The sequence below is a fragment of the Pseudonocardia thermophila genome, from assembly GCF_900142365.1.
Classification (GTDB): Bacteria; Actinomycetota; Actinomycetes; order Mycobacteriales; family Pseudonocardiaceae; genus Pseudonocardia; species Pseudonocardia thermophila.
In genome coordinates this window covers 112,764-340,930 of the sequence record NZ_FRAP01000003.1, presented here as the reverse complement: position 1 = coordinate 340,930, position 228,167 = coordinate 112,764, and the positions used below count along the sequence as shown (strand labels likewise).

Genomic DNA, 228,167 nt, shown 5'->3' with positions numbered 1-228,167 from the left:
CTCCCCGCGCGCCTCCTCGGCAGGTCGTCACCGGGCCGCTCACTGCTCCTCCCCCAGGATGCGCGGCACCCGGAAGCGTCCGTCCTGGCTCGCCGGGGCGCCCGCGAGCGCCTGCTCCTGGGTCAGCCCCGGGCGCAGCTCGTCGGGCCGGAACACGTTCTGCAGCGGCACCGCGTGCGAGGTGGGCGGCACGTCGGCCGCGGCGATCTCGCCGACCTTGGCGACCCACTCGATGATCGAGTCGAGCTGGCGGGCGAACAGGTCGAGCTCGTCCTCGGTGACGGCGAGCCGGGCCAGCCGGGCCAGGTGCGCGACCTCGTCGCGCCCCAGCGTCGGGCCCGTGGCTCCGGGATCGGCGGACATGTCCCTCCAGGGGATTGCACAGCATTCGGGGAATCGGCGGAGGCTGCAGCGCCCGATCCGCCGTGGTCCCGGCGAGTCTAGTCCTGGCCCGTTGCGGCCCGTCGGCACCGTCGCAGCCACCGCCGCCCCGACACCCGATGAGCGCTGCGCGCGTCGGATGTACCCGGGTGGACGGCGCCTGAGACAATCATCCGTCGGCGTGTCCGCGGACGCCCGGTTGCAGCGGCGCGGCCCGGTCCCGGGACGCGCCTTACGAAGGCAGCGGCGGAAGGACGAGCGGCGTGTCGTTCCTGCTCCGGGTCGTGCTCCCGGACCAGCCCGGCAGCCTGGGTGCGGTGGCGACCGCGCTCGGCGGCGCCGGAGCCGACATCCTCGGCGTGGACGTGGTGGAGCGCATCGGCGGCGTGGCCGTCGACGACCTCGCGGTGGAGCTGCCGCCGGGGCGCCCCCCGGACGTGCTCATCACCGCGGCCGAGTCGGTACCGGGCGTGCAGGTGGAGTCGGTGCGCCCGCACTCCGGCCACCTCGACACCCACCGCGAGCTGGAGCTGATCGAGGCGATCACCGCCGACCCGGGCAACGGGCTGAAGCTGCTGGCCGACGGGGTGCCGCGCATCTTCCGGGCCGGGTGGGCGCTGGTCGTCGTGCGGGAGGACGGGCGGTCGTACCGGCTCGCGGAGAGCACGGCCGCGCCCGAGACGCGCGCCGGTGACCTGCCGTGGCTGCCGCTGAAGAAGGCCATCGTGATCGACCCGGACGAGTACTGGGTGCCCGATCCGTGGAAGGACCTGGACACCGAGCTCGCCGCCGCCCCGATGGGCACGGCCCCGCAGGCCCTGGTCGTCGGGCGGGTCGGTGGTCCGGCGTTCCGGCCGTCGGAGGTGGCCCGGCTCGCCCACCTCGCGGGGATCGTCACGACGATACTGACGGCGTGAGCACGACGTCTCCGGACGGACTCGACCGGCCGTGGGCGCGTGTGCCGGCCTGGGTGGCCGAGCGGCTGCGACCCGAGCTGGAGGGCGCCTCCGAGGAGATCATCGCCGCGGTGCGCGCCGAGGTGCCCGACTTCGCCCGGCCGATGACCGGGCGGTTCGGCATGCGCATCACCGAGGGCGTGACGGTGGCGCTCAACCAGTTCCTCGACCTGCTCGGCCGCGACCAGCCGCTCGACGACGTGCGCATCTACCGCTCGCTCGGCCAGCTCGAGCACGGGGAGGGCCGCACGCTGGCCGCGCTGCAGGCCACCTACCAGGTCTCCAGCCGCACCCTGTGGCGGCGGCTGGCCGCGAGCGAGACCGCTTCCGCCCTGCCGCCGGAGGTCATCTTCCGGCTGGCCGAGGCGCTGTTCACCTACATCGAGCAGGTCTCCGCGGCGTCGGCCGAGGGATGGCTCGCCGAGGAGGCCAGCCGCGTCGGATCGGTGCAGGCGCGCCGGAACGCGCTCGTCGAGGTGCTGGCCCGGCGCCCGCCCGCGCCGTTCGCGGAGATCGAGGCGGCCGCCGTCCAGGCGGGCTGGCACCTGCCGCCCCGGGTCGTCGCGCTCGCCCTGGAGGAGGCGGTCGCGGTCGCCGGACGCCTGCCGGGAGCCGTCGGAGCCGATCTCGGGCCGTGCGGGATCGTCGTCGTCGCCGCACCGGACGAGGCCGGCATGGAGCGGATCACCGTCGGGCTGCGCGGGCGGTCCGCGGTGCTCGGCCCGGCCGTCGAACCAGCCGAGGCGCACCGGTCGATCGCCCGGGCCAGCGCGGTGTGGGCGCTGCACCGGGCGGGCGTCGTCGAACCCGACGCCCAGATCGTGCACGCCGAGGAGCACCTGCTCGATCTCCTCGTCCACTCCGAGCCCGAGGTGGCCGACGACCTGCGCGAACGTGCGCTCGGCAAGCTGCGGGAGCTGCCGGCGGGCGCAGCGGCGCGGGCCGAGGAGACGTTGCGGGCCTGGCTCGACGCGCACGGTGACGTCACGGCCACGGCGGGATTGCTGCACGTGCACCCGCAGACGGTGCGCTACCGCCTCGCCGGGCTGCGCGACCTCCTCGGCGAGGTCATGGACGACCCGGTGCGCCGCCTCGAGCTGGCGCTGGCCCTGCGCTTCCCCGGCTCCCCCGCCCCGGCGGCGCCGGAACCCTGACGGCGGATCGTGGTTCTCCCGGCAGCGAGTTGCGGTCTCCCCGACGCGAGTCGCGCCGACGCGCACGGCGAGTTCGCCGGACCAGGACCGCGAGTTCCCCCGACCGGCAGGGCGAGTACCCCCGACCGGCAGGGCGAGCACCCCCGAGAGGGGATGACGAGCTCCCCGCCCCTTCTCGGCTCGGCCACCCGGCCGGGCGACCTGACGCACCGCACGGGCGAACTCACCGTCCTCAACGGGGCGACTCACCGTCCCCGTACGGGGAACTCGCCGGCCTCGTCGGGGCAACTCACCCACCGGTACGGGACGACTCGCGAGCCTGTTCCGGGCAACTCGCCGTACCGCAAGGGACGACTCGCCGGCCCGGGGACCGCGGCTCGGGCTCCCCGGTCACTTCCCCCCGGGGAGGGCGAGGCGGGCGATCTTCTTCAGCACCTTGAAGTACTGCTTCGGCAGCGGGCCGGTGTTGTACCGCAGGCCGTACCGGGCGCAGATCTCGCGGACCTTCGGCGCGATCTGGCGGTAGCGGTTGCTCGGCATGTCCGGGAAGCAGTGGTGCTCGATCTGGTGGGAGAGGTTCCCGGTCATGATGTGGAAGATCGGGCCACCGGAGAGGTTGGCCGACCCGAGCATCTGGCGGACGTACCACTCGCCGCGGGTCTCGCCCTCCAGGCGGCTCTCCTCGAACGTCTCGGTCGGCTCGGGGAAGTGCCCGCAGAAGATGACGGCGTGCGACCACACGTTGCGCACGAGGTTCGCGACGAGGTTGGCGGCGGCCGTCGCGAGGAACCCGCGCGGGCCGGACAGCGCCGGGTAGAGCACGAAGTCCTTGGCGATCTGGCGCAGCGCCTTGCGGCGGAACGCCGCCATCTGCGCCTTGGCCTCCTCCTCGGGCATCTCACCGGCAGCGCGCCGGTCGAACTCGAGGTCGTAGAGGGCGATGCCCCACTCGAAGATCAGCGAGAGGCCGAGGTTGGTGAGCGGCTGGATCAGCGCGATCGGCTTCCACTCCTGCTCGGGGGTGACCCGCAGGACGGTGTAGCCGAGGTCGCGGTCCTTGCCCCGGATGTTGGTGAAGGTGTGGTGCTCGTAGTTGTGGGTGCGCTTCCAGGCCGCGGCCGGGGTGGCGTGGTCCCACTCCCACGTCGTCGAGTGGATCTTCGGGTCCCGCATCCAGTCCCACTGGCCGTGCAGGACGTTGTGCCCGATCTCCATGTTGTCGAGGATCTTCGCGACGGACAGCGCCGCGGTGCCCAGCAGCCACGCCGGGGGGAACCGCGCGAAGAGCAGGACGGCGCGGCCGCCGAACTCCAGCGCGCGCTGCGTCGCGATGACCCGCCGGATGTACTTGGCGTCCTTCTCCCCGAGGGAGTTCATCACCTCGGTGCGCAGCGCGTCGAGCTCCTTGCCGATCTGCTCGATCTGCTCGGGCGTCAGGTGCTCGGACGAGCTGGACGGCGCGGTGGTCGTGTGGGTGCCGGGGCCCACCAGTGCGATGGGAGCCAGCGTGGTCGCGGCCTTCGGCAGTGTCATGGTCTTCCTTCAGAGTTCGATCTCGACGTCCCCGACGGCGCCGTTGACGCAGGTGCGGACGTACTGGTCAGGGGTGTCGTGCAGGTCGCCGGTGCGCAGGTCGCGCACGGCGCCGGAGCGCAGGACGCCGACGCAGGTGTGGCAGATGCCCATGCGGCAGCCGCTCGGCAGCAGCGCGCCGGCGGCCTCGCCGGCGGCCATCAGGCCCTGCCCGGGCGCGGCCTCGGCGGTGATGCCGCTGACGGTGAACCGCACTCGGCCGCCGGGCACGCCCTCGGCGGAGACGGGGGGCGGGACGAACCGCTCGATGCGCAGGCTCTCCGGGTCCCCGGAGCGCTCCCACAGCTCGGTGAGCGTGTCCAGCAGCCCGGCCGGGCCGCACGCGTAGGTCAGGCGGGCCGCCCAGTCGGGCACGGCGTCGGTGAGCGCCTCGGCGGAGAGCCGCCCGGCCCTCGCGGACAGCCACGGCACCAGCCGCATACCGGTCGCGGCCGAGATCCGGCGCAGCTCCGCGCCGAAGATCAGGTCCCGCTCGGTGCGGTCGGCGTGGACGAGCACCGCGCCGTCGAGCAGCTCGGGACGGCGCGCGGCCAGGTCCTGGACGATGCCCATGATGGGCGTGATGCCGCTGCCGGCGCCGACCATCAGCAGCTGCTCCGGCGGCGGATCGGGGAGCACGAACTCGCCCGACGGCGGCCCGATCCGCACCAGGGTGCCGACAGGGGTGGCGTGCGCGAGCCGCCCGGACACCAGCCCACCGGGCACCGCGGTCACGGTGACGGCCAGGTGCGGGTCGTCCGGGCGGGACGTGATGGAGTACGTCCGCCAGTGCCACACGCCGTCGATCTGCAGCCCGATCCCGACGAACTGCCCAGGGACGTGCCGGGGGCGCCTGCGGCCGGGACGCAGCACCAGCGTCGTGGTGTCCGGTGTCTCCCGCCGCAGCTCGACGATCCGGGCGTGGGGTTCGGAGCGCGACCACAGCGGGTTGATCGTGCCCAGCACATCGTCCGGGAGGATCGGCTGGGTCAGAAGTCCGGCGACGTCACGAACGCGGCGGCTGATGGCAGCCAAGGCACCCATGGGCTTCACGGTATTGCGCGCATCCCACAAAGTGCCACGGCGTGGAACACGCTATCACCGGAAAATCTGTTGCAATTCCCAAAGTCGACCAGGCCAGGGCGGTCAGCGCCGCTCCGCGCTCAGCTCCTTCTTGATCCGCAGCGCCTCACGGACGAGGTCGTCGTTGCCGGTCGCGAGCCACCCCGTCGGCCGCACCAGCACGTCCTCGAACCCGATCCGGGTGTCGAGGTTGTGCCGCATGGCGTACTCGAGGACCGGCCAGCAGCCGTCCTCCTCGCCGTGCAGCAGGATCGGCACGTCGATCGGCCCGAGCGCGCGCATGATCCGCACGGCCTCCGCCGTCGCGGTCTCGGGATCGGACACCGTGGACTCGGCGAGCACCCGAGTCGTCCCCGGCGGCACCCCGTTGTTGCGGAGCGTCACCGCGTCGCCCATCGTCCACACGCCCAGCTCGACCCCGATGCCGACGGACGTGGCGGCCTTGCAGACCTCGAGCCAGCCGCTCTCGTGCACGTTCACCGAACACACGTCCGGCTTGCCGATGCCGAGGTGGCCCCAGGCCCGCACGGCCTGGACGCGGCGCGCCGGATCGGGCTCGATCCAGCGGCCGGTGGTGACGCCGATCTCCATCCCGGGCACCTCGGCCCGGATCGCGGCGACCACGTCGCCGACGTACATCGGATCGAGCGTCTCCTGCAGGTTGGGATCGCGCGGATGCACGTGCACCGACGTGATGCCCAGGCGGGCCACGTCGCGGGCGTCGCGCGCGAGGTGCCGGGCCAGCACCGGCAGCGCCGGATGGGCGTCGGCGGGACGCGACCCGTTCAGAACTGCTTGAAGCACCGAGCCACCCCCATGACGACCGAGGATAGTCGGCACCTGAGCTGCGCCGTCTTCGGCACAGGTCCGACCTGCCAAGATCATACCCGCGGGTACTCAGCCGCCCACGGAAGCGACCTCCCGCGCAGCCTCCGGGCCCTTCTCCAGCAGCACCCGGAAACCCTCCTCGTCGAGGATGGGGATGCCCAGCTCCAGGGCCTTGTCGTACTTCGATCCGGGCGAGTCGCCGGCCACGACGAACGCCGTCTTCTTCGACACCGAGCTCGCTGCCCGGCCACCGCGCGCGGTGATCGCCTCCTTCGCCTCGTCGCGCGAGAACCCCTCCATCGAGCCCGTGACGACGATCGAGAGCCCCTCCAGCGTGCGCGGCACCGACTCGTCGACCTCATCGACCATGCGCACCCCGGCCGCGCGCCACTTCGCGACGACCTCACGGTGCCAGGCGACGGAGAACCAGTCACGCACCGCAGCCGCGATCGTCGGCCCGACGCCCTCCACGGCGGCCAGCGGGGCGAGCGCCTCCTGCAGCGCCTTCGCCTTCGCCCGGGCCGCGGCCTTCGCCGCCTTCTCCGCAGCGGCCCGCGCCTCAGCGTCGTCCCCGGTGGCTCCGGCGGCCGCCTCCCCCGCCGCCTGCGCGGCGTCGGCGACGGTCTCCTCGAGCGCCTCCTCGAGCGCCTCGTCCTCCTCGTCGTCCCCGGCGGACCCGTCGGAGGTGATGGCGAGCCCGGCCGCCTCGGTGGCCACCCGCACCCGCTCGGCCACCTCCTCGATGGCGTCCATCGAGCGGAACTCGCGGGCCAGCGCCTGCGCCGCGGTTGGCCCGACGTGCCGGATCGACAGTGCGACGAGCACCCGCCACAGCGGCCGGTCCTTCGCCGCCTGCAGGTTCTGCAGCAGCCGCTGCCCGTTGGCCGACAGGGTGCCGTCCTTCTTGCGGAACAGGTCGACCTGCAGCAGCTGCTCCTCGGTGAGCGCGAAGACGTCGCCCTCATCGCGGATCACCCCGGACTGCAGCAGCGCGGTGGCCGCCTCGTACCCCATGCCCTCGATGTCGAGGGCGCCCCGACCGGCTACGTGGAACAGCCGCTCGCGCAGCTGGGCGGGGCAGGAGCGGTGGTTGGGGCAGCGCAGGTCGACGTCGCCCGCCTTCTGCTGCACCAGCTTGGTGCCGCACTCCGGGCAGTGGGTGGGCATGACGAACTCCCGGGCGTCCGGCGGGCGCACCTCGATCACCGGACCGAGCACCTCGGGGATCACGTCGCCCGCCTTGCGGATGACCACCCGGTCGCCGATCAGCACGCCCTTGCGCTTGACCTCGCTGGCGTTGTGCAGCGTGGCCATGGAGACCGTGGACCCGGAGACGACCACCGGCTCCATCACCGCGAACGGGGTGACCCGCCCGGTGCGCCCGACGTTGACCTGGATGTCGAGCAGCGTGGTGGTGGCCTCCTCCGGTGGGTACTTGTAGGCGATCGCCCACCGCGGCGCCCGGGACGTGGCCCCCAGCCGCCGCTGCAGCGCCACCTCGTCGACCTTCACCACGACCCCGTCGATCTCGTGCTCGATGTCGTGGCGGTGCTCGCCCCAGTACTCGATGTGCCGCAGCACCTCGTCGATGCCGGTGAGCACGACGCTGCGCTCCGAGACGGGCAGCCCCCAGGCGCGCAGCGCGTCGTAGCCCTGCGACTGCCGCTCCAGCGCGAAGCCCTCGCGCTTGCCGAAGCCGTGGCAGATCAGCCGCAGGTTGCGCTGGGCGGTGATGCGCGGGTCCTTCTGCCGCAGCGAGCCGGCCGCGGTGTTGCGCGGGTTGGCGTAGACCGGTTTGCCGGCCGCGGCCATCTGCGCGTTGAGCGCCTCGAAGTCCTCCAGCCGGAAGTAGACCTCGCCGCGCACCTCCACCAGCTTCGGCACCGGGTACTCCGGGGTGCCGGTGAGCCGCTCCGGCACCTCCTTGAGCGTGCGCATGTTGAGCGTGATGTCCTCGCCGGTGCGGCCGTCGCCCCGGGTGAGCGCGCGGGTGAGCCGGCCGTCCTCGTACAGCAGGTTGACGGCGAGACCGTCGATCTTCAGCTCGCACAGGTAGTGCAGCTCGCCCGGGTGGATCCCGCCGAGGTCGCGCGCCACCCGCTCCGCCCAGGCCCGCAGTTCGTCGGGCGAGAACGCGTTGTCGAGGCTGAGCATCCGCTCGAGGTGGTCGTGCGCGGCGAACTCGGTGGAGAACCTGAAACCGACATTCTGCGTGGGCGAATCCGGCGTGACCAGGGACGGGTAGGTCTCCTCCAGCTCCAGCAGCTCTCGCCACAGCGCGTCGAACTCGCCGTCGCTGATGATCGGCGCGTCGAGCACGTGGTAGCGGAAGAGGTGATCGGAAACCTCGGCCGAGAGCGCGGTGTAGCGCTCCCGGATCTCCGGCGTCGGTTCGCTCACGAGGGCAGGGTATCCACCCCCACCGACGGTGTCCGGCGGCGTCAGCCCTCGTCCTCGGCCCCTCGTCCTCGCCCCCTCGTCCTCGGCCCCGCGTCGGTCACCGCCCGCCGGTCACTTCTCGCCGTCCACCTCGTCGGCATCGCCCTCCGGCGGGTCGACGAACCCCTCGCCGATCTCTCGGCACAGCTGCAGCGCCTGCTTCGCCCACGCCGGATCCGCCCCGGCCAGCCCGCACGACGGGGTGGGCACGGCGAGCTCGGCCAGCCGCTCACGCGCGAACCCGAGCCGGTCCGCCAGCTCGAACGCCCGCTCCGCCAGCTTGCGGGACGTGACCGGCTTGCGCGGGTCGACGTTCGGCACGATCCCGAGCAGGAGCGGCACGCCCGCGTCCCACACCTCGCCGACGGCGTCCAGCGCGGCGACCGTCGCGGTCGGCCCGCTCAGCGAGGGCAGGGTCGCGTCGATGCCCAGCGCGGTGGCGCCGGTGTCGCGCAGCAGCGTGAGCGGCGCGTCCTCGGCGCAGCAGTGCACGACGACGGGTGAGCCGATCCCGGTCAGCACCCCGACGACCTCGCGCAGCAGATCGGCCACCTCCGGCTCGGGGACGGCGTCGACCGTGCCCAGCTTCGACGGTGTCGGGAGCGTGCCGGCGAGCACCGCGGGCAGCGCGGGTTCGTCGAGCTGCACGACGACGGCCGCCTCCCGGCGCGCGGCCACCTCAGCGACGTGCTGGCGCAGGCCTTCGGTGAGGCTCTGCGCGAACTCGCGGACCGCGCCGCGGTCGGTGATGACCCGGTGCCCGGTGCGCAGTTCGACCGCCGCGGCGAGCGTCCACGGCCCGGCCACCGCGATCTTGACGAACTCCGGGCGGACCGGGTCGCAGGCCTCGTCGAAGGCGTCCATGTCACCGCGCAGGACGTCGATCGCGCGGCGGCGGTCCTTCCCGGGCCGCGACGCCACCGTCCACCGGCCAGCCTTCAGCTCCAGCGGGAGATCGACGAGCAGCGCCCCCGTGCGACCGATCATGTCCGAGCCGGCGCCCCGCGCGGGCAGCTCCGGCAGGGCGGGCATACCGGGCAACTCGCCGGCCACGATCGCGGCCGCCTCCCGCGGATCGGTGCCCGGCATCGAGCCGACCGCGGTCGCGGTGCCGGCGGGCCAGCGCGGCACTTCGACCGCGCCGTCGTCCTCCGGGGCCCGTTCCGCCACGACCGCGGGCCCGCGCTTCTGCACGTCGGCGAGGGCCTTCTCGACCTCCTCGTCGGGGTCCGGCTCGGGCTCCGGCTCGGTGTCGGGCAGCTTCAGGCCGGCCGCCGCGAACGCGCGCGCGAGCGGGTCGTCCTCCTCGGCGCCCGGCACCTCCGTCGGGAGCCCGGCCTCGGCGAGCGCCTTGGCGATGAGGTCGTCCGGATCGGGCATGTCAGCGTGTCTACCAGCGTCGCCCGCGGTCCCGCAGAGCAGGTCGGGCATCGTGGGTGGCGCACGGCGAAACCGGTGCGGGGAGCAGCTCGCTCCGCCGAACGGCCCCGGTGCGCTGCGCGCCGTTCCGTGGCGGAGCCGGCCGTGCCGTTGCGTCCGGTGTTCGCAGTTGTCGGTACGACCCGCGACGAACGGCCCCCGCCCGCGGCTTCCCCGGTGGCCGATCACCCCAGGAGGAGCTGGCATGTCCCAGCCGTCCCGCGGCGGTCGCGTCCTCCTGCTGGCCCCCGTCGTGGCCGTGGCGCTCGTGCACCAGCTCGTCGCCCGCCCCGCGCGCCGTCCCGGTCCCCGCCTCCCCGACCCCACCGCAGCGACCTGCGCCTGCGACGCGCTGCGCGCCATCGACCTCACCCCGGCCCGACTCCGGGGGCGCGGAACCGACCCCGCCGACGTCGCCGTGTTCGCCGACGCGATCACCCCGCACATCGGGCGCGCGAAGACCGACGCACCCACCGGCCTGCGCCCGATCCTCGAGCGCACGACGGCGATCGCCGCGGAGTCGGCGCGGCGGCCGTCGGCTCGGAGAAGTCGGGCATCGCGCGCCGATCAGCGAGACCGAGGCGTGGGTGCACGCCGACTGCGGCTTCCAGGACGTCGACGTGCGGGCGGTGGGCACCCGGTTCGAAGGCGTGCCGTGCACCCTGCGCACCGGCACGACCAGCTCCGCGCTGACCGACGAGGGCGGGCCCGGGCCGCTGGTCGTCGGGATCCTCGTGCGGCCGAAAGGACCAGTCGCTCACCGCGGACCGGCTGCGCGCGATGGGGCCGAGGAGATGTTCGCCGCCGTCGACGCTGCTCCGGCGGCCGCGGTCGCCGCACCCGGCGTGACCGGCGGGGCGATCGTGGAGCTGACGCCCGGCCGCTGGTTCCACGTCCGACCGTCCGGCACCGAGGAGGGCGGGGTGTCGGCCGACCAGGAGGGCATGCTCGCCGCGTCGGCGGTGACCTGATCAGGCGCCGGTGGCGGTGATGCGGGCGCTGCCCAGCACGACGTCGCCGCGGTAGAACGCGGCCGCCTGGCCGGGCGCGACGCCGCGCAGCGGCTCGCCCAGCTCGATCGCCACCGCGTCCCCGGCGACGTGCACCGTCGCCGGAGCGAGCCCGCCGTGCGCACGGACCTGCACCGTGCAGTCGAACGTCGCGGCGGGCGGCTCGCCCGACGTCCACACGGGCGCGGTGGCGTCGATCGTGCGCACGTCCAGCGCCGTCGCCGGGCCGACCCGGACGGTGCCGGTCTCCGGCTCGATCGCGGTGACGTAGCGCGGGCGGCCGTCCGGCGCGGGGCGAGTGAGGCCCAGGCCGCGGCGCTGGCCGACGGTGAAGCCGTGCACGCCGTCGTGCTCGCCCAGCCGCTCCCCCGTCGTGGCGTCGACGATCGCGCCCGGCCGCACACCGATCCGTGCGGTGAGGAACCGGCGGGTGTCGCCGGAGGGCACGAAGCAGATGTCGTGGCTGTCCGGCTTGTCGGCCACGCGCAGCCCGAGCCGGGCGGCCTCCGCGCGCACCTGCGGCTTCGGGGTGTCGCCGATCGGGAACATCGCGTGCGCGAGCTGCTCGCGGCCCAGCACGGCCAGCACGTACGACTGGTCCTTGTCGGGATCGACGGCGCGGCGCAGGACGCCGTCCTGCAGCCGCGCGTAGTGCCCCGTGCAGACGGCGTCGAACCCCAGCGCGAGCGCCTTGTCCAGCAGCGCCGCGAACTTGATCTTCTGGTTGCAGGCCAGGCACGGGTTGGGCGTCTGCCCGGCCGCGTACGCCGCCACGAACTCCTCGACGACGTCCTCGGCGAACCGCGCCGCGAAGTCCCACACGTAGAACGGGATGCCGAGCACGTCGGCGGCCCGCCGGGCGTCGCCGGCGTCCTCCTTGGAGCAGCAGCCCCGGGCCCCGGTGCGCAGCGTCGCCGGCACCTCCGACAGCGCCAGATGCACCCCGACGACGTCGTGGCCGGCCGCGACCGCCCGCGCCGCCGCGACGGCGGAGTCCACCCCCCCGCTCATCGCGGCCAGTACGCGCATCAGAGCACCCCGGCGGCCGTACCGGCGCGGCGCGCCCGTTCCACCACCTGCCCGATGACGGCGACGACGGCGTCCACGTCGGCCTGCGTCGAGGTGTGCCCGAGCGAGAACCGCAGCGAGCCGCGCGCGATGCTCTCCCCCGCGCCCATCGCGATGAGGACGTGGCTGGGCTGCGCCACCCCGGCGGTGCAGGCCGAGCCGGTGGAGCACTCGATGCCCTGCGCATCGAGCAGCATGAGCAGGCTGTCGCCCTCGCAGCCGGGGAACGACAGGTGCGCGTTGCCGGGCAGCCGCGACGGGCCGCCGTCGATCTCGCCGGTGCCGGGATCGCCGTTGAGCCGGGCGTCCGGGACGGTGGCGAGCACGCGCGCGATCAGGTCGTCGCGCAGGGCGGTGAGCTGCTCGGTGCGCCGCTGCGCATCGGCGACGGTGATCTCCACAGCGGTCGCCAGCCCGACCACGCCCGGGGTGTCGAGGGTGCCCGAGCGCACGTCGCGCTCCTGACCGCCGCCGTGCAGCAGCGGGGTGACCTCGACCGAGCGCCCGAGCAGCAGCGCGCCGACCCCGTACGGGCCGCCGAGCTTGTGCCCGGTGAACACCAGCGCGTCGGCGCCGGAGGCGGCGAAGTCGACCGGCAGGATGCCCACGGCCTGCACCGCGTCGGTGTGGAACGGCACCCCCGCCGCGTGCGCGACCTCGGCCAGCTCGCGCACCGGGTTCACGGTGCCGACCTCGTTGTTCGCCCACATGACCGACGCCAGCGCCACCCGGCCCGGGTCGCGGGCGATCGCCTCGGCCAGCACCTCGGGATGCACGCGGCCGAGCTCGTCGACGGGCAGCAGCTCGACCTCGGCCCCTTCGTGCTCGCCCAACCACTCGGCGGCGTCGAGGACGGCGTGGTGCTCGGCGGCGGACACGAGCACCCGGGTGCGCTCCGGGTCCTCCGTGCGGCGGGCCCAGTACAGGCCCTTCAGCGCGAGGTTGTCCCCCTCGGTGCCGCCCCCGGTGAACACCACTTCCGACGGCCGCGCGCCCAGCGCGGCGGCGATCCGTTCCCGCGCCTCCTCCACCGCGCGGCGGGCCCGGCGCCCGGACCCGTGCAGGGACGACGCGTTGCCGGTGCGGCGCATCGCGGCCGACATCTCGGCGACGACGGCGTCGAGCATCGGCGTGGTGGCGGCGTGGTCGAGGTAGGTGGTCACGGGCTCACTCGGTCGGGAGACGGTTCTCAGCCCCTCAGCCTAGACGCCGTCGGGTGCGGACCTGCTCCGAACGCAACGAACGGCACTCTCGTCCACTCGGGGTGGACGAGAGTGCCGTTCGTTCACGAAGCGGCGGAGGGGCTCAGCCCTTGCGCTTGTTGATCTCCTCGGTCAGCTGCGGCGCGACCTTGAACAGGTCACCCACCACACCGAAGTCGGCGATCTCGAAGATCGGGGCCTCGGGGTCCTTGTTGACCGCGACGATCGTCTTCGAGGTCTGCATGCCGGCGCGGTGCTGGATCGCGCCGGAGATGCCCAGCGCGATGTACAGCTGCGGCGAGACGGTCTTACCGGTCTGCCCCACCTGGAACTGGTGCGGGTAGTAGCCCGAGTCGACGGCCGCGCGGGAAGCACCCACCGCGCCGCCGAGCGCGTCGGCCAGCGCCTCGACGACCGAGAAGTCCTCCGCCGAGCCGACACCGCGACCACCGGCGACGACGACCGACGCCTCGGTCAGCTCCGGCCGGTCGCCGCCCACGATCGGCTCGCGGCTGACGACGGTGGCCGAGCGCACCCCGGACGCGGAGACCGAGACGGCCTCCTCGACGCCCGCGCCCGCGCTCTCCTGGATCTCCACCGCGCCCGGCCGCACGGTGATCACCGGGTGGTCGCCCTTCCAGGTCGCTTCCACGGTGAACGCGCCACCGAAGATCGAGTGCGACACGCCGGACGCCGAGACGCCCACCACGTCGGACAGCAGCGCCGAGTTGGTGCGCACCGCCAGCCGGCCGGCGATCTCCTTGCCGTCGGCCGAGACGCCGATCAGCACCGCGGCCGGGTTCTTCGCCGCCACCAGCGACGCCAGCGCGTCGACCTGCGGGGTCAGGAAGTCGGTGGAGTCGGTCTCGGCGACGTAGATCTTCTCCGCGCCGTGCGCCTTCAGCCCGTCGGCCAGCTTGCCGGCGGTCCCCGCCGGACCCACCACGACCGCGGCCGGCTCGCCCAGCGCCTTCGCGGCGGTCAGCAGCTCGTACGTGACCTTCTTCGCCTCGCCGTCGACGTGATCGACGAGGACCAGGACCTCTGCCATGTCGGTTCTCTCTTTCCCGTCGTCCGGCTCAGATCAGCTTCTGCGCGGCCAGGAACTGAGCGATCTTGGTGCCGCCGTCGCCCTCGTCCTCGATCTTCTCGCCGGCGCTCTTCGGCGGCTTCGGCGCAGCGGAGGTGACCGTCGACAGCGCGCTGGCCAACCCGACCTCGGACGCGTCGATGCCGGCGTCGGCGATGGACAGCGTGGTCACCGGCTTCTTCTTGGCCGCCATGATCCCCTTGAACGACGGGTAACGCGGCTCGTTGATCTTCTCGTTGACGCTGATCACCGCGGGGAGCTGCGCGGTCAGCTTGGTGATGCCGTCGTCGGTCGCGCGGGTGACGTTCACCGTGCCGCCCTCGATCGACACCTCCTGCGCGTGGGTCAGCGCCGGGATGCCCAGCAGCTCGGCCACCATCGCCGGGATGGCGCCACCGCGACCGTCGGAGGCCTCGTTGCCGGCGAAGATGACGTCGTAGCCACCCTCGACCTTGCCCAGCGCCTTCGCCAGCGCCTTCGCGGTGCCGATGTAGTCGGTGCCGGCCAGCGCCTCGTCCGACAGGTGCACGGCCTTGTCGGCGCCCATCGACAGGGCCTTGCGGATCGCGTCCGTGGCGCGGTCCGGCCCCATCGTCAAGACGGTCACCTCAGACCCGTCGTTGGCCTCCTTCAGCTGCAGCGCAGCTTCGACCGCACGCTCGTTGATCTCGTCCAGCACCGCGTCGGACGCCTCACGGTCGAGGATCCCGTCCGAGTTCAGCTTTCGTTCCGAGTAGGTGTCGGGCACCTGCTTGACCAGCACCACGATGTTCATCGGATTACGTTCGACCTCCTGCCGGTGACGCTCTGCCGAGCGACGCTGGATCGGACTCTGCCACCGTCGTCGTCCGGGGCCGCGACGGGGCCTGCACCTGCCCGCAATTGTTACCAGCGAGTAAGCAGCCAGGAAACGCCGGCGAGCGGTGAAACTGCTCACCACGAGCGCAGGCGGCAGCGTTAGAGTCACATTTCTACCCGATCCCGGCACGGCTGTCCCGTCGAGCGGGACCACCCTCACACTCACCGGAGCCGCCCGCATGGTCGTGACCGGGTTCGACGATCGCTCCGGCTGCGGTTACGTGCTCGCCACCGGTCCCGACGTCGCCTCCGCCGACGCGGGCACGCAGCGCGTCACGCACGACGGCGTGACCATCACCGCAACGCCCGAGCTGGCCGCCGGCCTACGCGACGCGCTCCTCGCGGGGCGGTCGGCGCAGCTGGTGCTCGGCGGTCCGCCGGTTCCGCTGAACCTGGACGACCGCACACTGCTCGGCTGGCTGCGGTTCTGCGTGGGCGGGGTCCTCTCGGTCATGAACGGACCGGAGTGACTCGCTGTTGATGACCCGGCTCTTGATGACTCAGCTGGTGACGGTCGGGGCCTCGGCGACGCGCAGCGCGGGCGGCAGGGGCCGTCGATCGATGTCGGCGATCACCGGGATGGCGTCGAGCGGGTCCCGCCCGCGCAGCAGACGGCCGAACAGCAGCGCGGCGGGGAAGCTCGCGGCGAACCACGATCCGAGGCCGATCGCCACCCAGTGCACCCAGGTCATCGCGTCGCACCACCTTCCGTCCCGCTCGCATCACCGACGGTACGGAAGGAAATCCGACAGCGGGACCCTTCTTGCCGACTTCTAACCTTCAGTGGCCGAAGCTCTCACCTAACGGACGAAGCCCCACCCGGCCGAGGCCGAACGGACCACCCGATCGGGGCGTTGGCAGCAGAGCGTCGATCCCCTCAGCCGCGCTGGCGCTGCGCCTCGTAGAGGGCCAGCGCCGCCGCGGCGGCGGCGTTGAGCGAGTTGACCCGCCCGCGCATCGGGATGACGACGCGGGCGTCCGCCTGCTCCAGCCACAGGTCGGTCACCCCGGTGCTCTCCGCGCCGACGACGACGGCGGTCGGCCCGGTCAGGTCGGTGGCGGCGAGCGCGGCGTCGCCCTGCGGGGTGGTGACGACGACGGCGAGGTCGTGCGCGCGCAGCCAGCCGAGCACCTCAGCGCTGGGCGCGGCGGCCACCGGCACGGAGAACACCGTGCCCTTGCTGGCCCGCACGACGTTCGGGTTGCCGAAGTCGGTGACCGGGGACGCGGCCACGACGGCGTCGACGCCGAACGCCTCGGCGGTGCGCAGCATCGCGCCCAGGTTGCCGGGTTTCTCGATCCCCTCGCAGACCAGCACCAGCGCGTCCGGCCGCAGCGTCAGCTCGCCGAGCGGGCGGCCGGGCGCTGGGGCGACCGCGAGCAGGCCGTCGGGCGACTCGCGGTAGGCGATCTTGGCGAACACCGCGTCGCTGACCGCCACCACGGGCACCCCGGCGTCGGCCAGCTCGTCGACGACCCCGCGGCGGGCCGGAGTCACCAGGCCGGGCGCCCAGTAGAGGGTGCGCGGCACCACCCCGGCCCGCAGCGCGAGCCGCAGCTCGTCGTGCCCCTCGACGAGGGTGACGCCGTACTCGTCGCGGGCGCGCCGGGTGCGCAGCCGGACCAGGTCCTTGACCCGGCGGTTCGCGACGCTGGTCAGCGTCAGCTCGTCGGGGGCGACCATGCCGCGAGCGTACGGCGGCGGCCCCGACCGACCGTCACAGGTGCGGGTTGAACCCGCTCGCCACGGTGATCAGCTCGCCGGAGATGTTGCGGCTGGCCTCCGAGACGAGGAACAGCGCGGCGTTCGCGATGTCCGCGGGCTCGTTGGTGCGGCCGAGCGAGCCGACGTGGTGGTCGAGGACCGAGCCGGTCCGCACCGTGGTCCCCGCGGTGGTCGCCTGGACGTCGACCTGCCGCTTCGTCGGCCCGGGCGCGATAGCGTTGACGTTGATGTTGTACTCGCCCAGCTGCGCGGCGACCGACCGCGTGAAGGCCACGACACCGGCCTTGGCCGCGGCGTAGTGGGCGTGCGCGGGCTCGCCCGCCCAGCTCGACGACGCGATGTTGACGATCTTGCCGGAGCGCTGCTTCATCATCTCGACGGCGGCGAGCTGCGTGCAGTGGAAGATCGACCGGAGGTTGATCCCGATCGTGATCTCCCACTCCTCCTCGGAGATCTGCCAGATGGGGTTCACGACCGGGCCCTTGATCCCCCCGACGATGTTCATGAGGACGTCCACCCGGCCCCAGCGCTCCAGCGTCGCGTCGAACAGCCGCTGGGCGTCGGCCCGGCGCGTCACGTTCCCCGGGACCGTGATGACCTCCTTCGTCTCCTCCGCGACGCGCTCCGCCGTCTCGGCGAGCCGCTGTTCGTCCCGGTCGTTGAGGGCGACCGCGGCGCCCTCCTGCGCCAACCGGTGGGCGATCTCCCCGCCCATTCCACCGCCTGCGGCCGTCACGACCGCGACGAGTCCGTCCGCCCAACCGTTCCCACTCATCGCTCTCCCTCCTGATCGGACTCGTCCGCGGGCTCGAGGACGAAGACGGGGATCTCGCGGTCCGTCCTCGCCTGGTACTCGGCGTAGGCCGGCCAGACGGACACGGCGCGGTCCCACCACTGCCGGCGCTCGTCGCCGGAGACGGGGCGCGCCCGGTACAGCCGCGGCTGCGGACCGTCCTGCAGCTGGACCAGCGGATGGGCGAGGAAGTTCCAGTACCAGCCGGGGTGCTGGGCTGCCCCGCCCTTGGACGCGACCGCGGCGTAGCACCCGTCGTGCTCGACGCGGATCACCGGGTTCTTGCGGAGCTTGCCCGACTTCGCCCCGACCGACGTGATGATCACGACCGGGACGTGCGGCTCACCGTTGGAGGTATTGCCCTCCCGACCGCCGCTCGACTCGTAGCGCTCCACCTGCTCGCGGACCCACGGCCGCGCACTGGGTTCGTACTCCCCCGTCAGCACTGTCATCTCCGAATCCCTCGCCGAACCTCGGTCCGGCGTTCTCACTCCGTCGTCCGCGGCAGCCACAGGACGATCTCCGGCCAGAGGATGAGGACCAGCGTCACGACCAGCGCGGCGGCCACGAACGGCAGCACGCCGCGGAAGACGTCCCCGAGGCCGACGCGCCTGCCCAGGTTGAGCTCGGGGTCCTGCACCATCCGGTGGACGACGAAGGTGATGATCCCGATGGGCGGGAACACCATCCCGATCTCGCACATGATGATCAGGAAGACGCCGAACCAGACCATGTCGACGCCCAGGGCCTCGAGCGCGGGCTGCAGGAGCGGGACGGTCAGCAGGATCATCGGCAGCGACTCGAGGAACATCCCGAGCACGACGTACATCACGACGAGCGTCAGCAGCAGCCCGATGCGGTCCAGCTGCAGGCCGAGCAGCCACGACGTGAACGCGTGCGCGGCCCCGCTGAGCGTGAGGAACCGGCCCATCAGCAGCGATCCCGCGATCAGGATGAACAGCCCGCTGACGGCTGCGACGCTGTCGGCGACCGTCGACCTGACGAACCGCACCGCCCCGCGGACGCTGCGGTGCTCCCGCCCCAGCCCCAGCCAGCCGACCACGAGCGCGATCACCGCGCCGCACGCCGCAGCCTCGGTCGCGGTGAAGATCCCGCCGAGCATCCCGCCGAGCACGAGCGCGGCGACGAGCAGGAGGGGCCCCGCACCGGCGAGCGTGCGCCACCGCTCGCGCCAGGTGACGCCGGCTGCGCCGGCCGCCCGCGGGGCCACCTGCGGTCGCAGCACCGCCCAGCCGACGATCGCGACGCTGAACCCGACAGCCAGCAGCGCGCCCGGCACGATCGCCGCCAGCAGCTGCGGGCCGACCGGCACCGAAGCCACCCCGGCGTAGACGACCAGCAGGATGCTCGGCGGGATGACCTGGCCGAGCGTGCCCGCCATCGCGACCGATCCGGTGGCCAGCCGCGGGTGATAACCGGACCTGAACATCTCCGGCAGCGCCATGCGGCCCAGCGCGAACGTGACACCCATGGTGCTGCCGCTGCTGGTCGCCATGGCGGCGCCGGCGTAGTTGGTGGCGACCGCCAGCCCGCCGGGGAGCCTGCCCAGCCAGGCGCGGGCCGCCGCGTAGGCCTTCGCGGTCAGGCCGCCGCGCCACACGGCCACCCCCATCAGCACGAACAGCGGGATGACGCTGAGCGACCAGGACGCGACCGCGTCGTAGACGACGTTGCCGACCGACGTCTCCGCGACCCGGTGACCGGACAGCCCGGCCAACCCGATCGCGCCGGTGAGCACCATCGCGAAGCCGATCGGCAGACCGAGCGCGAGCAGGCAGAGCAGCAGCGCGACGCCGGCGACGCCGATCGCGACGCGGGGCAGCCCGCCCGCGAGGATCAGCGCAGCGGCCAAGATCGCCGCCGCGAGCAGGCCGCCGAAGAGCGCGGTGGGCACCTGCCGGCGGCCCGCGCCGGGTTCGCCGGGCTGCGTCGCGGCGGTGAGGGTGCCTGCCGGGTCCTGGTCCCGCAGCAGCAGCACGACGTGGGCGACGCAGGCGATCGCCGACAGCGCGAAGGCGACGGCCACCGCCAGCCGGCCGGGCCACAGCAGCATCCACGGCAGCCCGGAGACGGTCTCGCCGATGGCGAGCGACGTCTCGGCCTTCCCGAAGCAGATCCAGGCGATCCAGCCGCTCGCCGCGGCGCCGATCCCGGCCGCGCCGGCCAGGAGCAGCCGCAGGTCCCGCGCCCGGGCGCTCTCCAGCAGCAGCTCCACCCGGATGTGCTGGTCGTGCAGCTGCGCGTACGCCAGCGGCAGCAGGGCGATGATCGGCATCCACAGGTGCGCGACCAGTTCGAGCGTCCCCAGCAGAGGGCTGTTGAACACGCTCCGCCCGATGACGTCGGCGAGCACGGTCAGCGCCATCAGGACCACGGCGACGCCGACGAGGCCGCCGGCCATCGTCGTCGCGCGCCGGACACCGCGGATCCACCCGGGCTCCGCCGTGCGGGCAGGCGCCGGTGCCTGCGAGGCCACCATGCTGCTAGCTCCCGCCGCGCTTCGCGCGGACGAGCTCGACCCACCGGTCCAGGTCGAACGCGGCACCCTCGACGAACGACGCCCTGATCGCCTCCGGGGTGTCGAGCCGCGGCTCGGGGACCCCCATGTCGTCCAGCACGACGGCGAGCCACGCCGCGGCCGATTCGCGGAACCGGCGGACCTCGTCAGCGGGGTCCGCGATGGTGGCGGGCGCGTGGGCGGCCAGGCCGGTCAGGCGCTCGGCCTGCGCGCGCCGCACGTGCTCACCCAGCTCGGCCGGGTTCTGCAGGTGCACCTTCGCGGCCGGACCGTCCGGGCCGAACAGCTTCGCGTAGGCGTCGAGCTCGGCACGCACGATCCCGGCGATGTAGGTCGGGACCGCGTCCATCATGACCTTCTGGACGTCGGGCGGCAGTGCGTTCCAGACGTCGAGGTTCATCGCGTTGACCCGCAGCGCCGGGGTGATGCCGACCGGTGTGAAGTACGGGGCGACCTCCCACAACCCGTAGGTGGACATCAGCGACTTCGCGGCCACCGTGCAGTCGATGACACCGCGCTGCATGCCGTCGTAGACGTCGTCGGGCGGCAGGTTCACCGCCGTCAGCCCGAGCGCGGCGAGCTCGGCGTTGCGGGTCGCGCCGGCGGTGCGCGCCCGCAGCCCGGTGGTCTGGGCGAGCGTCTCGGACGGCTTGGTGCACAGCAGGCTGTACGGCTCGGTCACCGCCGCGCTCACGACCTTGAGGTTGTGCTCGGCGAACTCCGCCTCCACCGCTGGCTGCTTGAAGAACTCGTCGGCGGCCAGCGAGCCCTGCAGGAACCCGTGCGGGCTGGCCGGGCTGAGCACGCCCAGCAAGCCGGTGAACCACTGAGCGGTCGGCAGCTCCTGGTCGAAGTAGTCCGGGATCACCCCGCCCAGCTGGGCGAGGCCGCCGCCGAGCGCGTCCAGCGCCTCGTTGCCGGGGGCGAGCGAACCGCTCCAGAAGTACTCGAACCGCACCTTCCCGCCGGTGCGCGCGGTGACCTCGTCGGCCCACGCCCGCAGGCCGACGGCGGTCGAGTGGTGCTCGTTCGCCAGGTCCGACACCGTGATGGTGATCGGCTCCATCGTCTCGGTGCTGGTCGCCGCACCGCCCGGCGTGCTGCCGGCGCATCCGCCGGCCAGTGCCGCGCCGAGGGCCGTGCAGACCGCGATCGCCGCCCGGGTCGTCCGTCGCATCGTCATGCCCTCCCCGCCTGCGCCGGGACCGGCCGGAAGGCGCTCGCGGCGACGGCGCCGGCGGCGGCCGTCACCGTGACGTGCATGGCCTGCTCCCCCGGTACCTCACCGCCCTGCACCCGGACCAGGTGCTCGTACTCCTCGAGATCGGCGACGTGCGTGTGCATGCGTTCGACGGAGATGCGGCCGTCGGCGAGAGCGGCGATCGCGTGTCGCTTCGCCCATTCGCTCACACTCCGCACACCGCGCACGACGAGATTCCGCTTCGCGATTTTCGTGACGGCCGCAGCGAGATCGCCGCCCGGATTCTTGAGAGCGGCCAGAACGATCGTTCCTTCCGGGCGGGCGCAGTCGAGGGCGGACATGATCGTGTCGGTGGTGGCGGGTGCGGTATCGATGACGACATCGGCGAGATCGCCGTTCGTGATGTCGGTGACCGCGGTCGCCAGATCCGTTTCGTCGGTGTCGACGACGTGCGTGGCGCCCAGATCGCGGGCCATCTCGAGCTTCCACGGGTGCCGGCCGCGACCGGCGACGACGATGCGCGAGGCACCGGCCGCGGCGGCAGCCAGGACAGAGCACAGCCCGCGCTGCCCGGGGCCGATGATCACGATCGTGTCGCCGACGCCGACCCCGCCGACCCGGCACGCCCAGTCGAAGCCGGAGCCGAGCGGGTTGAACATCACCGCGTCCTGCGGCGTGAGGTGCTCCGGCAGCGGGTAGATCTGGGTGCCCGGCCGCAGCACCATGTAGTCGGCGAACCCGCCGTGCAGCCCTGATCCCTCGGCGGCCGGGGTGAACCCGTACGAGGTCGGTCCCCGGGTGCAGTTGAGCCACTGCCCGGAGGTGCAGTCGCCGCACCGCCGGCAGGGCACCTTGGGGTCCACCGCGACCCGCTGGCCCTCGACGGCACCCCAGCGGCGCGCGAACTCGACGCCGAGCCGCACCAGGCGGCCCACCATCTCGTGCCCGGGGATGTACGGATAAGCGATCGGCGCGTCGCCGAACTGCGAGTACGGAGCCACGTACTGCTCGTGGTCGGTACCGCACATCCCGCAGGCCTCTACCTCGAGGATCGCTTCGTCGGGGCCGATCTCGTCCGGCACCGGAAGGTTCCGTATTCCGACCTCGCGAGGACCCAGCAGCATCACTGCGCGCGCTTTCACCGAGCGCCCCTCTCTCAGGACCACCGCTGTGTGATCGTGCGCTGTGATCGCCCACCGCGGGACTGCTCAGCGCATTTCCCGAGAAAACCTAGGAGCGCCCCGTTACCGTGGTCGTTACGGTCGCCACGCAGATGACGATCCCCGTTTCCGGTCGTTCCCGCAGAAATCGGGCCGACCCCGCCCGAGACGGGACCGGCGTTCCTCGTCGGCGGCCGGGCGTGGCCCGATCGACGTGCGCGACGCACCGGCGTCACGTCCACGGGCCGGGTTCTGAGACCGTACAACCGTGAGTTCCCACCCCTCGGCAGAGCACGTGGCCGACCTACCGCTCACCGGCGAGCGGACGATCCCGGGGATCCCGGAGGAGAACTACTGGTTCCGCCGCCACCAGGTCGTCTACCGCGCGCTGGTGCCGGCGTGCCGCGATCTCGTGGTGCTGGAGGCCGGGTGCGGCGAGGGCTACGGCGCCGACCTGCTCGCCGGGGTGGCCCGCCGCGTGCTGGCCGTGGACTACGACGCGCTCACCGTCGCGCACGTGCGGACCCGGTACCCGCGGCTCGACGTGCTGCGCGCCAACCTGGTGGCGCTGCCGCTGGCAGCGGGCGCGGTCGACGCGGTGGTGTCGCTGCAGGTGATCGAGCACCTGTGGGAGCAGGAGCGGTTCCTCCGCGAGTGCTTCCGGGCGCTCGCACCGGGCGGGCGGCTGATGGTGTCCACCCCGAACCGGATCACGTTCTCCCCCGGCCGCGACACCCCGCTCAACCCGTTCCACACCCGCGAGCTGGCCCCGGCCGAGCTCGCCGAGCTGGTCGCCGGCGCGGGGTTCGCGCACATCGAGCTGCGCGGGCTGCACCACGGGCCGCGGCTGCGCGCGCTCGACGCCGCCCACGGCGGCTCGATCATCGACGCGCAGGTCCGGGTCGCGCTGGGGGACGGCACGTGGCCGCCGCGGCTGCTCGCCGACGTCGCGGCGGTGACGTGCGCCGACTTCGAACTCACCACCGGCGACCTCGAGGCGAGCCTCGATCTGCTGGTGACGGCGGTGCGCCCGTGACGGCGGTCCCCGGCGCGTTCGCGCTCGTCCTGCACAGCCACCTGCCGTGGCTCGCCCACCACGGGCGCTGGCCGGTCGGTGAGGAGTGGCTCTACCAGAGCTGGGCGCACTCCTACCTGCCCGTCGTCGACCTGCTGGAACGGCTGGCCGCCGAGGGCCGCCGCGACGTGCTCACCCTCGGGGTCACCCCGGTGCTCGCCGCCCAGCTCGACGATCCGCACTGCCTGCGCGGCATGCACCACTGGCTCGGGAACTGGCAGCTGCGCGCCCACGGCGCCGTGCCGCGGCTGCCCGAGCTGGCCGCGCGGGAACACCGGGCCGCTGCCCGGGCACTGGAGCGGTTCGAGGCCCGCTGGCGGCACGGCGCCTCGGCCGTGCTCCGGCCGCTGGTCGACGCGGGCGTCGTCGAGCTGCTCGGTGGGCCGCTCACCCACCCGTTCGGGCCGCTGCTGCTGCCCGAGGTGCGCGCGTGGGCGCTGGCCGGCGGGCTGGCCGACACCGCACTCCGGCTCGGCCACCGCCCGGCCGGCATCTGGGCGCCCGAGTGCGGCTACGCCCCCGGCATGGAGCGCGGCTACGCCACCGCGGGCGTGCGCCGGTTCCTCGTCGACGGCCCGGCGCTGCACGGCGACACGGCGCTCGCTCGGCCGGTCGGCGACTCCGGTGTGCTGGCATTCGGGCGCGACCTGGAGGTGACCTACCAGGTGTGGTCGCCGAAGTCCGGCTACCCGGGCGGGCGCGACTACCGCGACTTCCACACCTACGACCACCCGTCCGGGCTCAAACCGGCGCGGGTCACCGGCAGGCACGTCGCGCCGCACGACAAGCGGCTCTACGACCCGCAGCGCGCGGCCGCGGCCGTCGCCCGCGACGCCGCCGCGTTCGTCGACGTCGTGCGCGCCCGCCTGCTCGCCCTGCACGCCCGCCACGGCCGCCCCGCGCTCGTCGTCGCCGCGTTCGACACCGAGCTGTTCGGGCACTGGTGGCACGAGGGCCCGGCGTGGCTGGAGACGGTGCTGCGGGCGCTGCCCGACGCCGGGGTGCGGCTCACGACGCTGCGCGGGGCCGAGGCCGCCGGGTTCGTCGGCGAGCCGGTGGAGCTGCCCGCTTCGTCGTGGGGGTCGGGCAAGGACTGGCGGGTGTGGGCCGGCGAGCAGGTCAGCGACCTCGTCGAGCTGAACGGCCAGGTGCAGAAGACCCTCGTTCAGACCGTCGCCGACGCGCCCACCCCCGACCAGCTCGCGAACCGGCTGGCCGAGGAGGCGCTGCTCGCGCTCTCCAGCGACTGGGCCTTCATGGTCAGCAAGGACTCCGCGGCGGACTACGCCCGTCGCCGTGCGCACGGGCACGCAGCGCACGTCACCGAGCTGGCCGAGCTGCTGCGGCAGGGTCGACGGGCGGAGGCGGTCCGGCTCGTCGCCGGCTGGCCACCCGCACCGTTCGGGCACGTCGATGCGCGGGCGCTCGTCCGCGCCTGATCCGGTGGTCGCGAGCTACCGCGGGTAAGTTGTGCTGATGCGGGTGCTGATGTTGTCGTGGGAGTACCCCCCGGTCGTCGTCGGCGGACTGGGCCGGCACGTGCACGCGCTGGCCGTCCACCTCGCCGCCGCAGGCCACGACGTCGTCGTCATCGGCCGGCAGCCCTCCGGTACCGACGCCGAGACCCACCCCACCACCGACCGCGTCGTCGACGGGGTGCGCGTGCTGGCGGTCGCCGAGGACCCCGCACACCTGGAGTTCGAGCGCGATCTCGTCGCGTGGACCCTCGCCATGGGGCACGCCCAGCTGCGCGCCGCGCTGACCCGGCTCGGCGACTGGCGCCCCGACGTCGTGCACGCCCACGACTGGCTCGTCGCGCACGCCGCCATCACGCTCGCCGACGCGCTCGGCGTCCCGCTCGTCGCCACCGTGCACGCCACCGAAGCCGGCCGGCACGCCGGGTGGCTCTCGTCACCGCTGTCACGGCAGGTGCACTCCGTCGAGTGGTGGCTCGCCCGCCGCGCCGACGCGGTCATCACCTGCTCGGCCGCGATGCGCGACGAGGCAGTGGAACTGTTCGACGTCGATCCCGCGAAGGTGCGCGTGCTGCACAACGGGATCACACCGCAGGACTGGCGGGTGCCCGCCCGGCGCGTCGCGGCCACCCGGGAGCGACTCGCGCCGGACGGGGCACCGCTGCTGCTCTACTTCGGCCGCCTCGAGTACGAGAAGGGCGTCCAGGACCTCATCGCCGCGCTGCCCCGGATCCGCCGCAGCCACCCGGGCACCCGGCTCGCGATCGCCGGCACCGGCACCGCGACGGACATGCTGCGGGAAACCGCCCGGCGGCACCGGGTGCTGCGCAGCGTGGCGTTCCTCGGGCACCTGCCCGACGGGGAGCTGCCCGCCGCCGTCGCCGCGGCCGACGCCGTGGTGCTGCCGAGCCGGTACGAGCCGTTCGGGATCGTCGCGCTGGAAGCCGCCGCAGCCGGTGCGCCGCTCGTCACCTCGACCGCGGGTGGTCTCGGCGAGCTCGTGGAGGACGGGCGAACCGGGCTGTCGTTCGAACCGGGTGACGTGACCGGGATCGTGCGGGCCGTGCGGACCGTGCTCGACGACCCGGCAGCCGCGGCAGAGCGGGCCGGCGCCGCTCGCGAACGACTCGCGACCGACTTCGACTGGGCCCGCATCGCCGCGGCCACCGCGCAGGTCTACGCGGCCGCGCCCATCGGCGGGCCGCAGGAGCTGCCCCGCCCCAAGATCCCGACGGGGAACGTGTTCGGGCTCGAGTGACGGCGCGGATGCCGGACGAGGATCGGGTCAGGCGGCGGTGCGCCCGCCGACCGGCTCCTGCTCCTCGCAGGAGTACTCGGGCAACTCCTCGACCTCGTCGATCTCCAGAACAAGCGCCTCGAGGCGGCGTACGGTGTCGTCCTTCATCGGTCCAGTTCCTCCCCCACGCAAACCATGCACCCGACATGACGGTTGAAGCCACCTTTTTGATCCCAGCCGGGACGCAATTCACACTCTCCGTACACGATGTGTGCGGACCGTCACTCTGTTCGATTGCGGGCGAGCGCGCCGTTGTGTCGACCGCCGCAGTGGTCACCAGCCGGGGTGTGCGCTCACGTGCGGTCGAGTCAGGGCGTTCGGCCTCGGCCACTGCGAGCCCGGGCTGAAGGCCCGCGAGTCGTGCGTTCGGTCGCGCGGGTCCCATATTCCGTCAGGCGAGTCTCCCGAAACGGATCAGCGAGTCCTGCGTTTCGGCCCGCGAGTCCTGCGTTCGGTTCGATGAGTTCCGCGTTCCGGCCGGCTCGTCCTGCATCCGGGGCCGTGAGATCGCCGTTCGGGCGTCAGGCCTCGATCGACTGGGCTCGCTCCAACCGCGCCTGCACCGCCGCCGCCTGCTTGCGAGCGATGTCGGCCAGGGCCGCGCGCTGTTCGGCCGCCGCCTCGTAGTCGACCCTGCGGTTGCGCACCACCCGGGCGGGGACGCCGACCGCGATCGAGTACTCCGGGATGTCGCCGCGCACCACCGCGTGGGCGCCCAAGACGCTGCCGCGGCCGATGCGGGTGCCGCGCAGGACGCTCACCTTGGTGCCGATCCAGCAGTCCGGGCCGATGCGGACCGGGGTCTTGACGATGCCCTGGTCCTTGATCGGGATGGTGATGTCGGAGGTGCGGTGGTCGAAGTCGGTGATGTAGACCCAGTCGGCCACGATCGTCGCCGCGCCGATCTCGACGTCCAGGTAGCAGTTGACGGTGTTGTCCTTGCCGAACACGACCTTGTCGCCGATCCGCAGCGATCCCTCGTGGCAGCGGATGGCGTTGCCGTCGCCGATGTGCACCCAGCGGCCGATCTCCAGCCGCCCGTACCCGGGCCGGGCGTGCAGCTCGACGTCCTTGCCGAGGAACACCATGCCGCGCAGGACGACGTGCGGGTTGGCCAGGCGGAACTTCAGCAGCCGCCAGTAGCGCACCAGGTACCACGGGGTGTAGGCGCGGTTGCGGATCACCCAGCGCAACGACGCGAGGGTCAGGAACCGGGCCTGCTGCGGGTCCCGGCGCCTGCGCCGGTACCGGCTCCACAGCGACGCGCCCCACATCGTCGTCATGGGCGGCAGCCTAGATCAGGGCCCCGGCGAGCCGGCGTCTGCAGCGACGCCCCCGGGGGGATCTGCCGTGCGCGGCCCGCTCACCGGCCTCCCGGTCCGGCCGGGCCGACCGCCTCACCCGCTGCCCGATCAGGCCAGTCCGTGCTCGATGGCGTACCGGACGAGCGCGGCCCGGTTGGGCAGCCCGAGTTTGCGCAGGGTGTTCTGCACGTGGTTCTCGACGGTGCGCGGCGAGAGCACCAGCTGCGCGGCGATCTGCTTACCGGTGAGCCCCTCGACGACGAGCCGCAGCACCTCGGCCTCGCGCTCGGTGAGCCGCTCCACCGCCGTCTCCGCCCGCCCGTGCTCGGTGAGCACCAGCTCGGCCAGCCCCGGGCTGTAGACGGGCTCCCCGGCCACGACGCGGCGGATCGCGTCGGCGAGCCGCAGCATCCCCACCGGGCCCACGAGGTAGCCGGCGGCCCCGGCCCGGACCGCCGCGAGCACCGCAGCGTGCTCCGCGCTGCCCGCCACCGAGAGCACGGGAGCCGCGGCGAGCAGCTCGATCGCGCCGAGCGCGTCGATCCCGGGTGTCGCCATGTCCAGGACGGCGACGTCCGCGGCCACCGCGACGCCGGCGGCCTCGCCGACATCGGTCGTGCGCAGCACCACGTCCAGATCGGACGCCGCGAGCGCGGTCGCGGCCCCGGAGCGGGCGGCGCAGACCGCCACGACGGAGATCAATCGGCGATCCCCTGCTCGATCGCGTAGCGCACGAGCTGGGCCCGGTTGTGCAGCTGCAGTTTGCGCAGGGTGTTCTGCACGTGGCTCTCGACGGTGCGGTGCGAGACGACCAGCCGGTCACCGATCTGCTTCGCGGTGAGGCCCTTCGCCACCAGCCGCAGCACCTCCGTCTCGCGCTCGGTCAGCGCGGGCACCGCAGGGGATCCGTCGCGGGGTGCCGGCTCGTCGGCCAGCCGCCGGTACTCGCCCAGCACCAGGCCGGCCAGGCCCGGGGTGAACACCGGCTGCCCGGCGGCGGTGCGCCGGACCGCGGCCACCAGCTCCTCGACGCTCGCCGACTTCACCAGGTAGCCGGTGGCGCCCGCCTTCACCGCCTCCAGCACGTCGGCGTGCTCGCCGCTGGCCGACAGCACGAGGATCCGGGTGTCCGGGTGCCGTTCGAGGATGCCCTCGATCGCCGTCACCCCGGACTTCGCGCCGAGGTTGAGGTCCATCAGCACGACCGTCGGCCGGGTGGCGTGCGCGATCCGCACCGCGGCGTCCGCGTCGGGCGCGGTCGCGACCACCGTCAGCCCGCGCTCGGTGAGGTCCCGGGCCACGCCCTCCCGCCAGATGGGGTGGTCGTCGACGACCATCACGGTGATCTCGACGTCGTCGCCCGCGTCGTTCGTCGGCATGCTCAGCGCTGTCCTCTCCGCGGCAGTGTGATGATCCATTCGGCGCCGATGCCGGGGCCGGTCTCGCACCTGATGGCGCCCCCGAGGTCGAGGACGCGGCCCGTCATCGACCGGGCCACCCCCATCCGGCTCTCCGCCTCGGCGGCCGCCAGCCGCCCGTCGGGGATGCCCGGGCCCTCGTCGCGGACGCTGATCTCGATCCCGGTGCCGGTCTCCTCCAGGAACACCCACGCCGGGGCGTCCGGTCCGACGTGCACGGCGACGTTCGCCAGCGCTGCGCTCACCACCGCCACCAGCTCGTCGACGGTGTGCGCGGGCAGCAGCACCGGATCGGCGGGCGCCGACACGCTCACCCGCTCGGTGGCCAGCAGGCGCAGCGCAGCGGCGAGATCGCGGTCGCCGTTCGCGTCCACCGACGACGGCCCGGTCACCAGCAGCGTCCGCAGCGCGATCTCCTGCTCGCCGGCCAGCACGCCCAGCTCGCGGGCGGGGCCGTCGAGCTCGGCGGCGCGCCGCTTGACGTAGCCCAGCACCTGCAGGACCCCGTCGTGCACGGCGCGGGCCAGCCGCTCCCGTTCCGCGGCGGCCGCCTCGACCGCGGCCGCCTCGCGCACCCGCTTCGCCGAGCGCTGCAGCACCGTGGCCGCGTACCCGACGGTCACGCCGACCACGACGAGCAGCTCGACGTCGCCGATCTCGTTCTCGATCTGCGCCTGGGTCAGGACCAGCACCGCCGAGACCACGACGGCGGACCCGAGCCCGCCCCGGATCCCGTAGGCCAGCGCGCACGCCAGCACCACGGACGAGGTCCAGAACGACCCCATGACCGGCGCGTCGGACTCCAGCTGGGCCTGCGTCTGCACCCACGGCGTGGTGGCCATGACCGCGGCCGTGACTGCGACGTCGACGAGCGCCACCCACCCACGCCGCTGCGTCAGCCTGCGGCCCGGCACTGCGCCCAGGTAGGCGAGGCCGGACACGCCCGTCCAGACGACCATGACCGCGCACACGACCGCGGCCACGACGGGTTGCGCGTACTGGTCGAGCCGGATCAGCACGACGACGACCGAGCCGATGAGGGTGAGCACGCGGTAGACGAGGAACCCGCGCCACAACGGCTCCAGCGGCCGGCCCAGATCGGCCTCCGCGGCGCCGATCATGGTCGTCGTGGCGGCGCGCGCCGGCCAGACCGGACGCTGCGTCGTCCGAGCGGTCATCGTCGTTCACCCCCGCGGTACCGGCGTCACCCTACCGGTGCAGGTCAGACGCATGGCCGGAATCGTCGACGACGACAGCCGCACACGGCATCGGTACGACTACGGAACCGGCTTCGTGCCGGTGACGAGCGCGTTGTAGAACCAGGCCCGCGGCACGACCCGGGAGAGCGCCCGGTCGAGCCGGGACAGCCGCAGCCAGCTGCGGTAGGCGAACATCGCCCAGCCCCAGCCCAGCTTCCCCGGCGGCACCGCGGCTTCGAAGGTCCGCACCGGCCAGCCGAACACGGCCGCGGTGAACTCCTCGGTGGCCACGCGCACCCCGGCCGCCCCGGCGCGGGTCGCGCAGCGCTCCAGGTCGGCGGGATCGAACACGTGGATGTCGACGAGCGCCTCCAGCGCCGCCGCCCGCGACGACTCGTCCAGCTCCTGCTGCGGGCGCCGCCAGTCGTTCAGCAGCGGCAGCCGGGTCACGGTGGTGGTGGCCTTCCAGGTGAGCGCGCCGAGGCGGCGGGCGTACCAGTCGCCGATCTTCGTCGGCTCGCCGGCGAACACGAACCGGCCGCCGGGCTTGAGCACGCGCAGCACCTCGCGCAGCGCCTGCTCGACGTCGGGGATGTGGTGCAGCACCGCGTGCCCGACGACCACGTCGAACGTGTCGTCGTCGAACGGGATGCGCTCGGCGTCGGCGACCCGGCCGTCGACGTCGAGACCGAGGCGCTCAGCGTTGCGCAGCGCCACCTGGACCATGCCGGGCGACAGATCGGTGACCGCGCCGGTGCGGGCCAGCCCGGCCTGCATGAGGTTGAGCAGGAAGAACCCGGTGCCGCAGCCCAGCTCCAGCGCCCGCTCGTAGGGCCACTCGCGGTCGCCCGCGATGTAGCGGAACCGCTCGGCCGCGTAGGAGATGCAGCGCTCGTCGTAGCTGATCGACCACTTGTCGTCGTACGACTGGGCCTCCCAGTCGTGGTAGAGGACGTTGGCCAGCTTGCGGTCGTGGCGCGCGGCCTCCACCTGCTCCGCGGTGGCGTGCGGGTCGGGGGCCGGGTCCTCGGCGCTACTCATGGGTAGCAAGCATGTCAGAACAGTCGGTGGCACCGGCCACCCTGTCGCCCGTGACAGCGATGGCGGTGCAGGCGCAGCACCCGCGGATCTCCGCCGAGGAGCTCCTCGCGCAGGACCACCTGATCGGCTCGGAGGTGGTCGACGGGGTGGTCCACGTGGAGCCGCGACGTTCCGGCACGAGCGGATCTGCGGGAACACCGACGTCGCCCTGCGGCTGTGGACCGCCTCATCAGGGGAGAGCGGCGGGGCCGGCCGGGGCGGCGACCGGGTCCGGTCCCCGGCAACGTCGACGAGCCCGACGTCTGCTGGGCGGCGCACCCACAGAGGGTTCTCGGCACGACGGCCCACCGGATCCCGCCGTCGACGCGCGGTCACCCACCACGTGGCTGCCCGACATCGGCCGCAAGCGCGACGTGCACCGGGCTTCCGACGTGGGCGAGCGGCGGCTGGTCGACGCGCCCGCCGGCACGGTCCTGGTCTACCGCACCGGCGGGTCGCTGGACGACGCCGTCGAGGTGGGGCCGGGCGACACGCTCACGTCCGGGCTGCGGCCCGGCTTCGCGCTGCCGAGCGCCGAGCTGTTCGCCTGACCTGAGGGGCTGGAGTCAGCGGCCGACGAACGTGGCTTTGCCCGGACCGTTCTCGACGAAGCTGGCCATGCCGCCGCGGCCGTCCTCGGTGGCGAACAGCGCCGCGAACAGCTCGGACTCCAGGTCGAGCCCGGTGCGCAGATCGGTGTCGAGCCCGCCGTCGATGGCCTTCTTCGCCGCGGCCAGCGCCATCGCCGGGCCGTTGACGAACTGCTCGGCCCAGCGGCGCGCCGCCGCGTAGACCTCGTCGGGGGCGACGACCTCGTCGACGAGCCCGATCGCCAGCGCCTCCTCGGCGGAGACCATGCGCCCGGTGTAGATCAGGTCCTTCGCGCGGGACGGGCCGATCAGCCGCGCGAGCCGCTGCGTGCCGCCGCCGCCCGGGATGATGCCGAGCAGGATCTCCGGCTGGCCGAGCTTGGCGTTGTCGCCGCAGACGCGCCGATCGCAGCCGAGGGCGACCTCCAGGCCGCCGCCCAGGGCGTACCCGGTGATCGCGGCGACCGTCGGCTTGGGGATCTCGGACATCGCGCCGAAGCACGCCGACAGACGCCGCGCCACGGGCGCCATCTCGGCGTAGGACATCTTCGCCATCTCCTTGACGTCCGCACCCGCGGCGAAGACCTTCTCACCGCCGTGGACGATCACGGCGCGCACGTCGGCGCGGCGCGCGGCCTCCTCGGCGCAGGCCTTCAGCTCCTCCTGGACCTGGCGGCTGAAGGCGTTCATCGGGGGCCGGTCCAGCCGGATCGTGCCGACGCCGCCGTCGACCTCGAGCTTCACGAACTCCGTCACGGAGCGGACCCTACCCGGCGCGATCGAGGAGCCGCTCGACCAGCGCGACGGGCTCGGAGAGCGCCACGAGGTGCCCGCCGGGGATCTCCTCCACCTCGATGCCGAGCCGCTCGCGCACGATCCGCCGCTGCAGCTTCAGGGGGAACAGCCGGTCGTCGCGGGAGGCGAGGAACCGCGTCGGCACGTCCGGCCACGCTGCCAGCGGAAACGGGTCGGCGAAGGGCCGGTCGGACTGCACCGGTTCCGGCATGGCCTTGGCCGCAGCGGTGATCTCGGGCGGGACGTCGTGGAAGAAGACGTCCCACACGTCGAAGGGGGCGTCCGGATCGCGGCCCTGGGCGTGGGCGAACTCACGCGCCGCCTGCTCCTGCCCGACCGCGTCCCACCACTCGCCACCGGTCTCGCCCGGGCCCGGAGTCATGGCGTTGACCAGCACGAACTCGCGGACGTCCAGCCGGTCGACCACGAGCGGGGCGGACAGCCCGCCCATCGAGTGCGCGACCACGACGACCTCACCCTGCGGAGAGGCGGCGACGATCGTGTCGGCGTACTCGGCGAGGCCGGCCGTGTCGTCGGTGGCCGGCAGCTCGACGGGGACCGCCGTGTGGCCGCGCTCCTCGAGCAGCGGCACGACGCGGTGCCAGTACCACGCCTGCCCGCCGGCTCCCGGCACCAGCACGAAGCTCGTCACCCGGGCAAACCTAGGGCTACTTGAGCCAGGCCGTGTAGCGCCCGCGGCGGCGCTGCACGGCCAGCGGCAGGCCGAACGTGGCCGACAGGTTCTCGTCGGTGAGGACGTCGTCGAGCAGGCCCGCCGCGACCACGCCGCCCTCGCGCAGCAGGATGCCGTGCGTGTAGCCGACCGGGATCTCCTCGACGTGGTGGGTGACCAGCACCGACGCGGGCGCGTCCGGATCGGCGGCCAACGCGGCGAGCCGGCCCACCAGGTCCTCGCGGCCGCCGAGGTCCAGCCCGGCCGCGGGCTCGTCGAGCAGCAGCAGCTCCGGGTCGGTCATCAGCGCGCGGGCGATCATGGTGCGCTTGCGTTCGCCGTCGGAGAGCGTGCGGAACTCGCGATCGGCCAGGTGCCGCACGCCCAGCGCGTCGAGCAGGTGCTCCGCGCGGGAGGTGTCGGCGTCCTCGTACTCCTCCCGCCACCGGCCCAGCACCCCGTACCCGGCGCTGAGCACGACGTCGAGCACCTTCTCGTCGCCGGGCACCCGGTCGGCCAGCGCGCCCGTGCACAGCCCGATGCGGGTGCGCAGCTCGAAGACGTTCACCCGGCCCAGCCGTTCGCCCAGCACGTCCACCGTCCCGGAGGTGGGGTGCAGCTCCGCGGCGGCCAGCCGCAGCAGCGTGGTCTTGCCGGCGCCGTTGGGACCGAGCACCACCCAGCGTTCGTCCAGCTCGACGGCCCAGTCGACGTCGTGCACGAGCACCGCGCCACCGCGGCGCACCGTCACACCGTCCATGCGGACGACGAGATCGGTCAGGTCGGGCTCCACGGCGCTGATCTCGGTGCTGATCTCCACGTGCCTATCCTGTCCGATCGTGCCGGTCTTCCCGTTGGGTGCCCATGTCGATGCCGACGGGGTGCGGTTCGCCGTCGCGTCCACCAGCGCGGAGCTCGTCGAGGTCTGCTTGGTCGACGGCCCGGACGACGCGCTGACCGAGCGCCGCTTCACCCTCACCGAGCAGACGTTCGGTGTCTGGCACGGCCACATCCCGGGCGTACGGCCCGGCCAGCGCTACGGCTACCGCGTGCACGGCCCGTACCGGCCGTGGGACGGGGTGCGGGCCAACCCGGCGAAGATCCTCCTCGACCCGTACGCCCGGCAGATCACCGGCTCGGTGACGAACCTGGAAGCCGCGCGGGGCTGGCTGCACGACCCGATGTCGGGGGTGCGCAGCGAGATCGACTCGCTGGGCCACGTGCCGCTGTCGGTGATCACGCCGCCCGACGAGCCGGCCACCACGGCGCGCCCGCACATCCCGTGGTCGAAGACCGTGATCGCCGAGCTGCACGTGAAGGGTGCGACGAAGCTGCACCCGGCCGTGCCGCCCGAGCACCGCGGCACCTACCTGGGCCTGGCCCATCCCGCGGTGATCGGCCACCTCAAGCGGATCGGCGTCACCGCCGTCGAGCTGCTGCCGGTCATGGCGATGGCCGACGAGCCACCGCTGCTGGCCCGGGGCGCCACGAACTACTGGGGCTACTCGACGCTGGCCTTCCTCGCGCCCACCCCGCGGTACGCGAGCGTGCCCGGCAACGAGATCACCGAGTTCAAGGCGATGGTGGCGGCGCTGCACGACGCGGGCATCGAGGTGATCCTCGACGTCGTGCCCAACCACACCGCCGAGGGCGGCGTCGGCGGCACCACCCTGTGCTACCGCGGCCTGGACGCCCCCGCGTACTACACGCTCGGCGGCAACGGCCACGACGCCGACATCACCGGCACCGGCAACACCCTCGACTCCGGCTCGCCGACCGTCGTGCGGCTGGTGTGCGACGCGCTGCGGCACTGGGTGACCGTCTTCGGCGTCGACGGGTTCCGCGTCGACCTCGCGAGCGTGCTCGGCCGGCCGCACGCGGGCCCGTTCGACCCGAACTCGACGCTGCTCACCGCCATCGCCGTCGACCCGATCCTGTCGACGGTGAAGCTGATCGCCGAGCCGTGGGACGCCACCGGCGAGGGCTACCGCGTCGGCGGGTTCGGGGTGGCGTGGTCGGAGTGGAACGGCCGCTTCCGCGACGCCGTCCGCGACTTCTGGCGCGGGCACGGCGGCATCGGCGAGGTGGCGTCCCGGCTCACCGGCAGCTCCGACCTGTACGCGCTCTCCGGCCGGCGACCGTGGGCGTCGATCAACTTCGTGACCGCGCACGACGGGTTCACGCTGCGCGATCTCGTCTCGTACGAGCGCAAGCACAACGAGGCCAACGGCGAGGACAACCGCGACGGCACCGACGACAACCGCTCGCAGAACTTCGGTGTCGAAGGCGACCCGGCCCCGCCGGGGGTGCGGGCGCGGCGGGAGGCCACCGCCCGGGCGCTGTACGCAACGCTGCTACTGGCCACCGGGACCCCGATGATCCTGGCCGGCGACGAGCGCTGGCGCACCCAGCGCGGCAACAACAACGCCTACTGCCTCGACGACGAGACGTCCTGGATCGACTGGGCAGAGGACGAGACCACCCGCGCCATGACCGCGTTCGCCGAGCGGGTCGCGGCGATCCGCCGGTGCTCCGCCGCGCTGCAGCGCGACCGGTTCTACCGCGACGGCGAGGTGCTGTGGTGGCATCCCGCCGGCCGCCCGCTGGCCGGGTACGACTGGCACGACGGCTACCTGCACACCCTGGGGCTGCAGCGCGAACAGTGGCTGCTGCTGATGCACGCCGGGGCGGACGCGATCGCGTGCACGCTGCCGGACTCCGGGCCGTACACGCCGGAGCTGGACACCACGCGCGCCGCCGGGGTGCCGGTCTCGACCCGTCCGCTGCCCGGCGGCTGCACGATCACCCTGCCGCCGCGGAGCCTGCTGCTGCTGCGAGACAGCAGCAGCTGAGGGGTGGAGCTGCAGGTCGGCCAGATCCCTGCCAGCGGATCTGCGTGACCGAAGCTCCTGAGACGTGATCCACCTCCACGGCCCGGGCTCCGCGCGCCGACTGCGCCCCACCGCGCCCTACCGGGAGGTGACCGCCGCGCTCTGCGACGCAGGAGCCGGGCGCGATCAACGATGTGGCTCTCCGGCACCATCCGGCCCACCACCGGCGACCGACACCCGTCCAGCGCGGCGGGCCGGCACCGGACATCAGTCGCGTCCGCGTGACCGGAGTTATCCTCGGCTCGTGCCGCGCTACGAGTTCCGCTGCCGCGAGTGTGCGCAGACGTTCGAGGTCGACCGGCCGATGAGCCGGTCCGGGGAGCCCGCCGACTGCCCCGCCGGGCACTCCGACACGGTTCGCCTGCTGTCCACCGTCGCCGTGGGCGGACTCGCCAAGGCTCCGTCCGGAGGCGGGTGCTGCGGCGGCGCGTGCGGCTGCGGAGGCTGAACCGCAGCCACCGACGCCCGCAGCGGAGCGTGGCCGATCGGCCGCGATCGGGTGATGATCCCGCTGCGCGGGCGGCACCGCGGTCCCCCTATTCTTCGGCCTCGCCGGACGGTCGGGTCCACGAAGGACTCGGTCAGCGCCGGCCGGAATGAGGGGAGAACCTATGGGCGACACGATCCACGCCCCGGGCAGCCTGTCCGGCGACCAGCGCATCACCTCCCAGAACGGGAAGTACACCTTCGGCGTCCTCCCCGACGGCAACCTCGCCGTCGGTGGTGCGCACGGCGCCGAGTGGGACCTGGGCATCCACGACGCTCCGGGCGCTCGCCTCGACGTCCAGGAGGACGGCAACCTGGTGCTGTACAAGCCGGACGGCAGCGTGCGGTGGGCGTCCAACACCTCGGGCCAGAACGCTCGCCTCGTCATCCAGGACGACCGCAACGTCGTCCTCTACAACGGCGACGGCGCGGTGCTGTGGTCGCCGAACTGCTACGTGCAGAGCTGATTCCCGCGAACGCGAGCGGCGCCCCCGTCCTCAGCAGAGGGCGGGGGCGCCGTTCGCGTTCGGAGTGCTCCTACGCGGTGATCGTCGGCAGCACGACCTTGCCCAGCTCCGCGGGCGAGGCGAGCAGCTCGTGGTGCGGCAGCACGCGCACCGTGTAGCCGGTGAGCCCGGCCGCCGGCAGCGGCACGACCGCCTCGAACCGGTCCACGCCGTCCGCGGCACCGACGTGCGCCATGGCGACCGTCTCGGTGGCGGTCAACTCGTCGGCGTCGTCGACGTGCCCGACCACGGCCTGCACGGTGACGTCGGCCGGGTCCAGCCCACCCAGCACGACCCCGGCGCGCACGGTCATCGGGGCGCCGACGACGGGCGTGTCCGGCAGCCCGGACGCGTCCACGCCGACGATCTGCACCTGCGGCCACGCCGCGTCGAGCCGGCTGCGGTAGGCGGCGATCTCCTTGGCACCGGCGTACCCGTCGGCCGACACCGCGGCCGCGGCCCGCGCCGCCGGGGCGTAGAGCTTCTCGGCGTACTCGATGACCATGCGGGTGGCCTGCACCTTCGGCCGCAGCGTGGTCAGCGTGTGGCGCACCAGCTCCACCCAGCGGGTCGGCACGCCGTTCTCCCGCTCGTAGAACGCGGGCGCCACCTGCGTGGCGAGCAGCTCGTAGAGCGCGTTCGCCTCCAGATCGTCGCGGCGGTGCGGGTCGTCCACCCCGTCCGCGGTCGGGATGGCCCAGCCGTTGCGCCCGTCGTAGAGCTCGTCCCACCACCCGTCGCGGATCGACAGGTTGAGCCCGCCGTTGAGCGCTGCCTTCATGCCGGACGTGCCGCACGCCTCCAGGGGCCGCAGCGGGTTGTTCAGCCACACGTCGCAGCCCCAGTACAGGAACCGGGCCATCGACATGTCGTAGTCGGGCAGGAACACGATCCGGTGCCGCACGGCCGGGTCGTCGGCGAACCGCACGATCTCCTGGATGAGCGCTTTGCCGCCGTCGTCGGCCGGGTGGCTCTTGCCCGCGACGACGAGCTGGACGGGCCGGTGCGGATCGAGCAGCAGCTCGCGCAGCCGGTCGCGGTCGCGCAGCATCAGCGTGAGCCGCTTGTAGGTGGGCACGCGGCGGGCGAACCCGACGGTGAGCACGTTCTCGTCGAAGACGTGGTCGGTCCAGCCCAGCTCCGGGGTGGACGCGCCGCGCTCCAGCCAGGCCTCGCGGACCCGGCGACGCACCTCGGCGACCAACCGGGCGCGCAGCGTGTTGCGCAGCTGCCAGAGCTCTTCGTCGGTGACGCCGGAGGCGTCCGAGCCGGGCTCGCCGCACAGCTCGGTGATCTCGCGGGCCTCCCAGGTGGCGCCGTGGACGCCGTTGGTCACCGACCCGATCGGCACCTCGTCGGCGTCGAAGCCCTCCCACAGCTTGCCGAACATGTCGCGGGAGACCGCACCGTGCAGCTTCGAGACGCCGTTGGCGCGCTGGGCGAGCCGCAGGCCCATGTGGGCCATGTTGAACATCGCCGGGTTGTCCTCGCTGCCCAGCGCGAGCACGCGGTCCGTCGGCACACCGGGCAGCAGGTCGGCGGAGAAGTAGTGGCGGACCATGTCCACCGGGAACCGGTCGATGCCGGCGGGCACCGGGGTGTGCGTGGTGAAGACGGTGCCGGCGCGAACGGTGGCGAGCGCGTCGTCGAACGACAGCCCGGGGCCGTCCTGCAGCTCGCGGATCCGCTCCAGCCCGAGGAACCCGGCGTGTCCCTCGTTCGTGTGGAACACCTCGGGCGCAGGGTGCCCGGTGATCGCGCAGTACGCGCGCACGGCGCGCACCCCGCCGATGCCGACGAGGATCTCCTGGCGGATCCGGTGGTCCTGGTCGCCGCCGTAGAGCCGGTCGGTGATGCCGCGCAGGTCCGGCTCGTTCTCCTCGATGTCCGAGTCGAGCAGCAGCAGCGGCACCCGGCCGACGGCCGCCTGCCACACCCGCGCCTTCAGCAGCGCGCCACCCGGCATCGCGACCTCGACGAGCACCGTCTTGCCCGCACCGTCGGTGAGCAGCTGCAGCGGTAGCCCCTGCGGATCGAGGATCGGGTAGTGCTCGAGCTGCCAGCCGTCCAGGGACAGGGTCTGGCGGAAGTAGCCCGAGCGGTACAGCAGGCCGACCCCGATCAGCGGCATACCCAGATCGGACGCGGCCTTGAGGTGGTCACCGGCGAGGACGCCGAGGCCGCCGGAGTAGTTCGGCAGCACCTCGCTGACGCCGAACTCCATGGAGAAGTAGGCGACCGCCGCCGGCAGCGACGGATCCTCGGCGCGCCGCTGCTGGTACCAGCGCGGTTCGGCGAGGTAGGTGGCCAGGTCGTCGGCCAGCTCGCGGACCCTGGCGACGGTGGCTTCGTCGGCGGCCAGCTCGGCGATCCGCGCGGTGGACAGCTCGCCCAGGAGGCGAACCGGGTCATGACCGGCCCGGTCCCAGGCCTGCGGGTCGAGCCCGGCGAACAGGTCCTGGGTGGGCTTGTGCCAGCTCCAGCGCAGGTTCGTGGCGAGGAGCTGCAGGGGTGCCAGCGCGTCGGGGAGCTGGGCACGAACGGTGAAACGTCGGAGGGCGCGCACGGAGCGACTGTAGTGAATCGGTTCGGGTATCGGTCCAGAGCGGCGTCCGCGCCCGTGGGTCCGCAGTGGCCGGCAGGAGATCCGCGATCCGCGTTGGACCCCCCTCGGACCAGCGCGTCTTGACCGATCGGGATACCGTGGTGTCATCCGTCCGCACACTCCCCGTCACCCCTGGCTGCAAGCCTGGTGGGCATCTCTTTCGGGTGGGGGGCCGATGGGTACGTTGTTGACCACAGCACGCACTGCCAGCAGGGGGTAACCCGGTGACCGGACGCCTGGGTATCGACGATGTCCGCCCCGCGGTCGGCGATGGCCGGTATCCGAGCAAAGCCGTCGTCGGCGAGGTGATCCCCGTGTCCGCGACGGTGTGGCGGGAGGGCCACGACGCCGTCGCCGCCAACGTGGTGTGGAAGCGCGTCGGGTCCAACCGCCCCGCCCAGCACGTGCGGATGACGTCGGCAGGTCCGGGCACCGACCGCTTCGAGGCGGTCGTCGTCGCCGACGAGCCCGGACTGTGGAGCCTGCGCGTCGACGCGTGGAGCGATCCGTGGTCGACGTGGAAGCACGCGATCAACGCCAAGCTCAAGGCCGGGCAGTCGGCCGAGGAGCTGGCCAACGACCTGGAGATCGGCGCGCGGCTGCTGCACCGGGTCGGCCGCCGGCCCGCCGAGCGCGAGCACCGCGACCTGCTGATCGGCGCCGCCAACGCGCTGCGCGACCCCGCACTGCCGCTGCACAGCCGCGTCGCCCCGGCGCTGTTCCCCGCCGTCGACGCGATCATGACCGAGCGGCCCGTGCGGGAGCTGATCACCCGCGGCCGGCCGCAACAGGTCTACGTCGACCGCAAGCGGGCGCTGTTCGGCTCCTGGTACGAGTTCTTCCCGCGGTCCACCGGCGGCCGCGACGAGCAGGGCCGTCCGATCCACGGCACCTTCGTCACCGCGGCGAAGGAGCTCGACCGGATCGCGGAGATGAAGTTCGACGTCGTGTACCTGCCGCCGATCCACCCGATCGGACGAGTGCACCGCAAGGGCCGCAACAACAGCGTCCACGCCGGGCCGGGCGACGTCGGCTCGCCGTGGGCGATCGGGTCGGCCGACGGCGGCCACGACGCCATCGAGCCCGAGCTCGGCACGATCGAGGACTTCGACGCGTTCGTCGCCCGGGCGAAGGACCTCGGGCTGGAGGTCGCGCTGGACTTCGCGCTGCAGTGCGCGCCGGACCACCCGTGGGTCAAGGAGCACCCGGAGTGGTTCACGATCCGGCCCGACGGCACGATCGCGTACGCGGAGAACCCGCCGAAGAAGTACCAGGACATCTACCCGATCAACTTCGACAACGATCCGGCCGGGATCTACGCCGAGGCGCTGCGGGTGATCCTGCACTGGGTCGAGCACGGGGTGCGGATCTTCCGCGTCGACAACCCGCACACCAAGCCGCCGAACTTCTGGCACTGGCTGATCTGGCAGGTCAAGGCCCGCTACCCCGACGTGCTGTTCCTCGCTGAGGCGTTCACCCGCCCGGCGCGGCTGTTCGGGCTGGCCCGGCTCGGCTTCACCCAGTCCTACACGTACTTCACGTGGCGGACCACGAAGCACGAGCTCGAGGAGTTCGCGCTCATGCACGCCGAGCGCGCCGACGAGTGCCGCCCGAACCTGTTCGTGAACACCCCGGACATCCTCCACGAGTCGCTGCAGACCGGTGGGCCGGCGATGTTCGCGATCCGGGCCACGCTGGCGGCCACGATGTCGCCGACGTGGGGCATGTACTCCGGGTTCGAGCTCTACGAGTCCACACCGCTCAAGCCGGGCAGCGAGGAGTACCTCAACTCGGAGAAGTACGAGCTGCGCCCGCGCGACTTCGCCGGGGCCGCGGCCGCGGGCAACTCGCTGGAGCCCTACATCACCCAGCTCAACGAGATCCGCCGCCGCCACCCCGCGCTGCAGCAGCTGCGCGAGATCCACTTCCACCACGTCGACAACGAGCAGATCATCGCCTACTCCCGCAAGGACCCGGCGAGCGACGACCTGGTCCTCGTGGTGTGCTCGCTCGACTCGCACAACACGGTCGAGGGCACGACCTCGCTCGACCTGCCCGCGCTCGGGCTGGACTGGAACGACCGGTTCACCGTCCACGACGAGGTCAGCGGCGAGACGTACGAGTGGGGTCAGTTCAACTACGTCCGCCTGGAGCCCTGGCGCCACGTCGCGCACATCCTGCGCGTCGAGCGCTGAGGCTTCCGCCCGGCGAGTCACGGTTCTCCGACGGCGAGTTGTCTGCCCCAGGACGCCGAGCTGCCCCGACCGGACCCGCGAGTTCCCCCGACGTGGCGGGCGAGTTGCCCCGCAGATGACGGCGAGTTGGCCCGCCCGGCACGGCGAGTTGCCCCGCAGATGACGGCGAGTTGGCCGGACCGGGGCGGCTCGACGTCCCGATCGGGTGGCTGCGCCATCCCCGCCGGGACAACACCACGCGGGTCTGGTCCGGCGAACTCGCCCGCCTCGTCGGGGGAACTCGCCCGCCTCGTCGGGGGAACTCGCGGGTCCGGTCGGGGCAACTCGCGTCAGGAAACCTGCGGCTCGCCGTCAGGAGATCCACGCCTCGCCGCCGGGGACCGCAACTCGCCGGCAGGTCCGGCGGGCTTCGACCGCCGCACCACCGGGCGGCGGTCAGCTCCGGGGTGAGTCCGCGGCGCGCACACCCCCGCAGGTGCGCGCTGCTCCGACCGGAGTCGCTACCCTCGGCCGAACACCCCTCGTCCTGCGCGACAGCTCGCGACGCGGTAGGACGGGAAGGGTGCCGTCGTCATCACCACCCATCCGGTAGGAATCGCGATACCTCCATGTCGATCGACAACGCGTCAGCCACCCCCGCCACCGCGACCGAGCTCGCCGAGAGGTCGGCCGACGACTTCGCCCACGCCCGATCCCTGGACGTCGAACCCGAGTGGTACAAGACGGCCGTCTTCTACGAGGTCCTGGTCCGGGCGTTCTACGACTCCAACCGGGACGGCACCGGCGATCTGCGCGGGCTGACCGAGAAGCTCGACTACATCAAGTGGCTGGGCATCGACTGCATCTGGCTGCCGCCGTTCTACGACTCGCCACTGCGCGACGGCGGCTACGACATCCGTGACTTCCGCAAGGTGCTGCCCGAGTTCGGCACCGTCGAGGACTTCGTGAACCTCGTCGACGAGGCGCACAAGCGCGGGATCCGCGTGATCACCGACCTCGTCATGAACCACACGTCGGACACCCACCCGTGGTTCGAGGAGTCCCGCCGCAATCCGGACGGGCCCTACGGCGACTTCTACATGTGGGAGGACGACGACACCCGCTACCCGGACGCGCGGATCATCTTCGTCGACACCGAGGTCTCGAACTGGACCTACGACCCGGTGCGCGGGCAGTTCTACTGGCACCGGTTCTTCTCCCACCAGCCGGACCTGAACTACGACAACCCCGCCGTCCAGGAAGCGATGCTGGACGTGCTGCGGTTCTGGCTGGACCTGGGCATCGACGGGTTCCGCCTGGACGCCGTGCCGTACCTGTTCGCCCGGGACGGCACGAACTGCGAGAACCTGCCGGAGACCCACCAGTTCCTCAAGCGCGCCCGCAAGATCATCGACGACGAGTACTCGGGGCGCGTGCTGCTGGCGGAGGCCAACCAGTGGCCGTCGGACGTCGTCGAGTACTTCGGCGATCCCGCGGTCGGCGGGGACGAGTGCCACATGGCCTTCCACTTCCCGCTGATGCCGCGGATCTTCATGGCGGTCCGGCGGGAGAACCGGTTCCCGATCTCGGAGATCATGGCGCAGACGCCGCCGATCCCGTCGGGCGCGCAGTGGGGCATCTTCCTGCGCAACCACGACGAGCTGACGCTCGAGATGGTCACCGACGAAGAGCGGGACTACATGTACGCGGAGTACGCGAAGGACCCGCGGATGAAGGCCAACATCGGCATCCGCAGGCGCCTGGCCCCGCTGCTGGAGAACGACCGCAACCAGCTGGAGCTGTTCCACGCGCTGCTGCTGTCGCTGCCCGGCTCGCCCGTCCTCTACTACGGTGACGAGATCGGCATGGGCGACAACATCTGGCTCGGTGACCGCGACGCGGTGCGCAGCCCGATGCAGTGGAGCCCCGACCGCAACGCGGGGTTCTCCAAGAGCGACCCGGGCCGGCTCTACCTGCCGCCGATCATGGACCCGGTCTACGGCTACCAGTCGGTGAACGTCGAGGCGCAGCTGAACTCCACGACGTCGCTGCTGCACTGGACCCGGCACATGATCGAGGTCCGCAAGCGCCACAACGCGTTCGGTCTGGGCACCTACACCGAGCTGGGCGGCTCGAACCCGTCGATCCTCGCCTACGTCCGCGCCTACCAGGACGACGTCGTCCTGTGCGTGAACAACCTGTCCCGGTTCCCGCAGCCGGTCGAGCTGGACCTGTCGGCGTACAAGGGGTGCCAGCCGCACGAGCTGACCGGCGGCGTGCCGTTCCCGCGCATCGGCGAGCTCCCCTACCTGCTCACCCTTCCGGGCCACGGCTTCTACTGGTTCTCGATCAAACCTGCGGAGGGCTCTGCGTGACCTCGGACCCGACACTCGACGAAGCGCTCGCCCGGCTCCTCCCCCACTGGCTGCCGACGCAGCGATGGTTCGCGGCGAAGGGCCGTGCGATCGCGTCGGTGTCGGTCGTGGCGGCCGTGCCGCTGCCCGTCGCGGACGGGCCGCGGGTCGACCACGTGCTCGTCGCCGTCGCGTTCGCCGACGGCGGGCCGGCCCAGCACTACCAGCTGCACGTCGCGCGGGACACGGCGCCGGCCGGCGAGTTCGACCACGTCACGATCGGGCCGGTCGGCGACCGGATCGCCTACGACGGGCTGTGGGATCCCCGGGTCACCGCGTGGCTGCTCGGCGCGGTGCGCACCGGGACGGAGGTCGGTGACCTGCGGTTCATCCCGGAGCCGGGCGCGGAGATCCCCGAGCCCGGCCCCGGGCGGGTGCTGGGCGTCGAGCAGTCGAACACCTCGGTGGTGTGGGGCGACTGCTCGATCCTCAAGACGTTCCGGCTGGTCCAGCCCGGGGTGAACCCGGACCTGGAGCTGCACCGCGCGCTGCGGTCCGTCGGCAGCACTCAGGTCGCCGCGCTGCAGGGTGCGGTGGAAGGCACGCTGCACGACGAACCGGTCACCCTCGGGATGCTGCAGGACTACGCCGCCAACTCCGCCGACGGCTGGGCGATGGCGCTGGCCAGCGTGCGTGACCTGTTCGCCGAGGCGGACCTGCACGCCGACGAGGTGGGCGGCGACTTCGCGGGCGAGGCGGCGCGGTTGGGCGAGACGATCGCGATCGTGCACGCCCAGCTGCGCACCGCGCTCGGCGAGGGCAGCCGCGACGCGGCCGAGCTGGTGGCGAACTGGACGGCCCGGCTCGACACCGCCGTCGCGGAGATCCCGGATCTCGCCCCGTACACCGAGGCGATCCGCGCCGTCTACGCCGAGGTCGCGGGTTCGGTGGCCACCCAGCGGGTCCACGGCGACCTGCACCTCGGCCAGACCCTGCGCACCCCGCAGGGCTGGCTGGTGCTCGACTTCGAGGGCGAACCCGCGGCGCCGCTGGCCGAGCGGGTCCGCCCGGACTCGGCCCTGCGCGACGTCGCTGGGATGCTGCGCTCGTTCGACTACGCCGCCTTCCACTCGTTCGCCGGCGATCCCGAGCCCGACCAGCAGCGACTCTGGCACGCGGGCGAATGGGCCCAGCGCAACCGGGCCGCGTTCTGCGACGGTTACGCGCTGCGGGCCGGCCGCGATCCGCGGGAGGACGGGGCGCTGCTGCGCGCGTTCGAGCTGAACAAGGCCGTCTACGAGGTCGTGTACGAGACCCGCAACCGGCCGTCGTGGGTGTCGATCCCGCTGGACTCGATCGCCCGGCTGGTGGCCGTCACGCGGTCATGACGGCAGCTCCGCGACGGGGGATCCCCGTCGCCGGTCGACCGATCTCTCGCCGCGATCCCCCTGCCCGGAAGGCGGGCCCCGCGACGCCGCGTGCGCCCGGTGCCCCCGAACGGGCGCAGTTGCGCACCGATCGCGGCCAGGCAAAGCACCGCGGAGCAGAACGCAATAGGGTTGGCAAGTGGACCGCGAGGAAACCCGGACCCCGACGATCGACCCCTGCCCACCCGACGCCGTCGACATCGACCGGCTGCTCGGGGGCACCCACCACGACCCGCACTCAGTGCTCGGTGCGCACCCGCTCGACGAGGGCACCGTCGTGCGCGTCCTGCGGCCCCACGCCGACGAGGTGCACGTCATCCGCGAGGACGGCACCGAACACCCGCTCGTCCGCATCCACGACTCCGGCCTGTTCTCCGGTGTCGTGCCCGGTCCGCCGGCGGACTACCGGCTGGCGGTGCGCTACGGCGAGCGCGTCGACGTCGTGGACGACCCGTACCGCTGGCTGCCGACGCTCGGCGAGATGGACCTGCACCTGATCGGTGAGGGCCGCCACGAGCGCCTGTGGGACGTCCTGGGCGCGCACGTGCGCACCTACCAGACCCCGTCCGGGCCCGTCACCGGCACGAGCTTCGCCGTGTGGGCGCCGAACGCCCGGGGCGTGCGCGTCACCGGCGACTTCGACGGCTGGAGCGGCTGGGCCCACCCCATGCGCGTGCTCGGCTCGAGCGGCGTCTGGGAGCTGTTCATCCCCGGCATCACCGCCGGCACCCGCTACAAGTTCCGCGTGCTCGGCCGGGACGGGCAGTGGCGCGACAAGGCCGATCCGCTCGCGTTCCGCACCGAGGTCCCGCCGGCCACCGCGTCGATCGTCGACGAGGTGCGCCACGAGTGGGGCGACCACGAGTGGATGGAGACCCGCGCGAAGCGCCAGCCCCACGCCTCCCCGATGAGCATCTACGAGGTCCACCTGGGGTCGTGGCGGCAAGGGCTGTCCTACCGCGAGATCGCCCACCAGCTCGTCGAGTACCTGGACGAGACGGCGTTCACCCACGTCGAACTGCTTCCGGTCGCCGAGCACCCGTTCGGCGGCTCGTGGGGCTACCAGGTCACCTCGTACTACGCGCCGACCGCGCGGTTCGGCACCCCGGACGACTTCCGCTACTTCGTCGACCACCTGCACCAGCACGGCTACGGCGTCATCGTCGACTGGGTGCCTGCGCACTTCCCGCGCGACGACTGGGCGCTGGCCCGGTTCGACGGCACCGCGCTGTACGAGCACGCCGATCCACGGCGCGGCGAGCAGCCCGACTGGGGCACGCTGGTGTTCGACTTCGGCCGCCGCGAGGTGCGCAACTTCCTCGTCGCGAACGCGCTGTACTGGCTGGAGAGCTTCCACGTCGACGGGCTGCGCGTCGACGCGGTGGCCTCGATGCTCTACCTCGACTACTCCCGCCCCGACGGCCAGTGGCTGCCGAACATCCACGGTGGCCGGGAGAACCTCGACGCCGTCGCGTTCCTGCAGGAGATGAACGCGACCGTGTACAAGACCCACCCCGGTGTCGTCACGATCGCCGAGGAGTCGACGGCGTGGCCAGGTGTCACCCGCCCCACGCACCTGGGCGGGCTCGGGTTCGGCTTCAAGTGGAACATGGGGTGGATGCACGACACGCTCGACTACACCGGGCGTGACCCGATCTACCGGGGCTACCACCACAACCAGATGACGTTCTCGCTGATGTACGCGTTCAGCGAGAACTTCGTCCTGCCGATCAGCCACGACGAGGTGGTGCACGGCAAGGGCTCGCTGTGGGAGCGGATGCCCGGCGACGCGTGGAACAAGGCGGCCGGCATCCGTGCACTGCTGGCCTACATGTGGGCGCACCCCGGCAAGCAGCTGCTGTTCATGGGCTCGGAGTTCGGGCAGGAGCGCGAGTGGTCCGAACAGCGCTCGCTCGACTGGCACCTGCTGGAGGAGCCGCTGCACGCGGGCATCAAGCAGCTGGTCGGCGACCTGAACCGGGCCTATCGCGCCCATCCGGCGCTGTGGACGACCGACGGCTCGCCGGAGGGCTTCTCCTGGATCGACGCCAACGACAGCGCCGGCAACGTGCTGTCGTTCCTGCGCCACGGCACCGACGCCGACGGGCGGCCGTCGGTGCTCGCGTGCATCGCGAACTTCTCCGGCACCCCCAAGTACGACTACCGGATCGGACTGCCGTTCGGCGGGCGCTGGCGCGAGGTCCTCAACACCGACGCCGAGTGCTACGGCGGGTCCGGGGTCGGCAACCTCGGCGCAGTCGACGCGGAGCGGAAGGTGTGGCACGGCCGGCCGGCGTCGGCCGTGCTGCAGCTGCCGCCGTCGGGCGTGCTGTGGCTGGTCCCCGAGCCGTACGACGGCACGGTCCGGCGGCGGGCCGCGCAGGCTCAGGAACCCCCCGCGCCGGACGCGACGGGTGCGCGGGAGGCGGGCTCCGCGGAGGCGGCGGAGGTCGCCGAGCGCGACAGCACCACCCAGTAACCGAGCAGGATGGCGCAGTAGAGGGACCGGGCGACCGCCTGACCGAACCCGTCGGGCGGCCACTCGGCGTTCCACGAGACCGGGATCAGGGCGACCGCGAAGGCCACCGCGACCGTCGCGGTCCGCCCCCTGGCCAGCAGGATCAGCATGCCGGGCCAGAGCAGCATCAGGTAGTTGTGCCAGGCGATCGGCGAGCAGAGCAGGCTCGCGGCGATCACCGCCCACACCGCCGTCCCGGTCGGGTCGACGTCGGCGCGGCGGTGGCCGAGCCAGGCGAGCGTGCCGATCAGGACGGTGGCGCCGAGCACCAGCCCGGCGACCTGCGGGATCGCGGGCGAGATCCCCGCGGCGGCGGCCAGCCGCACGGCGAAGCCGGGGATCGAGGCGTTGTCGACGGTGTTGGGCACGCCCTCGGTGAACGCGATCCGCAGCCAGCCGATCGCGCTGCCCGGCCCGGCGACCGCCACGCCCAGCAGGGTCGCGCCGGCGGCGCCGTAGATCCCGGCCCGCAACTGCGGCCAGCGGCGCAGCACGGCCGGCAGCAGCAGGATCGGTGCGAGCGACGGCTTCAGCGCCACCGTGGCGCCGAACAGCGCGTAGCCCAGCTGCAGCCGGCCGTGCCGCTGCGCGATCCAGCCGGCGACCAGCCCGACGAGCAGCAGCGGGTAGATCTGGCCGAGCACGAGCGTGCCGTGCACCGGTGACGAGGCGACGACGCCGAGCATGACGAGCGCGGTGACCCCGGGGCGCAGCCGCAGCTCGCGGGCCACCGCCCAGATCGACCCGACGATCATCAGCAGCGTGAGGACCATCCAGATGCGGTAGCCGGTGAGCGCGTCGACCGCCGCGAACGGCAGCAGCAGCACCGACAGCAGCGGCGGATTCAGGTTGCGCAGCTTGGCGTCCGTCGCGTAGATGTCCCCGCCCTGCGCGAGCGCGACCGCCGAGTGCCAGAAGGTGTCGAAGTCGACGTGCAGGTCCCGCATGTCGGGCAGCGGCAGCATCGTCACCAGCGCGTCGGGGTGGCGGGCCGTCAGCACGACCGACGTGACGATCGACACCAGCACCAGCACGACGGCCACCGCTCTGCCCACCACCGGCGGCCGGGCGGCGGGCCGGTGGTCGTGGTGGCTGACGGTGTCCGGCACGGTCCCCGACGGTATCCCCCGCGCCTCGGCGCCGTGGCACCGGTCCCGCCCGGCACCCGCCATGATGGGCACATGGACCGGCTGTCGCGCCCCGCGCACACCTGGGGGCTCGTCGTGGTGCTGGTGTGCGCGCTGCTCGCCTCGGCCGGTTGCGCGCAGACGCTCGTCGGGCGCGCGGTGCCCGCAGAGGACCCCGGCGTCACCGTGCCGACGCCCGTCCCGTTGTCCTCCGGCGATCTCGACGAGATCAGCATGCAGATCGCCGAGCAGCTGCAGGCGTACTGGCGCAGCGAGTTCCCGCGGGCGTTCGGCCGGCCGTGGCAGGACCTCACGATCGTGCGTCCGGCGCACCCCGACGACCCCGCCGAGCAGCTGCCGCCGTGCGTCGACTCGTTGGACGAGGTCGACAACCAGGCGTTCTACTGCCCGTCCGCCGACGCCGTCGTGTGGGACGCCGACGGGCTGATCCCGCAGCTCGACCGCGACTACGGCGCACCCGGTGTGGTCGTCGTCCTCGCGCACGAGATCGGGCACTCGATCCAGAACCGCCTCGGCCTCTCCACCGCGGCGCGGGCCGACCCGCAGCGGTACCCGACGATCCTGCTGGAGGCCCAGGCCGACTGCTACGCGGGCGTCGCGCTCGCCTCGTTCGCCGCGCGGCCCGTCGCAGGGCTGCGGATCGGGCCGCAGGAGCGGGACGCCGCGGTCCTGGCCATGATCGGGTTCCGGGACCCGCTCGGGGTGTCCCCCGGTGACCGTCGCGCCCACGGCAACGCGTTCGACCGGGTGTCGGCGTTCCAGGATGGCTACCTCGGCACGGCCACCACGTGCGCGGGCATGACGCTGGACAACCGCACGTTCACCCAACGGCAGTTCAGCTCGGCCGACGACGCGGCGCGGCGCGGCGACCTGCCGCTCGCCCAGCTGGTGGTCGCGCTGGACGCCGACGCCCGGGAGTGGTTCGGCTCGCTCGCTCCGACGTACGCGCCGGGCTGGCAGCCGCCGCAGCTGGAAGCGCGCCCGACCGCGGCCTGTCCCACCGACGCGGTCCGCGCGCAGGGCCCGGCGAGCTTCTGCCCGGCCGACGGGAGCATCGCCATCGACGCGAACTCGCTGGCTCCGCTGCACCGCTCGATCGGCGACTACTCGGCCGGGCTGGTGATCGCGAGCCGCTACGCGCTCGCGCTGTGGACCGCGCACGGCGGATCCCCGACCGGGATCGAAGCCGGGCGAGCCGCACTGTGCCTGTCCGGCGCCTACACCGCGCGGCTGGTGGACTCCACCACCTCGTTCTCGCTGTCCCCCGGCGACCTCGACGAGGCCGTGCAGACCCTCGTCGCCGACACCTGGGCGGGGCGGGACGCGGCGGGCAACGCCGATCCCGCCGCCCACGGGTTCGACCGCGTCGCGGTCTTCCGGCTCGGGGTGCTCGGCGGTCCGGCGGCCTGCTTCGGCAGCTGACCGGGCTCGCGATCGAAGCGGTCAGAACAGGGCGCGGGCGAGGTTGCGCCGGGCCTTGATGACGCGCTGATCGTCGGCGGGGAACAGCTCGAACAACCCGACGAGGTGCTGCCGGGCGCGCTCCCGGTCGTCGCCGCTGGTGCGCTGCACGACCGCGACGAGCCGGTCGAACGCGGCCTCGACCCGCTCGGTCGCGATCTCGGTGTCGGCCGCGGCGAGCTGGGCGTCGATGTCGTCCGGTGCCGCGTCGGCTTTGGCGATCGTGGCCGGGTCGGCGTTCTCGGCGCGCTTGAGGAACCGCACCTGGCGCAGTGCGGCCGCAGCGTCCTCGTTCGCCGGTTCGACGTCGAGGATCTTCTGGTAGGCCTCCTCGGCGGCGTCGTAGTCACCGCGCTCGATGGCCTCCTCGGCCGCGGTGAACCGCGGGTCCTCCTTCTCCTCCTGCGCCGCACCCGCCCCGCGCTCGGCCTCCGCGATGGCCGGCATGCGGTCGCGCAGCGCGTCGAGCAGGGCGCTGATCCACTGCCGGACCTGCGGCTCGGGCAGCGCGCCGGTGAACGCGTCGAGCGGGCGGCCGCCCGCGACAGCGACCACCATCGGGATCGACTGCGCCCCGAACGCCTGCGCGATCGCCGGGTTCTTGTCGACGTCGATCTTGGCGAGGATCCACGCGCCGTTGGCCGCGTTCGCGAGCCGCTCCAGCACCGGGGAGAGCTGCTTGCACGGCCCGCACCACTCGGCCCACAGGTCCACGACCACGGGCACCTGCAGCGAGCGTTCGACGACCTCCGTCTGGAACGTCTGCTCGGTGACGTCGATGACGAACTGGCCGCCGCCCTCGGCGGCACCGTTGCCGGACGGCCCCTGCTTCGCGGCCCGTGCCGCGGCCTCGGACCGGGCTTTCAACGCGGACAGGTCGACCGCACCGGCCATGGCCGAGGTCAGCGCAGCCGACTGCGCGGCAGCCTGTGCACGTGCTCGAGGATCAGGTCGGGTCACGGGGTTCATCCTGGCACGCCGCGCCGACGGATGGCGCGGCGCTGTGCCGGGTCGGCCACGGCTCAGCCGCGCGGCGCGCTGTTACGGAGGCCGATGGGGTCGACCTCGGGGAAGTTGCCCGCGAGCACCGCGGTCCGCACCGGCGCGACCAGCGCGATCACCCGCTCCACCGCGTCCGCGCCGACCGCGGTCCACGGAGCGTCGGCCAGCGCGTCGGTGGTGGCCTCGACCTCGGCGCGCAGCCGGACCCCGGCCGGGGTGAGCCGCAGCCCGCCCGGCTCGAGCAGGCCGCGCTCGACGAGCCGCGCCACGCCGGCCTGCCACTCCTCGTCGCTCCAGCCCCGCCAGGTGCGCCAGTTCTGCGGGTCCCGCAGCGCCTCGTGCTCCGCGGCCGCGGCGAACAGCACCAGCGACTCCACCGGATCGATCCCCGCAGCGAGCAGGGCGGCCACGTGCCCGTCGCCGCGGTGCTCACGCAGCACCGTCTGGCCGTGCCACAGCGCCAGGTGCGGCTCGTCCGGCACCGGCAGGGCGGCGTTGGCGGCCGCCAGCGCCCGCCCGGCGGTGGGTGCCGCCTCGGCGGCGGCGGTCACGATCTCCGCGGCCTCGGCCAGCTCCTTCGAGGCGATCAGGTCGGGCCCGAGCAGCCGGCGCAGCGCGGCGTCCACCGCCTGCAGGCGGGTGGCGAGGAACTGCTCCGGTGGGGCGACCGCCCACACGTCCGGCACCGCCCGGGCCACCCTGGCCGGGGCGAACCCGTAGAAGAGCGCGGTGACGATCTCCGGGCCCACCGCGCCGAGCGGGGCCGACCGCTGGGCGAAGTAGGCCATCCAGAAGCCCTTGGTGCCCAGTGCCGCGCACCGCTCCAGCGGCTCCGGCTCGAAGTAGGTCACCGAGTGGATCGGTTCCAGCGCCTTCCACACGCGCCGTGCCCGGTGTTCCTGCAGGTCGCCGTTGTCCACGCCCCGAGCCTACGTCGTGCTCCCGGGAACGCCGACAGAAGTGATCACCCGAACCGTCCAGCGACACCACCCGATCGGTCACGCACGGTGCTGGGCACGGCGCGCCGACCTGGTTCGTGGATCACTGGGATAGCCGAGCACCGCGAGGTGCCGCCGGGTCGTTGCTCTGGCGAGAGTGACTTCCGCGTCGCTCTGCGTACATGACCGCCACTTGGCCGCGCAGCGCTGGACCGCGCTGGACAGCGCCACCTCCCGGAGGACGACCACGATGAGTGACAACAGCGTCGCCGACCGCCTCGTCAGCGAGGCCCGCAAGAAGACCGCGCGCCAGGAGAGCCCGGCCGTGGGCAAGGTGGCCGTGGCCCTCGGCGTGCTCGCCCTGCTCGGCAGCCCGATCTCGATCGTCGGCTGGGTGCTCGGGCTGGCCGCCGTCGGCACCGGGATCTCGGCGGTGAACCGTCCGGCGACGGCTCAGCTGGCGAAGATCGCCATCACCCTCGGTGCGGTGGCCATCCTGGTCGGCGTGTTCTTCTTCACCCTGAACATCGCGCGATCCTGACCGGACCCCGCGGCGAGCCCGTCCCGGAGCCCGGGCTCGCCGCGGCAGCTGCCGGGCCGGCCACCATCCCTCCCTGTCCGGCCCGGCAGGCTCCACCGTGCCCGGCGATCACTCCCGCGGCTCGCGCAGCGCCTCCTCGACCCGTTGCACCTTGGCCGTGAGCTGCCCGCTGTAACCCGGGCGGATATCGGCCTTGAGCACCAGGCTGACCCGCGACGACCTGGCCAGCACGGCCTCGACGGCGCGCTTGATCACCTCCATCCCCTCGTCCCAGGTCTCCGCCTCGATCGTGGTGAACATCGAGGTGGTCTCGTTCGGCAGTCCCGACTCGCGGACGACGCGCACGGCCTCCGCCACGATGTCGCCGACGCTGGCCGATCCCCCGTCGGCGGGCGCGATGCTGAATGCGAAGAGCATGCGCCCAGCCTGCCCGATGATCCGGGCCCGAACATCGACACTGCTAATGTCGCTGGTCATGGCATCGCGCAGGCCCCTGCCGTTCGACCCGATCATGCGAGCCGCATCCCTGTGGGAAGAACGGATCGGCCCTTCCCGGGCAATGGCCGCGGTGACCAGCGTGATGCGTGTGCAGCAGATCCTGCTCAGCGCGGTCGACAACGCCCTGCGCCCGCACGGGCTGACGTTCGCCCGCTACGAAGCGCTGGTGCTGCTCACGTTCGCCCGCACCAACAAGCTGCCCATGCGCGTGATGGGTGAGCGGCTCCAGCTGCACCCGACGAGCGTGACCAACATCGTGGACCGACTGCAGGCCGACGGGCTCGTGCGGCGGATCCCGCACCCGACCGACCGCCGCGCCACGCTCGTGGAGATCACCGAGGCGGGCAGCATGCGCCTCAAGGCCGCGACCGAGGCGGTGACCGAGATCGAGTTCGGCCTCACCGGCCTCACCCCCGAGGAGGAGCAGACGCTCACCGAGCTCCTCGCGAAGGTGCGGCACTCGGCCGGCGACTTCGCCTGAGCGGCTCACCGCTCCTCCCCCGCCGGATCACCGCCGTCGTCCGGCGCCCTCGTGCGCCCGTGGCCGTGCCCGCCATGCGCCAGCCCACCCGGCCAGCTGCGCATGGTGCGCCCGCGACTGCGGCCGTCCGCGGCTCGCCTGCCCCGCCGCGCGGCGCCGCACCGGCCGGCCAGGTACCCCGCGATCGCCGCGCCGCCGGAGCCCGCCAGCGCGCAGACCGAGCAACCCAAGACCTCCACGACCGTCTCCTCCCGGAGGTGTTGACGCGGTGGTGCGTCAACGGTGTTGACGGTAGCGGCGGGCACCGACATCCTCGGGAGCGTGCATCCGCCCCCGTCCGCCGGCGAACCCGCGACCGCGCTCCGGTCGGCCCGCGTCACCGCCGGGATGTCGCAGTCCGAGGCGGCGCGGCGGCTGGTCGCGCTGGCCGAGTCGCGCGGCGCTCCGGCCGCCGCGCCGGCGAGCCTGAAGACACAGCTGTCCCGCTGGGAGAACGGGCACGCACTGCCCGAGCCGCACTACCGGGAACTGCTCGCCGAGCTGTACGGGCGATCGATGGCGGAGCTGGGGCTCGCCCCCGCGGGACCGGACCCGGGTGCAGACCTGCGCGGCCGGCTCGCCGCGGCGGCCGCCATCGACGACGGGGCCGTGGCGCTGTGGCGCGAGCAGATCGCGCTCACCCATCGGCTCGACGCCGAGCTGGGTGCAGCGGGGACGGCGGGCCCACTGCGGGCGCTCGTCGCGCAGCTGGCGGAGCTGCTGCTGCACTACCCGACCGCGGCCCGGCGCCGGCCGGTCGCGGCCGTGCTGGCCGAGGCCGCAGCGCTGGCGGGCCACCACGCCCTCGACGCCGGCGATCCCGATGTGGCCTGGCGAACCTTCCGCACCGCGCACGCCGCAGCGACCGAGGCCGACACCCCGGCCCTGCGCGCCAGGGCGGCCGCAGGACTGGCGGACGTGCTGGTCGATCTCGGCGCGCCGGGCACCGCGCTAGACCTGCTCGCCGACGAGCCCGCCGTCGACGGCGAACCTGCGCTCCACCTGGCGCTGGCCCGCTGCCGCGCCGCCGCGGCCACGGGCGACCGCTCGGCCGCCGAGCAGGCGTACGCGGCGGCCGGGGTCACCGTCGACCAGGTGCGTCCCGCGGTGTCGATCAGCGCCGCCGCGCTCCACGGTTGCTGGGGCCGCGCCCTGCTCACCCTCGGCGATCGCACCGCGACCGACCCGTTGCGGCGCGCCCTCGCCGCCGATCCACCCACCGTGCGCGAACGCGCCGACCTGCACGCCGATCTCGCGCTCAGCCTGACGGGGCAGGAGCCGGAGGAGGCGGCCCGGCACGCGCGCGCAGCCACGGACCTCGCCGCGCGCATCGGCGCCCCGCGGATCACGCAGCGGCTGCGCGCTCGGAGCACGCTCACCGAAGCCCGGAGTGCGCCTGAGCCGGGCACCACCGCACCCTGACCACAGCGCGCACACAGCCCACGAACGCAACGAACGGCACTCTCGTCCACTCGGAGTGGACGAGAGTGCCGTTCGTTGCCTCCAGGCTCAGGGTTTCAGTCAGGGCTTCAGGTGCCCGCCTCACATCCCGACCGCTCGTTCCAGCTCGTCCGCCGCCGCGTACGGGTCCAGTTCCCCGGCCGCCACCCGCGCGGCCAGCTCCGGCAACGCGCTGCGCCCCCGGATCTCCCCGTACCGCGCCCGCACCCGCTCGACCGCGATGGCCTCGATCTCCGCGGCCGCCCGGGCCCGGCGCCGGCGCTCGCGGCCGCCGGACTCGTCGAGCCATGCCCGGTGCCGGTCCAGCTCGGCGACGAGTTCGTCGATGCCCTCGTTCCGCGCCGCGACCGTGCGCACCACGACCGGGCGCCAGCAGCCGCCGGCGCGCTCGCCGGCGCCGCCCGGCAGCCCGTCCTCGCGGCCGAGCGAGAGCATGTGCCGAAGGTCCCGCACCGTCTGGGCGGCGCCGTCCCGGTCGGCCTTGTTCACGACGAAGAGATCGCCGATCTCGAGGATGCCCGCCTTCACTGCCTGGATGCCGTCGCCCATCCCGGGAGCGAGCAGCACGACGGTGGTGTCGGCGAGCCCGACCACGTCGATCTCGGACTGGCCGACGCCCACGGTCTCGACGAGCACCGTGTCGAACCCGGCGGCGTCGAGCACGCGCAGCGCCTGCGGGGTCGACCAGGAGAGGCCACCGAGGTGGCCCCGGGTGGCCAGGGAGCGGATGAACACGCCGTCGTCGGTGGCGTGCTCGGCCATCCGCACGCGGTCGCCGAGCAGCGCGCCGCCGGAGAACGGCGACGACGGGTCGACCGCGAGCACGCCGACCCGGCGGCCCTGCCTGCGCAGGGCCGCCACCAGGGCCGACGTGGTGGTGGACTTGCCCACCCCGGGCGGCCCGGTCAGGCCGACGACGTGCGCGTGCCCCGTGTGCGGGGCGAGCGCGGCCGCCACCTCGCGCAGGCGTTCGTGGCGGCCGCGATCGGTGTCGACGAGGGAGATGAGCCGCGAGACGGCGAGCGGCTCACCCGTGCGCGCCCGCTCGACGAGCTCGGCGACGTCCGGCCCGCTCGCCATCCCGCGCTGCTCAGGAGGCGGCCGGGACGCGCAGGATCAGCGCGTCGCCCTGCCCGCCACCACCGCAGAGCGCCGCCGCGCCGATCCCGCCGCCGCGCCGCTTGAGCTCCAGCGCGAGGTGCAGGACCAACCGCGCACCCGAGGCGCCGATGGGGTGCCCGAGCGCGATGGCGCCGCCGTTGGGGTTGACCTTCTCCGGGTCGATGCCGAGCTTGCGGGTCGAGACGATGCCGACGGCGGCGAACGCCTCGTTGATCTCGACCACGTCGAGGTCGGTCGGCTTGACGCCCTCCTTCTCGCAGGCGGCGATGATCGCGTTGGCGGGCTGCTCGTGCAGGCTGGAGTCGTCCGGCCCGGCGACCATGCCGTGCGCCCCGATCTCGGCGATCCAGGACAGGCCCAGCTCCTGCGCCTTCGCCTTGCTCATCACGACGACGGCCGCGGCCCCGTCGGAGATCGGCGAGGACGAGCCGGCGGTGATGGTGCCGTCGGCGGAGAACGCCGGGCGCAGCTTGGCGAGGGTCTCGACGGTGGTGTCGGGGCGCACGCCCTCGTCGGAGTCGATGACGATCGGGTCGCCCTTGCGCTGCGGGATCGTCACCGGGGTGATCTCCTCGGCGAACAGGCCCGCGGCGATCGCCTTGCCGGCGCGCTGGTGCGAGGCGGCGCCGAAGGCGTCCTGCTCCTCGCGGGTGAGGTTGTAGCGGGTGTTGTGCTTCTCCGTCGAATGGCCCATCGACACCTGGTCGTAGGCGTCGTGCAGGCCGTCGTAGGCCATGTGGTCGAGCATCGTCACGTCGCCGTACTTGAATCCGGAGCGCGACTTGGCGAGCAGGTGCGGGGCCTGCGTCATCGACTCCTGCCCGCCGGCGACGACGATCTCGCACTCCCCGGCGCGGATCAGCTGGTCGGCCAGCGCGATGGCGTTGAGCCCGGACAGGCAGACCTTGTTGATCGTGATGGCGGGCACCGACATCGGGATGCCGGCGGCCACCGCGGCCTGGCGGGCGGGCATCTGCCCGGCGCCCGCGGTGAGCACCTGGCCCATGATCACGTAGTCGACCTGGTCGGGGGCCACACCGGCGCGCTCGAGCGCCGCCTTGATCGCGATGCTGCCCAGCTGGACACCGCTGAAGTCCTTCAGGTTGCCCAACAGCCGACCCATCGGCGTGCGCGCACCGTTGACGATCACTGATCCGGACACGTTTCCTCCTGCGACTGCGGCGGCCAGGTCGCCGCGACCATACCTGCGGGATGCTGTGGTTGCTGCGGCGATGAGACGCGATCCGGCGGTGACGAGGCGCACAGACCCCCTGGCCCGGGCCTGCGGGTTACTGTCCGGCCATGGCTGAGACCTTGGCAGAGCAGACCGTGCCCGAGCACGGTGTCCTCGCGGTGGACCACGTCGGCATCGCGGTGCCGGACCTGGACGCGGCGATCGCGTGGTACGGCAAGACCTTCGGGTTGGTCGCGACGCACGTCGAGGTGAACGAGGAGCAGGGCGTCCGCGAGGCGATGCTCTCGGCGCCGGGTGGTTCCGAGACGCAGATCCAGCTGCTGGCGCCGCTGCGCCCGGACTCCCCGATCGGCAAGTTCCTCGACCGCAACGGTCCGGGCATCCAGCAGATGGCCTACCGGGTGGCGGACATCGACGCGACCTGCGCGGAGCTGCGCGCGAAGGGTGTGCGCCTGCTGTACGACGAGCCGCGCCGGGGCACGGCGAACTCGCGGATCAACTTCGTGCACCCGAAGGACGCGGGCGGGGTGCTGGTCGAGCTCGTGGAGCCGGCTGCGGAGCCCCACGGGCACTGAGCCGGCGAGGCGGGTGTCGCGCGACACAGCCGTTTGCCCCACAGGTGGTTACTATACCGCGCAGTAGCCTGTGGGATACCAAGCAAACGGGATTCCACCCGTCCACGACCGACCATCGGAGGCCGAGCCGTGCAGGAGATCCGCGACGCCATCCTCGCCGGGGAGTTCGACGCCCTCGCCGGGCTGGCCGTCCCCGACCACTACCGGGGCGTCACCGTTCACGAGGACGAGGTGGAGATGTTCGCGGGCATCCCCACCCGCGAGAAGGACCCGCGGAAGAGCCTGCACCTGGACGAGGTCGCGACGCCCGAGCTCGCTCCCGGCGAGGCCCTCGTCGCGGTGATGGCCAGCGCCATCAACTACAACACCGTCTGGACCTCGATCTTCGAGCCGCTGCCGACGTTCGGTTTCCTCAAGCGTTACGGCAAGCTGTCGGCGCTGACCAAGCGCCACGACCTGCCCTACCACGTCGTCGGGTCGGACATGTCCGGCGTCGTGCTGCGCACCGGCCCCGGCGTGGAGCGCTGGAAGCCGGGCGACCAGGTCGTGGCGCACTGCCTGTCCGTCGAGCTCGAGGCCCCCGACGGCCACGACGACACGATGATGGACCCCGAGCAGCGGATCTGGGGGTTCGAGACGAACTTCGGCGGGCTCGCCGAGCTCGCGCTGGTGAAGGCCAACCAGCTGATGCCCAAGCCCGCCCACCTCACCTGGGAGGAGGCGGCCTGCCCGGGGCTGGTCAACTCGACCGCGTACCGCCAGCTCGTCTCCCACAACGGCGCCGGCATGAAGCAGGGCGACATCGTGCTCATCTGGGGCGCGTCCGGCGGCCTCGGCTCGTACGCGACGCAGTTCGCGCTCAACGGCGGTGCCATCCCGGTCTGCGTGGTCTCCTCGCCCGACAAGGCCGAACTGTGTCGGAAGATGGGCGCCGAGCTGATCATCGACCGCGCCGCCGAGGGCTACAGGTTCTGGAAGGACGAGCACACCCAGGACCCGTCGGAGTGGCGGCGGTTCGGCGCGAAGATCCGGGAGCTCACCGGCGGCGAAGACCCGGACATCGTGTTCGAGCACCCGGGCCGGGAGACCTTCGGCGCGAGCGTCTTCGTCGCCCGCCGCGGCGGCACGATCGTCACGTGCGCCTCCACCTCGGGGTACCAGCACCAGTACGACAACCGGTACCTGTGGATGAACCTCAAGCGCATCGTCGGCTCGCACTTCGCGAACTACCGCGAGTCGTGGGAGGCCAACCGGCTCATCGCGAAGGGGCGCATCCACCCGACGCTGTCGAAGGTCTACCCGCTCGAGCAGACCGGCCAGGCGGCCTACGACGTCCACACGAACAGCCACCAGGGCAAGGTGGGCGTGCTCGCCCTCGCCCCGCAGGAGGGCCTGGGCGTCACCGACCCGGAGTTCCGCGAGCAGCACATCGACGCGATCAACCGCTTCCGCAACACCTGAGCCGCCACCTGGAAGAGCGCCACCTGGAAGAGTGAGGAAGGCCACGACGTTGCAGAGGCAACCACGATCCGACCGGGTCGCCCCGCTACTGTGACCCGCATGGCCGCAGATCCCCACGAGCTGTCCGTCGAGGCCGGCTTCGAGATCGTCCGGCGAGGCTACGACCCGGCGCAGGTGGACGCGCACCTGCGCCGGCTCGACGCGGAGATCAAGATCCTGCACACCGACCGGGCCGCCGCGGTGGCCCAGGCCGAGGGGATGCAGCGGGAGCTGGAGGCGGCCAGAGCCCGGGCCGAGCGGCTGCGCGCGCACCTGCAGAACCTCACCAGCCAGCCGACCACGGTCCAGCACATGAGCGAGCGCATGCGCTCGATGCTGCGGCTGGCCGAGGACGAAGCGGCGGAGATCGTCGCCAAGGCGCAGGCGCAGGCCGAGCGGCGGATCGCGGAGGCCGAGGAGACCGCGCGCGGGATCCTCGCGACGGCCCGCGCGGACGCCGACACCCTGCGGGCGAACACTCAGGCTGAGCTCGACGCCGCCATCGCGGGCCACCACAGGGCCCGCGACGAGCTGGAGGAGCAGCGTCGTGCCGCCGCGGCCGAGCACGAGGCCGCCATGGCGGCGCTGGCCGAGGAGAAGGAGCGCGAGCTCGCCGCGATCGCCACCCTCCGCCGCGAGGCGGAGGCCGAGGTCGCCGCGGCGCGCGCGGAGCTGGCGGCCGAGCAGGAGCGGGTGCACAAGGAGCTGGCCGACAAGCGCGCGGCCACGGAGGCTGCCATCGCCGCCGCCGACGCCGAGGCCGAGGAACGCCGGGCGCGCCTGTGGGCCGAGTCGGAGGCCAAGCGCGCCCAGGTGGAGGAGGACTTCACCATCGCGATGGACCAGCGGCGCATGGAGGCCATCGCGGCACTGGGCACCGAGGTCGAGGACGCCCGCCGCGAGGCGCGCGAGCTGCGTGCGACCGCCGCGGCGGAGGCCGAGCAGGTCGTGGCGAAGGCCCGCCAGCAGGCCGCGGACATCGTCGCCGGCGCCCACCGCGCCGTCGAGGAGCTGACCGCGCTGCGCGGGAAGATCGCGGGGCAGCTGGAGCGCATCGGCGGCGAGATCAGCCGCATCGTGGCGAACACCGGCCCGCTGCCGGAGGAGCGCTCGGTGCAGGTCGAGTTCCCGGCACCCGCGACGTCACCGGAGTCGGTGTCCGCCAACGGGAGCCAGGAGAAGGCCGAGCACAACGGCACCAACGGCCCCGCGCACTCCGAGGCCTGGCGGCCTTCCCCCACCCGGCGCGCGCTGCGCCCGCAGCCGGCGCACCGCTGAGGACGGCGCTGGGGTTCAGCGCCGTTCCGGCCGCCTGCGGTAGCGGGCCTGCCAGCAGGACGTGTGCCAGTGCCGGCGATCGTCCAGTGATCCGTACTCGCCCGCGGGCCAGGCGACGACGTGCGGCGTGCCGCGCGCCACGATCTGGTCGCAACCGGGACAGCGGTAGTCCTTCACGGCCGACGATCCGCTGATCGTGCGCACGTACCACTCGCCGTCCGGCCCCGACTCGCGCGTGGTGAGCGCCGCCGACCGCAGCGGGACGTGCGGAGTCCGCTGCGGTCGGCGACGTGCCATGAGCTATCTGTACCTGATCGATCCGTCGCTGATCAGCGCGTGTAGTCGCGGAATCCGTGGCCGGTCTTGCGGCCGAGCCGGCCCGCGGTCACCAGGTGCTCCAGCAGCGGCGCCGGCGCGAAGCCGGAGACCCGGAACTCGCGGTAGAGCGAGCGCTGGATGGCCAGCGACACGTCCAGGCCGACCACGTCGAGCAGCTCGAACGGACCCATCGGCAGCGCGCAGCCGGTCTTCATGGCCGCGTCGATGTCGTCGGCGGTCGCGTAGTGCGCCTCCAGCATCTTCACGGCGTCGTTCAGGTACGGGAACAGCAGCGCGTTCACGATGAACCCAGCGCGGTCGCCGCAGCTCACCGGCACCTTGCCGAGCCGCTCGCAGAGCGCTCGGACGGTCGCCGCGACCTCCTTCGCCGTCGTGATCGTCGAGACCACCTCGACCAGCTTCATCACCGGCGCGGGGTTGAAGAAGTGCATGCCGATGACGTCGCCGGGGCGCGAGGTGGCCGAGGCGCACTCCACGACCGGCAGCGATGACGTGGTGGTGGCCAGGATCGTGCCGGGCTTGCAGATCTCGTCGAGCGCGGAGAACACCGCGCGCTTGACGTCCAGCTCCTCGGCGACGGCCTCCACGACCAGATCGACGTCGGAGAGGTCCTCGAGCCGGGTGGTGCCGGTGATGCGGCCCAGCGTCTCGGCGCGCTGCTCCTCGGTCAGCTTGCCGCGCACCACGGCCTTGTCCAGCTGCTTGCGGATCGCGCCGATCGCGCCCTCGACCTTGGACTCGCTGCGGCCGCGCACGACCACGTCGAACCCGGCGGAGGCGAACACCTGCACGATGCCGGTGGCCATGGTGCCGGTCCCGACGACGCCGACCCGCGCGATGTCGCGCAGCGGGACGTCATCCTCCTGGGCGGGCTTCGGGGTCAGCTCGTCGTCGACGATCTTCGGCGAGTGCGGGGCCTCGTAGGTGTAGAAGCCGCGACCGCTCTTGCGCCCCAGCAGCCCCGCCGTGATCATCTGCTTGAACAGCGGATTCGGGGCGTGCATGAGGTTGCGCGACTCGGCGTACATCGTCTCGAGGATCTCGTAGGCCGTGTCGAGACCGATGAGGTCGAGCAGCGCCAGCGGGCCCATCGGGTAGCCGCAGCCGTAGCGCATGGCCGCGTCGAGGTCCTCGCGGGTGGCGTAGCGCTCGGCGTACATCTTCACCGCGTGGTTCAGGTAGCCGAACAGCAGCGCGTTGGCGATGAAGCCGGCGCGGTCGCCGATGACGACGGGGACCTTGTCGAGCGTGGCCGCGAAGGCCTTGATGTCGTCGATGACGTCGGGCTCGGTGACGACCGTGCGGACGACCTCGACCAGCCGCTGCACCGGCGCCGGGTTGAAGAAGTGCATCCCGACGACCTTCTCGGGCCGCCCGGTGCGCACCGCCAGCTCGGTGACCGACAGCGAGGAGGTGTTGGAGGCCAGCACGACGTCCGGCCGGACGACCTTGTCCACCTCGGCGAAGATCTGGGCCTTCAGCTCCAGGCTCTCCGGGACCGCCTCCACGACGAGGTCGGCGTCGGCCAGGTCGGCCAGGGACGTCGTGGTCCTGATGCGGGCCAGGAGCGCGTCGGCGTCCTCCTGGCTGAGCTTGTCGCGGGAGACCGCACGACCGGTGGAGACCTCGAGGTGCTTGCGCCCCGCCTCGATCGCCTTGTCGTCGACCTCGACCGCGATGACCTGCAGGCCGTTGCGGGCGAACACCTCGACGATGCCTGCACCCATCGTGCCCATGCCGACCACGCCGACCGTACGGAACTCGCGTGCCACGCGCCTACCTCCGCCGTTGGGTCCAAATCCGCCGGACATCATTTCAGACTCGCTGCTTGGCATGCCAAGCGTTGTGACGGTCCCCTCCGCTACCGTCCCCACAGCAACCGTGCCAGACCCACCACGAGGCCGAACCCCCGGCGCGTCCGGGTGAAGCTCGTGACCGGCACGGGCAGGGCGAACCGCTGCCGCGCCACCGCCTGCGGGCGGGCGAACTCGCGCAGGCCGTCCGCGCCGTGGATGCGGCCGAACCCGGACTCCCCCACCCCGCCGAACGGCAGACTGGGGATCCCGGCGAACGAGACCACACCGTTGATCGCGACCATGCCGCACCGCAGCCGGGCCGCGATCTCCTCCCCCTGGGACTTCGAGAAGACGGCGGCGCCCAGCCCGTACGGCGTCGCGTTGGCCCGGGCGATCGCCTCGTCGACGTCGGCGACGGTGTTGACGACGAGCACCGGTCCGAACGTCTCCTCGGTGACCGCGCAGCTGTCCTCGGGCACGTCGACGAGGACGACCGGGTCGACGAACGGCGCCCGCACCGACTCCGGCCCGCCGACCACGGCCTCGCCGCCCTTGGCCAGCGCGTCCTCCACGTGCCGACGCACGACGTCGACCTGCGCGGGCAGCGTCATCGGCCCGAACGCCGCGCCCGGGTCGCCGCCGGCGCGCAGCCGCTCGGCCTTGGCCACCACGCGGCGGGTGAACTCCTCGGCGACCTCTTCGACGACGTAGACCCGCTCCACCCCGACGCAGGTCTGCCCGGCGTTGGACATGCCGCCCCAGACCGCGGCGTCGGCCGCGGCCTCCAGGTCGGCATCGGGGGCGACGATGAGCGCGTCCTTGCCGCCGCACTCCATCAGCACCGGGGTGAGCCGCTCCGCGCACGCCGCCATGACCCTGCGGCCGGTAGCGGCGGAGCCGGTGAACGCGATCTTCGCGATGCCGGGGGCGCGGCAGAGCGCCGCGCCGGTCTCACCGTGCCCGGTGACCACCTGGAACAGCGTCCGACCCTCGACGATCTCGGCGAGCGAGTCGGCCAGCGCGATCCCGACGCCGGGGGTGAGCTCGCTGGGCTTGAACACCACGGCGTTGCCGGCGGCCAGCGCGTAGGCGACCGAGCCCATCGGCGTGAACACCGGGTAGTTCCACGGTCCGATCACGCCGACCACGCCGAGCGGCGCGTAGGCCAGCGTGGCGGCCTGGTTCGCCATGAGCACGCCCGAGCGGACCCTGCGCCGCCCGAGCACCTTCTCCGCGTTCCTCGTGGCCCAGTCGAGGTGATCGATCGCGAGCACCAGCTCGAGCTCGGCGTCCTCGAGCGGCTTGCCCGTCTCGGCGCGCACGATCTCGGCGATGGTGTCGATGCGGCGCACGAGTTCGCGGCGCCAGCGGCGCAGGTACGGCGCGCGGCCGGCGAAGCCGAGATCGCCCCACCACTGCGCCGCTTCGGCCGCGCGCGCGACGGCGGCCTCCACGGCGGCGGCGTCGTGTTCGGGATAGGTCCCGACCACGTCACCCGTGCGCGGATCGTGCGAGGTGAACGTCCCGGGAGCAGCGGACACCGGCGAGTCCGTGGCGGTCATTACCCAAGAGTAACCAAAGCGGGACTCCCTGCGTCGAGAACGAGGTCGTGGTGATCGAGAGGCCCTGTTGATCACCACAGGTTCGTTCTCGACGCAGGGCCGCGGCAGGCAGCTCCGTAACGGGCTCAGAACAGGCGCAGGTCCGTGCTCTCGATCCCGCGCAGCGCGTCGTAGTCCAGCACGACGCAGCGGATACCGCGGTCCTCGGCCAGCGTGCGCGCCTGCGGCTTGATCTGCTGCGCCGCGTACACGCCCTGCACGGGGGCGAGCAGCGGGTCGCGGTTCATCAGCTCCAGGTACCTCGTCAGCTGCTCGACACCGTCGATCTCCCCGCGGCGCTTGACCTCCACCGCCACCGCGCGGCCCTCGGCGTCGCGGCAGAGCAGGTCGACCGGGCCGATCGCGGTCATGTACTCGCGGCGGACCAGCGTGTAGCCCTCGCCGAGCACGTCGGGATGTGCCGCGAGCAGCTCCTGCAGGTGCGCCTCCACCCCGTCCTTGACCAGGCCGGGATCGACGCCCAGCTCGTGGGTGGAGTCGTGCATGATCTCATCGATCGTGATGACGAGGGACTCGTCGGCCTTGTTCCGCACCGTCCACACGCCCGGCTTCTCCTCCATCCAGCAGGGCGGGCTCATCCAGTTCAACGGCTTGTAGGCGCGGTCGTCGGCGTGCACGCTCACCGAGCCGTCCGCCTTGATCAGCAGCAGGCGCGGGGCCATGGGGAGGTGAGCGGTCAGTCGCCCCACGTAGTCGACCTGGCACCGAGCGATGACGAGACGCACGGGCGTCACCCTAGTGCGATCGGCACAGCGATCACCGGGGCCCGGAGTTGCGCGCCACGAGCGCCTCCCCGTACGCGGCGAGCGCGGCGCGCAGCTCGGGTGGATCGAGCGCTTCGACCTGGTCGGCGAGGCCGACGAGCTGGTGCGCGGCGATCTCGATGTTCTCCACGGCCAGCTCCACCTCGCGCCAGCCGTCGGCGTCGGGCGGGCCCGCCGTGGCGATCGCGCGGGCCGCCGCGTCCGGGTCGGTGACGTGGCCGAGCCAGCGCAGCCCACTCGGCCCGAGCCGCAGCCGCACCGTGTCGCGCAGCATCTGCGCCTCGAACCGGGCCGCCGACTCCGCCCAGTGCTCGGCGAGGTCGAACCCCTCCGGCCGGTCGAACGCCTCGCCGGTCCCCTCGGCAGCGATGATCCGGTCGACGCGGTAGGTGAGGATCGGCGCTCGCGCCGGATCTCCCCGTCCCACGCTGCGCGCGACCACGTACCAGGTGCCGGCCTTGACGACCAGGCCGAGCGGCTCGATGCGGCGCTCGACGACCGCGTCGCCGTCCGGCCCCGATCCGCGCCGGTACTCGATCCGCAGCCGCTGCTGCTCCCACACCGCTTCCGCGACGGTGGACAGCGCCGGCGCCGCGCGCGGACCGTGGAACCAGCCGGGCGCGTCGAGGTGGAACCGCTCGGCGACGGTGCGGGCGTGGTCGCGCAGCTCGGGCGGGAGCGTCGCGAGCAGCTTCGCCTGCGCCGCGGCCAGCGCCGAGCTCATGCCCAGCTCGGCCAGCGCCTGCGTTGCCCCGACGGCGAACAGCGCCGCCGCCTCCTGCGCGGTCATCCCGTCCAACCGGGTGCGCCAGCCGTCGACGAGGCGGATCCCGCCGCCGCGGCCCGGCTCCGTCCAGACCGGCACCCCGGCTTCGGTGAGCGCGGCGATGTCGCGGTACACCGTGCGCTCGGAGACCCCCAGCTCGCGCGCCAGCTCCCCCGCCGTCGCGCTGCGCAGGCGCTGCAGCGTGAACAGCAACGTCATGAGCCGGGCCGCGCGCATGCGGTGATTCTGCACGCGGTCGGGGCGACCGTGGTGAGCACGGATCCCGACGACCGGCTCTCCGGGGAACCGATCACCCTGCCCGCGGCGCGCGATGGAGGAACGAGCGCAAGATGGCGGGGTGGAGACGATCAGCAGCCGGCAGGTCTACGCCAATGCGTGGATGACCGTCCGGGAGGACGCGATCCGCAGGCCGGACGGCTCCTCCGGCATCTTCGGCGTCGTCGACAAGCCGACGGCCGCGGTCGTCATCCCGTTCGACGGCGAGCGGCTGCACCTCGTCGAGCAGTTCCGCTACCCGGTCGGGCACCGCCGCTGGGAGTTCCCGATGGGCACCGCCCCGGACCGGGCCGAGCTGGACCCGGCCGAGCTGGCCGCCCGCGAGCTGGCCGAGGAGACCGGCCTCGTCGCGGGGAAGCTGGAGCTCTTGGGACAGCTCGACATCGCGCCCGGGATGTCGAGCCAGCGTGAGCACGTCTTCCTCGCCACCGAGCTCTCCGCCGGCCCGACCCGCCGCGAGCACACCGAACAGGACATGCGCACCGCGTGGTTCACCGTCGCCGAGTTCGAGGACATGATCCGCGACGGCCGGCTGGTCGACGCCCAGACGCTCGCGGCCTACCTGCTGATGCGGCTGCGCCACCCGTGACGGTCAGAGGGTGAGCACCAACTTGCCGGTGGTGCGGCCCTGTTCGCCCAGTTCGTGCAGCCGGGCCACCTCCGCCAGCGGCGCGGTCTCGGCGACGTGCACCCGCAGCTCTCCGGTGGCCATCAGCGCGACCAACTCGTCCAGGCCGGCCCCGTCCGGCTCGACGAGCGGACGGATGACCCGGACCGCGGCGTCGTCCGGCACGTCACCACCGGGGATGTCCACCAGCACCCCGCCCGGGCGCAGCACGCGCGCCGAGCGCCGGGTGTTCGTCCCACCGATCGTGTCGAGCACGATGTCGACGTCGCGGACCTGCTCCTCGAACGGCCGCTCCCGGTAGTCGATCACTTCGTCGGCACCCAGCTCCTCGACGAACGCGTGCTTGGCCGCCGACGCGGTGCCGATGACGTACGCGCCGCGCGCCTTGGCCAGCTGCACGGCGAGGTGGCCGACCCCGCCGGCTGCGGCGTGCACGAGCACGCGCTGTCCCTTCTCCAGCCCGGCCGCCCGGAACGACTGCAGTGCGGTCAGTCCGGCCAGCGGCAGGCCCGCCGCCGCGGCGTCGTCGACCCCGTCGGGGATGCGGGCGAACTGCAGCGAGGGCGCCGCGACGTACTCGCCGTAGCCGCCGGCCTCGCGGGGGAAGTGCGGCATGCCCAGCACCCGGTCACCGACGGCGAACCGCGTGACGCCGAAGCCGACCGCGACCACCTCGCCGGCGACGTCCCAGCCCAGCACCCACGGCGCCGGTCCGAGCACCCCGGCCATGCCGCTGCCGGAGCGGGTCTTCCAGTCGACGGGGTTGATCGCCGCGGCGCGGACGCGGACCAGGACCTCGGTGGGCGCCGGCTGCGGGATCGGGCGCCGGGCCGGCCTCAGGACCTCGGGTCCACCGATCCGGGTCGCCTCCACCACCTGCATCGTGTTCGTGTCGCTCATGCCCGGTTCAACACGTCGCACGCAGATAGCAGTCCCGCACAGGTGCTCTAAGACTTATGCTGTTCTGCTATGGATCCGGTGCGCCCGCTGCGGTACGTCGTGGCGGTCGCCGACGAGCTCTCCTTCGGCCGCGCGGCTCGCAGACTGGGCATCGCACAACCCACGCTCTCCAGAGCCGTCCGCGCGTTCGAGGACGCGCACGGCGTGGTGCTGTTCGACCGCACGACCCGCACCGTCGAGCCGACGGCCGCACTGCGGGCCGCGATCGACCACTGGCGGACGGCGATCGCCGAGGCCGACCGAGCCCTGGCCGCGGCGCGTGGCGAGACCGGTGGTGTGGTCCGCGTCGGTTACGTCCTCGGCGTCGCCAACGGGATCCTCCCGGACGCGGTGCGCGCGGCCCGCGACCGCAACCTGACGCTGGAGCTGACGCACCTGTCCGTCGACGAGCAGGTGACGGCGCTGCGGCAGCGCCGGATCGATCTCGCGCTGCTCCGCCTACCGGCCGACGTGGTGACGACCGCACTGATCGTCGTCCCGCTGCACACCGACGAGCTGGTGCTGTCGGTGCCTGCCGACCACCCGCTCGCGAGCGCACCCGAACCCGTCCCCGGCGCAGCCCTGCGCGATGAGCCGATCGTGTTCTGGCCCCGCTCGATGGCCGTGAGCCTGTACGACGCGATCAGCGATCAGTGGTTGCGCCGCCACGGGTTCCCGCTGCGGATCGTCGCCGAGACCCGGGACACGACGGCCCTGCTGGCGATGGTCGCGGGCGGGCTGGGCAGCACGCTCGTGACGGCGAGCACCGCCGCGTCGATCACCCGGTCCGGCGTGGTGCACAAACGGCTCGCCGATCCCCCGGCCACGACGGTGGCGGCCGTGCACCGGCGCGCCCCGGACGCCGCCACGCTCGCCGCGCTCGCCGCGTTCCGCACCGCGGCCGCCGACTACGGATGAGCCGGTCACGCACACCCGCGGGCTGGTCCAGCGGCAGCACCTCGGCCCGATCCGGCCTGAACCCGGCGGCTGCGGTCGCGAGCGCGATGCGCCCGCCGGGCCGCAGCCGCTCGATCTCCCGCAGGCGCTCGGCCGGCTCCGGCCGCATCGTCACGGTGGTGACGGCGAGCGCGGCGCGAACGGCCCACCCAACGGCGGAAGATCGGCGACCGAGGCCTCGACGAGCCGGACCCGGCCGGCCCGCACGGCCACCAGGTTGCGCAGGCGCGCGTGGGTGATCATCACCGAGCAGTGGTCGACCCCGACCACTGCGCCCCGCGTCGCACGGGCGGCCAGCGCCGTGATCGCGACACCGGGACCGCAGCCGAGCTCCAGCACCCGCTCTGCCGGGCGTTGCGGTCGCGAGGAAGACTCCGAGGGCGACGTCGAGCAGCTCGACCGCCCACGACCGCGCGCCGCGTTCGACGGCCGCGTCGCCATGATCACGCCCGCGAGGTGGCCACCGGCCCCGGTCGGGCGGTGGGAACTGCCCGATCCCCGCCGTGGGCCGCCCACCAGCGCACGATCCTCTCGACAGCGCGATCCCTCGCGTCCACGGCCGCACACTTCACGTACGCGTGGCATCCATGGTGACGACGGCCCCGCTGCTGACGATCGGCGCGCTCGCCGCGCCCACCGGCGTGCCGACGTCCGCCCTTCGGTACCACGACGAGCTGGGGCTCGTGCGGCCGGAGACCCGGGTGGCCGGCCGGCGCCGCTACGCCGAGTCCGCCGTTCGCACGGTCGGGGCGCAGCAGGGGCCTCTCGATCGCGGAGAGCCACGCCGGGCCCACGAGCGGTAAATACTTACCAGCACGCTTGACTGTTTCCTACCCGTCCGGGACGCTCCCGGCATGGCGATGAGGCAGCAGGAGCGCAGCGAGTCGACGCGCGCCCGGCTGATGGACGCCATGATCGAGTGCCTCGTCGAGAGGGGCTGGTCGGGGACCACCACCACAGAGGTGGCGCAGCGAGCCGGCGTCTCCCGCGGCGCGCAGCTGCACCACTACCCCACGCGCGCCGATCTCGTCGTCGCCGCCGTCGCGCACCTCGGCGCAGCCCGGTTCGCCGAGACCCGCGAGGCCGCCGCCGCGCTGCCCGTCGGCGCGGGCCGCACGCGCGCCGTCCTCGAGATGCTCGCCGAACTGCACACCGGGCCGCTGTTCCGCGCGGCACTGGAACTGCTGGTCGCCGCGCGGACCGATCCCGAGCTCCACGCCGTCGTCGCCCCGCTGGAGGCCGAGATCGGCCGCAGCACGCACCGGCTCACCGTCGAGCTGCTCGGCGCCGACGAATCGCTGCCCGGCGTGCGCACCGCCGTCCAGCAGACCCTCGACATGGTCCGCGGGCTGGGCATCGACGCGCTGGTGTCCGACGACCGGACCCGCCGGACCGCGCTGCTCGACGACTGGGCACGCCACCTCGACGCCCGGCTCGCCGCCGCAACCGAACCGCCCGGATAGGAGCCCCATGGACCTGCGCGAGACCCCCGAACAGCAGTTGCTGCGCTCCTCCGCCGCCGCGCTGGCCGCCAAGTACGGCCACGAGTACCTGCAGGAGAAGATCCGCACCGGCGGCAAGACCACCGAGCTGTGGCGCGAGGCGGGCGAGGCCGGCTACCTCGGCGTGGCCGTGCCCGCCGAGTACGGCGGCGGTGGGGCCGGCATGGTCGAGCTGGCGATCGTCGCGGAGGAGATCGCCGCGGCCGGATGCCCGCTGCTGCTGATCGTGGTGTCCCCGGCGATCGCCGCGACCGTCATCGCCACAAGCGGCACGCCGGAGCAGAAGGAACGCTGGCTGCCCCGGTTCGCCGACGGCAGCGTGAAGATGTCGTTCGCGATCACCGAACCGGACGCCGGCTCCAACTCGCACCGGATCACGACGACCGCGCGGCGCGACCCGGCCGGTGGTTGGCGGCTGTCCGGGCACAAGTACTACATCTCCGGCGTCGACGAGACCGACGCGACGCTGGTCGTCGCCCGCCTGGAAGGCGCGCAGGGCGCGCTGCGGCCGGCGATGTTCATCGTGCCGACCGATGCGCCCGGCTACACCTACACGCCGATCGACATGGCGTTCACGGCGGCGGAGAAGCAGTTCACCGTCTTCTTCGACGACGTCCACCTGCCCGACGACGCGCTCGTCGGCGGTGAGGAGGCGGGCCTGTCCGCGTTGTTCGCCGGGCTGAACCCCGAGCGCATCACGGTGGCCGCGTACTCGAACGGGCTGGCTCGGTTCGCGCTGGGCAAAGGCATCGCGTACGCGAAGGAGCGCAGCGTCTGGGGCACGCCGATCGGGGCGCACCAGGCGATCGCGCACCCGCTGGCGAAGGCGCACATCGAGGTGGAGCTGGCCCGCATGGCCACGATGCGCGCCGCGTGGCTGTACGACTCCGGCGACCAGGTCGCCGCCGGCGAGGCCGCCAACATCGCCAAGTACGCCGCCGCCGAAGCCGCGATCAACGCGGTCGACGCCGCGGTGCAGGCGCACGGCGGCAACGGCATGTCCGTCGAGTACGGGGTGGGGCCGCTCATCGGGGCGGTGCGCAGCGCGCGGATCGCGCCGGTGAGCCGCGAGATGATCCTGAACTACCTCAGCCAGCACACGCTCGGGCTCCCCAAGTCGTACTGACCGCGCTGCCAGGCGCGGACACGCCAGGAGAGCGGTTCTCCCGCCGTTCCCCGGCGGAGAGCTCCTACGGACGCGACCCACCTCGATGGCACCCGACCACTCCGGAGCTCGACCGAGCACCACCGCCCGGTGACCACGGTGCAGACCCACACAGCTCGGGCGCGTCGAGGACGGCGGAGGAGGCGCGCAGCGACCCTCGGAGGAACGACGCGGGACCGCGAGAGCGACCGTCGTCGAGGTGCGCCGAAGGCGCGCAGCACCCGGGGGGCCACGCACCGCAGGCGCACCTCGACGACTCACCAGGCCGCGAGCACCGATCCGGTGCAGAGCCGACGTCGACGCGGGGCGCGCGAGCCCGCGCCCGGCGACGAAGGAGCGGGCGCGACCACCGCTGTGGCCATCCTGCGGCTCCCGCTCAAGCGCTGCACAGGGCGGCGGTGGTGAGCGAGGTCGGCGGGACGTTCGCCGGCCCGAACCCGAACTGCGAGACGATGCGCAGCCACTCGGCACCGCTGTGCAGTGCGGTCAGCTCGCGGTCGAACTCCGCCAGCAGGTCGGTGTCCTCGCGCCGCACCGCGAACCCGCCCGCGGTCACGACGGTGCGGCCACGGGTCTGCGCGGTGATCGGCGGGGTGACCTCCAACCCGGTGCCCGGGGTGCGGCGCAGCTCGTCGGTGAGGGAGATCGCGGCCATCGCCCCCGCGTCGGCCCGGCCGTCCGCGACGGCGCGCAGCAAGGTGCGCTGATCGTCGGCGAGCACCAGCCGGTCGTCGGGCACACCCGCGGCGCGGGCCTGGTCCACCTCGACCGAGCCGACCAGCGCGGCGAGCCGGATGCCGGTGCGGGCGGCGTCGTCGAAGGTGCGCAGCCGCTTCGGGTTGCCCCGCGGCACCAGGAACGCCGGCGGGGTGACGAAGTCCGGCCGGGAGAACGCGACCTGGGCGCACCGCTCCGGCGTGATCGCCATCCCCGCCGCGATCAGGTCGCACTGCCCGGCCAGCAGCGCGGGGATGAGCCGGTCGAACCGCAGCTGCACCGCATCCATCCCCGGGATGCCGATCCGGCGCAGCACGACGCGGGCGACCTCGGGCTGCGCGCCCGTGATGCGGCCGCCGGCGTCGGTGTAGCCGAACGGGCGTTCCCCGGAGATCCCGATGCGCAGCGCGCCGTCGCGGCGGGCCCGCTCCAGCGTCGAACCCGGCGCGGTGGGCGCGCAGGCCACGACGAGCGGTGCGAGCACCGCCGCGGCCAGGAACGTCCGCCGATCGATCATCGCGCGTCAGGCTAGGGGACGGCCGGCCCCCGGCCCGGCGCGGCGCGCCGCGGGATCAGTCCGGCCAGACCGGCGCGCGCTTCTCCAGGAACGACGCCATGCCTTCGCGGGCGCCCGGGGTCTGCGACATGGCCGCCATGACCTCGACCGCGACCGCGTACGCCTCGTCCTCGGGCCGGTCGAGCTGCGCGTAGAGGGTCTGCTTGCCGACGGCCTTGGCGTACCGACTGCCGCGGGTGGCCCGGGCCAGCAGCTCGTCGACGTGCTTGTCCAGCTCGGCGTCGGGCACGGCGTAGTTGATCAGACCCCACTGGGCCGCGGTCGCGGCGTCGATCGGGTCGCCGGTGAGCGCCAGCTCCATCAGGCGCTTGCGGCCGATGCTGCGGGCCACCGGCACCGCGGGCGTGTGGCAGAACCAGCCGCCCTTCCCGCCCGGCAGCGCGAAGCGGGCCGACTCGGCGGCGACGGCAAGGTCGCAGGAGGCCACCAGCTGGCAGCCCGCGGCCGTCGCGATCGCGTGCACCCGGGCGATCACCACCTGCGGCACCTCGTGGATGGTCTGCATGAGGCGGGTGCACAGCCTCAGGAGGTTCCGCACGCCGGCCAGGTCCCGCGACGCGACGTCGGCGAAGTCGTGGCCGGCGGAGAACGCCGGACCCACCGCCCCGAGGACGATGCCGGTGGCGTCGCTGCGCCCGGCCGCCTCGAACGCCTCCAGGAGCTCCCGCAGGTGCGGCTCGGACAGCGCGTTGCGGCGCTCCGGGTGGTTCATCGTGATCCGGACGGTCTCCCCGTCGCGCTCGACCGAGATGTACTGGTGATCGGCCATGCCCTGACGGTAGCCCGTGGCGGCGGGCGCGGGGACTCTCCGAACGTGCGGGGTCGGCGCGCCGTCTCGGCCCGGCACTCGGTCGGCCCCTCAGCCCGACACGGCCTGCAGGAACGTCCGCGTGCGCTCGTGCCTCGGCGCGCCGAAGAGCTCCTCCGGCGGTGCGTCCTCGATGATCCGACCGCCGTCGAACATCATCACGCGGTGGGAGAAGTCCTGCGCGAACCCCATCTCGTGGGTGACGCAGAGGATCGTGATGTCGGTGCTCTTGCCGATGTCCTGCAGCAGCGAGAGCACGCCCGCGACCAGCTCCGGGTCGAGCGCCGAGGTGACCTCGTCGAGCAGCAGCACGTCCGGGCGCATCGCCAGCGCCCGGGCGATCGCGACGCGCTGCTGCTGGCCGCCGGACAGCTGCGTCGGGTGGGCGTCGATCTTGTCGCCGAGCCCGACCAGGTCCAGCAGCTCCTCCGCGCGGGCGTTCGCCTCGTCCTTCGACAGGCCGAGCACCCGGGTGGGCGCTTCGGTCAGGTTGCGCCGCACCGTCATGTTCGGGAACAGGTTGAACTGCTGGAACACCATCCCGATCCGCTTGCGCACCTCGCGGCTGTACCGCTCATCGGCGGGCACGAGCCCGCCGTTCTTCTCCATGTGGGTCAGGTAGCGCCCGCCGACGCGGATCGTTCCCGCGTCCACCTTCTCCAGGCACATGAGCAGGCGCAGGATCGTCGTCTTCCCGGAGCCGGACGGTCCGATCAGCGTGACGTGCTCTCCCGGCGCGACGGTCATGTCCAGGTCGGACAGCACGACGTGGTCGCCGAAGCGCTTCTCCACGCCCTCGAAGACGATCATCGGTTCAGACGGCTGCACGGCGGCGCTCCAGTCGGCGGACGAGGATCGAGGCGGGCAGGCTCAGCGCGAGGAAGAGCAGGCCCGCGATGGTGTACGGCTCGATCGGCCGGAACGTCTCGGACGACAGTTCCTTGGCCTTGTTGACCACCTCGACGACGCCGATGCCGAGCAGCAGCGGGACCTCCTTGAACATCGAGATCACGTAGTTGCCCAGCGCCGGCAGCACCCGCGGCACGGCCTGCGGCAGGATCACGCCCGTCCACACCCGCGACTGCGGCAGGCTCAGCGCCGCCGCGGCCTCCCACTGCCCGCGCGGCACTGCGTCGATCCCGGCCCGGTACACCTCCGAGGTGTACGTCGCGTAGTGCACACCGAGCGCGATCACGCCGACCGCGAACGCGCCGAGCACGATCCCGAACCGCGGCAGCACGAAGAACAGGAAGAACACCTGCACCAGCAGCGGCGTGGACCGCACGAACTCGACGAACGCCCACAGCAGCTGGTCGACCACCGGGATCCGCGCCCGGCGGACCACCGCGATGACCAACCCCAGCACCAGCGCGACCAACGAGCCGAGCAGGGTGATCTCGATCGTCACGCGCAGGGCGCCGAGCATCTCCGGCAGGATCGCGATCGCGTAGTTCCAGTCCCAGCCCATCTCGCGCCCCCGTTCAGTGCGCCGCCGCCACGGCGGCCGTCCGGGCCGACGCCGAGGGCCGCCTGCCCAGCCGGCGAGCGCCGATCCGCTCCAGCCACCGCATCACCGCGGTGATGAGCACGGCGAGCACCAGGTAGATCAGCAGCATCAGCACGAAGATCAGCACGATGTCGTCGCCGAAGTTGGGCACCAACACCTGCACGCCCCGCTCGGTCACTTCCGACACGACGATGAACGACAGGATCGCGGTCGACTTCAGCAACTGGATGAACAGGTTGTTGAACGACGGCAGCATCTCCAACACCGCCTGCGGCATCACCACCCGCCAGCGGATGTCCCGCGGCGAGAACGACAGCGCCTTGGCGCCCTCCACCTGCGCCTTCGGCACCGACGACACGGCGCCGCGGACGATCTCCGCCCCGTACGCGCCGTGGTTGAGCCCGAGCACGACCACGCCCGCGAACAGCGGCAGCAGCTGGATCCCCACCAGCACCGGCAGCACGAAGTAGATCCAGAACAGCTGCACGACCTCCGACGTGCCGCGGAAGAACTCCACGTACGTGCGGCTGATCGCGCGCAGGAGCCGGTGCTCCGACAGCAGCGCCAGCCCGGCCGAGAAGGCCAGCAGGATCGTGAGGAGGATCCCGCCGGCGGCGGCGATCACCGTCTCGGGGACCCCGTCGAGCAGGACCGCGACGATGCGCGGGAGGTTCTCCACCGCCGGCTCACGCCGCGCAGAGGCTCTGCGTGGTCACGTCCGGACCCGGGACGTTGTCCTGGGTGAACCCGAACGGCTCCGTGATGCGCAGCCACTCGCCGCTGTCGTGCAGCCGCTTCAGCTCGGCGTTGAAGGCGCTCACGAAGTCGTCCTCGCCCATGCGGAAGACGAACGCCCCCGCCGACACCGTCGGCTTCCCGTCGATCACCGGGAAGAACCCGGAGGTCACCTCGACCGCGGCACCGAGGTTCTTGGCCTTCACGTCGTTGAGCGAGATGTTGGTGAGCGCCCCGGCGTCGACCCGGCCCGCGGTCACCGCCTGCAGCATCGTGTTCTGCGTGTCCACCACCTGGAGCTGCGTGTCCGGCACCCCGGACTTCTGCGCGTACCCCTGCTCCACCGCACCGGAGAGCACGGCCAGGCGCAGGCCCTTGTCGCGCACGTCGTCGAAGGTCGCGATCCCCTGCGGGTTGCCCGTCGGCACGAGGAACGCCGTCGGCGCGGTGTAGTCGGGATCGGAGAACGCGGCGTTCGCACAGCGCTCCGGGTTGATGAACATGCCCGCGGTGACCATGTCGAACTGGCGGGCGTTCAGCGCGGGGATCAGCGACCCGAACTCCACCGTGGTGGCCTGCACGTCGTTGATGCCCAGCGCGCCGAGCACCGCGCGGGCCACCTCGACGGACTCGCCGGTGACCTTCCCCGAGGGGTCGGTGAACCCGTACGGTGCCTCGTTCGCGATGCCGACCCGGATCGTGCCGGTGCTACGGGCGTTCTCCAGGGTGCTGCCCGGCGCGTTCGACACCGTCGTGCAGGCGACCAGCGCGGCAGGCGCGGCCACCGCTGCGAGGCCCGCGACGCCGACCCTGCGCAGGAAGTCTCGTCTCGCCCAGCTCGCGCTCATCCGTGCCTCCTTGCCCACCCGTTCGGACGACGCCCGAAACCTAGGTGCTCCTCGAGCACCCGGCAAACGGAAGCGACCGGCGCGCAACCCGGAGTTCGGCCATCATCGTCGGCATGGCGTTGCGCATCGGCGGTGTCCCGGTCCTGTTCAGCCCCGCGGAGGTGGCGGGCGGGATCCGCGCCGTACTCGGCTGGACCGACGAGGCCGTGGACCTCGTCGCGGGCCTGCCGGGGCGGGTCGACCGGCTGCTGGCGGATGCGGAGACCCTGCTCGGCGAGGTGCGGCGGCTAGCCGAGCCGGTGGCGACCATCGCGGAGCAGGCCGAGGCGGCGACGGCGGCCGCCGAGCAGGTCGTCGCGACCGCCACGACCGTCACCACGACCGCGGAGGAGGTGGTCGCGCAGACGACGGAGTCCGTCCAGCGGGCCGACGCGGCGATCGCGGACGCGGCCAGGGCTGCCGCCGAGGCGAGCGGGCTGCTCGCGACCTACCAGCCGATCGCAGAGCGAGCCGCGCCGCTGGCGAAGCAGTTCGTGGAGGAGTTCTCGGCGAAGGAGCTGCACGCCGCGATCCGGATGGTCGACTCGCTGCCGCGGCTGACGGAGCACATCGAGTCCGACGTGCTGCCGCTGCTGGCCACGCTCGACCACGTGGGCCCGGACCTGCGCGAGCTGATCGCGCTGGTCACCGACGTGCGGAACGCGCTGGCGTCGGTGCCGGGGATGCGGCTGCTGCGGGGACGGCGGTCGGCGGAGCAGCCGACGTGACGAGGTCGGGCCGCTGCTCGTGCAGCCCGGCGACGACGGCGGCCCGGATCTGCACCTGGTTCTCCCGCACCAGCTCGGCGAAGAACGCGTCGGTGCGCGGATCGGTGAGCACGTCGACGAGCACCCGCATCACGGTGTCGATGAGCCCGTGGACGATCTCGTCGTGGAACGGCAGCCGGGCGAGCACCCCGGTCGCCCGGTCCCGCTTGATCGACTCGCTGACGATCTCCCGCAGCAGCTGCCGGTTGCGCTCCACCGAGCGCGCGATGTTCTGCGGGTAGCTGCCGGTCTCGAGCACCTTCACGACTTCGTCGAGCACGGCGACCGTGATCGGCTTCTTGATCGCCAGCACGATCGGCCGCGACCACCGCTCGACGAGCCGCTGGGTGAACCGCTCACCGAACGCCCGGTCCGCGCTGCGCGCCACCCGCATGAGCAGGACGACGACCCGCAGCAACCGCAGCCCGCGCAGGGCCGGGTGCGCCACCGGGACCATCCCGAGCACCTCGAACCAGTTGCGCAGCGGGAACCACCGCTCCCAGCCGGCGCGCCGCCAGCGGACGAGGAACTCGACCAGGAAGATCCCGCACACCGCCGCGTCGGCGACGAACACCCAGTGCGCCACCGCGGCGTCGTGCGGGAAGAACTCGACGTAGGCGAGCATCCCGACCGAGGCCAGCGCGAGCGCGAGCATGACCACGTCGACCGGGGAGACGCGGCGCCCGGACGGGACCGGCGCGGGGACCGGCGCTGATGCGGACATGCGCGGCATTCTGCCGCGGTCGTGATCAGCGCCGATCGGGTCCGATCAGTCGAGCCCGTTCGCCTTCCGCACCAACGTGACGATCTCGTCCATCATCTCGGTGAGCTTGTAGTCCTTCGGCGTGAACACCTGGGCCACCCCCTTGGCCCGCAGGGCCTCGGCGTCCTCGGGCGGGATGATCCCGCCGACCACGACCGGCACGTCGGTGGCGCCCGCCGCGCGCAGCCCGTCGACCACCGCGGGCACGACCTCCAGGTGCGACCCGGACAGCACCGACAGCCCGACGACGTGCACGCCCTCCTGCACGGCGGCCGCCACGATCTGCGCCGGGGTGAGCCGGATGCCCTGGTAGATCACCTCGAAGCCGACGTCCCGGGCGCGCACGGCCACCTGCTCGGCACCGTTGGAGTGCCCGTCCAGACCGGGCTTGCCGACGAGCATGCGCAGCCGCGTGCCCAGCTGCTCACCAGTGGCGCGGACCCGCTCGCGCACGTCGGCGATCGCCACCGCGCCCTCACCGCTCACCCCCGCGGCCGTGACGCCGGTGGGCGCCCGGTACTCGCCGAACACCTCGCGCAGCGCACCGGCCCACTCCCCCGTGGTCACGCCCGCCTTGGCGCAGGCGATCGAGGCCTCCATGAGGTTGGCGTCGGTCTTCGCCGCGTCGCGCAGCGCGGTGAGCGCCTCCTCGACCTTCGCGGCGTCCCGGTTCGCCCGCCACTCGCGGATCTTCGCGATCGCCTCGGCCTCGACCTGCGGATCGACCGTCTCGATGGCGGCGGCGCCTTCGGCCAGCAGCGGGCTCGGCTCGGTGGCCTCGAACTTGTTGACGCCGACGACGACGATCTCGCCGGACTCCATCTTGCGCCGCTTCTCCGACAGCGAGGCGACGAGCTGGCCCTTCATGTAACCGGACTCGACGGCCGCGACGGCCCCGCCCATCTCCTGGACGCGGTCGATCTCGGCCTTCGCGTTCTCGATCAGCTCGTTGACCTTCGCCTCGACGACACGGCTGCCGTCGAAGATGTCCTCGTACTCCAGCAGGTCGGTCTCGTAGGCGAGGACCTGCTGCATCCGCAGCGCCCACTGCTGGTCCCACGGCCGCGGCAGGCCCAGCGCCTCGTTCCAGGCGGGCAGCTGCACGGCGCGGGCACGAGCGTTGCGGGAGAGCGTGACGGCGAGCATCTCCAGCACGATGCGCTGGACGTTGTTCTCCGGCTGGGCCTCGGTGAGCCCGAGCGAGTTCACCTGCACGCCGTAGCGCAGGCGTCGCTGCTTCGGGTCCTGGACGCCGTAGCGCTCGCGGGTGATCTCGTCCCAGAGCTGGGCGAACGCCCGCATCTTGCACATCTCCTCGATGAAGCGCATGCCGGCGTTCACGAAGAAGGAGATGCGCCCGACGACGTCGCCGAACTTCTCCGGGGGCACCTGCCCGGAGTCGCGCACCGAATCGAGCACCGCGATCGCCGTGGACAGCGCGTACGCCAGCTCCTGCGGCGGCGTGGCCCCGGCCTCCTGCAGGTGGTAGCTGCAGATGTTGATCGGGTTCCACTTCGGGGTGTTCGCCACCGACCAGGCGATCATGTCGGTGGTCAGCCGCATGCTCGGGGCGGGCGGGAAGACGTACGTCCCGCGGGAGAGGTACTCCTTGACGATGTCGTTCTGCGTCGTGCCGGCCAGCGTGGTGCGGTCGGCGCCCTGCTCGTCGGCGACGGCGATGTAGAGCGCCAGGAGCCACATCGCCGGCGCGTTGATCGTCATCGAGGTGTTGGCCTCGGCGAGCGGGATGCCGTCGAAGAGCGTGCGCATGTCGCCGATGTGGCTGACCGGCACACCGACCTTGCCGACCTCACCCTTGGCGAGCTCGTGGTCGGGGTCGTAGCCGGTCTGGGTCGGCAGGTCGAACGCCACCGACAGGCCGGTCTGGCCCTTCGCCAGGTTCCGCCGGTACAGCGCGTTCGACTTCTCCGCGGAGGAGTGCCCCGCGTAGGTGCGCATGACCCACGGTCGGTCGCGTTCGTGGTCGCTCGGATACGGCACAAGCACCTCCGCCGTTGGTAGGGATACTTATCGTAGTGGTAGATAAGTCGTCCGTCCGAGGACGACGGTCACATCCGTGACCGGTCCGGCGCCTGTCCGAACGACCGGATGCAACCGACAATGCCAGGGTGACCGTGCTGACGGGTGTGCTCGGCGCCGTCGCGATGCTCGGACTCCTCGCGTTCGCCCTGCGGCTGACCTTCGGCACGACCCGCGATCTGCCCGTCCCCGACCCGGACGACCCGACCGTCCACGGGATGCTCGTCACCGCCGGAACGGCCCCCACCGCGGCTGCCGCGGCGGCGCTGCGGGCCCGCCTCGCCGCCGCTGGGGTGCGGCGACGATCAGCCCCCACCCCGACGGCACCTACCACGTGCTGGTCTTCCCCGACGACGAGGCGCGAGCGAAGGCCCTGCTCGCCTGAGCCCGCGAGTCCCGCGCTTCTTCCGCGGGTCCTGCGTTCGGCCCGGCGAGTCGCGCAAGCGGCGCCGCGAGTCCAGCACACGGCGCGGCGAGTCCCACAAACGGTCGGGCGAGTCGCGCGTGCGTTGGCGTGAGTCTCGCGTTCGGCGGCACGAGTCATGCGCATCACGGGGGACCCGGACCTGGCGGCGCGCACCAGAACGGGAACCGCGAGTCCGGACCGCGATCCGAACGGCCGACTCACCCGCCCGAGACGCGAGACTCGCCGCGCCAGGCGCAAGACTCGCCCGCCCGGTTGCGCGACTCGCCCCAGCCTGCGCCCAGCCTGGACCCGTTTCAGCTCCCGAGCAGTTCCGGCAGCTCGTCGAGCACCTTCATCACGCCGTTGGGCCCCAGCCCGAGGAACCACACCTCGTCGTCGACCGCACGCACGTGCCCGGCCTGCACCGCGCCGAGCCGCTGCCACAGCTCCCCGTTGACGACGGCCTCCTGCGCGGTGTTCTCCGGCGGTCCGTAGCTGGAGTAGAAGATCCAGTCGCCGTCGGCGGCGTCGATGCGCTCTTCCGACACCTCGACGGCCAGCTCCGCGAAGTCCTGCTCCGGCGGCCGGCGCAGCCCCAGGTCACCCAGCACCACCCCGATCATCGAGAGGTTGCCGTACAGCCGGATCCGGCCGGGCATGAACCGCACGAGCGAGATCGTCGGCGCCGGGTTCGGCAGCGTCGCCTTCACCTCGTCGACCTTGCGCTGGTAGTCGTTGAGCACCTCGACGGCCTCGGTCTCCTTGCCCAGCGCGGTGCCGACGAGGAGGAAGTCCTCCTTCCACGGGAACCCGGGCCGGATGGACAGCACCGTCGGCGCGATCGCCGAGAGCTTGTCGTACAGCTGGTCGACCCGCAGCTTGCTGCCGAGGATGAGGTCCGGCTTCGCGGCGGCCAGCCCCTCCAGCTCGATCGTGTTCGTGTCGCCGACGATCGGCACGTCCCGCACTCGGTCAGCGAGGTACGACGGCACCGTCCGGTTGGGCACGGCGATCGCGACGGGGGTGACACCGAGCGCGAGCACGCCGTCGAGCTCGCCGCTGTCGAGGACGGCGACGCGGGCCGGCGGGGCCGGGATGGTGGTAGTGCCCCCGGCGTGGGTGACGGTGCGCGGGAACACCCCGGGCCCGACGTCGGCGGTGAACTTCGCCGTCTCGGTGTCGGCGGTGGAGAACAGCCGGCCACCGGTGGCGACGTCGGCGTTGCCGATCCCCGGATCGGCCTGCGGCGCCGCACAGCCCGTGAGCCCGAGCAGCGCGACAGCGACGACCACGACTCTGCGCATCCGCCGAACCTATCCGACCCGCCAGCCGTCCGGGGGAACGACCGGGTTCACGGCGCGGGCTCGTCCTTCACCCGGACGATGTCGGCGCCGAGCGACTGCAGGTTCTCCACGAACCGCGGGTAGCCGCGGTCGATGTGCTCGACGTCCCAGAGCTGGGTCACCCCGTCCGCGCACAGGGCCGCGAGCGCGAGCCCGGCCCCGGCGCGGATGTCGCTGGCCCACACCGGCGCGCTGGACAGCTTCGGCACCCCGCGCACGACGGCGTGGTGGCCGTCGGTGCGGGCGTCGGCGCCCAGCCGCACCATCTCGTCGACGAACCGGAACCGTGACTCGAACACGTTCTCGGTGATCATCGACGTGCCGTCGGCGATGGCGGACAGCGCGATCGCCATCGGCTGAAGGTCGGTGGGGAAGCCCGGGTACGGCAGCGTCACGAAGTCGACGGCCTTCGGCCGCCGGTCCATCGCGACGCGGAACTCCTGCGGACCGAGGATCTCGGTGGTCGCACCGGTCGAGCGCAGCTTGTCCAGCACCAGGTCGAGGTGGTGCGGATCGACCCCGCGCACGGTGACGTCGCCGCGGGTCATGGCCGCGGCGAACCCCCAGGTCGCGCCGACGATCCGGTCGCCGATCACCCGGTGCTCGGTCGGGGACAGCGCGTCCACGCCGTGGACGGTCAGCGTCGACGAGCCGATGCCGTCGATCTTCGCCCCCATGTGGGAGAGCATCGTGCAGAGATCGACGATCTCCGGCTCGCGCGCGGCGTTGTCGATGACGGTGGTGCCGTCGGAGAGCACGGCGGCCATGAGGATGTTCTCGGTGGCCCCGACGCTGGGGAAGTCCAGCCAGATCTGCGCGCCGCGCAGGTCCTCGGCTTCGGCCACGACCCGTCCGTGCTTGATCTCGGTGGTGGCGCCGAGCTTGCGCAGCCCCGCCTGGTGCATGTCGAGGGGACGCTGGCCGATGGCGTCGCCGCCGGGCAGGGGCACGACAGCGCGCCGGCAGCGCGCCACGAGCGGGCCGAGCACGCACACCGACGCCCGCAGCTTCGACACCGAGCGGTAGTCCGCCTCGGCGCCCAGCCCGGCCGGGACGTCGATGATGACCGTGTCGCCCTCGACGGTCACGGTGCAGCCGAGGCTGCGCAGCACGTCGGCCATGAGCGGCACGTCGAGGATCTCGGGGCAGTTGGTGATGGTGGTGGTGCCCTCGGCGAGCAGGGCGGCCGCCATCAGCTTCAGCACGCTGTTCTTCGCGCCGACCACGTCGACGGTGCCGACGAGGCGGGCGCCTCCGCGGATCGCGAAATGCTCTGCCACGCAGCCGACGCTAGCCCCTCGGCTCCGGGCGACCGCGGCGGACCCGGCTCGCGCGTCGCCTAGGCTCACGACCATGGCCGTGCACCTGACCAGGATCTACACCAAGACCGGCGACGACGGGACGACCGCGCTCGGCGACTTCTCCCGAGTCCGCAAGACCGACGTCCGCCTGGCGGCCTACGCCGACACGGACGAGGCGAACGCCGCGATCGGGGTGGCAGTCACCGTCGGCGGCTTGGCCGAGGAGGTCCTGGTCCCGCTGCGGCAGGTGCAGAACGACCTGTTCGACGTGGGCGCTGACCTGTGCGCGCCGATCGTCGACAACCTGGAGCACCAGCCGCTGCGGATCACCGAGGACTACATCACCCGGCTCGAGAACTGGTGCGACGAGTTCAACCCGCGCTTGCCGAAGCTGGACTCGTTCATCCTGCCGGGCGGCACCCCGGGTGCGGCGTACCTGCACGTCGCGCGCACGGTCACGCGGCGCGCGGAGCGCAGCGTGTGGGCGCTGCTGGAGACCGATCCCGACCGCACCAACCCGCTGACCGCGAAGTACCTCAACCGGCTGTCGGACCTGCTGTTCATCCTCAGCCGCGTCGCCAACCCGGACGGCGACGTGCTGTGGCGGCCGGGCGGGCCGAGGTCCTGAAGCCTCAGCCGGCGCGCCGGTAGAACTCGACGTGCCCCGGTGGGGCCGCCTCCAGCCACGACAGGAACCCGGTCAGGACCTCGGACGTCATCGCCAGTTCGACGTCCTGACCGTCGACCCGGCAGTGCAGGACGTTCGCGGCGTCGGGGATCACGTACGCCTCCCCCTCGAACGGGGCGCGCCGCCCGACGATCTCCAGCCGGGTGCGGTCGAGCACCATCGACGGCCCGATCCGCAGCGATGTCAGCCGGTACCAGGCCAGCTCGTCGCCGCGGTACCGGCCGACCCCGAAGTGCCACCCCGCGGTGACGTCCCGTAGAACGCCGGCGGGGCGGCGGCGCAGACACGCGTCCACGCCACCGCCCCGCATGAGACGTACTCGCCGCACGGCGAGGTAGGTGAGACACAGACAGGCGAGCAGCAGCGCGATGCTGACAACGATCGCCGTCGGTCCCACCTCGCGGCTCCGACCTACTCGACGCCCGCGGCTTTGAGCCGGACATGGGCACGGGCGGCGGCCGCGGCGCCCTCCGGGTCCGACGTGTCGGCCCTCTGCAGCGCCGCCCGGGCCCGCTCCACGTCGATCTCGGTGCCGATCTCCGCCTGCTCGGCGAGGATCGTCACGCCGTCGTGCGTGATGTGCAGGAACCCGCCGTGCACGGCCACCAGCGTGGTGGAGCCGTCGACGCCGTCGATCCGTACGAGACCGGCCTCCTCCAGCTGCGCGAGCGTGGGCTCGTGCCCGGGGAGCACACCGATCTCACCCACTGTGGTGCGGGCGGAGACGAACTTCCCCTCGCCCGACCAGATCCGCCGCTCGACGGCGACGAGCTCGACCTGCATCGTCGCCAAGGCTCAGCTCTCCTCGAGCTTCTTGCGGTTCTTCTCGAGGTCGTCGAGACCACCGCAGAGGAAGAACGCCTGCTCCGGGTAGTGGTCGAACTCACCCTTGGCGATCTTGTCGAACGCCTCGATGGTCTCCTTGAGCGGGACCGTCGACCCCGGCTGGCCGGTGAACTGCTCGGCGACCAGCAGGTTCTGCGACAGGAACCGCTCGATCCGCCGGGCCCGGGCCACCGTCTGGCGGTCCTCCTCGGAGAGCTCGTCGATGCCGAGGATGGCGATGATGTCCTGCAGGTCGGCGTAGCGCTGCAGGATCCGCTTGACCTCGTTGGCGACCCGGAAGTGCTCCTCGCCGATGTACTGCGGGTCGAGGATCCGGGAGGTGGAGGTCAGCGGGTCCACCGCCGGGTAGATGCCCTTCTGCGAGATCGGGCGGGAGAGCTCGGTCGTCGCGTCCAGGTGGGCGAACGTCGTGGCCGGCGCCGGGTCGGTGTAGTCGTCGGCGGGCACGTAGATCGCCTGCATCGAGGTGATCGAGCGTCCACGGGTCGAGGTGATCCGCTCCTGCAGCTCACCCATCTCGTCGGCCAGGGTCGGCTGGTAACCCACGGCCGACGGCATGCGGCCGAGCAGCGTGGAGACCTCCGAACCGGCCTGGGTGAACCGGAAGATGTTGTCGATGAACAGCAGCACGTCCTGGCCCTGCACGTCGCGGAAGTACTCCGCCATCGTCAGGGCGGACAGGGCGACGCGCATACGGGTGCCCGGCGGCTCGTCCATCTGACCGAAGACGAGCGCGGTGTCCTTGATGACGCCCGACTCGGTCATCTCCGTGATGAGGTCGTTGCCCTCACGGGTGCGCTCACCGACGCCGGCGAACACCGACGTACCACCGAAGTTCTTGGCGACGCGGGTGATCATCTCCTGGATGAGCACCGTCTTGCCGACGCCGGCGCCGCCGAACAGGCCGATCTTGCCGCCCTGCACGTACGGGGTGAGCAGGTCGATGACCTTGATGCCGGTCTCCAGCATCTCGGTCTTGCCCTCGAGCTGGTCGAAGCTCGGCGCCTTGCGGTGGATGCTCCACCGATCGCCGGTGAACTCCAGCTCGGGCTTGTCCAGGCAGTCGCCGAGCGCGTTGAACACGTGCCCCTTGACCTGGTCGCCGACCGGGACGGAGATCGGCCGGCCGGTGTCGGTGACCTCCTGGCCGCGGACCACGCCGTCGGTGGGCTGCATCGAGATGGTGCGCACCACGTTGTCACCGAGGTGCTGGGCGACCTCGAGGGTCAGCTTCTTGGCGAGGGCGCCGAAGGTGACCTGCAGCGTGAGCGCGTTGTAGAGCGAGGGCACGGCGTCGCGCGGGAACTCGACGTCGATGACGGGGCCGGTGACCCGAACGACGCGCCCGGTGTTGGTCGAGATGTCGGCGGTGGCGGTCATCACTCACTCCCTGCACTGACGAGAGCGTCGGCGCCACCGACGATCTCACTGATCTCCTGGGTGATCTGCGCCTGACGGGCCTGGTTGGACTCCAGCGTCAAGGTGCGGATCAGCTCGTTCGCGTTGTCCGTCGCGGCCTTCATCGCACGCTGCCGGTTGGCCGACTCCGACGCTGCAGACTCCAGCAGCGCCGCGAACAGTCGCGAGCCGACGTACTTGGGCAGCAGTGCGTCGAAGAGTGCATCCGCGTCCGGCTCGAAAGCGTAGAGCGATCGCAGCCCGTGCGACAGCGCAGGCGGAGGCTCCGAGCCGTCCGTTTCGACGTACTCGATCTCCATCGGAGCCATTCGGCGCGCCTGGGGAACCTGAGTAACCATGTTCTTGAACGACGTGTACACCAGATGCAGCTCGTCGACGCCCTGGACGACGCCCACACCCGGGACCTCGACGGATTCCTCGTCGCTCCCGGCCATGAACGCCGAGACCAGGGTACGAGCGACCTCGGCGGCGTGCTCGTAGCGGGGCTCCTCGGAGAAGCCGGTCCACTGGGCGGCGATCGGGCGGCGGCGGAACTTGTAGTACGCCACGCCCTTCTTACCGATCACGTAGACGACCGGCTCCTTGCCCTGCTCGCGCAGCAGCGAGTGCAGCTGCTCCGCTTCCTTGAGCACGTTGACGTTGTACCCGCCGCACTGGCCGCGGTCGCTGGTCACGACCAGCACGGCCGCCCGCTTCGGCTCCTCCCGCTCGACGAGCAGCGGGTGGTCGAGCGCGGCATTGGCGGCCAGCTCGGAGAGCACCGTGGTGATCTGCTCGGCGTACGGCCGCGAGGCTTCGACGCGGGCTCGCGCCTTGGTGATCTTCGACGCGGCGATGAGCTCCATCGCCCGCGTGATCTTCTTGATGTTCTGCGTCGACCTGATCCGCCGACGCAGAACCCGGATCTGTGCCGCCATGCTGCAGCCCTCAGCTCTTCTTCGGAGCCGGCTTGTTGACCTTCACCGACTCCTGCTCGACCTCGTCCTCGTCGAGCGGCTTGGCCTGCTCCTGCGGCACCACGGAGGAGCCGTCCGAGGCCGTGAAGCCCTTCTTGAACTCGGCGACGATCCGCTCGAGCCGCTCCACGTTGTCGTCGGAGAGCAGACCCGTGTCGCGGATCTCGGTGAGCACGCCCTCCTCGTGGCGGCGCAGGTGGTCGAGGAACTCCTTCTCGAACCGGCTCACGTCGGCGACCGGCACCGAGTCGAGCTTGCCGGTGGTGCCCAGCCAGATCGCGACGACCTGCTCCTCCACCGGCATCGGCTGGTACTGCGGCTGCTTGAGCAGCTCGACGAGCCGCTGGCCGCGGTTCAGGGCGCGGGCGGAGGCCTCGTCGAGGTCGGAGCCGAAGGCCGCGAACGCCTCCAGCTCGCGGTACTGCGACAGGTCCAGACGCAGCGAGCCGGACACCGACCGCATCGCCTTCACCTGCGCGGCGCCACCGACCCGGGAGACCGAGATACCGACGTTGATGGCCGGCCGCACGCCCTGGTTGAACAGGTCGGACTCGAGGAAGACCTGGCCGTCGGTGATGGAGATGACGTTCGTCGGGATGTACGCCGACACGTCGTTGGCCTTGGTCTCGATGATCGGCAGACCGGTCATCGAGCCGCCGCCCATCTCGTCGGACAGCTTCGCGCAGCGCTCCAGCAGCCGGGAGTGCAGGTAGAAGACGTCACCCGGGTACGCCTCGCGCCCCGGCGGGCGGCGCAGCAGCAGCGAGATCGCACGGTAAGCCTCGGCCTGCTTGGACAGGTCGTCGAAGATGATCAGGACGTGCTTGCCCTGGTACATCCAGTGCTGGCCGATGGCCGAGCCGGTGTACGGCGCGATCCACTTGAAGCCGGCCGGGTCGGAGGCCGGGGCGGCGACGATCGTCGTGTACTCCATCGCGCCCGCGTCCTCGAGCGCCTGGCGGACACCGGCGATCGTGGAGCCCTTCTGGCCGACCGCGACGTAGATGCAGCGGACCTGCTTCTTCGGGTCGCCGCTCGCCCAGTTCTCCTTCTGGTTGATGATCGTGTCGACGCAGATCGCGGTCTTACCGGTCTTGCGGTCGCCGATGATCAGCTGGCGCTGGCCGCGACCGATCGGGGTCATCGAGTCGATGGCCTTGATGCCGGTCTGCAGCGGCTCGAACACCGACTGCCGCTGCATCACGGTCGCGGCCTGCAGCTCGAGGACGCGCCGCTCGGTGGACTCGATCTCGCCGAGCCCGTCGATCGGCCGGCCCATCGGGTCCACCACGCGCCCGAGGAAGCCGTCCCCGACCGGCACCGAGAGGATGTTGCCGGTCCGGCGGACCTGCTGCCCCTCCTCCAGGCCGCCGTACTCGCCGAGGATGACCGCACCGATCTCGCGCTGGTCGAGGTTCAGGGCGACCCCGAGCACACCGCCCTCGAACTCGAGCAGCTCGTTGGTCATCGCGGACGGAAGGCCGGTGACGTGCGCGATGCCATCAGCGGTATCGCTGATCAGACCGACCTCGTCGCGGGTGGTGTCGGACTCCAGCGACGCGACGTAGCTGGAGATCGCGCTCCGGATCTCCTCCGGGGAGATCGTCAGCTCTGTCATGGCTTTCCGTCTTTCCTCTCTCAGGGCTGCTGGTGGTGGCGCGGATCTCAGGTGGGCAGGTTCCGCCGGGCGGCCGCGAGCTTGGCCGCCAGGCTGCCGTCGATCAGCTCGTCGCCGATGGTGATGACGAGCCCGCCGAGCAGGCTCGGGTCGAGCTCGACCTGCAGGGAGATGGCCCGGCCGTACATGCGACCGAGCACCGCGACGAGCCGCGCCTCCTGCTGCTCGGTCAGCGCCACCGGGGTGACGACCTTGGCCACGGAGCGCTTCCGGCGCGCGGCGGCCTCCTCGGCCAGTTCGGCGGCGACGTCGTCGAGCCGGCGGCCGCGCGGCGTGCGCACCGCCTCGGCGAGCAGCGCGTACGTCACGTCGGAGACCTTGGCCGACGAGCCGGTGCCGAGCGTCGCCTGCAGCAGCCCCACCCGGCCCTCTGCGGGCGCGGTGATGTCGGCGAGCAGGGCCGCGAACTGCGGCTCCCGCTCGAGGATCCGGCTGAAGCGGAAGAGCTCGTCCTCGACGTCGTCGAGGTTGCCCTGCTTCTCCGCCACGGCCAGGATCGCGCGCCGGGCGAGCACCTCTGCGGCGTCGACGAGGTCACCGGGTCGCGACCACGTCGCCGAGGCGAGCTGCTCGACCAGCTCCACCGTCTGGGCGGCCTGCTTGCCGCCCAGCAGCTGCCGGACCAGGCCGGCCCGTGCCTGCGCGGGCGCCGACGGGTCGCCGAGGTGCCTGCGCAGCTGCCCGTTGGCGTCGAGCAGTCGCACGACGGCGAACAGCTCGACGCCGATCGTCCCGATCTGTTCGGCGGTCGCGGCGTCGGCGACGGCGTCGAGCCGGTCACCGACGGAGCCGAGCGCCTCTCGGCTCGCCGCCTGCAGCAGCACCGCCATCAGTTCGCCTTCGCAGGTGCGTCGCGCTCGAGCTCGTCGAGGAACGCGTCGATCGTCGCCGAACGCTTCGCGTCATCGGCCAGAGCCTGGCCGAGGAGCCGCTCGGCCAGCTGGACCGACAGCCCGCCGACCTCGGCGCGCAGCTGACGCACGACCGCGTCGCGGCTCGCCGCCAGCTGCTCCTCACCACGGGCCCGGATCCGAGCGACCTCGGCCTCCGCCTCGGCGCGGGCCTCAGCCTTGATCTGGGCGCCCTCGGCGCGGGCGTCGTCGAGGATGCGGGCCCGCTCGGCGCGGGCTCCGGCCATCTGCTCCTCGTACTGCGCCTTGAGCTTCTCGGCTTCCGCCTTCGTCTCCTCCGCGCGCTTCAGTCCGCCTTCGATCTCCTCGACGCGCTGCTCGTAGAGCGCCTCGAAGCGGGGCACGGCGTACTTCCACAGCACGAACAGCAGCAGCGCGAACGCGATCAGGCCGACGATGAGCTCGCCGGGCAGCGGCAGGATCGGGAGGGGCTCCTCGGCCGCGAGGATCGAACTGTGCACCGTGGTTCCTTCCGTCAGGTATCGGCGTGTCGCTCAGCCGCGCCGGATCAGCCTGCGGAGGCGATGAAGAAGACGACCAGACCGATCAGCATGACCAGCTCGGCGAGGACGAAGGTCGTCCAGCCGATGGTCATCAGCATGCCGCGGGCCTCGGGCTGCCGGGCGGCGCCGTTGATGACGGCGGCCCAGATCAGACCCACACCGATGGCCGCCCCGATGGCGCTGGCGCCGTAGCCGATCGCGGCCAGACCCGGGTTGAGGTCGACTGCCTCGGCGGCCTGGGCGAGAACGAGAGTGCTCACTGTCGAGATTCCTTCCATTGATCCGCGCTGGGCGGTGTGCTGCGGGGAGTCGGGTCGGTGACCGGCAGGCCGGTCGGATCAGTGGTCGGTGGAAACGGCGGCTCCGATGTACACGGCGGCCAGCAGCGCGAAGACGTAGGCCTGGATGGTCATCACCAGCGCCTCCAGGAACGTGAACGCGATCGCACCGATGAAGGGGAAGGGCGCAGCCACGACCAGGCCGCCCCCGGCGTGGAGCAGGAACTCACCGCCGACGACGGCCAGCACCAGGACCAGGTGGCCGGCGAACATCGCGGCGAAGACTCGGAGCGCCAGCGAGATCGGCTGGAACACGAACTTCGTGAACAGCTCGATGATCACGATCAGCGGCGCGATGAAGGGAGGCACCCCCGGCGGCAGGGACGCGTGCTTGATGTAGCCCACGAAGCCGTGCTTGCGGATGCCCGCGTAGTGGTAGGTGATGTAGACGAAGACGGCCAACGCCAGCGGGAACCCGATCCGCGACATCGTCGGGAACTGGAAGACCGGGATGATCCCGAAGAAGTTGTTGACCAGGATGAAGCTGAACAGCCCGAGCACCAGCGGGATGAACGGCTTGAAGTCGTGCCCGATCTGGTCGCGGGCCATGTTGCGGGCGACGTTGTAGATGTACTCGAGCGCGAACTGGCCGCGGCCCGGTACGAGCGAGAGCTTGCGGGTGCCCAGCAGGAACACCGCGCCGACGATGATGGCCGCGAACACCAGCTGAACGACGGGCTTGGTGACCTCGCCGAAGATGGGCGGGTAGATGAAGGTGCCCACGCCCGGGGGCTCGAACTCCTCAGCGGCCCAGACCAACTCCACCAAAGGGTCTTCCTTCCGGTGCTCCGACCCAGCATCGACTGGCCGGCGATCGTGTCGAGACGGGGTCTCGTTCATGCCGATCGTCGACGACCGACGCAGTCGTAACATGGACGAAACATCAGTACTGGTCTGCGACCAGGCGCACCGTTGCTCGTCCACCTCGAAGCCGGGCGACGTCGACGGAGTTACGTTATCAGGCTGTTTCGGACACCCACTCAGCCCACCTCTACTGTTCGAGCTGGTAGAGCACCCGTTCGCCCCGACTACCGAGGGTCATGCCCCGGTCCCCCTCCGCTGTCGCCCGTAACGGGGGCGTCACCGGGCCAGCCGAACGACGAGCTTCCACTACCGGTCGTAGAAGTACTGGTAGACGCGGGTTCGGCGGGCGCGACAGCGTACGAGCGGAAGCGGTGGGCGGCCCACCCTTCCGCCGTCGTGGTGACGATCAGCACCACGATCGTGCCCACGGCGAGCGACGTCCGATCTACCCAGAGTGTTCCCGCGAGCGCGAAGAGCGCGATCAACATCGCCGCCATCTTCGTGATCGAGCTCGCGAATGAGGCTAGCATCACAGAACGTGGTTCCCCGGCAGCCGTGATCCACATGGCCGCCGTCGTGATGAGGGAGCCCCCGACCCCGATCACCACGGCGCACAGGGCCCCGACCAGCCCGGGAAGCCCCGACGTGATCCAGAACACGATCGCGATCACGACGCCCGTGGCCAGGCCGGACGCGATCGACGCCCGCGTCAGCGTCACGCTCAGCGCCCGCACGGATGCCTGCTGGCCCTCCGGGGCGTCGACCGGCAGCTCGCTGCTCATGCTCATCCACTCGTCCTCGGCCCGCCGCTGGGCAGCGGCAGGGTCGGCCCGGTCGGCGGATCGTCCGGGACCGTGGCCGGCGCGGTCACAGGCAGGGTCGCCGGCTCCGCCGCCCGCGGGTTCAACCGGCGCAGCCTGGGGATCGCGGTCGCGAGCACCGCGAAGACGATGCCGATGCCCAACGTCACCAGCACGAGCACCGGATCACCGATCACCGTGAGCGCGACGGAGCCGAACGCGAGCAGGCCAGCCCACAGGTAGATGAGCAGCACCGCCCGGCGCTGGCTGTGGCCGATCTCCAGCAGCCGGTGGTGCAGGTGCATCTTGTCGGGCGCGAACGGCGACAAGCCCTTGCGCGTGCGCCGCACGACGGCGAGCAGCAGGTCCAGCACCGGCACGAACACCACCGCGGCGAGCACGATGAGCGGCGAGAACAGCGCCAGCAGGTTGACCGAGCTACCGGTGGCGGCCGGGCTCTGCTTGCCCGACGCGATCGTCGTGGCGGCGGCGAGCATCACGCCGATGAGCATCGAGCCCGAGTCACCCATGAAGATCCGCGCCGGGCTGAAGTTGTGCGGCAGGAAACCCAGGCACGCTCCGGCCAGCAGCGCCGCGATGAGCGCCGGCGAGTAGACCGACGGGTCGTTCCCGGCGACGGCGACCAGGCTCAGCGCGTACAGACCGGTGGCGGTCGCGGCGATCGCGCCCACGCCGGCCGCGAGCCCGTCCAGCCCGTCGATGAAGTTCATGGCGTTGACCAGGGCCACCGTGAGCAGCACGGTGAGCAGCGCGCCCTGCTCCTGGCCCAGGCTCAGGTACTGCCCGTCCGGGCCGCCCCACGGCACCCACACGACCGTCCACTGCACGCCGAAGAACAGCAGCGCACCGGTCGCGGTGAGCTGGCCGGCGAACTTCGTCAGCGCGTCCAGCTCGTAGCGGTCGTCGATGATGCCGACGGCGCACAGCACGATCGCGGCCAGCACCGCACCCAGCACTTCCTGGGTGTTCGTGTCGAACGCCAGGCGCAGCGCCGGCAGCTGGTAGGCGATCGCGACCCCGGCGAGCACCCCGCCGAGCATCGCGATGCCGCCCCAGCGCGGGGTCGGCGTGGTGTGCACGTCGCGACCCCGCGGCCAGGCCACGGCGCCGGCCTTCAGCGCGAGCAGCCGCACTGCGCCGACCAGTAGGTACGTGATGACGGCAGCCGTCGACCCCGCCAGGAGGTACTCCTTGAACGGGATACCCATGACGGGTGCGCCGGGTCAGCCGCGCGGGTAAGCGGGCGCGCGCTCCACCAGCGCGGACACCTCCTCGGCAACCTTCGCGAGTTCGGCGTCGCCCGCCGCGGTGCCCTGCTCGGCCTTCACCGCGCGGGCCAGCAGCGACCCGATCTCGGCCATGTCGCTCTCCACCATGCCCTGCGTGGTCACGCTCGGCGAGCCCACGCGGATGCCCGACGGCTTCATCGGGGGCGCCGGGTCGTACGGGATCGCGTTCTTGTTGAGCGTGATGCGGGCGGCGTCGCAGCGGGCCTCCGCCTGGTCTCCGGTGACGCCGATGGGCCGCAGGTCGATCAGCGCCAGATGGGTGTCGGTGCCCCCGGAGACCGCGCGCATGCCCTCGGCCTCGAGCGCCTTCGTCAGCGCCTGCGCGTTCGCGATGACCTGCGCCGCGTAGGCCTTGTAGGCCGGCTGCGCGGCCTCCTTCAGCGCCACTGCCTTGGCCGCGATGCTGTGCATCAGCGGGCCGCCCTGCAGGAACGGGAAGACGGCCTTGTCCAGCGCCTGCGCGTGCTCGGCGCGGGAGAGGATCATGCCCCCGCGCGGGCCGCGCAGCACCTTGTGCGTCGTGGCCGTCACGACGTCGGCGAACGGCACTGGCGACGGGATCGCGCCACCGGCGACCAGGCCGATGAAGTGCGCGGCGTCGACCATGAGCTTGGCGCCCACCTCGTCGGCGATCTCGCGGAACGCGGCGAAGTCGATCAGCCGCGGGTACGCCGTGGCCCCGGCGATGATCATCTTCGGCCGGTGCTGGCGGGCCAGGTCACGCACCTGGTCGTAGTCGATGAGCTCGTCGTCCTCCCGGACGGTGTAGCTCACGGCGTTCCACCACTTGCCGGAGAAGTTGACCTTCGAACCGTGCGTGAGGTGGCCGCCCTGCTTGAGGTCCATCGCCAGCACGGTGTCGCCGGGCTGCGTGAACGCGGCGTACGCGGCGAGGTTGGCCGACGCGCCGGAGTGCGGCTGCAGGTTGGCGTGCTCGGCGCCGAACAGCTCCTTGGCGCGCTCGACACCCAGCACCTCGGCGCGGTCGATGACCTCGCACCCGCCGTAGTAGCGGCGTCCCGGGTAACCCTCGGCGTACTTGTTCGACAGCGTCGAACCGAGCGCCGCGAGCACCGCGGGGCTGGTGAGGTTCTCGCTGGCGATCAGCTGGAGTCCGCCGCGGAGGCGGTCCAGCTCGTCGAGCACGACCTCGGCGATCTCCGGGTCCTGCTGCTGAAGTGCGTCGAAGTCGGGTCCCCAGAACGGAGTGGCGTCGGCGGTCACGGCCCCCAACGGTACGCGCCTGCGTCCGGTGGGGTGACGACCGGTGGGGGACGTCGCAGCCGAACGGCGGTGGGAGCGACGAATCTCACGGGATGAGCGGGCCGAGGTAGGGGCAGGAGAGCCAGGTTCCCGCCAGCTCGTGGCGGGAACGGATCCGCTACCGGCGCGATCCGCCTCGACAGCGCCCCGGCCGCACTACCCCGGACCGTCCCCACCGCGCCTGACCGAGCACCACCGCACGGTGACCGCGGTGCAGACCCACACAGGTCGTCGACTCAAGAGTGCGCGAGCCGCGCTCTGCGACGGAGCAGAGCGCGATCAGCGCTGCCGCCCCGGACCGCAGAGCGCCGCTCTTGGTCGTGGACACCGATCTGGTACGGTCCGCGCGTGAGCGCCGGAGGGATCCGCGCCCGGGTGCGCGCCGAGCTGACCAAGGAGATCGCCGACGTCGCGCGCCGGCACCTGGCCGAGTCCGGCGCCGCCGGGCTCTCGCTGCGCGCCGTCGCCCGCGAGCTCGGCATGGCGTCGTCGGCCGTCTACCGCTACTTCCCCAGCCGCGACGACCTGCTCACCGCGCTCATCGTCGACGCCTACGACGCGATCGGCGCGGCCGCCGAGGCCGCCGATCGCGAAGCGGGCCCCGACCTGCGGGAACGTTGGCGCGCGGTGTGCTTCGCGGTGCGCGGGTGGGCGCTGGCGCACCCCCACGAGTGGGCGTTGGTGTACGGCTCCCCCGTGCCCGGTTACTCCGCGCCCCGCACCACGGTCCAGCCGGCGGCGCGGCTGCCCATGGTGATCATCGGGATCATCCGGGACGGGCTGGCCGCGGGCAGCATCACCGACCCCGCGGAGGGCACCGACGAGGTGCTGCATCCCGCGCTCGTCGAGGACGTCGGGCTGCCGATCGGCCCGGCCACCTCGCTCGGCTCGCGCGGGGTGCTCGTGTGGAGCTCGCTGATCGGGACGATCACGTTCGAGGTGTTCGGCCAGCTCACCAACGTCGTGCAGGACCGCGACCGCTACTTCGAGGTGACGATCGACCGGCTCGGCGCCCTGGTGGGGATCACCGAGCTCAGGCGAGCGCGACCTCGCGGCCGATCACCTCGGCCACCTGCTCCGCCGTGACGTCGCCGGTGCGCAGCAGCCGCGGCACGTCGCCGGTCAGATCCACGATCGTCGACGCGACCGGTTCGCCGGACGGGCCGCCGTCGAGGTACACGTCGACGAGGTCACCGAGCTGGGCGCGCGCCTCCTCCGCCGTCGACGCCGGGGGCTGCCCCGACACGTTCGCGCTGCTCACAGCCATCGGGCCGACGTCGCGCAGCAGCTCGAGGGCCACCGGGTGCAGCGGCATCCGCAGCATGACCGTGCCCTTGGTGCGGCCGAGGTCCCACGTCAGCGACGGGGCGTGCGGCAGCACCAGCGACAGCGGTCCCGGCCAGAACGCCTCGATGAGGTCGCGCGCGGTCTTGGGCACCCGGGCCACCAGCCCGTCGATCGTCGACCACGAGCCGACGAGCACCGGCACCGGCATGTCCGGGCCGCGCCGCTTGGCCGCCAGCAGCGCCGCCACCGCCGACGCGGAGAACGCGTCGCAGCCGACCCCGTACACGGTGTCGGTGGGCAGCACCACCAGCCGCCCCGCGCGCACGGTGCGAGCGGCGGCGGCGAGCCCGGCCGCCCGGGTGTCGGCGACGGCGCAGTCGTACGTCTCGGCCATGGGGCGAGCCTAGATCGGTCCAGGTCGTCAGGCCGTGAGCGGGGTGCGCCGCGCGGTGGCGAAGCGGGGCCTCCCCGCGAGGTCGAGGTGGTCCTCGACGTCGGTGAGCACCTTGCGCCTGCGCAGCAGGGCGGGCACCGCGTCGCCGTGCGTGTCGTCGTGCTCGATGCCCAGGTAGCCGCCGTGCCGCAGCAGTCCGGCAGCCGCGGTGACGACCGCCCGGACGATCTCCAGCCCGTCCGGGCCGCCGAACACCGCGTCCGGGGGGTCCCACGCGACCTCGGGCTGGACCGGGGTGCCGTCGGGGACGTACGGCGGGTTGGCGAGCACCAGGTCGACGCGCGCCTCCAGCTCGACGAGCAGATCGGGCCAGCGCACATCGGCGGCGTGCAGGGTGATCGGGGTGCGGCCCGCGGCCTCGTGCGCAGCGGCGTTGCGGCGGGCCCAGGTGAGCGCCGCAGGATCGGCCTCGACGGCGTGCACGACCGCGTCCGGGCGCGCCGCGGCCACGGCCAGCGCCAACGCCCCCGTGCCGGTGCACAGGTCGACGACGATCGGTGACGGCACGTCGGCGATGCGGGCCAGACCCCACTCGAGCAGCAGCTCCGTCTCCGGCCGGGGCACGAACACGCCCGGCCCGACGTCGACCGTGATCGGCCCGAACGGCGCCGATCCCATGATGTGCTGCAGCGGTTCCCGGGCCGCTCGCCGCTCGACCAGCCGGCGCAGCTGCTCGACGGTCGCGACGTCGACGAGCGGGGTGAGCATCAGCTTCGACCGCTCCGTCCCCACGACGTACGCGGCGAGCAGCTCCGCGTCCACCCGTGGTGAGGGCACGCCCGCGTCGGCGAGCAGCTCCTCGGCCTCGGCGATCGCCAGCCGCAGCGGCTGCTTGCTCATCAGTCCGGATCCTCCGACGTCACTGCTCACCCCTGCCGATCCCGACGACCGCATCGGTTCCAGCCCCCGCTGCAGCGCCTCCTCCTACCGCAGGGTCTACTGCAGCGCCTGGGCGCGGTCCGCGGCCGCCAGCGCGTCGAGGACGCCGTTGAGGTCGCCGTCCAGCACCGAGTCGAGGTTGTAGGCCTTGTAGCCGATGCGGTGGTCGGAGATGCGGTTCTCCGGGAAGTTGTACGTCCGGATGCGCTCGGACCGGTCGACCGTGCGGATCTGGGCCTTGCGCTCCTCCGACGCCGACGCGGCGGCCTCGGCTTCGGCCATCGCCTGCAGCCGCGCCTTGAGCACCTCCATCGCCCGCGCCTTGTTCTGGATCTGCGAACGCTCCTTCTGGCAGGTCACGACCGTGCCGGTGGGCAGGTGCGTGATCCGCACGGCGGAGTCGGTGGTGTTGACGCCCTGGCCGCCGTGGCCGGAGGCGCGGAAGACGTCGATGCGCAGGTCGTTCTCGTCGATCTCGATCGGCGAGTCCTCGCCGGTGTCCGGGTAGACGAGCACGCCGGCGGCGGAGGTGTGGATGCGGCCCTGCGACTCGGTGACCGGCACCCGCTGCACGCGGTGCACACCGCCCTCGAACTTCAACCGCGCCCACACGCCCTCGGGTTCATCGGGGCGCGACCGGATGACGAGGGTGGCGTCCTTCACGCCGCCGAGGTCGGAGGTGACGGTGTCGAGCACCTCCACGGTCCAGCCGCGGGCCTCGGCGTAGCGGGTGTACATGCGCATGAGGTCCGCCGCGAACAGCGCCGACTCCTCACCGCCCTCACCGGACTTGATCTCCATGATGAGGTCGTCGCCGTCGTGCGGGTCACGCGGGCGCATCAGCTCGGCGAGCCTGGTCTCCAGCGCGGGGATGCGCGCCGCGATCGCCTCGGCCTCCGCGGCGAACGCCGAGTCCTCGGCGGCCAGCTCACGGGCCGCGGCGAGGTCCTCGCGAGCCGCGGCGAGTGCCTTGGCCGCGCTGACGACCTGGCCGAGCTCGGCGTAGCGCCTGCCGAGCTTGCGGGCCCGGGCGGGGTCGGCGTGGACCGTGGGATCGGCGAGCTGCTCCTCGATCTCGGCGTGCTCCATGAGCAGCGCCTCGACGGACCGCTCCCCCGCTGTTCCCGTGGTCATCTCGCCTCCTCTCCCGTCCCCGGACACGACGACGGCGCCCACCAGGGTCTCGGTGGGCGCCGTCGGTGCAGCTACTTCTTCTTGCCGGCGCGCTTGCCGTAGCGGGCCTCGAAGCGGGCCACGCGCCCACCGGAGTCGAGGATCTTCTGCTTGCCGGTGTAGAACGGGTGGCACGCCGAGCAGATTTCGACGGTGATCACACCGCTCTTCTTGGTGCTGCGGGTCGTGAACTGGTTGCCGCAGTTGCAGGTCACCTGGGTGACCACGTAGTCGGGGTGGATACCGGAACGCACGTTGGGTCCTCTCGATGTGGCCGCCGGGTCCCTGAGCAGGGTGAACCGGAGCCGGTCCGTGTCATGCCATTGAACCACCGCGCCCTCCCCCGCGCTCACGGGGGAGGGCGACGGACGGCTCAGTCGAGCTCGCTACCGGGTGCGTTCTTCGCCACCTGCATCAGGAACTCGATGTTGGTGCGGGTCTTCTTCAGCTGGGTGAGCAGCAGGTCGATGGCCTGCTGGTCGTCCAGCGCGGCGAGCACTCGCCGCAGCTTCACCATGACCGCGTGCTCGTCCGGCGACATCAGCAGCTCGTCCTTGCGCGTGCCGGACTCGCTGACGTCGATGGCCGGGAACACCCGCTTCTCAGCGATCTTGCGGTCGAGGCGCAGCTCGGCGTTGCCGGTGCCCTTGAACTCCTCGAAGATCACCGTGTCCATCGTCGAGCCGGTCTCGACCAGCGCCGTCGCGAAGATGGTGAGCGAGCCACCGTCCTCGATGTTGCGCGCCGCGCCGAGGAACCGCTTCGGCGGGTACAGCGCCGTGGAGTCGACACCACCGGACAGGATCCGGCCCGACGCGGGCGCGGCCAGGTTGTAGGCGCGGCCGAGGCGGGTGATGTTGTCCAGCAGCACCACCACGTCGTGGCCCATCTCGACCAGGCGCTTCGCCCGCTCGATGGACAGCTCCGCGACCGTGGTGTGGTCGGACGGCGGCCGGTCGAACGTGGACGCGATGACCTCGCCCTTCACCGACCGCTGCATGTCGGTGACCTCCTCCGGCCGCTCGTCGACGAGCACGACCATGAGGTGGCATTCGGGGTTGTTCGTGGTGATCGCGTTCGCGATCGCCTGCAGGATCGTGGTCTTGCCGGCCTTCGGCGGCGACACGATCAGCGCCCGCTGGCCCTTGCCCACCGGCATGACCAGGTCGATCACGCGGTTGGTGAGCTTGTGCGGCTCGGTCTCCAGGCGCAGCCGCTCGTTCGGGTAGAGCGGCGTGAGCTTGTGGAACTCCGGCCGGTTGCGGGCGTCCTCCGGGTCCTGCCCGTTGATCGTGTCGACGCGGACGAGCGGGTTGAACTTCTGCCGGTTCTGCTCGCCCTCGCGGGGCTCGCGCACGGTGCCGGTGATGGCGTCCCCGCGGCGCAGCCCGTACTTGCGGACCATCGACATCGACACGTAGACGTCGGTCGGCCCGGCCAGGTAGCCGGTGGTCCGCACGAACGCGTAGTTGTCGAGGATGTCGACGATGCCGGCGACGGGCAGCAGCACGTCGCCGTCGCGGACCTCGATGTCGACGCCCGCCCCGCCGTTGCGCTCACGGTCACGGCCGCGGCGGCGGTCGCGGAAGCGGCGCCCGCGCCGGCCGCGGCCCTCACCCTCGTCGTCGTCCTCGTCCCGGACGACCCGGGTGTCGACCTGGCCACCACCCGGCTGAGGCGCCTGGCGGGCCCGGACGTCACGCCGTTCGGCCTGCTCGGCGCGCTGCTCGGCCGCCTTCTCCTCGAGCTTCTCGGCGACCTTCTCCGCGATGTCGTCGTCCACCGGCTTCTCCGGCGCGTCGGTCGCGGCGGCCGCGGCGACCGACGGAGCCTCGGTGGGCGCCTCGGTCACAGTCTCGGTGCGGCGGCGCCGCTGGCGCCGAGTGGTGGTCTCCGCCGGGGTCTCGGCCTCCGCGGCGGGCGCCTGCGCGGCCGGGGCCTCCGCAGGCGCCGGGGCGGACGCGTCGGCGGCCGGGGCCACGACGGCCGTGCCCGATCCGTTCGTGCTCGGTTCGGCGGCCGGCGCCGGGTCGGGCGCCCCAGCGGGCCGCGACGCGGCGCGCCGGCGGCGCGGGCGCGGCGCGGGCGCCTCGGCAGCCGCCTCGGTGCTCTTGTCGACGGCCGTGTCGGTGGCCGTGGCAGCGACCGTGTCGGTGGTCGTGCCGGCCTTGTCCGCGGACTTCTCCGCCTTCTCCGCCGGCTTGTCCGCGGCCTTTCCGGCCGGCTCCTCCGGCGCGCCGGCGGCCGCCTCGGCAGGAGCGGCGCCGTTGTCACCGGTGGCCGGCGCCGAGTCGGCGAGGGACAGCTGATCGGTCGACGCCGCCGCCGACTTGCGGGAGCGCGTCGAGGACTTCGTCGTCCTGGTGGACCGCGTGGACTTCGTCGCGGTGGCACCCTGTCGCTCCTTGATGGCGGCGATCAGCTCGCCCTTCCGCATGCCCGCGGTGTCGGGGATGTTCAGCTCTCCGGCCAGCGCCCGGAGCTCTGCCAGCACCATTCCGGTGAGGCCACCCCGCTTCTTGGGTGCTGCAGGCGCTGCCTCGGTGCTGACGAGATCGGTCTCGCTCAACGATTGTCCTTCCTGACCTACCGGGCTGGGGCCCGGGTCAGCGGATCTCATGCCTCGCGCCGGAGCGGTGTGCTCAGGCGCTTGCCGTTCGACGGATCGCGGGAGATGCGCCGCACCGGCGTGCTGGCCGGCGATCGCTTGCGTGTCCGACGGGAGAAGGCCGCTCGGACCGAATGCCCGTCGCGCACACCACGCGTGATGCGTGCGATTCCCCGGTTGATTCGAGCCCGGCTCGAGTGGCCACGCTGGAGACGCGTGGATCGCCGTTGCGCCTGTGAGGGTAGTCGGCCCGGATGCTGCGGGGCAACAACACCCCCTGCTACGCGTGTCAGCCGGTCTCGACGACCACGCCGGTGTCGTCCACGGCCAACGGCAGCTCGGTGAACCCGGTGAGGTCGATGCCCGCGGGCACGGTGCCGTCCTCGGTGAGCGCCAGCACGGTCGGCCCGGCGCCGGAGATGGCCGCCGGTACGCCGCGCGCCCGCAGCGCGTCGACCAGATCGGCCGACTCCGGGTACGCGGGCCTGCGGTAACCCTGGTGCAGCCGGTCCTCCGTGGCCGCCATCAGCAGTGCCGGACGCTGGGTGAAGGCGAGCACCGCGAGCGCGGTGCGGCTGCCGGTGAAGGCGGCGTCGACCAGCGGCACCCGCTCGGGCAGCAGCCCGCGCGTGGTGGACGTCAGCGACTCGCCTCCCGCGACGAGGGCCACCGGCCGGATCGACCGGTGAACCTCGAGTGATACAGCGTGGAACCGCTGCGCGGTATTCCCGGCGGTCTCCCACGCCACGACGAACCCACCGAACAGGCTCGCCGCCGCGTTGTCGGCGTGCCCCTCCATCCCGGCGGTGATCTGCAGCAGCGTGTCGCGCTCCGCGTCGAGGTCGCGACCGGCCAGCACGCACGCGGCGACCGCACCGGCGACGGCGGCGGCCGCGGAGCTGCCCAGCCCGCGCGAGTGCGGGATCGCGTTGCGGCAGCGCAGGGAGACTCCGGCGGGTACGGTGCCGTCCTCGGTGGCGCCGGTCGTGTGCCACGCGGTGCGCATCGCGCGGACGACCAGGTGGCGCTCATCGCACGGGACGCAGCCCGCGCCCTCCCCCTCGACCTCGACGCGGACGTCATCGGTGTCGAGCGCGGTCACCTCGACCTCGTCGTAGAGGGTGAGGGCGAGACCCAGCGAGTCGAAGCCCGGCCCGAGGTTGGCCGAGGACGCCGGCACCCGCACCAGCACCTCGCGCGGCGTACCCATCAGAGGAGGTCCAGCGCCGCCGCGACCGCTGCCGGGTCGATCGGCACCACCTGGGGTTCACCGGCGTTGAGCAGCGCGGTGTCGGGGTCCTTCAGCCCGTGGCCGGTGACGGTGCACACGACCAGCGAGCCGCGCGGCAGCGACCCGTCGGCAGCCGACTGGAGCAGCCCCGCCACGCTCGCGGCGGACGCGGGCTCGACGAACACGGCCTCCCGGGAAGCCAGCAGCCGGTAGGCCGCGAGGATCTCGTCGTCGGTGACGGCCTTGAACTGGCCGTTCGACTCGTCGCGCGCGGCCACAGCGCCCTTCCACGAGGCGGGATCGCCGATGCGGATGGCGGTGGCGATGGTCTCCGGGTCGCGCACGGGCGCGCCGTGCACGAGCGGCGCGGCGCCCGCGGCCTGGTAGCCGAACATCCGCGGGGTGGCGCTGATCACCCCGTCTTCCAGGTAGCGCCGGTAGCCCTGCCAGTACGCGGTGATGTTGCCGGCGTTGCCCACCGGCAGGCAGTGCACGTCGGGTGCGCGGCCCAGCACGTCGCAGATCTCGTACGACGCGCTCGCCTGCCCGGCGATGCGGGTCGGGTTCACCGAGTTGACCAGCGCCGCCGCCGGGTACTCCGCGGCGGTCTTGCGGGCCAGCTCCAGGCAGTCGTCGAAGTTGCCCTGGACCTGCACGATCCGCGCGCCGTGCATGACGGCCTGGGCGAGCTTACCGAGCGCGATCTTGCCCTGGGGCACGAGCACCGCGCAGGTCATGCCCGCACGCGCCGCGTACGCCGCGGCCGAGGCCGAGGTGTTGCCGGTGGAGGCGCAGATGACGCCCTGCGCGCCGGCGGCCTTCGCCGCGGTGACCGCCACCGTCATGCCGCGGTCCTTGAACGACCCGGTCGGGTTGGCCCCGTCGACCTTGAGGTACACCTCGCAGCCGGTCAGCTCCGACAGGTGCGGCGCCGGCAGCAGCGGGGTGCCGCCCTCCCCCAGCGTCACGATCTCCCACCCGTCCTCGACGGGCATCCGCGACCGGTACGCCTCGATGACCCCGGGCCACCGCGCCGCCGGCGGAGCGGGGGCGTTCGTGCTCGTCATGTCGTGTCCTCCCGAACGCCTGCGGTGCGGCTCCCGCGGAGAACGCCCGCGGCGCTCATGCCGTCACGCCCTTCCTGCCCAGGTCCTCGACCCGGAGCACGCTCTCCACCCCGCGCACGGCGTCGAGACCGGCCAGCCTGTCCACGGTGGCGGCCAGCGCCTCGCCGGGCGCGGCGTGGGTGACCACCACCAGCCGCGCGGACCCGTCCGTGCTGCCGTCGCCGGTCTGGCGCACCGCAGCGATGCTCACCCCGTGCCGGGCGAACTCGCCGGCGATCGAGGCCAGCACACCCGCGCGGTCGGCGACGTCGAGGCTGACGTGGTAGCGGGTCGGCACCGCGCCGATCGGCAGGATCGGCAGGCTCGCGTAGGCGGACTCGCGCGAGCCGCGGCCACCGAGCACCCGGTTGCGGGCCACCGCGACGAGGTCGCCGAGCACGGCGCTCGCAGTCGGCGCCCCGCCGGCGCCCTGCCCGTAGAACATGAGCTGGCCGGCCGCCTCCGCCTCGACGAAGACCGCGTTGAACGCGCCGTCCACGGCCGCGAGCGGGTGCGTGGCCGGGATCATCGCCGGGTAGACCCGCGCCGACACCGACTCGGTGTCGGCGCCCGGGATCCGCTCGCAGATCGCCAGGAGCTTGATCACGCAGCCCATCTCGCGGGCCGCGGCGATATCGGCCGCGGTGACGTTCCTGATGCCCTCGCAGTAGACGTCGGCCGAGGTCACGCGGGTGTGGAAGGCCAGGGAGGCCAGGATCGCCGCCTTGGACGCCGCGTCGTAGCCGTCGACGTCGGCGCTCGGGTCGGCCTCGGCGTAGCCGAGCCGGGTGGCCTCCTCCAGCGCGTCGGCGTAGCCGGCGCCGGTGGCCGTCATGGCGGACAGGATGAAGTTCGTCGTGCCGTTGACGATGCCGGCCACCCGCGAGATGCGGTCGCCGACCAGCGACTCGCGCAGCGGCCGCAGCAGCGGGATCGCGCCGGCGACAGCGGCCTCGTAGTACAGGTCAGCACCCGAGGCGTCGGCGGCCTCGGCGAGCGTCGCGGCGTCCTCTGCGAGCAGCGCCTTGTTGGCCGTGACGACCGACTTGCCGGCCTTCAGCGCCTCCAGCAGCAGCGAGCGGGCGGGCTCGATGCCGCCGATCACCTCCACCACGACGTCCACGTCGTCGCGCGTCACGAGCGTCGACGAGTCCGTGGTCAGCAGCTCGCCCAGCTCGGGGTGCTTGTGCGGACGGCGCACCGCCACCCCGACGAGCTCCACGGGGGCACCGACGCGGGCGGCGAGCTCGTCGGCCTGCTCGCGCAGCAGCCGCACCACCTCGGCACCGACGGTGCCGCAGCCCAGCATGGCCACGCGGACCGCGCTCATGCGTTCACCTCAAGTCTGAACTGGTCCTCGATCGTCTCCCGGCGCAGCAGCACCCGGGCCGCCCCGTCGCGGACGGCGACCACCGCGGGCCGCGGCAGCCGGTTGTACGAGCTGGCCATGGCGTAGCAGTAGGCGCCGGTCGCAGCCACCGCGAGCAGGTCGCCGGGCGCCAGATCGGCGGGCAGCCAGCAGTCTCGCACCACGATGTCGCCGCTCTCGCAGTGCTTGCCCACCACGCGCGAGAGCACCGCCTCGCCGGTGCCGTCCAGCTCGGACGAGCGCGACACCAGCCGGCAGTCGTACACCGCGTCGTAGAGGGCGGTGCGGATGTTGTCGCTCATCCCGCCGTCGACGCTGACGTAGCGGCGGCTGCCGTTCGCCAGCGGCACGTCCTTGAGCGTGCCGACCGTGTACACGGTGATCGTGCCGGGGCCGGCGATCGCCCGACCCGGCTCGACCGCGATGGCGGGCGGCTCCAGACCCGCGGCGGCGCACTCGCGCTTGACGATGGCGCGCAGCTCCTCCGCCAGCGGCACCACGTCGAGCGGGGTCTCGTCGGCGCGGTAGGCGATGCCGAACCCGCCGCCCAGGTCGAGCGTGGTGAGCGCGGTCAGCTCCTCGGCACCGTGCTCGCGGTGCAGCTGGGCGAGGAAGCGCACGACGCGGTGCGCGGCGACCTCGAAGCCCTCGGTGTCGAAGATCTGGCTGCCGATGTGGCTGTGCAGGCCCACCAGCTCCAGCCCGTCGGCGGCGAGCACCCGGCGCACCGCCTCGGCCGCGGCGCTCTGCTCACCGCCCGCGATGGAGAAGCCGAACTTCTGGTCCTCGTGCGCGGTGGCGATGAACTCGTGGGTGTGCGCCTCCACACCGACGGTGAGCCGCACCATGACCGGGGTGACGACGCGGTGCTCGCGCGAGATCGCGTCCAGTCGCACGATCTCGGCGAACGAGTCGAGCACCACCCGCCCCACGCCGGCCTCGACCGCCGCGGTGAGCTCCTCCGTCGACTTGTTGTTGCCGTGCATCGCGATCCGCTCGGCGGGGAAGCCGGCGCGCAGCGCAACAGCCAGCTCGCCGCCGCTGCAGACGTCGAGCGACAGACCCTCGGCGGCCACCCAGCGCGCCACCTCGGTGCACAGGAAGGCCTTGGCCGCGTAGTGCACGGACTCCGCACCGAAGGCGGCGGCGAACTCGGCAGCGCGGGCGCGGAAGTCGGCCTCGTCGACCACGAACAGCGGGCTGCCGTAGCGCTCCACCAGGTCCCGCACGTCGACGCCGGCGACGCGCAGAGCGCCGTCCGGGCCGCGGCGGGCGTTGCGCGGCCACACCGACGGGGCGAGCTCGTCGAGCCCGGCGGCGTCGACCGGCCGCGGACCGGCCGTCTCCGGCGGGGCGTGGATGCCGGCGTGCAGCGGTCCGGCGGGATGTGCCAGCACCATCGCTACATCCGCTCCGGTGCGCTGACCCCGAGCAGCTCCAGCCCGTTCGCCAGCACCTGGCGGGCCGCGGCGCACAGCGCCAACCGGGCACGGTGCAGCTCGGTGATCTCCTCGTCGCCCATCGGCAGCACGCGGCACGAGTCGTAGAACTTGTGGTAGGCGCTGGCCAGCGACTCCAGGTAGCGGGCGACCCGGTGCGGCTCGCGCAGCTCCGCCGCGGCCTTCACCACGTCGGGGAACTCGCCGATCGTGCGGATCAGGTCCCCCTCACGCGGGTGCGTGAGCAGCCCGTACTCCGTGCCCGGCGTGACGCCCATGTCGGCGGCGTTGCGCTGCAGCGACGCCAGCCGCGCGTGCGCGTACTGCACGTAGAAGACCGGGTTGTCGTTGGTGCGCTTCGACCACAGGTCCAGGTCGATGTCCAGGGTGGAGTCGACCGACGAGCGCACCAGCGCGTACCGGGCCGCGTCCACGCCGACCGCGTCGACCAGGTCGTCGAGGGTGAGCACGGTACCCGCCCGCTTGCTCATCCGCACCGGCTGCCCGTTGCGCAGCAGGTTGACCATCTGGCCGATCAGCACCTCGACGGTGTCGGCCGGGTCGCCGAACGCCACCGCGACCGCCCGCAGCCGGGCGATGTAGCCGTGGTGGTCGGCGCCGAGCATGTAGATCAGCTTCTCGAAGCCGCGGGCGCGCTTGTCGAGGTAGTAGGCGATGTCACCAGCGATGTAGGCCGGCGCGCCGTCGCTCTTGATGACGACGCGGTCCTTGTCGTCGCCCTGCGCGGTGGAGCGCAGCCACCAGGCCCCGTCCTTCTCGTAGAGGGCGCCGCTCTCCTTCAGCCGTGTGATGGCCGCCTCGACGGCGCCGGCGTCGTGCAGCGACTTCTCGGAGAAGAAGACGTCGAAGTGGGTGCCGAACGCGTCGAGGCTCGCCTTGATCTCGGCGACCATCGCGGCCACGCCCAGCTCCTTGAACCGCTCGTGGCGCTCCTCCTCGGGCAGGTCGGCGATGCCCGGCTCCTGCTCCAGCAGCCGCTGGGCGATCTCGCCGATGTAGGCGCCGCCGTAGCCGTTCTCCGGGGTCGGCTCCCCCTTCACGGCCGCGACCAGGGACTCGGCGAACCGGTCGATCTGCGCGCCCGCGTCGTTGACGTAGTACTCGCGGGTGATGTCGGCGCCGCGGGCGGCCATCACCCGGCCCAGCGCGTCACCGACCGAGGCCCAGCGGGCGCCGCCGAGGTGGATCGGTCCGGTCGGGTTCGCGGAGACGAACTCCAGGTTGATCCGCTGCCCGGCCAGCTCGGTGCCGTGCCCGAACTCGTCGCCCGCGGCCAGCACCTCGGCGATGATGCCGCCCTGCGCGTCGGCGGCCAGCCGGAGGTTGATGAACCCGGGCCCCGCCACCTCGGCCGAAGCGATCCCGTCGCGGGTGGCGAGAGCGTCGGCGAGCCACTGCGCGAGGTCCCGCGGCGCGACGCCGGCCTTCTTCGCCGTGCGCAGCGCCACGTTCGTCGCGTAGTCGCCGTGCTCGGGGTTGCGGGGTCGCTCCACACCGACGTCGTCCGGCAGCGCGGCGGGGTCGAGCCCGCGCGCGGTGAGGACGTCGACAGCAGCGGTCCGTACCAGGTCGGCGAGCAGGGCGGGGGTCACCGGTCGAGTCTAGAAGGTGGGCCCGATGTGACCCCGGACACCGGTTGGGTGCGCTCAGGAGGCGCTCATCCGACTCTCAGGCGCCCTTCCTACACTGGCCCGCGTTCACCAGGCGCCGTCGGTGGCGACGGCCGCATACAGGGACGGTTCATGGCCAGCGGCAAGACATCGAAGGCAGCACGTCGCAACACGCCGGCACCCCTCAAGAAGAACAGCTTCCCGTGGGGAACCGTCACGGCCGTCGTGGTACTGGTGGCGATGATCGCGGTCATCGGCACCTACGTCGCGGTGCGGTCGAACGAGCAGCAGGCCAGGGCCGAGGCGCTCGCGCCGTTCACCCCGACCGCGCAGAACCCGGACCCGTCCAGGGCGATCCCGGGCATCGTCATCAAGGAGTACCCCGGCGGCAGCCACGTCGGGCCGGACGAGCAGGTCGCCTACACCGAGAGCCCGCCGTTCGGCGGCACGCACGACCAGGTGTGGGCGGCGTGCAACGGCGTCGTCTACGACACGCCGGTGCGCAGCGAGAACCTGGTCCACTCGCTGGAGCACGGCGCGGTGTGGATCGCCTACCACCCGGACCGCGTCAGCGGTGAGGCGCTGGAGACGCTCAAGTCGAAGGTCACGGTGCCGTACACGGTGATGTCGCCCTACCCGGACCTCGACCGGCCGATCTCGCTGCAGTCCTGGGGCCACCAGCTCAAGCTGGACGACGCGAACGACCCGCGGATCGACCAGTTCATCGCCGCGCTGCGGCTCAACCCGAACACCCACCCCGAGCCGAACGCCAGCTGCCAGGAGACGACGCTGTTCGACCAGCACAACCCGCCGCCGTACCAGCCGGCGCCCACTCCGGGCACCCCGGGCGCGCGGGCCGAGGACGAGAGCGTCGACCCGAGCCGGCCGATGCAGACCGGGTGAGCAGGCCGTGACGACCACCGAACCCGGCACCGCCGAGGAGCCGGGCCGCGCCGGACCGTCGCGCACCCAGCGGTTGGTCATGGGCGGCGCGGTGCTGCTGACCGTGCTGCTCGTCGGCGTGATCATCGGGATGCTCGTCCGGCTGCCCGGCCAGCCCCCGGCCCCGCCGGCCTACGACTCCGTCGACGTCGGGTTCGCGCAGGACATGTCCATCCACCACACGCAGGCCGTGCAGATGGCCGCGTGGGAGCGCGACCACACCACCGACCCGGTGCTGCGGCTGCTGGCCACCGACATCGAGGACACCCAGCACGGCCAGGTCGGGCGCATGCTCGGCTGGCTCGAGCTGTGGGGCGCCCCCACGATGCCGCTGTCCGGCCGCTACATGACGTGGATGGCCGACGCACCCGGCCACGACCACAGGGAGCCCGGCTCGTCCGAGCCCGGCGTGACCCAGATGCCCGGCATGGCCACGGCGGAGGAGCTGCGTCGGCTGCGCGAGTCGACCGGCCCCGAGATGGACGTGCTCTGGCTGCAGCTGATGCTGCGCCACCACGAGGGCGGCGCCCCGATGCTCGCGTACGCCGCCGACCACGCCCAGACCCCGCAGGTCCGCAACCTCGCCGCGCAGATGCTCGCAGCTCAGACAGCCGAGTCGGAGTACCTCCGCGAGCTGCTCGCCCAACGAGGGGGGACGCCGTTGCCGCTCTGATCCGGGCATGCGGTAACCTGGTTTCAGCACGGCCCCCGTAGCTCAGGGGATAGAGCACCGCCCTCCGGAGGCGGGAGCATAGGTTCGAATCCTATCGGGGGCGCAACTTCTCCACGCGCAACTTCTCCACGCGCGGTTTCGCTGCTGCAGGGTTCGCGCTCGGTGATCCCGGGCAGGAACGCCGGTTCTCCTGCCGGGGTTTCCGGCGTGGAAACGGCTCCTGCCATCCCGTTGCCGCAGCGCCGGACCAGGTCGTGATCGCTTCCAGAGCACCCGCTCCCACGGTTCCGACCGGGCGCACGACGCGATCTCGGAAGCGAGACCTACCCTCGCCCCGTGGCCGATCCGAGCGCGGCGAGTCACCCGCCGCAGCGTGCCGGCGCGAGGTCCGCGAGGAGCTGGGCATCGACCGGTCACCGCGCCGGCTCCTCGCCGTCGACTGGGCGCCCAGCGACGGCGACGGCGACAAGCTCCTCTTCCTCTTCGCGTGCGCACCCGTCGATCCCGCGACGATCCGCGTCGACGGCGCTGAGGTCGACGAGTGGCGCTGGGTGGCCCTCGCCGACCTCGACGACTACGTGATCGACCGCCTCGCGCGCCGGATCCGCTCGGTCGCGGACGGTCACGCCTACCTGGAGCACGGCCTCAGCGCGCTCTGACTCGATCCCAGCCTCGACCCCAGCCTCGACCCCAGCGTCGGCCCCGGCCTCAACCCCGCACGGCGTCGATCCCCGCCCCGTCACTGCGCGGCGCGGCCGCCCCCTCTTTCGTCGCCACCCACGACGCCAGCAGCTTCAGCGCGTCGTGGGACGGGCTGTTCGGCAGTGCCGCGGTCGTGCTTGCTGGCCACCGCGGGCAGCTCGGCGGCCATGAGCACCACCGTCGACGGGCTGCGCCGCAACGGCGAGCTCGTCGTCATCGGCGCCGACGCGGAGCCGATCCAGGTCGCCCCGCGCCCGCTCATCGCCGCCAGCCGAACCATCCACGGCCACCCGTCCGGCACGGCCCGCGACGTCGAGGAGACGATGCGCTTGGCAGCCCTCACCGGCGTCCGCCCGATCGTCGAGACCCGCCCGCTGGACGAGGTCGGCTCCGCCTTCGAGCGGATGCTGTCCGGCAAGGCCCGCTACCGGATGGTCCGCACCACCGGCCGGTGATCACCGGCAGTGGATCCGGTGTCATTCGACGTCGACTCCGAAGTCGCGAGCCAGACCCGCTAGTCCGTCGCGGTACCCCTGCCCGACCGCGCGGATCCTCCAGGCGCCGTTGCGCCGGTAGACCTCGGCACAGATCAGCGCGGTGTCGACCGTGGCCGTCGGCGTGAACCGGAAGCCCCGGCCACCGGAGACGCTCGCGGTCACGACGAGGTCCGCGACCTGGCCGAAGACCCCGCCGTCCACGCTGACGGCGATCACGACCTTGGCCACGGCGGGATCGATCCGGCCGAGGTCCAGCTCGAGCGAGTCCGACACCACCGACCCGTCGTCGGACTTTCCGCCGTGGACGACCGCGCCGTCGGCGGACACCTCCTGGTTGTAGAACACGAAATCGGCGTCGGAACGCACCTTGCCGTCCGGGCCGAGCAGCAACGCCGAGACATCGAGGTCGAGCTCACACTTCCGCCACCCGACCTGGACGGACAGCTCATCGCCGCCGATCCCGGCGTTCTGGCCTGCGCGGAGCGGCTCGAACCGCGGAGCTGCCCGGCCTTCATCCGGAACCGGCGGAGCGTCCGCAACCGGGTCCCGCCACCCCTGCGGCGCCTCGATGCGCGCCTCGATCCCAGCGTGTTCCTTCAACAGGTAGAGCAGATTGGCCCCGTCCAGGAGCTCGATCGGTTTGTTCTTCGCGAAGTCGAAGGACGCTCTCCCGTAGCCGCTCGTCGTGACCAGGATGCCCTTGGACGCGCCTTCGTTCTGCAGGGTGCCGTACAGGTCGCGCACCGCTGACACGCCGACCGTGTGCTTGTAGCGCTTCGCCTGGATGACGACCTTCCCGCCCATGATCGGCCGGGGGTCGAAGGCGACGCAGTCGACGCCCCCGTCCCGCGAGGGCCGGGTCTGCCGCGTGTCGAGCCCCCATGCGCGAGAACAGGTTCTGGATGAGGCCCTCGAACTCCGTCGGCGTCATCTCCATGAGGTTGGGCCGCTCATCGAGCCCGGAGAGCACATCGGTCTCTTCGATGAACCGCGGATCGACCATGTCGAACTCCAGAACCGGGCGCACCGGCGCCAGTTCGGTCGGGTTCCGCGACACGCCCGCACCGAGGTTCTGCAGGCACACCACGGGATCGACCCGCGACAGATCGAGCTCCGCGAAGGCCGAGCGCGTCGTCCGCACCGAGACGAGGCACGGCCGGATCTGCTTGCCCGTGGCCGGATCGACCGTGGTCACCAGCCCGTTGAAGACGACCGTCTCCACGTGACCGAGCCGATCGGCCTCGAAGACCTCGTGGATCACTCGGAGGGTCGTCTGCGCGATGACGCTCGCGTACTGCTCCTTCACCTCCGCCGCGGGGCGAGCGGTCTCCGTGATCGTGTCGGACGATTTCACATAGCGATAAGCCTTGACCTTCGGGACGACATCGAGTGTCGGGAGGTCGTACTCCACCACCAGCTGGTGCGAATCCGGCACGTACGCGAGCCGCCAGTGCTGCGGAAACCCGTCGGGAAACGGGCTGGCGTTGAAGACGAGGTCCAGGTAGGTGACCACTGCCTGCGGCTCACCGGCTGCGAGATCCCGGTGAAGGGCCTGCACCTCCTGATCGCGCCGTCGGTTCTCCTCCTCGGCGGCCTTCAGCTGGGCCAACCGTTGACGTTCCCGCTCGGCGTGCTGCGCCAGCGCCTGCTCGTACCGCCACCGTGCGGCCCGCACCTGCTCCTCGTACTTGCTACCACCACCGAGCAAACGGGTGATGCCCCGCGGAGGCTCGGGCATGAAGGCGGCCTCGACCGGTGGCGGCTCCGGCTGAAGCAGCCGGCTCACGTCGACCGGCTGCTTCAGCTGATTCAGATCGAAGTAGTCGTCGACGTCCAACGTGGCGGCGAGAACGCCGTCCAGAGCAGCGCGTCTCGCTGCCAACTCGTCGTTCATGGCGGCGACCTGGGCGGCCCGCGACTCGGCGTAGAGACGCTTCCGCTCGCGCTCACTCGCCGCGATCGCCCGCTCGTACTCCGCACGAGCCCGCAGAGCAGCGCGCTGAGCCTCCGCCTGCGCGCGGAGACGGGCCGCTTCCGCGCGCGCCGCCTCGCGCTGCATCCGGGCGATCGACGCCATGAGTCCCCGACGACGGGCCATTCCGAGTCCTCGCGCTCCGTACCGCTGTGATCACTCTCGAAGTACGTATCAGTACGTATGTCGACCACTCCGCGCCGTTACTCCGCGCACGTTCCGCCGCCCCACCACCGGGTGGTCCCGGCGCGAGGCCGGGCGGTAGCGGGAGGGACGTGGTAGGCGTAACCCGATGACGGATCAGCCGACGCCCCCGCGCCGTCGCAGAAGCCGTCGCAGAGGCCGTCGTATCGCGGCCGTCGCGGCCGCCGTCGTGGTCGTGCTGCTCGGCCTGCTGCTCGGCGGCTACGCCCACCGCAACGTCACCGGGCCGCGCCGCGAGCTGGACGCCGTCGCCGAGGCCGGGTTCCGCGAACAGCGCGCAGCGGTGGACGGCTGCGTGCTCACCTACGCCGAGGGCCCGGACAACGGGCCGCCGCTGGTCCTGATCCACGGCCAGGGCAGCCGGTGGCAAGACCACGCGCGGGTCCTGCCGGAGCTGGCGAAGGACCACCACGTGTTCGCCGTCGACGTCCCGGGGCACGGCGGTTCCGACCGGCTCCCGCCTGACCGCTACACGAACGTCGCCGTCGGCGACCTGCTCGCCGGGTTCGTGCGCCAGGTCGTGGGCGGGCCGACGATCGTGGCCGGGCACTCGTCGGGCGGGCTGCTCGCGCTGCACATCGCAGCGGCGCATCCCGACCTGGTCTCGGGGCTGTTCCTGGAAGACCCGCCGCTGTTCTCCTCGGAGATGCCCCGGCTGATCACCACCTACGGCGGAACGATGCTGCTGCACGCCGACCGTTTCCTCGCCGCCGGGCGGCCGGGCGACGACTTCCAGTTGTACATGCTGCAGCACGGCAACTACTTCGAGCTGTTCGGCCCGCTCGCCGGCCCGATCACCGACGACGCGGTCGACCGCGCCCGGGACCGCCCCGGCGAGCCGGTCCGGGCGTGGTACCTGCCGAGCGAGGTCACCGTCTTCTTCGACGGCCTCGTGCGCTACGACCCAGCATTCGGCGCCGCCTGGGTGCGCGACGGCGGGCGCTGGTACGCCGGCTTCGACACCGAGGCGGCCCTGACGGCCGTCCGAGTGCCGACCACTGTGCTGCACACGAACTACTTCGAGGCCACCGAAGGCACCGCCTACGACGGCGCGGGGCGGCTGCGGGCGGCCATGGACTCCGCCGACGTGAGCCGGGCCCTGGACCTGCTGCCGTCCGGAACCCGGCTGGTCCAGGTCGCATCCGGCCACCTCGCGCACTACGAGCGGCCGCAGGAGTATCTCGACGCCCTCCGCGGACTGTCCGGCCGGATCACCACCACCGGGTGATCACACTCGCACATCTGCACAAGTACACAAGTCTTGAAGTGATGTGCGCGACCTGCCTATCCTGCCCCGGCATCGTGCTGGGAGAGGGGACGGACAGTGCACATCGCCGAGGGGTACCTGCCACCGCTGCACGCCGCAGCGTGGACCGTAGCCGCAGCCCCGTTCGTCGTGCACGGTGCGCGCGCGGTCGTGCGGCGGGTGCGGGAGGACCCGGACTCGAAGCTGCTGCTCGGCGCGGCCGGCGCGTTCAGCTTCGTGCTATCCGCCCTGAAGATCCCCTCGGTGACCGGCTCGTGCTCGCACCCGACGGGCACCGGGCTCGGGGCCGTGCTGTTCCGACCACCCGTGATGGCGCTGCTGGGCACGATCGTGCTGTTCTTCCAGGCCGTGCTGCTGGCGCACGGCGGGCTCACCACACTGGGCGCGAACGTGTTCTCGATGGCGATCGTCGGACCGTGGGTCGCCTACGGCGTCTACCGGCTGACCCGCAAGGCCGGCGGCGGCCTCGGCCTGGGCGTGTTCCTCGCCGCCGCGCTCGGTGATCTCGCCACCTACTGCGTGACCAGCGTGCAGCTCGGTCTCGCCTTCCCCGACCCGGTGTCGGGCACCGGCGGCGCCGTCGTCAAGTTCCTGTCGATCTTCGCCGTGACCCAGATCCCGCTCGCGATCAGCGAGGGCCTGCTCACGGTGCTGATCGTGCGCCTGCTGGTCCGCGTCAGCCCGGACGACCTGGCACGGTTGGGCATCCGCACCCGCACGAGTGAGGAGGTGGCCGCGTGAGCCGGTCGACGCTGGTGAACTGGCTGCTCGTCGCTGCCGTGTTGGTCCTCGTCGCCGTTCCCGTGCTGTTCGTCAACGGCGCGTTCGAAGGCGCCGACGGCCAGGCCGAGGAGGCGATCACGCAGACGCACCCGGACTACGAGCCGTGGTTCTCCCCGATCTACGAGCCGCCGTCAGGGGAGATCGAGTCGGGCCTGTTCGCGCTGCAGGCCGCCATCGGCGCCGGACTGCTCGGCTACTACTTCGGGGTCGCCCGCACCAAGCGGCGCCTCGCCGCGCGGGCGGATCAGCGCACCGACGGATCCGACGCGCCCTGATGCTCGCGCTGGACGCCGGCGCGTACGCGAGCCGCTGGCGGCACCGGCATCCCGGGGAGAAAGCGCTGCTCTCGCTCGGCCTGCTCGTCGTGACCGTCGCGCTGCCGCCGTGGCCGGGTGCGCTGTTCTGCGGTGTCGCCGCCCTCGCCCTGCTGCTGGGGCCCGCGCGGGTCGGCGCCCGGATCGTCTGGCGCGTGGTGCGGATCCCGCTCGGGTTCATCCTGGCCGGAGCGGTCCCGCTGCTGGTCGCAGTGGGCGGGGACCCCTGGCTCGCGCTCGATCCCGCCGGGCTGCGGCCCGCCGCCGAGCTCGTCGGCCGCGCGATCGCCGCGCTGCTGTGCCTGGTCCTGTTCGCGGCGACCACCCCACTGGCCGACGTGGTGCCGCGGCTGCACCGGCTCGGTGTCCCGCCCGCCGTCACCGAGATCGCGGGCATCGTCTACCGCCTGCTCTTCCAACTGCTGGAGTCGGTGCGCGTGGTGCGGGAGGCCCAGGCGATCCGGCTCGGTTTCCGCACGTGGCGCACCACCTACCGGTCACTGGCCGGACAGGGCGCGGCGATCTTCGTGCGGGCCTTCGACCGGGCCCGTCGGCTCGAGCAGGGCCTGGCCGCCCGCGGGTACGACGGCGAGCTGCGGGTGCAGGTCGCCGCCCAGCCCGTTTCCCGCGCCTTCGTGGCCGCGACGCTGGTCCTGCTCGCCGGGATCGTCGCCCTCACCCTCCTGGTGGTGCGCGCGTGATCGATCCACCGATCCTCGAGGGCCGCGGGCTGCGGCACGGCTACGACCGCAGCCGCCCACCCGTGCTCGACGGCGCCGACGTCGTCATCCACCCGGGCCGCCGCACCGCGGTGCTCGGCCCCAACGGCGGTGGCAAGACGACCCTGTTCCGGCTGCTCATCGGCCTGATCGAACCGTGGTCGGGCACCGTGCTCCTCGACGGCGAACCGGTCCGCCGCACCCGCTCGGAGCTGACCCGCCTGCGCCAGCACGTCCAGCTCGTCCTGCAGGACCCCGACGACCAGCTGTTCGCCGCCGACGTCGCCCAGGACATCTCGTTCGGTCCGCTGAACCTCGGCCTGCCCGCCGCCGAGGTGTCGGCCCGAGTTGCCGACGCGCTCGCCGCGCTGGAGATCACCGACCTCGCCGACCGCCCCACCCACCTGCTGTCGTTCGGCCAGCGCAAGCGGGTCGCGATCGCCGGCGCAGTGGCGATGCGCCCGCGCCTGCTCATCCTCGACGAGCCGACCGCGGGCCTCGATCCCGCAGGCGTCGAGGCGCTCATCGCCACCCTGGACACGCTCCACGCCTCCGGCACCTCCGTCGTCCTGTCCACCCACGACGTCGACCTCGCCTACCGCTGGGCCGACGAGGTCGCGGTGGTCGCCCAGGGCCGGGTCCGCCAGTCGTCGACCGCGCAGCTGCTCGCCGACGAGTCCCTCCTCGCCGCCGCCCGGCTCGGTCCGGCGTGGGGCCCTGCGGTGGAGCGCCTGCTGCAGGGGCTGGGCATCGACGCCCGCCCACGCACCGCCGCCGAGCTGAACGAGCTGCTGACCCGGGTCGAGGTGCGCTGGCAGCCGGGGTTACCAGCGGAAACCCCTTAAGTCGCACTTGAATCACGGCGAACTTCGACATCCCCCTCCCCAGCCCGGCCGGGGTCGGTGTGACGGCCGTGCGCGACGGGCGACCACTTCGTGGTCAACGGGCGCACGTACTGGCCGTCGTCGGCGGGCTGGGACGAGCGCGGGGTCAACGCCGACACGCTGATCGTGCGCACCGACCCGGACAAGGGCGGCACCGAGGGGCTGTCCGCCTTGATCCTCGAGCGCGACACCCCGGGCGTGACGTACCGGCACGTCGACAAGATCGGGCACCGGCTGGCTTCCAACGCCGAGATCGTGTTCGAGGACGCCCGCATCACCGTGGCCAACCTGCTGCCGGGCGCCGTCGGCCACGGCGACCTGGTGATCAACCGCAACTTCGCCTGGTCGGGACCGATCGCGGAGATCGCGGCGGTCGGCATGGCCCGCGCCGCCTACGAGATGGCGCTGGAGTTCGCCCGCACCAACACCGCAGGAGCGCTGAAGCCGATCATCGAGTTCCAGAACGTCGGCTACGTCCTCGGCGACGTCGCGGCGAAGATCGAGACGGGCCCTACTTCTCGTGGCGGGCGCCCGACTACCTGGACAAGCACGACCAGCACGCCGAGCTGGTCGGGGCCATGGACAAGATCCAGGTCACCGAGATGATGTTCGACTGCGTCTACAAGTGCATGCAGATCGTGGGCGTGAACAGCCTGGAGACGCAGGCCGGCTTCGGCAAGATCCTGCGGGAAGCGGCCGTCCTGCCGATCTACGACGGCGGCAACATGGGCATGCAGCGCCGCCGGGTGCACGGCATCCTCGCCGATCCGCAGTTCAACCCGCGGGCGCTCATGGAGGACGAGTACGTCAAGTTCGAGAAGCGCCACGAGGCCATCGACACGGTCGTCGCCTGACGGGAGGGGTCCGTGGCTCGCCCGCTCACCTCGCCGAGACCAGGACAGGTACCGTTCTGCGAAGGTCCAGCGAGACGGGCGGCAGCATGAAGCACACGAGCCATGCGGACTACGCCTTGCGCGTGCTCCTCTACCTGCAGGTGGCGTCCGGTCGCCGGGCATCGGTGGGCGAGATCGCCGACGCGCACCGCGTCTCGCGCAATCACCTCGACAAGGTCGTCCACCGTCTGGCCGGCGCCGGTCTGGTGGAGACGATCCGCGGCCGCGGCGGTGGTGTCCGGCTGACCCGAGATCCCTCGACGATCACCGTCGGCGACGTCATGCGCGCGATGGAGAGCGACTACGCCGTCGTCGAGTGCCTCGGCCCGGCCCGCTTCTGCCGCGTGGCCGGGGTCTGCGGCGCGCGGGACGTGTTCGCCCGCGCGCTCGACGCCTACTTCGCCGTCCTCGACGAGGCGACCCTCGAGGACATCGCCGACAACGACCAGGGCCTTCGCGGAGCGCTCGGCCTCGCCGGGATCGCCGGGGCCTGACGCACCGCGTTCACGGAGGGAACGCCGTGGCCGTCGACTTCGACCTCACGCCCGCCCAGCGGGCGGTGAAGCGCCGTGCCCGCGAGTTCGCCCACGACGTGCTGCGTCCCGCCGCCGAGGCGGCCGACGCCCTGCCCGATCCGCAGCAGGCGTTCTGCGCGATGAAGCCGGTCTACCGCCAGGCACAGCCCGACCGCCGGCATCCAGCTCCTCGCCGAACACGACCGCACGCGCGGTGAGTACGTCCTGGAACGGCGAGAAGCACTGGCCCTGCAACGCGGGTGGGTGGGACCTCCGGGGCGCCGACGTCTCCCTCTGCATCGTGCGCACCGACCGCACCCGCGGCGCCCAGGGCGCGCTGAGCGCGATCCTCGCCGAGCGCGGCACCGCAGGCATCGAGTTCGAGGTCATCGACAAGCTGGCCCACCAGACCTGCCAGACGTCACGATGACCTTCCGCGACGCCCGCGTCCCCGAGCACGATCTGCTCGCCCCGGGCGACGGCGACCTGCTGATCAACCGCACCTTCACCTGGTCCGGCCCGATCGCCGCATCGCAGCCGTCGGCCTCGCCCGCGGCGCCTACGAGTTCACGCTCACGTGGTCGAAGACCTTCACCGGCGGCGGCGCGAGCCCGATCATCCACCACCAGGCCGTCGGCAACCTCCTCGCCGACGTCGCCGCCCGCATCGAGGCGGGCCGCTACTCCTGCTGGAAGGCCGCCCACTACCTCGAGACCCACCCCGGCCAGGGCCACGCTCTCGGCGCGAGGAACAAGACCTTCTGCAGCGAGCTCATGCAGAGCGTCGTCACCGACGCATGCGCATCGTCGGCGTCAACGCCCTGGACCGGAAGTTCCCGATGGCCACGTTCTACCGCGAGGCTGCTGTCTTCCCCCGCTACGACGCCGGCAACCTCGCCATGCAGCGCCGCCGCGCGTGGGGCGTCATGGCGGACCGCGCCTTCACCCCCGACGTCTTCGCCGACAACGCCCCGCTCCCCGTCACCCGCGCCATGGAGGGCTGCGGAACGACGACGGACGCGGACGTGCTCGGCCGCACCGTCGGGGCGGCGCCGGACCACCTGATCGACCACTGAGCGCGGGGACCGGTCGCGGTGCCGGATCGGCACGTCCGGATCCGCGCGGTCGCGATGATGCGTCTTCGGCTCGTCATCGTCGTCGCGGCCCGGGCGGACCGGGCTGCAGCCCGAACCACCCTATCCACCCGGCCAGATCCCCGGACGACACCCGCCCACACCCCCACCGAACCACCTACCCTCCCTTGGTGATCAACCCGAGCAGCACCCCCGGGATCCGCAGCGCCGCGTTCCGGCTCATGCTCACCACCACCGCTCTGAGCTTCAGCAGCTACTCCCTGCTCCTCCCGGTGGTCCCGCTGTGGGCCGAACGCGGCGGTTCCGGCGCCCTCGGCTCCGGCGCCACCACCGCCGTGCTGATGGCGACCACGGTGGGGACCCAGCTGGCGGTCCCCTGGTTGTTGGCCCGCGTCGGCCACCGCTGGGTGCTGGCGGCCGGCGCGCTCCTGCTCGGTCTGCCCTCCCCGTTCTTCACCCCCTCCCCGGATCTGGCGCCGGTGCTGGTCCTCTCCGGGATCCGCGGGATCGGGTTCGGCCTGGTCACCGTCGCCGGCAGCGCCTTGATCGCCGAACTCGTCCCCCGCGAGCAGCACGGCCGCGCCACGGGCTACTACGGCCTCGCGGTCGGCCTCCCGCAGATCGCCCTGTACGGCGGCGGGGTCGCGATGGCCGACGCGTTCGGGTTCCCCGCGGTGTTCCTCGTCGCGGGACTGGCCCCGGTCCTGGGTGCGCTGGCCGTGCCGGGGATCCGCGGCGCGCGCCGCCGGGTGCCGAGCCGCACCAGGAGTCCCCGGCCTCCGGTCCGCTCGTCCGCCGCCCCGCTCGTGGCCATGCTGACCTGCGCCGTCGCCCAGGGCGGGATCATCACGTTCCTCCCCCTCGCCGTCCCCGGCGGCGGCCTGGTCGTCCCGGCGGCGCTCCTCGCGACCGCCGCGGGCGCCATGCTCGGCCGCCTGGCGGGCGGCGAGCTGGTCGACCGGCTCGGCTGGGGCGGGCGGTTGCTCGTCCCCGGCATGCTGCTGGCCGCCGCCGGCCTGGCTGCAGAGGTGCTCGGCGGTGACGTGCTCGTCGTCGCGGGCGCTGCAGTCGTCGGCTTCGGCTTCGGGATCGTGCAGAACGACTCCCTCACCACCCTCTTCACCGCGTTCGGCGCCGCGGGCTACGGCGTGGCGAGCGCGCTGTGGAACATCGCGTTCGACGCCGGCACCGGGGTGGGCGCCCTCGGCATCGGTGCGGTGGCCGACGGCTTCGGCTACCCAGCGGGGTTCGCCTCCGCGGCCGCGCTGCTGGGCGTCGGTGTGGTGGTGGCGCTGCTCGTGCCCGCGCGACGCACCCGAGCCGGTCGTGTGCCAGGCTCACGATCATGACCGCGCCGATGCACGTGCCGCGCTTCTTCGTCCGCCAGCGGATCACGTTGATGGTGAACCGGTACGAGATCCACGCGGCGAACCCGGACGGCACCGAGGGCGCCCTGCTGGCCTTCGCCGAGCAGAAGCGGATGAAGCTGAAGGAGGAGGTGATCTTCTACACCGACGACACCAAGACCCGCCCGGTGTTCTCCTTCAAGGCGCGCCAGCGGCTGGACGTCCACGCCGAGCACGACGTCCGCGACGAGCACGGCAACCCGATCGGCTGGTTCAAGAAGGACTTCGGCGCGAGCCTGCTGCGTTCCACCTGGCACCTGTCCGGTCCCGGGTTCGAGGCGATCGGGCAGGAACGCCGCCCGGTGATCGCGGTACTGCGGCGGGTGTGGGACGTCATCCCGTACCTCGGCGAGGTCTGGGTGCCGTTCGTCTTCCACTTCGACTTCACCGACGAGGAGTCCGGCCGGCCGGTGCTGGTGAGCGAGCGGAAGAAGTCCGTCCGCGATCGCTACGACGTCACCGTGCCCGATCCGCGCGTCGACTTCCGGCTGGCCGCGGCCATGGCGGTGGCGCTGGACGCGCTGCAGTCGCGCTGATCAGGCCAGCAGCGCGGAGGCTTCCTCCCACATCGACGTCACGACCTCGGCCGCGGGCACGGCGCGGGCCAGCCCGGCGCTCTGCCCCGCCCAGAAGCTGACCGGGTCGACCTTGCCCGGGTCGCCCCGCCGGTACCGGGCGACGAGCCGCCCTTGGTGCGGGTACGGAGCGGGGCGCGGCGCGTCCGGGGCTTCCCACGCGGCCACGTACGACGTGCGGACGGCCCGGCCCAGCCGCCCCGAGTACGCCCGGGTCGGCGTGGTGCCCTCCGGGTCGAGATCGGCCAGCGCCGCAGACCAGCGCTCGGGGATCCCGGCCTCGGGCGTGCGCAGCAGCGCGGTGCCGACCTGCACAGCGCTGGCCCCGAGGACGAGCGCGGCGGCGACCCCGCGGCCGTCCGCGATGCCGCCCGCCGCGATGACCGGCACGTCCAGCCGATCGGCCAACCGCGGGATCAGCGCGAACAGCCCGATGACGGTCGACTCGGCGCTCGCCGGGTCGATCACGCCGCGGTGCCCGCCCGCCTCCATGCCCTGCGCGACCACCGCGTCCGCACCGGCGTCCTGCGCGGCGAGCGCGTCGTCGAGGTTGGTGGCCACGGCGAACCAGGCGATCCCGCCGTTGTGCACCCGCTGCACGAACCCGGCATCGAACCGCCCCATGATCGACGACACGATGGTCGGCCGCGCGGCGAGCATCGCCTCGCACTGCTCGGCGAAGTCCGGGCCGGACGGCGGCTCCGGTCCCGGTTCCGCCATCCCCGCCAAGAACCGGGCGGCCGCGGCGGTGCGGTCCGGGTCGTCGTGGGGCGGATCGGGGATCCAGATGTTGAGCTGGACCGGGCCGTCGCTCCCGTCCCGGAAGCGCCGCATCCACTCCGCGATCTGCTCCGGCCCGTCGAGGACGACCCCGGCGGCCCCCATCCCGCCGGCCTGCGCGACCGCGATGGCCAGCTCCGGCGGGCACGCCCCGGCCATCGGCGCCGCGAGGATCGGCACCCGCAACCCGTAGCGCGCGCAGAACCCGTCGACCCGCTCCCGCACACCCATCGTCGGACCGTAGCCCCGCCGGTCGAGATCACGCCACGGCCGCGGGTTAGCGTCCGGGAGTGGACGACCGACGCGAACGGTTCCTGACCGGTGTGCGGCTCGGGCTCGGACCGGCCGCGGCGACGGTGCCGCTGGGCATGACCTTCGGCGCCTTCGCCGTCTCCACCGGATGGGGCTCGTGGGCACCGATCGTCGCCTCGGCGCTGGTGTTCGCCGGGTCCGCCCAGTTCGCGGCGGCCACGGTGCTGGCCGCGGGCGGTGGCGGGCTGTTCGCCGTGGTCGCCGGTGTCCTGATGAACGCCCGGTTCGTTCCGATGGGGCTCGCGCTGGGTCCGTGGCTGCGCGGTGGCCGGGTACGCCGGGCGCTCGAGGCACTGGCGACGGTGGACGCCTCCTGGGCCGCGGCGCACGTGGGCGGCGGCCGGTTCGACCGGCTGCGGCTGTTCGGTGCGACGCTGCCGCAGTACCCGGCGTGGGTGGGCGGGACGGCGCTCGGCGTGCTCGCCGCACCCTCCCCCGAGGTGATCACCGCGTTCGGTCTCGACGTGATCTTCCCGGCGTTCTTCCTGACCCTGCTGATCGACGAGCTGCGCGGGGCCCGTACCGCGCGCCGGATGGCCAGCGCAGCGCTCGGAGCGCTGATCACCGGCGTGCTGCTGCTGGTGGCCCCGGTCGGCGTAGCACTGCTCGGCGCGGCGGGTGCCGCGGTCGTGACCGGGATGCCCGCTGAGGCGGAGTCGGAGGAGCGATGAGCACGATCTGGGGGGTCGTCCTCGGTCTGACCGTCGTCTGCGCGGCCACGAAGATGGCCGGGCCCGCGCTGCTCGGCGACCGCGAGCTGCCCGCACCAGCCCGGCGCATGGTCGTGATGCTGGCGCCGGCCATGCTCGCCGGGCTCGTCGTCACCCAGCTCGCCGGCGACGGTTGGACGGGGTTGGAGCTGGGAATGCTCGCCGGGGTCGCGGCCGCCGGCGCGGCCCGGCTGCTGCGGGTGCCGACGCTGGCGGCGCTGGTGCTGGGGGCGGCCGTCGCGGCGCTGGTCCGGGCGGTGATGGGATGATCTACCGCGTGGCCGGGTCGCCGTCGAGCAGCGCGTCCAGGTGCGCGGGCAGCGCGTCGAGCAGCCGCGGCAGGCTCAGCACCGTGAGGAAGCCGATCATCGGCTCGAGGCCCGTGCTGCCCGTCGGGACGACGAAGACGTCCCGGCCCTCCTTCGCGGCCCTGGTCGCCGCGTAGCTCGGGTTGGCCCTGACCTTCGGCTCCTGCTCGGAGTCGAACATCACCCAGATCAGCGCGTCGGCGTCGATCAGGTCGGCGCGCTCGAAGCTGATCGGCGTGCTGAACTGCCCACCGGCCAGCGCGTCGATCTCCGGGTTCACGGTGAAGCCGAGCTCGGTGAGCAGGCGGCCGCGCTGGTCCTCGGTGGAGTAGGCGTACCACTGGTCGGAGAACTGGTTCGCGACGAGCGCGGTCTTCCCGGCGTACTCCGGGTGCGCCGCCTTGACCTCGGCGATCTTGTCCTTGACCTCCTTGACCAGCACGGCGGCCTCGGCGGGCTTGCCGAGGGCCGTGCCGACGATCTCGGTCTGGGTGTCCCACGGGATCCCGTAGTTCGGCACCCCGGCCGGCGGCACGACGGTCGGCGCGATCGCGCTGAGCTTCTCGTAGTCACCCTGCTCCAGCCCCGCGTACAGGGCCAGGATGAGGTCCGGCGCGAGCGCGGCGACCCGCTCGAAGTCCACCGTCTGCGACACCGGCAGCACAGTGGGCAGCGGCGCGCCGCCCAGCTTCTCCGCGGCCCACGGGAACAGGGCGCCCGGCTGGTCGCCGTACCACTCGGAGGTGCCGACGGGCACGGTGCCCAGCGCGATGACGGCGTCCTGGTCGGTGTAGCCCAGGGTCACCACGCGCTGCGGCTTCGCCGGGATCGTGGTGCTGCCGTACTTGTGCTCGATCGTGACGGGGAAGGCGCCGTCGCCACCGGTGTCCGGGGCGGTCCCGCTCGACGTCGGCCCGCCGCCGCAGGCGGCGAGGAGGAACATCGCGACGGCAGCGAACGCGCCGAGCACAGCGCGGCCACCAGAACGGGACGACATGGACCCACCTCCCCAGATCTGGAGGTGAGCCTAACCTGACCGACGAACGGCCGAGCGCGGGTGGTCAGTCACGTACGCCGCTCGGCCGTGCGCGCGCATGTTTAACCGATTTCTTGCCTTTGCAAGCGGACGCCCTAACCGCTGCGTCCGTAACGTCGGGATCGGGCTCGACGACCGATCGCCGCGGAGGTGAGCAGATGCACGGCATCCGCGCGGCGCTGTCCGGCACCGCGTCCGCGGCCGGCTTCGGTCTGCTCACCTGGACCGTCGGGCACGTGCTCACCCTGGTCGGGTTCGCGCACATCCACCCCGGCTTCGTCGTCCACTACCACGGCTGGACGGGACCGCTGGTGATCGCGGTGCTGATGCTCGCGGTCACGTCCGCGGTCGCGGTGAGCAGCGCGGTGCAGCAGCCGCCGGCGCGTGCGTCCCGCAGGCTCGCCGCCGCCCAGGGCGCGCTGGCGCCCGCGGTGTTCGTCGGGGTCGAGTTCGCCGAGTACCTGGCCGGCCTGCACGAGGCGCCGCCCGCGGCGCTGCTGATCATCGGATCGCTCGTGCACGCCGCGATCGGGGCGGCGTCGCCTGCACTGTGGGCGGTGTGCCTGAGCTTGGTGCGGCGCGAGGAGAGCACCCTGTTCCGGGGGCTGCGCCCGGCCGGCCGGACCGCGGCGCAGGGCGCCCGGCAGGTGTGGGCGACGGCGTGGGAGGAGCAGCCGTGGGGCAGCCGGGGTCCCCCGGTGGGACGAGCGGTGCGCGTTCCCGTCGTCTGACGACGGCCGACCCACGTCCGTCCAGCGCCCACCGGCGCCCACGCCCTCCCGGGGATCACCATGACCAGAGCCAAGCCCGTCAACCCGTTGGTGCGCTTCGTCAAGCGCACCCTGCGCCGCGCCATCGCCAACGCCGCACCCGGCGCCGAGTCCGGGGTGCACATCGACCCGCTGACCACCCCCGTCGACCAGCTGCCGCCGAAGCTGGGCACGGCCCTGCACGCGACGCCGGAGATGCGCACGTTCCGGCGCGTGCTGCAGCTCGACGACCGCGACGTGCGCGAGTCCGTGCTCGACGACCTCGCCACCTACTACGACATCTCCCCGGAGGAGGCGCGGCGGCGCGCGCTGCACTGGGAGGAGGAGAGCCTCAAGGAGTGGACGGCCGTTGACGGCTCGTCCTCCGACGAGGCCCGCGTGACCTTCTACCGCACCCAGCAGTCGTGGAGCTTCGACCTGCTGTGGTGGGCCTACCTGCAGGCCGAGGGCTACGCGGACCCGGCCAGCGTGCTCGCCTACCGCTGGCTGCAGCAGTACTCACCGGGCCGGCGCCATCTCGACTTCGGCTCCGGCGTGGGCGTGACCAGTCAGCTGTTCATCGAGGGCGGCTGGACGTCGACGCTCGCCGATCTCTCCTCGACCCTGCTGGACTTCGCGCAGTTCCGGCTGCAGCGGCGTGGTCAGAAGGCCGACTTCATCGATCTCGCCGAGAGCGGGCTGCCGGCCGGGGAGTTCGACGCGATCACCGCGATCGACACGCTCGGCCACGTCCCGGACCTGTACGCGACGGCGGTGCAGCTGCACGCGGCCCTCGCCCGCGGCGGACACCTGATCGCGAACATCGACATCCGGGAGGAGAGCGCGGCCACGGTCTGGCACCTGCACGACGACGACCTGCGGGCGGAGTACGACCTGCGCCGCGCCGGGTTCGTGCCGGTCGCGAGCCTCGGCTACGGGCTGACGGCGTACCGCAAGGCCGCCGACGGCCAGGCCCGCACGCTGCTGCGGAACACCCGCGACTGGCTGGTGCTGGTCAGCCCGCCGCGCCGGGCGGCACGCGCGATCACCCGGCCGGTGCTGCGGATCCTCGCCCGGCGCATGGGCCGTTGACCGCTCACACCAGCAGGGTGAACGCCACGGCCGCGCCGATCGCCGTGACCGCGCGGACGTGGTTGGCGACGGTCCAGCGCGGCCGGTAGGCGCGCCAGGCCGCAGCACCGCCGCCGGCCGCCCGGTCGAGCGCCTCGTTGAGCGGCACGTTGACGACGACGGTGGTCGCGAACGTGCCCAGCACGTAGAGCGCGGCACCGGCCCAGGCGAGCGGCTGCCCCGGTGCGGTCACGACCACGGCGACGCCGATCAACGCGGTGCCGAGGAACACGCCGAGGAACACCGGCGCGAGGATCACGCGGTTGATCGTCCGCATCACCGCGACGGCGTGCTCGGCGGGCTGCCGGTCGAGCGCAGCCATGATCGTCGTGGAGAAGACCAGGAAGACGCCGCCGACGACGGCCGAGCCGACGGCGGCGGGCAGCGCCAGCAGCGAGGCGAGGACCATGCACCGAGCCTCGCCCGCCGACAGCGCGACGGGGAATGCAAATCGGTCGCAGATCCATCATCGAGCGTCTACGTTCGGGCGGATGAGGGGGATCGCACGCTTCAAGGACCTCTGCCTGGACGCCGGCGACGCACCGGGGATGGCCCGGTTCTGGGCGGCCGTGCTGGGGCTCGGCCCGGCGACCGACGAGGGCGGCCCGTGGCGCATCGGCGGCCCGACGCCGCAGCACACGGTGTGGGTCGACCCGGTGCCCGATCCGCACGCGGAGAAGCGGCTGCACCTGGACGTGCACTGCGCATCGATCGACGAGCTGGTGGCGCTCGGCGCGGCCGTCCGCCGGGAGCTGCCCCGCTGGACGATCATGACCGATCCGGAGGGCGGCGAGTTCTGCGCGTTCGTCCGCGCCGATCCCCCGCCGCAGCGGCTGTACGAGCTCGTGCTCGACGCGACCGATCCGGTGGAGCTGGGGCGCTGGTGGGCCGGCGTGCTCGGCGCGGGCCGGATCGAGGAGGAGACCGACGCGGACGGGGTCTCGGTCGGGCTCGCGGACGTGCCGGGAGCACCGTTCGAGTGGTTCGTGATCGGCGAGAGCGACGCGCCGAAGCGGCGCAAGAACCGGGTCCACATCGACGTGTCGGTCGATCCGGGCGGGGTCGCCGCACTCGTCGAGGCGGGCGCCGCGGTGCTGCGTGAACCTGGTCACGACGCGCCGTGGACGGTGCTCGCCGACCCGGAGGGGAACGAGTTCTGCGCGTTCGAGACGAGCCCCGGCCGATTCCGCCGAGTGGAGCAACGAGACTGCCGTTCATCGCGCGCCACGCCACGGTCGGCCGATCAAGTCGGCCGCGGACGGGCATCGCGGCCGGAGGTTGCTTAGGTTCTCTCTCGGATCCATGACGGCACGGTCACGGAATGGACACGGGCGCTCCCCAGCCCGCCGGCACCCCCGAGCCGGGCGTCCAACCGCGCCGTCGATCCGGAAGGTAGGTCGTGGCTCGGCATCGCTCCCCAGGGGGCCGAGGCACGTACCCCGTCCCGCCGGCGAACGTCCCCGGTCGCCACTCCCTGGACGGTGGTGCGCGCACCTCGGTCACCGAACTGCTCCGCTCCGCGTCGGCAGTGGCCGTCCTCGACCGCCCGGAGGAGGCGAACACCTCGTCCGAGGCGGACGCCGAGACGCCGCTCGCCACCATCCCTCCACCCCGCCGCAGCGGCATCGTGCGGCTGCCAACACCGCGCCCCGCCACGGAGGTGATCGATCTCCGCCACGTCGACACACCGTCGACGGAGGAGCTCGAGGCGCTGCTCCTGGACCTCCCCGCGGACGGTCCGGGGCCGGCCGGGCTCGTGGAACCGCCGTCCGCTCCCACTGCCGAGCCGCCCGCGGCGCGGCCCGACCAGGACAGCCGGGCGCGCCGGATCAGCACGATCGCGATGGCCCTCACCGGCGGCGTGATGTCGGTCGTCGCAGCCACGGTGCCGGCCGACGCAATCGCCGGTGCGGGTGCCGCGGCCGCCTTGACCGCGGGCTCCGCCGAGTCCACCGCGGCCGACGGCTCCGTCGCCGACGCGACGCCCGCGGTCGACGAGCTGCCGCCGGTCGCCGACGTCGCCGCGATCACCTCGTCGATCACCGCAGCGCACCAGCAGGTCACCGAGCAGGTCGCCGCCGCGGAGGCGGGCCTGGAGCAGGCCCGGCAGAAGGCCGAGGCCGAGAAGAAGGCCGCCGAGGAGAAGGCAGCTCAGGAGAAGGCGGCGCAGGAGAAGGCGGAGGCCGAGAAGAAGAGGGCGGCCGCCGTGTCGGCGCTGCGCGACTGCGGTCTCAACGAGTCCGGTCTCGGCGCGGTGAAGCCGCACGTCCGCACTGCCGCGCAGCTGCTCGGCTGCAGGTTCGGCAAGCCGACGATGTACGGCGTCGGCGGCCGCAGCGGCACGTCCGACCACCCGGGCGGCAAGGCCGTCGACTTCATGGTCGACCGCGCGACCGGCGACGCGCTCGCGGCCTGCGCGCTGCGCAACAAGGACGCGCTCGGCATCACGTACGTGATCTGGCGCCAGCGGATCAACTACGGCAAGGGCTGGCAGCCGATGGAGGACCGCGGCAGCGTCACCGCGAACCACTACGACCACGTGCACATCTCCTTCGGCAACTCCGGTTCGGCCACGTCGCTGCAGGGATGCGGCTGACCCGATGAGGCCGTTCGGCGCAGCGAAGCGCGCGCTGGTCTCACGTAACGTGTTAGATCGTGCACGTAACGTGACGATCTCGGTAGTGTCTCTGCGCGTACCGACCCGGCTCCCCGACGGACCCGGGCCGCCTGGCCCACCGGGTGCTCCCCAGCCGGTCGTCCGCCCGGGTCGTGCGCAGAGAAGAGGCACGTCGTGTCCCGGCACCGCTCCCCCGGCGGGCGCCACCGGAACACGACCCGGCCGGTCGCCGTCGACCCGGTCCAGGTCGCGTCCCGCGCCCGCAGCGCGCCTCGGCACCGCGCGGCGTCCGCGGCGCACCACGGCATGGGCGCCGCCGCAGCAGGCGGTGCACTGGCCGCGCTGGCCCCTGCGCTGCTCGTCGGCACTCTCGACACGGCCGACGCGCGCACCTCGCTGGCCCTGACCGCCGGCCAGGACCGGGCGGAGGCGCAGCTGCCCCCGATCCGCGACGCGCAGGGCCGCCGGATCGTGCCCAGCATCGCCCCGGTGACCGTGACCGGAGCAGCGGACGTCTCGCCCGAGCCGCAGCAGGCCACCGTCTCGTCGCTGATCAAGGCCGCGGGCCTGGAGGAGGCCGCCCGCGCGGCGCAGGAGGCGGCACGCTGCGACGTGCGGCTGCCGCGCCTGGGCCGGGTGAAGCCGCACGTCGACGACGCCGCCCGGTTCGTCGCGTGCCTCTACGACCACCGCGAGGTCCTCGGGGTGGGCGGCCGGGGCCGGGTGTCCGACCACCCGCGCGGGCTGGCCGTCGACTTCATGACGCGCGGCGAGAAGGGCGACCGCATCGCCCGCTGTCTGCTGAAGAACCAGGACGAGCTCGGCGTCTCGTACGTGATCTGGAAGCAGCGGATCAACTACGGCGACGGCTGGGAGCCGATGGAGGACCGCGGCAGCGACACGGAGAACCACTTCGACCACGTGCACGTGTCGTTCCAGCCGCGCCCGGGCAGCGGCGACCCCGATCCGACCGTCTGCAGCTGACCTGCTCGTCCGCTCCCGGCGAACACCGCACGCCAGGGGTGAACCCGGCCCCGCGCGGCGGCCGGCGGACCTACGGTCGGGCGCCATGCACCGCACCACACCCGACATCGAGCGCTTCCCCGCGCCACCGTCCGCACCGCCTGCCCTGCTGCCGGTCGGCGCACCGCAGTGGCGACCCGGCGACGCGTCCGACGCCGCCGTCAGCGAGCAACTGCTGGCCGAGCGCGTCATCGTCGTCTCCGGCGAGCTGGACGACGCAGCCGCCCACCGGCTCATCTCGCGCCTGCTGCTGCTCGACGCGATCGACCGCAGCGACATCTCGCTGCACGTGACCGGCTCCGGCGGCACCGCGCCCGCCGCGCTGGCCGTGCGGGACGTGCTGGCCCACGTCCGCTCCGACGTCGCGACGTGGGCGATCGGCATCGTCTCCGGCGCGATGCAGGTGCTGCTCACCGCGGGCACCCGAGGCAAGCGCCACGCCCTGCCGCACGCCCGCATCCAGCTGCGTCGCCCCTCCCTCGGCGCGCCGGGCGCGCTCGGCGGCGCCGGCCGCCTCCAGGACGAGCTGCGAGCGGAGCTGACCGCCCTCACGGCCGCCGACGCCGGACGACCGGTCGCCGATCTCTCGACCGATCTCGACGCCGGCCGCTGGCTCACCGCGGAGGAGGCGCGCGCGTACGGCCTGGTCGACCGGGTCGGGCGGGACACCGGGTAGCCGCGGCACCATGGAGTCGATACCGCTAACGTGAGCCCCGTCACGACCGTTCTGCATCGATGGAGTACACGCATGCGCGTCGGCGTCCTCACCGGGGGCGGGGACTGCCCCGGCCTCAACGCGGTCATCCGGGCCATCGTCCGCAAGGGCGTGCCCGCGTACGGCTACCAGTTCGTCGGGTTCCGCGACGGGTGGCGCGGTCCGCTCGAGGCGTTGACGAGGCCCCTCGACATCCCCGCCGTCCGCGGCCTGCTCCCGCGCGGCGGCACGATCCTCGGCTCGTCGCGCACCAACCCGTTCGCCATCGAGGACGGCGTCGAGCGGATCAAGCGGAACCTGCAGAACCTCGGCATCGACGCCCTCATCGCGATCGGTGGCGAGGACACCCTCGGGGTCGCCACCGAGCTGGGCGAGATGGGCGTGAACGTGGTCGGCGTGCCCAAGACCATCGACAACGACCTGGCGGGCACCGACTACACCTTCGGCTTCGACACCGCGGTCTCGATCGCGACCGAGGCCATCGACCGTCTCCACACCACCGCCGAGTCGCACCACCGCGCCCTCATCGTCGAGGTCATGGGCCGCCACGCCGGCTGGATCGCCCTGCACGCCGGCATGGCGGGCGGCGCGAACGCGATCCTCATCCCCGAGGTCAGGTTCGACATCGACCAGGTCTGCAAGTGGGTCGAGGACCGCTTCCGACTCGACTACGCCCCGATCATCGTCGTCGCCGAGGGCGCCCAGCCCAAGGACGGCCAGGCCGTCCTCGCCAGCAACGAGAAGGACGCCTTCGGCCACGTCCGCCTCGGCGGCATCGGCGACTACCTCGCCAAGGAGATCGAGGCCCGCACCGGCAAGGAGGCCCGCACCACCGTCCTCGGCCACGTCCAGCGCGGCGGTACCCCGACCGCCCGCGACCGCTGGCTCGCCACCCGCTTCGGCCTCCACGCCATCGACGCCGTCCACGAGGGCAAGTGGGGCCACATGGTCGCCCTCCGCGGCACCGACATCGTCCTGGTCCCCCTCACCGAGGCCACGAAACAGCTCAAGACCGTCGACCCCAGCCTCTACGCCGAGGCCGAGATCTTCTTCGGCTGACCAGCCACCATCCCGGCCCCCGGAGGCGCGGACTCCGGGGGCCGCTGCGTGCGCCGCCGGCTCAGCGCGGGGTTGCAGGGAAGTGGGTTCTCCCGCCATTCCTGGCAGGAGAGAAGCTCCTACGGACGTGATTCCACCGGCCTCGCCCCGGGCAGCGCGCTCCGAACTGCGCCTCACCGCACCGGGCCGCGCACCACCGGGAGGTGGCCACCGTGCTCGCGCGCGTCGACGACGGCGGAGGCGGCGCGCAGCGCCCGAGGGACGAGGGCGCGAGCCCCGCGCGAGCGACGACTCACCAGGCCGCGAGCACCGATCCGGTGCAGAGCCGCCGTCGGCGTGAGGAGCGCGCGAGCCGCGCTCTGCGCCGACGGAGCAGAGCGCAGTCGACCCAGCTCACGGCCCCTACCCGGCCGCTGCAGCCGCAGCCCGCTTCTCCCGCCAAGCCCGGTACCGCCGATACCCCCGCCGCACCTTGGCCCAGAGCAGGACGAGCAGGACGATCCCGAGCATCAAGAGGGCGGCGGCAACGGCGAGCGCCACTTCCGGCGCCAGGACAGCAGCGGTGGTCACCCCGGCGACGGCGACGTCTTCCCCCACGCTGACCCCGACGTTCGTGACGGGCTCGGGCGAGGTGTTGACGATGAGCCGCAACCCGCCTTTGACCAGGTGCGAGATCAGCGCCGCCGCCCCACCGGAAGCAGCCAGGATCGCCTGCGTCAGCTCGGGCGCATCGGGCGCCGCGAGCAGTCCGATGACGACTCCGACGGTCGGCCGGATGGCGGTGGAGACAGCGTCCCACAGGGAATCGACGTACGGGATCTTGTCGGTGACGAACTCGAGCAGGTAGAGCACGCCGGCGACGATCAGGACATCCGTCCGTGTGAAGGCCTCGGGGACCTCCTCGACCCCGGCGAACCGCCCCACGAGCCCCAGCATCAGGACACACAGGTAGGCGTTGACCCCACTGGCCCACCCGCTAGCCAGCACCGCCGGCAGCAGCTCCATCCCCATTTGCCCAGGCTAGCGCCGCTCATGCCCACGGATCGGTGATCTCGCGCAGCGCCATCAGAGCGTCCCGGAGCTGCGCCATGCGCTCCGGACCCAGGTGCGCCCGCCACTCCTCCTCCACCTCCGCGACGATCTTCGCTGCGAACTCCGCCGCTTCGGCGCCGCGCGGGGCGATCCGCACCAGCCGGGCCCGCCCGTCGGCGGGATCGGGGACCCGCTCGACGTACCCCTGCTTCTCGAGCTGCTCGACGAGGAATCCCGCGGTCTGCTTGGTGACGCCCGCCTGTTCGGCCAGCTCGGAGGTGCGGCTGCCGTCGGGGGCGATGCGTTGGAAGAGCCGCGCCTGGGCCGGGGTGATGTCGTGTCCCGCATCGGCCAGCGCCGCGAAGACGCGCTGCTCCATGGCCCGGTAGGGGATGTAGAGCAGGAGCCCGGTGTTGAGGTCCACCCCTTGACGATAGTACGAGAGACTGACTTAATTGGTCAGAGACTCTTACTACATGGGGGCGCGATGGACGCCGACACGATCTGGGCCTCGGTCGCCGCCGAACGCCGCTACCTGGCCGATCTCCTCGAGGGCCGGGCCGACGAGGAGTGGGAGCGTCCGTCGCTCTGCACCGAGTGGCGCGTCCGTGACGTCGTGGCGCACGTCGCCATGACCCCTCAGCCGCCGGGCCCGCGGCAGCTGCTCGTCGGCGCGGTGCGGCACCGGTTCGACTTCGACGGGCTCAACCGCGACATGGCGCGGGCATGGGCAGCCGCGCGCACGGGCGCGCAGCTGGTCGACGAGCTGCGCCGCTACGCGGACCTGCGGCGCAAGCCGTTCGTGACGACCCTGGAGAACCTGTTGTTCGACACGGTCGTGCACGTGCAGGACGTGGCGATCCCGTTCGGGATCGAGCACACGGTGCCCGCGCCGGTCTCGACGGCCGCGCTCGACCGGGTGTGGGCGATGGGCTGGCCGTTCCACGCCCGCCGCAGGCTGGCTGGACTGCGGCTGGTCGCCACCGACACGGGCTGGACCGCCGGCGAGGGCCCGGCGGAGGTGCGCGGACCCGCGCTGGCGCTGCTGCTCACGATGACCGGCCGCCCCGCCGCGCACGCCGGTCTGGACGGGCCGGGCGCGGCGGAGCTGGCGAGCCGGTAGCCGTCAGACGATGCCCTGGCGGGTCGCGGTGTAGACGATCTCCGTCCGGCGGCGCACCTCGAGTTTGTCGCGCAGGTTTCGAACGTGGAACTTGACTGTTGCCTCGCTGATCATGAGCCGGCGGCCGATCTCGCGGTTGGACATGCCCACGGCGAGCAGCCGCAGGACCTGGTTCTCCCGCTCGGTCAGCGACGCACCGGCGAACCCGCGCGGCGCGGGCTCGCTCTTGGTCGCCGGGTCCGCCGGCACGAGCTCGGTGACCGGCGCGGCCGGCGTGGTGGGGGCGTCGAAGACGCTCTCCCCGCGCAGCAGCGCGTGCGCGGCGCGCTGGATCTCCGCGGTGTCGGCGGTCTTGCGCAGGTAGCCGTGCACGCCGATGCGCAGCGCCCGCATCATCAGCGCCCGGTCCCGGCGCGCCGTGAGGACCAGCACCCGCACCCCGCGGTGGCGCTCCAGCACGAGCCGGGCGAGGTCGATGCCGGCTCCTTCGCGACCGAGGTCGAGATCGACGATCAGCAGGTCGGGAGGACAGCGATCGGCCACGACCAGCGCGTCCCGCGGGGTCGCGGCCTCGCCGACCACCGACAGCAGCGGATCACCCGCGAAGAGCTGACGCAGCCCATAGCGCACGATCGCCGAGTCGTCCACCACCAATACCCGAGCCGTACGGCGCGCAGCACTGGTCGGCGGTTGGTCCAGAACGGAGGTCCGACCGCCCAGAACGATGTCCGTGGTCACACGTCCTCCCAGGTCTCGAGCGTCGATGCTGGTCGGAGCGTAAGTTGGTCTACGTTGCGCACACGTTGCACGACCCGCCGCGAAGGTTGCCCCGTCTTTCCGGCTGGGTGATGATGATCCGACCCGGGGCAGTGCAGTTTCGGAGCGCCTAGATGACCAATGACGGTGAGCGGGACCCGATCGCGCGTGCTCGTGCCCTCAGCGCCACCTACGATTCCGTCCTCGCAGGTGACAGGGCAGCGACCCCACCGCGACCGCTGGTGTCGGCGTCGTGGCAGCGCAGTCTGGCCGCGCACGTCGACCCGGACAAGGGCCTGCCGCCGGTGGTCGTACCGGAGTCGGAGATCCCGGAGCTGCGCAAGGCGCATCCACTCAACGAGGTGATGCCGCTGCTGCGCAGCACCCTCGTGAGCATCGCCGACGAGGCGATGCACGTCATGCTCGTCACGGACGCCAACGGTGTGATCCTGTGGCGCGAGGGCGCCTCGTCCCTGCTGCACACCGCCGACGACTCCGGGTTGTGCCCCGGCTACCGCGTCTCCGAGGACGCGATCGGCACCAACGCGATGGGCACCACGATCGCCGTCGACGCGCCGGTCGCGATCCACTCCGCCGAACACCTGGTGCGCACGTTCCACCGCTGGACCTGCGCGGCCGCCCCCGTCCACGATCCGGACACCGGCGCCATCCTCGGCGCGATCGACATCAGCGGGCCGCTGCACACGGTCCACCCGGCGATGATGCAGCTGGTGTCGGCCACCGCCCAGCTCGCCGAGCACCAGCTGCGGGTGCGCCTGGCCATCGCCGACGAGCGGCTGCGCGTGCGCAACATGCCGCACCTGCGCAACGTCAACGGCGCCGGCGCGCTCCTGAGCCCGAGCGGGCGCATCATCGCGGGCGAGCCCTACGACGGGTGGCCCGCGCGGATCGAGGTGCCCCCCGGCGCCGACCGCGTGCAGCTGCCGGACGGTCGCGAGATGGTCGTCGAGCGGCTCGCCGAGGGCTACCTGCTCTACCAGCCGAAGTCGTCGTCCGCGAGCACGCGCAAGCGCAGCGCGCTGACCCTGCGGTTCATGGGCGAGGGCGCGCCCAGCGTCGTCGTCGACGGCAAGGTGGTGCCGCTGACCCTGCGGCCCGCCGAACTGCTCACCGCGCTCGCGCTGCACCGCGAGGGGCTCACCGCGGAGCGGCTGGCGCTCTCGCTCTACGGCGAGGACGGCAACCCCACCACGGTGCGCGGCGAGATCCTGCGGCTGCGCGGGCTGATCGGGGCGCACGTGCTGCGCACCCGCCCGTACCGACTGGACGCCACCGTCGACTCCGACTTCGACGTCGTGCGCCGCGCCCTGCGCGAGGGCCGCACTCTGGACGCTCTGCGGGCCTGCGCTGGGGAGCTGCTGCCGCGCTCCGACGCGCCGGAGATCCGCGAGCTGCGTGACGAGATCACCGCCAACCTCCGGCAGGCCGTGCTGGCCAGCGACGATCCCGAGGTGCTCGCCGAGTACTGCGCGCACGCGCTGGGCCGCGACGACCTGGAGGCGCACGAGATCGCCCTCGATCTGCTGCCGGGCAGCGATCCGCGCCGCCCGCAGATCGAGGCGCGGTGCCGGGTGCTGACCGACGAGCTGTAGGGCGGAGGCCCGAGCCGGCACCCGGCGGCCGGCTGCTACTCGACCGTGACGCTCTTGGCGAGGTTGCGCGGCTTGTCCACGTCGCGATCGAGCGCGACGGCCGCGTGGTAGGCGAGCAGCTGCAGCGGGATCGACAGCAGGATCGGGTCGAGCTCCGGCTCGTTGCGCGGCACGACGATCGTGCGGTCCGCCAGCTCGGTGGGCAGCTCGCGGTGCGCCACCGCGATCACCGGGCCCTTGCGCGCCTTGATCTCCGACAGCGTCGAGGTGTTCTTGTCCAGCAGCTCGTCGTCGGGGACGAGCGCGACCGTCGGCATCTCCGGGCTGATCAGCGCCAGCGGACCGTGCTTCAGCTCGGCCGACGGGTAGGCCTCCGCGTGCACGTAGGAGACCTCCTTCAGCTTCTGCGCGCCCTCCCGGGCCACCGGCCAGCCGCGGCGGCGGCCGACGTACATCACGCTGGAGGCCTGCGCCAGCTCCTTGGCGATCTCGGCGATGTGCGCCTCGTTCTGCAGGATCTCGCTGACCTGGTCGGGCAGTCGCTGCAGCCCGGTGATGATGCGGCGGCCGTCGCTGGGCGACAGGTCGCGCATGCGGCCGAAGTGCAGCGCGAGCAGCACGAACGCCACGACCGTCGAGGTGAACGACTTGGTGGCCGCGACCGACATCTCCGGGCCGGCGTGCAGGTAGATGCCGCCGTCGACCTGGCGGGCGATCGTCGAGCCGACGACGTTGACGATGCCGATGACCCGCCCGCCCTTGCGCTGCAGCTCCTGGACGGCGGCGAGCGTGTCGATCGTCTCGCCGCTCTGGCTGACCGCGACGTAGAGGGTGTCGGGCTCGACGACCGGGTTGCGGTAGCGGAACTCCGAGGCGGGCTCGGCGCTGGCGGGCACGCGGGCGAGGTCCTCGATCAGCTGGGCACCCAGCTCGCCCGCGTAGCAGGCGGAGCCGCAGCCGAGGATCTTCACCCGCTTGATCTCGCGCGCCTCCCGCACGGTGAGGTTGAGCCCGCCGAGGTGCGCGGTGTCGAAGCGCTCGTCGAGCCGGCCGGACAGCGCGCGGGCGATCGTGCGCGGCTGCTCGTTGATCTCCTTGATCAGGAAGTGCGCGTTGTCGCCGATCTCGGCGCCGACGACGTCCCAGTCGATCGTGGACGGGCTCTTCGCCGTGGAGCGGTCGTCGAGGGTGAAGGTGCGGTAGCCGGTCGCGGTCAGCGTGGCCAGCTCGCCGTCGTCGAGGTAGACGACCTGGCGGGTGTAGCCGACGAGCGCGGCGACGTCGGAGGCGACGAACATCTCCTTCTCACCGATGCCCAGCAGCACCGGGCTGCCGTTGCGGGCCACGACGAGCCGGTCGGGGTGCTCGGCGTCGAGCACGGCCAGCCCGTACGCGCCGACGACCTGGCGCAGCGCGGCCCGCACGGCCTCCTCGAGGGTCGTGGCGCCGTCGGCGAACGCGGCCGCGACGAGGTGCGCGACGGTCTCGGTGTCGGTCTGCGAGGTGAACTCGACCCCGTCCGCGACGAGCTTCGCGCGCAGCTCGTCGGCGTTCTCGATGATCCCGTTGTGGACCACCGCGATGCGGCCGGCCATGTCGGTGTGCGGGTGCGCGTTCTCCGGCGTCGGCTCACCGTGGGTGGCCCAGCGGGTGTGCCCGATGCCCGGGGAGCCCTTGAAGCGCGCGGGGAGATCGGCGGCGAGGTCGGCGACCCGGCCGGAGACCTTGCGGACCTTCAACCCACCGCGGGAGGCGACGGCGACCCCTGCCGAGTCGTAGCCGCGGTACTCCAACCGGCCGAGGCCCTCGATCAGGATCGGTGCCGCGTCCTGCGAGCCGACGTATCCGACGATGCCGCACATGCATTTCCTCCGAGGGTCGAGGGTCGAGCCGGGTCGTGGATCAGCCGTACACGATGCGCCGCAGCTGCCGCGGTGACAGCTCCGGCGGGGCGAACCGCCGCTGCGCCAGCTCCGCGCCGAGCGCGCGGAAGATCTGGTCGTTGGTGTGCCCGCTGCGCTGGAGCTCGCGGTGCCGGCGGCGCACGTAGTCCCGCACCGGCTCGGCGAAGTACGCCACGACCTCGTCGACGACTCGTGCGGCCTCTCCCGGGCTCAGCGGGGTGGTGCGCGTCAGGTGCTCGACCAGATCGGCGTACAGACCGCGGGGCACGCAACGACTGTGCACCCTTGGACCCCGAAACGCCAAATTCCTGCCCGAAATCGGGCAGAACATGCCCGTGAGCAGGAGTTAAGCAGTACCCCGGGCACGGAGCCTCCCCCTGAAGGGCCAGGACACTCCACCTGACGGGCCAGTACGCAGTGCGCGCGAGTCGCGGATCCCGTGGCGGCGAGTTGCAGGAATCACGTCGGCGAATCGCGGATCCGGTGACGGCGAGTCGCGCGTTCGGGGCCGCCGAGACGCGGACTCCGTGACGCGCGGCCAGCCCGAGCGGGCTATGCCGGCGGGCGCACCCGCCGGGCGCGGATCGCGGCCGTGCCACCGAACCGGTCGATCACCTCGGCCAGCAGGGCCCGGGCGTCCGCGAGGCGCTCCGCCCCGTAGGCGTCCGCCAGCTCGGCGTCGAGCCGGGCGCGCAGGCGGCGGGCCGCGGCGACGGCGGCTTCGCCGGTCCCGGTCAGCTGCAGCCGGCGGGCCCGGGCGTCCCCCGGCACCGGCGCTCGGACGAGCAGGCCGCGGCGCTCCATGTCGGCGACGGTCTTGGACGCCGCCTGCTGGGTCACCCCCATCCGCCGCGCCAGCTCGGTGATCGACAGTGGTTCGGCGAGCACGTGCTGGATCACCACAGCGTCGGAGAACCGCAGGTCGGGCAGCCCCTCGGCGACGAGGCGGCGCTGCAGCTCGTCGGCCATCACCCAGCCGGCGAACAGCGCGAGCAGTGACAGCTCCAGCTCAGCGACCCTATGATGCACAACCATGGTTGTGGATTCTACGGACGGCGTGCTCGACGGCTTCGTGCGCGTCGCGCACCGCATCGTCTGGTGCACCCTCGCCACGGTCGACGGGCGCGGCCGCCCGCGCTCCCGCGTCGTGCACCCGGTCTGGGAGCGCACGAGCGACGGACTGACCGGCTGGGTCTACACGCGCCCGGCCAGCCCGAAGATCGCTCACCTGCGGCGCACTCCGTACGTCTCCTGCTCGTACTGGGACCCGCAGCAGGAGGTCGCCGTCGCCGAGTGCGCGGCCGACGTGACCGATGATCCGGCCGTGCGAGAGCACGTGTGGGCGCTGGCCACCGGCCTGCCCGAGCCGCTCGGGTTCGATCCGCGGATCATGGGCGTCACCGACGTCACCGACCCGGGCGTGGTGATCCTGCGGCTCACCCCGTGGCGGCTAGCGACCGGCGGCGCGGTCTGGCGACGCAGCACCGCCGCCTGATCAGGCGGCTTCCGGCTCCAGGCTCCCGGCCGCCCACAACCGCGCGTACACCCCGCCCTGCGCGAGCAGCTCGTCGTGCGTGCCCAGCTCGACGATCCGGCCGGCGTCGAGCACCGCGATGCGGTCGGCACGGGCGGCCGTGGCCAGCCGGTGCGCGACCACGAACGCGGTCCGCCGGGCCAGCAGCTTGTCGCCGGCCGCGAGCACGGCGGCCTCGGTCGCCGGGTCGAGCGCCGCGGTGGCCTCGTCGAACAGCAGGATGTCCGGATCGGCCAGCTCCGCGCGGGCCAGTGCGATCAGCTGCCGCTGCCCCGCCGAGAGCCCCTGGCCGCGCTCGCCGACGGGCTGGCGGAACCCGTGCGGCAAGCTGCGCACCAGCTCGTACGCCCCGACCGCGCGCGCGGCGGCCTCGATCTCCGCCTGGGACGCGTCCGGGCGGGCGTAGGCGATGTTGGTCGCGACGTCGCCGGTGAACAGGTGCGGCTCCTGCGGCACGATGCCCAGCCGGCGCCGGTAGTCGGCCAGGCGCCACCGCCGCACGTCGACCCCGTCGACGAACACCTGCCCCTCCCCGGCGTCGTAGAACCGGGCGAGCAGCTTCACCAGCGTCGACTTGCCCGCGCCGGTGGCCCCGACCAGCGCGATCGTCTCCCCGGGCGCGACGGTGAGCGACACGTCGTGCAGCGCGGGCGGCGCGTCCGGCGCGTACCGGAACGTCACGTTGCGCAGCTCGACCGCGCCCGTCAGCCGCTCCGGCACCGCCACCTGCTCTCCGTCCGGCACGTCCGGCACCGACGACGGGGTGCGCAGCAGCTCGCCGATGCGGGTGAGCCCGATGCGGGCCTGCTGGTAGCCGTCGAAGACCTGCGACAGCTGCTGCACCGGCGCGAAGAACATCGCGAGGTAGAGCAGGAACGCGGTGAGCACACCGGGCGAGAGGTCCCCGGCCGCCACGCGCGCGGCCCCGACGGCCAGCACCGACAGCTGCGCGACGTCGGAGAGCAGCGCCGCGAACGGGAAGTACGTGGCGACCAGCCGCTGGGCGCGGATGCGGGAGCGCCGGTAGGCGTCGCTGCGCCGGGCGAACCGGTCGGCCGCCCGCTCCTCGTGCACGTACGCCTGCGCCACCCGCACGCCGGTGACGTTCTCCTGCATGTCGGCGTTGACGATGCTGACCTTCTCGCGGGCCTCCGCGTACGCGCGCGAGGCGGAGCGGCGGAACAGCACCGTCGCCACGATCAGCACGGGCACGGTGGCGAGCGCGACCAGCGCGAGCTCGACGTCGGTGAGCAGCAGCGCCACCGCCACCCCGACGACGGTCATCAGGCTCACCACGGCCTGCGCCAGCCCGGTCTGCAGGAACGTCGACAGCGCGTCGACGTCGGTGGTCATCCGGGTCATGATCCGACCGGACAGCTCGCGCTCGTAGTAGTCGAGCCCCAGCCGCTGCAGGTGCGCGTAGCTGCGCACCCGCAGCAGGTACAGCAGGCTCTCCCCGGTCCGGGCGGCCAGCACGGTCTGCGCCGCGACGAAGAACCAGTCCGCCGCGACGATCCCGATCGCCAGCAGTGCGGCGACCAGCAGCACCTGCTCAGAGCCGGCGGTGATGCCGCCGTCGACGGCGAAGCGGGCGACCGAGGGGAACGCGAGCGAGGCCAGCGCGTCGAGGGCGACCATCGCCAGCGCCCCGACGAACACCCACCGCACCGGCCGCAGCAGCCGGGCCAGCCGGAACCCCGGGTCCGGCGCGGTCGGATCGCCCCCGCGCAGCCGCGGCTCCTCGGTGGCGGGCGGCAGTTCCGCGACCCGGCGCAGCAGCTCGGGCGACGCCGGCATCGACGCCGCGGCCGTCATCGCCGACGGCGGCCCGCCGCGCACCGCCGCATCGGCCGTCCGGGCCGCCCCGACGCCCGCGAACCCGGATTCCCCCACCTGCGGCCACAGCTCGTCGCTGATCCCGGTCGCGACCGGCGCCGGGCCCGCGGCGGTGACGGTGATGCCCATCAGCTCGCGGAACAGTGCGCTGCGCGCGGTGAGCTCGGCCTCCGTGCCGACGTCGACGATCCGCCCGTCGTCCAGCACCGCGATCCGGTCGGCAAGTGCGAGCGTGGAGCGCCGGTGCGCGACCAGGATCGTGGTGCGCCCGGCGGTCAGCTCGCGCAGCGTGTCGAGGATGGCCGCCTCGGTGGCGGTGTCGACCGCGGACGTGGCGTCGTCGAGCAGCAGCACCCTGGGATCGGTGAGCACCGCCCTGGCCAGCGCGATCCGCTGCCGCTGCCCGCCGGACAGGGTCAGCCCGCGCTCCCCGACGAGGGTGTCGTAGCCCTGCGGCAGCGACTCGACGAACTCGTCGACCCGGGCGGCGGCCGCGGCGGCGCGCACCTCCTCGTCGGTGGCGTCGGGTCGGCCGTAGGCGATGTTGGCCCGGATCGTGTCGGAGAACAGGAACGCCTCCTCGAACACCACCCCGAGCTGGCGGCGCAGCTCCTGCAGCCGCAGCCGGGGCAGCGGCACCCCGCCCAGGCGCAGCTCGCCCTCCTGCGGGTCGTAGAACCGCGGCAGCAGCAGCGCCACCGTCGACTTGCCGGACCCGGCCGGCCCGACCAGCGCCAGCGTCTCCCCCGGCTCGACGCGCAGCGACACGTCGGACAGCACGGGCTCGCTGCGGCTGTAGCCGAACGTCACGTGGTCCAGCTCGACCGACAGCGGCCCCTCCGGCAGCGGCAGCGGGTCGGCGGGGTCGACGACCTCGGGCTGGGAGTCCTGCAGCTCGTAGACGCGCTCCGCGGCGGCCCGGGTCAGCTGCGCGGTCACCACGAGCGAGCCGAGCAGCCGCGCGGGCCCGGCCAGCTGGGCGACGTAGGTGACGAACGCCAGGAACGTGCCGATGCTGATCTGCCCCCGCAGCGCCAGCCAGCCGCCGAGGCCGATCACCCCGACCTGCCCGACCATCGGCAGCAGCTGCAGGGTCGGGTTGAGCCGGGCGGTGAGCCAGGCCGCGCGCATGCGCTCCGCGTAGAGCCGCCGCGCGCGCTTCTCCAGGGCGGCGACCTCACGCACCTCCTGCCCGAAGCCCTTCACCACCCGGACGCCGGTGACGGTCTCCTCGACGTGCTGGGCGATGTCGGCGGCCCGCTGCTGCGCCGACCACGTGGCCGGGAACAGCCGCCGCCGCGACCGCGCCACCAGCCAGGCCGCGAGCGGGAAGAGCACCACCGTGAACAGCGTCAGCAGCGGCGACAGCCACAGCATCGCGCCCACCGACACCACGGCCAGCACCAGCGAGCCGATCGACAGCGGCGTGATCATCAGCAGGCCCTGGACCTGCTGGACATCGGTGTTGGCGCGCGAGACGACCTGCCCGGTGCGCAGCGCGTCCTGCTTCTCGCCGTCCAGCCGGGCGACCGCGGCGAACACCGCTCGGCGCATGTCGTGCTGCACGTCCAGCGCCAGCTTGCCGCCGAGGTAGCGGCGCAGGAACGCCGCGCCGAACCGCACGACGGCCAGCACCGCGAACGCGACCACGACGGGGCCGAGCAGCTCGGTGGAGCCCGCGACCGCCTCGTCGACGGCGACCCGGGTGAGCAGCGGCCCGATCGCGTCCAGCCCGACCCCGAGGATCGACGCGGCCAGCGCGCCGAACATGACGGCCCGGTGCTGCAGACACGCGCGCAGCAGCCGGCGGATCCAGCCCAGCTCGGAATCGGGACGACGCACGGGCTCCACGGTAAGCCGTTCCGCCGACGGAGATCGCCGCACGCCGTCCGGCGCAGCTGGTGGGCTGGCACGATGAGCCGCATGTCGGCGGACCGGGAGTTCTGGGACGAGCGGTGGTCGCTCGCCCTGCACGCGCCCGGGCAGGCGCTCACCCGCCGCCCGCCGCACGCGTACCTGACCGAGGCGGTGCGCGATCTTCCACCCGGCCGGGCCCTCGACGCCGGCTGCGGCGACGGCGCCGACGCGCTCTGGCTCGCCGCCCGCGGCTGGCGGGTGACCGCGCTCGACTTCTCCCCCGCCGCGCTGACCCACGCCAGGGCGAACGCGGACGCGGCCGGCCCGGCGGTGGCGGCGCGCGTGTCCTGGCTCGAGGCCGACCTGCGGACCTGGCAGCCCCCGGCCGGTGCGTTCGACCTGGTCATCTGCCTGTACGTGCAGGTCGCGGGCTCCACGCCGGACGTGCTCGCGCGGATCGCCTCCGGTGTCGCCCCCGGCGGCACGCTGCTCGTGGTCGGCCACCACGCCCTGGGCACGGCCGACGAGCGGCCGCAGGCCTCCGTCGCCGACGCCGTGACCACGCTCGATCCCCGGGAGTGGGAGCTCGTCGTCGCCGAGGACCGGCTGCGGGCGAACGGCACCGGCCTCGACGCGGTGATCAACGCCCGCCGCACGGCCTGACCTCGCAGGTCCTGCCGCCGTTCGCCCCTGCCGCGGAAGGCGGGCTCTCGGTTAGCATCCGCCGATCAGCTGCAGTGACGCAGATCTCACGGGGGAGAGGGACCGCATGACGGACCAGACCGACTTCGCCTCGATCGTCGCGGACATCGCCCGGGAACGCCCTGACGACATCGCGTTGACGTACTACGACCGGTCGTGGACGTGGGCGCAGTTCGTCGAGCGGATCCAGCGCAACGCCGCCGCCCAGCGCGCCGCCGGTCTGCAGCCCGGTGACCGGGTGGCCGTGCTGGACCTCAACCACCCGTCGTGCCTGGAGACCACGCTGGCGTGCGCGCAGGTCGGCACGGCGAACGCCATCGTGAACTTCCGCCTGGCCCCGCCCGAGATCATCTACGTGATCAACGACGCGCAGGCGAAGATCCTGTTCGTCGGCCCGGAGTTCGCCGGCGCCGTCGCGCAGATCCGGGAGAAGATCCCGACGGTGCAGACGGTCGTGCACGTCGGCGGGGAGAACGACGAGTACGAGGCCTGGCTGGCCGCGCACGAGCCGGACCCCGAGCACTACCCGGCCCGGCCCGACGACTGCTTCGTGCAGCTCTACACGTCGGGCACGACCGGCTTCCCGAAGGGCGCGCTGCTCACCCACCGCGGGATGCTCAGCCACGCCCGCAACGTCGCCACCGACTTCGAACTGGGCCCCGAGTCGCGGGTGCAGGTGGCGATGCCGCTGTTCCACGTCGGCGGCACCAGCTACGCGCTGCTGACGCTCGCCCAGGGCGCCCGCATCTCGATGCTGCGCGTGCCCGACCCGGTCGCCGTGTGGGACATGCTGGAGCGCGAGCGCATCACCCACACGTTCCTGGTCCCGGCGCTGCTCGCGACGATGATGCAGGTGCCCGACGCCGAGGAGCGCGACGTGAGTGCGCTGCAGGCGCTCTCGTACGGGGCCTCACCCATGCCGCTGCCGGTGCTGCGGCAGTGCCTGAAGGTCTTCCCCGGGAAGATGCACCAGGTCTACGGCATGACCGAGGCGTGCGGCGTGGTGTCCTCGCTGGGTCCGGAGGACCACGACGAGAGCCCGGAGAAGGCGCACCGGCTGCTGTCGGCCGGCAAACCGATCCACGGCGTCGAGATGGAGGTGCGCGATCCCGCGACCGGCGAGCCCGTGCCGGTCGGCTCGCCCGGCGAGATCTGGGTGCGCACCGAGCAGCTGATGGCCGGCTACTGGCAGAAGCCCGACGCCACCGAGTCCGCGATCACCCCGGACGGCTGGCTGCGCAGCGGCGACGGCGGCTACATGGACGCCGACGGCTACTTCTACGTCACCGACCGGATCAAGGACATGATCATCAGCGGTGGGGAGAACATCTACCCCGCCGAGATCGAGCGGGTGCTGGTCGAGCACCCGACGGTCGCCGACGTCGCCGTCATCGGCGTGCCGGACGACAAGTGGGGCGAGGTGCCGAAGGCGATCGTCGTCCCGGCGCCGGGGCAGACCGTCGATCCCGACGAGCTGATCGCCTACAGCCGCGAGCACCTGGCGTCGTTCAAGTGCCCCAAGTCGGTGGAGATCATCGACGAGCTGCCGCGCAACCCCTCGGGCAAGGTGCTGAAGAAGGACCTGCGCGCGAAGTACTGGGAAGGCCGCGAGCGCCAGGTCGTCTGACCACCGGCCCCCGCGGCCCTCCCCAGGCTCAGCCGGGCAGCCCCACGAGCTCCGCGAGGCGCGCGCGGTGGCTGCCCGGCGCGCCGAGGGCCAGCTGGTCCGCCTTCGCCCGCTTCAGGTAGAGGTGGGCGGGGTGCTCCCAGGTCATGCCGATGCCGCCGTGCAGCTGGATGGCCTCCTCGGCGGCGGTCACAGCCAGCTCGCCGCAGAACGACGCCGCAACCGCCGTCGCGACCGGCACGTCCGGGTCGTCCGCGGCGAGCGCGGCCGCGGCGTGCCGGGCGGCCGCCACCCCGTTGTCGACAGCGATGGCGAGGTCGGCGAGCCGGTGCTTGATCGCCTGGAAGCCGCCGACGACGCGGCCGAACTGCCGGCGCACCTTCAGGTAGGCGACGGTCTCCGCCAGGCACCAACGGGCCAGCCCGACCTGCTCCGAGGCGAGCAGCGCCGCCCCGGCCCGCAGGCCGGCCCGCACCGCCGGCTCGGCGTCGGCGACGACGAGCTCACCCGCGGCGCCGTCGAACGCGACGTCGGCGAGCTGGCGACTCATGTCCAGGCTCACCACCGGAGCGATCCGGGCGTGCTCGGCCGGTACCGCGTACAGGCCGCCTCCGGCGGGCACGAGCAGGACATCGGCCTCCAGCGCCCCGGCGACGCTCGTGACAGCGCCGGTGATCCGCCCGTCGGCGGTGAGGTCGAGCGCCGGCAACGGGGCGTCCGGCCCGGTGGTCAGCGGGACGGCCAGCGCGGCCACCCGCTCCCCAGCGGCCAGCTCCCCCAGCAGAGCGGCGCCGGTGCCCGCCACCGCGGTGGTGGCGATGACCGCGCTGGTCAGGAACGGCACCGGGGCCACCGCCCGGCCCAGCTCCTCCAGCACGACCGCCGCCTCCCGCGCGGACGCACCCGCTCCGCCCGCGGCCTCCGGCACGAGCAGCCCGGCCAGGCCCAGCTCGACGGCGACGGTCTTCCACAGCCCCGGCACCGCGCTGCGGTCGCCGTCGTACATCGCGATCACCGCGGCCGGGGTGCAGCGGTCGGCGAGCGCGCCGCGGACCGTGGCCCGCAGGTCCTCCTCGACCTCCGAGTACAGCAGGTCCAGCTCGCTCACCGCTGCAGCTCCTTCCACGGGACGTCCTTGTCCACCCGCGGCTCGGGCGGCAGGCCGAGCACCCGTTCGGCGACGATGTTGCGCAGGACCTCGCTGGTGCCGCCCTCGATCGAGTTGCCCTTGGCGCGCAGGTAGCGGTAACCGTGGTCGCGGCCGGTCATGTCCACCTGCTCGGGCCGCACCATCGTCCAGTCCGAGTAGCGCAGCCCGTCCTCGCCGCGCAGCTCCAGCTCCAGCGCCGACAGCTGCTGGTTGATCCGCGCGAACGTCACCTTCGTCGCCGCGCCCTCCGGGCCGGGCTGGCCCTGGGCGAGCTTCTGCCGCAGCCGGATCCCGGTCAGCCGGGCCACCTCGGCCTCCACCCACAGTCGCAGCAGTCGGTCGTGCAGCTCCGGGGTGCGCTTCTCCGGCAGGCTGCGCCACGCCTCGACGACCTTGCCGATCATGCCGCTCTCCCGGGGTGCGGCCCGGCCGCCGATCGCCACGCGCTCGTTGTTCAGCGTCGCGGTGGCGACCCGCCAGCCCTGCCCCACCTCGCCGATCCGGTACGCGTCCGGGATGCGCACGTCGGTCAGGAAGACCTCGTTGAACTCGGCCTCCCCGGTGATCTGGCGCAGCGGCCGCACGTCGACGCCCGGGTCGGTCATGTCGCACACGAAGTACGTCAGCCCGGCGTGCTTCGGCTTGTCGGGATCGGTGCGGGCCACCAGGATCGCGAACCGGGCGTTGTGCGCCGACGAGGTCCACACCTTCTGCCCGTTGACGATCCACTCGTCGCCGTCGCGGACCGCGCGGGTGGCGAGGTTGGCCAGGTCGGAGCCGGCGCCGGGCTCGCTGAACAGCTGGCACCAGATCTCCTCGCCCGTCCACAGCGGACGCAGGAAGCGGCGCTTCTGCTCCTCGGTGCCGAAGGCGAGGATCGTCGGCGCGGCCATGCCGAGCCCGATCACGTTGCGACGGGGCGCGTTGTCCGGCGCCCCGGCCGCCGCGAACGCCGCGTCGACCTCGGACTGCCGCGCGGCCGGCAGCCCGAGCCCGCCGTGGCCCTCCGGGAACCACACCCACGCCAGGCCGGCGTCGTAGCGGGCGCGGAGGAACTCCAGCCGGTCCGTGGTGGCCGGATCGTGCTCGGCGAGGAACCGCTCGACCACGGCCGCGAGATCCACGCCGGGGTCGACCTCACCCACCGCGCTCCTCCCGGGCGCGGCGCTGACGGCGCAGCTCGGCCCGCCCCAGCGAGTTCTTGTGCACCTCGTCGGGCCCGTCGGCGAACCGCAGCGTGCGGTTGTGCGCGTAGGCGTAGGCGAGGGGGAAGTCCTGCGAGAGCCCGCCGCCGCCGTGGACCTGGATGGCCTTGTCGAGGATCCACTCGACGGTCGCCGGAGTGGCGATCTTGATGGCCTGGATCTCGGTGTGGGCGCCCTTGTTGCCGACGGTGTCCATCAGCCACGCGGTCTTGAGCACCAGCAGGCGCAGCTGCTCGATCCGCACCCGCGCCTCGGCGATCCACTCCCGGATCACGCCCTGATCGGCCAGCGGCTTGCCGAACGCGACCCGCTCGTCGGCCCGGGCGCACATCAGCTCCAGGGCCCGCTCGGCGGCGCCGATCGCGCGCATGCAGTGGTGGATGCGGCCGGGACCGAGCCGGGCCTGCGCGATGGCGAACCCGTCGCCCTCCTGCCCGATCAGGTTGCTCACCGGCACCCGGACGTCGGTGAAGGTCAGCTCGGCGTGCCCGCCGTGCTCGTGGTCGTCGTAGCCGAGGACGTGCATCGCGCGCTTGACCTCGACGCCCGGGGTGTCCCGCGGCACCAGGACCATCGACTGCTGGCGGTGCCGATCGGCCGACGGATCGGTCTTGCCCATGACGATGAAGATCCGCGCGTTCGGGTTCATCGCCCCGGTGATCCACCACTTGCGGCCGTTGATGACGTACTCGTCGCCGTCGCGCTCGATGCGGGTGGAGATGTTCGTGGCGTCGGACGAGGCCACATCCGGCTCGGTCATCGCGAAGGACGAGCGGATCTCGCCCTCCAGGAGCGGCTCCAGCCACTCCTTGCGCTGGGCCTCGGTGCCGAACAGCGACAGCACCTCCATGTTCCCGGTGTCCGGCGCCGCGCAGTTCAGCGCGGGCGGGGCCAGGTGGATGCTGCGCCCGGTGATCTCGGCCAGCGGGGCGTACTGCAGGTTGGTCAGCCCGGCGCCGTGCTCGCCCGGCAGGAACAGGTTCCACAGCCCGCGCCGGCGGGCCTCGGCCCGCAGCTCCTGCAGCACCGGCGCCGAGTCCCACGCCCAGCGGTTCGGCAGCTGCTCCAGCTGCTCCTCGAACACGGGTTCGGCCGGGTAGACGTAGTTGTCCATGAACTCGAGCAGCGACTCGCGCAGCTCGTTCGTGCGGGCGTCGAAGGCGAAATCCATCGAAACTCCTCGATCGGTGTTCCCGGGCGCGGACTGCGCCGTCCGCGGTCCGGGCCCCCCGTCCTGTTCTGCGAGCGGCTCAGCGGGACGGCACAGAGGGTGGGCACGAATAGGGTCGACGACACGGGGTGGCTCAGAGCCTGTCCGCTTCGAGCCGCCGCTGCAGCTTGTTCATACCGGCGAGCCAGCGGTCGGTGTCGGTGGCGCGGGTGGCGTAGTACTTGGCGACCTCGGGGTGCGGCAGGATCAGGAACCGGTCGTCCTGCAGCGCCTGCCACACGGTCTCGGCGACGTCCTGCGGGGTGAGCGCGGTGTCGTGGGAGAGCAGCTCGCGCAGCGGCCCGGTCTCCTCCAGCATCTTCGTCTGCACCCCCTGCGGGCAGATCGCCTGAACGATGATCCCGCGGTGGCGGTAGGTGGCCGAGAGCCACTCCGCGAACGCGACCGCGCCGTGCTTGGTCACCGAGTACGCGGGCGCCTCCAGCATCGTGAGCAGCCCGGCCGCGGAGGCCGTGACGACGAACCGGCCGCTGCCGCGCTCCAGCCACTCGGGCACGAGCAACCGGGCAGCGCGCACGTGCGCGAGCACGTTGACCTCGAGCGACGCCGTCCAGTCCGCCTCGCTCATGTCCAGGCCGAAGCCTCGGGCGATGCCGGCGTTGGCGAACCACACGTCGATCGCGCCGAGGTGCTCGCGAGCCGACTCGACCAGCGCCGCGACCCCGGCCTCGGCCGCCGCGTCACCGGGCACGGGGACCCCGCCGATCGCGGCGGCGACCTCCGAGACCGCCGCCGCGTCCAGGTCGTTGACGACGACCCGGGCGCCCTCGGCGGCCATCCGCGTCGCGAGCGCCCGGCCGATGCCGCGACCCGCACCCGTGATCACGACCCCCTTGCCGCGCACCACGTCGGAGCCGGCCATCACACACCGCCCGTCAGCGTCACACCGCCGTCGACGACGATCGTCTGGCCGGTCATCCAGCCCGCGTCGGGCGAGAGCAGGAACGCCACCACGCTGCCGACGTCGTCGGGCACGCCGAGCCGCTTGAGCGGGTAGACCGACGCCACCTCCTCCTCGCGGCCCTCGTAGAGCTTGGTGGCGAAGCGGGTCTTCACCACGGCCGGGGCGACCGCGTTGACGCGGACGTCCGGGCCGAGCTCCACGGCCAGCTCCTGGGTGAGGTAGGCGAGCATCGCCTTGCTGGCGCCGTACATGCCGATGCCGGGCGCCGGCCGCTGCCCGGCCACCGACGAGACGTTGACGACCGCGCCGCCGTGCTCGCCCATCCACGCGCGGTGGACGTGCTGCACCCACGACAGCGCCGCCAGGCAGTTGACCTCGACGATCTTGCGCGCCGCGTCGAGGTCCAGCTCGAGCAGCGGCCCGTAGACGGGGTTGATGCCGGTGTTGTTCACCAGTAGGTCGGCGCTGCCGAACGCCTCGATCGCCAGCTTGACGACTTCGGCCTGGTGCGCGGTGTCCGCGGCGTTGCCCGCTACGCCCAACGCGTGCTCAGCGCCGCCGAGGGCCGCGACGGCGTCGTCGAGCGCCTCCTGCTTGCGCGCGGTGATCACGACGCGGGCACCCTCGTCGACCAGCCGCTGCGCGATCGCGAGGCCGATGCCGCGGCTGGCACCGGTGACGATCGCCGTGCGCCCGGTGAACCGGCCCGTCACGAGAGCCGCTCCAGGATCATCGCCATGCCCTGACCGCCGCCGACGCACATGGTCTCCAGGCCGATCTGCTTGTCGTGCCACTGCAGCGAGTGGATCAGCGTGCTGGTGATCCGGGCGCCGGTCATGCCGAACGGGTGGCCGACGGCGATCGCGCCGCCGTTCACGTTCAGCTTCTCCTCGGGGATGCCCAGCTCCCGCGCGGAACCGATCACCTGGACGGCGAACGCCTCGTTGATCTCGACCAGGTCGATGTCGTCGATGGTCATTCCGGCGCGCTTGAGCGCCTGGCGGGTGGCGTCCACCGGGCCGAGCCCCATGATCTCCGGCGAGAGCCCGCTGACCCCGGTGGCGACGATCCGCGCCAGCGGGGTGATCCCCAGCTCGGCGGCCTTGCGGTCGGACATCACGATCACCGCGGCGGCACCGTCGTTGAGCGGGCAGCAGTTGCCGGCGGTCACGGTGCCGTCGGGGCGGAACGCGGGCTTCAGCTGGGAGACCGCCTCCAGAGTGGTGCCCGGCCGCGGGCCGTCATCGGCGGAGACGACCGTGCCGTCGGGCAGCGTGACCGGGGTGATGTCGCGGGCCCAGAACCCGTCGGCGATCGCCTTCTCGGCGAGGTTCTGGCTGCGCACGCCGAACTCGTCCTGCTCGCGGCGGGTGATGCCGGTGGCCTGCGCGACGTTCTCCGCGGTCTGGCCCATCGCGATGTAGACGTCGGGCAGCTCGCCGTCGGCGCGCGGGTCGCTCCACGTGCCCTCGCCCGCGGCCAGCGCGGCGGTGCGCGCCTTGGCGTCGTCGAAGATCGGGTTCTCGGTGCCGGGCAGCCCGTCGGCGGCGCCCTTCCCGTACCGGCTGACGGTCTCGACGCCGGCGGAGATGAACACGTCGCCCTCGCCGGCCTTGATCGCGTGCATCGCCATGCGGGTGGTCTGCAGGCTCGACGAGCAGTACCGGTTCACGGTCACGCCGGGCAGGTGGTCCATGCCGGCCATGACGGCGACGACGCGCGCCAGGTTGTGGCCCTGCTCGCCCGCGGGCTGCGCGCAGCCGAGCATGAGGTCGTCGATCTCGCGGCGGTCGAGCTGAGGAACCTGCGCCAGGGCCGCCTCGACCATCTGCAGGGTGAGGTCGTCGGGGCGCATCTCCTTCAGCGAGCCCTTGTTCGCGCGGCCTATCGGCGAGCGGGCTACGGCGACGATCACGGCTTCGGGCATCGGCGACCTCCTGGGGTTACTAAGCGCTTGCTTAGGATCGTAGACTCCTACGCTTGGCAGCGGAAGGAGGCCCGGTCCCCGGACCGATGAGCGGCATCACAGATGCAGAACGGAGCACCGTGACCAGCACCCAGGACCGGTCGCGCAGCGACGAGACCCGGGCCAAGCTGCTCGACGCCGCGACGACCGCGTTCGCCGAGCGGGGGTTCCACGCCACGACGACCCGCGACATCGCGGCCGCCGCCGGCATGAGCCCCGCCGCGGTGTACGTCCACCACCGCTCCAAGGAGGAGCTGCTCTACCTGATCTCGCGCCGGGGCCACGAGAACACGCTCGCCATCATCCGCGCCGCGGTCGCCGACGTCACCGACCCGCCCGGCCGGCTCGCCGCGGCCGTGCGCGCGTTCGCCGCCGACCACGCCCGGGCCCACACGATGGCCCGCGTCGTCAACTACGAGCTCGGCGCGCTGGACCCCGAGCACCGCGCCGAGATCCTCGAGCTGCGCCGGGCCATCTCGCGGGAGGTGAAGGCGCTCGTGCAGGCCGGCGTCGACAGCGGCGACTTCGACGTCCCGGACGTCGACATGGCCGCCCGCGCCCTGCTCTCCCTGGGCATCGACATCGCCCGCTGGTACCGCACCGACGGCCCGTCCACCCCCGAGGAGATCGGCGAGGGTTACGCCGGGCTCGCGCTGCGGATCGTCGGTCACCGCGGCTGAGCCTCGCGCACCGCCGGGCGGCGTGCCCGTAGGCTCGTCGCCAGACCGACGGACAAGCCGAGAGGAGGGCCGGGGCCCGTTCGCCGCGGGCCCTGGACTGCCGGTGCCCGAGCAGCAGAACAGCCTCGCCGCGAGCTGGATCGGCCGCGTGCTGGCCGGGCACCGCATCGAGGCGCTGATCGGCGAGGGCGGCATGGGCATGGTCTTCCGGGCCACCCACCTGCGGCTGCGCCGCCAGGTCGCGCTCAAGCTGCTGCCCGCCCGGCTGGCCGCCGACGACGACTTCCGCCGCCGGTTCGAGCGCGAGGCCGCGATCGCCGCGAGCCTGGAGCACCCGAACATCGTCCCGATCTACGACGCCGGGCACGTCGACGGCAACCTCTACCTGTCGATGCGCTACATCGACGGCGAGGACCTCAGCGCCGTGCTGCGCCGCGGAGGCCCGCTGCCGGTGGAACGGGTGTGCGCGCTGCTCGGCCCGGTCGCCGACGCCCTCGACGCCGTCCACGAGGCCGGGCTCGTCCACCGCGACGTCAAGCCGGGCAACATCCTCGTCGCCGCGAACGCCCGCCGCGGCGAGCAGGTCTACCTGTGCGACTTCGGCATCGCGAAGGCGTCGGCGGGCGACCACGACATCACCTCGGCCGGACAGTACATGGGCACCGCGCAGTACTCCTCGCCCGAGCAGATCGAGGGCAAGTGGCTCGACGGCCGCTCCGACCAGTACGGGCTGGCCTGCCTGGCGTACCGGTGCCTGACCGGCGAGGTGCCCTACCCGCGCACGGCCACGCACGCGGTGATCTTCGCGCACCTGACCGCCGAACCTCCGCGGGTCACGGCGCTGCGCCCCGACCTGCCGCCCGCCGTCGACGCGGCGGTGGCGAAGGGCGCCGCCAAGCAGCCCGACCACCGCTTCCCCACCTGCACGGCGTTCATCGAAGCCCTGCGCGCGGCGGTGATCCCGCCCCGACCCCAGCCACGACCGCGGCCCCAGCCGCATCCCCGCCCACGGCCGCACCCGGCTCCCGCGCCCGGGCACGCCCCGCCCGCGCCGCGGCCCGCCCCCGGCGGGCAGCCGCGCCGGGTCCTGCCGCCCACCCTGCCGCTGACCGAGCCGGTCGCACCGGTGCCCGCGCCTGCCCCGGCGCCCGAACCCGTCCCGGCACCGCCCGCCGCACCCACACCCGGGCCCACCCCCGCGCCTACGCCGGACCCGGTCCCGGACCCCGCACCGGCCCCCGGACCGTCGGCCGTCCCGACCCCGCTCGAGGTCCGCGCCGCCCGCGGCGAGAACGACCCGTCCGTCACGATCACGTGGACCCCGGGCGGCCCCGAGGAGTTCGAGTACAAGATCAGCCGCCGCACCCCGGACGGCCGCTGGCGGGTCGTCGGCCGCACGACGCACACGGCGATCGTGGACGGTGCGGTCCCGCCCGGCGCTCCGATCCCGGAGTACGAGATCGTCGCCCGCCTCGGCGACCGGTTCTCGGAGCCGGTCGTGTCGACCGCCGTGGAGCCGGTCGAGGACAGCGAAGAGACCGGCGACTCCGGCTTCCCACCCGTCCGGCACCTGGCCGTCGCGTCCGCCGACACGCTCGTCTTCGACTGGCCCGACGGGATCACCGAGGCGATGGTCGTGGTGCGCGGCGACCGACCCCCGACCAGCCCGGACGATCCCGCCGCCACTCGCTGGAAGATCACCAACATGCGCTACCAGCTCGACGGCGGCCTGCGCATCCCGGCGTCGGTGCCGCGCCCCTGCCACGTCGCAGTGGCGTCGTGCCAGCGGGACGGCGGCGCGCTCGTCGTCGCGCCCGCTTTCGACCGCACCGCGCGCGCCGTGCTGCCCTGAACCCGACCCGGAAACGGGCGCAGCTGTCCGGACAATTCATTCCGCGTCCCAGACGCCGTGCGGCTCTCGTCACTCTCTGCCGCCACCGTTGACAATTTCGAGCGAATCGACCTACCTTGCTGAACGGTCCAGACACATGCGGTGACTCAGCGAGCAGATCGGTGACGGAGATGCACACGGATTCGTGGACGGTTGAGTGGAACCGGCACGGCCGGTCCACCTCGTCCACCCGTCGCCACGTCGACCTGCTGCGCGTCAACAGCGCCCTCTGTCGCTCCTGACCCGCCCACCCTTCTCGCGGCCGGCCCGGCGCGCCGGCCGGCGCAGTCCTGTCCTGCTGCCCGGGGAATCGCGACGCTCACGATTTCCGGGGCACTCCTGTGCGCGCACAACAATTTCCGGTGACGCGTTCCACCGTTCTGCGCGCCGGTGCCACACCCCTCACGAAGGATTCGCTCGATGCCAGCGAAACGTCTCATCCTGAACCTGTTCGAGATGAACTGCGTCAGCCACATCACCCACGGGCTGTGGCGGCTGCCGAACAACAACCGCGAGCGCTTCAACGACATCGAGTACTGGCTCGAGCTCGCCCGCCTGCTGGACGACGGCGGGTTCGACGCGGTCTTCCTCGCCGACGTCGTCGGCACCTACGACACCTTCCGCGGCTCGGCCGACACCGCGATCCGCCAGGGGTTGCAGATCCCCAACAACGACCCGGCGATGGTCGTACCGGCGATGGCCGCGGTGACCAAGCACCTGGGCTTCGGCATCACCTTCTCCACCACGTACGAGCCGCCGTTCGCGTGGGCGCGGCGCGCCTCCACCCTCGACCACCTCACCAAGGGCCGGGTCGGCTGGAACATCGTCACCTCGTACCTGCCGAACGCAGCGCGCAACCACGGCCTGTCCGGCGAGATCGAGCACGACGACCGCTTCGAGATCGCCGACGAGTACCTCGACGTGCTCTACAAGCTGTGGGAGGGCTCCTGGGACGACGACGCGATCGTCGCCGACCGCGAGAACAACGTCTTCGCCGATCCGGCGAAGATCCGCCCGATCGACCACAAGGGCACCTACTTCGCGGTCGAGGGCCCGCACCTGCCCTCCCCCAGCCGCCAGCGCACGCCGGTGCTGTTCACCGCGACCTCGTCCCCGGCCGGTACGGCCTTCGCCGGCAAGCACGCCGAGGTCGTGTTCACCGGCGGCCCGACCGAGGAGCACCTGCGCCGGCTGGCGGACCGGCTCAAGCAGTCCGCGGTGGACAACGGCCGCGAGCGCGCCGACCTCAAGGTCATCACCACCGGCGGCGTCATCGTCGCCCCGACCGAGGCCGAGGCACGCGAGAAGCTCGCCTACTACCAGAAGTGGACCGACCGCGAGGGCTACCTCGCCCACGCCGGCTTGCCGTGGGACCCCACCGCGTACCCGCCGGACCTGCCGCTGGCGGAGGTGCCCGATCTCGCCGAGGGCCGCTCGGGCCGCTACAACCAGATCAAGCCCGAGCAGACCGTGGGCGAGTACCTCGCCGGCTTCGGCGACCTGCAGCGCCGCCCGCTGTTCGTGGCGGGCGACCCCGAGCACTGCGCCGACGAGATCGAGCGCTGGCTCGACGAGCTCGACATCGACGGCATCAACCTCCTGCAGTACCACACCTTCGACACCGCGAAGGACTTCATCGAGCTGGTCGCGCCCGAGCTGCAGGCCCGCGGCCGGCTGCGCACCAGCTACGACGAGGACGAGTCGCTGCGTCACCGCATCTTCGGCGCCGGTGACCGGCTGCCCGACCGGCACTACGGCGCCCGCTACCGCGGTGGCAGGAACCTGCCCGCCCACTCCCCCGCGAAGGACCCCTCATGACCAGACCCCGCCCGTTCCGCCGCGCCGGCGTCGCCGGACTCGGACTCGCCCTCGCGGGTTCGGTGCTGGCGGCCTGCGCCGGCGGTCCCTCCGCCGGCAGCGGCACCCGCATCGAGGGCGGCACGCTCACCTACGCCCACGTGCAGGAGCCGCCGTGCATCTTCGGCGGCTGGATCCAGCAGGCCTACATCTCCCGCCAAGTGCTCGACAACCTGGTCACCCTCGACACGGACGGCTCGATCAAGCCGTGGCTGGCCACGTCGTGGGAGGTGTCGCCGGACGGGCTGACCTACACGTTCACCCTCAAGGAGGGCGTGAAGTTCACCGACGGCACCCCGCTGGACGCCGAGGCGGTGGCGTTCAACTTCGACCAGTGGATGACCACGCAGCTCAACGGCACCGCGAAGGTCTCCCTCGACCCGTACTACCGCGCGGCCGAGGTGATCGACCCCACGCACGTGGCGATCCGCCTCAACGCCCCCTACCCGCAGTTCCTCACCCTGATCACCCAGGGCTACTTCGGTATCCAGTCGCCGACCGCGCTGCGCACCCGCAGCCAGGCGGAGAACTGCGAGAAGCCGATCGGCTCGGGCGCGTTCGTGGTCGAGGAGTGGCGCAAGGGCCAGGAGGTCGTGTTCAAGAAGAACCCGAACTACACCTCGTGGCCGGCCACCGCCAAGCACGAGGGCCCGGCCTACATCGACGAGCTGCGCTGGAAGTTCGTGCCCGACCCGCTGTCCCGCTACGCCTCGCTCACCACCGGGCAGAGCGACGTCGTCTACGAGATCCCGACGGTCCACTGGAAGGACGCGCAGGAGAAGTTCGAGACGACGATCCGCTACATCACGCCCGGCAAGCCGATCTCGTTCTACATCAACACCGCGGCCGGGGTGTTCACCGACAAGCTGGTCCGCCAGGCGTTCGCCCACGGCGCCGACCGCAAGGGCGCGGTGGAGGCCGGTTTCCACGGCGTCATCCCGTACGAGGGCAACCCGGCGATGAGCCGATCGACGCCCGACTACAACGCCGATCTCGCCGACGCGTACCCGTTCGACCAAGCCAAGGCGAACGCGTTGCTCGACCAGGCGGGCTGGACCGGGCCGCGCACCCCGGAGGGCATCCGCACCAAGGACGGTCGGCCGCTGACGGTGCGGATCATCTACGGCGCAGGCTCCTTCATCACCGCCGAGGGCGCCACGGTGCTGCAGGCGCTGCAGGAGCAGTGGAAGCAGGTCGGCTTCGGCGTCGAGCTGATCCCGCTCACCCGCGCCGAGCTGAACAGCGGCCGCTTCTCCGACCCGACCACCTACGACGCGTGGCCGTCGTACTGGACCAGCCCGAGCCCGGCGATCCTGTGGATCGTCTGGCGGCCGACCACGCCGGAGAAGCCGAACGGCAACAACCGGTCGTTCTACAACAACCCGGAGCTCGCGCGGATCATCGACGAGGCCAACACCTCGACCGACCCCGAGCGCGCGTCGCAGCTGTACCGCCAGGCTCAGCAGATCATCTCCGACAACGCCGCCGGCATCGGCCTGTACACCCAGAACACCCTCGTCGCTGCCGCGAACCGGGTGAAGGACTTCTGGCTGGAGCACAGCCAGGGCGAGCCGGTGTTCTCCGACGTCTACCTGGTCCAGTGAGCACGGCGGTGAGTACGGCGGCGCCGGCCCCGGCAGCCCGGCTGCGCCGCATCGCGGGCAAGCTGCTCTCGGCGGTGCTGGTGCTGCTCGTGGCCGCGTCGATCACGTTCTTCGTGCAGCTGCTGCTGCCCGGCGACCGCGCGACGGTGATCCTCAACATCCGCAACGGCCGCGACCAGCAGTGGCCCGCCGAGGAGATCGCCGCGATCAACCACCAGTTCGGTTTCGACCGGCCGCTGATCGTGCAGTACCTGGACTACCTGGCCGGGCTGCTGCGCGGCGATCTCGGCACGTCGTACACGGAGTTCCGGCCGGTCACCGCGGTGATCGGCGCGCAGCTCCTACCGACCGTGGTGCTGACGGTGGGCGCGCTGGTCGTCGCCTGGCTCATCGCGGTCACGGTCACGCTGCTCACCGTGCGGCGCGGCCGGATCCTCGGCGGCATCGGGGCGGCGTTCGAGGCGTTCACCGCGAGCCTGCCGCACTACTGGGTCGGGATGCTGCTGCTGGTCGCGTTCGCCGTGCAGATCCCGATCTTCCCGGTGATCGGCGGCGACACCCCGGCCGGCACGGTGCTGCCGGTCCTCACGCTCGCCGTGCCGCTGTCCGGCTTCCTCGGGCAGGTGCTGCGCGAGGAGTTCCACAAGGTGCTCGACCAGCCGTTCATCACCACTGCCCGCACCCGCGGCATGAGCGATGCCGCGGTGCGGCTGCGGCACGCCCTGCGCCACGCCGTGCTGCCCGGGATCACCCTGTCCGGCTGGGCGCTGGGGGCGCTCGTCTCCGGCTCGGTGATCGCGGAGAGCATCTACGGCCGGCCGGGCATCGGCCAGGTGCTCGTCACCGCGGTGAACAACCGCGACGTCCCCACGGTGGCCGGGATCGTGCTGGTGGTCGCGGCGGTCTACATCGTCGCGAACGTGCTGGTCGACCTCGCCTACACCCTCGTCGATCCGAGGTTGCGCATCTCATGACCGTCCTCGCCCGCAGCAGCTCCGTCGCGCTCGGCCGGCTGCCGCGTCCCGGCACCGTCCTGGCCGGCGGGTTCGTCGCGCTGGTCGTGCTGGCCGCGGTGGCCCCGGGCCTGCTCACCAGCGACACCCCGACCCAGATCGATCTGACCAACGCGCTCGCCCCGCCGTCGTGGGAGCACCCGTTCGGCACCGACGAGGCCGGCCGCGACCTGCTCACCCGGGTGATCCACGGGACCGGCCTCTCGCTCGGCATCGGCCTCGGTGCCACCGGCGTGTCGATGGCGCTGGCGATCGTGCTCGGCGCGGCCGCGGCACTGGCCGGCGGCGTGGTCGACACCCTGATCACCCGGCTCCTCGAGGTGACCTTCGCGTTCCCGTCGCTGCTGGCCGCCCTGCTGATCGTCGCGGTGTTCGGGCCGTCGGTCACCACGTCGATCGTCGCCGTCGGCGTCGGCTCGATGCCCGGCTACGCCCGCATGGTTCGCGGGCAGGTGCTGGCGGTGAAGGAGTCCGGCTACATCGAGGCGGCGCACGCGCTCGGGCACCGCCCGTGGCGGGTGTTCCGCCAGCACCTGCTGCCCAACGCGATGCGACCGCTGGTGGCCGTCGTGACCCTCGGCGTCGGCCAGTCGATCGTCTGGGCGTCCAGCCTGGCGTTCCTCGGGCTCGGCGTGCCGCCGCCCAGCCCGGAGTGGGGCGCGCTGCTCGACGCCGGCCGCGGCTACATCACCACCTCGTGGTGGCTCGCGATCATGCCCGGGCTGGTGATCGTGCTGTTCGCGGTCGCCGTGACGTCCCTGGGCCGCACCCTGCAACAGCGACTGGAAGGAGCGGCGCGATGACCGCCGGCACCACCGGGATCGCCGCACCGGCACCCGCCACCGAGATCCCGGCTCCGCTCGTGCGGGTCGAGGGGCTGCGGATCCGCTTCGGCGCGCGGGAGGTGGTGCGCGGGGTGTCGTTCACCGTCGAGCCCGGCCGCTGCCTCGCGATCGTCGGCGAGTCCGGCTCCGGCAAATCGGTCACCGCGCGCACCCTCGTCGGGCTGACCGGGCACGGCGCCGAGGTCACGGCCGAGCGCATCGAGTTCGCCGGCCACGACCTGCAGCGGCTGGGTGAGCGCGCGTGGCGGTCCATCCGCGGCCGCGAGATCGGCTACGTCCTGCAGGACGCGCTGGTCTCGCTGGACCAGCTGCGCCGCGTCGGCGACGAGGTGGCCGAGCCGCTGCGGGTGCACAAGCGCGGCACCCGGGCCGAGCGCGCGGCCGCGGCCGTCGAGCTGCTCGCCGCCGTCGGCGTACCGGAACCGCAGGTCCGCGCCCGCCAGCGGCCCTACGAGCTGTCCGGCGGGCTGCGCCAGCGCGCGCTCATCGCCTCGGCGATCGCGCTCGACCCACCCCTGCTGATCGCCGACGAGCCCACCACCGCGCTCGACGTGTCCGTGCAGGCCCAGGTGCTCGACCTGCTCGCCGAGGCGAAGGAGCGGGGCCGCGCGCTGATCATGATCAGCCACGACCTGTCCGTCGTGGCGCGCATGGCCGATCACGTCGCCGTCATGCGGCAGGGCGAGATCGTCGAACAGGGCCCGGCCGAGCAGGTGCTGCACCGGCCGCAGCACCCGTACACGCGAGCGCTGCTCGACGCGGTGCCGTCCGAGCACACCCGCGGGCAGCGGCTCGTCCGGCCCGCCGCGGGGCAGCCGGTGGTGCGGCGGGAGCGCGCGCCGATCGACCGCAGCCGCCCCGTCCTCGACGCGCGCGGACTCACCAAGGTCTACACCGGGCCCGACGAGGTGGTCCGCACCGTCGTCGACGACGTGTCGTTCCAGCTCTACCCCGGCGAGACGCTCGGCATCGTCGGCGAGTCCGGTTCGGGCAAGACCACCACCGCCCGCATGGCGTTGGCCCTGCTGGAGCCGACGGCCGGTGAGGTGCTGCTGCACGGTGAACCGTGGACGGCGCTGACCCGGGCACAGCGGCGCAGCCGACGCCGCCGGATCGGCGTGGTCTACCAGGACCCGCTCAGCTCGTTCGATCCGCGCTGGTCGGTGGGCAGGCTGCTGGTGGACGCCCTGTCCACCGGCCCGCGCCCGCCCGCGTCGGCCGAGGAGGCCAGGGCGCGCACCGTGCGGCTGCTCGACCAGGTCGGGCTGAGCCCCGAGCGGTTCGACGCCGCCCCGCTGCGGCTGTCCGGTGGAGAGCGCCAGCGCGTCGCGATCGCCCGCGCGCTCGCCCCGGAACCGGAGGTCATCGTCTGCGACGAACCCGTGTCCGCGCTGGACGTGTCGATCCAGGCCCAAGTGCTCGACCTGCTCACCGACCTGCAGGACGAGCTGGGGGTGAGCTACCTGTTCATCTCCCACGACCTCGGCGTCATCCACCACATGAGCGACCGGATCCTCGTGATGAAGGACGGCAGGGTCGTCGAGCAGGGCGACGCCGACGAGGTGTTCGAGCGGCCGCAGCACCCCTACACGCAGCAGCTGCTCACCGCGCTCCCCCGGTTGGCGGCGGCATGACCACCGACGCGCAGCTCGACGCCCGGTTCGGGCCGGTCTTCGCCCGCATCGCGGCGGGTGCACTGGAGCGGGAGGCGCAGCGGCGGCTGCCGTTCGAGGAGGTGAAGTGGCTGCGGGAGGCCGGGTTCGGCCGGATCCGCGTCCCGGTGGAGCACGGCGGATTCGGCGCGACCCTGCCGCAGTTCTTCCGCGAGCTCATCGCGCTGGCCCGCGCCGACTCGAACCTGCCGCAGCTCTGGCGCGGGCACATCGGCTTCGTCGAGTCCCGGCTCGGCCACTCCGATCCCGGTGTCCGCGAGCGCTGGCTGCGCCGGATCGCCGAGGGGATCATCGTCGGCAACGCGCAGAGCGAGGAGACCAGCCCGTCGTTCTGGCGGAACGCGACCACGGTCCGCCGGGTCGGCGACGGCTGGCGGCTCGACGGGCGCAAGTCCTACTCGACCGGGTCGATCTTCGCCGACTGGATCCTCACCACCGCCACCGTCGACGCCGAGCACAGCGCGACCGTGCTCGTGCCGGCCGCGGCGCCCGGGGTGCAGCTGATCGACGACTGGGACGGCTTCGGCCAACGCCTCACCGGCAGCGGCACCACGGTCTTCGAGGACGTGCCGATCGCCGGCGAGGACGTGGAGCCGTACGAGAACGGCGCGGCCCGCCCGTCGACGCTGGTGGCGATCTACCAGCTCGTGCACCTGGCGACGCTGGCGGGCATCGCCCAGGCCGCCGTCGCCGACACGGTCGCCTTCGTGTCGCAGCGCACCCGCAACCTCGCCAACCCGGCCCAGCCGCGGCCCCGGTTCGATCCGCAGGTGCAGCAGGTCGTGGGCAGGCTGCAGAGCAAGGCGTTCGCCGCCACGGCGACCGCGCTGGCCGCCGTCGACGTCCTGGAGCAGGAACCGGGCGACGCAGCGGACGCCGCCGTGTTCGCTGCGCAGACCGCGGTGATCGAGCTGGTCCTCGGCCTCACCAGCGAGCTGTTCGAGGTGGGTGGCGCGTCCGCGGTGACCGAGCGGTTCCGCCTCGACCGGCACTGGCGCAACGCCCGCACGCTCGCCTCGCACAACCCGGCGATCGTCCGCCAGACGATCGTCGGCGACCACCTCCTCAACGGCACCTCGCCGACGAGCTGGGCCCGGCGCACGTGGGAAGCCGTTCAGGAGGGCAGGTAGGTTCGTAGGCCCGGCCGCACCCGCCCGCGAGGAGACTGCACGTGCCCGAACCCGAGGTCCTCGATCCGCCAGGTGCGCTGCGCGAGCGCCTCGCCGCGGGCAGCGGGGAGTTCCTGTTCTTCGCCGTGACCCCACCGCGGCTGGCGACCCCTCCCGAGCAGGCCCAGCAGATCGCCGACGTCACGATGGACCGGCTGCGTCCGCTGGACCTCGACGGGCTCCTGCTCTACGACATCGACGACGAGAGCGATCGGACCGACCAGGAGCGGCCCTTCCCGTTCCTGCCGACGATGGACCCGGCCGACTTCCTCGAGCGCCACCTGACCTCCTGGCCGACGCCGGCGATCGTCTACCGGGTCGTCGGGAAGCACGCCGAGCCCGAGCTGACGCGGTGGCTCTCCGCGCAGGATCCCGACCGCGTCCTGTCGGTCTTCGTGGGCGCCTCCTCGAGCGACCAGCCGGTGGCGACGTCGCTGCGCCGGGCCCAGCAGCTGCGGGCTGCCGTCGCGCCGCACCTGGGGCTCGGTGGCGTCGCGATCCCGGAGCGACACACCCGCCGCGGCGACGAGCACGCGCGCCTGCTCGCCAAGCAGGCCGCGGGGTGCTCCTTCTTCGTCACCCAGATCGTCCACGACGTCGGCGCGGCGAAGAACCTGGTCTCCGACTACGTGCACGCCTGCGCCGAGCGCGAGGTCGCACCGGCCCCGGTGGTGTTCACCCTCACCGTGGTGGGTTCGCCGAAGACGCTGGAGTTCCTGCAGTGGCTCGGCGTCGACGTGCCCCGGTGGATGCGCAACGACCTGCTGCGGTCCGAGGACCTGCTCGCCGAGTCCTTCGCGCAGGCGCGCGCGACCGCGCTCGACCTCGTCGCGTACTGCCGGCGGCTCGGCGTGCCGTTCGGGGTGAACGTCGAGAGCATCTCCAACCGGCGGGCGGAGATCGACGCGGCCGTGGAGCTCGCGGCGACGCTGGGCGGAGAACTGCGCCGGCCACTGGGTCGCCGCCGCGCCGCGATCACGGCCGACGAGCCTGCCTGAGCCCTCCCGGACGACGAACGCCCCGGCCCACCGCGGAAGCGGCGGACCGGGGCGTCGTGGTGGTGGGTGCGCGTCAGCCCGACGTCAGCGCAGGTCGAACCGGTCGAGCTCCATGACCTTGACCCAGGCCTTCACGAAGTCGCGCACGAACTTCTCCTTCGCGTCGTCGGCCGAGTAGACCTCGACGATGCCGCGCAGGACGGAGTTCGAGTTGAAGACCAGGTCGGCCGCGGTGGCGGTGCGGACGACCTTGCCGTCGGCGTCGCGGCCCTCGTAGACGCCCTCCTCCTCGGAGGTGCTCCACTCGATCGACAGGTCGAGCAGGTTGCGGAAGAAGTCCTGCGAGAGGACGCCGACCCGGTCGGTGAAGACGCCGTGCTCGGTGCCGCCGGTGTTGGCGCCCAGCACGCGCAGACCACCGATGAGGACGGTCATCTCCTTCGCCGTCAGGTCGAGCATGCTGGCGCGGTCGACCAGCAGCACCTCGGGCTGGGCCTTGCTGCCGGGGCGGATCCAGTTGCGGAACCCGTCGGCGGTCGGCTCCAGGTACTTGAACGTCTCCGGGTCGGTCTGCTCCTGCGTCGCGTCGGTCCGGCCGGGGTGGAACGGCACGGTGATCGGCACGCCCGCGTCGGCGGCGGCCTTCTCGACCGCGGCCGAACCGGCCAGCACGATCGTGTCGGCCAGCGAGACCGGCTTGCCGAACGCCTTGCGGATCTCGTCGAGCTTGGCGACGACCTCCTGCGTCCCGGCGTTGACCGGCCAGCTCACCTGCGGCTCGAGGCGGATGCGGGCACCGTTGGCGCCACCGCGCTTGTCGGTGTTGCGGTACGACGCGGCCGACGACCAGGCGGTGTGCACCAGCTGCGAGACGGTCAGGCCGGAGGCCAGGATCTGCTTCTTCAGCTCTTCCGCGTCGGCCTCGGAAATCAGCTCGTGGTCCACCGGCGGCAGCGGGTCCTGCCAGAGCTGGACCTCCTCGGGCACCCACGGGCCGATGTAGCGCGACACCGGGCCCATGTCGCGGTGCAGCAGCTTGAACCACGCCCGGCGGTAGGTCTCCTCGAACTCCTCCGGGTGGTCACGGAAGCGCTCGGAGATCTTGCGGAAGCCCGGGTCCTTGATGAGCGCGATGTCGGTCGTCGCCATCATCGGCGGGTTCTTCTTGCCCGGGATGTGCGCGTCCGGCACCAGCTCCTGGGCCTCGGGGTTCTTCGGCTGCCACTGCTTGGCGCCGGCCGGGCTGGTGGTCAGCTCCCAGTCGTACTTGAACAGGGTGTCGAAGAAGCTGTGGTCCCACGTGGTCGGCGTGGGCGTCCAGGCGCCCTCCAGACCCGAGGTGATCGTGTCTGCGCCCTTGCCGGTGCCGTACTCGCTCTTCCAGCCGAGGCCGTTGCCGTGCACCGGGCAGCCCTCCGGCTCCGGACCGACGAGCGACGGGTCACCTGCTCCGTGCGCCTTGCCGAACGTGTGGCCACCGGCGATCAGCGCGACGGTCTCCTCGTCGCTCATCGCCATGCGCCCGAACGTGATGCGGATGTCGTGCGCGGCCGCGAGCGGGTCGGCCGAGCCGCGCGGGCCCTCCGGGTTGACGTAGATCAGGCCCATGGTGACCGCGCCGTAGGGCTCCTCGAGCTCCAGCGGACCGTCGCCCTGGTAGCGCTCGTCGCCGAGCCAGGTCTCCTCGGTACCCCAGTTGATCTCGTCGGGCTGCCAGACGTCCTCGCGGCCGAACGCGAAGCCGAACGTGCGGAAGCCCATGTCCTCGTGCGCCACGTTGCCGGCGAAGACCAGCAGGTCCGCCCAGGACAGGCTGCGGCCGTACTTCTGCTTGATCGGCAGGAGCAGCCGGCGCGCCTTGTCCAGGTTCGCGTTGTCCGGCCAGCTGTTCAGCGGCGCGAACCGCTGGGCGCCGTCACCGGCGCCGCCGCGGCCGTCGTGCTGGCGGTAGGTGCCGGCAGCGTGCCACGACATGCGGATGAACAGCGGGCCGTAGTGACCCCAGTCCGCGGGCCACCAGTCCTGCGAGGTGTGCATGACCTCGATGACGTCGCGCTTGAGCTGCTCGAAGTCGATCTGGGAGACGGCCTTGCGGTAGTCGAAGTCCTCGTCGGCGAGCGGGTCGCACTCCGGGGAGGTCTTCACCAGCGGGGACAGGTCGACCTGGTTGGGCCACCAGTCGCGGTTCGTGCGGGGCCGCCCGGTACCTTTGGACGTCGGGGCCGAGATGGCCGGGCTCATGCTGTCACTGCCACTCGCGGTCACGTTGTCGCTTTCAGGGGGCACGTCGGTTCCTTCCTTGGAAGACGGGCGCCGGTCGGGGTGGCCGGGCGCTTGGAGAGGTGTTCGTCCGGCCGGTCCGTGGGTCGCGGTCAGCGAGCCGCGGGCCGGGACTGGCAGTCGGGGCAGAGGCCCCAGTACACGACCTCGGCTTCGTCGATCGCGAAGCCGGCGTCGTCGGATGCGGTGAGGCAGGGCGCCTCACCGACGGCGCAGTCGACGTCGGCGACCACACCGCACGATCGGCACACGAGGTGGTGGTGGTTGTCCCCCACGCGCGCCTCGTAGCGGGCGACCGATCCCGCAGGCTGGATGCGCCGCACCAGCCCCGCCTCGTGCAGCGCGCGCAGGACGTCGTACACGGCCTGGTGCGACACCGAGCCGAGCCGGGACCGGGTGGCCGCGAGGAGCGTCTCGGTGTCCGCGTGGGGGTTCTCGTACACGGCAGCGAGCACCGCCTTGCGCGGGGCAGTGACGCGCAGCGAGGCGTCTCGCAGGAGACGCTCGATCTGCGACGGGCTCGGCACGCAACCATCAGACCACGAAACCTTGATTTGAACAAGTCAAGAAAACGGTCGAGAGTGATCTGTATCATGCCGAGCTCGCCGCGTCCACCCCTTCCGGGAGATCGATCCGTGATCGAGTTGGTGCCCGTCGGGCACGCCGAGTCACCCCTGGCGGATCCCGCCGATGCCCCCGAGCAGGGCGACGAGGGCGCCCCCGAGGCGGTGATCGTGATCGACCCCGCCTACGCCCGCGCCGTGGCGGACGTGCCCGCGGGCGCCGAACTCGTGGTGCTGAGCTGGCTGCACCTCGCCGATCGCGACGTGCTCGCCGTCCATCCCCGCGGTGCCGCCTCGCGACCGCTCACGGGGGTGTTCGCGACGCGCTCGCAGGACCGGCCCAACCCGATCGGGCTGCACCGCGTCCACGTCCTCGAGACGAACGGTCTGCGCCTGCGGGTGCGCGGATCGGAGGCCGTCGACGGCACCCCGGTGCTCGACCTGAAGATCGCCCGTTCCGGGGAACGCTGATCCGCCGACCGAAGCGGCGGACCGAACCGCTTGGCAGGCCCGCCGCGGGATGGTACGAACGTCCCCATGTACGGCGCCCCTCTCCTCGTGCGGCGTCGGCACGTCGACCACGGTCTGGTCCAGACGTGCGCGTGTCCGGGTTCCTGCTGACGACCCGGCCCTCTTCCACCTGCTGTTCCCGCACGCCCCGATGCGCGGCGCCCGTGCCGCGTGGGCGGCCACGTGCGGCGTCCGTTCCTGACCGGGCAGGCCCGGGCCGGTCGGCGCCGCCGATCCTGCACGCGATCCAGATCAAGAACGACGAAGAAGACGAAGAAGGAGACCCGTATGACCTCCACCGAGACCCCGACGGTCGACAACGGCGTGAACGTCGGCGCGCTGCTCGACGCGCGCAAGGCGCTCGCCGACGCGCCGGAGGCGGCCCAGTTCCAGTGGCGGGCCGAGACCGAGTGGATCAAGGGCACCCACTCCCGCGGCACCGTCCGCACGTTCCGCGGCCTCGGCGCCGAGCAGGAGCACGTCTCGACCTTCACCTTCGACGCCGACCACCCGGAGCAGTTCGCCGCGGAGGACCAGGGCGCCACCCCGGTCGAGATCGTCCTCGTCGGCCTGGGCGCCTGCCTGACCGCCGGCATCGCCTCGGTCGCCCAGCTGCGCAACATCCAGCTGCGCTCGGTCAAGGCCACCGTCACCGGCGAGCACGACATCCTCGGCATCCTCGGCGGCGACCCGGAGGTGCCGAACCGCTTCACGAGCATCAAGGTCCACTTCGACGTGGACGCCGACGCGACCCCGGACGAGATCGCCGCGCTGGTCGCGCAGTCGCAGAAGCGGTCGGCCGTCTACGACACGCTCACCAACCCGGTGCCGGTCTCCGTCGACGTGAACTGAGTTCCTCGATCATCGAGTCAAGGAGGAGGGAGTCCCCGTGCCACAGGTGACCAGCGTCGTCATCGGCGCCGGCCACAGCGGGCTGGCCGTGAGCAAGCACCTCACCGACCGCGGCATCGACCACGTCGTGCTCGAACGCGCCGAGGTGGCGAACTCGTGGCGGACCCAGCGCTGGGACTCCCTCCGCCTGCTCACCCCGAACTGGCTCAGCCGGCTGCCCGGCTACTCCTACCGCGGCGACGACCCGGACGGCTACATGACCGCTGCCGAGGTCACCGCCTACATCGAGGGCTACGCGAAGGAGATCGCCGCGCCGGTCCGGGCCGGCACCACCGTCACCGCGGTGCGCCGCACCGACGACGGCTACGTCGTCGAGACCGACCAGGACACCTGGCGCGCCCGCACCGTCGTCGTCGCCGCGGGTGGGGCGACCGTGCCGTCGCTGCCCGACGTGTTCGAGGCGGTGCCGGACGGCCTGGAGCACCGGGTGGCCGCGGGCTCCGGCGAGGAGGGCGTGCCGGCCTACCGCAACCCCGACGACCTGCCCGAGGGCGGCGTGCTGGTGGTGGGCCCGTCGGCGAGCGGCATCCAGATCGCGCACGAGGTGCAGGCCTCGGGGCGGCAGGTGACCCTCGCCGTCGGCGAGCACGTGCGGATGCCGCGCACCTACCGCGGCAAGGACGTGCTCTGGTGGATGGACGCGGCCGGCGTCTTCGACGACCGCTACGACGAGGTCCCGGACCTGGCCCGGGCCCGGGTGCTGCCGTCGATGCAGCTCGTCGGCACGCCGGAGCGGATCACCCTCGACCTGAACGCGCTCACCCGCGCGGGCGTGCGGCTGGTGGGCCGGCTGGCGGGCGTGCGCGACGGGGTGGCGCAGCTGTCCGGCTCGCTGTCCAACGTGGTCACGCTGGCCGATCTGAAGGTCAAGCGGCTGCTCAGGACGTTCGACGAGTGGGCGGAGACCGACGGGGCCGAGCTGACGAAGGACCTGCCGCCCGGCGAGCCGGTCGAGCCGACGATGCTGCCCGAGTCGGTGCCGCTGGAGCTGGACCTGCGCAGCGGCGAGATCCGCACGATCGTGTGGGCCACGGGCCTCAAGCCCGATCTGGGCTTCCTGACCGCGCTGGGCGACCTGCCGCTGTGGGACCGCAAGGGCCGCATCCGCCACGACGGCGGCGTGGTCACCGCGAGTCCCGGCCTGTACGTGATCGGGCTGCCGTTCCTGCGCCGCCGCAAGTCCACCCTGATCGACGGTGCCGCGGCGGACGCCGACGACATCGTCACGCACCTCGCGGGGTACCTGGCCGGTCCGGCTTGATCCCCAGCCCGGCCCTGCGGCGCACGGCGGCAGCGCGCTCGGCGGCCTCGGCGAGCACCGCGGCCTCGTCCACGCGGACGATCCGGCGATCCCGCAGGAGCCATTCGCCGTCGCAGAGGACCGACTCGACGTTCTCCGACTTCACCGCGGTGACGAGCCCGGACACCGGATCGGCTGCCGTCGCGAAGTTCGGGGTGCACGGATCGATGATCACCAGGTCGGCCCGCTTGCCCACCTCGATCGATCCGACGAGGTCGGCCATGCCCAGCGCGCGAGCACCGTCGATCGTGGCCATCCGCAGCACTGCGTCGGCGGGCAGCACCGTGGGGTCGCGCCGCAGACCCTTCTGGACGATCGCGGCCAGCCACATCTCGTCGAGCATGCTCATGCGGTTGTTCGACGGAGCGCCGTCGGTGCCCAGCCCGAGCAGAACGCCGGCGTCGAGCATGTCGGCGATCCGCGGGGTGCCGAGGATCTTCAGGTTGGACGCGGCGTTGTGCGACACCGGGCAGCCGCGCTCGGCGAGCAGCGCGATCTCCTCGTCGTCCACCCAGACGGCGTGCACGGCGAGCAGGGCCGGGCTCAGCGCGCCGAGCCGGTCGAGATGGCGGACGGTGGTCGTTCCGCGGGTGGTGCGGGTGTGCTCGTTCTCCTCGGGGATCTCCGCGACGTGCATCTGCACGGTGGTGCCGAGCGCGCGAGCCCGCTCCATCGTCGCGGTGATCAGCTCATCAGTGGCGTTGAAGATCGTGCGCAGCGTGTAGGAGAACCGCATGCGGCCGCGGCCGTGCCAGCGTTCGGCCAGCTCGTCCTGTGCGGCGAGCACCTCGGCGGTGGTCTCGCGGTCCCCGGGCGGGCGGCCCTCGCCGGAGTCCATCGAGCTGCGCCCGAGCAGGGCCCGGATACCGGCCGCGGTGAGCCCGCGGGCCATCCCGTCGACGTGCCGGCCACCGGGATCGGCGATCAGCGTGGTGCCGCTGCGGATCTGCTCGATCGCGCAGACCAGCGCGGAGATCTCCGAGTCGGCCTCGGTGAGCGCCAGCTCGTAGGGCCAGATCCGCTCGTGCAGCCAGGTGAGCAGGCCGACGTCGTCGCCGAGGCCGCGGCCGAGCTGCTGGCTGGTGTGGCAGTGGGTGTTGACCAGCGCGGGGATGACCATCCGGCCGGGCGTGGTCACGACCTCGCCGGCGGGTTCTGCGGTCGGGTCCGGCCCCAGGTGGGTCACCGCACCGGCGGTGACCTCGACGTACCCGGTGAAGGGCGCAGATGTCACGGGCACCACCAGGGCCGGCCCGATCCGCAGATCCGTCACGACGGCGCCTCCGCGGGCGTCAGGCGACCTTCTCGAACAGGGCGGCCAGCCCCTGCCCACCGCCGATGCACATCGTCTCCAGCCCGTACCGGGCGTCCCGGCGGACCATCTCGCGGGCCAGCGTGGCCAGGATCCGGCCGCCGGTCGCGCCCACCGGGTGCCCCAGCGAGATCCCCGACCCGTGCACGTTGAGCCGTTCGAAGTCGGACTCGGCGAACTTCCACTCCCGCGTCACCGCCAGCACCTGCGCGGCGAACGCCTCGTTCAGCTCGATCAGGTCCACGTCGGCCAGCGACAACCCGGCGCGGTCGAGCACCTTGGCCGTGGCCGGGACCGGGCCGATGCCCATCGTCGCCGGCGGCACCCCGGCCACCGCCCACGACACCAACCGCACCAGCGGCCGCAGCCCGAGCTCCTCGGCCTTCTCGCGGCTGGTGACGATGCAGATCGCGGCGCCGTCGTTCTGGCCGCTGGCGTTGCCGGCGGTGACCGTCGCCTCCGGGTCGTCCTTGCCGAGCACCGGGCGCAGCTTGGCGAGGACCTCGAGGCTGGTGTCGGGACGGATGTGCTCGTCGCGGTCCACCACGGTGTCGCCCTTGCGGCCCCGCACGGTCACCGGGACGATCTCCTCGTCGAACACCCCGGCCGCCTGGGCCGCCGCGGCCCGCTGGTGGGAGCGCACCGCCAGCTCGTCCTGCTCGGTGCGGGAGATCTTGTACTCCCGCCGCAGGTTCTCCGCGGTCTCCAGCATCCCACCGGGCACCGGGTAGTTCTTGCCGCCCGCGGTCGTGCGGCCACGGGCCAGCGAGTCGTGCAGCAGCACTCCCGGCCCGCCGCGGGCGCCCCACCGCATGGCCGTGGTGTAGAACGGCGCGTTCGACATCGACTCGGCGCCACCGGCGAGCACGAGCTCGGCGGCACCGGAGGACACGGACATGGCGGCGTTGACGACGGCCTGCAGCCCCGACCCGCAGCGGCGGTCGATCTGCGAGCCCGGCACCGAGATCGGCAGGCCGGCGTCGAGGGCGGCGACGCGGCCGATGGCCGGGGCCTCCATCGTCGGGTAGCAGTTGCCCAGGACCACGTCGTCGACCGCGTCGACCGGCAGGCCGGTGCGCTCGATCACCGCACGCACCACCGTCGCGGCCAGCTCGTGCGCCGGAACGTCCTTCAACGAACCCCCGAACCCGCCGACCGGGGTCCGCAGGGGCTCGCAGATCACCGCATCACGCATGCACTGCTCCTCGCTCGTCGATCGCCACACGGTAGGGCGCGGTCGTGTGCGCCTGCACCCACTCCAGGTCATGATCCTCGGCGATCTCGACCAGCTCGAGACCGTCGGGCGTCACGCGGAAGGTGGCCGCCTCCGTGACCACGAGGTCGACCGGCCGCTGCGCGGTGAGCGGGAACGTCGCCTCCGACACGATCTTCGCGGCGCCGTCCTTGGCGGTGTGCGTCGTCGCGACGATCACGGTGCGCGCGCCGACCAGCAGGTCCATCGCGCCCCCGACGCCGAGCACCGGCCGGCCCGGGATCGCCCAGTTCGCGATCCGGCCCTGCGCGTCGATCTGCAGGGCGCCGAGCACCGCGATCTCCACCCGCCCGCTGCGGATCATCCCGAACGACGCCGAGCTGGAGAAGTACGAGGCACCCGGCCGCGCAGTGACCGGCTGCTTGCCGGCGTGGACGAGGTCGGGATCGACCTCGTCCGGCGCCGGGGTCGGTCCGACGCCGAGCAACCCGTTCTCCGTCTGCAGATAGGCGTGGTCGAGCGGGAGGTGGTCGGCGACCAGCGTCGGGATGCCGATGCCGAGGTTGACCACGGCACCGCGCGGGATGTGCGGTGCGACCCGGGCTGCGATGCGCTGCTGGACGCTCATCGGGCCGCCGCCTTCCCGCTCAGCACGACGGTCGTCACGTACGGGTGCGGCGTCACGATCTCCTCCGGGTCCAGTGCCCCCACCGGCACGACCTCGTCGACCTCGGCGATCACGACGTCGGCGGCGGTGGCCATGTCGGGGTTGAAGTTGCGCGCGGTCTTCGAGTAGACGAGGTTGCCCAGCTCGTCGGCGGCGCGGGCGCGGACGAGCGCGACATCGGCGCGCAGCGACTCGTAGAACAGGTGCGGCTCGCCGCGGATGATCCGCTCCTCGCGGCCCCCGGCGAGCGCCGTGCCCCACGCGGTGCGGGTGTAGAAGCCGCCGATGCCGGCCCCGCCGGCCCGGATGGCCTCGGCGAGCGTGCCCTGCGGCAGCAGCTCCACCTCCAGCCGCCCCTCCTGGTAGGCGGCGACGACGTCCGGGTTGCTGGTGAAGAACGACCCGATCGCCTTGCGCACGCGACCTTCGAGCAGCAGCCGGCCGAGTCCGCGGCCGGGCTCGCCGAGGTTGTTGCTGATGATCGTCAGATCGCGGGCGCCGGGATGCTCGAGCAACCCCTCGATGAGCGTCAGCGGCGCGCCGACCAGGCCGAATCCGCCCACCATGAGGGTGGCACCCGGCCGCACCGCCTCCAGAGCGGCGGCGACGCTCGGCAGCGGAACGGGTGGGGAAGCCAGGGTCATGGGATCAGCACACCGCGATCCCTCTCAGATGTCCAACATCCGTTTCATCGGATCGCATATGTTCTCGATATAGTTTGCCGTGCGCTACCGCCGCCTGCAGTACTTCGTCGCCGTCGCGGAGGAGCTGTCGTTCACCCGCGCCGCCGAGCGGCTGCACATGGCCCAGCCGCCGCTGTCGCAGCAGATCGTCCTGCTGGAGAAGGAGCTCGGGGTCGCGCTGTTCGACCGGTCCCGGCGCAACATCCGCCTCACCCCGGCCGGCGCGGCGTTCCTGCCGGAGGCCCGGCGCCTGCTCGCCGATCTCGACGACACCGTCCGCATGATCCGCCGCGTCGCCGAGGGCTCGGTCGGACGGTTGTCCGTCGGACTCGTCCCGTCGGCCGCCGACTGGCACCTGCCGGACGTCCTGCGCGCCTTCCGCGCCGACCACCCCGACGTCGAACTCGTCCTGCGCGAGCTGCCCCCCGACCCGCTGCTCGAGGCGGTGACCGCGGGCCGGTTCGACCTGGGGATCATGTACCGCCCCGTCTCCTCGGACGGCCTCGTGGAGCTGCTGCTCGCCAGCGATGAACTGGTGCTGGCGCTGCCGACCGACCACCCGGCCGCGGAGAACCACGGCCCCGTCTCCCTCGCCGCGGTCGCCGGTGAGCCGTTCGTCATGCCCGAGCAGCACGACGTCCCAGGACTGCACTCCGCGATCAGCGGGGCGTTCGCCGACGCGGGCATCGTGCCGCGGATCGCCCAGCGCGGAGTGTGGCTGATCCAGACCGTCCTAGCGCTCGTGGCCGCGGGGATCGGCCTGGCGCTGGTTCCGGCGCCGGTGGCGCTGCACGGGCGGCCCGGCGTGGCGTTCCGGCCACTGCGAGGAGTGCAGCGGCGGGCGGAGCTGGTGGCGGTGTGGCGGCCGGAACCCGTTGTCGCCACCCGGGACGCGCTGGTGGGGTTGCTGCGGCGCTTCGGATCCGACTCATGACGCTCGCTGTCCAGCGGTTGCGTTCCGTACGCGCGTTGGCGGCGTGGTTGCTCTCCGTAGCGCGCGCCCGTAGGGCGTGTGGATCGGACGAAGAGCGTGGTCGCCGTGACGGTCCCTCGACGGAGAACTCCTGCTGACACCACCACCGCCGGTTGACTCCTGGCCGGTTGACTCCTGGGTCATCGACCTGCGCCCACCCGCTTGCCCCGTGAAGCGAACAGACACGTGTTCGAAAGAGATCTTCGAGCAGCGGTGCGCCGCCGCCCGGCACGGCCGGCACGTGCGGGTGCGGCCGTCGAAGGAACCCGGCATGGCTGACCTCGTGGCGCATCTGCCCGCCGAGCAGCCCATCGCCTGCGCCGCCGCGCTGCGCAGAGCCGTCGAGGACGAGTGGGGTGCGGCCTGAACCGGTGCACCGCGGGATCGGCGAGATCATGGCCACCCCTCGTGCAGCGCGTCACCGGACAGACCACGGCGAAGGACCTCGCGTTCGCGGTCACGCTCCTGGTGCCGTTCGAGGCCCTGCTCACCGAGAACAGCCGGCCACCCGCGGAGATCCCCGGCTACGGGCCAGTGCCGCTCGCGCTCTTGACGGACAGCGCCGGCCGCAAGACCTACCGGCGGATCATCACCCGCGACGGCATCGTCATCGGCGGCGACTCCATCCAGCGGTCGTTCCCGCGGTGCTCACCGACTTGATCACAGTGCGGGAGGGCGGCCGCTGCGCCGCTCCGTACTGCGCCGCCCCGGTCACACCTCGACCACGTCACACCCTGGCGCAACGGCGGACCCACCGACTACGCCAACGGCACAGGCCTGTGCGAATTCCACAACTACCTCAAGGAGATCCGCGACCACCGCACCAGCCACCCGGTGAACAGAGCACCGCGAACACACCCGCCGGGACGCATACGCAGCCCGCATCAGGACCGTTCCACGCGGCCCGCCCGCTCGGACACGGAGCCGGGTTGACCCAGCCCGCCACGTGATGAACAGCGCGCGGTGAATGACCACGGTGGCCACGGGGATTCGAGAAATCCTCGATCTGCGGGCACGCGCTACGGAAAGCAACCGAGCCGCCGGCGCGCGTGCGGAACGGGACCCGACGTCACACGGGATGACGACGAGGCAGATCCACCACCGCACGCAGCCCACCGTCGGAGCGCGGTTCGAGGGTGAGCGTCCCGTCGTGCGCCGCGGCGGTACGGCTCACGATCGCCAGTCCGAGACCGGTCCCGTTCCCACCGTCGCGCACCCGAGCATCGCCGCGCTGGAACGGCTCGGTGAGCGTGACGACCAGCTCAGGAGACAGCACCGGGCCGGAGTTCTCGACCACGAGCGTGACCCGCTCCCGCCCGCCGATGGTGCGGACGTGCACCCAACCGTCCTCGGGGAGGTTGTGGACGATCGCGTTGTGGACCAGGTTGGTCGCCATCTGCCGGAGGAGGGCGGGCTCGCCCGCGGTCGGTGCAGCGACACCGCTGGTCTCGATGCGGACGCCGCGCTCGTCCGCCAGCGGGATCAAGGTCTCGGTAGCCTCTTCGGCGAGCAGGGAGAGATCAGCAGGTCGGCGGTCGACGGGATCCTGGTCCGCGCGGCTCAGCAGGAGCAGGGCCTCGGTGAGGTCGATCGCGCGGCGGTTCACCTCGTGGAGGCGCTCGATCACCTCGTCTCCGGCGCGGTCGGGGTCCTTGAGGGCGGCGTCGAGCATGCTCTGGGTGATCGCGAGGGGGGTGCGCAGCTCGTGTGAGGCGTTGGCCGCGAAGCGCCGCTGCTCGTCGACGTGCGCTTCGAGGCGGGCGAGCATCGCGTCGAAGGCGTCGGCCAGCTCGCGGAACTCGTCGTCGCGGTCCGCCATGCCGATCCGGTGGGCGAGGGAGCCCTCGGCCGCCATGCGGGTCGCCTCGGTGATGCGGGCCAGCGGAGCGAGCATCCGCCCGGCCAGCAGCCAGCCGCCCACCAGGCCGAACACCAGCAGGAACACCAGCACGACAGCGGCCGCGGTGCCGAAGACGGCCGGGCCGAAGTTCGCCGGGTCGACGACGCGCGGGATGTTGTCCCAGCGCGGTGCGAGCATCCGCAGCGGGTAGTCGCGCAGGAGGAACACCCAGGCAGCGGCGAGCAGGAGGACGCCGGCGAGCACCAGGAACGCGGCGTAGCTCAGGGTGAGCTTGAGGCGGACGCTCACGTCAGGCCCCGGCCGCGGGCACGTCGATGCGGTAGCCCACCCCGGGCACGGTCGCGATCAGCCACGGCTCCCCCAGCCGCTTGCGCAGGCCCGAGACCGTGATCCGCACAGCGTTGGTGAACGGGTCGGCGTTCGCGTCCCACGCCCGTTCGAGCAACTCCTCGGCACTCACCACGCCGCCCTCGGCCTCGACGAGCACCTGCAGCACCGCGAACTGCTTGCGGGTGAGCGGCACGTAGCGGCCGTCCCGGTGCACCTCGCGGCGGAACGGGTCGAGCCGCAGCCCGCCGATCTCCCGCACAGGCGGGCGGTGGTGCGCGCGGCGCCGGTCCAGAGCGCGCAGGCGCAGCACCAGCTCCTGCAGCGCGAACGGCTTGGTCAGGTAGTCGTCGGCGCCGAGACCGAAGCCCGACGCCTTGTCGTCGAGCCGGTCCGCGGCGGTGAGCATGAGGATCGGCACGCCGCTCCCCGACGCGACGATGCTGCGGGCCACGTCGTCGCCGGACGGACCGGGGATGTCGCGGTCGAGGACGGCGATGTCGTAGGAGTTGACGCTCAGCATCTCCAGCGCGGTGTCGCCGTCGCCTGCGACGTCGGCGGCGATCGCCTCGCGGCGCAACCCGTCGCGGATCGCTTCGGCCATGTAGCGCTCGTCCTCGACGACCAACACCCGCACCCGGCCGATGCTACGAGGCGCAGCGTCTCGCGGACGTATCGGAAACCGCGTACGGTCCGGCAACCCGTGACCGCCTTGGGTCCGGGATCATGGCCACCGACCCGATCCCGGCCGCCAGCACGCGCAACCTCACCAAGACCTACGGACCCGTGTGCGCGCTGCGCGGCGTCGACCTCGATCTCCCCGCCGGCCGGTTCACCGCGATCATGGGCCCGAGCGGCTCGGGCAAATCGACGCTCGTGCACTGCCTGGCCGGGCTGGAGCAGGCCGGCGGCGGCACGGTGACCGTGGCGGGCACGGAACTGAGCACGCTCGACGACGACGCGCTCACCGCGTTCCGCCGCGAGCACATCGGCTTCGTCTTCCAAGCGTTCAACCTGCTGCCGATGCTCACCGCCGAGCAGAACGTCGCGCTGCCGCTGGAACTGGGCGGACGCAGGCTCGACGCCGCAGCGCGGGAACGCATCCGTGACCTCGCCGAGGTGCTCGGGGTCGCCGATCGGCTCGGGCACCGACCCGCGGAGCTGTCCGGCGGGGAGCAGCAGCGGATCGCGATCGCCCGTGCCCTGGTCACCGAGCCGGACCTGCTCATCGCCGACGAGCCAACCGGAAACCTCGACAGCGTCACGTCCGCCGAGGTGCTCGACCACCTGAGGCGCACCACGGACGAGCTGGACCGGACCGTCGTGATGGTCACCCACGACCCGGAGGCCGCCAGGTACGCCGACCGCGTCGTGATCCTGGAGGACGGGCGGATCGCCTGATGCGTACGGTCCTCCTCGTCTCCCTGCACGCGCACGGGCGCCGGTACGCCGCAGCGGGCATCGCGGTCATCGTCTCGGTCGCCTTCATCGTCGTGATCGGTGTACTCACCGCCGGGGCCCGCGCCGGGCTCGTGGCGAGCAGCGGCGCGCCCTACCGCGACGCCGACGTCGTGGTGGACGCCGATCCCGAGAACAGCGATCCCTCCGGCCGGCCCTACCCGGACGTGCTCGACAGCGCGGCCGCCGTCGCCCTCGTCGAGCGGCTCGGCGAGGACGCGTCCCCGCTCGGTCGGGTGCTGCTGCCGGCGCGGCGAGCCGACGGCACCCCGCTCGACCACGGCACCCTGCGCGGGGAGACGACGGTCGGGCCGATCGCGGGCGGTGATGCGCTGCGCTGGCAGACGCTCATCACCGGCCGGTTCCCCACCGGACCCGGCGAGGCCGTCGTGCACGTGTGGGACGCCGACTCCGCCGATCTCGCCGTCGGCGACCGGGTGCGGGTCGGCGAGGGGACCGCGGCAGTCGACCTGGTCGTCGTCGGGCTCGTGGAGTCGCCGTCCACCTGGAGCCAGGCCTCGTTCTACGTCACCTGGCCGCAGTACCTGCACTGGCGTGACCAGCCCACCTGGCACGTCGGCAGCGTCGCGGTCCGGGGCGATCCCGGGCCGCTCCCCGCCGGCGTGCTGGCCACCCCGGCGCAGGTGTACGTCGAGGAGAACCTCGCCCGGCTCACCGGCGGCACCGACGCGACGGCACTGATGCTGCTGCTGTTCGCCGCCGTCGCGGTGGTCGTGTCGGGGCTGGTCGTCGCCACCACGTTCGCGGCCGTGTTCGCGCAGCGCCGGCGGGAGATCGCGCTGCTGCGCTGCGTCGGCGCGACCCGCCGGCAAGTGCTGGGAGCGGTCTGCCGCGAGGCGCTCGTGCTCGGCGTGCTCGCCTCGCTGGCCGGGACGGTGGCCGGTGCCGGGCTCGGCTACGGCCTGATCGCCGTGCTCCCCTCCATGGACGTGCCCGCACCGCCGGTGCCGTGGCTGCTGGGCGGGTTCGCCGTCGGCGTGCTGGTCACGCTGGTGGCCTCGGCGCCGCCGGCCTGGAACGCGGCGCGGGTGCACCCGCTCGTCGCGCTGCGCCAGGGCAGCACCGACGACCGGGGTCCGGCCGGCGGAAGCGCAGGTGGCCTGCTGGTCGCCGGCGGAACCGTCCTGCTCGCGCAGGCGATGGCGGGGAGCGACCGGATCGTCCTCGTCGTCGGCGGCGCGGCCGTGTTCGGCGGCGTCCTGCTGCTCGGTCCCGTGCTGATCCCCCCGGCGATCCGAGCCGCCGGTGCACTGCTCGGCCGCCGGGGCCGGCTCGCGACGGCGAACGCGGTGCGCCATCCGCGCCGGACAGCCACCACGACCGCCGCACTGCTCATCGGCGTCACGCTCACGGCGGCCGTGCTCACCGGCTCGGCGACGTGGCGGACGGCGATCGGCGAGCACCGCGACACCCAGCTGCCGATCGACGTGGCGATCACCTCGGCCGACGCACCGCTCCCCGACGAGCTCCTCGACCAGGTGCGAGCCACACCCGGCGTTGCCGACGCGATCGCCGTGACGGGCACGGTGGCGCAGCTGCCCGGCTGGGCCGACCCGATCCCGGTGGTCGCCGCCCCTGACGCGGCCAGGGTCGCCCGCGACGGCGGGGCGTTCGCCCGGGTCCCGCCGGGCACGATCGTGATCGACGAGGACGCCTTCCGCGGCCCCCGGCACGAGCTGTCCCTCCGCCCCGGTGACCCGGTCGCGGTGGCCGCGGGTGAGAGTCGGGTCGACCTGGAGGTCGTGCTGCTCGGCGGCTGGGGCAGCGCCGCGGTCGTGGCCCCGGAGACCCTCGCCCGGCTCACCGGCTCCCCCGAGCCGCGGGTCCTCTGGGTCCGCGCCGGCGACGACGCCGATCCGCTTCAGCTCGTCGACGCGTTGGACGACCTCGCCGACGCGGCGGGAGCGCGGATCGAGGACCACCTGCAGGCCCGCACCGCAGGCGAGCGCGAGTTCGCCGTCCTCACGTGGTCGGTGCTCGGCCTGCTCAGCGTCTCCGTGGCCATCGCGCTGATCGGGATCGGCAACACGGTGAGCCTGTCCGTGCTCGAACGCGACGGGGAGCACGCGCTGCTGCGCGCCATCGGGCTCACCCGCCGCGGGCTGCGCCGGATGATCGCGACCGAGGCCGCGCTGATGGCGGTCGTGGCAGCCGTGCTCGGCACCGCGCTCGGCGTCGCGTTCGCGTGGGTCGCCCACGTGACGGTGGTGCTGCCGATCCTCTCCCGCGCGAGCCTGCAGGTACCCTGGCCCGCGCTCGCCGCCGTCGTCCTCGGGATCGGACTCGCCGCGCTGATCGCCGGGATCGTCCCGGTGCATCGGACCGCCCGGTAGGTTCGCGCTCCTCCGATCCGGGAGGGCGGCGATGCCCGACACGTTCACCCCCTACGGGGCGACCCACTGGACCGTCCTGGCCGTGATCGTCATCGGCGCGGTGCTGCTCGTGCTCCTGGGCAGACGGATCCGGGACACCCATGCCGGTGCCGTGTTCTCCCGCGGGTTCGCCGTCGTGCTCATCGGATGGGCGCTCGCGATGCAGGTGCACCGGATGCTGCCCGGGAACTGGGACGTCGCGTCGTCGCTGCCCCTGCACTTCTCCGACCTGACCTGGATGACCGCCGCGTACACGCTGTGGACGCAGCGGCGGTGGTCGTTCGCGCTCACCTACTACTGGGGTCTCACCCTGAACCCGCAGGCCATGCTCACCCCGGCGCTGGACGCCCCCGACTTCCCGGACCTCGCGTTCATCGACTTCTGGGTGCTGCACACGCTGGCGGTGTGGGCGGCGGTGTTCCTCACCTGGGGCCTGGGGATGCGGCCGGACTGGCGCAGCGTCGCGACCGCCGTCACCGCCACCGTGGCATGGGGGCTGGGGCTGCTCGGGTTCAACGCGCTGGCCGGCACGAACTACGGGTTCGTCACCGCCGAGCCGGAGAACCCGTCCCTGCTCGACCTGCTGGGCGACTGGCCCTGGTACCTGGCCGCCGGCTCGCCCTCGTCACCATCGGGTGGGCCCTGATCACGTGGCCGTGGACGAGGCGCGGAAAAGCGGTGGGCACCGTGTCCCCGCATCGCTACCGTGGCGGCGACCGCGATTCGACCGCAGGGAGGTGAACCCGTGACCGCAGCACGCAGCAGGGTGCTCCCTCTGCCCCGGTCGGGCGGCTGAGGAGACGTCGCCGGGAGCGCCCGCCACGAGAGGCGCTCCCGAGAGGCGACACCCCATGGACTCACCCACGAACTCCCTGCCCGCAGACGCCCGGCGCGCGGTGATCACCCGCGTCGGCGACGACACCTGGCGAGCACTGGCCGGCGACCGCGAGATCGGCCGCGGCGAGGCGACCCGGCGCGGCGGCCGGACCTTCCTGGCCGTCGACGCCTGGCACGTCGCGGTGTTCGACGGGCTCGCGGCCGCGATGCTCGCGGCGCTGCCGCGTCCCCTGCACACCCTCGCCGACGGCGGCGACCACGACACGATCGCCGCGTGGCGGCGCGCCGGCCTGACCGTCGCGCGGCGCGAATGGCTCTACGCGCTACCCGTCGGAGCCCGACCCGATGCGCCCCGCCGGACGGCGTCGTGGTGCTGCCCGTCGGCGCCGCCGACCCGGCCCGCCTCCAGGCGGCCTGCGACGAGATCCGGGCCGAGATCGATGCCGAGACCGGCTGGGCCGCGATGCCGGTGGACATGCCGCCCGCCCCACCCGGTGCGCCGGCGGACCCGGGCCGGTACGCGGTTGCGGCCGGTCCTGATCGCTACGAGGCGATCGCCCGCGTCACCGTGCGCCGCAGGCACGCCCGGATCGGCCTCGTCGCGGTGCGCGCCGACCGGCGCCGCCGCGGCATCGGCCGGGCGCTGCTCCTCGCCGTCCTCGCCGACCTGCGCCGTGCCGGGATCGAGGCCGCGTCCGCCGACGTCGACGAGGCGAATCCCGCCGCGACGGCGCTCGCCGAGAGCGTCGGCGGCCGACGGGTGAGCAGCCTCGTCGAGCTGGTGGCGCGATGAGCCGGCAGACGGGCGGCATCGAGGTCCACGGCACCGTCGTGGAGGCCCTGCCCGACGCGATGTTCCTGGTCGAGCTGGACAACGGGCACCGGGTGCTCGCGCACCTCGCCGGGAAGCTGCGCACGCACTACATCAGGATCGTCCTGCTGGACCGGGTGCTCGTGCAGATCAGCCCGTACGACCTGTCCCGGGGGCGGATCCTGTTCCGCTACCCGGGTGGGGCCGTGACCGGGAGGTGATCTGCGCCGGGCCACCGGCTCGTCAGTGGCCGGACATCCCACCGTCCACGGCGAGCGTGCTGCCGGTGATGTAGCTCGACGCCGGTGAGGCCAGGAAGACCACGGCGGCGTCGAGCTCGTGCTGCTCACCGAAGCGGGCCAGCGGGCTGCGGGTGGCGATGAACGCGTCGAGCGGTCCCCGCGGCACGTCCGCGGTGATCTCGCTGTGGAAGTAGCCGGGGGCGATCGCGTTGACCCGGATGCCCCGCCGGCCGGCCCACTGCTGGGACAGGTCGCGGGTGAGCCCGATCAGCCCGGCCTTCGACGACGCGTACGCCGCCTGCGGTGCGTACGAGGCGATCAGCCCGAGCGTGCTGGCGATGTTGACGATGCTCGATCCGGGCTGCATCACCCGCGCGCACGCCTGCGCCATCCAGTAGGCGCCTTCGAGGTTCACCTCCAGCACCTGCCGGAACTGGTCGGGCGTCTCGCGCAGCGCCGGCACCGCGGTGCCCAGCCCGGCGTTGTTGATCAGCACGTCGACGTGGCCGTACTCGGCCATCGCGGCCTCGACGAGCGCGGTGCAGCTGTCCGGGTCGGACACGTCGAGCTGCTGGGCGAGCGCCTTCCGCCCGACGGCGCGCACCTTCTCCGCGGTCTCCTCGAGCCGGTCGACGCGGCGGGCACCGAGGACGAGATCGGCGCCGGCGTGCGCCAGCGCGACCGCGAACCCGGCGCCCAGGCCCGAGCTCGCCCCGGTGACGATCGCGACCTTGCCGTCGAGCCGGAACAGATCCAGTACGGGATTCACCAGCCACCTCCGAGCACCTTGCGACCGGCGGCCGCCAGCGGCGGCGGGGCCTCGCCGACGGTGGCGAACCCTTCCCCGCGGGTGTCGCCGTCGACGTAGCGGCGATGGATGCCCTCGGCGATCACGGCGAGCTTGAAGTAGGCCAGGCCGAGGTGGAAGCTCATCTCCCCCACGTCCCGGCCCGACGCGGCGCGGTAGCGCTCGACGATCTCCCGCCGGTCCGGCATCCGCGGGCTGGTCGAGGCCGCCGATCCGCCGAGCACCGAGGAGAACGCCGGGTCGCTGTAGACCACGTGCATGGCCAGGTCGGCGAGCGGGTCGCCGAGTGTGGCCATCTCCCAGTCGACGACCGCGCGCACCACCGCGGGATCGTCCGGGTCGACGATCGTGTTGTCGATGCGGAAGTCGCCGTGCACGATCGCCGCGCCGCTCTCGGCGGGGCAGCGCTCCTGCAGCTCGGTGTGCAGCGCCTCGAGGTCCGGCAGGTGACGTGTGCGCACCCGCTCCCACTGGCCGTACCAGCGGCGGATCTGCCGGGCGAGGTAACCCGCCGGCTTGCCGAACTCGGCGAGCCCCACCTCGGCGGGATCGATCGCGTGCAGCGCCGCGAGCGTGTCGACGAGCGCCATCGCGCAGGCACGCACCTGCTCGTCGGTGTACGGCGCGAGGTCGTCCTCGGTGCGCAGGACGGCGCCCGGCACGAACTCGACGATCGCGCACTGCACGCCCGTCACCGACGGATCGAGCAGCCCGACCGGCCTGGCCACCGGAACCGGCGTGCCGTGCAGGGCGGCCACGACGCGGTACTCGCGGGCCATGTCGTGCGCGGACGGGGTGAGCATGCCCAGCGGCGGGCGGCGCAGCACCCAGCTGGATCGGCCGTCGGTGAGCCGGTAGGTCAGGTTCGACTTGCCGCCCGACACCAGCTCGGCGTCCAGCTGCCCGGCGAAGCCCTCGACGTGCTCGGCGAACCACCGCTCCAGCGCGTCGAGGTCGAGGCCCTCGATCCGCTGCGCGCTCACGCCTTCTCCCCGGTGGTCGCCGCGACGTGGCGGCCGACGACGCGGCGGGCGATCGACCAGCGGTGCGTCTCCGACGGCCCGTCGTAGATGCGGAACGGGCGCACCTCGCGCAGGAACCGACCCAGCAGCACGTCGCCGGACACGCCGAGCGACCCGCACAGCTGCAGTGCCCGGTCGACCACCCGGAACACCGCCTCCGAGGTGAACGTCTTGGCCACCGACACCGACGTGCCCGCGGTCTGGCCCTGGTCGAGCTCCCAGCAGGCCTGCATGATCAGCGCGCGGGAGGCCCGGATGTCGATCTCGTTGTCGGCGATCATCTGCTGCGCCATGCCCAGGTCGGCCAGGCGCGAACCGAAGACGTGCCGCTTCGCCGCCCAGCCGACGGCGATGTCCTGCGCTCGCCGCGCGATGCCCAGCCAGCGCATGCAGTGCGTCATGCGGGCCGGACCGAGCCGCACCTGCGCGTAGCGGTAGCCCTGGTCGACTTCGCCGAGCACCGCCTCGTCGCCGACGACGCAGTTGTCGAAGGTGACCTCGAGGTGGCCTGCGTACAGCGACTCGTCGAGGGTCGGGATGTGCCGGCCGATGTGCATGCCCGGGTTGTCGGCGTCGACCAGGAACATCGTGGCGCCGCCGCGGTCGCCCGGCTCGCCTGCGGTGCGGGCCATGACGATCGCGAACGCCGCCCCGTCGGCACCGGTGATGAACCACTTCTTGCCGTCGATGCGCCAGCCGCCCGGCACCCGCGTGGCCCGGGTCCGCAGCGCGTCGGGATCGGAGCCTGCGCCCGGCGCGGGCTCGGTCATCGCGAAGCACGACCGGATCTCGCCGGCCGCCAGCGGTGCGAGGTAGCGCCGCTTCTGCTCCTCGGTCGCGATCACCTCGAGCATGTGCATGTTGCCTTCATCGGGCGCAGCGATGTTGAGCGCGAGCGGGCCGAGCAGCGAGTAGCCCGCCTCCTCGAACACGACCGCCCGGCCGCGCATGTCGAGCCCGTGCCCGCCGTACTCCGGCGAGACGTGCGGTGCGAACACCCCGGCCTCCCGCGCGGCGGACTGCAGCTGGACCCGCACCTCCTCGGAGGGCACGACGCCGCCGTGCTCCTCCTCGATCGGGATCACCACCTCGCGCACGAACTGCGCCGTCCGCTCCGCAAGCTTCGCGACCTCGGGCTCCGCTGCCAGGTCGACCGCCACCTCGCACCTCCAGGCTAATAGTCAGTAGCCTCATCATGCATGGAGCGGCCTGGGACGACGCAAGGACAGCCGAAGAGCATCACATCCGTCGCGCTAATCTCAGTTAGCGGTTGACGGCATCGGAGGACCATGGCAGCGACGACGGGCGAGCGCGCCCTCGCCATCCGTTCCGCCGCGCTCGACCTGTTCGTGCAGCGCGGGTACGAGGCGACGACGATGGCCGACATCGGCGCGGCCGTCGGCATCCGCGGCCCCAGCCTGTACAAGCACGTGGCGTCGAAGCAGGAGCTGCTCGCCGGGATCATCGACGAGACGATGCGCGAGCTGCTGGCCGCCAACGCGGCCGCGCTCGCCGGCGCCACCGACCCCACCGAGCGGCTGCGCCGCGCCGTCGACGCCCACGTCCGCTACCACGCCCGGCACCGCCGCGAGGCGTTCATCGGCACCCGCGAGCTGCGCAGCCTCGTCGAGCCGCACCGCTCCGCCGCCCTCGCCCAGCGCGCCGAGTACGCGGGCCGCTTCGTCGACCTCATCGCCGAGGGCGTCGGGGCGGGCGCCTTCCACACCCACTCCCCCACGCTCGCCGCCTACGCGATCCTCGACCTCGGCATGGGCGTGGCGGTGTGGTTCCGGGAGAACGGGCAGTTCAGCGAGAACGAGGTGGCGTGGCACCACACCGAGATCGCGCTGCGGATCGTGGGGGCGAAGACGGCGCCCGGTCAGTGATCCGGGAACCGGCTCATCTGCCGGCCAGCACCCTGATCGGCGAACCGGCTCGGAAGGCCTTCACGTCCTCGACGATGTGGTCGTAGAAGACCCGCATCGTCTCCTCGGTGACGTAGCCGAGGTGCGGGGTGAGCACGGTGTTCGGCAGGGAGCGGAGCGGGTCGTCCGCGGGGAGCGGCTCGCGGTCGTAGACGTCGAGGGCGGCGCCGGCGATCCGCCCTCCCCGGAGGGCGTCGATCAGCGCGGCCGTGTCGACCAGCGGTCCGCGGGAGGTGTTCACCAGGACCGCGTCGGGCCGCATGCGGTCGAGGTCGGCGCGTCCGATCAGCCCGCGGGTGCGCCGGCTGAGGACCATGTGGATCGTCACCACGTGGGACGTCGCGAACAGCTCCGCCTTCGAGGCGAGCCGGACGGCGTGCTCGGCGCAGCGCCCTGCGGTCAGGTTGGGGCTCCAGGCCTGCACCTCCATCCCGAAGGCCGCGCCGATCCGCGCCACGGCAGCGCCGAGCCGGCCCAGCCCGACGACGCCGAGCGTCTTGCCCGCCACCCCGCGGCCCACCGTGTGCTGCCAGCCACCGGCGCGCATCGCCGCGTCCTCGGCCGGGATGTTGCGCAGCAGCGCGAGGATCAGCCCCCAGGTCAGCTCGGCGGTCGGCGAGGCGACCCCGCCAGTGCCGCACACGGTGACACCGAGCTCCGCGGCCGCCCCCGTGTCGATGGCCGCGTTGACCATCCCGGTGGTGACCAGCAGCCGCAGGTTCGGCAGCTGCTCGAGCACCTCGCGGGGGAACGCGGTGCGCTCCCGCATCGCGACGACGACGTCCGCGTCGATCAGGGCGTCGATCAGCTCGCGGCCCTCGACGTGGGTGCGGAGCGGAGTCACGGTGACGTCGTCCCCGAGCTCCGACCAGCGCCCCGTCCGCAGGGCGATCCCCTGGTAGTCGTCGAGCACCACGATGCGCATCCGAGCCCTCCGATCGCCGAAGACCGCGTCCGGATCGGAGTTCCCGCGCCCGCACCAGTGCGAGGGCGGTCCTCACCGCGATCTCGCGCTCGCATTCTGGCGGATCCGGCGCCGCGCCCGTACCCGTGGGTCCACCGACCGGCGGACCCTTGGCCACCCGGTCTCTCGGCTGATCGACCGATCCCTCTTCCGAGCGTGTCCGGCCACATTCGTCGTGGGCGGACAAACGCCCCGCAACTGCCGCCGGAACGGCGGCCCCATCACCGGAAAAGGGAGTTCGACATGCGTAGGTTCCTCATCGTGGCCGGAATCATCGGTACGGCCGCGGTCGGCCTGGCCGGCACCGCCGCCGCGAGCGACACGAACGCCGTGATCACCCGGCCCACCTCGGCGTACAGCAGCCCGTCGATGGTGACGGCGCCCGTCATGAGCCTGGAGCCGGGCACGCACGCCCTGGCCCAGTGCTTCACCGAGGGCCAGCAGGTGCGAGGCAATTCCACGTGGTTCCGCATCGCGAAGAGCGGCGACAGCGGATTCGTCCCCCGGGACACGGTCTCCGGTGAGCTGACCGGTCTCCGGCACTGCTGAACCTGCGGCAGCCCACAACGAGAGGAGGAGATCGGGGACGCGCCGGCCGGCGCCCTGGCGCAGTGTCCGGTCGCCGCCCCCGGCCACCGCCCGGACACGGGCACCTTCTCACCGCTCAGGCGGTGGGCGAGCGCGGCTCAGGGGTGGGGCGGGTGGGGATCGAACCCACGACCTGACGGATTATGAGTCCGCTGCTCTGACCGCTGAGCTACCGCCCCGGACCCGGACGGACCCTACCTGAGGGCTGAGGGCCCACCGCGGGCCGGGATGGTGTCCGTCACTTGACGAGCGGGGCGAGCGCCTTCGCCGCGAGGGCGACGTTGCCGGGCTCGAAGCCGGTCGCCGGGAGGTTGATGATGATCCCGTCGATGCCGGTGTCGAGGATCTTCTCCTTGATGCTGGCGGCCACCTCGTCGGGGGTGCCGACGAACTGGCGAGCGACGGCGGCCCGGACCTGCGGCAGGTCCGCATCGGGATCGATGCCGACGCGGCGGAGGAACTCCTTCTGCTTCTCCCGGGCGCGGGCGCTGTCCTCGTCGACGACCACGGTGGCGAGGAAGCTGGTCTCCAGCGTGCTGCGGTCGCGGCCGGCCTCGGCGCAGCGCTGCTCGAGGGCCTCGAGCTTGCGCGGCAGGTCGTCGGGCGCGCAGATGATGTTGAGGTGCTGCGCGTAGCGGGCGGCGAGGGCGAAGGCCTTCTTCTCGCCCGCGCCGCCCAACAGGATCGGCAGGTCGTCGCGCAGCCGAGGTTCGTTCATGGCGTTCTCGGTGCGGTACCACCGCCCTTCGACGGTCGGGCGCTGGCCGCGCAGCATCGGCTCGATGATCGACAGCGCCTCCTCGAGCCGGGCGAACCGGTCGGTGAAGGTGCCGAACTCGAACCCGAGCTGGCGGTGCTCCAGCTCGTACCAGCCGGCCCCGATGCCGAGCACGGCCCGCCCGCCGCTGACGACGTCGAGCGTGGTCACGGTCTTCGCCAGCATCGCGGGGTTCCGATAGGTGTTGCCGGTGACCAGTGCCGACAACTGCACCCGCGACGTGGCCGTGGCCAGCGCGGACAGCGTCGAGTAGCACTCGAGCATCGGCTGGTCGGGCGTGCCGAGCAGGGGCAGCTGGTAGAAGTGGTCCATCACGAACACCGCGTCGAACCCGGCGTCCTCGGCCTCCCGGGCCTGGGCGATGACGGTCGGGAACAGCTCGGCGACCGGTGTTCCGTAGGAGAAGTCGGGGATCTGGTAACCGAGTCGGATGCTCACGCTCGGCGACGCTAGGTCTTCGAGCGCGCTCGAACGCAAGGCTCAGCTGAAGATCCCCGAGTAGGCGTTCAGCGCGGGCTGCCCACCGAGGTGCGCGTACAGGACGGTGGAGTCGGCGCCGATGTCACCGCGCTCGACCAGGCCGATCAACCCGGCCATCGACTTGCCCTCGTACACCGGGTCGATGATCATGCCCTCCAGCCGGGCGGAGAGCCGGATCGCCGCGATCGTGGACTCGACGGGGATGCCGTAGCGCTCCCCCGCCCAGCCCTCCAGCACGGTGATCTCGTCGTCGCGCAGGTCCCGCTCCAGACCGATGAGCTTCGCGGTGTGCCGGGCGATGCGCGCGACCTGCTCACGGGTCTGCTCGATGGTGGCCGACGCGTCGATGCCGATCACCCGCCGCGGCCGGTCCTGCCCGGCGAACCCGGCGATCATCCCGGCGTGCGTCGAGCCGGTCACCGTGCAGACGACGATCGTGTCGAAGAAGATCCCCAGCTCGCGCTCCTGCTGCTCCACCTCGTCCGCCCAGTTGGCGAAGCCCAGCCCGCCGAGGGGGTGCTCCGATGCCCCCGCCGGGATCCCGTACGGGACGCCGCCGGCCGCGCGGACCTCCTCCATCGCCCGCTCCCACGAGCTCTTGATCCCGATGCCGAAGCCGGACGGATCGAGCCGCACGTCGGCGTCCATGATCCGGGAGAGCAGGATGTTGCCGACCTTGTCGTTGACGGCGTCGGGCCAGTCGACCCAGCGCTCCTGCACGAGGACGGCCTTCAGCCCCAGCTTGGCGGCGACCGCGGCGACCTGACGGGTGTGGTTGGACTGGTAACCGCCGATGGACACCAACGTGTCCGCGCCCGAGGCCAGCACGTCGGGGATGATGTACTCCAGCTTGCGGGTCTTGTTGCCGCCGAAGGCGAGCCCGGAGTTGCAGTCCTCCCGCTTCGCCCAGATCGTCGGGCCGCCCAGGTGCTGTGACAGCCGCTCCAGCGGGTGGATCGGGCTCGGCCCGAACATCAACGGGTAGCGCGGGAAGTCGTCGAGGGACACGGGGGTGCTCCAATCGGAGACGGGGCAGTGGAGGACGTGGTGGAGGATGTGGGGTATGCCGGTTCCCGCCGCAGCGGCGTCCGCGCAGCGCCAGCTCCTGCGCGACAGCGTGTTCCACCGGATCCGCGACGCGATCATCGACGGCACGCTGGAGCCCGGTGAGCGGCTGCTCGACGCCGAGCTCGGCGCGTGGCTCGGGGTGAGCCGCACCCCCATCCGCGAGGCACTGGCCAGGTTGGAGGCCGCCGGCCTGGTCGAGACCAAGCCCGGCCGCTACACGATCGTCAGCCCGATCGACCCGCGCACCGTCCGCGACGCCCAGGCGGTGACGGCGGCGATGCACGAGTTGGCAGTGCGGGTGGCCGTCCCGGCGCTGACCGACGCCGACCTGGCCGCGATGCGCGAGGCCAACGAGAGGTTCGCCGCCGCGCTCGCCGCCGGTGACGTGGTCGCCGCCATCGCCGCCGACGACGCCTTCCACGGGGTCCCCGTGGAACGCGCCGGCAACGCCGCGGTGCGGGCCGTGCTCGACCAGTACACGCCCGTGCTGCGGCGGGTCGAACGGATCCGGTTCGCCTCCCTCGTCGGTCGGGAATCGGTCGCGCAGCACGCCAGGATCGTCGAGTTCGCCGCAGCGGGTGACGCCGAAGGAGCCGCGCTGGAGGCGCGCCGGAACTGGACGACCCTCTCGGTGCACGCGGAGGGCTGACCACCGCACCAGGGCCGGGGGTCACCCGTACCGCAGTGCGATATGCAAAATATCGCAGTCCGGTGAGTCGCGGTCAAGGGCGGAAACTCGATGGACCCCGGTGGGCGCGGCGGCCGAGGATGAACGGCCCTCCCGACGACCCCAAGGGGTGACCCATGTCCATCACGGCTGCCCCGACCGGCGCCACGATGGCAGAACCCGACCCGACGATCCGCCCGGCCGACCGCCGGCGCGCCGCGCTCCGCCTCGCCCTGCGCTCCTACCTCGGCGAGCTGGCCCGCCACCGATGGCTCACCGTCGGTGCGCTCCTGCTACCCGCACTGGCCAACATCGGCATCTTCTACCTGCCGCCGCTCGTCGTCGCCGGCCTGGTCACCGACCTGTCCGTCGGTCGGACCGACTCCACGCTCCCCGCCGTCGCGCTGTTCGCCGGCGCGATGCTCTGCGGTGAGGCGCTCTACCGGCTCGGCATGCACTGCCTCATCCGGGTGGACGCGTACGGCATCGAGTCGCTCTACGTCCGCGGCATGGACGCGCTGCTGGCCAAGGACGCGGCGTTCTTCCACGAGAACTTCGCCGGATCGCTGACCAAGCGCGTGCTGAGCTACGCCGCGCAGTTCGAGGGCTTCGTCGACACGCTCGTCTTCAACGTCACCTCGAAGCTGGTGCCGCTGGCGTTCGCCGCCGTCGTGCTCTGGCAGTACGACCCGCTGCTCGTCGGGGTGCTGGCCGGAACGCTGGTCATCGCCGCCGTCCTGCTGGTGCCGCTGATCCGGCGCCGCCAGGTGCTCGTCGACGCCCGCGAGGCGTCGCTGGCCCGGGTGTCCGGGCACGTGTCGGACACGCTGTCCAACATGGACGCGGTCCGCGCGCACGCCGCCGAGCTGCGCGAGGCCGCGGAGCACCGCCGCCGGGTGGCCGCCAACCGTGCGCTGGCGATGCGCTCGTGGGACTACTCGAACCTGTGCATCGACGTGGTGGTCGCACCGCTGTCAGTGCTGGTCAACGGGCTCGGCCTGATGCTCGCGATCGGCGTGGCCACCCGCCCCGGCGGGCCGGGCGTCGCGGCGGTCGTCGTGGTCGTCGCCTACTTCCTGCAGGCCGCCGGCATCCTCTTCGAGTTCAACCAGACCTACCGCAACCTGGAGCGCAGCACGACGGAGGCGGCGCAGTTCGCCGAACTGCTGCTCGACGAGCCGGAGATCGTCGACGCGCCCGACCCCGAACCGCTGCGCCCGACGGATGCCGCCGTCGGCTTCGACCGGGTCCGCTTCACCCACTCCGGCCAGGACCGCCCGCTCTTCGACGGGCTCGACCTGGTGATCGGCGACGGCGAGCGGGTCGGCCTGGTCGGCCGCTCCGGCGGCGGCAAGACGACGATGCTGCGGCTGCTGCTGCGGCTGACGGACGTGCAGGGTGGGCGGATCCTCGTCGGCGGCCAGGACGTGCGCCGGCTGACCCAGGCCGACCTGCGCAGCCGCATCGCCTACGTGCCCCAGGACCCGGTGATGTTCCACCGCACGCTCGGCGAGAACATCGCGTTCGGCCGCCCGGACGCCACCGCGGAGGAGATCCGCGCCGCCGCGGCCGCTGCGCACGTCCTCGACTTCGCCGAGGCGCTGCCGGACGGCTTCGACACCCTGGTCGGCGAGCGCGGGGTGAAGCTGTCCGGCGGGCAGCGGCAGCGGGTGGCGATCGCCCGCGCGATCCTGCGCAACGCCGCCATCCTGCTGCTCGACGAGGCGACCAGCGCGCTCGACTCGGAGAGCGAGGCGCTCATCCAGGAAGCGCTGCACCGGCTGATGCGCGACCGCACGACGATCGCGATCGCGCACCGGCTGTCCACCGTCGCCGGCATGGACCGGCTGGTCGTGGTCGAGCAGGGCCGCATCGTCGAGCAGGGCACGCACGCGGAGCTGCTCGCGGCGGGCGGGCAGTACGCGGCGTTGTGGGAGCGTCAGTCCGGCGGGTTCCTGACCGGCTGAGGACGTTGCTCGGCCGCCCGGGATCCGCGGATCACCGGGCGGCCGGTGTCGCCGGGTGGTCCTGTGCGTCAGCTGCGCGCGGCGGCGAGCCGCTTGCGGGCGTCCTGGGCAGCACCCTCGGCCTGCTGGGCGATCTCGTGCCCCACGGCGCTCGCGCGCACGGCGAGGTCGTGGCCGAGCCTGGCGGCTTGAGTGCCGACCTGGTCGAGCACGTGCGGAGCCTGCTTCTCGAGCTGGCGGCGCTTCTTCTGCGCGGCCTTCTCCCACGCCGCACGCCTCGTCGCCGCCGCCTTCGCCCACTCGGCGGCGCGCCGCTCGGCCTGCTTCTCCAGGCGGGCGCGCTTCTTCTCGGCCTTCTTCCGCAGTGCGGCGGCCCGCTTCTCGGCGCGCTTGCGGGCCTTCCCGGCCCGCGCGACCCACTCGTCGGAGACATCGCCGCCGACCCGGACGAGCTCCGCGCCGGCCTTCGTCGCCCGGTCGGAGAGCGCGGCAGCCGCCCCGGAGCCGAGCCCGGTCAGTCCGGCGGCGATCCCGGCGGCGCGTTCCTTGGCTCGTTCGGGGGCGGCCCGATCTGGGGCCTGCGCGCCGGTCAAGCGCTGAGCGACCACGTCGCCCGCCTCGCTCAGCGTGGTGACGGCGGATTCGGCGGCTCGGCGGCCGCGCCAGCCCAGCGACGGCTTGCCCGCGGTGTCCGCCGCGGCGATGAGCAGCCCGCCGAGCAGGCTCACGTTCTTGAAGAACTGGACCTGCTGGGCCGCACGGGCCTGCGGGTCGGTCTCCTCCCAGAACCGGTGCGCGGCCAGCGTCGTCGGCACGATCGACGCGGCGAGCGCGGTGGCCGCCAGGCGCGGCGCCTTGCCGAGTGCCAGCATCGTCCCGGCCACGACCTTCACCGCGGCATCGGCCTTGACCAGCGTCTCGTCGCTCGGCCGCTGGTCGACCGGCGCGGCCTGGACCGCGCGGTCGACGGCGGGCGAGACCGCTTCGAGCAGTGGCCGCGCAGCCTCGACGTGACCGGCCGGGTTGCGCAGGGCGTTGATCCCGCCGGAGATGAAGATCGCCGCGAGCATGGGTCGGGCAACTCGACGCAAGAGCATGGCCACTCGGTTCCCGCCTCCGCCGGGCACCAAACCCCCGATCGGAGCCCGCGACGATCGGCTCGGCGGACGGCCCGGCTTGATCGATCCAAACGGGGTGGCATCATGCGAACGTGGCAGGCGCAGCGGCAGGTCCCAGGACGGCGATCGGGCTCGACGTCGGCGGTACGAAGATCGCCGGCGCCGTGGTCGACGAGAACGGCACCGTCCTCGCGGAGCGGACGGAGCCGACCCCGGCCGAGTCCGACGCCGTGGCGGTCACCGCGGTGCTGGAGCGCCTGATCGAGCAGCTGCGCGCGGAGCACCCCGAGGTCAGCGCGATCGGTGTCGGCGCCGCCGGCATCGTGCAGTGGCCCGCCGGGGTGCTGCTGTGGGCGCCCAACAACGCCTACCGGGACTGGCCGGTGCGTGAGCAGCTGGAGAAGCTCACCGGCCTGCCTGTGCGGGTCGACAACGACGCCAACGTCGCCGCGCTCGCCGAGGCCCGCCTGGGCGAGCCGTACCGGAACATGGTGCTGATCACCGTGGGCACCGGCATCGGCGGCGGTCTGGTGTTCGACGACCGCATCTACCGCGGCCCCACCGGCATGGGTGCCGAGCTGGGCCACATCGTGCTCAACCCGGACGGGCCGCGGTGCGGCTGCGGCAACCACGGCTGCTTCGAGGCGTACGCGTCGGGCACGGCGCTGGGCCGGATGGCCCGCGAGGCCGCCGAGGACGACCCGGACGGGCTCATCGCGCGGCTGGGCCGGCAGACCGGGAAGGTCACCGGGCGCACCGTCGTGGAGGCGGTGGAGCAGGGCGACGAGACCGCGCGCTCCCTGTTCTTCCGCCTGGGCCGCTGGCTCGGCGTCGGCATCGCCTCGCTGGCGAACATCTTCGAGGTGGAGGCGGTGGTCGTCGGCGGCGGGCTGGTCGAGACGGGCGAGCTGCTGCTCGGCCCGGCGCGGATCGCCGCCCGCGAGTACGCCTACGCCCCCACTGCGCGCGGCGTCGCGCCGATCGTGCCGGCGAACTTCGGCGCCGCGGCCGGCAAGATCGGGGCCGCGCTGCTCGCGCTCGACGGCGACTGACCACCCCTCGGTAGGGTGTCGCCGATGTCGCTCGTCCTGGGTCCGATACTGCGGCACGTCGGCGAGACGACCGCGCTCGTGTGGGTGCAGACGAGCCGGCCGACCACCGTGCAGGTGCTCGACGCGACCGCGCGCACCGTCGAGATCGCCGGCCACCACTTCGCGCTCGTGCCGCTCACCGGGCTCACCCCCGACACCCGCACCCCGTACTCGGTGGAGCTGGACGGTGAACAGGTGTGGCCGCCCGCGACCAGCCCGTTCCCGCCGAGCGTGATCCCGACGCGCGGACCGGCGACGGCGGGACGGGCGCAGATCGTCTTCGGCTCCTGCCGCTACGGCAAGGTCGACGATCGCGCGTTCGCCCGCCGGCTGGGCATCGATGCGCTCGACGCGTTCGCCGCGCGCATGGCCCGCGGGCCGGTCGAGGAGTGGCCGGAGGCGCTGCTGCTGCTCGGCGACCAGGTCTACGCCGACGAGCTGACCCCGCAGCACCGCCGCCGGCTCGCCGCCCGCACCGACCGGAACCCGGACTGGCCCGACGACGAGATCGTCGGGTTCGACGAGTACGTCGGCCTCTACGTCGCCGCGTGGAGCGATCCGGAGATCCGCTGGATCATGTCGACCGTCCCCACGGCGATGATCTTCGACGATCACGACGTGCGCGACGACTGGAACACCTCAGCGGCCTGGCGCGCGGAGATCCGGCGCAAGCCCTGGTGGCGCACCCGGATCCGCTCAGCGCTGGCGTCCTACTGGGTGTTCCAGCACCTCGGCAACCTCTCCCCCGACCAGCTGGCCGCAGACCGGGACTGGCAGGCCGTGCTCACCCACGACGGCGACGCGTGGCCGATCGTCGAGGCGCTGGCCGACCGCGCCGACGCGGAGACCGGCGGCGCGAAGGACGTGCGGTTCAGCTTCCGCTGGGACGTCGGCCGCACCCGCATCGTCATGATCGACTCGCGCAACGGCCGGATCCTCGACGGCCGCCGCGAGATGCTCGGTGACGACGAGTTCCGCTGGGTCGAGGAGCAGGTCCGCGCGTCGGGCGAGGTCGACCACCTGGTGCTGGGGACGTCGCTGCCGTGGCTGATGCCACCTGCGATCGCCGAGCTGGAGACGGCCAACGAGATCTCGGCGCACCGCCCCGGCCGACGCGGCCGGCTGGCCGAGAAGGTCCGCCAGGCCGCCGACCTGGAGCACTGGCCGGCGTTCCGGGCCTCGTTCGACCGGCTCACGGCGCTCGTCGCGCGAGCGGCGTCGAGCGGGGTGGCGTCGGTGTCGGTGGTCTCCGGCGACGTCCACGACAGCTACGCGGCGGCGGCGCAGCTGGCCGACGCGTCCCCCGGGGCGGCACCCGTGCACCAGCTGGTGTGCTCCCCGGTGCACAACGTGCTCGACTGGTTCGTACCACCGTTCTTCCGGGCCGCGTGGTCCCGCGTCGCCACCCGGCTCGCCGACCTGTGGGCGAGCCGCGCCGGCGCCCCGCCGAAGCGCGTGACCTGGCGCAAGCTCGCCGGCCCGTTCTTCGGCAACACCATCGCCACCCTGCGCCTGGACGGCCGCACCGCCGTCGCCGTGTTCGAACAACCGCTCAGTGCGGCTTCGCTCGTCGAACGGTCCCGATTGGAGCTGACCCCGTGACCATCACCGATCCCGGCCCGATCGCCGGCCAGACCGTCGTGCTGCGCCCCGCCACCGCCGACCACGTCCGGACGTTCCTGGACATCCTGCGGCACAAGGAGATCGCCACCTGGTGGGGCGGCTACGACCTCGAACGCGTCCGCCGCGAGCTGCTGGGCCCGAACTGCTACGCCATCGAGCTGGCCGGCGAGGTCGCGGGCCTGATCATCTACCGCGAGGAGCTCGACCCCGACCACAAGCACGCCGCGCTCGACATCGCGCTGCACCCGGACTACCAGAACCAGGGCCTGGGCAGCGACGCGCTGCGCGCGCTGTCGCAGTGGCTGTTCGCGCGCGGCCACCACCGCGTCACGATCGACCCGGGCGCGGACAACGACCGCGCGGTGCGCAGCTGCATGCGGGCCGGGTTCCGCAAGGTCGGCGTGATGCGCCGGTACGAGCGCGGCGCCGACGGCACCTGGCACGACTGCGTGCTGATGGAGCTGCTCGACGACGACCTGACCCGCGTCTAGCCGTGCTCCGGCGGCTCCGCCAGCGCGGCGAGGCCGCCGACCAGCAGGTCCAGCCCGAACCGGAAGCGCTGCTTGTCGTCCCCGGTGGTGAGCTGGCCGGCCAGCGCCGCCGTCACCGGGAACCGGTCGGCGGGCAGCCCTGCGAAGTAGCGCTGGTAGCGCCGGTAGAAGGCGGGATCCTTGGCCGCGTCCTCGCGCGTGGCGTCCTCGACGGCTCGAAAGGTGACGAAGCCGCCGACCACGTCGACCGCCCAGGCCACGGCGTGGTCGGGCACCCCGCCCATGCGCAGCAGCGTCATCGTGATCTCCGACAGGCGCATGGAGTTCGGGCCGACCGGGATGTGCCCGATGGCGAACCGGGCGATGTCGCCGTAGCGCAGCATCGTGGCGTGCGAGTCGGTCCACAGCTGCGTGACCTGTTCGCGCCAGCGCGCCGGATCCGGCTCCGGTAGCGGGATCTCGCCGACCACCTCGTCGAAGAGCAGCTCGAGCAGTTCCTCCTTGTTCGCGACGTGCGCGTACAGCGACGCCGCGCCGGTGTTCAGCTCGGCGGCGATCCGCCGCATCGACAGGGCGTCCATGCCCTCCTCGCGCACCACCCGCAGCCCGGCCTCGATCACCGCGGCGCGGGACAGGCCGTGCCGGCGCATCGGCTTGCGGGGGGTCCACCAGTCCGGCTCAGTCGGGTCGCGGTCGGTCACGCCCTGAGGATAGGCCTGACCGAACGACGTTCGCCAACGAACACCGTTTGACACGCTTACGGAGCCGTAGTAGAACACCGTTCGCCAACGAACACTGTTCGAGATCGGAGTGGTCATGACCGGCACCCCCGTTCCCGCGGCGCCGCCCGGTGCCGCAACCGCTTACCGATGGCGATGGCTCGCCCTCGCCGCGATCCTCGGCGCGGAGGTGATGGACCTGCTCGACGCCACGGTGGTCGGTGTCGCCGCGCCGTCCATCCGTGCCGACCTCGGCGGCGACGGCGCGACGATCCAGTGGATCGCCGCCGGCTACACGCTCGCGTTCGCCGTCGGGCTCATCACCGGCGGCCGACTCGGCGACCTGTACGGCCGCCGGCGCATGTTCCTGGTCGGGCTGGCCGGGTTCGTCGCGGCGTCCGCGCTCTGCGGCTTCGCCGCCTCACCGGAGATGCTGATCACCAGCCGCGTTCTGCAGGGCCTGTTCGGCGCCCTGCTGATCCCGCAGGGCTTCGGGATCATGAAGTCGATGTTCCCGCCGGCGGAGCTGCCGAAGGCGTTCGGCGCCTACGGGCCGGTGATGGGGCTCGCCGCCGTCGCCGGGCCCGTCGTTGCCGGCGTCCTCATCGCCTGGAACCCGGCCGACGCCGGCTGGCGCACCGTGTTCCTGCTGAACGTGCCGCTCGGCCTCGCCGCGTTCGCGCTGGCCGCGGCGATCCTGCCGGAGTCGCGAGCCGCCGGTAGCCCGCGGCCGGACCCGATGGGCTTCGTGCTGGTCAGCCTCGGCCTCACACTGCTGATCTTCCCGCTCGTCGAGGGCCGCGAGCTGGGCTGGCCCGGCTGGACGTTCGCGATGATGGTCGCCGCGGTGCCGGTGCTCGCGCTGTTCGCCGTGCACCAGGTGCGTCGGTCGAGGGCCGGCCGGGCGCCGCTGGTCGAGCCAGGGCTGTTCCGCATCCGCGCCTACACCGGTGGCCTCGTGCTGGGGCTGGTGCTGTTCGGCTCGCTGACCGGGCTCGTGTTCGCGCTCGGCCTGCACCTGCAGCTCTCCCTCGGCTTCACCCCGCTGGAGGCCGGGCTGACGCAGGCGCCGTGGGCGCTGGGCATCGCGATCGGCGCGACGGTGGCCGGGGCCTGGCTGGCGCAGAAGCTGGGCCGGGCGTGCATCCAGCTCGGCGCCGCGATCGCGGTCGCCGGGATCCTCGGCACCGCCGCCGCGCTCGTCGCGGCCGGTCCCGCCGTGAGCGGCTGGGCGCTGGCCCCGGCGCTGCTCGTCACGGGCGTCGGGATCGGCCTGGCCATGACACCGTTCTTCGACATCACCCTGGCCGGGGTGGAGCTGGACATGGTCGGCTCCGCGTCCGGGGTGCTCAACGCCGACCAGCAGCTCGGCGCCACCGCGGGCACGGCCGTGCTGGGCACGGTGTTCTTCGGGCTGCTCGAAGCGGGTCAGGTCACGGCGTCGGTGACGGTGGTGCTCGGGCTGACCGCGGTGCTCATGCTGGTGGTCGTGGGGCTGGCGCGGCTGCTGCCGCCGAAGCCGCGGCCGGACCTGGTGCACGCCGGGTGAGCTCCGGGCCGCGGCTCACCGTCAGGCGAAGTCCGTGTGGTCCAGCCAGCGCTTCCACACCTCGGCGTCGCCGAGGACCTCCACCCCGTCGACCGTGCGCCGCAGCGCCGCCAGCAGCAGGTCCGCCGCCGTCCCCCGGACGGCGGCGTCGGCCTTCTCGTGGCCGTGTTCCCACACCACCCCGCTCGGGGTCCCGCGCAGCACCCACTCCCCGTCCTCGCCGAGGCCGTCGTCGGTGGCGTGCAGGTGCAGCGTCGCCCCGTCCGGCAGCGGGCTCTCCGGGCGGGAGGCGACGATGTCGAACCACTCCGACAGCCCGTCGGCGGCCAGCTCCGGCGCGATCTCGAACGGCCGGCCGAGGGCGAGCGCGGCATCTGCGCGGTGCACGGTCTGCTCGTGCAGCCTGCGGCGGATCCACCAGGCCGCGGGCTTCGGGCCGGTGAAGGTCCAGACCTCGGTGCCGCCCCCGACCTCGGCGACCGCGTCGAGGATGGCCTGCGCCCCGCCGCGCACCCACTCCCGCTCGGCGTCGAGGTCGGCCGGCTGTTCACCGCCGGGCACTGTGCGCGGATCGACGCGCTCGGTAGCGCGGGTGCGGATGATCGTCGCCGCCCAGCGGTCGCCGCGGGCGATGTGCGCCGCGAGCTTGCGGATCGTCCAGCCGGGGCAGGTCGGCACGGGCACGGTGTGGTCGGCGCCGTGGACGAGGTCGGCGAGCGCGGCGTTCTCGGACAGCAGCAATGCGGAGTAGTCCACGCCCGCAACCTAGTGATCCGACCTGCCGCACGGGAACCTCGCATCCCGCGCCGCGCGTGATCGTCCGGTTCACCCCGGGTGATTGACACTGCACGGGATCGGGTAGGAACTCGCCATGCGGCGAGACGCACGGGAGTGGACGGTCCCCGGCTCGTTCCGCGCACTGCTGTGGTGGCCCCCGGTCTCGCTGATGATCGGCATCGTGGCCCCGGACGCGGCAGTGGTCGCGATCATCGTTGCCGGGTTCGTGCTCGCACTGACCGGCGTGCTGGTGCACGCGCTCGGCGCCCGCCTGCGGCGCAGACCCGCCGCCTCGACACCGCGGCCGCGTCCGGCCGAGCCCGCCGAGTTCGACGCCGCGGCCTGACCTGGCCTTCTTCCCGGAGCTTCCCCGGGTCACCTGCACGTCTGGCGTGTGACGTCAGCGCTATCTCTTGCAGGTCCGATACTAGGAAGTCAAACTAACTTGCATGGCCGAGCTCCACGTGCCCGTGCATCCCGTCCGCTTCGTCACCGCCGCGAGCCTCTTCGACGGCCACGACGCGGCGATCAACATCATGCGGCGCCTGCTGCAGCGCCAAGGGGCCGAGGTGATCCACCTCGGGCACAACCGCTCGGTCGACGAGGTGGTCACCGCCGCCATCCAGGAGGATGTGCAGGGCGTGGCCGTCTCCTCGTACCAGGGCGGGCACGTCGAGTACTTCACCTACCTGGTCGAGCTGCTGCGCGAGCGCGGCGCCGCCCACATCAAGGTCTACGGCGGGGGCGGCGGCGTCATCGTCCCCAAGGAGATCGAGCTGCTGCACTCCCGCGGCGTCGCGCGGATCTTCTCGCCGGAGGACGGCCAGCGCCTGGGTCTGCCGGCCATGGTCAACGTGATGATCCGCGAGTGCGACGTCGACCTCGCGCAGACCCCGCCGAGCTCGTTCGACGGCCTCTACACCGGCGAGCCGACCACGCTCTCCCGCGCCCTCACCCTCGCCGAGGCCGGCCGGCTGCCCGCCGACCTGGACCTCACCCCGCGGCGCAAGGTCCCCGTCCTCGGCATCACCGGCACCGGCGGCTCCGGTAAGTCGTCGCTCACCGACGAACTGGTGCGCCGCTTCCGGCTCGACCTGGAGGACAAGCTCAAGATCGCGATCCTGGCGGTCGACCCGACCCGGCGACGGGGCGGCGGGGCGCTGCTCGGCGACCGGATCCGCATGAACGCGCTCGGCGAGAACGTGTTCTTCCGGTCCATGGCCACCCGCGGCAACGAGGGCGGCGTGCCCCAGCACCTCGGCGACGCCCTCGCCGTGCTCAAGGCCGCCGACTTCGACCTGATCATCGTCGAGACGCCCGGGATCGGGCAGGGCGACGCGGGCATCGTGCCGTTCGTCGACCACTCGCTCTACGTGATGACGCCCGAGTTCGGCGCCGCATCGCAGCTCGAGAAGATCGACATGCTCGACTTCGCCGACGCCGTGGCGATCAACAAGTTCGAGCGGCAGGGCGCCGAGGACGCGCTGCGCGACGTCAGCCGCCAGCTGGTCCGCAACCGCGACGCGTTCGGGCAGAGCTGGCAGGACATGCCGGTCTTCGGCACCAGCGCCGCCCGCTTCAACGACGACGGCGTCACGGCGCTCTACCACTTCCTGCGCGACCTGCTGCTGGGCGAGGGGATCCAGGGCCGGTTGCCCAAGGTCGACACCAAGACCTCGTCGGTGCACACCTCGGTGATCCCGCCGGAGCGCGTGCGCTACCTGTCCGAGATCGCCGAGACCGTCCGCCGCTACCACGCGGAGACCGAGAAGGCCGTCGAGGCCGCCCGCAAGCGCCAGCACCTGCGCACCGCCCGCGACCTGGTCGGTGACTCCGCCGCCCGCGCCGAGCTCGAGGCGAAGCTGGCCGAGGTCGAGGAGGAGCTGCCGGCCGACTGCCGCGAGCTGCTCGACACCTGGCCGAATGTCGTCGAGGCCTACAGCGGTGACGAGATGGTGGTGAAGGTCCGCGACAAGGAGCTGCGCACCAGGCTCACCCGCGAGACCCTCTCCGGCAACAAGGTGCCCCGCGTCGCGCTGCCGACCCACACCGAGGACGCCGACCTGCTGCGGTTCCTGCGCAAGGAGAACCTGCCGGGCCGCTTCCCGTTCACCGCGGGCGTGTTCCCGTTCAAGCGGGAGGGCGAGGACCCGGCCCGCATGTTCGCCGGTGAGGGCGACGCGTTCCGCACCAACCGCCGGTTCAAGATCCTCTCGGAGTTCTCCGAGGCCAAGCGCCTGTCCACGGCGTTCGACTCGGTCACCCTCTACGGCCGCGACCCCGACACCCGCCCGGACATCTACGGCAAGATCGGCACCTCCGGCGTCTCGATCGCGACGCTCGACGACATGAAGGAGCTCTACAAGGGCTTCGACCTCACCGCGCCGACCACGTCGGTGTCGATGACGATCAACGGCCCGGCACCGACGATCCTCGCGTTCTTCCTCAACACCGCCGTCGACCAGGCGATCGACCGGTTCCGCGAGGAGGAGGGGCGCGAGCCCGACGCCGCCGAGCGCGAGGAGATCGAGGCGCGGGTGTTCGCCAACGTGCGCGGCACCGTGCAGGCCGACATCCTCAAGGAGGACCAGGGCCAGAACACCTGCATCTTCTCCACCGAGTTCTCCCTGCGGATGATGGCGGACATCCAGGAGTGGTTCATCCGCCACAAGGTCCGCAACTTCTACTCGGTCTCCATCTCCGGCTACCACATCGCCGAAGCCGGGGCGAACCCGATCAGCCAGCTCGCGTTCACGCTCGCCAACGGGTTCACCTACGTCGAGTCGTACCTGGCCCGCGGCATGCACATCGACGACTTCGCGCCCAACCTGTCGTTCTTCTTCTCCAATGGCATGGACGCGGAGTACTCGGTGATCGGCCGGGTCGCGCGGCGGATCTGGGCCATCGCGATGCGCGACAAGTACGGGGCGAACGAGCGCTCGCAGAAGCTCAAGTACCACGTGCAGACGTCGGGCCGCTCCCTGCACGCCCAGGAGATGGCCTTCAACGACATCCGCACCACGCTGCAGGCGCTCTGCGCGCTCTACGACAACGCCAACTCGCTGCACACCAACGCCTACGACGAGGCCGTCACCACCCCCACCGAGGAATCGGTGCGCCGCGCCCTCGCGATCCAGCTGATCATCAACCGCGAGTGGGGCCTGTCGATGAACGAGAACCCGCTGCAGGGCTCGTTCATCATCGAGGAGCTGACCGACCTCGTCGAGGAGGCCGTCCTCGCCGAGTTCGACCGCCTGACCGCCCGCGGTGGCGTGCTCGGCGCGATGGAGACCGGCTACCAGCGCGGGAAGATCCAGGACGAGTCCCTGCTGTACGAGCACCGCAAGCACGACGGCTCGCTGCCGATCATCGGGGTCAACACCTTCCGCAACCCGAACGGCGACCCCATCCCGGAGGAGATCGAGCTGGCTCGGGCGACCGAGGAGGAGAAGCAGAGCCAGCTCCAGCGGCTCCAGGACTTCCACGCGCGGCACTCCAGCGAGGCCAAGGAGGCGCTGCGGCGGCTGCAGGAGGTCGCGACCGGTGAGGGGAACGTGTTCGACGAGCTGATGAAGGCGGCGCGGGTGTGTTCGCTCGGGCAGCTCACGGAAGCGTTCTTCGAGGTCGGGGGCCAGTACCGACGGAACATGTAGGGGTCCGGCGGCCCGGGGCGATGCCCCGGGCCGCCGACTCGGCGCGAGTCGCGGTTCTCGTGACGCGGTCGGACCACCGCTCGAGGCGCGTCCTCCCGCTCACCCACCGGCCGGGCGAGCGGGCGACGGGGTCCGGGGCGGGGCGCCTACCGGGGTGCCCGGGGGTAGCTGACGAGCACGCCGTCGAGGACGAGGGCGACGCGGCCGGTCGGGTCGGTCGCGAGGGCCGCGACGGTGCCGTCCGCGGTGGCGATGCGGGCTTCACCCGTGTGCGGGTCGTAACGGCCGACGGCGCTGCGCGCGACGACGAGGGGATGGCCGCCGGCCGGCACGAACGCCCGGAAGCTGCGGCCGCCGAGGACGTCGTCGTCGGTGCGCCAGAGCTGGCCGCCGGTGGCGGCGTCGAGGCCGCGGAAACCGGAGCGGTCGCCGATCTCGGTGCGGACGGCGTCGAGGACCACGCCGTCGGCGAGGATCGTGGCGGAGTGGTCGCCGGTGCCGCGGCTGGGAGCGGTCCACCGGGTCGTGCCGGCACGGTCGATCGCGACGAGCTGGCCCGCGCGGCGCAGGAGCGTGAGGTCGGTGTCGGCGGCCACGGCTTCGGCGTCCGGGACGGGTGGCGCGAGTTGCGCGCCGTCGGAGACGGCGTAGCTCGCGCCGGTGTCAGCCACGATGCGGCCGCCTGCCGGGAGGAGGCGGGTCGCCGTGGCCGGGACCTCCCAGGCGACGGCGCCGGTCGTCGCGTCGACGGCGGTCAGCGCGCCCTGCCGGGCCAGGACCGCCCGATCCCCCACCGTGACGAGCGGGCTCGTCGGCCACGCCGACGCGCCGCGCTCGCGGCACCAGCGGTCGGTCCCGGTGGCGGCGTCGAGGCCGAAGATGCGGAGGCGGTCGGTGGTGGTGGCACCGACGACGCGGTTCCCGGACACGGCGATGGTCGCGGTCTCGCCGGGCACGGCGACGCTCCACAGCAGTGCTCCGGTTCGCGGGTGGCGGGCCGACAGCACCGCCCCGGCGAGGAGGACGTCGGCGTCCGGCGTCGCGGCGAGCGCGTCGACGTCGCCGACGGGGGTGGCGTGCGCGGGAGGGGCGGCCCCGAGGGCGGCCAGGTCGGGTGGCCGGGTCTCGCCGGTGGCGGGGACAGGTGGCACGTCGTCGAGCGTGCAACCACCGCGGGTGGCGACGGCGGCGACGATGCCACCGGCCAGCACGAGGACGGCCAGGACGACGAGGGGGACGCGCGAGCGCACGGACAGGACAGTACGGCCGTGGGGTCGGGAACGGCCGGCGGCGCACGGGACGCCTCGGCCACGAACCGGGAAATCCGGACGAAGACGACGAGCCGGTCACGGGGGAACGCTCACGTCCGCGTAGGATGTGCCGCCGGATCCGCGCACCAGCACGCACAAGGGGGTGGTCTGGCCCGCCCCGATCACGGGCCAGACCACCGCGACGACGCACCGTCGGCCGCACCGACTGGTATCCATGCCCCGCCACCACGGGGAACGAGTCCGAACGCGAAGGGGTACGCCGTCGTGGCAGAAGGCACCCGACCGGCTCGCACCCGTCCCGCCCGGTCCGAGACCCGACGGCGCGTGCTCGACGCGGCGTTCGCCGTGTTCGGCGAGCGCGGGATCGCCGCCTCGTCGATCAGCGAGGTCGCCGAGGCCGCGGGCATGACCAAGGGCGCGGTCTACTCCAACTTCGCCAGCAAGGACGATCTCGTGCTCGCGCTCATGGAGGAGCACGCCATGGCGCGGCTGACCGGGGCGCTGGCCGAGATCACCGAGGCACCCGATCCGTACGCGGCGATCACCGAGGCAGCCGCGGTGCTGGTGCGCGCCATGCGCGTCGACGCGGCATGGCACCGGATCCTCGCGGAGTACTTCGCGTTGTCCCACCACGACCCGGAGCGGAGGGCGGCGCTGCGACAGCGCCGCCGAGAGGCGCGCGGCGCCGTCGCCCGCGGCCTCGTGCGGCTGTCCGAGCAGACGGGCCTGCGGCTGCCGCTGCCCGTCGACGAGCTCGCGGTCGTGCTGTTCGCACTGAGCAACGGGCTGGCCGTCGAGTCCGGGATCGATCCACCGGCCGTGCCCGATGAGCTGTTCGGGAAGGTGCTGCTCCTGCTGGCCGGAGCTCCGGAGGTGCGTCAGGGCGCCGCGGGCAGCGGCCGCACGCCGAGCGCGAGCACCAGCGTCGCGACCAGCAGCGCCGCGATGTAGGCCGCGGTCGCCGGCCAGGCGCCCGCGTCGTAGGCGAGCCCGCCGACGGTGCCGACGATGCTGCTGCCGGCGTAGGTGCCGAACAGGTACTGGGCGGAGGCGATCGCGGGCCTGCCGTCGGGCAGGAGCACGGCGCGCCGGCTCACCCACGAGCTGGCCACCGTGTGCGCGGCGAAGAACCCGACCGTCATCACCAGCAACCCCAGCAGCATCACGGCCAGCACGTCCGGCACGCTCACGACGGCGCCCACGACGGCGATCAGCGCGGCACCGCACAGCACCGGGCGGCGACCCACCCGGTCGGCCAGCCTGCCCGCCGCCGTCGACGTCCACGAGCCGAGGAGGTAGGCGAGGAACACCAGGCCCGCGACGCTCGCCGGCAGCGAGAACGGCGGTGCGATGAGGCGGAAACCGAGGTAGTTGAAGACCGTCGCGAACGTGCCCATCATCAGGAACCCGATCAGGAACAGGCGCATCAGCGCCGGATCGGCGAGGTGCCGCCGCAGTGGCGCACCGAGCTCGCGCAGCCGGCCGCCGCCACCGTCCGGGGCGAGCTGCGGCGGCAGCGCGAGCCGGAACCCGATCGTGCACAGCAACGCCGTCGCACCGATCGCGGCGAGACCGAGCCGCCAGCCGCTCAGATCGGCGATGGTGCCGGCGATCAACCGTCCGGAGAGCCCGCCGATCGTGTTGCCCGCGATGAGCATGCCCACGGCACCGGAGAGGTGCCGCGGGGCGACCTCGGCGGTCACGTGCGCGACCGCCAGCGCGGGCAGCACCGCGATCGTCACGCCCTGCAGCGCCCGCAGGGCGATGAGCACGCCGAGCGTCGGCGCGAGCGGGGTGACCAGCGCCAGCACCGCCGAGACCGCCGTCGCCACCGTCATCGTCCGGGTCCGGCCCCAGCGCTCCGCGACGGCCGACAGGGGAATGATCGCCAGCGCGATCGCACCCGTGGTGGCCGACATCGCCAAGCTGGCCGTCGCCGGGGACACGGCGAAGTCCGCCGCGATGGCGGGCAGCAGCGCCTGCACCGCGTAGATGAGCGCGTAGATCGCCACTCCCGAGCACCACATCGCGATGCCGAGCCTGCGGTAACCGACGGAGCCCCGCTCATGTCCCTCGACGATGGTTGTCATCGACAACTGACGTTAGGTCCCCGCCGGCTGATGCGTCCAATGCATGTTCGGTCCACCACCGATGCAAGCCTGCATCGTCCGGGCGATGATGTGGCGGTGGACGATGCCGACATCCTGGCCGCGACCGCGCCGCGCCTGGCCCGCTTCCTGGCCGTCGCGCACGCCGAGCACGTCACCCGTGCCGCCCGCGACGCCGCCGTCCCGCAGTCCACGCTCTCCCGCAGCATCGCCCGCCTGGAGGCCGAACTCGGAGTGGAGCTGTTCGTCCGCTCCGGGCGCACGATGCGGCTCAGCCGAGCCGGCCGGATCCTGCTGCGGTACGCCGAACGGGCCGCCGCCGAGATCGTGGCGGGCGTGCAGGAGATCCGCGGCGAGGCCGATCCGGTGCGCGGCCGGGTCGGGTTCGCGTTCCTCGCTGCGCTCGGCGGTGTCGACGTGCCCCGGCTCCTGCGGGAGTTCCGCGCAGCGCACCCGCACGCGCGCTGCGACCTGGTCCAGGGCGCGCACGCGATCCTCATGGAGCGGCTGCGCGCCGGCGACGTCGACCTGGCGCTGACCTCCCCCGCGCCGGACGACGTCGGCGTCGAGATCGAGCTGCTCGACGAGGACCCGCTCTACCTCGTCGTGCCCGCCGGACACCGGTTCGCCGACCGGACCTCGGTCGACCTCGCCGAGGCCGCCGACGAGCCGTTCATCGGGTTCCTGCCCGGGTACGGGCTGCGCGCCGCACTGGACCGGCACGCGCGGCGGGCCGGGTTCCGGCCGCGCATGGTGTTCGAGGGCGGCGACGGCGAGATCGTGCGCGGGCTCGTCAGCGCCGGGCTCGGCGTCGCGCTGCTGCCGGCGGCCGCCCACCCGACGCACGACGACATCGTCGAGGTGCCCGTGCCCGGCGCGTTCCGGGCGATCGCGCTGGTCACCGCCGCGGGCCGGACGCTGTCCCCGCCGGCGGCGGCGCTGCGGCAGATCGTGCGCGCCCACTACCGGGCGGGGTAGCTGCGGTCGAGCCGCACCGCCGTGAACGCCGTCTCGCGCCGCAGCCGGAAGCCGAGCGACTCGTAGAGGCGGATCGCCGGTGCGTTCGCCGCGCCCGTGTGCAGGAACGGCAGCTCCCCGCGGGCCCGGATGGTCGCGGCGACGGCGAGGGTCAGCCGCCCCGCCAGGCCCTGACCGCGGTGCGCGGGATCGGTGCACACGGCGCTGATCTCCGCCCAGCCGCCGGGGCGCATCCGCTCCCCCGCCATCGCGACGAGCGCGCCGCCGCGCCGGATGCCGTAGTAGGTGCCGAGGGTGTGGGTGCGCTTCTCGAACGGTCCGGGCCGGGTGCGGCGCACCAGGTCGAGCATCTCCGGCACGTCGGCCTCGGTGAGCACGACCGCCTCCGGGTCGGGAGCACCGGCGACGGCGGATCCGTCGAGCTGCACGCCCGGGATCGACTCGAGCACCCGCCAGCCCGCGGGCGGCCGGTGCACCGGCCCGGTCAGCACGATCGTCGTCGGGCCGACGAGGTCGGCCAGCGCCGCCCACGCCGCGTCGTCGGCGTCCGCGGGCAGCGCGGCGAACGGCGACACGTCGGCGGGGTAGCGGACGGCTGAGCCGGCGCGCTCCGCGATGTCGGCCTGCGGGCCCGTCAGCGCCGACCAGACCGGGTTGTCCAGCGGATGGGTGCTCACGACAGAGCAGAACGATCAGCACCGCCCGGCATTCCCGGACCCGGTGACACCGGCGTCCGCGGCGGCCCGGTCCGCTCGCCGTACTGTTCTCCCATGGCCGATGTCATCGCCGAACTCGTCGACGACGAGCAGCGGCCCGTGCCGGTGCCCACCGAGGTCCGCCGGGTCGTGTCGATCGTGCCGTCGCTCACCGAGGCGGTCGCGGCGAGCGCACCCGGTCTGCTCGTCGGCGCGACGAACTGGTGCACCCATCCCGCTGACCTGGACGTGGCGCGGATCGGCGGCACGAAGAACCCCGACGTCGAGGCGATCGTCGAGCTGAAGCCCGATCTGGTGCTGGCCAACCAGGAGGAGAACCGCCGCCCCGATCTGGACGCGCTGCGCGCCGCCGGGCTCGCGGTGTGGGTCACCGACATCCGCACCCTCGACGGAGCGTTCACCTCGCTGGCGCGGATGCTCGCCGCGTGCCGGCTCGGCAAGCCCGCGTGGCTGGTGGAAGCTGAGCGGGCCTGGGCGGCGCTGCCCGATCCGGCGACGCGGCGGCGTGCGGTGGTGCCGATCTGGCGCAAGCCGTGGATGGCGGTCGGCTCGGACACGTTCACCGGGTCCGTGCTGACCCGCCTCGGTGTCGACAACGTCCTCGCCGACTCCCCGGAGCGCTATCCGCGCTTCGATCCCGCGGAGCTGCCCCCGCACGACCTGGTCGTGCTGCCCGACGAGCCGTACCGGTTCACCGCCGACGACGGCCCGCAGTTCTTCTCCGCTCCGGCCCGGTTGGTCAGCGGCCGTCTGCTGACCTGGTACGGACCGAGCCTGGTCGAGGCGGCAGCGGTGCTGCCCGCCGCCCTGGCATGAGCGCCGATCCACCGCTGCTCCTGGTGCTCGACCTGCTCGGAGTGGCGGTGTTCGCCGCGTCCGGTGCGCTCGCGGCCGTGTACGCGAAGCTCGACGTCTTCGGCGTGGTCGTGCTGGCCGCGGTGACCGCGCTCGGCGGCGGGGTGCTGCGCGACATCCTGCTGGGCATCAACCCGCCGACGACGCTGCAGGACTGGACGTTCCTGTCGGTGCCCGCCGTGGTGGGGCTGCTGGTGTTCCGCTGGCACCCCGCGGTGGCTCGGCTGCAGCGCGCGGTGCAGCTCGCCGACGCGTTCGGCTTGGCCTTGTTCGTCACGACCGGGACGGCGACGGCCTTCTCCGTCGGCGCCCCCGGGGTCACGGCGGTCCTGGTCGGCATGATCACCGGCATCGGCGGCGGTGTGCTGCGCGACGTGCTGCTGCGCGAGATCCCCACCGTGCTGCGGCGGGAGATCTACGCGCTGGCGGCCCTGCTCGGCGCCGTCGTGGTGGTCATCGGGCACGAGCTGGGCCTGCCGTCGTTCCCGGTCGCGCTGGTCGGGGCCCTCCTCGTCGCGGCGGTGCGGGTGCTCGCGCTGTGGCGGCACTGGAACGCGCCGGTCCCTCGCTGATCAAGCCGTGACGGCGGCCTTCGCGAGCTCGCGCCCGACCTCGTCGGCGCGCTGGTGCGCATCGGCGAGCCGCTGGGCGGCGAGCGGACGCAGCGGCTCCATGGCCGGGTTGTGCTCGGCAAGGGTCAGCTCGGTGTCGACGAGGGTGACGTCGGCGCCCATGACCTCGGCGAAGATCCGCATGAGGTAGGGCGTGGTGTAGTCCCAGCCCTCACGGGGAGTGCCGGGCCCGTACCCGCCGCCACGGGCGACGACCAGCGCCAGCGGGCGACCGGTCAGCGCCGCCGTGCCGGGCGCGAAGCGGGCGTCGGCGAGCAGCAGGTCGATCCAGGTCTTCAGGTGGGCCGAGACGCCGTAGTTGTACAGCGGCGCCCCGACGACGATCAGGTCGGCGGCGAGGACCTCGTCGGCCACCGCGGCGGCGAGCGCGAGCGCGGCCCGCTGGGTCGGGGTGCGCTGCGCCTCGTCGGTCTGCGCGGCGGCCACCGCGTTCGACCACGCGGGCGTCGGGATCGGGTCGACGGCCAGGTCGCGGCGCACCACCGTCCCGCCGGGGTTCGCGGCGAGCCAGCTGCTCTGCAGCGTGTCGCCGATCGCGCGGGTCACCGAGGCGTCCGCGCGGATGCTCGTGTCGATGCGCAGGAGGGTGGACATCCAGTGCTCCGTCCGTCGAATTCTTTCTGCGTGCGAGTAGATGTTCTATCGCACAGAAGATTGTGTCAACAGAACTTCCGCAGACGCCGTAGACTGAGGCAATGACCACACCGCAGCAGCTGGAGGCCGATCTCGGCTGGGCGCTGCTCGCGGTGCTGCGCACCTACCGGCAGCTGTCGGAGGCGAGGCTCACCGACCTGCCGGGCGGCCCGCGCGGCTACCACGTCCTGGCCACCGCCGCGCTCGGCGACCCGCCCAGCCAGCTCGCGATGGCCCGCAAGCTGGGCGTCGACCGCACGGTGATGACCTACCTGCTCGACGACCTGGAGGCCGCCGGGCTCATCGAGCGCCGCCCTGATCCCGCCGATCGGCGGGCCCGGCGGATCACCGTCACCCCGGCCGGCAACGAGCGGCTGTGCGCCGTCCAGCGGTCCCTGCGCGAAGCCGAGGAGGCGCTGCTCGCCCCGCTCGCCCCCGAGGACCGCCGAGTGCTGCGGGACCTGCTGCACCGGCTGGCGGTCGGCCTGCAGGCCGGGCCAGGGCCGGGCGTCTGCGTCGAGATGCACCAGCTCACCGACCCCGGCCCCGCCGCGGAGCCCTGCTGACTCACCGCTGCGGACTCACCGCTGCGGGTCAGCCCTGCGCCGCCGCGCGGCGGCGCAGGTAGTCCCGCTCCGGCAGGCTCGCCGTACGCCGGGCTGCCTCCTCGTACTGCGCCTTCGCCCCGGCGAGGTCGCCGGCCATCTCCAGCAGGTGCGCGCGCACCGCGGTCAGCCGGTGGTGCCGCGCGACGCGCGGGTCGGCGTCGAGCGGCTCCAGCAGCGCGAGCCCGGCTCGTGGCCCTTCCACCTTCGCGACGGCGACCGCGCGGTTGAGCGTCACCATCGGGTTCGGGGCGAGCGCGTCGAGGATGCGGTAGAGGATCGCGATCTGCGCCCAGTCCGTTCCGGCGTCGTCGGGCGCCTCGGCGTGCACCGCCGCGATCGCGGCCTGCAGCTGGTACGGGCCGAGCGGGGCGGTCGCGAGCGCCCGGCTCACCAGGTCGACGCCCTCCGCGATGAGCTCGCGGTCCCACAACGAGCGGTCCTGGTCGGCGAGCGGCACCAGCCGGCCGGCCGCATCGGTGCGGGCGCGGCTGCGCGCCTGGGTCAGCAGCATGAGGGCGAGCAGGCCGGCGACCTCGCCGTCGTCCGGCAGGGCGCGGGCCACCGCGCGGGCCAGCCGGATCGCCTCCGCCGCGAGCTCCGGGCGCTGCAGATCCTTCCCCGAGGTGGCCGTGTAGCCCTCGTTGAAGATCAGGTAGAGCACGTGCAGCACGGCCGGCAGCCGCTCCCGGCGCGCCTCGCCCTCCGGCAGCGCGAACCCGCCGGGCACGTCCTTGAGGGTCTTCTTCGCCCGGCTGATCCGCTGGGCCATCGTCGCCTCGGGCACGAGGAACGCCGCCGCGATCTCCGCCGTCGTCAGGCCGCCCACCGCCCGCAGCGACAGCGCCACCTGCGACGGGACCGTCAGCTTCGGGTGGCAGCACATCAAGAGCAGCGTGAGCGAGTCGTCGATCGCGGGTTCGATCTCGTCCGGCGGCGGGGCGACGGGCCCGGTGCCGAACGCCGGATCGGCGAGGGCGTGCTCGGCCTCGCGGCGGCGGCGGGCGCTCTCGCTGCGCCACTCGTCGGTGAGTCGCCGGGTGGCGACCGTGAGCAGCCAGCTGCGGGGCTGAGCGGGCAGACCGTCGCGCGGCCACTGCTGCGCGGCTGCGAGCAGGGCTTCCTGGACGGCGTCCTCGCAGTGGTCGAACTGGCCGTACCGGCGGACGAGCACGCCGAGGACCTGCGGCGCCAGGTCGCGCAGCAGGTCCCCGGTGGCCGGGCTGGTCACATGTCCGCTCCGTGGCTGAACATGACGGCGCGCACCTCGACGCCCATGCCCTCGATGCCGGCGTCGGGGATCATGGCGGCCAGTTCGAGGGCGCGCTCCTCGTTCTCGACGTCGATCAGGTAGTAGCCGCCCAGGTACTCCTTCGCCTCCAGGTACGGGCCGTCGGTGACGACGCGTTCGCCGTCGCGGGTGCGGACGACCTTGCTGGTGGAGGGATCGGCAAGGGCCTGGGTGACGATCAGCTCGCCGGAGGCCCTGATCTTCTCGATGAACTCCTGGTGGCCCTTGCCGATGGCGTCCATGACGTCCGGGGGCAGGGAGTTCAGGAGCTCGGGGTTGTTGTGCATGATCAGCAGGTACTTCATCGTTCGTCCTTCCCTGGGCTCCGGGGTGGGGCCCGTGACGGGGTCGGAGCCGTGGGTGGGAGTTCGACAGTAACGGGCGGGGTGGGGAGCGGCGTTCCGGCGACCCCGCTCCACCGCGCGGCGGCGGTGCGCGAGGATGCGCTGGTGACGGGTGAGCGGTTCGGCAGGTACGTGCTGGTCGACCTGCTGGGCCGCGGGGGCATGGGTGAGGTGTGGCGGGCCCGCGACACCGCCACGGGGCAGACGGTCGCGGTGAAGCGGTTGGCGGCGGGGCTGGCGGGCGAGCCGGCGTTCGCGGCGCGGTTCCGTCGGGAGTGCGCGGTGGCGGCGCGGCTGTCGGATCCGCACATCGTGCCGGTGCTGGACGTCGGGGAGATCGACGGGCGGCTGTACCTGACGATGCCGTGCGTCGAGGGGGCGGATCTGGCGCAGCTGTTGGTTCAGGAGGGGCCGCTGCCGCCCGAACGGGCGGTGCACGTGATCACGCAGGTGGCGGCGGCACTGGACGCGGCGCACCGGGCGGGGTTGGTGCATCGGGACGTGAAGCCGTCGAACGTGCTCGTCACGCCGGACGGGCGGGCGTACCTGACGGACTTCGGGATCGCGCGCGGTGGGGACGACACGGCGGTGACGACGGCCGGGGCGACGGTCGGGACGCTCGCGTACATGGCGCCCGAGCGGTTCGACGATGCGCCGCTGAACGCGCTGGTCGACGTGTACGCGCTGGCCTGCGTGCTGCACGAGGCGCTGACGGCGCAGAAGCCGTTCCCGGTGACCGGGCCGGTGCCGATGATGTCGGCGCACCTGATGCAGCCGCCGCCGCGGCCGTCGCTGCTGCGGCCGGGGGTCCCGCCGGCGCTGGACGACGTGGTCGCGCGCGGGATGGCGAAGGACCCGGCGCAGCGGCACCCGACAGCGGGGGCGCTGGCCGCGCACGCGCAGGCCGCGCTGGGCGCTGCACCGGGGATGCCGACACCGCCGGTTCCGGGTGCGGAGGCGGCGCCGGGAAGACGCCGGGCGGTGCGGTGGATCGCCGCTGCCGCCGGGGCTGCGGTGGTGGTGGCTGCTGCGGCGACGGTGGTGGTCGTCGCGCCCTGGCGAGGAAGCGGCGGGGTGGCGCAGCTGCCGCCGGGGACCGCGACCGCCACGACGGCGGTCCCGCCGACCACGGCGGTCCCGCCGACCACGGCGGCGCCGACGTCGGCGGCGCCGGTGGGGCCGGTGGCGCCGGTGGGGCCGGTGACGATCGCGATGCGGCAGCCGACGAGCCTGGTCGCGGCGGCGGACGGGCGGACCGCGTTCGGGGTCGACGACACCGGCGTGACGCGGATCGACCTGGTCACGGCGACGGCGACGCCGCTCGCGGCGGTGCCCGGGTACGCGGCCGCGCTCACCCCCGACGGGACCCGGCTGCTGGTGCTCACCCAGGACGGTGATCTGACGGTGCTGTCGACCGCGGACGGGGCGGTGCTGGCCGACGCGGACGTCGGGTCGGTGGCGGACGGGCTGAGCGTGTCCGCCGACGGGCGCTGGGCGTACGTCGCGACGCTGTCGACGGTGGCCGTCGTCGACGTGGCCACCGCGCGGATCGTGCACCGGGCGAGCGTCGGCAACTCCCCCACGGGCACGGCCGCGGGGCTGGATGCGGTGTACGCGTCGTGGGTGGAGCTGCAGCACGGCGGCGGGCAGCTGCTGGTGGCCGATCCGGCGACGGCGGCGGTCACGGACCGGATCCCGGTCGGGGACTACCCGCTCGACGTGGCCGTCGCCGGAGCACGGGTGCTCGTCCGGGACCGGCCTGCGGTGTGGGTGGTCGATCCGCGCAGCGGCACGGTGACGCAGGTGCGCGGCGTGGCGGGTCCGCTCGCCGTCGCGGCCGCCCCGGACGGCAGCCGCGCCTACGCGTTGACCAGCGGGGCGGTCGCGGTGATCGACCCCGACTCGGCGACGGTCGTCGCGTCGATCACCGCGCCGGGGGCCCGCGCCGCCGACGTGCCCGGGAGCCCGGGGGCGCTCGCCGTCACCGGCACCGCGTTGGTGGTGGGCACCGGTGACGGCGTGCTGGTCCTCCCCCGCTGAGCCGCCGGATCAGTTCGCCGGGCCGCCGGCCTCGACCGGTGCGCCGTGCTGCAGGCGCAGGAACTCCAGGTGCCGCTCGTACTGGTCGAGCACGTCGTCGATGAGCTGCGTGTGGGTGTAGCCCATGACGTCGTAGCCCTGGCCGCCCTCGTCGAGGTGCACCTCGAGCCGGACGTAGGTCTCCTGCCCCACGATCGCCGGGCCGTAGGCGGGCAGCGGCAGCTCCTGCGGCCAGATGCAGTAGCGGAACGGGTGCTCGGGATCGCCGGTCGGCGCCTTCAGCTCGACGTAGGTGATCCCGTCCTGCTCCAGCAGCTCGGCCTCGGCGTCCTCGACGCCCTGCTGCTGCAGCTCGGCTGCGACCTCCCGCAGCGCGGGCAGCGCCGTCTCCACGAGGTACTCGCGGCCGCGCTCCGGGCTCGGGTGGGCGAGCGCTCTGGTCAGGCGTCGGCGCCACGAGCCCGGACTCGGTTGGGTGCCGTCGATGCTGCGGCCGGACAGCAGCCGCGGCAGCATGCGTTCCAGGCTGCTCGCGCGATGGGCCTCCACGCGCAGCGCCCTGAACAGCCCGATCATCACCGCGACCAGCACGAACGCGAACGGCAGGCCCATGATGACCGTGGCGAACTGCAGCGCGAAGATGCCGTCGACGGACAGGATCGCGAGCGTCAGCGCACCGGTCGCCAGCGCCCAGAAGATCCGCAGGCCGGCCCGGCCGTCCTCGTGGACCGTGCGCAGGTGCGAGGACAGGTTCGCCATCACCAGCGCGCCGGAGTCGGCCGACGTCACGTAGAACAGCAGGCCGACCAGCGTGGCCAGCCCGGCGACGAAGGTGAACGCCGGGTACTCGGCGAGCAGCGCGTAGAAGCCGCCCTCCGGGCTGGCCGAGGCGGTCTCGGCGAACTGGGTGTTGCCGGAGCGGATCAGCTCGATCGCCGCGTTCCCGTAGATGGTGATCCACATGACGATGTAGCTGAACGGGATCACCAGGCAACCGGCGACGAACTCGCGGATCGTCCGCCCGCGCGAGATGCGGGCCAGGAACAGCCCGACGAACGACGCCCAGGCCACCCACCACGCCCAGAAGAACAGCGTCCACAGGCTCATCCAGTCGCCGGTGTCCTCGTAGGCGAAGGTCTGCATCGTCATCGCGGGGAACCGCTGCACGAAGTCGCCGATGTTGAGCACGGCGGCGTTGAGCAGGTACGACGTGCGACCGGTGACGAGGATGTAGACGGCGAGCAGGACCGCGAGCAGCACGTTCGCCTGCGAGAGCAGCTTGATGCCCCGGTCGACGCCGGACACCGCCGAAACGGTGGCGACACCGACGCCGACGACGAGCAGCGCGGCCTGCACCGCGAGCCCCTGCGGCAGCCCGAACAGCAGGTCCAGGCCCACGTTCAGGCCGACGACCGCGATGCCGAGCGAGGTGGCGATGCCGAAGATCGTGCCCAGCACGGCGGCGATGTCGACCGAGTGCCCGATGGCGCCGTCGACCCGCTTGCCGATCAGCGGGTAGAGCGCTGAGCGCACGGCCAGCGGCAGGTTCATGCGGTAGGCGAAGTACCCCATCGCCATGCCCATCAGCGCGTACATGCCCCAGCCGCTGATGCCGTAGTGGAACAGCGCCCACACCGTGGCCTCGCGGGCCGCCTCCACCGTCTGCCCGGGCCCGCTCGGCGGGGTCAGGTACTGAACGGCGGGCTCGTAGACGGCGAAGAACATCAGGTCGGTGCCGATGCCGGCGGCGAAGAGCATCGCCGCCCAGGTGGCCGTGCTGAACGCCGGTCGGGAGTGCTCGGGGCCGAGCCGGATCTTGCCGTAGCGGGAGATCGCGATCCCGATCACGAACACGAGGATCGCGGTGGCGAGGGCGACGTAGTACCAGCCGAACCACGTCGACACCCAGCCGACGACCGCGCCGAGCACCTCCTGGGCGTTGGTCGGGGCGAGGAACGCCCACAGGGTGACGACGGCGGTGCCGATCGCCGCCCCGATGAAGACCACCCACTTCACGGGTGGGAGGCCGGCCGGGGCGGCCGGGCCCGAGCCGTTGGTCGACATCGTGGGGTCGGCGGTGCTCATCGCGCGCCTCCGGACTGGTCGACGAGGGCGTTGCGGGGATCCCCCGGCGGGTAGAGCGGGGTGTTGTCGCGGTAGCGGTAGTACGGGACCTCGAGCGGGGCGAGCGGCTCGTTGCCGAGGATGATGTCGGCGGCCTTCTCAGCCAGCATGACCACCGGGGCGTAGATGTTGCCGTTGGTCACGTACGGCATCACCGAGGCGTCGACGACGCGCAGGCCGTCCACGCCGTGCACGCGCATGGTCAGCGGATCGACCACGCTCATCTCGTCGGTGCCCATCTTGGCGGTGCACGACGGGTGCAGCGCGGTCTCGGCGTCCCGCGCGACCCAGTCCAGGATCTCCTGGTCGGTCTCGACGCTCGGCCCCGGCGAGATCTCGCCGGCGTCGAACGCGGCGAAGGCCGGCTGGCCGAGGATGTGCCGGGCGGCGCGGATGATCTCGATCCACTCGCGGCGGTCGTTCTCCGTCGACAGGTAGTTGAACCGCAGGGCCGGGTGCTTGCGCGGGTCCGTCGAGGTGATCTTGAGGGTGCCGCGCACGTCGGAGTACATCGGGCCGATGTGCACCTGGTAGCCGTGCTCGGCGGCGGGCCGGCTGCCGTCGTAGCGGATGGCGATCGGCAGGAAGTGGAACATCGTGTTCGGGTAGTCCACCCGGTCGTTGCTGCGGATGAACCCGCCCGCCTCGAAGTGGTTGGACGCGCCGACGCCGCTGCGCAGGAACAGCCACTCCGCGCCGATGCGCGGCTTGTGCCGGTGCTTGAGCCACGGGGCGATCGACACCGGCTGCTTGCAGGCGTGCTGGAGGTAGACCTCCAGGTGGTCCTGCAGGTTCTCCCCCACGCCCGGCAGGTCCGCGATGACCTTGATGCCCAGCTGCTCGAGCTCGCTCGCGCTGCCGATGCCGGCCAGCTGCAGCAGCTGCGGGGAGTTGATCGCGCCGCCGCACAGGATGACCTCGCCCGCCTCCACGGTGCGCCGCAACCGCCCGCCGCGCAGGTACTCCACGCCGACGACGCGGTTGCCGCGGGTGCGCAGCCCGGTGACGAACGACAGCGTGTGCACGGTGAGGTTCTTGCGGTTCCTCACCGGGTGCAGGTAGGCGCGCGCCGCGCTCCACCGCCTGCCCCGCTTGACGTTGCGGTCGAACTTGCCGAAGCCTTCCTGGCGGTAGCCGTTCACGTCGTCGGTGAGCGGGTAGCCGGCCTGCTGGACGGCTTCGAAGAACGCCCCGAACAGCGGGCTGGTCGCCGGCCCCCGCTCCAGGTGCAGCGGCCCTGACCCGCCGCGCCACAGGTCGGCGCCCGCGGTGCAGGTCTCCATCCGCTTGAAGTAGGGCAGGCAGTGGGCGTAGTCCCAGGTCTGCATGCCCTCGTCGGCACCCCAGCGCTGGTAGTCCAGCGGGTTGCCCCGCTGGAAGATCATGCCGTTGATGCTGCTGGAGCCGCCGAGCACCTTGCCGCGGGCGTGGTAGATGCGCCGCCCGTTCATGAACGGCTCGGGCTCGGACTCGTAGCGCCAGTCGTAGAGCGGGTTGCCGATCGGGTACGGCAGCGCGGCCGGCATGTGGATGAACGGGTCGATGCGCCAGTCGCTGCGACCAGCCTCCAGCACCAGCACGCTGGTCGACGGATCGACCGACAGCCGGTTCGCCAGCACGCACCCGGCGGAGCCCCCGCCCACGATCACGATGTCGTACCTGTCGCTCATGCTCGGGCCTTCCGCTGGTCCGACCCGGTGCGTGCTGTGGAACTCATGGTGGGCCTCTCGGTCGATCGGCTACGGGGTCACCCCTCGAACCACCCCGCCGGTTCCGGCGCGGTGTTGTGCCACACGTGCTTGTGCTCCTGGTACTCGGCCAGCCCGGTCGGGCCCAGCTCACGTCCGTTCCCGGACCGCCCCATGCCGCCCCACTCGGCACCGGGCACGTACGGGTGGTAGTCGTTGATCCACACCGTGCCGTGCCGCAGCGCGGACGCCACGCGGTGCGCCCGCGCCTGGTCGGCGGTCCACACCGCCCCGGCCAGCCCGTAGTGGGTGTCGTTGGCCAGCGCGATCGCCTCGTCCTCGGTGGTGAAGCGCTCGACGGTGAGGATCGGGCCGAACGTCTCCTCGCGCACGACGCGCATGTCGCGGGTGACGTCGGCGAACACGGTGGGCCGGTAGAAGAAGCCGTCCTTGAGCGCGGGATCGTCCGGGCGCCGCCCGCCGCAGACCAGCCGGGCGCCCTCGGCCAGCGCCGATGCGACGTAGTCCTCGATCTTGGCCAGCTGCGCGGCCGACACCAGCGGCCCGCACTCGCTGGCTGGGTCCAGCCCGTTGCCCAGGCGGATCCGCTCGGCGCGGCGGGCGATCTCGGCGACCAGTTCGTCGTGCAGCGCGTCCTCGACGATCAGCCGCGCGCCGGCCGAGCAGACCTGCCCGGAGTGCAGGAACGCTGCGGTGATCGCCCAGTCGGCGGCCAGGTCGAGCGGGGTGTCGGCGAAGACGACGTTGGGGTTCTTGCCGCCCAGCTCCACGGCGACTCGCTTCACCGTGGTGGCCGAGGCGCGGATGATCGCCTGCCCGGTGGCGAGCCCGCCGGTGAAGCTGACCATGTCGACGTCGTCGTGCTCGGTGAGCGGGGCACCGACCGTCGGCCCGTCGCCGAGCACGAGGTTGACCACCCCCTCCGGCACGCCGGCCTCCTCCAGCAGGTGCACCAGCATGATCGAGGTGAGCGGGGTGACCTCGCTCGGCTTGATCACGCAGGTGTTGCCGGCCGCCAGGCAGGGCGCGACCTTCCACGACAGCTGCAGCAGCGGGTAGTTCCACGGCGTGATGAGCGCGCAGACCCCGACCGGGACCGGCACCACCCGCGACACGACGTGCGCCAGCCCCACGTCGACGATCCGGCCGGCCTCCTTGTCGGCCAGGTCGGCGTAGTAGCGGAACACCGCGGTGACGTCGTCGACGTCGATGCGGCTCTCCTTGAGCGTCTTGCCGGTGTCCAGCGTCTCGACGCGCGCGATCTCCTCCTTGTCGCGCACGAGCAGCTCCGCGACCCGCCGCAGCAGCGCTGCCCGCTCCGCGACCGGGGTGGTCGGCCACGGGCCGGTGTCGAACGCGGTGCGCGCGGCGGCCACCGCGCGGATCACGTCGTCGGGGCCCGCCTGGTCGATCGTGGCGACGACGCTGCCGTCGAACGGGTTGTGGACGTCCACCGCGCCGCCCGAGCCGCTCGTCCAGGTGCCCCCGACGAACAGGCTGGGCCGCTGCGGTGGTCCGACGCTGGGCATGAGCGCATCGTCCTCACGGGACGCCGCACGTCAAGTCATGTCCCACCAATTGCCGCGTATGGTTGCGCCATGGGCAACACGGCCGGCCGTGCGGGCGGTGTGCAGTCCGTCGACCGCGCCATCAGCGTCCTGGAGATCCTGGCCCGCAAGGGCGAAGCCGGCGTCACGGAAGTGGCCGCGGAGATCGCCGTCCACAAGTCGACCGCGTTCCGGTTGCTCGGTGCGCTGGAGAACCGCGGGCTGGTCGAGCAGTCCGCCCAGCGCGGCAAGTACCGCCTCGGGTTCGGGCTGATCCCGCTCGCCGGCGCCGTCACCGACAACCTCGACGTCACCCGGCAGGGCCGCGCCGTGTGCGCCGAGCTGGCCGCCGAGGTGGGCGAGACCGTCAACGTCGCGGTGCTGCAGGAGCACTGGGCGGTCAACGTCGACCAGGCCCGCGGGCCGTCGACGGTGGCCACCCACAACTGGATCGGCAAGCTCACCCCGCTGCACTGCACCGCCAGCGGGAAGGTGCTGCTCGCCGCCGTCGGGCCGGCGCAGCGGTCCGCGCTGCTCGCCGCGTCCGGTGTGCCGCGGCACACCCCGCGCACGATCGTCGACCGCGCCCGGCTGGAGGCCGAGCTGGCCCGGGTGGTCCAGCGCGGCTGCGCCACCGCCGTCGAGGAGTACGAGGTCGGGCTGAACGCGCTGGCGGCGCCGGTGCTCGACCGGTCCGGCGAGGTGATCGCCGCGGTGTCGGTGTCGGGGCCGTCCTACCGGCTCGACGAGCGGCGCCTGGAGGCCTGCCTCGAACCGCTGCTGGCCGCGACCAAGGAGATCAGCCGCCGGATGGGCTGGTTCGCGGGCTGAACCGCCGAACGAGCCATCCGCTGAACGGACTCCGGAACAGCGACAGAGGGTCGCGTCTCGGTCACGATCTCTGTTCACGAGTGGCGTGCGTCACGGCGAGAGGTGACGATCCGAGGGGGGCGGGTGGTCCGGTGTTGCCCCGAACGCCCGGAGAGTCGGAGGAGAACGCATGCCTCGTCCACGATGGACGCTGCCGCTGCGGCGGCGCGGACCGGCCGTGCTCGCCGCGGTCGTCCTGCTCGGCACGCTCGCGGGATGTGGGGGCGGACAGTCCGGTCCGCCCGTTCTGACCTGGTACATCAACCCGGACTCCGGCGGGCAGAAGGAGATCGCCGAGCGGTGCACGGCCGCAGCGGGCGGCGAGTACCGGATCGCGATCTCGGTCCTGCCCCGGGAGGCCTCTGAGCAGCGCCAGCAGCTGGTGCGCCGGCTGGCGGCCGGGGACGACTCGATCGACCTGATGAGCCTGGACCCGCCGTACATCCCGGAGTTCTCGCAGGCGGGCTTCCTGGCGCCGGTGCCGGACGACGTCGCGCGGCGGGTCACCGACGGCGTCGCCGCCAGCGCCGTGGAGGGCGCGACCTGGAACGGGAAGCTGGTGGCGGTGCCGTTCTGGGCCAACACGCAGCTGCTCTGGTACAAGAAGTCGGTCGCCGAGCGCGCCGGGCTGGACATGTCCCAGCCGGTCACGTGGGACCAGCTGATCGAGGCGGCGAAGTCGCAGAACACCACGATCGCCGTGCAGGGCCGGCGGGCGGAGTCGCTGGTCGTGTGGCTCAACGCGCTCATCGAGTCCGCGGGCGGCGCGGTGATCACCGGCAACGCCGACAAGCCGCAGGAGATCCAGCTCGGGCTGGACTCGCCGCAGTCGCAGCGGGCGTCGGAGGTGATGGCCGAGGTCGCGACGAGCGGGGTCGCCGGACCGGCGTTCACCACCTCCGGCGAGGACCAGAACGCCGCCGCGTTCGAGTCCGGCGCCGCGTCGTTCATGGTCAACTGGCCGTTCGTGTGGAGCCGCGCCGAGAGCGGCGTCGAGGACGGCACGCTGGACAAGGCCGTCATCGACGACTTCGGGTGGGCCCTCTACCCGCGCGTCGACGCCGACAAGCCCGCCGCCCCGCCCTACGGCGGGATCAACCTGGGCATCAGCTCGACGAGCAACCACCCCGACCTGGCCTACAAGGCCGCCGAGTGCATCGTCTCGGCGGACAACCAGAAGTACTACTTCGTCAGCAACGGCAACCCCGCGTCGAAGCTGTCGGTCTACACCGATCCCGAGGTGCTGGCGGACTTCCCGATGGCCCCGGTGATCGCGCAGTCGCTGCAGCTCGCGAAGCCGCGGCCGCAGACCGCGTACTACAGCGAGGTCTCGGGCAGCCTGCAGCGCGTCTACCACCCACCGACGGACGTGAACAGCGGCACCGGACCGGCTGCCGCCGAGCTCATCCGATCCGTCCTCGCCGGGGAGGAACTGCTGTGACCACGACGACCCCGCCCGCGGCGCCGGAGGCGGACACCCGCACGACCGGCGCGCACCGCACGCGCAACGGCGCCAGCGACCGCGCGAAGGCCGAGCGCAGGCTCGGCTGGCTGCTCGCCGGTCCGGCGTTCGCGGTGATGCTGCTGGTCACCGCCTACCCGATCCTGCAGGCGGTGTGGGACTCGCTGTTCTCCTACCGGCTCACCGACCCGGCCAACCGGGAGTTCGTGGGGCTGGGCAACTACTGGGTCGTGCTCACCGACGCCCTGTGGTGGCAGTCGTTCGCCGTCACCGCGCTGATCACGATCATCACGGTCGCGGTCGAGCTGGTGCTCGGCTTCGCGCTGGCGCTGGTGATGCTCAAGGCGCTGCGGGGGCTGCGACCGATCCTGCGGGCGGCGATCCTGCTGCCCTACGCGATCATCACGGTCGTCTCGGCGTTCGCCTGGCAGTTCGCGTTCGACCTGACCTCGGGCTTCGTCAACAGCTGGTTCTCCTGGCTGCCGGGCATCTCGGCGGACACCGACTGGTTCGGCGGGTTCGGCTCGTCGCTGTTCGTGATCTGCCTGGCCGAGATCTGGAAGACCACCCCGTTCATCTCGCTGCTGCTGCTCGCCGGGCTCGCGCAGGTGCCCGACGTGCTGCAGGAGGCCGCTCAGGTCGACGGCGCCACGTGGTGGCAGCGGCTGTGGCGGGTCACGATCCCGAACATGAAGGCGGCGATCATGGTGGCGCTGCTGTTCCGCACGCTCGACGCCTTCCGGATCTTCGACAGCGTGTTCGTCATGACCGCCGGCGCCAACGGCACCGAGACGGTCTCGTTCCTGGCCTATCGCCAGACGATCTCGAGGTTGGAGATCGGGATGGGCTCGGCGGTGTCGGTGCTGCTGTTCCTGTCGGTGGTGATCATCGCCTTCGGGTTCATCAAGCTGTTCAAGGTCGACCTGTCGCAGGCTCGGGGGGACAAGTAGATGTCAACGATGTCGACGCGCGAGAAGACGTGGTGGATCATCGCGGGAATCGCGATCGTCATCTACGCGCTGTTCCCGATCGCGTGGATCGTCTCGCTGTCGCTCAAGGCGCCGGCCGACATCTCCAACGGCCAGTTCCTGCCGACGATCTTCACGTGGGAGAACTACGAGCTGATCCTGGCCGGTGACGCGGCAGAGCTGTTCCTGCCGGCGCTGGTCAACTCGTTCGGGATCTGCCTGATCGCGACGGCGCTGGCCTGCATCCTGTCGATGTTCGCGGCGTACGCGATCGCCCGCCTGGACTTCCCGGGCAAGAAGATCATCCTGTCCACGGCGCTCGCGGTGGCGATCTTCCCGGTGATCTCGATCGTCACGCCGCTGTTCAACCTCTGGCGCCAGATCGGGCTCTACGACACCTGGCCGGGCCTGATCATCCCGTACCTGTCGCTGACCCTGCCCATCTCCATCTGGACGATGTCGGCGTTCTTCCGGGAGATCCCGTGGGAGATGGAGCAGGCGGCGCAGGTGGACGGCGCCACCAGCTGGCAGGCGTTCCGCAAGGTGATCGTTCCGCTCGCGGCCCCGGGGGTGTTCACCACCGCGATCATCGCCTTCTTCCTGGCGTGGAACGACTTCGTCTACGGGATCTCGCTGACCTCCACCTCGGCGGCGCGACCCGTTCCCGCGGCGCTCGGGTTGTTCTCCGGCGCGTCGCAGTTCGAGGACCCGACCGGCGCGATCGCGGCCGCCGCCGTGATCGTGACGATTCCGGTCATCATCCTGGTCCTGCTCTTCCAGCGGCGCATCGTCGCCGGTCTGACCAACGGTGCGGTGAAGGGGTAGTCGGCAATGGCTTCGGTCGAGATGCGCAACATCGTGAAGAAGTACGGGGACGGCTACCCCGCGGTGAACGACGTGAGCCTGGACATCGCCGACGGCGAGTTCATGATCCTCGTCGGGCCGTCGGGGTGCGGGAAGTCCACGCTGCTGCGGATGGTCGTCGGGTTGGAGGACATCACCTCCGGCGACATGATCATCGGCGGTAAGCGGGTCAACGACCTGGCCCCGCGCGAGCGCAACCTGGCGATGGTGTTCCAGAACTACGCGCTCTACCCGCACCTGACCGTCTTCGAGAACATCGCGTTCCCGCTGCGCCTGCAGAAGGTGCCGGACGACGAGGTGCGCCGCCGCGTCAACGAGGCCGCCGAGGTGCTGGAGCTGAAGGAGCACCTGGAGCGCAAGCCGGCCAACCTCTCCGGTGGTCAGCGCCAGCGCGTCGCCATGGGCCGTGCGATCGTCCGCGACGCCGAGGTGTTCCTGTTCGACGAGCCGCTGTCGAACCTCGACGCGAAGCTGCGCGGCCAGATGCGCACGGAGATCGCCCGGCTGCAGCGGCGGCTGGGCATCACCACCATCTACGTCACCCACGACCAGACCGAGGCCATGACCCTCGGCGACCGGGTGTGCGTGCTGCGCAAGGGCGTGGTCCAGCAGGTCGCGTCGCCGCGGGAGCTCTACGAGCAGCCGGCCAACCTGTTCGTCGCCGGGTTCATCGGCTCACCGCCGATGAACTTCCTGCCGGCGAGCGTCTCGGGCGGACGCGTCCGCTTCCCGTTCGGCGAGTTCACGCTGGACGAGCGCCGCGCCGCCGCCGTCGGCGACCGCGACCTGGTGCTCGTCGGTGTCCGCCCGGAGTACTTCGAGGACGCCAAGCTGGTGGACGACGCCAAGCGCGACCGCGGCATCACGTTCACCGCGCGCGTGGACGTCACCGAGTGGCTCGGCGACGCACAGTTCGCCTACATCCCGTTCGAGGCGCCCGAGGAGATCGTCAACCAGCTGCGCGACCTGTCCCGGGAGTTGGACTCCGACCAGCTGCGCACCCAGGCCGTCGTGTCCATCGACGCGTCGAGCCGCATGCGGGAGGGCCACGAGGCGGAGTTCTGGATGGACACCCGCAAGGTGCACGTGTTCGACCCGAAGACCGGGGAGAACCTCACCCGCGACGCGGAGGCCGGTGCCGAGCTCACCCGCATGGCCGCGGAGGAGCGGGAGGCACAGGTCGCCGAGGCGCGCGGCGCGGCCGCGGCGGCGAGCTGACCCGTCTCACGGGCGGGGCAGCGGCCGTGCTGCCCCGCTCGTGACGCCGCCGAGCACGACGGCACCCACCACCACGAGCAGCGAGGTGAGGATGCCGAACTGCTGGCCGAGCGGACCGATCAGCGGCGGCCCGGCCAGGAACGCGACGTAACCGATCGAGCTCACCGCCGAGACCCGGGGGGCTGCCCGCTCCGGGTCGTCGGCGGCTGCGCTCATCCCGACCGGGAAGCCCAGCGAGGCCCCCAGCCCCCACAGCAGGGTCCCGGCGAGCACGACCGGCAGCGGTCCGCCGAACAGCACCAGCAGCAGGCCGGCCAGGGCCAGCACGGCGGTCGCGCGCAGCACGGCGACCCGGCCGAACCGGTCGAGCAGGGCGCCGCCGACGAAGCGCCCGGTGGTCATCGCGGTCACGAAGCAGCCGAACGCGACGGCCCCGACCGCCTCCGTGGCGCCGTGCCCGTCGACGAGCGCGACGGCGATCCAGTCGTTGGCCGCGCCCTCGGTGAGGGCGAAGCCGAGCACCATCAGCCCGACGAGCACGGTGCGCGGCTCGCGCCAGGCGTCCCGTACGCCGAACCGGGGCCGGGGCTCGGCGGACCCGGTGTGCTGAGGTGCGGCGAGGAAGCAGCGGGTGGCGGCCCCGACCAGCACCGGCCCGGCGAGCCCGACCGCTGCCAGCTGCGCGGCGAGCGGCACGTCCAGTGCGGCGGTGACCGTGGACACGCCGGCGCCGCTGACCGTGCCGATGGAGAACGCGGCGTGCAGGCGCGGCATGAGCGAGCGGCCGAGCCGCCGTTCGACGTCGGCGCCCTCGACGTTCATCGCGACGTCCCAGACGCCGGTGCCGAGCCCGACGAAGAGCAGCGCGGCCGCGGCCAGCCACACGGCGGTCGTGGCGAGGGCGAGCGCGGCCAGCACCTGGCCCAGCCCGACCAGGACCGCCCCGCCGAGCACGGTGCGGGCGGGCCCGAACCGGGCCACGACCGGGCCCGCCGTGGGCAGGCTCGCGACCGACGAGGCGGAGACGCACAGCAGGAGCAGACCCAGCTCGGCCGTGTTCAGGCCGAGATCGTCCCGGGCGGCGGGCAGCCGGGCGAGCAGCGCGGCCAGCGCGACCCCGGAGGTCCAGAACGCGATCACGACGGCGGTGCGCGCCCGCAGCAGCGCCGGGTCCGCGGCCGTGCCCGTGCTCGTGGTCATCGACCGCCTCCCCATCGAATCGATTCGACACTCGCTCGTCCGACGGTACGGGAGCGCCGTCGTCCGCTTCAAGCCGGTTCGCGACTACGGTGCGGGGCATGGCCGGCCGTCCCACCCTCGCCGCCGTCGCGGCTGCCGCCGGTGTGTCC

General features: G+C 72.7%; 220 protein-coding genes, 2 tRNA genes and 2 pseudogenes (1 of these 224 only partly in view). 105 read left to right on the top strand and 119 right to left on the bottom strand.

What is annotated here, in order from left to right; translation table 11 throughout:
- Positions 1-39: 39 nt before the first annotated feature.
- Positions 40-363 carry an Asp-tRNA(Asn)/Glu-tRNA(Gln) amidotransferase subunit GatC gene (gene gatC, locus BUE41_RS06070; RefSeq protein ID WP_073455843.1) on the bottom strand — a complete coding sequence of 108 codons (324 nt, stop codon included), beginning with the start codon at positions 361-363 and terminating at the stop codon, positions 40-42.
- A gap of 281 nt (positions 364-644) precedes the next feature.
- Here gatC and BUE41_RS06065 point away from each other — a divergent pair, with 281 nt between their 5' ends.
- Positions 645-1,298, top strand: coding sequence for an ACT domain-containing protein (locus BUE41_RS06065; protein WP_073455842.1), 654 nt, complete (start codon positions 645-647; stop codon positions 1,296-1,298).
- Positions 1,295-2,491, top strand: coding sequence for a PucR family transcriptional regulator (locus BUE41_RS06060; protein WP_073455841.1), 1,197 nt, complete (start codon positions 1,295-1,297; stop codon positions 2,489-2,491). The genes BUE41_RS06065 and BUE41_RS06060 overlap by 4 nt, the downstream gene beginning before the upstream one ends.
- 390 nt (positions 2,492-2,881) lie before the next feature.
- Here BUE41_RS06060 and BUE41_RS06055 read toward each other — a convergent pair whose 3' ends face one another.
- The 5 genes from BUE41_RS06055 to BUE41_RS06035 all read right to left on the bottom strand — a co-directional run bounded on the left by BUE41_RS06055 (position 2,882) and on the right by BUE41_RS06035 (position 9,793).
- The gene (locus BUE41_RS06055; protein ID WP_084754486.1) at positions 2,882-4,024 is read right to left on the bottom strand and encodes a fatty acid desaturase family protein; all 1,143 of its coding nucleotides are present in this window, start codon (positions 4,022-4,024) and stop codon (positions 2,882-2,884) included.
- A 9-nt stretch (positions 4,025-4,033) separates the two neighbouring features.
- On the bottom strand, positions 4,034-5,107 hold the full coding sequence (locus BUE41_RS06050) for a ferredoxin reductase (protein ID WP_073455840.1): 1,074 nt from the start codon (positions 5,105-5,107) through the stop codon (positions 4,034-4,036).
- Between the two features lie 102 nt (positions 5,108-5,209).
- Entirely contained in the window at positions 5,210-5,950 is a 741-nt protein-coding gene (locus BUE41_RS06045; RefSeq protein WP_073455839.1) for a 3-keto-5-aminohexanoate cleavage protein, read from the bottom strand.
- A gap of 93 nt (positions 5,951-6,043) precedes the next feature.
- On the bottom strand, positions 6,044-8,374 hold the full coding sequence (gene ligA, locus BUE41_RS06040; protein WP_084754483.1) for an NAD-dependent DNA ligase LigA: 2,331 nt from the start codon (positions 8,372-8,374) through the stop codon (positions 6,044-6,046).
- A 111-nt stretch (positions 8,375-8,485) separates the two neighbouring features.
- The gene (locus BUE41_RS06035) at positions 8,486-9,793 is read right to left on the bottom strand and encodes a uroporphyrinogen decarboxylase/cobalamine-independent methonine synthase family protein (protein ID WP_073455837.1); all 1,308 of its coding nucleotides are present in this window, start codon (positions 9,791-9,793) and stop codon (positions 8,486-8,488) included.
- 626 nt (positions 9,794-10,419) lie between these two features.
- Here BUE41_RS06035 and BUE41_RS06030 point away from each other — a divergent pair.
- Positions 10,420-10,803, top strand: coding sequence for a hypothetical protein (locus BUE41_RS06030; protein ID WP_073455836.1), 384 nt, complete (start codon positions 10,420-10,422; stop codon positions 10,801-10,803).
- On the opposite strand, the gene mnmA is transcribed toward BUE41_RS06030, so the two are convergent.
- The 4 genes from mnmA to BUE41_RS06010 all read right to left on the bottom strand — a co-directional run bounded on the left by mnmA (position 10,804) and on the right by BUE41_RS06010 (position 14,977).
- Positions 10,804-11,871, bottom strand: a complete 1,068-nt coding sequence (gene mnmA / locus BUE41_RS06025; RefSeq protein WP_073455835.1) for a tRNA 2-thiouridine(34) synthase MnmA — start codon at positions 11,869-11,871, stop codon at positions 10,804-10,806.
- The gene (locus BUE41_RS06020; RefSeq protein WP_143171989.1) at positions 11,871-13,073 is read right to left on the bottom strand and encodes a cysteine desulfurase family protein; all 1,203 of its coding nucleotides are present in this window, start codon (positions 13,071-13,073) and stop codon (positions 11,871-11,873) included. The genes mnmA and BUE41_RS06020 overlap by 1 nt, the downstream gene beginning before the upstream one ends.
- Before the next feature lie 142 nt (positions 13,074-13,215).
- Positions 13,216-14,163 carry an electron transfer flavoprotein subunit alpha/FixB family protein gene (locus tag BUE41_RS06015; protein ID WP_073455834.1) on the bottom strand — a complete coding sequence of 316 codons (948 nt, stop codon included), beginning with the start codon at positions 14,161-14,163 and terminating at the stop codon, positions 13,216-13,218.
- Between the two features lie 28 nt (positions 14,164-14,191).
- Positions 14,192-14,977, bottom strand: coding sequence for an electron transfer flavoprotein subunit beta/FixA family protein (locus BUE41_RS06010; protein WP_073455833.1), 786 nt, complete (start codon positions 14,975-14,977; stop codon positions 14,192-14,194).
- A gap of 148 nt (positions 14,978-15,125) precedes the next feature.
- Here BUE41_RS06010 and BUE41_RS06005 point away from each other — a divergent pair, with 148 nt between their 5' ends.
- On the top strand, positions 15,126-15,530 hold the full coding sequence (locus BUE41_RS06005) for a hypothetical protein (RefSeq protein WP_234997002.1): 405 nt from the start codon (positions 15,126-15,128) through the stop codon (positions 15,528-15,530).
- 30 nt (positions 15,531-15,560) lie between these two features.
- Here the strand turns inward: BUE41_RS06005 and BUE41_RS06000 are convergent, their stop codons facing one another.
- The 7 genes from BUE41_RS06000 to BUE41_RS05965 all read right to left on the bottom strand — a co-directional run bounded on the left by BUE41_RS06000 (position 15,561) and on the right by BUE41_RS05965 (position 22,401).
- Positions 15,561-15,752, bottom strand: a complete 192-nt coding sequence (locus BUE41_RS06000; RefSeq protein WP_073455831.1) for a hypothetical protein — start codon at positions 15,750-15,752, stop codon at positions 15,561-15,563.
- A gap of 185 nt (positions 15,753-15,937) precedes the next feature.
- On the bottom strand, positions 15,938-16,744 hold the full coding sequence (locus BUE41_RS05995) for a TrmH family RNA methyltransferase (protein ID WP_073455830.1): 807 nt from the start codon (positions 16,742-16,744) through the stop codon (positions 15,938-15,940).
- 34 nt (positions 16,745-16,778) lie between these two features.
- Positions 16,779-17,561, bottom strand: a complete 783-nt coding sequence (locus BUE41_RS05990; protein WP_084754481.1) for an SDR family NAD(P)-dependent oxidoreductase — start codon at positions 17,559-17,561, stop codon at positions 16,779-16,781.
- Positions 17,558-18,031, bottom strand: coding sequence for a nitroreductase family deazaflavin-dependent oxidoreductase (locus BUE41_RS05985; protein ID WP_073455828.1), 474 nt, complete (start codon positions 18,029-18,031; stop codon positions 17,558-17,560). The genes BUE41_RS05990 and BUE41_RS05985 overlap by 4 nt, the downstream gene beginning before the upstream one ends.
- A gap of 35 nt (positions 18,032-18,066) precedes the next feature.
- A complete protein-coding gene (locus BUE41_RS05980) occupies positions 18,067-20,079 on the bottom strand; it encodes a TRAP transporter large permease subunit (protein WP_084754479.1) in 2,013 nt (670 codons plus the stop codon).
- Between the two features lie 4 nt (positions 20,080-20,083).
- Complete coding sequence (dctP, locus tag BUE41_RS05970) at positions 20,084-21,295, bottom strand: TRAP transporter substrate-binding protein DctP (RefSeq protein ID WP_073455827.1); 1,212 nt, start codon at positions 21,293-21,295, stop codon at positions 20,084-20,086.
- Positions 21,296-21,297: 2 nt separating this feature from the next.
- Positions 21,298-22,401, bottom strand: a complete 1,104-nt coding sequence (locus BUE41_RS05965) for a zinc-dependent alcohol dehydrogenase (RefSeq protein WP_073455826.1) — start codon at positions 22,399-22,401, stop codon at positions 21,298-21,300.
- A 346-nt stretch (positions 22,402-22,747) separates the two neighbouring features.
- Between BUE41_RS05965 and BUE41_RS05960 the strand changes: the two genes are divergently transcribed.
- From BUE41_RS05960 to BUE41_RS05950, 3 genes are read left to right on the top strand one after another with little or no spacing between them, the layout of a single operon-like run.
- Positions 22,748-23,515, top strand: a complete 768-nt coding sequence (locus tag BUE41_RS05960; protein ID WP_073455825.1) for a class I SAM-dependent methyltransferase — start codon at positions 22,748-22,750, stop codon at positions 23,513-23,515.
- Positions 23,512-24,993 carry a 1,4-alpha-glucan branching protein domain-containing protein gene (locus BUE41_RS05955; RefSeq protein ID WP_073455824.1) on the top strand — a complete coding sequence of 494 codons (1,482 nt, stop codon included), beginning with the start codon at positions 23,512-23,514 and terminating at the stop codon, positions 24,991-24,993. Before BUE41_RS05960 ends, BUE41_RS05955 begins: the two co-directional genes overlap by 4 nt.
- A 37-nt stretch (positions 24,994-25,030) precedes the next feature.
- Positions 25,031-26,287 carry a glycosyltransferase family 4 protein gene (locus BUE41_RS05950; RefSeq protein ID WP_073455953.1) on the top strand — a complete coding sequence of 419 codons (1,257 nt, stop codon included), beginning with the start codon at positions 25,031-25,033 and terminating at the stop codon, positions 26,285-26,287.
- Between the two features lie 560 nt (positions 26,288-26,847).
- Here BUE41_RS05950 and BUE41_RS05945 read toward each other — a convergent pair.
- The 5 genes from BUE41_RS05945 to BUE41_RS05925 form a co-directional block, all read right to left on the bottom strand.
- Positions 26,848-27,609 (bottom strand): acyltransferase, encoded by a 762-nt coding sequence (locus BUE41_RS05945; protein ID WP_073455823.1) that lies wholly within the window; start codon positions 27,607-27,609, stop codon positions 26,848-26,850.
- Between the two features lie 129 nt (positions 27,610-27,738).
- Positions 27,739-28,332: a response regulator transcription factor gene (locus BUE41_RS05940; protein WP_073455822.1), complete on the bottom strand. Its 594-nt coding sequence runs from the start codon at positions 28,330-28,332 to the stop codon at positions 27,739-27,741.
- On the bottom strand, positions 28,329-29,009 hold the full coding sequence (locus BUE41_RS05935; protein ID WP_073455821.1) for a response regulator: 681 nt from the start codon (positions 29,007-29,009) through the stop codon (positions 28,329-28,331). The genes BUE41_RS05940 and BUE41_RS05935 overlap by 4 nt, the downstream gene beginning before the upstream one ends.
- A gap of 2 nt (positions 29,010-29,011) precedes the next feature.
- Positions 29,012-30,226 (bottom strand): MacS family sensor histidine kinase, encoded by a 1,215-nt coding sequence (gene macS, locus BUE41_RS05930; protein WP_143171987.1) that lies wholly within the window; start codon positions 30,224-30,226, stop codon positions 29,012-29,014.
- A gap of 99 nt (positions 30,227-30,325) precedes the next feature.
- Entirely contained in the window at positions 30,326-31,288 is a 963-nt protein-coding gene (locus tag BUE41_RS05925; RefSeq protein WP_073455820.1) for a class I SAM-dependent methyltransferase, read from the bottom strand.
- A gap of 50 nt (positions 31,289-31,338) precedes the next feature.
- On the opposite strand from BUE41_RS05925, the gene BUE41_RS30035 reads away from it, so the two are divergent.
- A complete protein-coding gene (locus BUE41_RS30035) occupies positions 31,339-31,878 on the top strand; it encodes a PDDEXK family nuclease (protein ID WP_143171986.1) in 540 nt (179 codons plus the stop codon).
- A 15-nt stretch (positions 31,879-31,893) separates the two neighbouring features.
- Here the strand turns inward: BUE41_RS30035 and BUE41_RS05920 are convergent, their stop codons facing one another.
- The 3 genes from BUE41_RS05920 to BUE41_RS05910 are packed head-to-tail and all read right to left on the bottom strand — an operon-like array spanning position 31,894 to position 34,145.
- Entirely contained in the window at positions 31,894-32,673 is a 780-nt protein-coding gene (locus BUE41_RS05920) for an enoyl-CoA hydratase/isomerase family protein (protein ID WP_073455819.1), read from the bottom strand.
- 10 nt (positions 32,674-32,683) lie between these two features.
- A complete protein-coding gene (locus BUE41_RS05915) occupies positions 32,684-33,364 on the bottom strand; it encodes an alpha/beta fold hydrolase (protein WP_073455818.1) in 681 nt (226 codons plus the stop codon).
- A 16-nt stretch (positions 33,365-33,380) separates the two neighbouring features.
- Complete coding sequence (locus tag BUE41_RS05910) at positions 33,381-34,145, bottom strand: ABC transporter ATP-binding protein (RefSeq protein WP_073455951.1); 765 nt, start codon at positions 34,143-34,145, stop codon at positions 33,381-33,383.
- Between the two features lie 79 nt (positions 34,146-34,224).
- Between BUE41_RS05910 and glgX the strand changes: the two genes are divergently transcribed.
- The 3 genes from glgX to BUE41_RS05895 all read left to right on the top strand — a co-directional run bounded on the left by glgX (position 34,225) and on the right by BUE41_RS05895 (position 37,229).
- A complete protein-coding gene (gene glgX / locus BUE41_RS05905; RefSeq protein ID WP_234997000.1) occupies positions 34,225-36,237 on the top strand; it encodes a glycogen debranching protein GlgX in 2,013 nt (670 codons plus the stop codon).
- Positions 36,238-36,520: 283 nt separating this feature from the next.
- Positions 36,521-36,724 carry a zinc ribbon domain-containing protein gene (locus tag BUE41_RS05900; protein WP_073455816.1) on the top strand — a complete coding sequence of 68 codons (204 nt, stop codon included), beginning with the start codon at positions 36,521-36,523 and terminating at the stop codon, positions 36,722-36,724.
- 163 nt (positions 36,725-36,887) lie between these two features.
- Positions 36,888-37,229, top strand: coding sequence for a hypothetical protein (locus tag BUE41_RS05895; RefSeq protein WP_073455815.1), 342 nt, complete (start codon positions 36,888-36,890; stop codon positions 37,227-37,229).
- A 70-nt stretch (positions 37,230-37,299) separates the two neighbouring features.
- On the opposite strand, the gene glgP is transcribed toward BUE41_RS05895, so the two are convergent.
- Positions 37,300-39,834: an alpha-glucan family phosphorylase gene (gene glgP / locus BUE41_RS05890; RefSeq protein WP_073455814.1), complete on the bottom strand. Its 2,535-nt coding sequence runs from the start codon at positions 39,832-39,834 to the stop codon at positions 37,300-37,302.
- Between the two features lie 263 nt (positions 39,835-40,097).
- Between glgP and BUE41_RS05885 the strand changes: the two genes are divergently transcribed.
- From BUE41_RS05885 to glgB, 4 genes are all read left to right on the top strand, one after another.
- A complete protein-coding gene (locus BUE41_RS05885) occupies positions 40,098-42,068 on the top strand; it encodes an alpha-1,4-glucan--maltose-1-phosphate maltosyltransferase (protein WP_073455813.1) in 1,971 nt (656 codons plus the stop codon).
- Positions 42,069-42,676: 608 nt separating this feature from the next.
- Positions 42,677-44,422 (top strand): maltose alpha-D-glucosyltransferase, encoded by a 1,746-nt coding sequence (treS, locus tag BUE41_RS05880; RefSeq protein WP_073455812.1) that lies wholly within the window; start codon positions 42,677-42,679, stop codon positions 44,420-44,422.
- Positions 44,419-45,789, top strand: a complete 1,371-nt coding sequence (locus BUE41_RS05875) for a maltokinase N-terminal cap-like domain-containing protein (RefSeq protein WP_073455811.1) — start codon at positions 44,419-44,421, stop codon at positions 45,787-45,789. Before treS ends, BUE41_RS05875 begins: the two co-directional genes overlap by 4 nt.
- A gap of 178 nt (positions 45,790-45,967) precedes the next feature.
- The gene (gene glgB, locus BUE41_RS05870) at positions 45,968-48,307 is read left to right on the top strand and encodes a 1,4-alpha-glucan branching protein GlgB (RefSeq protein ID WP_084754468.1); all 2,340 of its coding nucleotides are present in this window, start codon (positions 45,968-45,970) and stop codon (positions 48,305-48,307) included.
- Here glgB and BUE41_RS05865 read toward each other — a convergent pair.
- Complete coding sequence (locus BUE41_RS05865; RefSeq protein WP_159444862.1) at positions 48,214-49,455, bottom strand: glycosyltransferase family 87 protein; 1,242 nt, start codon at positions 49,453-49,455, stop codon at positions 48,214-48,216. The genes glgB and BUE41_RS05865 overlap by 94 nt on opposite strands.
- Positions 49,456-49,527: 72 nt before the next feature.
- Between BUE41_RS05865 and BUE41_RS05860 the strand changes: the two genes are divergently transcribed.
- Complete coding sequence (locus tag BUE41_RS05860; protein ID WP_073455809.1) at positions 49,528-50,916, top strand: neutral zinc metallopeptidase; 1,389 nt, start codon at positions 49,528-49,530, stop codon at positions 50,914-50,916.
- A gap of 21 nt (positions 50,917-50,937) precedes the next feature.
- On the opposite strand, the gene BUE41_RS05855 is transcribed toward BUE41_RS05860, so the two are convergent.
- Together BUE41_RS05855 and BUE41_RS05850 are read right to left on the bottom strand one after the other, a co-directional pair.
- Entirely contained in the window at positions 50,938-51,924 is a 987-nt protein-coding gene (locus BUE41_RS05855) for a tetratricopeptide repeat protein (RefSeq protein ID WP_234996998.1), read from the bottom strand.
- 53 nt (positions 51,925-51,977) lie between these two features.
- On the bottom strand, positions 51,978-52,877 hold the full coding sequence (locus BUE41_RS05850) for an SCO6745 family protein (protein WP_073455807.1): 900 nt from the start codon (positions 52,875-52,877) through the stop codon (positions 51,978-51,980).
- 268 nt (positions 52,878-53,145) lie between these two features.
- Here BUE41_RS05850 and BUE41_RS05845 point away from each other — a divergent pair, with 268 nt between their 5' ends.
- Positions 53,146-53,436 carry a hypothetical protein gene (locus tag BUE41_RS05845; RefSeq protein ID WP_073455806.1) on the top strand — a complete coding sequence of 97 codons (291 nt, stop codon included), beginning with the start codon at positions 53,146-53,148 and terminating at the stop codon, positions 53,434-53,436.
- Positions 53,437-53,544: 108 nt separating this feature from the next.
- Here BUE41_RS05845 and BUE41_RS05840 read toward each other — a convergent pair whose 3' ends face one another.
- Positions 53,545-53,853 (bottom strand): thiamine-binding protein, encoded by a 309-nt coding sequence (locus BUE41_RS05840; protein ID WP_073455805.1) that lies wholly within the window; start codon positions 53,851-53,853, stop codon positions 53,545-53,547.
- Between the two features lie 58 nt (positions 53,854-53,911).
- Between BUE41_RS05840 and BUE41_RS05835 the strand changes: the two genes are divergently transcribed.
- Entirely contained in the window at positions 53,912-54,415 is a 504-nt protein-coding gene (locus BUE41_RS05835; RefSeq protein WP_073455950.1) for a MarR family winged helix-turn-helix transcriptional regulator, read from the top strand.
- Between the two features lie 5 nt (positions 54,416-54,420).
- Here BUE41_RS05835 and BUE41_RS05830 read toward each other — a convergent pair whose 3' ends face one another.
- Positions 54,421-54,654, bottom strand: a complete 234-nt coding sequence (locus tag BUE41_RS05830) for a hypothetical protein (protein ID WP_073455804.1) — start codon at positions 54,652-54,654, stop codon at positions 54,421-54,423.
- 82 nt (positions 54,655-54,736) lie between these two features.
- On the opposite strand from BUE41_RS05830, the gene BUE41_RS05825 reads away from it, so the two are divergent.
- Positions 54,737-55,876 carry a helix-turn-helix domain-containing protein gene (locus tag BUE41_RS05825; RefSeq protein WP_143171984.1) on the top strand — a complete coding sequence of 380 codons (1,140 nt, stop codon included), beginning with the start codon at positions 54,737-54,739 and terminating at the stop codon, positions 55,874-55,876.
- 120 nt (positions 55,877-55,996) lie between these two features.
- Here the strand turns inward: BUE41_RS05825 and meaB are convergent, their stop codons facing one another.
- Together meaB and BUE41_RS05815 are read right to left on the bottom strand one after the other, a co-directional pair.
- On the bottom strand, positions 55,997-56,995 hold the full coding sequence (gene meaB, locus BUE41_RS05820; protein ID WP_073455802.1) for a methylmalonyl Co-A mutase-associated GTPase MeaB: 999 nt from the start codon (positions 56,993-56,995) through the stop codon (positions 55,997-55,999).
- 10 nt (positions 56,996-57,005) lie between these two features.
- Positions 57,006-58,199, bottom strand: coding sequence for an acetyl-CoA C-acetyltransferase (locus tag BUE41_RS05815; RefSeq protein WP_073455801.1), 1,194 nt, complete (start codon positions 58,197-58,199; stop codon positions 57,006-57,008).
- 140 nt (positions 58,200-58,339) lie between these two features.
- Between BUE41_RS05815 and mce the strand changes: the two genes are divergently transcribed.
- From mce to BUE41_RS05800, 3 genes are all read left to right on the top strand, one after another.
- Positions 58,340-58,807: a methylmalonyl-CoA epimerase gene (gene mce / locus BUE41_RS05810; RefSeq protein ID WP_073455800.1), complete on the top strand. Its 468-nt coding sequence runs from the start codon at positions 58,340-58,342 to the stop codon at positions 58,805-58,807.
- 129 nt (positions 58,808-58,936) lie between these two features.
- Positions 58,937-60,268 (top strand): crotonyl-CoA carboxylase/reductase, encoded by a 1,332-nt coding sequence (gene ccrA, locus BUE41_RS05805; RefSeq protein WP_073455799.1) that lies wholly within the window; start codon positions 58,937-58,939, stop codon positions 60,266-60,268.
- Between the two features lie 99 nt (positions 60,269-60,367).
- On the top strand, positions 60,368-61,585 hold the full coding sequence (locus BUE41_RS05800; protein ID WP_073455798.1) for a hypothetical protein: 1,218 nt from the start codon (positions 60,368-60,370) through the stop codon (positions 61,583-61,585).
- A gap of 15 nt (positions 61,586-61,600) precedes the next feature.
- Here BUE41_RS05800 and BUE41_RS05795 read toward each other — a convergent pair whose 3' ends face one another.
- The 5 genes from BUE41_RS05795 to BUE41_RS05775 all read right to left on the bottom strand — a co-directional run bounded on the left by BUE41_RS05795 (position 61,601) and on the right by BUE41_RS05775 (position 67,109).
- On the bottom strand, positions 61,601-61,882 hold the full coding sequence (locus BUE41_RS05795; protein ID WP_200803772.1) for a hypothetical protein: 282 nt from the start codon (positions 61,880-61,882) through the stop codon (positions 61,601-61,603).
- Between the two features lie 32 nt (positions 61,883-61,914).
- A complete protein-coding gene (locus tag BUE41_RS05790; RefSeq protein WP_073455797.1) occupies positions 61,915-63,696 on the bottom strand; it encodes a 3-hydroxyacyl-CoA dehydrogenase family protein in 1,782 nt (593 codons plus the stop codon).
- Positions 63,697-63,785: 89 nt separating this feature from the next.
- A complete protein-coding gene (locus tag BUE41_RS05785) occupies positions 63,786-65,282 on the bottom strand; it encodes an aldehyde dehydrogenase family protein (RefSeq protein WP_073455796.1) in 1,497 nt (498 codons plus the stop codon).
- Positions 65,283-65,407: 125 nt separating this feature from the next.
- Positions 65,408-66,067, bottom strand: coding sequence for an endonuclease NucS (gene nucS, locus BUE41_RS05780; protein ID WP_073455948.1), 660 nt, complete (start codon positions 66,065-66,067; stop codon positions 65,408-65,410).
- Positions 66,068-66,098: 31 nt separating this feature from the next.
- Positions 66,099-67,109: a helix-turn-helix transcriptional regulator gene (locus tag BUE41_RS05775; protein WP_073455795.1), complete on the bottom strand. Its 1,011-nt coding sequence runs from the start codon at positions 67,107-67,109 to the stop codon at positions 66,099-66,101.
- 121 nt (positions 67,110-67,230) lie between these two features.
- On the opposite strand from BUE41_RS05775, the gene BUE41_RS05770 reads away from it, so the two are divergent.
- Positions 67,231-67,758 carry an NUDIX domain-containing protein gene (locus BUE41_RS05770; protein ID WP_234996996.1) on the top strand — a complete coding sequence of 176 codons (528 nt, stop codon included), beginning with the start codon at positions 67,231-67,233 and terminating at the stop codon, positions 67,756-67,758.
- 3 nt (positions 67,759-67,761) lie between these two features.
- On the opposite strand, the gene BUE41_RS05765 is transcribed toward BUE41_RS05770, so the two are convergent.
- On the bottom strand, positions 67,762-68,697 hold the full coding sequence (locus BUE41_RS05765) for an NADP-dependent oxidoreductase (protein ID WP_073455793.1): 936 nt from the start codon (positions 68,695-68,697) through the stop codon (positions 67,762-67,764).
- Positions 68,698-68,766: 69 nt separating this feature from the next.
- Here BUE41_RS05765 and BUE41_RS05760 point away from each other — a divergent pair, with 69 nt between their 5' ends.
- Entirely contained in the window at positions 68,767-69,654 is an 888-nt protein-coding gene (locus BUE41_RS05760; protein ID WP_073455792.1) for a LysR family transcriptional regulator, read from the top strand.
- A 150-nt stretch (positions 69,655-69,804) separates the two neighbouring features.
- Here the strand turns inward: BUE41_RS05760 and BUE41_RS31185 are convergent, their stop codons facing one another.
- Positions 69,805-70,032, bottom strand: coding sequence for a class I SAM-dependent methyltransferase (locus BUE41_RS31185; protein WP_073455791.1), 228 nt, complete (start codon positions 70,030-70,032; stop codon positions 69,805-69,807).
- 248 nt (positions 70,033-70,280) lie between these two features.
- Here BUE41_RS31185 and BUE41_RS05750 point away from each other — a divergent pair, with 248 nt between their 5' ends.
- Genes BUE41_RS05750 through BUE41_RS05740 form a run of 3 tightly spaced genes read left to right on the top strand, consistent with a single transcriptional unit; the run spans position 70,281 to position 72,321 of the window.
- A complete protein-coding gene (locus BUE41_RS05750; RefSeq protein WP_234997004.1) occupies positions 70,281-70,496 on the top strand; it encodes a MerR family transcriptional regulator in 216 nt (71 codons plus the stop codon).
- A 51-nt stretch (positions 70,497-70,547) separates the two neighbouring features.
- A complete protein-coding gene (locus tag BUE41_RS05745) occupies positions 70,548-71,156 on the top strand; it encodes a TetR/AcrR family transcriptional regulator (RefSeq protein ID WP_073455790.1) in 609 nt (202 codons plus the stop codon).
- A gap of 7 nt (positions 71,157-71,163) precedes the next feature.
- Positions 71,164-72,321, top strand: a complete 1,158-nt coding sequence (locus BUE41_RS05740) for an acyl-CoA dehydrogenase family protein (protein ID WP_073455789.1) — start codon at positions 71,164-71,166, stop codon at positions 72,319-72,321.
- A gap of 415 nt (positions 72,322-72,736) precedes the next feature.
- Here BUE41_RS05740 and ehuB (BUE41_RS05735) read toward each other — a convergent pair whose 3' ends face one another.
- The 6 genes from ehuB (BUE41_RS05735) to ehuB (BUE41_RS05710) form a co-directional block, all read right to left on the bottom strand.
- Positions 72,737-73,594 (bottom strand): ectoine/hydroxyectoine ABC transporter substrate-binding protein EhuB, encoded by an 858-nt coding sequence (ehuB, locus tag BUE41_RS05735; protein WP_073455788.1) that lies wholly within the window; start codon positions 73,592-73,594, stop codon positions 72,737-72,739.
- A 55-nt stretch (positions 73,595-73,649) separates the two neighbouring features.
- Positions 73,650-74,423: an enoyl-CoA hydratase-related protein gene (locus tag BUE41_RS05730; protein WP_073455787.1), complete on the bottom strand. Its 774-nt coding sequence runs from the start codon at positions 74,421-74,423 to the stop codon at positions 73,650-73,652.
- A gap of 90 nt (positions 74,424-74,513) precedes the next feature.
- A complete protein-coding gene (gene ehuA, locus BUE41_RS05725; RefSeq protein ID WP_073455786.1) occupies positions 74,514-75,272 on the bottom strand; it encodes an ectoine/hydroxyectoine ABC transporter ATP-binding protein EhuA in 759 nt (252 codons plus the stop codon).
- Positions 75,273-75,276: 4 nt separating this feature from the next.
- Positions 75,277-75,930, bottom strand: coding sequence for an ectoine/hydroxyectoine ABC transporter permease subunit EhuD (gene ehuD, locus BUE41_RS05720; protein WP_073455785.1), 654 nt, complete (start codon positions 75,928-75,930; stop codon positions 75,277-75,279).
- 13 nt (positions 75,931-75,943) lie between these two features.
- Positions 75,944-76,648 carry an ectoine/hydroxyectoine ABC transporter permease subunit EhuC gene (ehuC, locus tag BUE41_RS05715; RefSeq protein WP_073455784.1) on the bottom strand — a complete coding sequence of 235 codons (705 nt, stop codon included), beginning with the start codon at positions 76,646-76,648 and terminating at the stop codon, positions 75,944-75,946.
- A gap of 7 nt (positions 76,649-76,655) precedes the next feature.
- Positions 76,656-77,552, bottom strand: coding sequence for an ectoine/hydroxyectoine ABC transporter substrate-binding protein EhuB (gene ehuB / locus BUE41_RS05710; RefSeq protein WP_073455947.1), 897 nt, complete (start codon positions 77,550-77,552; stop codon positions 76,656-76,658).
- A 113-nt stretch (positions 77,553-77,665) separates the two neighbouring features.
- On the opposite strand from ehuB (BUE41_RS05710), the gene BUE41_RS05705 reads away from it, so the two are divergent.
- Positions 77,666-78,319 (top strand): hypothetical protein, encoded by a 654-nt coding sequence (locus BUE41_RS05705; RefSeq protein WP_073455783.1) that lies wholly within the window; start codon positions 77,666-77,668, stop codon positions 78,317-78,319.
- Here BUE41_RS05705 and BUE41_RS05700 read toward each other — a convergent pair.
- The 4 genes from BUE41_RS05700 to murA form a co-directional block, all read right to left on the bottom strand.
- Positions 78,237-79,082: an ion transporter gene (locus tag BUE41_RS05700; protein WP_073455782.1), complete on the bottom strand. Its 846-nt coding sequence runs from the start codon at positions 79,080-79,082 to the stop codon at positions 78,237-78,239. The genes BUE41_RS05705 and BUE41_RS05700 overlap by 83 nt on opposite strands.
- A gap of 45 nt (positions 79,083-79,127) precedes the next feature.
- Positions 79,128-81,122: a protein meaA gene (locus tag BUE41_RS05695; protein WP_073455781.1), complete on the bottom strand. Its 1,995-nt coding sequence runs from the start codon at positions 81,120-81,122 to the stop codon at positions 79,128-79,130.
- Positions 81,123-81,881: 759 nt separating this feature from the next.
- Positions 81,882-82,871 (bottom strand): ABC transporter substrate-binding protein, encoded by a 990-nt coding sequence (locus BUE41_RS05685; RefSeq protein WP_073455779.1) that lies wholly within the window; start codon positions 82,869-82,871, stop codon positions 81,882-81,884.
- Between the two features lie 47 nt (positions 82,872-82,918).
- Positions 82,919-84,190 carry a UDP-N-acetylglucosamine 1-carboxyvinyltransferase gene (gene murA / locus BUE41_RS05680; protein ID WP_073455778.1) on the bottom strand — a complete coding sequence of 424 codons (1,272 nt, stop codon included), beginning with the start codon at positions 84,188-84,190 and terminating at the stop codon, positions 82,919-82,921.
- Between the two features lie 73 nt (positions 84,191-84,263).
- Here murA and BUE41_RS05675 point away from each other — a divergent pair, with 73 nt between their 5' ends.
- On the top strand, positions 84,264-84,839 hold the full coding sequence (locus BUE41_RS05675; protein WP_073455777.1) for a cob(I)yrinic acid a,c-diamide adenosyltransferase: 576 nt from the start codon (positions 84,264-84,266) through the stop codon (positions 84,837-84,839).
- Between the two features lie 4 nt (positions 84,840-84,843).
- Here the strand turns inward: BUE41_RS05675 and BUE41_RS05670 are convergent, their stop codons facing one another.
- The 12 genes from BUE41_RS05670 to BUE41_RS05615 form a co-directional block, all read right to left on the bottom strand.
- Complete coding sequence (locus BUE41_RS05670; protein WP_084754464.1) at positions 84,844-85,296, bottom strand: DUF2550 domain-containing protein; 453 nt, start codon at positions 85,294-85,296, stop codon at positions 84,844-84,846.
- Between the two features lie 14 nt (positions 85,297-85,310).
- On the bottom strand, positions 85,311-85,691 hold the full coding sequence (locus BUE41_RS05665) for a F0F1 ATP synthase subunit epsilon (protein WP_073455776.1): 381 nt from the start codon (positions 85,689-85,691) through the stop codon (positions 85,311-85,313).
- Between the two features lie 3 nt (positions 85,692-85,694).
- Entirely contained in the window at positions 85,695-87,125 is a 1,431-nt protein-coding gene (gene atpD / locus BUE41_RS05660) for a F0F1 ATP synthase subunit beta (protein WP_073455775.1), read from the bottom strand.
- Positions 87,125-88,081, bottom strand: coding sequence for a F0F1 ATP synthase subunit gamma (locus BUE41_RS05655; protein WP_073455774.1), 957 nt, complete (start codon positions 88,079-88,081; stop codon positions 87,125-87,127). Before BUE41_RS05655 ends, atpD begins: the two co-directional genes overlap by 1 nt.
- 10 nt (positions 88,082-88,091) lie before the next feature.
- Positions 88,092-89,738 carry a F0F1 ATP synthase subunit alpha gene (gene atpA / locus BUE41_RS05650; RefSeq protein ID WP_073455773.1) on the bottom strand — a complete coding sequence of 549 codons (1,647 nt, stop codon included), beginning with the start codon at positions 89,736-89,738 and terminating at the stop codon, positions 88,092-88,094.
- A 47-nt stretch (positions 89,739-89,785) separates the two neighbouring features.
- Positions 89,786-90,628 (bottom strand): F0F1 ATP synthase subunit delta, encoded by an 843-nt coding sequence (locus BUE41_RS05645; protein ID WP_084754462.1) that lies wholly within the window; start codon positions 90,626-90,628, stop codon positions 89,786-89,788.
- A complete protein-coding gene (locus BUE41_RS05640; protein WP_234996994.1) occupies positions 90,628-91,170 on the bottom strand; it encodes a F0F1 ATP synthase subunit B in 543 nt (180 codons plus the stop codon). Before BUE41_RS05640 ends, BUE41_RS05645 begins: the two co-directional genes overlap by 1 nt.
- A gap of 47 nt (positions 91,171-91,217) precedes the next feature.
- Positions 91,218-91,472 (bottom strand): ATP synthase subunit c family protein, encoded by a 255-nt coding sequence (locus BUE41_RS05635; protein WP_073455772.1) that lies wholly within the window; start codon positions 91,470-91,472, stop codon positions 91,218-91,220.
- Positions 91,473-91,550: 78 nt separating this feature from the next.
- Positions 91,551-92,318, bottom strand: coding sequence for a F0F1 ATP synthase subunit A (gene atpB, locus BUE41_RS05630; RefSeq protein ID WP_073455771.1), 768 nt, complete (start codon positions 92,316-92,318; stop codon positions 91,551-91,553).
- A 260-nt stretch (positions 92,319-92,578) separates the two neighbouring features.
- Complete coding sequence (locus tag BUE41_RS05625; RefSeq protein ID WP_073455770.1) at positions 92,579-93,142, bottom strand: Cg1360 family ATP-synthase-associated protein; 564 nt, start codon at positions 93,140-93,142, stop codon at positions 92,579-92,581.
- Complete coding sequence (locus BUE41_RS05620) at positions 93,139-94,383, bottom strand: glycosyltransferase family 4 protein (protein WP_084754458.1); 1,245 nt, start codon at positions 94,381-94,383, stop codon at positions 93,139-93,141. Before BUE41_RS05620 ends, BUE41_RS05625 begins: the two co-directional genes overlap by 4 nt.
- Positions 94,384-94,398: 15 nt before the next feature.
- Positions 94,399-95,688, bottom strand: a complete 1,290-nt coding sequence (locus BUE41_RS05615; RefSeq protein ID WP_073455769.1) for a serine hydroxymethyltransferase — start codon at positions 95,686-95,688, stop codon at positions 94,399-94,401.
- A gap of 387 nt (positions 95,689-96,075) precedes the next feature.
- On the opposite strand from BUE41_RS05615, the gene BUE41_RS05610 reads away from it, so the two are divergent.
- Positions 96,076-96,813, top strand: coding sequence for a TetR/AcrR family transcriptional regulator (locus BUE41_RS05610; protein WP_073455768.1), 738 nt, complete (start codon positions 96,076-96,078; stop codon positions 96,811-96,813).
- Here the strand turns inward: BUE41_RS05610 and BUE41_RS05605 are convergent.
- The 10 genes from BUE41_RS05605 to argS all read right to left on the bottom strand — a co-directional run bounded on the left by BUE41_RS05605 (position 96,761) and on the right by argS (position 108,886).
- A complete protein-coding gene (locus BUE41_RS05605; protein ID WP_073455767.1) occupies positions 96,761-97,408 on the bottom strand; it encodes an L-threonylcarbamoyladenylate synthase in 648 nt (215 codons plus the stop codon). The genes BUE41_RS05610 and BUE41_RS05605 overlap by 53 nt on opposite strands.
- Positions 97,409-97,435: 27 nt before the next feature.
- Positions 97,436-98,308, bottom strand: a complete 873-nt coding sequence (gene prmC, locus BUE41_RS05600) for a peptide chain release factor N(5)-glutamine methyltransferase (protein ID WP_073455766.1) — start codon at positions 98,306-98,308, stop codon at positions 97,436-97,438.
- A 96-nt stretch (positions 98,309-98,404) separates the two neighbouring features.
- On the bottom strand, positions 98,405-99,481 hold the full coding sequence (prfA, locus tag BUE41_RS05595; RefSeq protein ID WP_073455765.1) for a peptide chain release factor 1: 1,077 nt from the start codon (positions 99,479-99,481) through the stop codon (positions 98,405-98,407).
- 71 nt (positions 99,482-99,552) lie between these two features.
- Positions 99,553-99,774, bottom strand: coding sequence for a 50S ribosomal protein L31 (gene rpmE / locus BUE41_RS05590; RefSeq protein ID WP_073455764.1), 222 nt, complete (start codon positions 99,772-99,774; stop codon positions 99,553-99,555).
- Between the two features lie 119 nt (positions 99,775-99,893).
- Positions 99,894-102,089 carry a transcription termination factor Rho gene (gene rho, locus BUE41_RS29490; protein ID WP_234996993.1) on the bottom strand — a complete coding sequence of 732 codons (2,196 nt, stop codon included), beginning with the start codon at positions 102,087-102,089 and terminating at the stop codon, positions 99,894-99,896.
- A gap of 328 nt (positions 102,090-102,417) precedes the next feature.
- Entirely contained in the window at positions 102,418-103,338 is a 921-nt protein-coding gene (gene thrB / locus BUE41_RS05575; RefSeq protein WP_073455763.1) for a homoserine kinase, read from the bottom strand.
- Entirely contained in the window at positions 103,338-104,426 is a 1,089-nt protein-coding gene (thrC, locus tag BUE41_RS05570) for a threonine synthase (protein WP_073455762.1), read from the bottom strand. Before thrC ends, thrB begins: the two co-directional genes overlap by 1 nt.
- Before the next feature lie 55 nt (positions 104,427-104,481).
- Complete coding sequence (locus BUE41_RS05565) at positions 104,482-105,795, bottom strand: homoserine dehydrogenase (protein ID WP_073455761.1); 1,314 nt, start codon at positions 105,793-105,795, stop codon at positions 104,482-104,484.
- Positions 105,792-107,231: a diaminopimelate decarboxylase gene (gene lysA, locus BUE41_RS05560; protein ID WP_073455943.1), complete on the bottom strand. Its 1,440-nt coding sequence runs from the start codon at positions 107,229-107,231 to the stop codon at positions 105,792-105,794. Before lysA ends, BUE41_RS05565 begins: the two co-directional genes overlap by 4 nt.
- A gap of 5 nt (positions 107,232-107,236) precedes the next feature.
- Entirely contained in the window at positions 107,237-108,886 is a 1,650-nt protein-coding gene (argS, locus tag BUE41_RS05555) for an arginine--tRNA ligase (protein WP_073455760.1), read from the bottom strand.
- A gap of 150 nt (positions 108,887-109,036) precedes the next feature.
- On the opposite strand from argS, the gene BUE41_RS05550 reads away from it, so the two are divergent.
- From BUE41_RS05550 to BUE41_RS05530, 5 genes are all read left to right on the top strand, one after another.
- Positions 109,037-109,807, top strand: a complete 771-nt coding sequence (locus tag BUE41_RS05550) for a DUF3105 domain-containing protein (RefSeq protein ID WP_073455759.1) — start codon at positions 109,037-109,039, stop codon at positions 109,805-109,807.
- Positions 109,808-109,814: 7 nt separating this feature from the next.
- Entirely contained in the window at positions 109,815-110,519 is a 705-nt protein-coding gene (locus tag BUE41_RS05545) for a DUF305 domain-containing protein (protein WP_073455758.1), read from the top strand.
- 31 nt (positions 110,520-110,550) lie between these two features.
- Positions 110,551-110,622: transfer RNA gene (locus BUE41_RS05540), tRNA-Arg, on the top strand.
- A 151-nt stretch (positions 110,623-110,773) separates the two neighbouring features.
- The gene (locus tag BUE41_RS05535) at positions 110,774-111,178 is read left to right on the top strand and encodes an NUDIX domain-containing protein (RefSeq protein WP_073455757.1); all 405 of its coding nucleotides are present in this window, start codon (positions 110,774-110,776) and stop codon (positions 111,176-111,178) included.
- A 210-nt stretch (positions 111,179-111,388) separates the two neighbouring features.
- Positions 111,389-111,676: an MDR/zinc-dependent alcohol dehydrogenase-like family protein gene (locus BUE41_RS05530; protein WP_200803770.1), complete on the top strand. Its 288-nt coding sequence runs from the start codon at positions 111,389-111,391 to the stop codon at positions 111,674-111,676.
- A gap of 21 nt (positions 111,677-111,697) precedes the next feature.
- On the opposite strand, the gene BUE41_RS05525 is transcribed toward BUE41_RS05530, so the two are convergent.
- On the bottom strand, positions 111,698-112,318 hold the full coding sequence (locus BUE41_RS05525) for a TerD family protein (RefSeq protein WP_159444861.1): 621 nt from the start codon (positions 112,316-112,318) through the stop codon (positions 111,698-111,700).
- 57 nt (positions 112,319-112,375) lie between these two features.
- Positions 112,376-112,546 (bottom strand): annotated as a pseudogene (locus tag BUE41_RS32830) (restriction endonuclease); the annotation flags it as partial.
- Between the two features lie 1,523 nt (positions 112,547-114,069).
- On the opposite strand from BUE41_RS32830, the gene BUE41_RS05510 reads away from it, so the two are divergent.
- From BUE41_RS05510 to BUE41_RS05455, 14 genes and pseudogenes are all read left to right on the top strand, one after another.
- The gene (locus BUE41_RS05510) at positions 114,070-115,122 is read left to right on the top strand and encodes an alpha/beta hydrolase (RefSeq protein WP_159444859.1); all 1,053 of its coding nucleotides are present in this window, start codon (positions 114,070-114,072) and stop codon (positions 115,120-115,122) included.
- A gap of 96 nt (positions 115,123-115,218) precedes the next feature.
- A complete protein-coding gene (locus BUE41_RS05505; RefSeq protein WP_073455753.1) occupies positions 115,219-115,902 on the top strand; it encodes an energy-coupling factor ABC transporter permease in 684 nt (227 codons plus the stop codon).
- Positions 115,899-116,219, top strand: coding sequence for an energy-coupling factor ABC transporter substrate-binding protein (locus tag BUE41_RS05500; protein WP_073455752.1), 321 nt, complete (start codon positions 115,899-115,901; stop codon positions 116,217-116,219). Before BUE41_RS05505 ends, BUE41_RS05500 begins: the two co-directional genes overlap by 4 nt.
- Positions 116,219-116,959 carry a cobalt ECF transporter T component CbiQ gene (cbiQ, locus tag BUE41_RS05495; protein WP_073455751.1) on the top strand — a complete coding sequence of 247 codons (741 nt, stop codon included), beginning with the start codon at positions 116,219-116,221 and terminating at the stop codon, positions 116,957-116,959. Before BUE41_RS05500 ends, cbiQ begins: the two co-directional genes overlap by 1 nt.
- Positions 116,956-117,822, top strand: a complete 867-nt coding sequence (locus BUE41_RS05490) for an energy-coupling factor ABC transporter ATP-binding protein (protein ID WP_084754455.1) — start codon at positions 116,956-116,958, stop codon at positions 117,820-117,822. Before cbiQ ends, BUE41_RS05490 begins: the two co-directional genes overlap by 4 nt.
- Positions 117,823-117,912: 90 nt before the next feature.
- Positions 117,913-118,467, top strand: coding sequence for an acyl-CoA dehydrogenase family protein (locus tag BUE41_RS32375; RefSeq protein ID WP_268794434.1), 555 nt, complete (start codon positions 117,913-117,915; stop codon positions 118,465-118,467).
- Positions 118,440-118,715, top strand: a complete 276-nt coding sequence (locus tag BUE41_RS32370; RefSeq protein ID WP_268794433.1) for an acyl-CoA dehydrogenase family protein — start codon at positions 118,440-118,442, stop codon at positions 118,713-118,715. The genes BUE41_RS32375 and BUE41_RS32370 overlap by 28 nt, the downstream gene beginning before the upstream one ends.
- A gap of 86 nt (positions 118,716-118,801) precedes the next feature.
- Complete coding sequence (locus BUE41_RS05480) at positions 118,802-119,248, top strand: RrF2 family transcriptional regulator (protein WP_073455750.1); 447 nt, start codon at positions 118,802-118,804, stop codon at positions 119,246-119,248.
- A gap of 26 nt (positions 119,249-119,274) precedes the next feature.
- Positions 119,275-119,487, top strand: a complete 213-nt coding sequence (locus BUE41_RS31720) for a hypothetical protein (RefSeq protein WP_073455749.1) — start codon at positions 119,275-119,277, stop codon at positions 119,485-119,487.
- A complete protein-coding gene (locus BUE41_RS31715; RefSeq protein ID WP_073455748.1) occupies positions 119,484-119,699 on the top strand; it encodes a hypothetical protein in 216 nt (71 codons plus the stop codon). The genes BUE41_RS31720 and BUE41_RS31715 overlap by 4 nt, the downstream gene beginning before the upstream one ends.
- Before the next feature lie 79 nt (positions 119,700-119,778).
- A pseudogene (locus BUE41_RS31710) lies at positions 119,779-120,009 on the top strand (acyl-CoA dehydrogenase family protein); the annotation flags it as partial.
- 56 nt (positions 120,010-120,065) lie between these two features.
- Positions 120,066-120,344, top strand: coding sequence for a hypothetical protein (locus tag BUE41_RS31705; RefSeq protein ID WP_234996990.1), 279 nt, complete (start codon positions 120,066-120,068; stop codon positions 120,342-120,344).
- Positions 120,345-120,532: 188 nt separating this feature from the next.
- The gene (locus BUE41_RS05460; RefSeq protein WP_234996988.1) at positions 120,533-121,711 is read left to right on the top strand and encodes an MFS transporter; all 1,179 of its coding nucleotides are present in this window, start codon (positions 120,533-120,535) and stop codon (positions 121,709-121,711) included.
- Positions 121,708-122,304: an LURP-one-related family protein gene (locus BUE41_RS05455; protein ID WP_073455746.1), complete on the top strand. Its 597-nt coding sequence runs from the start codon at positions 121,708-121,710 to the stop codon at positions 122,302-122,304. Before BUE41_RS05460 ends, BUE41_RS05455 begins: the two co-directional genes overlap by 4 nt.
- Here BUE41_RS05455 and BUE41_RS05450 read toward each other — a convergent pair whose 3' ends face one another.
- The gene (locus BUE41_RS05450; protein ID WP_073455745.1) at positions 122,305-123,354 is read right to left on the bottom strand and encodes an NAD(P)H-dependent flavin oxidoreductase; all 1,050 of its coding nucleotides are present in this window, start codon (positions 123,352-123,354) and stop codon (positions 122,305-122,307) included.
- Between the two features lie 59 nt (positions 123,355-123,413).
- Here BUE41_RS05450 and BUE41_RS05445 point away from each other — a divergent pair, with 59 nt between their 5' ends.
- Positions 123,414-124,106 (top strand): AzlC family ABC transporter permease, encoded by a 693-nt coding sequence (locus BUE41_RS05445; RefSeq protein ID WP_073455744.1) that lies wholly within the window; start codon positions 123,414-123,416, stop codon positions 124,104-124,106.
- Positions 124,103-124,414 (top strand): AzlD domain-containing protein, encoded by a 312-nt coding sequence (locus BUE41_RS05440; protein WP_073455743.1) that lies wholly within the window; start codon positions 124,103-124,105, stop codon positions 124,412-124,414. Before BUE41_RS05445 ends, BUE41_RS05440 begins: the two co-directional genes overlap by 4 nt.
- Before the next feature lies 1 nt (position 124,415).
- Here BUE41_RS05440 and BUE41_RS05435 read toward each other — a convergent pair whose 3' ends face one another.
- Entirely contained in the window at positions 124,416-125,450 is a 1,035-nt protein-coding gene (locus BUE41_RS05435) for an iron-siderophore ABC transporter substrate-binding protein (RefSeq protein ID WP_073455742.1), read from the bottom strand.
- A gap of 197 nt (positions 125,451-125,647) precedes the next feature.
- On the opposite strand from BUE41_RS05435, the gene BUE41_RS05430 reads away from it, so the two are divergent.
- The gene (locus BUE41_RS05430; protein ID WP_073455741.1) at positions 125,648-126,220 is read left to right on the top strand and encodes a hypothetical protein; all 573 of its coding nucleotides are present in this window, start codon (positions 125,648-125,650) and stop codon (positions 126,218-126,220) included.
- A gap of 60 nt (positions 126,221-126,280) precedes the next feature.
- Positions 126,281-127,330, top strand: a complete 1,050-nt coding sequence (locus BUE41_RS05425) for a class I SAM-dependent methyltransferase (RefSeq protein WP_234996987.1) — start codon at positions 126,281-126,283, stop codon at positions 127,328-127,330.
- Positions 127,331-127,334: 4 nt separating this feature from the next.
- Here BUE41_RS05425 and BUE41_RS05420 read toward each other — a convergent pair whose 3' ends face one another.
- Positions 127,335-127,778, bottom strand: coding sequence for an anthrone oxygenase family protein (locus BUE41_RS05420; protein ID WP_073455739.1), 444 nt, complete (start codon positions 127,776-127,778; stop codon positions 127,335-127,337).
- 82 nt (positions 127,779-127,860) lie between these two features.
- On the opposite strand from BUE41_RS05420, the gene BUE41_RS05415 reads away from it, so the two are divergent.
- From BUE41_RS05415 to BUE41_RS05395, 5 genes are all read left to right on the top strand, one after another.
- On the top strand, positions 127,861-128,655 hold the full coding sequence (locus BUE41_RS05415; protein ID WP_073455738.1) for a VOC family protein: 795 nt from the start codon (positions 127,861-127,863) through the stop codon (positions 128,653-128,655).
- A 242-nt stretch (positions 128,656-128,897) separates the two neighbouring features.
- Entirely contained in the window at positions 128,898-129,965 is a 1,068-nt protein-coding gene (locus tag BUE41_RS32645; RefSeq protein ID WP_143171982.1) for a VldE C-terminal domain-containing protein, read from the top strand.
- Positions 129,966-130,160: 195 nt separating this feature from the next.
- Positions 130,161-130,970, top strand: a complete 810-nt coding sequence (locus BUE41_RS05405; RefSeq protein WP_073455737.1) for a VldE C-terminal domain-containing protein — start codon at positions 130,161-130,163, stop codon at positions 130,968-130,970.
- 85 nt (positions 130,971-131,055) lie between these two features.
- The gene (locus BUE41_RS05400; protein WP_084754453.1) at positions 131,056-131,685 is read left to right on the top strand and encodes an ATP-dependent Clp protease proteolytic subunit; all 630 of its coding nucleotides are present in this window, start codon (positions 131,056-131,058) and stop codon (positions 131,683-131,685) included.
- Between the two features lie 72 nt (positions 131,686-131,757).
- A complete protein-coding gene (locus BUE41_RS05395; protein ID WP_073455736.1) occupies positions 131,758-132,783 on the top strand; it encodes a 6-phosphofructokinase in 1,026 nt (341 codons plus the stop codon).
- A 402-nt stretch (positions 132,784-133,185) separates the two neighbouring features.
- On the opposite strand, the gene BUE41_RS05390 is transcribed toward BUE41_RS05395, so the two are convergent.
- Together BUE41_RS05390 and BUE41_RS05385 are read right to left on the bottom strand one after the other, a co-directional pair.
- Complete coding sequence (locus BUE41_RS05390; RefSeq protein ID WP_200803769.1) at positions 133,186-133,794, bottom strand: DUF4126 domain-containing protein; 609 nt, start codon at positions 133,792-133,794, stop codon at positions 133,186-133,188.
- A 19-nt stretch (positions 133,795-133,813) separates the two neighbouring features.
- Positions 133,814-134,239: a MarR family winged helix-turn-helix transcriptional regulator gene (locus BUE41_RS05385; RefSeq protein ID WP_234996985.1), complete on the bottom strand. Its 426-nt coding sequence runs from the start codon at positions 134,237-134,239 to the stop codon at positions 133,814-133,816.
- Between the two features lie 63 nt (positions 134,240-134,302).
- Between BUE41_RS05385 and BUE41_RS05380 the strand changes: the two genes are divergently transcribed.
- A complete protein-coding gene (locus BUE41_RS05380) occupies positions 134,303-134,938 on the top strand; it encodes a maleylpyruvate isomerase family mycothiol-dependent enzyme (protein ID WP_073455735.1) in 636 nt (211 codons plus the stop codon).
- Positions 134,939-134,941: 3 nt separating this feature from the next.
- Here BUE41_RS05380 and BUE41_RS05375 read toward each other — a convergent pair whose 3' ends face one another.
- Entirely contained in the window at positions 134,942-135,586 is a 645-nt protein-coding gene (locus BUE41_RS05375) for a LuxR C-terminal-related transcriptional regulator (RefSeq protein WP_234996983.1), read from the bottom strand.
- A 350-nt stretch (positions 135,587-135,936) separates the two neighbouring features.
- Between BUE41_RS05375 and BUE41_RS05370 the strand changes: the two genes are divergently transcribed.
- Positions 135,937-137,307 (top strand): helix-turn-helix domain-containing protein, encoded by a 1,371-nt coding sequence (locus BUE41_RS05370; RefSeq protein ID WP_234996982.1) that lies wholly within the window; start codon positions 135,937-135,939, stop codon positions 137,305-137,307.
- 35 nt (positions 137,308-137,342) lie between these two features.
- Here the strand turns inward: BUE41_RS05370 and glmS are convergent, their stop codons facing one another.
- From glmS to BUE41_RS05355, 3 genes are all read right to left on the bottom strand, one after another.
- The gene (gene glmS / locus BUE41_RS05365; RefSeq protein ID WP_073455733.1) at positions 137,343-139,169 is read right to left on the bottom strand and encodes a glutamine--fructose-6-phosphate transaminase (isomerizing); all 1,827 of its coding nucleotides are present in this window, start codon (positions 139,167-139,169) and stop codon (positions 137,343-137,345) included.
- Between the two features lie 40 nt (positions 139,170-139,209).
- Positions 139,210-139,479 carry a hypothetical protein gene (locus tag BUE41_RS05360; protein ID WP_159444858.1) on the bottom strand — a complete coding sequence of 90 codons (270 nt, stop codon included), beginning with the start codon at positions 139,477-139,479 and terminating at the stop codon, positions 139,210-139,212.
- 284 nt (positions 139,480-139,763) lie between these two features.
- Positions 139,764-140,246 carry a MarR family winged helix-turn-helix transcriptional regulator gene (locus BUE41_RS05355; protein WP_073455732.1) on the bottom strand — a complete coding sequence of 161 codons (483 nt, stop codon included), beginning with the start codon at positions 140,244-140,246 and terminating at the stop codon, positions 139,764-139,766.
- On the opposite strand from BUE41_RS05355, the gene BUE41_RS05350 reads away from it, so the two are divergent.
- Positions 140,245-140,706, top strand: coding sequence for a pyridoxamine 5'-phosphate oxidase family protein (locus BUE41_RS05350; protein ID WP_073455731.1), 462 nt, complete (start codon positions 140,245-140,247; stop codon positions 140,704-140,706). The genes BUE41_RS05355 and BUE41_RS05350 overlap by 2 nt on opposite strands.
- Here the strand turns inward: BUE41_RS05350 and BUE41_RS05345 are convergent, their stop codons facing one another.
- Positions 140,707-144,432, bottom strand: a complete 3,726-nt coding sequence (locus BUE41_RS05345; RefSeq protein WP_073455730.1) for an ABC transporter ATP-binding protein — start codon at positions 144,430-144,432, stop codon at positions 140,707-140,709.
- A 72-nt stretch (positions 144,433-144,504) separates the two neighbouring features.
- Here BUE41_RS05345 and BUE41_RS05340 point away from each other — a divergent pair, with 72 nt between their 5' ends.
- On the top strand, positions 144,505-145,101 hold the full coding sequence (locus tag BUE41_RS05340) for a class I SAM-dependent methyltransferase (RefSeq protein WP_200803768.1): 597 nt from the start codon (positions 144,505-144,507) through the stop codon (positions 145,099-145,101).
- A 106-nt stretch (positions 145,102-145,207) separates the two neighbouring features.
- Positions 145,208-146,767: a long-chain-fatty-acid--CoA ligase gene (locus tag BUE41_RS05335; protein ID WP_073455728.1), complete on the top strand. Its 1,560-nt coding sequence runs from the start codon at positions 145,208-145,210 to the stop codon at positions 146,765-146,767.
- A gap of 28 nt (positions 146,768-146,795) precedes the next feature.
- On the opposite strand, the gene BUE41_RS05330 is transcribed toward BUE41_RS05335, so the two are convergent.
- The 6 genes from BUE41_RS05330 to BUE41_RS05305 all read right to left on the bottom strand — a co-directional run bounded on the left by BUE41_RS05330 (position 146,796) and on the right by BUE41_RS05305 (position 153,184).
- A complete protein-coding gene (locus BUE41_RS05330) occupies positions 146,796-147,875 on the bottom strand; it encodes an acyl-CoA dehydrogenase family protein (protein WP_073455727.1) in 1,080 nt (359 codons plus the stop codon).
- The gene (locus BUE41_RS05325; RefSeq protein ID WP_073455726.1) at positions 147,872-149,062 is read right to left on the bottom strand and encodes an acyl-CoA dehydrogenase family protein; all 1,191 of its coding nucleotides are present in this window, start codon (positions 149,060-149,062) and stop codon (positions 147,872-147,874) included. Before BUE41_RS05325 ends, BUE41_RS05330 begins: the two co-directional genes overlap by 4 nt.
- Positions 149,055-150,293: an acyl-CoA dehydrogenase family protein gene (locus BUE41_RS05320; RefSeq protein WP_073455725.1), complete on the bottom strand. Its 1,239-nt coding sequence runs from the start codon at positions 150,291-150,293 to the stop codon at positions 149,055-149,057. The genes BUE41_RS05325 and BUE41_RS05320 overlap by 8 nt, the downstream gene beginning before the upstream one ends.
- Positions 150,294-150,426: 133 nt before the next feature.
- Positions 150,427-151,215, bottom strand: a complete 789-nt coding sequence (locus BUE41_RS05315) for an SDR family oxidoreductase (protein WP_073455724.1) — start codon at positions 151,213-151,215, stop codon at positions 150,427-150,429.
- Positions 151,215-151,970: an SDR family oxidoreductase gene (locus BUE41_RS05310; protein WP_073455723.1), complete on the bottom strand. Its 756-nt coding sequence runs from the start codon at positions 151,968-151,970 to the stop codon at positions 151,215-151,217. The genes BUE41_RS05315 and BUE41_RS05310 overlap by 1 nt, the downstream gene beginning before the upstream one ends.
- On the bottom strand, positions 151,967-153,184 hold the full coding sequence (locus BUE41_RS05305; protein ID WP_073455722.1) for an acetyl-CoA C-acetyltransferase: 1,218 nt from the start codon (positions 153,182-153,184) through the stop codon (positions 151,967-151,969). The genes BUE41_RS05310 and BUE41_RS05305 overlap by 4 nt, the downstream gene beginning before the upstream one ends.
- A gap of 119 nt (positions 153,185-153,303) precedes the next feature.
- Between BUE41_RS05305 and BUE41_RS05300 the strand changes: the two genes are divergently transcribed.
- The 10 genes from BUE41_RS05300 (at position 153,304) to BUE41_RS05260 (ending at position 164,953) form a co-directional block, all read left to right on the top strand.
- Positions 153,304-153,903 (top strand): TetR/AcrR family transcriptional regulator, encoded by a 600-nt coding sequence (locus BUE41_RS05300; RefSeq protein ID WP_234996980.1) that lies wholly within the window; start codon positions 153,304-153,306, stop codon positions 153,901-153,903.
- A gap of 103 nt (positions 153,904-154,006) precedes the next feature.
- Complete coding sequence (locus tag BUE41_RS05295) at positions 154,007-155,755, top strand: serine/threonine-protein kinase (RefSeq protein WP_073455720.1); 1,749 nt, start codon at positions 154,007-154,009, stop codon at positions 155,753-155,755.
- A gap of 170 nt (positions 155,756-155,925) precedes the next feature.
- Complete coding sequence (locus BUE41_RS32825) at positions 155,926-156,036, top strand: putative leader peptide (protein ID WP_407691650.1); 111 nt, start codon at positions 155,926-155,928, stop codon at positions 156,034-156,036.
- Positions 156,037-156,214: 178 nt separating this feature from the next.
- Positions 156,215-157,612, top strand: coding sequence for an LLM class flavin-dependent oxidoreductase (locus BUE41_RS05290; RefSeq protein ID WP_073455719.1), 1,398 nt, complete (start codon positions 156,215-156,217; stop codon positions 157,610-157,612).
- The gene (locus tag BUE41_RS05285) at positions 157,609-159,255 is read left to right on the top strand and encodes an ABC transporter substrate-binding protein (RefSeq protein WP_073455718.1); all 1,647 of its coding nucleotides are present in this window, start codon (positions 157,609-157,611) and stop codon (positions 159,253-159,255) included. The genes BUE41_RS05290 and BUE41_RS05285 overlap by 4 nt, the downstream gene beginning before the upstream one ends.
- 8 nt (positions 159,256-159,263) lie before the next feature.
- Entirely contained in the window at positions 159,264-160,229 is a 966-nt protein-coding gene (locus BUE41_RS05280) for an ABC transporter permease (protein ID WP_234996978.1), read from the top strand.
- The gene (locus BUE41_RS05275; protein ID WP_073455716.1) at positions 160,226-161,071 is read left to right on the top strand and encodes an ABC transporter permease; all 846 of its coding nucleotides are present in this window, start codon (positions 160,226-160,228) and stop codon (positions 161,069-161,071) included. The genes BUE41_RS05280 and BUE41_RS05275 overlap by 4 nt, the downstream gene beginning before the upstream one ends.
- Entirely contained in the window at positions 161,068-162,747 is a 1,680-nt protein-coding gene (locus tag BUE41_RS05270; protein ID WP_073455715.1) for a dipeptide ABC transporter ATP-binding protein, read from the top strand. The genes BUE41_RS05275 and BUE41_RS05270 overlap by 4 nt, the downstream gene beginning before the upstream one ends.
- Entirely contained in the window at positions 162,744-163,916 is a 1,173-nt protein-coding gene (locus tag BUE41_RS05265; RefSeq protein ID WP_073455714.1) for an acyl-CoA dehydrogenase family protein, read from the top strand. Before BUE41_RS05270 ends, BUE41_RS05265 begins: the two co-directional genes overlap by 4 nt.
- Before the next feature lie 41 nt (positions 163,917-163,957).
- Entirely contained in the window at positions 163,958-164,953 is a 996-nt protein-coding gene (locus BUE41_RS05260) for a methylenetetrahydrofolate reductase (RefSeq protein WP_234996976.1), read from the top strand.
- A gap of 84 nt (positions 164,954-165,037) precedes the next feature.
- Here BUE41_RS05260 and katG read toward each other — a convergent pair whose 3' ends face one another.
- Together katG and BUE41_RS05250 are read right to left on the bottom strand one after the other, a co-directional pair.
- Positions 165,038-167,239, bottom strand: coding sequence for a catalase/peroxidase HPI (gene katG, locus BUE41_RS05255; RefSeq protein WP_407691649.1), 2,202 nt, complete (start codon positions 167,237-167,239; stop codon positions 165,038-165,040).
- 86 nt (positions 167,240-167,325) lie between these two features.
- Positions 167,326-167,760 carry a Fur family transcriptional regulator gene (locus tag BUE41_RS05250; protein ID WP_073455712.1) on the bottom strand — a complete coding sequence of 145 codons (435 nt, stop codon included), beginning with the start codon at positions 167,758-167,760 and terminating at the stop codon, positions 167,326-167,328.
- 108 nt (positions 167,761-167,868) lie between these two features.
- Between BUE41_RS05250 and tsaA the strand changes: the two genes are divergently transcribed.
- The 3 genes from tsaA (at position 167,869) to BUE41_RS05235 (ending at position 170,479) form a co-directional block, all read left to right on the top strand.
- On the top strand, positions 167,869-168,267 hold the full coding sequence (gene tsaA, locus BUE41_RS05245; protein WP_327194747.1) for a tRNA (N6-threonylcarbamoyladenosine(37)-N6)-methyltransferase TrmO: 399 nt from the start codon (positions 167,869-167,871) through the stop codon (positions 168,265-168,267).
- Positions 168,268-168,594: 327 nt separating this feature from the next.
- On the top strand, positions 168,595-169,158 hold the full coding sequence (locus tag BUE41_RS05240; RefSeq protein ID WP_073455711.1) for an OsmC family protein: 564 nt from the start codon (positions 168,595-168,597) through the stop codon (positions 169,156-169,158).
- Positions 169,159-169,195: 37 nt separating this feature from the next.
- Complete coding sequence (locus BUE41_RS05235; protein WP_073455710.1) at positions 169,196-170,479, top strand: NAD(P)-binding domain-containing protein; 1,284 nt, start codon at positions 169,196-169,198, stop codon at positions 170,477-170,479.
- Here BUE41_RS05235 and BUE41_RS05230 read toward each other — a convergent pair.
- The 4 genes from BUE41_RS05230 to BUE41_RS05215 are packed head-to-tail and all read right to left on the bottom strand — an operon-like array spanning position 170,442 to position 174,354.
- Positions 170,442-171,752 carry an amidohydrolase family protein gene (locus BUE41_RS05230; RefSeq protein ID WP_143171979.1) on the bottom strand — a complete coding sequence of 437 codons (1,311 nt, stop codon included), beginning with the start codon at positions 171,750-171,752 and terminating at the stop codon, positions 170,442-170,444. The genes BUE41_RS05235 and BUE41_RS05230 overlap by 38 nt on opposite strands.
- A 58-nt stretch (positions 171,753-171,810) precedes the next feature.
- Positions 171,811-173,025, bottom strand: a complete 1,215-nt coding sequence (locus tag BUE41_RS05225) for an acetyl-CoA C-acetyltransferase (protein ID WP_073455708.1) — start codon at positions 173,023-173,025, stop codon at positions 171,811-171,813.
- Positions 173,018-173,671, bottom strand: coding sequence for a 3-oxoacid CoA-transferase subunit B (locus BUE41_RS05220; protein WP_073455707.1), 654 nt, complete (start codon positions 173,669-173,671; stop codon positions 173,018-173,020). Before BUE41_RS05220 ends, BUE41_RS05225 begins: the two co-directional genes overlap by 8 nt.
- Positions 173,668-174,354 carry a CoA transferase subunit A gene (locus BUE41_RS05215; protein ID WP_073455706.1) on the bottom strand — a complete coding sequence of 229 codons (687 nt, stop codon included), beginning with the start codon at positions 174,352-174,354 and terminating at the stop codon, positions 173,668-173,670. The genes BUE41_RS05220 and BUE41_RS05215 overlap by 4 nt, the downstream gene beginning before the upstream one ends.
- A gap of 79 nt (positions 174,355-174,433) precedes the next feature.
- On the opposite strand from BUE41_RS05215, the gene BUE41_RS05210 reads away from it, so the two are divergent.
- Together BUE41_RS05210 and BUE41_RS05200 are read left to right on the top strand one after the other, a co-directional pair.
- A complete protein-coding gene (locus tag BUE41_RS05210) occupies positions 174,434-175,327 on the top strand; it encodes a LysR family transcriptional regulator (protein WP_143171978.1) in 894 nt (297 codons plus the stop codon).
- A 447-nt stretch (positions 175,328-175,774) separates the two neighbouring features.
- Positions 175,775-176,026, top strand: a complete 252-nt coding sequence (locus BUE41_RS05200) for a hypothetical protein (protein ID WP_073455704.1) — start codon at positions 175,775-175,777, stop codon at positions 176,024-176,026.
- 409 nt (positions 176,027-176,435) lie between these two features.
- Here BUE41_RS05200 and BUE41_RS05195 read toward each other — a convergent pair whose 3' ends face one another.
- Both BUE41_RS05195 and BUE41_RS05190 read right to left on the bottom strand, forming a co-directional pair.
- Positions 176,436-177,515, bottom strand: a complete 1,080-nt coding sequence (locus BUE41_RS05195) for a sensor histidine kinase (RefSeq protein WP_073455703.1) — start codon at positions 177,513-177,515, stop codon at positions 176,436-176,438.
- A gap of 1 nt (position 177,516) precedes the next feature.
- Entirely contained in the window at positions 177,517-178,191 is a 675-nt protein-coding gene (locus tag BUE41_RS05190; protein ID WP_073455702.1) for a response regulator transcription factor, read from the bottom strand.
- An 89-nt stretch (positions 178,192-178,280) separates the two neighbouring features.
- On the opposite strand from BUE41_RS05190, the gene BUE41_RS05185 reads away from it, so the two are divergent.
- Genes BUE41_RS05185 through BUE41_RS05175 form a run of 3 tightly spaced genes read left to right on the top strand, consistent with a single transcriptional unit; the run spans position 178,281 to position 182,051 of the window.
- On the top strand, positions 178,281-178,955 hold the full coding sequence (locus tag BUE41_RS05185) for an ABC transporter ATP-binding protein (protein WP_073455701.1): 675 nt from the start codon (positions 178,281-178,283) through the stop codon (positions 178,953-178,955).
- Entirely contained in the window at positions 178,955-181,366 is a 2,412-nt protein-coding gene (locus BUE41_RS05180; protein ID WP_073455700.1) for an FtsX-like permease family protein, read from the top strand. The genes BUE41_RS05185 and BUE41_RS05180 overlap by 1 nt, the downstream gene beginning before the upstream one ends.
- A 31-nt stretch (positions 181,367-181,397) precedes the next feature.
- Positions 181,398-182,051, top strand: a complete 654-nt coding sequence (locus tag BUE41_RS05175; RefSeq protein ID WP_327194746.1) for a YwaF family protein — start codon at positions 181,398-181,400, stop codon at positions 182,049-182,051.
- Positions 182,052-182,262: 211 nt separating this feature from the next.
- Here the strand turns inward: BUE41_RS05175 and BUE41_RS31695 are convergent, their stop codons facing one another.
- The gene (locus tag BUE41_RS31695; protein WP_234996974.1) at positions 182,263-182,502 is read right to left on the bottom strand and encodes a hypothetical protein; all 240 of its coding nucleotides are present in this window, start codon (positions 182,500-182,502) and stop codon (positions 182,263-182,265) included.
- 107 nt (positions 182,503-182,609) lie between these two features.
- On the opposite strand from BUE41_RS31695, the gene BUE41_RS31690 reads away from it, so the two are divergent.
- Both BUE41_RS31690 and infA read left to right on the top strand, forming a co-directional pair.
- Positions 182,610-183,035, top strand: a complete 426-nt coding sequence (locus BUE41_RS31690) for a GNAT family N-acetyltransferase (RefSeq protein WP_234996973.1) — start codon at positions 182,610-182,612, stop codon at positions 183,033-183,035.
- Entirely contained in the window at positions 183,032-183,274 is a 243-nt protein-coding gene (infA, locus tag BUE41_RS05165; protein ID WP_073455699.1) for a translation initiation factor IF-1, read from the top strand. Before BUE41_RS31690 ends, infA begins: the two co-directional genes overlap by 4 nt.
- Positions 183,275-183,296: 22 nt before the next feature.
- Here infA and BUE41_RS05160 read toward each other — a convergent pair whose 3' ends face one another.
- Genes BUE41_RS05160 through BUE41_RS05150 form a run of 3 tightly spaced genes read right to left on the bottom strand, consistent with a single transcriptional unit; the run spans position 183,297 to position 186,285 of the window.
- A complete protein-coding gene (locus BUE41_RS05160) occupies positions 183,297-184,064 on the bottom strand; it encodes an SDR family NAD(P)-dependent oxidoreductase (RefSeq protein WP_073455698.1) in 768 nt (255 codons plus the stop codon).
- Complete coding sequence (locus tag BUE41_RS05155; RefSeq protein WP_073455697.1) at positions 184,061-185,086, bottom strand: phosphotransferase family protein; 1,026 nt, start codon at positions 185,084-185,086, stop codon at positions 184,061-184,063. The genes BUE41_RS05160 and BUE41_RS05155 overlap by 4 nt, the downstream gene beginning before the upstream one ends.
- On the bottom strand, positions 185,083-186,285 hold the full coding sequence (locus BUE41_RS05150; RefSeq protein WP_073455696.1) for an acyl-CoA dehydrogenase family protein: 1,203 nt from the start codon (positions 186,283-186,285) through the stop codon (positions 185,083-185,085). Before BUE41_RS05150 ends, BUE41_RS05155 begins: the two co-directional genes overlap by 4 nt.
- Before the next feature lie 129 nt (positions 186,286-186,414).
- Here BUE41_RS05150 and BUE41_RS05145 point away from each other — a divergent pair, with 129 nt between their 5' ends.
- Entirely contained in the window at positions 186,415-187,011 is a 597-nt protein-coding gene (locus BUE41_RS05145; RefSeq protein ID WP_073455695.1) for a TetR/AcrR family transcriptional regulator, read from the top strand.
- A gap of 13 nt (positions 187,012-187,024) precedes the next feature.
- Here the strand turns inward: BUE41_RS05145 and BUE41_RS05140 are convergent, their stop codons facing one another.
- Positions 187,025-187,975 (bottom strand): D-2-hydroxyacid dehydrogenase family protein, encoded by a 951-nt coding sequence (locus BUE41_RS05140; RefSeq protein ID WP_073455694.1) that lies wholly within the window; start codon positions 187,973-187,975, stop codon positions 187,025-187,027.
- A 282-nt stretch (positions 187,976-188,257) separates the two neighbouring features.
- Here BUE41_RS05140 and BUE41_RS05135 point away from each other — a divergent pair, with 282 nt between their 5' ends.
- Positions 188,258-188,563, top strand: a complete 306-nt coding sequence (locus BUE41_RS05135; protein WP_143171977.1) for an SH3 domain-containing protein — start codon at positions 188,258-188,260, stop codon at positions 188,561-188,563.
- 144 nt (positions 188,564-188,707) lie between these two features.
- Here the strand turns inward: BUE41_RS05135 and BUE41_RS05130 are convergent.
- From BUE41_RS05130 to BUE41_RS05120, 3 genes are all read right to left on the bottom strand, one after another.
- A tRNA-Ile gene (locus BUE41_RS05130) sits at positions 188,708-188,781 on the bottom strand.
- 59 nt (positions 188,782-188,840) lie between these two features.
- Positions 188,841-189,818 carry an LLM class F420-dependent oxidoreductase gene (locus BUE41_RS05125; RefSeq protein WP_073455692.1) on the bottom strand — a complete coding sequence of 326 codons (978 nt, stop codon included), beginning with the start codon at positions 189,816-189,818 and terminating at the stop codon, positions 188,841-188,843.
- A 42-nt stretch (positions 189,819-189,860) separates the two neighbouring features.
- The gene (locus BUE41_RS05120; protein WP_073455691.1) at positions 189,861-190,868 is read right to left on the bottom strand and encodes a 1-aminocyclopropane-1-carboxylate deaminase; all 1,008 of its coding nucleotides are present in this window, start codon (positions 190,866-190,868) and stop codon (positions 189,861-189,863) included.
- 55 nt (positions 190,869-190,923) lie between these two features.
- Between BUE41_RS05120 and BUE41_RS05115 the strand changes: the two genes are divergently transcribed.
- Positions 190,924-191,577, top strand: a complete 654-nt coding sequence (locus BUE41_RS05115; protein ID WP_073455690.1) for a GntR family transcriptional regulator — start codon at positions 190,924-190,926, stop codon at positions 191,575-191,577.
- A 155-nt stretch (positions 191,578-191,732) separates the two neighbouring features.
- A complete protein-coding gene (locus BUE41_RS05110; protein WP_234996972.1) occupies positions 191,733-193,562 on the top strand; it encodes an ABC transporter ATP-binding protein in 1,830 nt (609 codons plus the stop codon).
- A gap of 68 nt (positions 193,563-193,630) precedes the next feature.
- Here BUE41_RS05110 and BUE41_RS31175 read toward each other — a convergent pair whose 3' ends face one another.
- Positions 193,631-194,632 carry a DoxX family protein gene (locus tag BUE41_RS31175; protein WP_073455689.1) on the bottom strand — a complete coding sequence of 334 codons (1,002 nt, stop codon included), beginning with the start codon at positions 194,630-194,632 and terminating at the stop codon, positions 193,631-193,633.
- A 140-nt stretch (positions 194,633-194,772) separates the two neighbouring features.
- Between BUE41_RS31175 and BUE41_RS05100 the strand changes: the two genes are divergently transcribed.
- The 3 genes from BUE41_RS05100 to BUE41_RS05090 are packed head-to-tail and all read left to right on the top strand — an operon-like array spanning position 194,773 to position 197,885.
- Entirely contained in the window at positions 194,773-195,732 is a 960-nt protein-coding gene (locus BUE41_RS05100) for an ROK family protein (protein WP_084754447.1), read from the top strand.
- A gap of 24 nt (positions 195,733-195,756) precedes the next feature.
- Positions 195,757-197,373 carry a DUF7800 domain-containing protein gene (locus BUE41_RS05095; protein ID WP_073455688.1) on the top strand — a complete coding sequence of 539 codons (1,617 nt, stop codon included), beginning with the start codon at positions 195,757-195,759 and terminating at the stop codon, positions 197,371-197,373.
- Positions 197,370-197,885: a GNAT family N-acetyltransferase gene (locus BUE41_RS05090; RefSeq protein WP_234996970.1), complete on the top strand. Its 516-nt coding sequence runs from the start codon at positions 197,370-197,372 to the stop codon at positions 197,883-197,885. The genes BUE41_RS05095 and BUE41_RS05090 overlap by 4 nt, the downstream gene beginning before the upstream one ends.
- On the opposite strand, the gene BUE41_RS05085 is transcribed toward BUE41_RS05090, so the two are convergent.
- Positions 197,882-198,586, bottom strand: coding sequence for a TetR/AcrR family transcriptional regulator (locus tag BUE41_RS05085; protein ID WP_234996968.1), 705 nt, complete (start codon positions 198,584-198,586; stop codon positions 197,882-197,884). The two genes, BUE41_RS05090 and BUE41_RS05085, sit on opposite strands and share 4 nt — an antisense overlap.
- A gap of 115 nt (positions 198,587-198,701) precedes the next feature.
- Between BUE41_RS05085 and BUE41_RS05080 the strand changes: the two genes are divergently transcribed.
- Entirely contained in the window at positions 198,702-200,153 is a 1,452-nt protein-coding gene (locus BUE41_RS05080; RefSeq protein ID WP_073455927.1) for a DHA2 family efflux MFS transporter permease subunit, read from the top strand.
- 21 nt (positions 200,154-200,174) lie between these two features.
- Here the strand turns inward: BUE41_RS05080 and BUE41_RS05075 are convergent, their stop codons facing one another.
- Positions 200,175-200,909 (bottom strand): maleylpyruvate isomerase family mycothiol-dependent enzyme, encoded by a 735-nt coding sequence (locus BUE41_RS05075; protein WP_073455687.1) that lies wholly within the window; start codon positions 200,907-200,909, stop codon positions 200,175-200,177.
- Between the two features lie 115 nt (positions 200,910-201,024).
- Between BUE41_RS05075 and BUE41_RS05070 the strand changes: the two genes are divergently transcribed.
- Both BUE41_RS05070 and icmF read left to right on the top strand, forming a co-directional pair.
- Positions 201,025-201,276: a hypothetical protein gene (locus BUE41_RS05070; RefSeq protein ID WP_073455686.1), complete on the top strand. Its 252-nt coding sequence runs from the start codon at positions 201,025-201,027 to the stop codon at positions 201,274-201,276.
- A gap of 103 nt (positions 201,277-201,379) precedes the next feature.
- On the top strand, positions 201,380-204,583 hold the full coding sequence (gene icmF, locus BUE41_RS05065; protein WP_073455685.1) for a fused isobutyryl-CoA mutase/GTPase IcmF: 3,204 nt from the start codon (positions 201,380-201,382) through the stop codon (positions 204,581-204,583).
- 146 nt (positions 204,584-204,729) lie between these two features.
- Here the strand turns inward: icmF and BUE41_RS05060 are convergent, their stop codons facing one another.
- Positions 204,730-205,833: an outer membrane protein assembly factor BamB family protein gene (locus tag BUE41_RS05060; RefSeq protein ID WP_073455684.1), complete on the bottom strand. Its 1,104-nt coding sequence runs from the start codon at positions 205,831-205,833 to the stop codon at positions 204,730-204,732.
- Positions 205,834-206,118: 285 nt separating this feature from the next.
- Between BUE41_RS05060 and BUE41_RS05055 the strand changes: the two genes are divergently transcribed.
- Positions 206,119-206,805: a TetR/AcrR family transcriptional regulator gene (locus tag BUE41_RS05055; RefSeq protein ID WP_073455683.1), complete on the top strand. Its 687-nt coding sequence runs from the start codon at positions 206,119-206,121 to the stop codon at positions 206,803-206,805.
- Here BUE41_RS05055 and BUE41_RS05050 read toward each other — a convergent pair.
- A complete protein-coding gene (locus tag BUE41_RS05050) occupies positions 206,733-207,944 on the bottom strand; it encodes an MFS transporter (RefSeq protein WP_084754445.1) in 1,212 nt (403 codons plus the stop codon). The genes BUE41_RS05055 and BUE41_RS05050 overlap by 73 nt on opposite strands.
- Positions 207,945-208,040: 96 nt before the next feature.
- Here BUE41_RS05050 and BUE41_RS05045 point away from each other — a divergent pair, with 96 nt between their 5' ends.
- Complete coding sequence (locus BUE41_RS05045) at positions 208,041-208,940, top strand: LysR family transcriptional regulator (protein WP_200803766.1); 900 nt, start codon at positions 208,041-208,043, stop codon at positions 208,938-208,940.
- On the opposite strand, the gene BUE41_RS05040 is transcribed toward BUE41_RS05045, so the two are convergent.
- Positions 208,925-209,617, bottom strand: a complete 693-nt coding sequence (locus BUE41_RS05040; protein WP_073455681.1) for a GNAT family N-acetyltransferase — start codon at positions 209,615-209,617, stop codon at positions 208,925-208,927. The genes BUE41_RS05045 and BUE41_RS05040 overlap by 16 nt on opposite strands.
- A gap of 93 nt (positions 209,618-209,710) precedes the next feature.
- Between BUE41_RS05040 and BUE41_RS05035 the strand changes: the two genes are divergently transcribed.
- Positions 209,711-210,472 (top strand): helical backbone metal receptor, encoded by a 762-nt coding sequence (locus tag BUE41_RS05035; protein WP_073455680.1) that lies wholly within the window; start codon positions 209,711-209,713, stop codon positions 210,470-210,472.
- Complete coding sequence (locus tag BUE41_RS05030) at positions 210,469-211,083, top strand: trimeric intracellular cation channel family protein (protein WP_073455679.1); 615 nt, start codon at positions 210,469-210,471, stop codon at positions 211,081-211,083. Before BUE41_RS05035 ends, BUE41_RS05030 begins: the two co-directional genes overlap by 4 nt.
- Here the strand turns inward: BUE41_RS05030 and BUE41_RS05025 are convergent, their stop codons facing one another.
- Entirely contained in the window at positions 211,084-211,737 is a 654-nt protein-coding gene (locus BUE41_RS05025) for an FMN-dependent NADH-azoreductase (RefSeq protein WP_073455678.1), read from the bottom strand.
- Between the two features lie 101 nt (positions 211,738-211,838).
- Between BUE41_RS05025 and BUE41_RS05020 the strand changes: the two genes are divergently transcribed.
- Positions 211,839-212,342: a MarR family winged helix-turn-helix transcriptional regulator gene (locus BUE41_RS05020; RefSeq protein WP_073455677.1), complete on the top strand. Its 504-nt coding sequence runs from the start codon at positions 211,839-211,841 to the stop codon at positions 212,340-212,342.
- 28 nt (positions 212,343-212,370) lie between these two features.
- Here the strand turns inward: BUE41_RS05020 and BUE41_RS05015 are convergent, their stop codons facing one another.
- Positions 212,371-213,612, bottom strand: coding sequence for an RNA polymerase sigma factor (locus BUE41_RS05015; protein WP_073455676.1), 1,242 nt, complete (start codon positions 213,610-213,612; stop codon positions 212,371-212,373).
- A complete protein-coding gene (locus tag BUE41_RS05010; protein ID WP_073455675.1) occupies positions 213,609-213,977 on the bottom strand; it encodes a YciI family protein in 369 nt (122 codons plus the stop codon). The genes BUE41_RS05015 and BUE41_RS05010 overlap by 4 nt, the downstream gene beginning before the upstream one ends.
- A 144-nt stretch (positions 213,978-214,121) precedes the next feature.
- On the opposite strand from BUE41_RS05010, the gene BUE41_RS05005 reads away from it, so the two are divergent.
- Positions 214,122-216,056: a serine/threonine-protein kinase gene (locus BUE41_RS05005; protein ID WP_234996966.1), complete on the top strand. Its 1,935-nt coding sequence runs from the start codon at positions 214,122-214,124 to the stop codon at positions 216,054-216,056.
- Between the two features lie 9 nt (positions 216,057-216,065).
- Here BUE41_RS05005 and betT read toward each other — a convergent pair whose 3' ends face one another.
- The 3 genes from betT to BUE41_RS04990 all read right to left on the bottom strand — a co-directional run bounded on the left by betT (position 216,066) and on the right by BUE41_RS04990 (position 221,418).
- Positions 216,066-218,141, bottom strand: a complete 2,076-nt coding sequence (gene betT / locus BUE41_RS05000) for a choline BCCT transporter BetT (protein WP_200803765.1) — start codon at positions 218,139-218,141, stop codon at positions 216,066-216,068.
- Positions 218,138-219,850 (bottom strand): choline dehydrogenase, encoded by a 1,713-nt coding sequence (betA, locus tag BUE41_RS04995; RefSeq protein WP_073455673.1) that lies wholly within the window; start codon positions 219,848-219,850, stop codon positions 218,138-218,140. Before betA ends, betT begins: the two co-directional genes overlap by 4 nt.
- A gap of 77 nt (positions 219,851-219,927) precedes the next feature.
- A complete protein-coding gene (locus tag BUE41_RS04990; RefSeq protein ID WP_084754440.1) occupies positions 219,928-221,418 on the bottom strand; it encodes an aldehyde dehydrogenase family protein in 1,491 nt (496 codons plus the stop codon).
- A 69-nt stretch (positions 221,419-221,487) separates the two neighbouring features.
- Here BUE41_RS04990 and BUE41_RS04985 point away from each other — a divergent pair, with 69 nt between their 5' ends.
- The 5 genes from BUE41_RS04985 (at position 221,488) to BUE41_RS04965 (ending at position 226,818) form a co-directional block, all read left to right on the top strand.
- Complete coding sequence (locus tag BUE41_RS04985) at positions 221,488-222,267, top strand: IclR family transcriptional regulator (protein WP_073455672.1); 780 nt, start codon at positions 221,488-221,490, stop codon at positions 222,265-222,267.
- Positions 222,268-222,436: 169 nt separating this feature from the next.
- On the top strand, positions 222,437-223,747 hold the full coding sequence (locus BUE41_RS04980) for an extracellular solute-binding protein (protein WP_073455671.1): 1,311 nt from the start codon (positions 222,437-222,439) through the stop codon (positions 223,745-223,747).
- A complete protein-coding gene (locus BUE41_RS04975) occupies positions 223,744-224,718 on the top strand; it encodes a carbohydrate ABC transporter permease (RefSeq protein WP_073455670.1) in 975 nt (324 codons plus the stop codon). The genes BUE41_RS04980 and BUE41_RS04975 overlap by 4 nt, the downstream gene beginning before the upstream one ends.
- A 9-nt stretch (positions 224,719-224,727) precedes the next feature.
- Entirely contained in the window at positions 224,728-225,561 is an 834-nt protein-coding gene (locus tag BUE41_RS04970) for a carbohydrate ABC transporter permease (RefSeq protein WP_073455669.1), read from the top strand.
- A 6-nt stretch (positions 225,562-225,567) separates the two neighbouring features.
- Positions 225,568-226,818 carry an ABC transporter ATP-binding protein gene (locus BUE41_RS04965; protein ID WP_073455668.1) on the top strand — a complete coding sequence of 417 codons (1,251 nt, stop codon included), beginning with the start codon at positions 225,568-225,570 and terminating at the stop codon, positions 226,816-226,818.
- Between the two features lie 6 nt (positions 226,819-226,824).
- Here BUE41_RS04965 and BUE41_RS04960 read toward each other — a convergent pair whose 3' ends face one another.
- A complete protein-coding gene (locus BUE41_RS04960) occupies positions 226,825-228,018 on the bottom strand; it encodes an MFS transporter (RefSeq protein WP_073455667.1) in 1,194 nt (397 codons plus the stop codon).
- A 98-nt stretch (positions 228,019-228,116) separates the two neighbouring features.
- Between BUE41_RS04960 and BUE41_RS04955 the strand changes: the two genes are divergently transcribed.
- Positions 228,117-228,167: the 5' end (the start) of a LacI family DNA-binding transcriptional regulator gene (locus tag BUE41_RS04955; RefSeq protein ID WP_073455666.1), read on the top strand. 1,017 nt of this gene lie beyond the right edge of the window; only the first 51 of its 1,068 coding nucleotides appear in the window; the start codon lies at positions 228,117-228,119; the stop codon falls past the right edge of the window.

Coding starts and splice junctions, on each gene's coding strand:
- gatC (WP_073455843.1), bottom strand. CDS start 363: ATGTCCGCCGATCCCGGAGCCACGGGCCCGACGCTGGGGCGCGACGAG.
- BUE41_RS06055 (WP_084754486.1), bottom strand. CDS start 4,024: ATGACACTGCCGAAGGCCGCGACCACGCTGGCTCCCATCGCACTGGTG.
- BUE41_RS06050 (WP_073455840.1), bottom strand. CDS start 5,107: ATGGGTGCCTTGGCTGCCATCAGCCGCCGCGTTCGTGACGTCGCCGGA.
- BUE41_RS06035 (WP_073455837.1), bottom strand. CDS start 9,793: ATGCCCGATCCGGACGACCTCATCGCCAAGGCGCTCGCCGAGGCCGGG.
- mnmA (WP_073455835.1), bottom strand. CDS start 11,871: ATGCGCGTACTGGCCGCGATGAGCGGGGGGGTGGACTCCGCCGTCGCG.
- BUE41_RS06015 (WP_073455834.1), bottom strand. CDS start 14,163: ATGGCAGAGGTCCTGGTCCTCGTCGATCACGTCGACGGCGAGGCGAAG.
- BUE41_RS06010 (WP_073455833.1), bottom strand. CDS start 14,977: ATGAACATCGTGGTGCTGGTCAAGCAGGTGCCCGACACCTACTCGGAA.
- BUE41_RS06000 (WP_073455831.1), bottom strand. CDS start 15,752: ATGACCTGGGTGCACTGGGTGGCGATCGGCCTCGGATCGTGGTTCGCC.
- BUE41_RS05995 (WP_073455830.1), bottom strand. CDS start 16,744: ATGGTCGCCCCCGACGAGCTGACGCTGACCAGCGTCGCGAACCGCCGG.
- BUE41_RS05990 (WP_084754481.1), bottom strand. CDS start 17,561: ATGAGTGGGAACGGTTGGGCGGACGGACTCGTCGCGGTCGTGACGGCC.
- BUE41_RS05985 (WP_073455828.1), bottom strand. CDS start 18,031: ATGACAGTGCTGACGGGGGAGTACGAACCCAGTGCGCGGCCGTGGGTC.
- BUE41_RS05980 (WP_084754479.1), bottom strand. CDS start 20,079: ATGGTGGCCTCGCAGGCACCGGCGCCTGCCCGCACGGCGGAGCCCGGG.
- dctP (WP_073455827.1), bottom strand. CDS start 21,295: ATGCGACGGACGACCCGGGCGGCGATCGCGGTCTGCACGGCCCTCGGC.
- BUE41_RS05950 (WP_073455953.1), top strand. CDS start 25,031: ATGCGGGTGCTGATGTTGTCGTGGGAGTACCCCCCGGTCGTCGTCGGC.
- BUE41_RS05945 (WP_073455823.1), bottom strand. CDS start 27,609: ATGACGACGATGTGGGGCGCGTCGCTGTGGAGCCGGTACCGGCGCAGG.
- BUE41_RS05935 (WP_073455821.1), bottom strand. CDS start 29,009: ATGCCGACGAACGACGCGGGCGACGACGTCGAGATCACCGTGATGGTC.
- macS (WP_143171987.1), bottom strand. CDS start 30,226: ATGACCGCTCGGACGACGCAGCGTCCGGTCTGGCCGGCGCGCGCCGCC.
- BUE41_RS05925 (WP_073455820.1), bottom strand. CDS start 31,288: ATGAGTAGCGCCGAGGACCCGGCCCCCGACCCGCACGCCACCGCGGAG.
- BUE41_RS05910 (WP_073455951.1), bottom strand. CDS start 34,145: ATGGACGGTGTGACGGTGCGCCGCGGTGGCGCGGTGCTCGTGCACGAC.
- BUE41_RS05895 (WP_073455815.1), top strand. CDS start 36,888: ATGGGCGACACGATCCACGCCCCGGGCAGCCTGTCCGGCGACCAGCGC.
- treS (WP_073455812.1), top strand. CDS start 42,677: ATGTCGATCGACAACGCGTCAGCCACCCCCGCCACCGCGACCGAGCTC.
- BUE41_RS05860 (WP_073455809.1), top strand. CDS start 49,528: ATGGACCGGCTGTCGCGCCCCGCGCACACCTGGGGGCTCGTCGTGGTG.
- BUE41_RS05855 (WP_234996998.1), bottom strand. CDS start 51,924: ATGAACCCCGTGACCCGACCTGATCCTCGAGCACGTGCACAGGCTGCC.
- BUE41_RS05845 (WP_073455806.1), top strand. CDS start 53,146: ATGAGTGACAACAGCGTCGCCGACCGCCTCGTCAGCGAGGCCCGCAAG.
- BUE41_RS05840 (WP_073455805.1), bottom strand. CDS start 53,853: ATGCTCTTCGCATTCAGCATCGCGCCCGCCGACGGGGGATCGGCCAGC.
- BUE41_RS05835 (WP_073455950.1), top strand. CDS start 53,912: ATGGCATCGCGCAGGCCCCTGCCGTTCGACCCGATCATGCGAGCCGCA.
- meaB (WP_073455802.1), bottom strand. CDS start 56,995: ATGGCGAGCGGGCCGGACGTCGCCGAGCTCGTCGAGCGGGCGCGCACG.
- mce (WP_073455800.1), top strand. CDS start 58,340: ATGGCTGAGACCTTGGCAGAGCAGACCGTGCCCGAGCACGGTGTCCTC.
- BUE41_RS05800 (WP_073455798.1), top strand. CDS start 60,368: ATGGCCGCAGATCCCCACGAGCTGTCCGTCGAGGCCGGCTTCGAGATC.
- BUE41_RS05795 (WP_200803772.1), bottom strand. CDS start 61,882: ATGGCACGTCGCCGACCGCAGCGGACTCCGCACGTCCCGCTGCGGTCG.
- BUE41_RS05785 (WP_073455796.1), bottom strand. CDS start 65,282: ATGACCGCCACGGACTCGCCGGTGTCCGCTGCTCCCGGGACGTTCACC.
- BUE41_RS05775 (WP_073455795.1), bottom strand. CDS start 67,109: ATGCGCGCGGCCCGGCTCATGACGTTGCTGTTCACGCTGCAGCGCCTG.
- BUE41_RS05765 (WP_073455793.1), bottom strand. CDS start 68,697: ATGAGCGACACGAACACGATGCAGGTGGTGGAGGCGACCCGGATCGGT.
- BUE41_RS05760 (WP_073455792.1), top strand. CDS start 68,767: ATGGATCCGGTGCGCCCGCTGCGGTACGTCGTGGCGGTCGCCGACGAG.
- BUE41_RS05750 (WP_234997004.1), top strand. CDS start 70,281: ATGGTGACGACGGCCCCGCTGCTGACGATCGGCGCGCTCGCCGCGCCC.
- BUE41_RS05745 (WP_073455790.1), top strand. CDS start 70,548: ATGGCGATGAGGCAGCAGGAGCGCAGCGAGTCGACGCGCGCCCGGCTG.
- BUE41_RS05740 (WP_073455789.1), top strand. CDS start 71,164: ATGGACCTGCGCGAGACCCCCGAACAGCAGTTGCTGCGCTCCTCCGCC.
- ehuB (WP_073455788.1), bottom strand. CDS start 73,594: ATGATCGATCGGCGGACGTTCCTGGCCGCGGCGGTGCTCGCACCGCTC.
- BUE41_RS05730 (WP_073455787.1), bottom strand. CDS start 74,423: ATGGCCGATCACCAGTACATCTCGGTCGAGCGCGACGGGGAGACCGTC.
- ehuA (WP_073455786.1), bottom strand. CDS start 75,272: ATGATCGTCTTCGAGGGCGTGGAGAAGCGCTTCGGCGACCACGTCGTG.
- ehuD (WP_073455785.1), bottom strand. CDS start 75,930: ATGGGCTGGGACTGGAACTACGCGATCGCGATCCTGCCGGAGATGCTC.
- ehuB (WP_073455947.1), bottom strand. CDS start 77,552: ATGAGCGCGAGCTGGGCGAGACGAGACTTCCTGCGCAGGGTCGGCGTC.
- BUE41_RS05705 (WP_073455783.1), top strand. CDS start 77,666: ATGGCGTTGCGCATCGGCGGTGTCCCGGTCCTGTTCAGCCCCGCGGAG.
- BUE41_RS05700 (WP_073455782.1), bottom strand. CDS start 79,082: ATGTCCGCATCAGCGCCGGTCCCCGCGCCGGTCCCGTCCGGGCGCCGC.
- BUE41_RS05685 (WP_073455779.1), bottom strand. CDS start 82,871: ATGCGCAGAGTCGTGGTCGTCGCTGTCGCGCTGCTCGGGCTCACGGGC.
- BUE41_RS05675 (WP_073455777.1), top strand. CDS start 84,264: ATGGCCGTGCACCTGACCAGGATCTACACCAAGACCGGCGACGACGGG.
- atpD (WP_073455775.1), bottom strand. CDS start 87,125: ATGACCGCCACCGCCGACATCTCGACCAACACCGGGCGCGTCGTTCGG.
- BUE41_RS05655 (WP_073455774.1), bottom strand. CDS start 88,081: ATGGCGGCACAGATCCGGGTTCTGCGTCGGCGGATCAGGTCGACGCAG.
- atpA (WP_073455773.1), bottom strand. CDS start 89,738: ATGACAGAGCTGACGATCTCCCCGGAGGAGATCCGGAGCGCGATCTCC.
- BUE41_RS05645 (WP_084754462.1), bottom strand. CDS start 90,628: ATGGCGGTGCTGCTGCAGGCGGCGAGCCGAGAGGCGCTCGGCTCCGTC.
- BUE41_RS05625 (WP_073455770.1), bottom strand. CDS start 93,142: ATGAGCATGAGCAGCGAGCTGCCGGTCGACGCCCCGGAGGGCCAGCAG.
- BUE41_RS05620 (WP_084754458.1), bottom strand. CDS start 94,383: ATGGGTATCCCGTTCAAGGAGTACCTCCTGGCGGGGTCGACGGCTGCC.
- BUE41_RS05605 (WP_073455767.1), bottom strand. CDS start 97,408: ATGGCCGAGACGTACGACTGCGCCGTCGCCGACACCCGGGCGGCCGGG.
- prmC (WP_073455766.1), bottom strand. CDS start 98,308: ATGAGCAAGCAGCCGCTGCGGCTGGCGATCGCCGAGGCCGAGGAGCTG.
- prfA (WP_073455765.1), bottom strand. CDS start 99,481: ATGACCACGGGAACAGCGGGGGAGCGGTCCGTCGAGGCGCTGCTCATG.
- thrB (WP_073455763.1), bottom strand. CDS start 103,338: ATGGGTACGCCGCGCGAGGTGCTGGTGCGGGTGCCGGCGTCCTCGGCC.
- thrC (WP_073455762.1), bottom strand. CDS start 104,426: ATGACGAGCACGAACGCCCCCGCTCCGCCGGCGGCGCGGTGGCCCGGG.
- BUE41_RS05565 (WP_073455761.1), bottom strand. CDS start 105,795: ATGAGCGCGGTCCGCGTGGCCATGCTGGGCTGCGGCACCGTCGGTGCC.
- BUE41_RS05550 (WP_073455759.1), top strand. CDS start 109,037: ATGGCCAGCGGCAAGACATCGAAGGCAGCACGTCGCAACACGCCGGCA.
- BUE41_RS05530 (WP_200803770.1), top strand. CDS start 111,389: ATGAGCACCACCGTCGACGGGCTGCGCCGCAACGGCGAGCTCGTCGTC.
- cbiQ (WP_073455751.1), top strand. CDS start 116,219: ATGCTCGCGCTGGACGCCGGCGCGTACGCGAGCCGCTGGCGGCACCGG.
- BUE41_RS32370 (WP_268794433.1), top strand. CDS start 118,440: ATGGACAAGATCCAGGTCACCGAGATGATGTTCGACTGCGTCTACAAG.
- BUE41_RS05480 (WP_073455750.1), top strand. CDS start 118,802: ATGAAGCACACGAGCCATGCGGACTACGCCTTGCGCGTGCTCCTCTAC.
- BUE41_RS31705 (WP_234996990.1), top strand. CDS start 120,066: ATGCGCATCGTCGGCGTCAACGCCCTGGACCGGAAGTTCCCGATGGCC.
- BUE41_RS05455 (WP_073455746.1), top strand. CDS start 121,708: ATGACCGCGCCGATGCACGTGCCGCGCTTCTTCGTCCGCCAGCGGATC.
- BUE41_RS05450 (WP_073455745.1), bottom strand. CDS start 123,354: ATGGGTGTGCGGGAGCGGGTCGACGGGTTCTGCGCGCGCTACGGGTTG.
- BUE41_RS05440 (WP_073455743.1), top strand. CDS start 124,103: ATGAGCACGATCTGGGGGGTCGTCCTCGGTCTGACCGTCGTCTGCGCG.
- BUE41_RS05435 (WP_073455742.1), bottom strand. CDS start 125,450: ATGTCGTCCCGTTCTGGTGGCCGCGCTGTGCTCGGCGCGTTCGCTGCC.
- BUE41_RS05430 (WP_073455741.1), top strand. CDS start 125,648: ATGCACGGCATCCGCGCGGCGCTGTCCGGCACCGCGTCCGCGGCCGGC.
- BUE41_RS05425 (WP_234996987.1), top strand. CDS start 126,281: ATGACCAGAGCCAAGCCCGTCAACCCGTTGGTGCGCTTCGTCAAGCGC.
- BUE41_RS05420 (WP_073455739.1), bottom strand. CDS start 127,778: ATGGTCCTCGCCTCGCTGCTGGCGCTGCCCGCCGCCGTCGGCTCGGCC.
- BUE41_RS05415 (WP_073455738.1), top strand. CDS start 127,861: ATGAGGGGGATCGCACGCTTCAAGGACCTCTGCCTGGACGCCGGCGAC.
- BUE41_RS05400 (WP_084754453.1), top strand. CDS start 131,056: ATGCACCGCACCACACCCGACATCGAGCGCTTCCCCGCGCCACCGTCC.
- BUE41_RS05395 (WP_073455736.1), top strand. CDS start 131,758: ATGCGCGTCGGCGTCCTCACCGGGGGCGGGGACTGCCCCGGCCTCAAC.
- BUE41_RS05390 (WP_200803769.1), bottom strand. CDS start 133,794: ATGGGGATGGAGCTGCTGCCGGCGGTGCTGGCTAGCGGGTGGGCCAGT.
- BUE41_RS05380 (WP_073455735.1), top strand. CDS start 134,303: ATGGACGCCGACACGATCTGGGCCTCGGTCGCCGCCGAACGCCGCTAC.
- glmS (WP_073455733.1), bottom strand. CDS start 139,169: ATGTGCGGCATCGTCGGATACGTCGGCTCGCAGGACGCGGCACCGATC.
- BUE41_RS05350 (WP_073455731.1), top strand. CDS start 140,245: ATGGTTGTGGATTCTACGGACGGCGTGCTCGACGGCTTCGTGCGCGTC.
- BUE41_RS05355 (WP_073455732.1), bottom strand. CDS start 140,246: ATGGTTGTGCATCATAGGGTCGCTGAGCTGGAGCTGTCACTGCTCGCG.
- BUE41_RS05340 (WP_200803768.1), top strand. CDS start 144,505: ATGTCGGCGGACCGGGAGTTCTGGGACGAGCGGTGGTCGCTCGCCCTG.
- BUE41_RS05335 (WP_073455728.1), top strand. CDS start 145,208: ATGACGGACCAGACCGACTTCGCCTCGATCGTCGCGGACATCGCCCGG.
- BUE41_RS05320 (WP_073455725.1), bottom strand. CDS start 150,293: ATGGATTTCGCCTTCGACGCCCGCACGAACGAGCTGCGCGAGTCGCTG.
- BUE41_RS05315 (WP_073455724.1), bottom strand. CDS start 151,215: ATGGCCGGCTCCGACGTGGTGCGCGGCAAGGGGGTCGTGATCACGGGT.
- BUE41_RS05305 (WP_073455722.1), bottom strand. CDS start 153,184: ATGCCCGAAGCCGTGATCGTCGCCGTAGCCCGCTCGCCGATAGGCCGC.
- BUE41_RS32825 (WP_407691650.1), top strand. CDS start 155,926: ATGCACACGGATTCGTGGACGGTTGAGTGGAACCGGCACGGCCGGTCC.
- BUE41_RS05290 (WP_073455719.1), top strand. CDS start 156,215: ATGCCAGCGAAACGTCTCATCCTGAACCTGTTCGAGATGAACTGCGTC.
- BUE41_RS05285 (WP_073455718.1), top strand. CDS start 157,609: ATGACCAGACCCCGCCCGTTCCGCCGCGCCGGCGTCGCCGGACTCGGA.
- BUE41_RS05275 (WP_073455716.1), top strand. CDS start 160,226: ATGACCGTCCTCGCCCGCAGCAGCTCCGTCGCGCTCGGCCGGCTGCCG.
- BUE41_RS05270 (WP_073455715.1), top strand. CDS start 161,068: ATGACCGCCGGCACCACCGGGATCGCCGCACCGGCACCCGCCACCGAG.
- BUE41_RS05265 (WP_073455714.1), top strand. CDS start 162,744: ATGACCACCGACGCGCAGCTCGACGCCCGGTTCGGGCCGGTCTTCGCC.
- BUE41_RS05240 (WP_073455711.1), top strand. CDS start 168,595: ATGACCTCCACCGAGACCCCGACGGTCGACAACGGCGTGAACGTCGGC.
- BUE41_RS05225 (WP_073455708.1), bottom strand. CDS start 173,025: ATGCGTGATGCGGTGATCTGCGAGCCCCTGCGGACCCCGGTCGGCGGG.
- BUE41_RS05220 (WP_073455707.1), bottom strand. CDS start 173,671: ATGAGCGTCCAGCAGCGCATCGCAGCCCGGGTCGCACCGCACATCCCG.
- BUE41_RS05215 (WP_073455706.1), bottom strand. CDS start 174,354: ATGACCCTGGCTTCCCCACCCGTTCCGCTGCCGAGCGTCGCCGCCGCT.
- BUE41_RS05185 (WP_073455701.1), top strand. CDS start 178,281: ATGGCCACCGACCCGATCCCGGCCGCCAGCACGCGCAACCTCACCAAG.
- BUE41_RS05180 (WP_073455700.1), top strand. CDS start 178,955: ATGCGTACGGTCCTCCTCGTCTCCCTGCACGCGCACGGGCGCCGGTAC.
- BUE41_RS05175 (WP_327194746.1), top strand. CDS start 181,398: ATGCCCGACACGTTCACCCCCTACGGGGCGACCCACTGGACCGTCCTG.
- infA (WP_073455699.1), top strand. CDS start 183,032: ATGAGCCGGCAGACGGGCGGCATCGAGGTCCACGGCACCGTCGTGGAG.
- BUE41_RS05145 (WP_073455695.1), top strand. CDS start 186,415: ATGGCAGCGACGACGGGCGAGCGCGCCCTCGCCATCCGTTCCGCCGCG.
- BUE41_RS05140 (WP_073455694.1), bottom strand. CDS start 187,975: ATGCGCATCGTGGTGCTCGACGACTACCAGGGGATCGCCCTGCGGACG.
- BUE41_RS05135 (WP_143171977.1), top strand. CDS start 188,258: ATGCGTAGGTTCCTCATCGTGGCCGGAATCATCGGTACGGCCGCGGTC.
- BUE41_RS05115 (WP_073455690.1), top strand. CDS start 190,924: ATGCCGGTTCCCGCCGCAGCGGCGTCCGCGCAGCGCCAGCTCCTGCGC.
- BUE41_RS05110 (WP_234996972.1), top strand. CDS start 191,733: ATGTCCATCACGGCTGCCCCGACCGGCGCCACGATGGCAGAACCCGAC.
- BUE41_RS31175 (WP_073455689.1), bottom strand. CDS start 194,632: ATGCTCGCGGCGATCTTCATCTCCGGCGGGATCAACGCCCTGCGCAAC.
- BUE41_RS05095 (WP_073455688.1), top strand. CDS start 195,757: ATGTCGCTCGTCCTGGGTCCGATACTGCGGCACGTCGGCGAGACGACC.
- BUE41_RS05080 (WP_073455927.1), top strand. CDS start 198,702: ATGACCGGCACCCCCGTTCCCGCGGCGCCGCCCGGTGCCGCAACCGCT.
- BUE41_RS05070 (WP_073455686.1), top strand. CDS start 201,025: ATGCGGCGAGACGCACGGGAGTGGACGGTCCCCGGCTCGTTCCGCGCA.
- icmF (WP_073455685.1), top strand. CDS start 201,380: ATGGCCGAGCTCCACGTGCCCGTGCATCCCGTCCGCTTCGTCACCGCC.
- BUE41_RS05050 (WP_084754445.1), bottom strand. CDS start 207,944: ATGACAACCATCGTCGAGGGACATGAGCGGGGCTCCGTCGGTTACCGC.
- BUE41_RS05035 (WP_073455680.1), top strand. CDS start 209,711: ATGGCCGATGTCATCGCCGAACTCGTCGACGACGAGCAGCGGCCCGTG.
- BUE41_RS05030 (WP_073455679.1), top strand. CDS start 210,469: ATGAGCGCCGATCCACCGCTGCTCCTGGTGCTCGACCTGCTCGGAGTG.
- BUE41_RS05025 (WP_073455678.1), bottom strand. CDS start 211,737: ATGTCCACCCTCCTGCGCATCGACACGAGCATCCGCGCGGACGCCTCG.
- BUE41_RS05020 (WP_073455677.1), top strand. CDS start 211,839: ATGACCACACCGCAGCAGCTGGAGGCCGATCTCGGCTGGGCGCTGCTC.
- BUE41_RS05010 (WP_073455675.1), bottom strand. CDS start 213,977: ATGAAGTACCTGCTGATCATGCACAACAACCCCGAGCTCCTGAACTCC.
- betT (WP_200803765.1), bottom strand. CDS start 218,141: ATGAGCACCGCCGACCCCACGATGTCGACCAACGGCTCGGGCCCGGCC.
- betA (WP_073455673.1), bottom strand. CDS start 219,850: ATGAGCGACAGGTACGACATCGTGATCGTGGGCGGGGGCTCCGCCGGG.
- BUE41_RS04990 (WP_084754440.1), bottom strand. CDS start 221,418: ATGCCCAGCGTCGGACCACCGCAGCGGCCCAGCCTGTTCGTCGGGGGC.
- BUE41_RS04985 (WP_073455672.1), top strand. CDS start 221,488: ATGGGCAACACGGCCGGCCGTGCGGGCGGTGTGCAGTCCGTCGACCGC.
- BUE41_RS04980 (WP_073455671.1), top strand. CDS start 222,437: ATGCCTCGTCCACGATGGACGCTGCCGCTGCGGCGGCGCGGACCGGCC.
- BUE41_RS04970 (WP_073455669.1), top strand. CDS start 224,728: ATGTCGACGCGCGAGAAGACGTGGTGGATCATCGCGGGAATCGCGATC.
- BUE41_RS04965 (WP_073455668.1), top strand. CDS start 225,568: ATGGCTTCGGTCGAGATGCGCAACATCGTGAAGAAGTACGGGGACGGC.
- BUE41_RS04960 (WP_073455667.1), bottom strand. CDS start 228,018: ATGACCACGAGCACGGGCACGGCCGCGGACCCGGCGCTGCTGCGGGCG.